The organism is Gimesia chilikensis (genome assembly GCF_007744075.1).
Lineage (GTDB): Bacteria > Planctomycetota > Planctomycetia > Planctomycetales > Planctomycetaceae > Gimesia > Gimesia chilikensis_A.
Genome location: NZ_CP036266.1, coordinates 2,811,775 through 3,042,460 on the forward strand (window position 1 = coordinate 2,811,775; position 230,686 = coordinate 3,042,460).

Below are 230,686 nucleotides of genomic sequence, written 5' to 3' on the forward strand. Positions count from 1 at the left end.
GCAGAGGGGTACATGATGTGCCCCTGCGCCAACAGAGTGCGAGAGTTCAAGGAGGAGACTCGTGGCAACAGACACCGAAACAGAAGAGGCAGGTGTCGCAACAGAGGCAGTGGCATCCCCCGAAGAGAGTGCGGCCGCTTCCGGCCAGTCCAAGGCCCGGTTACTCAAGATTGGTGGCCTGTTGCTACTGGTCATCATGCTGCAGGTCGGGATCTCCTACTGGCTGTTGACACCTGATAAACCGGCGGAAGTCGCGGAAGAATCTCTTTCCAGGGAAAGCGAAAATCTGCAGGTTACCACGGCTGAAGTGAACATTGAAAACTTCAGCGTGACGAACAATATCGCCGAACCCGGAGCAACCATCCATGTGACCTTCAACCTGGTGGCGCTGGTTGAGCAGGGCGCAGCCGGTGATTTTGAAACCATGGTCAAAGAAACGAATAAAGCCCGCGTCAAGCAGGCCGTGATTGAAGTTGTCCGTAAGTCGAGCCTGGCAGATCTGAATGATCCCCAGTTGAGTACGATGAAACGGATGATGAAAGAGTCGATAAATAAAGTTCTCAAGAAGAGCTATGTCATTGAGACGGTCATCAGTGAATACCGCACAATGACGCAATAGTGCCTCCCCGGCAGAACAGGATACGATTGTGGCTGAAGATAATGACGATCTTCTGGATCCTTCCGAAATTGAGAAGCTCTTAAACTCGCAGGGACAGAGTGCGCCTGACGAACCTCCCTCTGGCGAAAGCGCCTCTCAAAGTGCGGGGGACGACCTGCTGGATCCCTCCGACATCGAGAAACTGCTGCAGAATGCAGGTTCGAACGAGGGGGCGAAGCCAGCCGGTTCCGGAAATGTGGTCAATAATGATGATATCGATGGATTGTTCAGCCAGCATGGTGCGTCATCAGATCAGTCCGGTAGCCCGTTTTCCGCATCGCATGCAGAGACTGAGGCGCTATTGAATCAGGCGGAAGCCAATCTGGCGGCAGCAATTTCTCCTAACCTGGGGCCGGGCCATGGTATCCCCGGAGATCTGGGAGGAACGAAGGCATTTGAGTTTCCGAATTTTGAATCAATGACAGGCAGCCCGGAAGAGGCGATGGCTCTGTCATCTCTGCAGAATGTCGAACTGGATCTGTGCATCGAACTGGGACGTACGGAACTGCTGATCGAAGAGGTCCTGAAAATGAAAGAGGGAGTGGTTGTTCCTCTGGACAAACTGGCGGGGGACCCGGTCGATATTCTGGTGAATGGCCGCATTATTGCCCGGGGCGAAGTCCTGGTGCTGAACGATAATTTTTGTGTCCGTGTTGCCGAGATTATTTCTCCCGAACTTTAAGAGTAACGCCGGGGAAGGGAGTTTCCCGGCTGAGTGAGCCCCCAATCCCGTAAGAGGCGACGTAAAGGATTCCATGATTCGTCTTTGCATTCTTGCCGTACTGACGTTGCTCTGCCTGCTGATCTCAGCGGTGCGAAGCCAGGCAGCCGAACCTGCGTATCAGTCGCGGCCATCTGAATTTCGCCAGCCCCGTGAGATGTCCGGTAATCCCAATACGTATTCCCGGACGGCACAACGGGGAGTGGCTCCGACTACCATTGGTCGGGAGAGTTTGAATCGGCCGCAGCCGGTCAATTCCGGAATCGCTCCCTCACAGACGCGCAGTCTGCCTCAACAGAGAATGCCCTCAGAAGCAAAGACGGTTGCGAATCCGATTACTCCCCTGGATCGACAGAAACAGGCAAATTCAACAGCAGAAGATCAGGCATCTCCACGACGGGTGCCTTCCATCTGGGGGACATTCGGTGCGCTGGCACTGGTGATCGGCATAATCCTGATCGCTGCGAAAGTGATGAAAAAACATAATCCTTTGTCTGCGAAAACGCTGCCTCGCGAAGTGCTCGAAGTTCTGGGAAAACGGCCGTTGGATGCCCGTCAGACCATTCACTTCGTGAGATGCGGCAATCGGATCCTGATTCTGGGATCATCGCCCGCGGGTCTGGAGACCTTGAGCGAAGTTCTGGATCCGGTCGAAGTCGATCTGATTACCGGAATGTGTCGCGAACAGGCGGACTCTTCTCGTGCAAATCAGTCGTTCCTGAACCTGTTTCAATCGACTCAGCAAAAGACACCACCAGCGCGTACTGAGCGAAAGCCGGAACGTGTGCAACCTCCGGTACGTTCTGAAGCGGAGCCTGAAACAACTCAGGACGAATATCCCGAATTTGATTCTGCCATGTCCCGGTTGCAGCAGAAACTGTTACAGCCTTCCCGTCATTCCCTGAATGAAACCGGGGACCGCGATCATGTTTAAGCGGAGCGGGGGGGGACAGCTCCGAAATCTGGGAGCCTGGTTGTGTCTGTGCTGGTTACTGACAGGGACAGACGCTCTGCAGGCACAGACCACAGCGCAGAATCAGGCACTCTCTAACCAGGGAGTGGGCAGTCAGAGTCTGCAGAATTTCCCGGCGCAGGCCGATCCCAACGTGCAGCCTGCTTCTGCTGAGAAATCAGGAGTTCCCGAGCTGCTGAATGTGGAGCAGATGACGTCACCGGAAGGTCTGAATTCGACTCTCAAGCTGTTTCTGTTACTGACTGTATTAAGTCTGGCTCCGTCGATTCTGATCATGACGACCTGTTTTATCCGGTTTGTGATTGTATTCGGATTGTTACGTCAGGCACTGGGAACGCAGCAATTACCACCGAACCAGGTGCTGACTTCCCTGAGTCTGTTTCTGACCTTCATGGTGATGGCTCCCATCTGGGAGAAAGCCTACGAGGAGGGAATCGTCCCCTATACGAACCAGACTCAGCAGGCTCCAGTGTCGCTGGAAGACGCATTTGAAAAGACGGTTGCTCCCCTGCGAAAGTTCATGAGCGATCAGATTGAACTCACAGGTAACAGTGATACGGTCTGGATGTTTCTCGACTATCAGCGACCGCTGCCTGGTTCTCCCGGAGCCGCGGAATATAAAGCACCCAGCGACTACGACGAAGTCCCTTTGAGTGTGTTGCTGCCGGCCTACATGTTGAGCGAAGTCAAAACCGCGTTTCTGATCGGCTTCCAACTGTATCTGCCTTTTATTGTGATCGACATGGTGATCAGTTCGATTCTGATCAGCATGGGGATGATGATGTTGCCCCCGGTGTTGATCTCATTACCGTTTAAAATTCTGTTATTTGTCTTGATTGATGGCTGGTTACTGACAGTAGGCATGCTGCTGGAGAGTATCAGGGCCGTAGGATAAATCCCGGCGCTCCCGTTGCGCCCGGAATAGCGTGAAAACACAGGTGTGAGTTTATGGATACGTCAACCGTTGTGGATCTGGGGCGAGAAGGACTGCTGATCATGCTGGAAGTCAGCGGCCCGGTGATGCTGACCGCCGTCGTGGTCGGTCTGGTGATCAGTATCGGCCAGGCGGTGACCCAGATTCAGGACCAGACCATCAGTTTCGTGCCTAAAATCATCATGATGGTGCTGGCGATTCTGTATACATTGCCCTGGATCACAGCATTGATGATGGAGTATAGCACCAGTCTGATCACCAACATTCCGTCGCGGCTCTGAAGCCGACCTCGAAACCTGAAGTAGTGAAGAGAAGGCCGTGAGCGCACTGCTCGATCAATATCTGTTGAATCCCATTTTGCAGCTGGCGCCTGGTCAGATTCTGCAATGGGCGATGCTGCAGTTCTATGCCTTCACGCTGGTCCTGGTTCGGATCAGCGGTCTGATGATTATCGGGCCTGTATTCGGGCAGCCGATCTTTCCGACGAATATCCGGGTGCTGTTAATTGTGTGCCTGTCGATTCTGATCACCCCGACGCTGCACGAACAGGTTACCGTTGGTTTCTATCAGCTGGATGCCAATCAGGATCAGCGACTCAGCCAGGATGAAGTGCCCGCGCATCTGCAGAAACGCTTTGAGGAGCTACTCGTCAGCAGTGGTCGCCAGGGAGAACGGGAACTGACAGTCAACGATTACCGCTTCGTCACGCATATGCCGGCGTCTCTGTTGGATTATGCCTGGTCGATTCTGGGTGAGTTGACACTGGGCTTTGCCCTGGGGCTAGGGGTATTTCTGATTCTGTTAAGTCTGCAGATGGCCGGTCAGATGATTGATCAGCAGGCGGGGATGGCGCTGGGAGAAGTCTTCAATCCCGGCTTTGACATGAACGCGTCGTTGAGTGGCCAGTACCTGTATTATGTGGGGATCGCGGTCTTTCTGCTGATGGAGCCGATTAATGGTCATCTGCTGATGCTTTCGGCGTTGATCGATACGTTCCAGATCTTTCCCGTCGGCGAGGGGATTGTCTCAACCAATACGCTGGATCTGTTGCAGGCCCTGATGCATCAGTCGCTGGTGCTTTCGGTAAAAGTTGCCGCGCCCCTGCTGGCGATCAGTGCCCTGATTTCGCTGGCGATGGGGTACCTGGGACATACGGTTCCCCAGATCAATGTGCTGGTGATCGGCTTTCCGATTCGTGCGATTGTCAGTCTGGTCGTCCTGATCTTCACCCTGTCTGGCGCCGCTGACATTGTGGTCGAATCGATTCCCAGTGCCATCGATCAGATCAGCCGCAGTACCGTGATGTAGTTCGAATTGAGATTCATTCAGCATGGCAGAGAATGATACCGGAGAAAAAACAGAAGACCCGACGGATCGCCGGCGCAATGAAGCCCGCGAGAAGGGGAACATTGCGAAAAGTACCGACCTGAATGCAGCGGGGATGATGCTGGCGACAGCGGGTGTGCTTTACTTCTTTGCGGTCAGTCTGAGCCACGACATGAAGAATCTGATGGAAGCGACGCTGACCAGCCCGGTCTGGCTGCGTGTCGATACCGCGGTCATCATGGAACGCGTGCAGGCGATCATTAAACAGTTTCTGCAGGGATCTGCTCTGACGATGCTGATTCTGTTTATCGCTGCCATCATCCTGAATATCGTACAGGTCGGATTCATGATGACCCCGGATGTGCTGCAGATCAAATGGGAACGCCTGAATCCGATTGAAGGTGCCAAACGAATCGTTTCGATTCGCGGACTGGTCAAGCTGGGAGTCAGCCTGGGAAAAATTACGCTGCTGGTGCTGATCGCGGTCTGGTTCAGCTACCTGGTGTTCCCGAATTTTCTCGCGTTGATGGGGGCACCTCCCGAGACCATTATGCGCGACATTTTTAATTCCTCGATCGAGCTGGGCATCCTGCTGGCACTGGCGCTGATTATCCTGGGAGGTCTGGATTTTGCCTTTCAGAAATGGAAGCATGAAAAAGACCTGATGATGAGTAAGCAGGAAGTCCGCGAAGAGATGAAGTCGATGGACGGGGATCCGCTGATCCGTCAGAGACGCCGCGAAGCACATCGCAAACTGGCACTCTCGCAGGAACTCTCCCAGGTCGCGAATTCCGATGTTGTGATCACCAACCCGACCCATATTTCGATTGCCATCAAGTACGATCCGGAGAAGATGCCGGCACCGGTTGTTGTGGCCAAAGGGGCAGGGGAGATCGCGTTGCAGATCCGGAAGATCGCCAATGAACATGGGATTCCGATTATCGAACGGAAGCCGCTGGCGCGACAGATGTATCGCGATGTGAAAGCCGGCGAGGAAATTCCTTTCGAACTGTACGAGGTCTTTGTCGAGATCATGGCCTACGTCTATAATCTGACCGGAAAAACGATGCCGGACGCCCGCTGATCAGCGGCAGCAACCTGATTTCCAGACAAAGATATGCAGAGAGTGGCGATCTGGATTCTATCGGGAAATCAGGAGAATTCTGCGGGTTTTCAGTAAAAACACAGAATTCATAAAGTGTGCACTGGTGTTTGATTTGCATTCTCACCAAGATATGAAATAGTAAAGTATCTATGCACTGTAGTGGCTTGTTTTGAGGGGATTCAATGCGTTGGGAACATCCAGTTCAGTTCGCATCGCAGAGTGATGTTGGCTTTCGACGACGGAATAATGAAGACTCCATTTCCGTCCGGATCTGTAAAGATCAGGAAAGCTGGCGGGACCATGGGCATTTCTTTCTGGTCGCCGATGGAATGGGGGGGCATGCTGTTGGTGAACTGGCCAGCAAGATCGCCTCTGAAACCGTTCCGCATACCTTCTTCAAAAACAAGCCGGGCCCTGTTGCTAAATCTCTGAAAACCGCCGTCGAAATTGCCAACCAGGCGATTCATGAACGGGGGATGGCCAACCGCGAATTCATGCGGATGGGAACGACCTGCAGCACGCTCTGTCTCTGTCCCGAAGGGGCCGTGATCGGTCATGTCGGCGACAGCCGGGTCTATCGCGTCCGCGAGAACCGGATCGACCAGCTGACCTTCGATCACAGTCTGCAGTGGGAGCTGATTCGCCAGGGACGGATGAAGCCGGAAGAGGTTTACCTGAATGAGCCACGGAATGTGATTACGCGCTCTCTGGGACCAGAGCCGGTGGTCAAAGTCGATATCGAAGGACCCTACCCGGTGCTGGAAGGGGATCGTTATATTCTTTGCAGTGACGGGCTGACCAGTCATCTCAAGGATGATGAGATCGGGATGATCTCCAAGTATCTCGATCCGAGTGATGCCTGTCGGCTGATGGTGAATCTGGCGAACCTCCGTGGCGGTTCCGATAATATCTCAGTGATCATTGTGCGGGTGGGCGATTTGCCTGATGGGAATCTTCCACAGCAGCAGGAGCCTGATGCTGAACCAGAGATTGAACTGGAGAAAGACTACCGGGAGTGGTTGTGGCTGGCGGGCGTCTGGGGAGCTTCGCTGATGGTGGCGACCGGCATCGTGATGTGGTTGCTGACCCAGTTTAACAAAGGGGAGTTTCTGGCTTTTGGCGGCATGTCGCTTCTGGTGATGCTGCTTGTCAGAAAAGTGTTCGCCCAACGGGAATTCGGTAAAAATAAGGACTACCTGGATAATAAAACCGTTGAGTGGCGGCCTTATCGGTCAGAGCGACTGAAGTTCAACACTGATTTTCTGCAGTACCTGACCACAATGGAATCAGAGTTACAGCGGGCTGCGATGGAAGAAGAGTGGACGATCGAGTGGTCGAATCATAATAAAATTTATTATGAGGCTAAGGAAGAACTCGAGCAGAAGAAGTACCTCAAAGCCTTTCGCGATTTTTCACGGGCCATCGATATTCTGATGACCGGTCTGCATTCCTATCGGAAGGAAATGGTGCACCAGGCACGCTGGAAGAAAAATCCCCCCACGTCTCAGCAGGGTGAGTAAGCGTCGGCCCGTATGGATGCCCCGTCTGTCCTTTTTGTACACCTGCAGGATATTGCCGATTTAACATTGGACTTCTGCAGTGAATCCGGTATGATCTGGCACTTATTTCAGAGGATCTGAAGGACTTGTGACACGGAGGTCGGTGTGTTCTTTACACAAACAATCAGGCGGAAACTGGGTGTCGGACTGGGGATTATCTTCTTCATGCTGATCCTGCTGGCCTATGGTGCGGTTTCCGGTCTGCTTTCCTATCAAAATACGGTGGCAGACTTTAAATACTCGCTGGACAGCCTGCCCGATCGCGATCGACTGATCGTATCCGTCGTCTCCCTGAATGAACCGCTGCAGAAGATCCGTCATTCCCGTCCCGCTGCCAGTGCCCATTATCAGCAGAAATTTAAAGAACAGCTGCAGGATGTGAAAGATAACGAAATTCCAGGCTTTCTGCAGAAGGTCGATCGCCTGCCGGATCCTTCCCTGTCGACGTGGCGCGGATTTGTTAACTCCCAGTTCAGTCAACACAGTGCTGTTATGAAACGCCTGGACCACCTCTCCCTGATGGCGGAGCAACTGGAAGATCCCAAGCAGAGGCTGAAGGTTGCTGAGCAGATGATCCTGGAAGTGGCCCATCTGGAAAGCCTGATTCTGGAAGTCAAAGAAGTCCCTTCCAGCATGAAATCGGTGATTGAGCGGGCATCGCGGGTCTATCGTTCCCGCTATAACCTGGTCTGGGTCACATGCCTGATAGTATTTATTACCTTCGGCTGTCTGATCTGGTATGGCTACAAAACCGTCCTGGCTCCCATCCAGGAACTGCACTCCGGAGCTCGCATTGTGGCCCAGGGGCATTTTGACCATCATTTCGAAATCAAATCGCGCGATGAAATGGCTGAACTGGCCGAAGCCTTCAATAAGATGACGCAGCGATTCAAGGAAAAACGGGACGAATTGAATCACAAAGTGGATGAACGCAGCAGGCAACTGGTGCGGTCTGAGCGACTGGCGGGAATCGGTGTGCTGGCTGCCGGGGTGGCCCACGAGATCAATAATCCGCTCTCTGCGATTTCCATGGCTTCCGAATCCCTGCAGGGCCGAATGGGAGATTTGAAGCCACACTGCCCGGAGGATGATCTGGATGTTGTAGAGCAGTATCTGGGGCTGATTCAACGCGAAGCAATGCGCTGTCGGGACATTACCTCCAAACTGCTCGACTTCTCTCGCGGTCAGAATTCGGTTCGCAGCGAAAATGATCTGGTGGCCGTCATCGAAGAGGTTTGCTCGATGGTCAGCCTGATCAAGCGTCTCAAAGGACGGAATATCCAGTTTTCCCCGCCGGGAGCCTGTTGGGCCGAGTTTAATCCGGCCGAGATCAAACAGGTTGTGCTCAATATCATGACCAACGCCCTGGAATCCATGGAGGTAGGGGGCAGTCTGGAGATCCAGGTTCGTGAGCATGTCGATTCTGTGACGCTCATTTTCAAAGACGACGGCTGTGGTATGTCGCCAGAAGTCATGGATAGTCTGTTCGATCCCTTCTTTACTCAGCGGGCCGATGGAACCGGTACCGGACTGGGCATGTCGATCACGCATCGGATCGTGAAGGACCACGGTGGTGAGATCGAAGTCGAAAGCGCAGGGCCGGGAAAAGGGAGCACATTTTTTGTGGAGCTTCCTAAAAAAGCCAAGCTGCAAAGTAAGGCTGCATAAAGATTTAGAAAGCCTGCTGGAGAACCGTTTTTCTCTGATTCTCCGATTGCCACGATTTTCAAAATCTGATATTACACGTCTCTCCCCACTAATGATTCACACAAAGTTAACGATACAGGAGAAAATGGATGTTCTCTGTACAGCAGATTGCTCTCGATAATTCCTATCCCGATCTGATGCAACTCGTGCAGAGAAAGGTCGTGGCTGATCTTCCGGTTCCGGAGAGGTCAGTGTGAACGTTGATCCTCGAAAAGCAGTCGGGGCCTCCTTTCAGGAACAACTGCTTTTCAGAGCCTTTCCCCGATTCCTTCCAGAATACCATTCGGTTAAGAAATTTGTTAAATGGCTTTCTCTTTGACAGGATGTCAAAGCAGGAAGAAGGAGCACAAGTTGAGTAATTCGGTTAATAAATTACGGGTCTTGTTTGTCGATGATGAAGCAGCCATTCGTGAGGTGATGCGCATCGAACTGCCCCGGATGGGACATGATGTTACCATCTGCGAGGACGGTCAGTCGGCATTGACGGCACTGGATAAAATCACATTTGACGCAGCGATTGTCGACCTGCGGATGCCTGGCTTAAGTGGCTGGGATGTGATCGATCATATCAATAAAGTCTCTCCTGAAACCGAAGTGATTATCAGTACCGGTCACGGGAGTATTGACGAAGCGATCCAGGCGATCCGCCGCGGCGCGTATGACTTCCTGCCTAAGCCCTGTAAACTGATTGATATTGCGACCGTACTGCAGAAAGTGGCTGACAAACGCTCGCTGCAGAACAAGAATTTCGCACTCGAGTCACGGCTGAAAAGTGTGGAAGGCCCGTGTCAGATCGTGGGCGAAACTCCACCGATGCTGCGAGTGAAAAAGCTGATCGAGAAGATTGCACCGACCGACTCGACCGCGTTGATTCTGGGTGAAACCGGGACCGGTAAAGAACTGGTGGCGCGTCGTGTTCACGATTTGAGTGCCCGTGCATCAATGCCGTTTGTGCCTGTGAACTGTGGTGCCCTGCCTGAAAACCTGGTGGAGAGCGAACTGTTCGGTCATCGCAAAGGCGCGTTCACCGGCGCAGATACTCCCCGTAAAGGGTTGATTGAAATTGCAAACGGCGGAACCCTGTTCCTGGACGAACTGGGTGAGCTGGATAAAACGATGCAGGTCAAATTGCTGCGGTTTCTGGAATCCGGCGAAGTCCGCCGTGTGGGTGACAGCGAGACATTCCACGTTGACGTGCGAATCGTCTGTGCAACCAACCGGGATCTGCAGGAAATGGTCGGTGAGGGAACCTTCCGTGAAGACCTTTATTTCCGGGTGAATACGTTCGAAATCAATCTGCCTGCGTTGCGGGAGCGGAAAGGTGATATTCCGGAAATCTCCCGGGTACTGCTCAAGCGGCATCTGAAAAAAGATTCCATTCCCCAGGATATTCTGGCTCCTGAGACCGTCGAAATTCTTCAGGAATACGACTGGAAAGGGAACGTGCGGGAACTGGCAAATGCGTTGGAGCATGCCGTGATTCTGTGGGATGGCGTGCAGATCCAGCCTGCGGATCTGCCTTCCAATCTGACACGAAATTCTTCCGTTCCGATGTCGGGTTCGACCAGTGTGAACTGGACCGAAGGGATGGAAGGTAAGACATTACGTGATATCGAGATGGAAGTGATTTATCACGTTCTGGATAAGCACGATGGAGACAAACCCAAGTGTGCTGCCGAGTTGGGAATTGCCTTAAAGACACTGTATAACAAGCTGAATCAGTACCAGACCCGCGCTGCCGGCTGAAGTGCAGGGATCGCTGGCTGTTTGGGATACAGTGAAAAAAAATGCTCTGGTGAATTACCAGAGCATTTTTATTTGAGTTTTACCAGCCTGTGACTCAATGAGCCAGGGGCTGAATTCGCGGCTTAGTATTTACGGATGACGCCGGTGACGACTCCCAGGATGTCCACATTTTTGGAGTAAATGGGCTGCATGCTGGAGTTAGCCGGTTCGAGACGGATCCGATCGCCTTCTGAGTAGTAGCGTTTCAGAGTCGCTTCCTGACCATCGACCAGAGCAACCACAATGTCACCTTCTTTGCAGGTGTTCTGTTTGTGGACGATGACGTAATCTCCATCAGCGATCTGATCTTCGATCATGGAGACCCCTTTGACTTTCAGGCAGAACTGATCATCCGGGTCGAACAATGGTCCGAAGTCGATGTGCTCATCATCCTGTACGGCGAGTACGGGACTGCCGGCAGCGATTTGACCAGCCAGAGGCAGACGAGTCCGTTTCTGGGAGTGGTCACAGAGCTGAATCGCACGAGACATGTGAGACTCGCGGGTGATCAGCCCTTTTTTCTCAAGAGCTTTGAGGTGACACATCACACCATTGGGAGAGCGGATGCCAAAGTTGGCACCGATTTCACGCACGGTGGGGCCGTAGCCACGATTGATAATTTTGTCTTTCAGGAAATCGTAGATCTCCTGCTGTCGTTGGGTAAGGTTTGCTTTGGTGCCTGCCATAACAAAGTACCTCGTTTCTGAATTCTAAGGTGAACTAATCATTGATTCCTGAAACGGCCAGGAATTCTCATTGTTGCCTCAGGCCACACCGGACCTGAGTTAAGAAAAAAGCCGCATACGGATTCAGGAAAATAACAGTAGAGGGTGTTATTGTGAAAAACTAAAAAGTCCTGAATTTTGTATGTGCCCTTATTCTAGTATACTAGCGTGTACAGGACAAGTATGGGGCCCTAAAAACAATCGCGTTTCAACAGCCCCTCAACGGGTTTTGTGGAGAAATTCAAAAAAACTGTTTATAAGTGGCTAAATAACAACGCTTTATAATTTGTCTAATTAAAACGGGCTGACTGATGTTTTTCTGAATATTTGATAAAATGTTCATAGATCAGGCCGGCAGATTCAAAAACAGGCTCTGAAAACTTAAGAAACCCTGTTAACCAGCGAATCGAAACCAGAGAGAGATAGGTAGATACACGGATAACAACCAGTAGTTGTTTGATAGTTGTCTATCTCTGAAAGTCTGACCAATATCAGGTTGCCACTAATTAGTTGTATAGTGAGCCTGTTTTCCTACCCGTGAAATTCAAAATTTTCTGGTAAATTTAGGTAAATTTTAGATTAGGTGAAGAAAAGTAAGTGCAGGGAAGGTCTTACTGAGTGCAGGCATTCTATTTCGTGATCTGTCGCCAGACAGGCTCCGCTGAGTTCTGGCGTTAAAGAGAAAGGGGAACGCCCTGTTGTCTACTGACTACTCGAAACGGTGCGGATTCACCCTGATCGAAATTCTGGTGACAATCACCATTATCGGTCTGCTGATTGCGCTGTTGATCCCCGCGGTTCAAGCCGTGCGTGAAGCTGCACGTAAAATGCAGTGCTCCAATAACCTGCATCAGCTGGGGATTGCCGTTCAGTCCTACCATGAAGCGCACTCGGTGCTCCCGTTTGGCGTGGGCCTCGACTATGACGGTCCTGTTTCTTCACTGGGCACACTCGAAGACCGTCGCTATTCCGCGCATGCCATGCTGCTGCCTTATCTGGATCAGTCAGTGGTTTATAACCAGCTTAATTTCAACGTGGCCCCGTTCTATCCGTTTGTGAATGCGGCCAACGACGATCAGCAGGAACTGGCCCGTCGATTTGATGAGGTCATTAACGGCCCCGCTGCTGCGGCTCGACTGGAAGTCTTTCTCTGCCCCAGTGATCTGGATCGTCTGCAGAGTCGCTGGGGGCCCAATAATTATCGCACGTGCAACGGAAGTTCCTGGTCCGGGCGGGAAGGGAATGGCATGTTCGGACAGATCAGCAGTGTGAAACTGGACGATGTCAAAGACGGGCTTACCAACACGGCGATGTTCAGCGAACACGTTAAAGGGAGCTGGGATGATACGCTCATCGATCCACTCTCTGACCTTTATAATCTGCAGGGAGTCTGGACCGAGAGCCAGTTCAGTGATGCCTGCGGTCGCCTGACCCCTCAGACTGCGGGGGCGTATCAGTACGATGTGGAATCGGGGCAGACCTGGCTGGCAGGGAACATGAACTGGACCCGCTATAACCATGTACGGACGCCCAATCGCACGAACTGTAAAAATGGTTTTACCTGGGACGGAGTGATCCTGAATGCGACCAGTTGGCACACGGGAGGGGTCAATGTATTGATGGGAGATGGGAGCGTGCGTTTCGTCAATGAAAATATCAATGATGAACTCTGGCGTGCCTTGGGTACCCGATCCGGAGGCGAAGCGATCTCAGGGGCAGGCATATGAAGTGTTATCTCACTGCTGTGTTGATCCTGATTCTGGGAGGCGTTCCCGCGCCGGTGCTGGCGCAATCCGAGACCCGCGAAGCCTATTTCAGCTTTCGTGGGGAAGAGTTCGATAATAAACTGCTCGTTCCCCTTGGCAGGGGAACGGTGCGGTTGTTTCAGCCCCGTCCTGAAGGTTTGCTGTTCCGGCTTCCTGCAGGGCATAAGCTCCCCGCGCTGGGGATCAGCCCCCGTTTCCAGATTGAGGGGGATTTTGAAATCACTGCTGCGTACGAAGTCCCCGTCTGGAAGGATCCGAAAGCCGGCTATGGAATGGGACCGAGTCTCTACCTGAAACTGAATGACGAGACTGGGTCAGCAGTCGCACTGGGACGTCTGCTACGTCCGGGAAAGAAGCATGTCTTCAGCTCCATGCTCTCAAGTACGGTGGATGAGAAACGCAACTATGATGTGAAACTGTATGACACCAGCGTCAATTCCGGGAAATTAAAACTGGTTCGGACCGGGGGACTCTTGAAGTTCCTGGTCACGGAAGATTCTCCGAATGAGTTTCGTGAGTTGGGGCAGGTGGAACTGGGAACCGCCGACGTGGAGTTGCTGCGTCTGGGAGCTCAGCAGAGCGACCCGGAAACGCCGGTCCAGGTGCTCTGGAAAGATTTGAGTATCAAAGCCACCGGGTTTCCGAACCATCCCGATTCCCTCGCGAAAGGGAAACAGCTGCATGTGCCCAGCTATCATCCGGCACCTCAACCCGAATCCTTTTCCTTATATTGGAGCCTGGCAGCAGGGATTGGCCTGGTCGTGGTGATCGGTGGCGTGATCTGGGTGCGAAAGCGCGGTTGAGCCTCTCCGGGACGAGAGTGATCGCTGTCGTTAAAAAGTCTGCTCAGGCTGGCATGGCCTGCTGTTTTCCGGTTAGACTGGATGAATTCCTAACCTGCTGAGGGTTCAGCAAGACGACTCTGATACGTTAATCCATCCAGGAAAGCGGGGCGATGATGTTGCAGAAAGACGATCAGTTCTCAATCGAGCGCAGAGAAGCATTACAGAATATCGGCTGGGCTTTATTGTCAGCAGGATTGCTGCAGGCGGGATCCCCGGCGGGAAGTGTGTTTGCGGCAGAGCAGGGCCCCGGTTTCAAAGACAGCCGGCTGGGAGAACTGAAAGATCTGAATGGTTATTTCCCCTTCACCCCCAGTGAATCTCCTGAAGCCTGGGAAGAGCGTGCTGCATATGTGCGGCGGCAGATCAAAGTCGCAGCCGGCGTCTGGCCTGAGCCTGAAAACACAAAGATTAACGCCACCGTACACGGCAAAGTGGACCGGGATGAATACACGGTTGAAAAAGTCTTTTTCGAAAGCTCCCCCGGTCTGTATGTGACGGGGAATCTGTATCACCCCAAAGGCAAGCAGGGACCGCTGCCGATGGTGCTCTCGCCACATGGTCATTTCCAGGACGGTCGGTTTTATGACAGTGGTGAAACACGTGTCAAAGCGGATATCGAAGCAGGAGCGGAGAAATACGAAGTTGGCGGTCGCTATCCACTGCAGGCCCGCTGTGTGGAACTGGCACGTATGGGGTGCATGGTCTTTCATTATGACATGCTGGGCTACGCGGATGGGGTCTGCCTGAGCTACGATCTGATTCATCGTTTTGCGAAGCAGCGTCCGGAGATGTCGAGCGCCAAAAACTGGGGACTGTTCAGCGCGCAATCGGAACTGCGGCTCATCAGCGCACTGGGGCTGCAGACGCTGAACTCCATCAAGGCCCTGGACTGGGTCTGTTCGCTGCCCGAAGTGGATCAATCCCGAATTGGAATTACCGGTGCCAGTGGCGGGGGGACGCAGACATTCATCCTGGCCGCGATCGATGACCGCATCAAGGCGGCTTTTCCGGCGGTGATGGTTTCGACTGCGATGCAGGGGGGCTGTACCTGTGAAAATGCGACCTATCTGCGGATTGAAACGGGGAATGTGGAGTTCGCGGCACTGGTGGCGCCACGGCCGCTGGGAATGACGGCTGCGAATGACTGGACCAAAGAAATAGAAACCAAGGGGCTGCCCGAACTCAAACAGCATTTCAAAATGATGGGAGCACCGGAGGATGTTGAGGGGAAATATTATTCCTTCCCTCACAATTACAACTATGTCAGCCGGGCAATGATGTATGAGTTTTTCAACAAGCACTTCAAGCTGGGGCTGGAGTCACCGATTGTCGAGGCTGACTTTAAACCGCTGACGAAAGAGGAAATGACCGTCTGGAGCAAGGAGTATCCAGCGCCGCCGGGGGATGAGCAGTCCGAAGTTAAAATTCTACATACGCTGGCACGCAACAACGCCCGCCAGATCGAAGCACTGACACCCCACGATCAGACATCGCTGGCGGAATATCGTCGCGTGGTGGGGGGAGCGATTGAGGTAATGATTGGGCGTACGTTGCCTGCGGCTGAAGATCTGGAAACCGAAACCATTTCTGAAGATCAGCTGACAGGTTATAAGCAGTACCATTCACTGATTAAGAATCAGCGATTCGGTGAAGTGACGCCGGCGCTGTTCTGTCTGCCCGATCAATGGAATCGGAAAGTGGTGCTCTGGCTGACCGATGCCGGAAAGTCCGGATTACTCAAAGCAGATGGAAAACTGGTCGATCCTGTGCAGAAGCTGGTCGATGCGGGGACCGCGGTCGCCGGGATTGATGTATTGTACCAGGGCGAATTCAAACAGATTCAAGCTGCCCCCAACGAGATGCCTGTCGTCAAGAATCCACGTGAATTTGCCGGCTACACGCTGGGCTATAATCATCCGGTCTTTGCCAGACAAGTGCACGATATTCTGAATGCCCTGGCGTATTGCAAGTATCACGAGAGTCAGCCGCAATCTATCGCAGTGGCAGGCTTTGGGTTTTCCGGAGTGAGAGCTGCTGCTGCGTGTGCCCATTCACCGGAACTGGTCAAACAACTGGCAGTGGATCCCGGTGGCTTCCGCTTTGCAGAGATTACGAACATTCGTGATCTGCGTCTCTGGCCTGGCGCTGTGAAATATGGAGATGTGCCGGGGCTGCTCTCGCTTTGTGAACCCGCCGCACTCTGGCTGGCCAGCAGCTCGGCCGCTGTCCCGAAACTGGTACAGTCGACTTATAATTCAGCAGGTCTGTTGAACAAGGTGGAACTCTTCCAGGGGAAAGCGAACTCCCAGAACGCGGCGGTCGACTGGCTGCTGAAAGGCTGAGTGCCTATGGAGTGATTTCGCTTTCCCGCAAGAAAGCAGGTGCATTTTCCAGCAGTGGCTGTATACTGATGGATATGGTGTCTGTACGCTTTGGTCGCCGGAGTTCTGACAGGAAATGAGCAGGGGAGAGTTCGATGCACTCAAATACATTCCGGGAGTTACGACGTTGCTTCGGTCTGGTTCTGTTCCTGACCGCAGGTTTGCCTGCGTTGTTGTCTGCTGCCGATCCGGTCGCTTTAAAGTATCAATGGAAGCAGGGGCAGGAGCTGGCTTATCGAATTGAGATCGAAGTGGATCTGGAAGATTCCACAGAGTTGCTCAGTGGAATTGAGCAGTACCGTGTAACAGAAGCGACAGATCACAGTCTGACGATCCGCTGTACCGGGAGCTTGAATTCAATCCGTAATATTAAGCACAAGCAGGGACGCCGGCTGATTATCCCGCCTGCGCCGCGGATGCCTCATTCGAATCCCTTTGCAGGACTGACTGGCAGCATGGCCGGGGTGATGAATCCCCATGAGATCGTGATGAATCGGTTTGGGGAAATCGAGACGATCAAAGGGTCATCGCTGCTGCCGTATCTGATCGGGCATTTGTCTCAGATCAATCTGATTCCGCTTTCTCCCGCTGGTAAAGCGGAATGGTCTGAGCAGGACAAAGCGAAGATTTCGGTGATCTCATCCGACCGGATGGCACTTCCGTTCCGAGGGCCGAATGTTGAGAAAACGCTGGAAGCCAAAAAGTCGACCGAATATGTGATCGAAGCGGAGCAGGGGAATCTTGTGACGATCAAGGTTCAGCACAGCTATCGTACGATTGCAATGGTCGAAGACGGACCTGAGGTGGAACTGACGGGCTCGGGACAGATTCAGTTTGACAAACAACAGGGCGCGGTCAAAGAGCTTAAATTGAATTACAAAATGGTGCGACGCAGTGAGTCGTCGACCCATCGGATCCCGATTACGATCACATCGCATCAGCTGACCGCGGAAGAGCTGGCACAACAGCAGGCTGCGCAGGCCGAGTTGCGCAAGAAGCATGAAGCTGAAATGCAAAAGCGGGAAGCGGCAGCGAAATTTGAGGTCCCGAAAAACCTGGATGCAGAGCTGACAGGGATATTGCAGGATCTGTCGACGACGAATCTGCTGCAGCGTAAAGCGGCTCTGAAAAAACTGATTCAGGCGAAACCGACGAAGAAAAATCCGGAAGTGGCGCGGATCCTGATTGGACTCCTGGAGAGTAAAGACATCACCATCGTTAAGGATGCTTCCGAAGCTCTGGTAGTCTGGTCCACCAAAGAGAATATACCCGCCATGATTCAACTGTTGCCCGAAGTTAATATTCTGGGACAGGAAAACGTGATGCAGGCTATTTTGCAGCTTCAGACCGATGAGGGGACAGAGGCGGTTGCTGGACTGTTGTGTGATCGGTCCAGAGCTCATCAGGCGGGGAATCAGCTGATTAAGTACGGCAGTGATGCAGAGGATGCGGTACTGGAACAGCTTGCCCCTGAAGATTTTCTGACAACGGTGAACGTGATGCGCGTCTTGAAAGAGATTGGCACGGAAAAGAGTCTGAAGAAAATCGACGAAGTGACACGCACCACGAAGAATAAAAGTTTCCGTTTTCAGGCTGCCTCGACGGTCAGAGCCATCGAGGCGCGCGTCAAGTAGTCTGTGACATTATGGCTGTGCGAGTTCACCCGGTGCACGAAACAGGGGTTCTTCCGAAGCAGCAGTCTTATCCTGGGCAGGTACTTCATTCGAAATACGAATGATAACCGGTGCTTCCTCTTCGATTTCATCGAGTGATCGGAAGGGGTTGATTTCCAGAGGAGCCTCTTCCCGTTGTGGTTCAGGTTTCGTTTCCACTTTGGGCTGAGGGATGGTCCGGGTTACAACGGGTTTGGATTGAACAGATACCGTTCGGGTAGCGGTTTTAACCGGTGCCGGATTATCAGGGATTTTCCGGAAGGGTTGTACTTTAACCGGCGCTGCCGATTCCATTTCTTCCTTCAGTGAGACCTGGCTGATCAGCTTGGTTTTCTCAGGGGCTGGTTTGCTTGGTGCCAGTGTTTCGCGTTGTTGAGCGCGGGTGTCTGCAGAAGCTTTCAGGCTGGCCAGTTGTGTGGGTTTATCCAGTGACGGGGTCTTCTGCGGTGCAGTTGCTTTCGCACTGGTCTGGGGCTGTGTCTGTTTTTCAGCAGACGCTGCTGCCAGTTGCTCTTCCGCTTCTGCTGTCTTGTGGGCGAGCATGCGATCTCTCAGCAATGCCAGTTCGGCTGCTCCCTGTCCAGCGGAAGTCAGATCCGGGTCTGCCGAGAGGGCGAGGTCGTATTCCTTGAGAGCCAGTTCTCCTTCGCCGCGCTGGGTATGAATATAGGCGACGTTGGCATGCGCTTCTGCTTCCGACATGATGTTGCGGAACATGGTATAGCTCTCTTTGAAGCGTCCCTGATGCCCAACAACCAGCGCGAGGTTATTCATGATCCGTGGGTTTTTAGCATCGTTCTGCAGAGCAGCGGCGAGTGCTTTTTCAGCGGCTTCATACTGGCCCCGCTGGTAGAGGGCATAGCCGAAGTCGTTCAGCACTTCTGAGTTATTCGGGTCAAGCTGTTTGGCCTGAGTGAAATAACGGGTAGCTGCAACAGTATCGCCCAGGTGCGAACAGACAATCCCCAGGCGATGGCAGGCCTTCACACTGTGCGGGTTCTTTTTCAGGTAAGATTCGTATTTCTCCCTGGCGCCGATCCACTCTTTCTGTCTCTCCATTGAGCGAGCGGCAGCGAGAGCGTTCTCGTCTTTTTCTTTCCCACCGGGAAGCACAGACTTCACTTTGGAAACGTGTGTATTCAACTGCGTGCATCCCTGGAAAGTGAGAGTGCAGAGGATCAAAGTTGAACAAAACAATCCATTGCTGTTCATAATTGTGTCCTGGCGTTATTTCAGACTGATTTCGGTTTCGATCGAAACCGTGGTGAGAGCGTCGAAATTAAAAGGACGCTTTCAGAGATTGTGACTGATACGACTCGATTAAACCGTTATAAAAAGTGGACGGATCCCCCGAAGAATCCGTCCACTGTAGTTGAGGTTGCTCAGCAGGAAACTTCCGGCTTAGAAGAAGCCGATTCCACCGCCGCCGCCACCGAAGCCGGAGCCAAAGCCACCGAAGCCACCATATCCGCCTCCGTTACCATTGTTACGGAAACCGTTATTGTAGGCACGGTATGCTTCAAACCCTTCAAAGCCTGGTGTGAAGGCCGGAGCAACAACCACCCGTTCGTCAGCATCCTGCACGTTCATCGCCTGCAGCATTTTGACGATGACGTTGCGACGATGCATGTCCAGATCGTCGTTGCCATGAATCGGGTACTTGTATTCAGATTTTTCTGCGACAGACATGGAGCTGGGCTCGATCACCACCGGGAACGGAGTGGAAGCCATGCGGACCGCAATCTGCTTGATGTGGTCTTCGCCTGCAGCATTCAACTTGGCAGTGGAGCCGACGAATTCGCTTTCAACGATTACGAAGTCGGAGGCTTCACCATTTTCTTCCTGCTTCTGCCAGATATCATCACTGATGGTTCCCAGCGGGGCTACAGAATCGTGAGGGATCTGAGCCTGGTAACCTTTGTGGTGGCAACCGCTGACCAGCAGTGCTGCTAAAGCAATAGCAGGCAAACTTGCAATTTTGGGTTGTATTGACATCGTTTAATCCCTTGTTTATTTCTTTCACATGTTCGAGGAGAAGCGATGTGATTGATATTTTAATAGTCTCTTATCAGGCGAAGTTAAAGATGATTATTCAGAGAAACCGTAGTCACCGTTGATGTAGTACTTATCAGATTTTGTCTGATGGATGTAATCTTTCTGTTGCTGGTGAATCCGTTTTTTCTGCATGTACCAGACAGTGCTTCTGTGGTGCACATCCGGCTTGCCTTCAATGTTGTTCATGAAGTAGAAGTCGATGTCACCTGGTTCAGTGACTTCCATGCCCGGCAGAATTGTCGGAGCATCTTCCGGTTCCAGCGGATGGACCAGTTCAGGACTGACGAGCACGATCAGCTCGGTTTCATCCCGTTGTACTGATTTGTTAGAGAACAGCGGTCCGACCAGCGGAATGTCTCCGATGAAGGGCACGCGGTTCAAGTCTCCACGCTGCTGTTCCTGAATCAGACCAGCGATTGCCAGTACCTGACCTTCACGCAGATCGACGGTCGTGCTGACAGACTGAGTATCCAGACCCAGGATTCCGTTGACCGACAGGGCAGGGTTGACCTGGCTGAAAGTCGGAGTTACCTGGAGACGAATCCGGTCTTTATCGAGTACGGTCGGCAGGAAGGTCAACTGGGTACCAAAGCCTTTGAAGGTAGTGGTTGCTGCCTGAGCCCCACCTACACCAACCACGGTTGGTACAGCAAACTCACCACCAGAGATGAAGTTTGCAGGACGGCCACTGATTGTCACCAGGTTTGGTTCTGCCAGGATCTTGGCATATCCGTTCTGGGCCAGAGCCGAGATGAACAGGTCGACGTGTTTACTATTGAGTGATGCGGTGACCAGTCCTGAACCGCCATTGGCCAGGTTCTGAGCAACACCGGTGAAGATCTGGCTCCAGCCGAATTCTCCCGCCTGAACGATCAGGTCGGTGCTGGCAGTCCGGGCAGCAGATCGGTCAAGCTGTGCGATTCGCACTTTGAGCATGATCTGTTTTTCACCAGGAACTTTCAGCATGTCGATGACAGTGGCTTCCGGCAGCACAGCTCCCCCCGGGAAGGGGTCAGCAGCCTGGCCATCAGCGAAGAGTGAACCTCCTCCAGCACCGTTGGCTCCACCACCGCCAACTCCTGATCCACCGGACCGGGCACGGATGATCGTGATGATCTGCACGGCTTCCTGCTCATCACGAGCCTGGCCACGCACAATCAGTTTGTCAGCAAAAGGAATCAGCTGAACTTTGCTGTTAGGAAAGAATTCATTGATCATCTTCTGGAATTCACTGTATTCCATCCGACGCAGGTCATCGATGGAGTTGTCGCCTTCTACTTTCACCTGAACGCTCAGGATTTGTGGATTGGCTTCTTCTCCCAGCCAGAGGGTCATGGTCGTAGTACCGGTTTCTTTACCGATCACTTCGACTTCCTGTGACCCGAAAGCGACGACTTCAATCTTGGTCGGATCGGCGATCGCGACGCGGAAGACGTCCATTTTCATTTTCAGAATTTTGGAATGTCGCTGCTGGACACTCAGCTCAACTTCAGATTCATAAATCTGATCAACGAGCTGATGCACCTTTTCTTTAACTTTGGTGCTTGCGACTGGTGTGTTCTTCTTTGCAGTGCCAGCCTTGAAGCCATTTGTTTTGATTTTTCCCGGAACGGGAGGTGCTGGCGGGACCTGTGCAGCAAGGGGCGAAGCCGTCAAAGCGACACCGCAGGCGAGTGCCAGCATTGTGCGTCTTTTCCATAAGGCGTTAATAGACATACTCGTCTCCCAATCCTTTGGTCGTCAGTGTGGATATAAAGGTATATTGGTTTGAACCAGCCCCGAGAAACAGTCTTACCTGGGACTGTGAATTTTTCAGTTACTTATACTTATTCCGGGGTGTCACTCAATGTCTGCGGTGTCGTTGTATCAGGTCGGATGGTGCAGTTCCCGTTATAGTCGTGCACATCAGGTCCAGAAAAACTGTTGCAGTTATCATAGTGCCTGCAAAGCGGAGATTCGCAAAGACAAATCCCACAGCATCAGTTCTATCGGAACAACCATTACTGAATGTTGATGGTTTTTTTGGGAGGTAGTTCAAGAATGTACAAAATTAGAGATTCTGGCGATTTCAGCAGTTTTCTACTTTATTCCTTATGTGTGTTGAGACGAAACTGAACTATGGTGGGAGAACTCCTGCTCTGGTGTCTGATTGCGTACCATCCAGAGTGAATTCAGTGGTGATCCACCAGTTAACCTTACCAGTTAAGTTGTAGATACAACATAAAATATCAAAAGGTGGTCTCATGAATGCGAGTATTGCATTGCTCATTGGTCTGAGTGTATGGCAGTCTGACGGTCAAGTCACGCCAGCCAACACGGTCAGTGCTCCCGCAACCATTTCTCCTGTTTCTTACGAATGTAATTACCCGGCTTCTCATGAGTGCATGTCGGACGGGTACTGTCAGTCAGGAGGCGGGAACGGATACTGTGGTATGTGTGGCAGCAGTTACTGTGATGGCCACTGCAAACTGAAGAAACGTTGCTTATGTGACTGGAAAACGACGGGGGACATGTATCCCCACTATCCTTATGCTCCAGCATACCATGGCTATTATTACTTCCGGCCATACAACTACACCAACATTTTGCGTCAAAAGGGTGAGATCATCGCCCTGGGAGGAAATCCAAAAGCTCCTTACGCACACAAAATGTTCGACCGGATCTATGAGCAGATTGATCTGACAACATATGAAGAAGCTCCTGCTGATGGCGACGGTGTCCCGGGGCTGGAACGAATTCATAACGAACTTCCCAGTCTGGAAGACATTCTGAAAAGCAAATAAGCTGCTGCCGGATACCTGACGGACTGATAAGAAATTGAAACAAAAAAGATCTGTGCCTTTGTGTGCAGATCTTTTTTTCGTTTGGGGAACTGGAGTGGGCGAATCTGATTCACCAATGGCAACTGGAGCGTGGACCATGAGTCAGCGGGAATGGCTGATCTCCCTGGGGCTGATCTGGTGCGCATGCCTGTTTCTGATATCTACCGTAACGATCGCTGATCCTGACTTGTGGGGGCATACCCTGTACGGGATTCGTGCTCTGGAAGCGGATGTGCTGGTAGAGCACACCGATCCGTTCTGCTATACCGAACCGGGGGCAACCTGGATCAATCATGAATGGTTTTCTGAGGATACCTTCGGTTGGCTCTGGTTGCGATTCGGGAATACCGGTCTCTGGCTCTGGCGCAATTTCTGGCTGCTGATGATTATGGTTCCAGGCTGGCTGGCTTTGAGATCGCAGCATGCCAGCCTGGCTGGTGGTCTGTTGCTGCTGGTTTATACCGCGTTTTGCCTGTCACAGTTCGTGGTCTTTGTGCGACCTCAGCTGGTGACCTTTGGCTGTTTTGCCTGGACACTCCTGCTGCTGCGTGGCTATCTGACTGATCCGCAACGTAAAGCGATCTGGTATCTGCCGGTCCTGATGTTGTTCTGGTCTAATTCGCACGGCGGGTTTCTGGCGGGAGTGGGAGTGCAGGGGCTGGTTGTCTGCTGGATGGGGGGGAAAACGATCCAGGGAATGTATCGGCCTGCAGATTTCTGGCGACTGGCATTAGTGATCGTCTTTGCCTGGGTTGTGACGCTGATCAATCCTTACGGGGTCGGTCTGCATCAGATGCTCTGGGATCACCTGGTAACAAAACAGATTGTGCGAGAGTGGCAGCCGTTGTGGGAGGCGCGCCAGGCACTCCTGTATTACATTCCGTTTCTGCTGATCGGCCTGGCGTTTTTCGGATCACGTAAGTGGGAATGGATCGACGTGCTGCTGATAATCGTTGTTGCCTATCAGGCACTGAGCCATATCAGGCATGTGGCTCTGCTCGCGATCGCTGTGCTGATCCTGCTGCCGGCACCTTTGTCGGAAGGGCTTCACAAACTGTTACCCCGTCTGCATCAGCGCTGGGCGGGCCCGCAGCGTACCGGATTGCGAATGTTACTGGTAGGAGGACTCCTCTTGGGGATTTATGGACTATCCGTGCATACGATTGTAAAACTCTGGCAGCAGCAGGTAGCACCCTGGCAGATCGGCGTGGAAACACAGAGTCGGGCTCCGGGTATGCCTGTGGCTGCAATCGAAATATTGCAGCAAGCGGATCTGCGGGGGAACATTCTTACCGACTATGGCTGGGCGCAATATGTCATCTGGCAGACCTTTCCCGAGTCACGAATTGCATTTGACGGGCGCTATCGGACCGTCTATTCCGCGCAACTGGAACAGGAACTGGTTGAGTTTCAGCAGTTAAACGCTGATTCGTCTGGACCCACACCATTGCTGGATGCGTATCCAACTGAAATCCTGTTGCTTCCTGCAGCTCAGCCGGTCCAGGGATATCTGAAGCAACGGTCTGACTGGAAACAGGTCTATGCTGATGCGCAGTCCACGATCTGGCTTAAGGATTTGCCTCGTTTTCAACCGATTATCAGTAGAGCCAGGCAGGAATTGCTCCCGGTACCTGAGATTCCGCTCTGGATCCTGTTTCCCGGGGATCCTCCCCGGCAGAAACCGGGAGAGGCATCTCTACAAACAGGACGGTCTACCTGACCGGCAGGAAAGTGAAATGCAATTTTGTGGAATCAGTTTTGATCAGCGACAGGAGCGAGGAGCTGAGCTGGCTGTCGCATCGCGCTCAGCCGGGTTATCCGTATCCAGTTGAAACAGAATTTCGTCTCCCTCAATATCTACGACCGTTAAAAACTGATCGCCAACCTGAATAGTATCACCAATAGAAAGTTCGAGTTCGCAGGTTTGGGTTACCAGGTCTGCCACGTAAGCACCTTTCGTAGGGAAGCAGTGTTCCTGGCCGTTGTTTTGTGTCGTCAGGAGAATTTCAACGGCAGGAAGTGTACATTAGTGTCGTTTGTGGGGCTCGCTCATGGGGTCAGGGGGGGAGAGATTAGCAGGAGATCCCGTTTATGGCAATTGGAACTCGGCAAGATCAGTAATTCGCCGAAAACGTTTGAAAAAACAGAGACTCGGGTACGCCCAATTCGTATGATTATAGTTGCAACCAGCAGGTTTGGTGGTTTAGGATAGATAAGGTTTCTATCCTTTCCAGTTTTTCTATCTTGTTATCTGGTGTTACTTTCCAACTGTTATGTCTTTGCAAGAAGTCCAATCGACGGCCACGTTATTGCCGCTGGAGTTTACGCCTCTCTTGAAGCGTGCCCGGTGGGGCGGGGAGCGTCTGGGCACAATCTTGCAGAAACCGATCGGTCTGGAAGGGGATTTCGGCGAAAGCTGGGAACTGTCAGATCATCCCGAAGCACCGACCCTGATTGCCAGTGGTGAGTATGCGGGATCGACACTTTCCGAAGTGATCGGTCAAAATCCCCAGGCAATGTACGGTGCGGGAACCTGCTATTCGACGTTTCCGCTGCTGATCAAATTCATCGACGCTACCGATCGACTTTCCCTGCAGGTCCATCCCGATGATTCACACCTGGCCGACTTCGATGCCCGTAAAGCAGGGAAATCGGAAGCCTGGGTGATTCTGGATGCCGCCCCCGACAGCCGGATTTATGCCGGTTTGAAAGCGGGCGTTGATGCCGATGAACTTGGAGCCCAACTGGAACAGGGTAATGTCGAGGCCTGTCTGCACAGTTATCCGGTTCGTCCGGGAGATTGTGTGTTTATTCCTGCGGGGACTCTGCATGCGATTGGCGAAGGGATCCTGCTGGCTGAAGTTCAACAGACCAGCGATATCACTTATCGATTATTTGACTGGAACCGACTGGATCAGTCGGGCGAGCCACGCCCCCTGCATGTTGAGCAGGCATTCAACAGTATCAATTTCCAGCGGGGGCCCGTTGATCTGCTCGAGCCTCGATTACGTCAAGACGCCGACCACAGAGTTGAGACTCTGCTGGAATCTTCCTGTTTCTCTATCCGTCGCCATCAGAGTGCGAGTCCGCTGCGGTTACCATCAGTGAACCGGGCACAGATTCTGATTGTGCTGGAAGGGACAGGGCAGCTTGAGTGCAGTGCCGAAAGCTATGAGCTGTTCCAGGGTAAGACGCTGCTGGTGCCGGCGGCCGCTTCGGATTGCCAAATTGTGGTCGAGCACGAAATGACGTTCCTGGAAGTGATTCCCGGCTGAACCGGAATCAGACCCGCTGGTAACGTTTGTAGCCTTCGAGTTCGAAGTCGTGCAGTGTCGATTCGAGTTTCTGTCTGATCTGCTGCAGCCGCTCCTCATCAACGATTTTCTGCTCGTGCTCATCGATCACATAGAAGACATCGACAACCTGGTCGAGGTGCGTCGAAATTTTCGCCATGACGACGGACAGTCCCATGCGGCTGATGGCCCGGGAAATAATATAGAGCAGCCCGGTGCGGTCGTTGGAAATGACGTCGATGATCGTGCAGCGTTTGGAAGAGTGATTGTCAATTTCCACGCGTCCCAGTTCGTATTCTCCACTCAGCTCTGTTGATTCATGGAATCGCTGATTGGAGAGGAACATGGTGCGGGCATCGCTTTCGCCTTTGACGGCCTTGCGGATTTCCTCTTCGATTTTTTCGATGTGACTTACGGGGACTTCATCCACAAAGTCATGGTCGATGACATGAAAACTGTCGACGACACCGCCGGAGGCGCTGGTCGTAATCTGGGCGGATATGATTTCCATGCGACGAGAAGTAAACACGCTGACCATGCGATGGAAACAGGCCTGTGAGTACATGGCGGGAGCGATCACATGGTAATTGACCGTGCCTGTGTCCGGTTCGAATTCCCCCTCCACCACGATCTGATCCGGAGGGAGGTCGCGGAGGATTTTGATATCGGCGGCAATCCGTTCTGAAGAATTGACCAGTAGATAATGTGGTGAGAACGAATTAAACAACTCGGTGAACCATGAGTCGGGATCTTCTTCGTACTCGGGGATCTGGGGGAGGTCGAGGTGATTTCGGACCAGCTGTTTTACGCGGGCCAGACGCTGGTCACGATGATAGCGGGAATGCTTTCCACCCAGCAGGAGCATGGTGCGTTCGTATAAATCCGCGAGCAGTTCCGACTTCCAGTCAGTAAACACGCCGGGGCCAACCGCAGTGATGTCTGCCGCGGTCAACACGTATAGCATACGGAGTTTTTCCGGGCTGCCGACCTTCTGACTGAATTCGAAGAGGATGTCCGGATCAGAGATATCCCGCCGAAATGCCAGGTGGGCCATCGTGAGATGCTCTAAGACCAGGAAGACGAGCAGTTTCTGTTCGTCCTCTCTGAGCCCCAGACGGACCGCGGTGTCTGTTGCGATCATGGCCCCCATTTTACTGTGGTCTTCGCCATAGCCTTTCCCGATGTCATGCAGCAGAATTGCGAGGTTGAGCAGATCCTTATCCTCGATATTGCGATACGAGCTGCCCAGGGCGGAGTCATCATCGGCGAACAGTTCCGCTGCTTCGATGGCGCGGAAAGTATGTTCGTCGACGGTGTAGCTGTGATACTGATTGAACTGCAGCAGACAGTAAGCGTGTTGCATGTACGGGATCAGCAGATTGAGAATGCCGGTTTCCGACATGATTCTCAATGTGGGGCCCAACTGGGTGCTGCGACCCATGATTGCGCGGAACAGATCGATCGAGCGATTGGTGATTGTGGGTGGCAACTTAAGCGCTGCTTCGCGAATGGTATCCAGCAGGTCAGGGGCGATTGAGATGCCGTACAGCGAAGCGGTATCGAACAGTTTGAGAATTTCTTCCAGGTTGTTGCAGACTTCGTTTCTGTATTTCGGGACGACATCCAGGTGATCGGGAGCGATTTTGAGGATCCCGTCTGAACGATGTGTCATCAGGAAATCATAAGCCCGCGACAGGAAGGGCAGGGGACGATGCGCTTTAATGAAGCGTTCTGTGATTTCCGCGACGGCTTTACTGTGCCGGAAGTATTCCTGCATCAGGATTTCGACAGGACGCTGCCCGTTGGTGCCTTCAATCTGTCGTTGTTCGGCCATCCAGAGCTGCGAATCTTTGGTAAACAGATCCTGCTGTTTGCCGGCTTCGTAATGCAGTTGAATGCGGACTTTGAGCAGATAGTCGCGGGCATTTTTGAGGGTTCGTACATCACGGCTGTTGATGCGGCCATCGAGCCTCAGCATATCGAGGTTGGAGGTGCCGTAACGGGCGTAACCGGTCCAGCGTAAGAGGTGGATGTCGCGGAGACCGCCGGGCGAACGTTTGATATCGGGTTCCAGCTGCATGACCGCGCCGCCGTGCTGTTTGCGTTCTTCCCAGCGTGCGGCAACGCACTGTTCGAAGAAGATGCGTCGGCGAAACAGGATGACGTGGCGATAGTAAGACCGAATCAGCTGCTCAGCCAGATGCTCATCCCCCCAGATGGAGCGGGCTTCTATCATCGCGGTGGCAAACTCGGGTTCGGTGCGGGCCATCTTGATGGAATCTGCAATCGTGCGGACACTGTGCCCCAGTTTGAGGCCAGCGTCCCAGCAGTTGCGGACTACGTTGCCGATGAAGTTCGAGAATTCATCAACAACCTGATTGCGATAGAGGAACAGCATGTCCACATCGGAGAAGGGGGCCATCAAACCGCGACCGGAACCGCCGATGACCAGGATGGAGCAGTTTTGCTGAATCAGCTTCTGCTCTGCTGCGGAAATTTCCTGGAACTGATCCTGGATGATCTTGAGCAGCAGCTGTTCGATGGATTCCGCGATGGCGGTAGCGATCTGCAGTCCGCCTGCTCCCTGGCGCAGCAGGTCACGTCCCCGTTGTCTGGCCTGCTCCAGCTGTGCGCGATAGACAACAAAAGGTTGCTGTGCAGAACTAGAGTTCGCGGTGCGTGACATGGTCTGTTCCAGGCTGAAACGAAAAACGAAGCAGGACTGCCTGGCCTGATGACAGCGAATCGCGTAAGGAAGCTGTCAGCAAATCAGACCGCTTCCGGGCCGGTTTCTCCCGTACGGATTCGGATAACTTCATCGAGATTCGTGATAAAAATTTTCCCGTCACCAATCTGGCCTGTCCGTGCAACCTGTGTAATGGTTTCGACGGTCTGGGGGACCACATCGTCCTGGACAACGATTTCAATTTTCACCTTGGGTAAGAAGTCGACGATGTACTCATTGCCGCGGTAGGTTTCTTTGTGACCGCGCTGGCGACCAAACCCCCGGACTTCACTGACAGTCATACCACTGATGCCAAGCTCTGAAATGGCATTTTTGACTTCTTCCAGTTTGTAATGGCGTATGATTGCCTGAATTTTTTTCATCTAAGACTTCTTTATCAAGGGGTAACGCGACTCAGCTCTGTAAAAGATGTAAAGCAAAAGGGGCAGGAAATCGGCCCCTCGCTTTACGTCTATTTTAGAGAGCGGTCTCTCCAGCTTCTCCCGTACGAATACGGATGATGTCTTCCACGGGAAGAACAAAAATCTTTCCATCACCGATCTGGCCGGTGCGGGCTGATTCAAGAATCGTGTCGACAACGGCTTTGACCTGATCATCGGGAACGATCACTTCCATTTTGGCCTTGGGCAGGAAATCGACGGTGTATTCGGCACCACGATACTGCTCCTTGTGACCTTTTTGACGACCAAAACCACGAACTTCAGACACAGTCATACCCTGTACACCGATTTCGGTGAGGGCATCTTTGACTTCTTCCAATTTGAAATGTCTGATGACAGCTTCCACTTTTTTCATCGGAATCATACTCCCAGAAAAATGCCCGGTTTTCCTACAGCGCTTTCAGAAACCCAAGCGACTATCACACTTACCTATTATATCGAAACCAGGGGAAAATCTCGATACCTCAATTTCATTTCCCCTGAAAACTCTCAGAAGTATTCGAACTGACACACAGGGCCAATCCGGATGACTTTCCTGAAACAGGTGATCAGAGCCAGCACCAGCCGGCTCTGATCATCGAGATGCTTACAGGAAAATGTATCCTTCTTCGCCATGCTGACTCAGGTCAAGACCCTGAATTTCACCATCTTTACTGACCCGCAGACCCATGGTCAGATCGATCAGTTTGAGGATGATGATCGTGCCGATCACGGAGATCGCGATGGCAGCCCCGACACTGACGAACTGATTGATGAGCTGTTGTGAATTACCTTCCAGTAACCCCGATTTTTTTACTTCGCCTGTGATGGCTTTGGTAGCAAATACGCCGGTCAGGATGGCACCGACTGTTCCCCCCACACCATGCACACCGAAGGCATCGAGTGAATCATCATATTTGAATTTGGATTTGAGAGTCGTACAGGCAAAGTAACAGGCAAATCCGGCGATCAGCCCGAGGATAATACCTGAAAGTGGTGTTACCGTACCACAGGCAGGAGTGATGCAGACCAGTCCGGCCACAGCGCCCGAACAGGCCCCCAGGATACTTGGTTTTTTCAAAGTGATCCATTCGGCAACCGACCAGGCGAGGACGCCTGCAGCGGCTGCCAGATGTGTTGCCACGAAGGCGTTCACGGCTGATGCATTCGCTCCGCCGGCACTACCCGCGTTAAACCCGAACCAGCCGACCCAGAGCATCGTGGCTCCGACAAAAGTATATGTTAAGTTGTGGGGCGGCATCGGTTCCTGACCATATCCCAGTCGTTTACCGAGCAGGATTGCGCAGACCAGCGCAGAGAATCCGGAGCTGATATGTACCACTGTTCCGCCCGCGTAATCGAATGCAGGGAAAAGTGCTTCTTTGTTTCCCTCGTACAACCAGCCGTTGCTGGACCAGACCCAGTGGGCAATCGGGCAGTAAATAAATGTGCCCCAGAGGATGGAGAAGACCACCATCGAGCTGAATTTCATCCGTTCGGCAAAGGCACCACAGATCAGCGCGGGGGTGATGATGAAAAACATCATTTGAAAGACCATGAATAATGAATCGGGGATGGATCCATTATTGGGTGTGTGTGACGTACCATCCCCCCAATAGGGAATCACTCCATTGAGAAACAGATGGTCAAAACCGCCTACAAATCCGCCGAGAATATCGGAGCCGAAGGCCAGGCTGTAGCCCCAGAGTGCCCAGATTACGGACATCAGTCCCATCAGAAAGACGCATTGCATCATGACGCCCAGAATATTCTTTTTCCTCACCAGACCACCATAAAACAGAGCCAGCCCGGGAGCCGTCATCATCAGGACCAGTGCTGATGCAACCATCATCCAGGCCATGTCAGCTCCATTCAGCTCAGTGGAAACTTCTAATTGAGCAGGGGCTTCGACACTGGAAGGTTGTGGCGGGGCACTGGTAGTTTCATCTGCAAATAGCGGACCGCTTGCTAATAAACCAAGACAGAGTGTAAAAATTGTGCAGTACGTACGAAGTCTGTAGACTCTCCTCATTACAGGGGCCTTTCTGAGCGCAAAGAATTGTCAAAAGCAGTGAGCGAGCGCTTTTCTCACTGGTTTGAGCTGATGGTCTGCTTATGAATTCATCAATCCAGGAGAGAAACTTCTGTCAGCAGTTTCCTCTAATTTGATGTTTTTTGAGCATCGGCAATTGCCAATGCTGCTTACAGACTTCACCATATTCACAATCAGCATGACCATGCGGTCAAACCAGTTAACGCGTCAGTCTACCAAAGGCGTGCACTAAAATCACCTGTCAAATCACAGGTTTTATTCCGGTTTATTTAAGATATGATGAACCTGCAGATTAAACATTTGAATACATTATTGCCCCCGGAACTGGCTTTACTGGTGCCTTGTGGCGTCCTGTTTGTACTGGGAGCAGTGGTCGGGCAGGGGGTAAATTCCTGGGTTCGGCGGATGTCACTGCAGTCAAAACCGCAGCCACTGTCGCGCTGTGAGGCATGTGGTGCGCGCATTTTGCGCTGGAAACTGATTCCGCTGCTCCGCTGGATCCCCCTGGGGAACCGTTGTCCGGCCTGTTCCAGGCGGCTGCCTCGCTCCGAATTTTTACTCGAACTGGGGACGGGCGTCCTGTTTGCCGGCTATTATCTGATGGCGGTCCACTTTCGTTGCCTGGATGTGCCTTCGGTGGTGCCTCCCGAGGGGATGTTCGAGTGGCGGCTGCTTTATCATTATGTTCTGCTGACTCTGCTGGTGGCGGCGACCAGTATCGATTTTCGTGAATACCTGATTCCGGATCAGATCACCGTGACCGGAATGCTGGTGGGAGTGATCGGGGCTACAATCGCGGGGCAGTTACAGATCATCCATTTCTGGGTGGACTGGAACCAGGCGATTCCAGGACTGGCGGGGCCTTACATTCCTGAGTGGATCAAAGACCATTCGCACTGGCACGGCCTGGCGTGGAGTATGGCGGGGTTGCTGGCAGGAGGCGGACTTACTTGGGGCGTACGCCTGATTTCTTCGGTGCTGCTGGGACAGGAAGCACTCGGTCTGGGGGATGTGACCTTAATGGCGATGGTGGGCAGTTTTCTGGGCTGGCAGCCGATCGTGCCTATTCTGTTGCTCGCCCCCTTATGTGGATTGCTGATCGGCTTTATGACGCGGATGACCACCGGCAAGACATATCTGCCTTACGGCCCCTATCTGTGTGCTGCGACGCTGATCGTACTCATGGGCTGGCAGTGGATCTGGCTGGCGGAATGGTCGTCTGCGGTGCCTGGCGCGCCGCCGGAATTCTCGATTCGCAGACTGTTTGGCGATGTTGGCGGGCTGGCCATCATTGGCGGCATTGCCCTGGGAGCGTTTATCGGGCTGCTGCTGATGCTGCGGGTTTACCGGTCGATTCCGATTAAGCGTCAGTAAGCTTTGACGTCTGACACGCTGGAAATACAAGACGAAATGACCTGATCGGGGTTAGATCAGGTCAAGCTTCTTGTGGCGACGCTGAGGAGGTCGCGAGCATTCATCGCAGATGCCATAGACTTCGAGGCGGTGTTCGCTCATGCGGAAATTGATCTGCTCGGCCAGTTTCTCGAGCAGATTCGCAATTTCCTCATTGTGGAATTCGAAGAGTTCACCACAGCTTTTGCAGATGAAGTGATCGTGCTGGGGATAGCCGTAGTCGTGCTCGTAAACATCGCGATCGTTGGTCCGTGCTACCTTTCGCAACAGGCCGGCTTCTTCGAGCGAGCCCAGTGTGCGATAGACGGTGGAACGGCTGACCCGGCGTCCAGTTTTCTGGAGGGCCATCCGCTCGACCAGCTGATCGGCGTCGAAATGTTCGTGGGACGAGAAAACTTCCGCGACGATTAATTCGCGTTCCTGTGTTAATCTCATCCCTTTTGTGGCCAGGTACTCTCTGAATTTCTCGGTAGGAGAAACAGCGATTTCCAGGCTTTCAAAATTGAGCACGGTAAATCTCTTCCTCGTCAAAAGTCTCTACTACAGCGCCGGTGCGGATTACTCGGAATCGTTGAACTGATCCAGAAGTCGCCCTAAGGCTGCTTCCAGTTTCTCATCCGTTTCGTAAGTTCCGTCATCAATGGCTGCCTTGATTTGTGCCAACCGCTCTGCACGCATATCGGAGTTGTTCGTCATTTCATCCAGCATACGCCCCGCGGAAGATATCTCCAGCTGATCCTGCGGTGAGGAGATCGGCTTCGTACCAGGCGTCTTATTGATGTTGGTGTTGCTCGGACCAGCTTGCTTACTGATAGGCAGCGATCCGGAAATAGAACTGGTGCCGTTAACATCCATGGCGGCGTTCCCCCTGTCACGTGATCCTGAACCAGACGGGATCGAAAGTTCCCGACCATTAGTTACTGTATGGGACTCATGATATCGTAAGAAGGGGGATCGATTCAACTGGTAGTCTGCAGTCATGGCCAATTCTTTCATTGAATTCGCTGATTTCAAGTGGTTTTGCGTCTTAGTGAAGCAAAAGAACACCTGTTTTCAGCAGTTTGATAATTCAATATTGAATGTAGAATGGCTTCCTGCACATCCTCCAGCTCAATGATGTAAAATAAGACAGGGCTTATAGGTAAGACATATTCTTATGTCGTTACAGCCTCATTCTTTGAGGGGAGTTTGAACCTTAATTCCATCGACGACTGCTCAGGGAAAAGTTTAACTTCCCATATAGAAATCCGCGTTTGGACACAGGACTCGGCTGCCTGTAGCGATTATGCCGGTTGTGATACGCAGGCAGACCGGCAGATTGAGTTCTGCCGGTCTTACCTGTGGTAAGGTCTATTTATGAAAGGCTTTATGCTTCTCAGCCGCGGGCATAGGGGCCGGTGGCGATTCCGGCGTATTTTTCCAGTCCCTGCTGCAGAGCTTTCTGAACGATCGGGGCGACCTGTTCGATCTGCTCGCGGGTGATGTCGAGGTGGGTGCAGGCCCGCAGACGGGTTTCTCCCATTGCGCCGATGCCAACTCCCAGCTCTTTCAGAGCGGCTGAAAGCTGCATTGCGTTTCCGTGTTCAGGGGCGATATCAAAGAAGACGAGGTTGGTCTCGGTCTCCGCGGGATTGATTGAGATCCCGTCGATTCCGGCGAGCTGTTCTGCCAGGAAGCGGGCGTTGTCATGGTCTTCCTGCAACCGTTCGATATTATTTTCGAGGGCATAGATGCAGGCTGCGGCGACGATACCGGCCTGACGCAGGGCACCACCAAAGACTTTACGGGAGCGACGGGCTTTGGCGATTTCCTCTTTGGGGCCGGCGAGGATTGAGCCCATCGGACAGCCCAGTCCCTTGGAGAAGCAGATCGAAATTGTATCCAGCGGTTTGCAGACCTCCGCAATCGAGTAGCCGCCGGCGACCGTTGCATTGAAGACGCGGGCGCCATCCATGTGGGTTTTCAGGCCGTTCTCGTGTGCCCAGTCACAGATTTCGGTCAGCTGGTCGAGCGGGTAGTAGTGGCCACCGCCGGCATTGGTGGTGTTTTCGACGCAGAGCAGGCGGGTGCGACAGAGGTGCTGATCGTCTGCGCGAATTTTACCTCGTACGTTTTCCAGCGCGAGCATGCCTTTCTCACCGGAGAGGGTGCGACAGGAGACACCACTCAGGATGGCTGGACCGCCGCCCTCGAACATCGCGATGTGACCCAGTTCGTGAATCAGCAGTTCGTCGCCCGGCAGGCAGTGAGCGCGAACACCCATCTGGTTGGACTGGGTTCCCGAGCAGGCGAAGACGGCCGCTTCCATGCCGAGCATTTCGCAGATCATGGCTTCCAGACGATTCACGGTCGGGTCTTCGGCGTTCATATCGTCGCCGAGCTCCGCGGTCATCATGGCCTGCAGCATTTCAGGCGTGGGTTTGGTTTTCGTATCACTGCGAAGATCGATAAATGCGGGATCAAGCGGGGCCACTGGGTTATTCCTTGTCATGTATTGCTGTGGAGATCACGGAGTGCATCACCGGTTGGTTGGTCGTGTTGTTCTCTACGGTGACTTAAGATTTATGAGCGGCTATCTGTAGTTCCTCAAGGGAAAGAAATGAGTTCATGCTTCCGGAACGGAATCCCTGCAGATCGAGAGTGACGTTCTGAAAGCCGAGCTCAAGAAATTTCTGGGTGACCCGGGGCAGGGCAGTGGGGGTTGTCAGGCGATTGATCTGGTCGAGGGGGACTTCGATGCGTGCCAGTTCCTGAGGTTCCAGGCGGACCCGCAGTTCCGGGATGTCGAATTCTTCCCGCAGGAATCGCTCGGCGGCGTCAATCCTGCCGACCCGTTCTTCGGTGACTTCCACGCCGTAGGCAATCCGACTGGAAAGGCAGGGGTGGGCCGGTTTGTTCCAGATGGGCAGATCCCAGTGCCGGGCCAGGTCGCGGACATCGGCTTTGTTCAGGCCCGCTTCAATCAGTGGGCTGCGGACTTCGAAGTCGGCGGCAGCTTGCATGCCCGGGCGATGATCGCCGCGGTCGTCCAGGTTGGCGCCATTGACGACCGTGGCGTCCTGCCAGTCGTGACGGGCGATGGCTTGATTCAGGATCTGGTAGAGTTCGGTTTTGCAGTAGAAACAGCGATTCGAAGCGTTGGCCCGGTATTCGGGGGTCGCGAATTCGGAAGTCGAAACGAGCTGATGCGGAATTCCGATCAGTTCTGCCAGCCGGATCGCTTCTTCTTTCTCTCCTGAAGCCAGGCTGGGACTGACGGCGGTGACCGCCTGTGCCTGATCTCCGCGTGCGAGAAACGCGGCTTTAGCGACAACCGTGCTGTCCACTCCCGCGGAAAAGGCGACGATAATCCGGTCCATGTCCGCGAGAATCTGCTGCAGGCGATCTGTTTTTCGGGATAATTCGGCAGAGAGTGACATAGTCAAAGTAATGGTAGTTTAACAGGTTATCGAGATGTTTCCGCTGGATTGATTATAGACAACCGGGGGGAGGATTGTCTTGGAACATCGCCGGAAAAAATCCCCGGATTCTGGATTGCACAGCGAAATAGCCGCGAATCCCCGGAGACAAGTGGAGGTTTTGTTTAAGAGAGCAGGGGAGCGAAGCGGTGAAGATTTCTGATTCGGCTGATTCAGATCTTTTAACTCACCAGCTGCCCTATTATACTGAAAACAATAGACTTGGGCTGACAGCTACCTGCGGTACCCGTCTCGAGAGACCGACGAGGATCGAATTCGTCGAATGACGGAGCAGGGGAGCCTTGGCCCGCTGTGATCTCATCACTCACTCAAAATCTGAATTCAAATACAACGGGGATAGTTATGTCATTCTGGTCTGTCCGTTTCGTGCGTCTGGTTTGCGTCGTCATGCTGGTCCTGGGAATGAACCTGGTCTCAGCGTCCGCAGCCAAGCTGACCAGCGAGCAGCGTAAGGAGCTGGCCTCCATTAAGAAAAATCTGACGAAGGTCTCGCTGCTGATTCGCCAGAAAAAATATGATGAAGCGAAAGCGGCGATCGACGAAGAAGAAGGGAAGTTTGACAAGCTGGTTCAGGACGCAATGATCCCCGAAACAGACCCGCTGTCGGTCAGTACCAAGAAACTGATCGCATTGCGGCGGACATTTCTGGAAAAGGCAATGGGCACTGGCGGCAACAAGCCGGGCGCTGCGAATAAGGGCGTCAGCTTCGAAGAACAGATTGCACCGATTCTGAATGAAAAGTGTGTGAGCTGTCATGGCGAGCAGCGGGGGAGTGCCAATCTGAGACTGGATACCTTCGCGAATATGCGAAAAGGGGGCCGCAATGGTCTGTTACTGGTGCCACAGAATCCGAATGCGAGTCTGATTGTTCGCAAGCTGATTACTCCCGACGATAATCAGCGGATGCCCAAGAACCAACCCGCACTGGACCGGGACCAGATTCAGCTGATTGCCCGCTGGATTGCAGAGGGTGCCCGCTTTGACGGTACCAAAGAGACCGATCCGATCGGTGCCTCGGTGAAAGCGAAGAAGAATCCGGTGAAAGTTGTGATGGCAACCGGTGATGAAAAAGTCTCGTTTATGAATGATATCGCGCCGTGGATGCTCGATTTCTGCATGCGATGTCACAGTGGCAACAATCCCCGCAGTGGTTTTTCCGTCGTCACCTTCGAAGACATTCTGCGTGGCGGCGATACCGGGGAAGTGATCGTGCCTGGTAAGCCGGACGACAGTCGGCTCTGGCACCTGGTGGGTCTGCAGGATCCGATCAAAATGCCACAGGGACAGGCGCTGCTGAAACGCAAGAATGCAGAAGACCTCAAAACCTGGATTGCCGAAGGGGCCAAGTTCGACGGCAAAGACGCGAAGGGCAATCTGCGGGAAATGGTGCCGACCGATGAAGAGAAGCGGATGGCGGAACTGGCGAACATGTCGCCTGATGAGTTCGCCAAGCTGCGTCGTGATACTCTGGAACCGACCTGGAAGCGGGTCGTGAATAATGACCCGGCGGAAATGCTCGAGACGGATGACTTCATCTTCTATGGCAATGTGAGTTCAGATCGTCTTAAGGAGATCAGCGGCTGGGCAACGACGCAGGTAGAAGATCTGCGAAAACTGTTCAACGAAAAACAGAAACCGTTCTGGAAGGGTAAGCTGGCCGTTTATGTCTTCAAGGATCGCTTTGGCTATTCTGAGTTCAACCAGACGATTGAAGACCGGCGTGTGGGCAACGATACAACGTGGCATACCAAGGTTACGCCGAATTCTCTGGATGCATACCTCGTCCTGCAGGATGTGGGTGATCAGGCAGATGCGAGCTCTCCCGGATTGCAGACGAACCTGATGGCCGGATTGACCAATGCCGCGATTCAGCGTGGAGCAGGGGAAGTCCCCATGTGGGCATCCCGCGGACTGGGGATGCTGCTGGCATCCAAATCAACGACCAGCCAGGCTTATTTCGAATCGTTGCGGCAGCAGGCTCTGGAGGCAGCTCCCAAGGTGCAGCGTCCGGAAGCACTCGTGGCAGAAGGGACGTTCTCACCATCCGAAACGACGGCAGTCGGGTTCACGCTGGTTGAGTTTCTGATCAATAACGGGGGCCTGCCCAAGATGGCGGCGCTGCTGAAGGAACTCAAAAGCGGAACCACGCCGGTGAATGCGATCACGAAAGTGTACGGCACCAACATCCGGGCCCTGGCGACCGCGTATGCCCGAACATTACGTCCCGGCCGCGTGTCGAACTAGACAGGCGTGTCTCTGGTGTGATGAATTGCGCATTTCCGGTCTGCCGGGAGTGAGTGCTGCCCTGTGAATCTGGGGGCGGTCCGCTATAATCGACGCGCTGAGTGTTTCGTTTATTTTGAGTGTGACCAGGGCGCGTGATTCTTATGCAGGATGTCAATATTGTTGGTGGCGGGGTGATCGGATTGTCGATCGCCTATGAGTTGGCGATGCGGGGACTGTCGGTGACCGTCTTCGATCGTCAGCAGTTCGGGAAAGAAGCGTCCTGGGCGGGGGCAGGGATGTTGCCTCCCGCGGATCGAGAATCTGCCACTACGGCGCGCCTCATGCTCAGAGCCGCCAGTCAGCCTCTCTGGCCGGACTGGTCACGACAGCTGAAAGAAGAATCGGGTGTCGATAACGGCTACCTCAACTGTGGCGGCCTGCACGTGGCTTACACAACGGACACGCCTAACTGGGATGAATATCTCACCGAATGGCAGCAGGCAGGTGTGCGACTGGAGACGCTCGACGAATGTGCCTTGAGGGAACGTGCTCCTTATATTGGAGAACAGATTACCTCGGGATTCTATCTGCCCGACATGGCACAGGTACGTAATCCTCGACACATGCAGGCGCTGCTGGCCGCATGCGTCAGGCGGGGGGTGAAGCTCGAGCCGGGGACGCCGATTGTAGGCTTCGAACGCGAAGGCACAAAGGTCACCGGCGTACGGACCTATGCGGGGATTCAAAGAGCAGGGCGGACCATCATTGCCGGGGGAGCCTGGTCTCCCGAGATCCTGACTCAACTGGGACTCAAGTGTGAGCTGGTGCCGATCCAGGGGCAGATCGTATTGCTGTCGATGGATCGTTTGCCGTTTCAGGCGGTGATTGAATCAGGGAAACGCTACCTGGTGCCGCGCAGCGATGGTCGACTGCTGATCGGTTCGACCGAACGAGATATTGGATTCAATAAACAGAATACTGCAGAAGGAGTGGCGGGCCTGATTGAGTTCGCCCAGGCGCTGGTGCCGGCTTTGAAAGAGGCGCGCTTCGAGCGTGCGTGGGCAGGGCTGCGTCCTCGATCGATTGACGGGCTGCCTTACCTGGGCTTTGTGGACGGTTTTGAAAATCTGCTGATGGCGGCGGGACATTACCGGGATGGTTTACAGCTTTCGCCGATCACGGCGCGGTTGATCAGACAGTTGATCTGTGAAGAGCCGACCGATGTGCCCCTGGATGCGTTTTCCTGTTCGCGCGGGATGACGGACTGACCTGATCTGAAAGTGGACTGACGAGGAGAGACAACTTGAGAGCCGTTGTGCAGCGCGTGTCCCGTGCGAGTGTGACCGTCGATGGTGAAATTACCGGACAGATCGAGCAGGGATTCCTGGTTCTGCTGGGAGTTGAACAGAGCGATACGCAGGACGATGTGATTTACCTGGCACAGAAAGCCGTGGGCCTGCGCGTCTTTGAAGATGCGGACGGGAAAATGAACCTGGCACTCGCGGATGTGAACGGGAAAATGCTGGTCGTAAGCCAGTTCACGTTGCTGGGCGACTGTCGCAAGGGGCGTCGTCCCAGTTTTGTGAATGCGGCACGTCCCGAACAGGCGAACGAGTTATATCAGAGCTTTGTGGCCGAGGTGAAAGGACAGGGGATCGAAGTCGAGACCGGTCGCTTCCAGGAACATATGGATGTGGAACTGGTAAATGACGGGCCGATCACCCTGCTTTTGGACAGTCGAAAGCAGTTCTAAACGCATGCATTGCCTCGAAGCGAGGACTGTGGGATGAAACTGTATCAGAAAATCATGGCGATTGTGGTCAGTGTACCACTCGTGATTTTTATATGCGGCGTTCCTCCTGTGTTACTGAATTATCTGTTTCGAGAGTTCGAATCGGTACGCACTGATGGAATTCGTGAAACTGGGCCAATCGGGAGTGCTCCCTTTGTGCTTTTCGCCATCTTCATTCTAATCGTATTTGTCATTCTAACTGCGGTCCTGGTAATTTCGTTGAGCCGGGTGATCATGTATTATTTTGATCGTTACTGGAACCGGTGAATTCGCATCGCAGAGAATTTTTTGCTGACAGACCCCTGCTTTGCTCAGATGTCAAAATGGGGAGACATGACGTAGCGGGCCTGTAATTACCGAGCAAAAATCTGGGCTTTGCGCTGACCCTGATTTTTACCTATAATCCCCTGCTCTCGAATTTCTGAAAAATCGGGGGAGTACCGGCAGGGGGGAGGCCACCCCGATCATTGTTCATGGATGTGCAATACTACGAGACAGGATGTCGCGATGTGGTTTGATCTGTTGATTGTTGGAATTCTGATTTACGCAGTCTGGAAAGGCGCCTCCAAGGGTGTGGTCTGGCAGCTGGCTGCGATAGCCGCGCTGGTGCTGTGCTTCGCGTTCGCCGAATCACTTTCGGTGCAGCTGGCTCCGATGATCAATGTGAAACCGCCGCTCAATCGCTGGATTGCGATGCTGGCGATCTACATCGGCTTCTCGTTTATCTCCTTTACGCTGGCACGCAGCCTGAAGACGGCCATCGATTCGTTGAAGTTCAATGAATTCGACCGTCACCTGGGAGCCTTGCTGGGACTGCTCAAGGGAGTGGTATTCTGTCTGTTCCTGACATTCTTTCTGATTACGATTTCTGAAACCGCGCGGGCTGCTGTGATCAAATCTCACAGCGGGTACGCGGCTGCGGTGATTCTCAACGAAATGGCACCCGTGATGCCTGCGGAGCTGCACGAGGTACTGGATGACTGCCTGGCCAAGCTGGATCATCCGGATGTGCCGATGCACCACGACGAGGACGATCCCTTTCATCACGATCATCAGCACGGGGACGATAATCCGTTTCCGCCGGGCTCCAGTGATCTACCCAGCCCGTTTTTCGAAAAGCCGGGAGGGAGTGGATCGGACGTACGGACGACCAACCAGGATTCGCTGCTGAAGGACATTCTGAAACGAATTCCCAGCTACCTCAGGGGCGAGCTGGAAGACAAGATTATTGAAGCATACAACGCGACTGATCCCAAGGATCGGGAGCAGTTTGCCAGTGAATTATCATCCAAGATTCCGGGTGTACTGCGGACCGTGACGGACAACTGGGGGGAAGGTCAGCCCCAGGTCTCCGTACCCACGGATAATTCGACTTTCGGGGCGAATGGGGCGCAGCAGATTGCCAGCGAACGCACACAGTTGCTGAAGCAGATTGCGGCCGTCTATTCGGACTATCCCGATGCCCAGAAATCGATGATTGAAGAGTTTGAACTCGACCTGTCCGGACTGCCGGATCAGATCGTGATTGCCGTGTTGAAAGACTGGAAAGCGGACCTGCTGCTGGACGGGGGAGACCCCGATCCACAGACCGATGTGACCACGCCTTTAGACTCGCGTGTGTTACGTCAATTGCAGCTGCAGCGGGTGCCTGTGAACTCGCTTGGTGCAGCGCTCCAGCAGCGAATGCAGAGCGTGCAACGCAGATAAAGCTTGCGATCAGAATCAGAGGCGATCAGCGTTGATCTGAGAGCCTCTGAGCTGGTGTTGCGAGTGATGGAGTTGCCGTAATGGTGATTCAGCGGGGCTGAAACAAGGTGATTTCAAAACCCTGTAAAAACAGGCCCAAAACAGCCCCGAACTTAACATAACGGACATTATCGGACGTTCGTGGTGGGGTGCATTTCAGGTGTTTGTGGTTCTGGATCCCTGTGATTCACAGGTGATGGAAAGGCCTGAAACGCACCCGCTGTGTTAGACGGGTTCCCCCGCTTCGTGGAACATACCGATCTTGCGAAACTTCTCGTAACGCTGGTCGACCAGCTGGTCTTTGGGGAGGCCTGACAGGCTCTTGAGATTGCTCGAGAGCGATGCCTTGAGTGCGGTTGCCATCTGGCGGTGATCGCGATGTGCGCCCCCCAGCGGCTCCGGAATCACTTCATCAATGATGCCCAGGTCGAGCAGATTCTGACTGGTGAATTTGAGTGCCTTGGCGGCCTCGTTGGCGAACTTCGCGTTCTTCCATAAGATGCCTGCGCAGCCCTCTGGAGTGATCACCGAATAGTAGGCAAACTGCAGTACGGAGATGTGGTCGCCGATGCCGATGCCGAGTGCTCCGCCGGAGCCCCCTTCGCCGATCACGACGCAGATAATGGGGGTCTTGAGCAGTGCCATTTCACGGAGGTTGATGGCGATGTTATAGGCCTGTCCGTGCTCTTCGGCTTTGATGCCCGGATAGGCGCCTGGAGTATCAATCAGACAGATGATCGGGATGCCGAATTTCTCAGCCATCTTCATCTTGGAGAGGGCCTTGCGGTAGCCTTCGGGGTGAGCACAGCCGTAATAGCATTCGGTGCGTTCCTGCAGCGTGCGTCCTTTCTGCTGGCCGACAAACATGACCTTCTGTCCGTCGAGTTTGGCAAAGCCGGTCAGGATGGCCCGGTCATCCCCCATGGCTTTGTCGCCGTGCAGCTCAACGAATTCATCGAAGACGAGTTCGAGGTAATCCAGGGTCTGTGGCCGCTCCGGATGACGGGCGACCTTGACGGTATCCCAGGCATCGAGATTCTCAAAGATCTCGCGCTTCATCCGCGTGATTTCCAGACGCATGTTGCGAATGGCATCTTTGGTATTGGCGGTGGGATTGGGTTCCTGCTCGATTTTCTTGAGCTGTTCTTCCAGTTCGTAGATGGGACGTTCGAATGGAAGCTGGGTAAGTACGGACATAATCTATGGGACCACGTAAGAGATAGAAGTTAATTATTTAAACATGTCAGGCATTTTGACGGATGCAAGCAATTCTTGCAAGATTTTATATTTTCAGAACACATCCGGCAATTCTTCCATGAAAGGAAGATCATCATCATTTCGGGTTTTCTGCTCTTTTTCAGCCTCTTTTTTCGCAGCGGGCTGCTGAGGAGCCGGTGTTTGCTGCTGAGGCGGAGCTGCCTGAGGTGGTTTTTGAGCCGGTGGCGACGGCTGCTGACCTGCGGGAGCGGGTTGCTGTTGTGCCGGGGGCTGTTGCGGTTGTTGAGGAGGCTGCTGCTGTTGAGGTGGCCCCGGTTGCTGCGGATATGGCTGCTGCGGGTAGGGCTGCTGTTGCGGCGGATAAGGCTGCTGTGGATACCCAGGTGGCGGATAGCCTCCGGGAGGCATGGGCTGCCCCTGGTACTGCGGCGGATACGGCATCGGCTGTCCGGGCATCGGCTGAGGCGGATACATGGGCTGCTGATACTGTGGTGGATACCCGCCGGGCATCGGCTGTGGTGGTTGCTGCTGCTGTTGCGGTTTTTTCTGTGGCGGTGGTTCCGGTTTGGGCTTGGATTTCTTGTTGGCGTTGCGCTGGGCAATCAACTGCTTGGCCAGTTCCGGATCATCTTTCATCAGCTGGGAGAGTTTGGCATCGGCGCGGCTGTCGAGCCGTTTTTCCTGCATCGATTCTTTTTCGGCCTGTTCGGCTTCCGCTTTTTCCTGCTCGAGCAGCTCAGCAATTTCCTGTTTGAACATTTTGAGATTGCGGATGGATGAGACGACTTCTTCCATCGAGAGAAAGCGGTTTTCCGGTTTCTTGGCCAGCATCTTCAGCACGAACTCATCCATTTCCGGCGTGACGTTTGGATTGATGCTGGACGGCGGCACGGGACGTTCGGAAATGTGCTTCAGCAGAACTTCCTTGGGGTTTTCGCCGTGGAACGGTGTTTTGCCCGTCAGGACTTCGAAGATGGTAATGCCCAGGCTGTAGATATCGGCTCCCGGTCCGAGTGCCTGTTTCTTGATTGTTTCCGGAGCGATGTATGAGCGGGTACCCTGAACCGACTTGGCTTTTCCGAACAGTTTGCCGATCCCCTTGGCGACGGGAACGGCGAGACCGAAGTCGATGATTTTCACTTCCGAACTTTTGCTGATCAGAATGTTTTCCGGTTTGATATCCTTGTGGACCCAGCCCTTCTCGTGCATGTGGCCCAATGCCATCGCGGCAGATTCAATCAGTTTGCGGAGTCGGTTCTGCACACCGCGGCGATCGGATGAAATTTGTGACCGCAGGTTCGGTGCGCGGAAATAGTCCATCACCAGGTAGCAGTTTTTTTTGTTCTTGATGAACTTATGAAGTTGAATCAGATTGGGATGATCGACGGCGGCGCCCACTTTGGCTTCCAGCTTCATCGTGGCGACCACTTCCGGTTTTTTCATTGCTTCCGGGAGCATCCGCTTCATGGCGAATGTGTTGGAGCCCCCCTGTTCTTTCACTTCCCAGATCTGAGTCGATGTGCCGTCTGCAATCATGCTGACGAGCTCATACTCATCAACGAGTTTATCGTTTTCTGTTTCAGTAGTTTCTTTTTCAGCCACTGCGCAACCTCTTGCTTGTTAGTGATCCGACAGAATCATTCCAGACTTATTATTGTAACGGATGACAGTGCGGTGCTAAAACCCGAGTTCTCAGGGGAACGTGAAGGGAGCTTTGCGAAATTTCTGTGAGACAGGACTTTGCTCTGCAGTTTTATAGTGTAGCGTGGCTGTCAGCTCAACGAAACATATGATTTAAAAACTGACCTTTTTTTCAGGTGGTTTTGAGGGTGAGCTGCCTGGGGGTGTGCCGGGCGATGTGCTTGATTTACCGACGGTGGTCGCCGGCTGCAGAGTGGCGCCATCGGCCAGGGGCTGTGTACTGCTCACCACGATCTCATCGTCCTTGTCGAACGCCGCAGAAACGTACAGGCGTTCGGGGCCGACCTGTCCCAGAATCTGGGGGGTGAGCTCTCTGATCACATTTTCACGAATGACCTGAATTTTGCGTTCCCCCTGCGGGCTGTTCTGGACGGCGACCGTGGGAATTTCCGCGATCGGGTAGCGTGGAATCAGGCTGACGCTGACCGCCTGCCCCGGCCTGTGCTGATTCTGTTTGTTGTCCATGACAACGACGGCTGAAGTGATCGAGTTGGCGAGGTCCCTGAGTTTTTCAAAGCGGGGGTCGAGGGGCAGCACCTGGTTGACAGTTCCCTGTGTGGCCTGTTCTTCGACGCTCAGGTTGATTTTGTTGCCTACCAGCGCCTGTTCCCGTGCGAGGGGGATTTCGACTTTGAGCTGCGAGGTGTCCCCCAGTTCGAGCAGGGGCTGCCCTGCTCTGACATAGGTGCCGGGGGAGACCAGAATGCGGAAGACTTCCCCTTCGAAGGGAGCTCGGATCGTGGTCTGTTCCAGGCGGATGTTGGCGATTTTCAGTTCGGCTTCCGCGAGTGCCACGCTGGCTTTGGCAACGGCTGCTGCTTTACCGGTCGCGTTTTTCTGTTCTTCCCGGGCGAGATCGAGGGCGGCCTGAGCCCGGGCGACTTCGGCCTGCGGAATGGCTGCTTCCAAGCGAACCAGTACTGCCTTTGATGCCGGCTTGTCTCCCGGCTGCACATCGACCGTGTGGACGACCCCTTCAATGGGCGAGGCGATCGAGAGTTGACGGATCGGCTTCAAGTTGAGGGGGACGTAATAGTCACGCGGATGTCTGAGCGTGATGGCTTCGCGTTCGATGAAGGCCGTCTCGGGTTTATCGCCTGCAGGCTGCTGTGCCCTGCCCGGCTGGATTGAGACGCAGAGCGTAATCAGAAGAACGGAGGACAGAACGGACAAACGAGTGTATGTAAAAAACTGAGCCAGACGGGTCTGCATTGCTTCGGCGCTTTCATGTACGAAGATGGTCACTAAGGTACAAAAGTCTCTTGTGCCGATTTTCGCTGACGGGTTGCGCAGTTTCAAGCAGTGTTTCCGCTTCTTTCCAGATTTCGCCGAAGATGTCTGGCTGTGATCAGGCGGCGATTACTGACAGAGAACCCAGCCACGCAGTTTCACACAGCAGGCCGAGGTGCAGTTTTTGGTGTCGATCCAGATCTGGTGACACCAGTTGCGCGGCTTTTCGACGATCGCAGGTGGCTTTTCCAGTTCGAAGGTAACCGCGGGTACGTAGCGTTTTGCCTGGACGATCCCCTTCAGCAGCGAAGCCGGGGACACCTTGGGGGGCGATTTGGCCTGCATCAGGTGACAGGCAGAGAGGGCGTCCATGGCGTATTCCGCACAGTGAATTCCATTCGCGCGTTTGCCCGTGAGGTGATGCCTGATGGAATAGGGTGTGCCCAGTTTCTGATCGAGCAGTCGTTCGTATTCCTCGGTCATCTCTGCAGTGAAAGCGGACCGTGGGTGAAAGACATGGATCGAAGCGGGACGCTGTGTATTCAGGTAGTTTTTCAGCGTCAGACAGCGGGCCCCTGCCCCGTTCATGCTGTCATAGACCACCGGTTCCCCGTTTCGCATGACGATCATGGCGACATGCGTGTAAGGGCTCTGGGTGAAGATGCGAACGGCGAGACAGTCCCCTTTACTGAACAGCAGTGTGCCTGTCTCAACGCGTGTGGAAAGTGAATCGGCCAGTTGGTCGAAGGTCTTAAAATTCATCGTCATCTGTGGTCTTGCAGCCTCGACTGGCTGTTCATTCCTTTGAGTATCCTGTGGCGTGGAAGCGAGGACAGCAATTGACAGGAATAATGACATAACGGGCTCCTTCTGGATAGAGCAATCTGAAATGCCTTATATGAGCACTCCGTTGCGTTGCAGACGGTTTTCTCAGTTACTTAAAGCGATATTTTCACATTCGCAGTTCGCTGTCAACGGGGTGATCTTGGAAAAAGATCAGAAAAATATCCGTAAAAACGGGAAATCAATGACAGCAAGCCTGAGCGTATTGCCAGAAAATGACTCGATTTAAGTCTGTTATATCAAATATATCAAAGCTGTTTTAAGTGAAAGAGGTCCTTTGTAGTTATTCCGGCTTGCGAGCGGCAAGCATGAAGTGGTGTACTGCCCCATCGATGGCGACATCCGTGAAGAGGTCCAGCAGACGATGGGCGTACCATTGATACTGCTTGGTCGAGAACTGCAGGAGTCCGCCCGGTTTGAGCGACCGCAGGCAGAGTTGCAGAAACTGTTCCCCCTGCTCTTCGCTGGTGAAATAGGATTTATTCGTGAGCAGGTAGTCGTAGGCTTCTTCGGGGATGTCTGCTTCCCCGGTGATAAGTTCCGTACGCACCGTGGTGAGTTCGTTCTTCGCGATCCCCTGCTCTGCACAGAGGATGGCGCGGGCGTTGGTGTCTACGGCGTGGATATCGGCATTAGGACATCGGGCGGCAGCGGCGAAAGCAACGATGCCTGAACCGCAGTCGTAATTCAAAATCCGGGATTCATCGGTGAGTTCCATCAGTTTGATCAGCGTACGGGCGCTCTGGTTGGGACGTCGATGACTGAAGACGCCGGGCAGCGTGTATGCGTAAAGCAGTCGCTCGCCTTCACGGATGGCTGTTTCATCCTCGAATGTTTTCTTCTCCGGCGCGTCCTGCTGTTTCTTGCCCTGGTAAACAATACCTGCGTCCGAGACGACGCGGGTGACTTTGGAAAAGAGCGACTGCAGGAACTTGTGGTATTCGTAATCTTTGTCGCGCGGCGAAGCGATGGTCAGCGTGCCCCCCTGCCCCAGGCTGCGGACGGCTGAGAGTGTCAGATCGCGAACGTATTCATCGGAAAACTGTTGCGAGAGTGGCAGCAGGACGGCATCGTAATCGGTTTCTGGTAACTCGCTGTCGCAGAGGGATTGAAATCCGGCACTGATGGTGATGGTCTCGTCGGACTTGAGTTCCGAAACCTGTTCTGCAATCTGCGTGCTGACCGATTTGTTAAAGCTGAAACAGTCGAGCTGCGTTTCCAGGCCGGGACGCTGCAGGAGTTCGATCGTGAACGGCTGCAGGTTGGTTTGAAAACAGAGTGCCCGCGCCGGCTGCCAGTCTGCTTCGAGGAAATCGAGGAGCAGTTGTTCGGGGGGCGGCTGCATTTTCTGTGAGCGTTGTTTCTTTTTCGAACGTCGCGACATCGGTTCTGGTCTTCAGGTTGGATTTAAAAAACGGAAAATTCTTTCTTAAGCAGTCCGTTGCCGGTCGTCAATCATCAGGCGACGCGGCAGATAAAACATTTCAGGTAGTGGTTCTCGGGACAACTGGGGGAAACCGGATGGTCGGCCGGCTGGCCTCGCTGTTCGAGGACCTGGATGTGGCGACCGGTCTGCTGTGCGACCGAGGCCAGCATCTGCTGAAAGTCCTGTTGCGTGACGAGTCCGGAGCAGCTGCAGGTCACCAGGATGCCACCCGGTTTGAGCACATCCAGGGCGAGCCGATTGAGACTGAAGTAACCTTTGAGGGCCTGCTTGACCCCACTGCGGTGCCGGGCCATCTTGGGGGGATCCAGGATTACGGAATCGAACAGCTCCCCCTGCTCTTTGAACTGTTCGAGCACCGCATAAGCTTTGCCCGACTGAAAGCGGATCCGGTTGCCGACGCCATTCAGTTCTGCATTGGCGGTGGCCTGTTCGATGGCCCCCTGGGACGCGTCGAAGGCCTGCACCGACTGTGCCTGTCCATGAATGATGGCATTCAGCGCGAAGGCACCGGTGTAGCAGTGCATTTCCAGGACGCGATGATTCTTGAGATAGCGGGCGGCTGCCAGGCGGTTGTCGCGCTGATCGAGATAGAACCCGGTCTTCTGTCCGGTGACCATGTTCATGCCGTAGCGAATGCCGTTCTCTTCGAGGAAGAAGTGCGGCGGCGGAGTTTCGCCGAACAGCAGCTGATCGGAAATTTCCAGGCCTTCGGCTTCGCGCATCCCCTTCTCCGTGCGGAGCCAGATGCCTTTGCAGGGGAAGCGATCCTTGAGGAAGCGAATGACCAGATCCTGTTTCTGCGAGAGGGCCAGGCTGGAGAACTGGACCAGGAACCAGGAACCGTAACGGTCGATGGTGAGTCCCGAAAGCTGGTCGGCTTCACTGAACACAAGTCGGCAGCCGGAGGTTTCGAAGTCTTCCAGGAGCCCGGTCTCTTCGCGGAGTGCGACGGCCTGTGTGAGTCGCTCGATCCAGAGTTCGTCATTCAGGGGCTGCTCTGCGTCCCACGAGTAGAGTCGCACGCGAATGTTGCTGTTCGGGTTGAACAGGCCTCGCGCAATGAATTCGCCCCGCTCGGTCTGCAGCAGGACTTCCTCTCCCGGCTGGGGCTTGCCCTCGATGCGCGAGATGGCACCGGCAAAGACCCAGGGGTGTCGACCGAAGAACGGAAGTGCGCGGCGCGGCTTGAGCAGGACGCGCGGTAACGGTGGTGTGTCGGTTTCCCCGTTCGTTTCCGAGACGGAGGGCGAAGAATCACTCATGAGAGTTTTCTAATTAAAAAGATCGAACGAATATCGGGGACGCTCGAAAAGATCAGCGAGGTCCAGCATCCCGACAGAGTGGGAGTGGAGCGTATTTATATAGGATCAATACAGGCGGACTTGCAGCGGGTCCCGGTTGCCTGCATCGAGGGGTTATGAATCACTGGAAGCGGAATTGGTTGAACCTTCCACCTCAGCCAGGTAGGCCAGCAGTCGATCGCGTTCATTGGTCAGGTGACGTACGCGGAGCAGTGAACGGACGCGGGTCGTCAGTTCGATGCGGTTGACGGGCTTGGTTAAAAAGTCATCACAGCCGGCCTGGACCGATTTCTCGATGTCGCCCATTTCACTCAGCGCGGTGATCACGAGGATCGGAATGTCACGGGTCTCTTCGCTTTGTTTGAGCTGGGCACAGACTTCATAACCGCTGAGCTTGGGCATCATGATGTCGAGCAGAATCAGGTCGGGTTCGATTTCAGCGACTTTTTCCAGCGTCTCTTTCCCATCGTAGGCCATGAACGTTTCGTAGCCTTCATCCAGCAGGTAGGCATCGAGCAGTTCACAGTTCTGATGATTATCATCTGCGATGAGGATTTTTGAATTCTTCAATGAGATTTCAGACGACATGGTCTATAAGCCTAATGTGATGAAAGTTTATGAATACCGGGCCTGTTACTCCCGAGATAGCTGACTTTGATTTCTGTAATTTATCTCATTTAAAGTCGAATCACAATAACTGCCAGTCCGATTTTAGGGCCCCTGCCCCGTTTTTCGAGCCGAATCAGGCCGTTACCGCCGCTATGCACAACGGCACTGACCACCACAGCCGGATGATTCACCCGTCGCAGCAGCATCCGGATTCTTCCGCTGGCAGCCACAACCCTGCTTGTTACAGCCGCATTTCTTTTTGATGGCCTGGGTTACCGGAGAGGCGACGATCATCCGCCGAAGCAGAACTTCGTTAATGCGGCCTCGAAAGCGGATTTTGCCATCGATGAGCACAACGGGGACACAGGTGCCGAATTTTTCCACCAGGGCGGGATCACTGAAGATATCGATCATTTCCCAGGCTGGCAGGTAGGCGGCGTAGTCTTCCAGGATGTCGATTGCCTCTTCACAGAGCGGACAATCGTGTTTGGTGTAGACAGTCAGGCTTTCAAACCGCTGGCCCGGTTCTTCGGGCATCCAGTCTGCGTCTTGTACGATAGGCTGCTGCCTGAGCTGTTTTTTCATTTCGACTTTAGAAACCTGGTGCAGAACCGCCACTCCGCCTCCGGAGAGTCCCAGCGCGAGCAGTTTCCAGATCGAAGGGCTGGAGTACCAGGAGCGTGGCATCTCAAAGGGGAGCCATTCCGTTCCGATAAATGAGAGAGCCAGGATGGATAACCCTAGAAATAACATGGAGTTACCCAGAAATGCGAGCCCCGGCGGTAGTTCCTCTTTATGTGCAATCGTACTCATGTGTCTTTCCTGATCCGTCCCTGTGAGCAGCCAGACCGGTCCCTGATCTGTACTATATAAGTAATCATCGAATCCTGACGCCAAATATTATAGTCAATTGCCCTGCTTTTTAAATCTCTGCCCGGTTTTATCCCTGTTTCTGTGAGAACGAGGGGCCTGGGAGCACGTTCTGAATTTCCCGGGGCAAACCGGTAGTGTTCAAATTGTCTGAGCTGATTTATGAAAACCAGGTGTCCCCAAGTGGCGAATTTTGCATTCACGGGGAATCAGGATATTCCTTAAACCAATACTGGTCAGTCGTTAAATCGGATGCTAGAGTGTTACTATAGCCCCGCGCAGATGAGAGTTTCATCGATGGACACGTTGAACGAATTGGTAAAGAATGGCAGGTAAACAAACGGCCGAGGGTTTTCTGAACCTGGTGAAGCAGAGCGGTCTGGTATCGGTCGATCAGCTGAAAAAGCTCCTCGCGGAATACCAGGAGCAGGACCGAAAACTGGGAGAACCCAGTGAGATCGCCGAGGAACTGATTGGGCGAGCTTTACTTACGCGCTGGCAGGCAAACAAGCTGCTGCAGGGAAAACACAAGGGTTTTTTCCTGGGAAAATACCGACTGCTGGACCTGGTCGGCAAAGGGGGCATGAGTTCGGTCTACCTGGCGGAACACGTGCTGATGCGGCGGCGATGTGCTATCAAGGTCCTGCCTTCCAAACGCGTCAATGACGCCTCTTACCTGGCGCGATTCCATCGCGAAGCCCAGGCGGTCGCCTCGCTGGATCATCCGAATATTGTACGCGCGTATGACGTCGATCATGAAAAAGAGAACGACGCCGAGATTCACTTCCTGGTCATGGAATACGTGGACGGGAAAGATCTGCAGGAGATCGTCAACAAGAACGGGATCCTCGATTTCCGGGACGCGGTGAATTACATCCGCCAGGCAGCCAATGGTCTCGCGCATGCTCATGAAGCAGACATGGTGCACCGCGACGTCAAGCCGGGCAACCTGCTCGTTGATTCGAAAGGGGTCGTCAAGATCCTCGATCTGGGACTGGCGCGTTTCTTCCATGAGGGAGAAGACAAATCGCTGACGATCGCTCACGATGAAAAAGTGCTGGGTACGGCAGATTACCTGGCGCCCGAGCAGGCGATTGACAGTCACCAGGTGGATTCCCGGGCCGACATCTACAGCCTGGGATGTACGCTGTATTTCCTGTTGACGGGGCATCCCCCCTTCACCGAAGGTTCCCTGGCACAGCGACTGATGGCGCATCAGACCAAGGAACCGCCTCCGGTGACGGATGACCGTCCCGATACCCCCGAGGATCTGGTGCAGATTCTGAATAAGATGATGGCCAAGGATAAGGAAGAACGGTATCAGACAGCCTATGAAGTGGCAGCGGTATTGTATGAATGGCTGCAGAGTCACACCGATGAAGAATGGCGGCAGAACAATTTGAGTAGCGGCGTCGGGTCTGGCGTGGGGCTGACCCAGGGGGAAGGCAGTGGTAGTGGTGCGGAGAAAGGGAATCAGAATCCGGAGCTGGCAGCGTTCCTGTCGAACCTGAAGGAAGAATCCGGCATCGCCCGCGAAACCAAACCAGAGAACCCGAAACCCGAGGCTCCTAAACCACAACGGAATCCGGGATTGTTGCAGCCAGCGTCCTCCAGTCTCAATGTGCGTGACTCTTCGGTTCTGCCCGATGACAAAATCAGTTCGGCGTCGACACGGATTGCCGGCAGTTCTGCGGTGACATCTTCGGCAGCAGAAATCAAGCCGGAGCCACCCCAGGAAAAACAGGCAGCGAAACCCGTGGCCAAACCGGTCGCAAAGCCAGTCGCGAAACCAACGGCGAAGCCGGTTGCGAAACCGGTGGCCAAGGCGGCGCAGAAGCCCGTTAAGAAGCCGGCTCCAGTCAGCGAGGCCCTGCCCGATGATTCTGTGATCCTCGAAGCAGAAGTGGATGAGGAAGAAGCGGAAGTCGTAGAAGAGGCGGCTGCCGCAGAAGCTGTCATCGGCGGACGTCAGTGGATCATGCCTGCAGTGATTGGCGGCGGGATTGGGGTGCTGTTGATTATCGGCGTGGTGATGTTTGCCCTTTCCGGCGGCGAAGATGAGAAGCCCGCCCCGGAAGTGGTTGCTGATAAAAAGACCGAACCGGCGCCACCGCCCGAACCGGACAGCCTGCCGGATGAAATCATGGTGGGACCGGAGGCGAAATACAAAACGATCGCCGCGGCTCTGAAAGATATCAAGATCGTCTTTGACAAGACCTTTGGAGTCGACAGTAAACAGTACACAATCAAGGTGGCCGCCGGTCAGGAACTCAAAGAGCGGATTCAGATCGATAATTCGGATCTGAGTTATCCCAAGGGAATTAGCATCGTGGCCGAGAACGGCAAACCGGTGATTCTGGCTCCCGAGGGTCCGGAAGCGGTGCTGAATCTCAAGGGAATTGAAGGGCTGACGATCGACGGATTCTTAATCCGTGCCCAGGGGAAAAAGGTGGCGATCGAACTGTCTGAATACCTCGTGGGAACCAGCCTGAAAAATCTGAAGGTCAATGATTTTCAGCAGACCGGAGTCCTGGCGAAAGGGGTTTCCGGTCTGGGGAATGAACCGTTCCTGCTCGAGAATGTAAGCCTCAAGGCGGGCAGCCCGAAAGCCATCGGCCTGGACTTCACCGGCGAAACAAACCGTGGTCTGGTTCTGGCGAATGTCCGCTGCCTGACAGCGATGCAGATTGGCGCGCGGTTCTCGTCCAGTGTGCGGGACACGCAGATCAAGGAGTGTATTTTCTCCGAAAGCATGACGGGCATTCAGTTCGAGTCGCTGGGATATACTTTCAGCAGTCTCAAGCTGACCAACAACACTTTCTTTATCACCAACTCGGCGATTGTGATCACCGCGATGCCGACCCCCGACAGCGAACTGGTGGAAATTTCCCGTAACCTGTTCTCGACTGTCGAAGGGGCGGAAGCCAAGGTGGAACAGAACAATAATCCCGAGCTCTGGGGGAAAATTCTGAAAGCCCAGGAAAACTATTCCTCCCGCACAGCGCCCAACCCGTTGCCTGCGAACGAACTGAATCTGTTCAAGAACAAAGGCAAACAGGGGGACGCGAAGTTGAACGATTTTGTTTCCACCACGCCCGGTGATGAGAAGTTCCTGTCCCCTGCCCCGGACAACCCGGCCCGTAAGGTTGCAGGGACACCTGGTGGGATGAAACCCTATGTGGGTGCGGTCGCGCCGTAGGGGATGCCTCTCATTCTCTGATTGAGAGATCAGTGGTGGGTGAAACTATGTAAGAAGGCCGAGCCGGTGGTGGTATTCTTTAACGCGTGGTAAACATAGTTTGTTACAACCTTGTTTCCACAAAAGAAAGGAACCACTCATGTTTTATGCCGGCATCGACCTTCACAAACAGAGTATCACAGTCTGCGTCGTAAATGAAGCGCGTAAAATCGAGAAACGGAAACGTCTGATGTGCGCCAATGAAGCTGCTATCGTGGCCTTCTTCAAGGAGGTCATCCAGGAACTGGGGCCCTTTCGCGCGGTCGTGGAAGCGACGGCCAGCTACGAATGGCTGATCAAACTCATCGAGCCCCTGGCTGATAAAGTGATCCTCGCCCACCCTGGTAAATTGCGGGTCATCGCTGAGTCCACGCGGAAAAGCGATCGTCTCGATGCCCAGGTTCTGGCCGAGTTTCTGTCAAGAGACATGGTACCAGCCTCGTATCGCCCAACCCCTCGGCAACGCGATCACCGCGGCCTGGTACGTCAGCGGAGCTCCATTCAACGCCGGATTACTTCGGTCAAGAATCGCATGCGACGGATCATGAGCAACTACAATGCAGATCGACCAGACCTGTTCAGAAAAGCGGGACAAGAGTATGTCAGCAGCTATCCCCTGTCGGCCGCTGATCGGATTTGCATGAATCAACTGACCTCAGAATGGCTTTTCTTTCTCCAACAGTTGAAGTCAGCCAACCAGGCACTGGTCGACTTTGCCGGGACGGCTCCGATTCGTGAACAGCATCAGCGGGAACTGCTGCAGAGTATCCCGGGCGTTGGTTTTGTGATCACTGAAGTCGTGTTATCGGAGATTGCAGACATCGATCGATTCGACTCTCAGAAGCAGGTAGTTGCCTACGCGGGCCTGGCACCGGGACAACGGGAAAGTGCCGGGAAGATGAAGGAACTCCACATCGAAAAGGCAGGTTCCCGTTATTTGCGCTGGGCGCTGGTGGAGGCCGCCTGGCAACTGGTGTATCGGGTACCGCGCTGGAAGACGATCTACGAGAGGTTGAAAAAACGCTTGAAGGCTAAAAAAGCCATCGTGGCGATCGCCAGGCGTCTGCTGGGAATGATGGTCGCGATCATGAAATCAGGCGAACCATTCACAGCGACACACCAGCCTGCCTGAAACAGGCTGACGAGTAATACAGATTTGAATTAATAACATCAGAGACAAAATCAATCGGGAATGTGTGAACGACCCCGACCGGGCCCATGAAGGCGGGGAAATGTCTGCGACCTTCGTCAGGGTGAATGGGGCGTTCTTCGTACGGATGTTTAATGGCGACGGCCTGCAACAGTGGTCGATCCCGAATAGATGGTTGAGCGTACCGCTTGATTGTGTCTCAGAAAGGAATCCATGCGCAAAGAATTAAATCACTTGACAAGATGTTCTTCATAGATGGGCCCGAATAAAATTCGGGCCGAGCGCAGCGAGCAGGAGGTTGCTGAGAGAACTTGCGAATTGAGTTCCCATTTTTGATGCTGAATAGCAGCTTGAGTGAGGCGCGTTTGCTTATCAGGCAACGTGAGAACAGAGACCTCCTATTGCCTGCGGCAATCCCGGATTTTATCCGGGAGCACCCGACCCGGAAGATGCTAGTTGAGGCCGAGGTCGGCGTAGATGGCGTCGTTGATTTCTTTTGCGCGGCGCTGATGTTTGGGTTCACCCGGTCTGCCATTCGCGACGACCGCGACGACCAGTTCCCGTTCCGGATCTGCAAAGGAGATGGAAGACTGAGAGCCGCCGTGTCCGAAGGTCGGTTCGGAAGCGGCCTCACCGAAACCATAGGGGACGGTTTGAGCGCCGTAGCGATTTGAATTGACGATGAAGCCCAGACCGTAGTCGACCTTGTGCTGCAGGGTCAGGTCGAATTCATCGACGCGATGTCGGGTGGTCATGGTTTCGACCGTCTGCGGATCAAACAGAGGCATTCCCGCATTGAGCAGGCATTCATAGAACCAGCCCAGTTCGCGGATGGGGCCGCGGGCATTGCCGCCGGGCGAAGCTTTGATACACCGCGGCGCCTCGTGCCAGTCGGTGAGCAGCATCTCCCCTTTATCTCGCTGGTACACGTACGCGATGTTCTCTTGAAACTGTTCGTAGACTTCTGCAGGCATGCCGAGCCAGCTGCCGGTCATCCCCAGCGGTTCGAGAATCAGTTCCCGCATGGCCTGGGGATAAGCGGTTTCGGTAATTCGCTGCAGGACTTCACCGAGGATGAACCAGCTGGACGAAACATGGTAACCTGCGGTTTTACCGATCTGCCAGTTCTCTTCGAGGGGCGCATCACAGATGCGTTGCAGGGATTCGTCCCAGTCCAGTTCCGGCCAGCCGGGATCGACATTACGGAAGCCGGCAGTATGATTGAGGATGTGCAGCAGCGTGATCGGTTCTTTACCGTGCGTGCCGAACTCGGGGATGAACCGGGTAACGCGGTCATCAAGGCTCAGTTGTCCCTGCTCCCAGAGACGAGCGATGGCCATCGCTGTCAGTGGTTTTCCTGCGGAGAGCCAAAGATTGATTGTCTCGGCGGTCATAGGCACTCCGGGACGGGCTTCACCGACGCCGGTATCTGCGATGGTTTCTCCCTGGTGAGAGACATAGATCTGTACGCCGGTATGCAGTCCTGCTTCGATCCCTGCGAGGATGCGTTGTTCGGTGGTGGGGAGACGGTCTGACAGTGTTGACACGGAAAACTCGCTGAGTTCAGGGTTCGGGATTGAGGCATTAAGTGTACGTTGCTTTTAGCGGAATGAGGGGGGGAATTCAACTGAGGGTAACACGTAGGGGCCACCCTGTGTGGTGGCCCGCTGTATTGGTGTCGTTTGTGTGGTGGTATTCGAAAGTGGTATCCGGTTCCGATCGAAGTGTGATCCGGTTTGGATGTCACCAGGCGGGCGGGCACATGGGCACCGCCCCTGCAAGTCGCTCAGTTTGGTTTCCCGGTTCTGTGCAGGTCTATTTCCCTGTCAGTTTCCTGCTCGCTGCGCTCGGCCCGAATTGCATTCGGGCCTACCCTTTGAAAATTAATTCTGAGAGGAAAATAGTGGGACGATTTCTCACTAGATGGCGGATACTATGAGACCTCCTGTTGCCTGCGGCAATCCCGAATTGCATTCGGGACCACCCGGGGAACGTGTTTACAATTTTCCCTCATGTGTTTTATTTTGAATGAGGCTCGCCAGGCGGGCAGGCACACAGGCCAGCCCCTACTTTTGAATCCATTGATTTCATGGTTCACGGTGGGGCTGATGATTTCTGATTGATACGGGTTCTGGTATTATGAGAGCAATCATCGCCAACCCGCGCCGGTTGATGTTTGAGTTCATACTCACTCTGAAAGGAAGCGAGACGACCAGCCATGAAGATTACCGCGATTAAGACCTTTCCCGTACGTATTCCCCTCAAACCGGAACGCCGCATGATCTCCGCACTGGGGAAACATGATGTTTCCCAATACCTGGTGTTACGCGTTGAGACCGATGCCGGGATTGAAGGGGCCGGAGAGGCGACGGTCATCTCCCGCTGGAGTGGTGAGACGGTCTGGGGCGCCCAGGCACTGGTGGATCGGATCTTTACTCCCCTGCTGTTGGGGCATGATCCGTGTGATATTGATGGTGTGAATCTGATCATGGACAAGATCGCGCAGGGGAACTGGTTTGCCAAGTCGGCGATTGAGATGGCCTGCTGGGATATCAAAGGCAAAGAAGCGGGTAAGCCCGTGTATGAACTGCTGGGCGGCGCTGCCCGTAGCCGTTCGATTAAGTGCCGGTTCTCCATGGGCGCGTATTCGCTGGAACGGGCCGAGCGGCGGACAAAGGAACTGGTGGAAGCCGGTTTCAGCACGATCAAGGTCAAGGTGGGAACGGATCCCGATGACGATGTGGCCCGCGTCAAAATGGTGCGGGAAACGATGGGGCCAGACCTGGAACTGACCATCGATGCGAACGCGGGCTGGGATGCAGCGACCGCGATTGCCGCGATGGAACGCATGGAGGAATTCAACGTGGCCCTGTTTGAACAGCCCACGCATCGGGGCGATTTCGCCGCACTGGCTGAAGTGAGACGGGCGATCAAGCCGGAGATCATGGCGGATGACATCTGCTTTGACCTGGCGGATGCCAAAGAGTGTATCCGCAACGAAGCTTGCGATGTGATCAACGTGTATCCCGGCAAGAACGGAGGCATCAGCAAGACGGTCGAGATTGTGAAATACGCCGGCGAATATGGAATCCCCTGCAGTATTGGTTCGAACCTGGAGCTGGATATTGCTTCGGCCGCGATGTGCCATTCCGTGATCGCCTGTCCCAACATGAACATCGAAGAGTACCCGGGGGATATTCTGGGACCGGAATACCATGAAATCTCGGTCGTCAAAAATCCGCTGCAGATCGAAGGACCCGTCATCACATTGCCCGAGGCTCCCGGACTGGGAGTGGAAGTTGACTGGGGCATTGTCGAAGCCAACCCCTGCGGTTAAGCTCTGCTGATTCGTGCTTTCTCAAACACAAGTTTTATATGGAAACAACCCTGATGAATGATAATTACGTCGCCCTGATTACCGGTTCTGCCACAGGCGTGGGCCGGGCCTGTGCCCTGCGGCTGGCCGAAGAGGGCTTTGACATCGTCGTCAACTATTCGCAGAGCCAGACAGAAGCCGAGGAAACCAGAACGCTGGTGGAAGAACTGGGTGTGCAGGCGCTGTTGATTCAGTGCGATGTCAGTGATGATGCCGGCGTCAGGAAGATGGTGGGCGAAGTTGAAGAGAAATGGGGGCGACTGGATGTGCTCGTGAATAATGCGGGGACCACCGAATTCATCGAACACAACGATCTGGACGCGGTAACCGAGGAGATCTGGGATCGCCTGCTGGGCGTGAATCTGAAGGGCCCCTTCTTCTGTATTCGTGCCGCCGCGAAGCTGTTACGCGAGAGTGATATTGGCGCGGTGGTGAACGTGAGTTCGACGGCAGGCGTTGATGGACGCGGTTCGAGCGTGCCTTACTGTGCGAGCAAGGGGGCGCTGAATACGATGACGAAATCCCTGGCCCGTGCACTGGGACCGGAGATTCGTGTGAACTCTGTCTGCCCCGGTCCGATCGACAGCCGCTGGCTGAAGCGAGTGATGACTGATGAGCAGCTGGCGGAGATGACCTCCGAGTACCCGATCCCCCGCCCTGCCCTGCCGGAAGATATCGCGGATACCGTGGTCTATCTCGCGCTGGGAACGTCACTCTCCACCGGGCAGATGCTGGTCGTTGATGGCGGCCGGACGATGTAACCGGTCGGTCTACTTCGATTCATTCCAGTAGATCTTGAGATTATGGGAATTGCGACCAGCGGCGACGATATCAATTTTGCCGTCGCCGTTCAGGTCGCCCAGACGCAGGTCTTCACAGGCCATGCCGTTGTCGTCGATCCAGGCTGACTCCCACGTTTTTCCTGAAGCGTCGGTGGCCCAGTAGACTTTGACGCCGACCTTCTGATCTTTGTTGGGCGTACGCCAGCCTGCGACGATTTCCTGTTGCGAATCACCGAACAGGTCTGCCGTGGCAACCGCGTGGCCGGCTTTGATGTTGTCGTCCAGGACCTGGCGCTGGTCGATTCCCTTGTTCGAGCCCGCAGACTGGTAGAGTACCAGGCGGTCGCCGTGCAGGGGTTCGATGGTGGCGATGAATTGATTCTCTGGTGCCAGCTGGCCCATGCGGATTTCTCCACTCCCCTCGATGAGAGGGAATTTCTGTGTGGTCCATTTGCCGTTCTGGTAGGAGAGCAGCATCGCGCCTTCGCGGCCGGCGTAGAGAATTTCTTCCGCCGGTGTGGATGGGATCCATTGGGCGGGATCGAGATTGTGGGTGACGTGCATCGTGTCTTCGATGACGGTCTGCTGCCACTCGTCCCGGGGGTTGTCCGGCTTTTCGTAAGCGATGAGTTTGACACCGGCCCCTTCGCCCCGCTTGTTGCCTTTTCCGTGCAGAGGAGAAACGACGAGTGCGAATTTCTGATCGTCCAGTTTGACCCAGCGCATACGATGCACGACCGGCTGGTTAGGGAGCTTCACCGGTTCCCAGAGTTGACTGCGGTCGGCCGGGGGAACGAGATAGAAGACGGCACCGGAATTCAGGGTGTCGCCGGGATTCCATTGTCCGCCGACGGCGATTTCGACTTTTCCGTCGCCGTCAATATCGCGGGCGGCGATGCAGACGTTGTCGCGTTCAGTCAGGTTCTCGGCGATGACGTGCCGCTGCCAGCTGGGGTTTTCGTACCAGACGAATTCTTTCTTGTCGGCCAGCAGAATGTCCGGCTTTCCATCTCCGTTGACATCACCGATGGCGGTGCCGTAGCCGATCTCGACGGTATCGTCGATGGTCTGTGGTTTGAATTTCGGAGTCGTGTCTGCGGCGAAACAGACAGAGGTCGAGAACAGGCAGGCGGTGATCAAGGCTGAGCGCAGCATGGGAAACCTTTTAGCGATACACGGGGACAGGCGGGATGATGTTGACAACCATGATTGGAGCCGATTGTGGTCGGGAATGCAAGGAATTTCGGAGTTCGTGTTCTGTTATGGAAGCGGGCTGTTCCCGCTTCACAGTTCAATTTGCGCAGTACGTCCAGCAGGCAGTGACGGTTTTTGCCTGTTCCCGTCGGTGCCGATGGTTATGTTTGTGGGTGATGGCAGGCGTTGTTTTTACACGCGGCTGCGAACGGATGCTATCTTCCGGAACGGCGCGAGGGCGTCAAGCGGAATTCATATTCTGAATTCACTGCGAGTGCACCTGAAATTCAGGTGAGTCTGGTTTGAAATGCGTTGAGTATGCTCCGAAATGATTTGAAATGTTACGAGACATCGAGGACCGGTTCAAACTGTTCCGGTGAAAAACGGGAAAATTCGGCGTCGATTCAGGTGCATCTGGGTCAGTGGTTCGTCGTGTTCCAGTGCACGCATCGTCCGCCTCGCGCGCGAAGCACAATTGCAACAAAATACGATTCGGAAAGAGCCGATCAAGTTCAATATGAGCAGGTCGATGAGAGGGACGTTCAGTGAGGGAAACGACAGGCTGGGATTTGGGCAGGTGGGAGTTTGGCGGTCGAACCACAAACTGGGAGAGTGTGCTCTGCGACCTCCTGTTGCCTGCGGCAATCCCGAATTACATTCGGGACCACCCCGGGGCGCGTTTATCTGGGTCCCTTGACGTGTTTCACTGGCGACGTGACGTCGAGAGGCGGGCGGGCACATGGGCACCGCCCCTACGCAGAGAATCATATCGAGAAGGTTCAACCGAAGAGCTGTTTGAGTGGTTCGCCGCCGTCGTTGATGGGGATGGGGCGTTCGAGGGAGTCGGGGAGCATCAGGCCCGGGTCGATTCCCAGCGCCCAGTAGATAGTGGCGGCGAGGTCTTCGGGAGTCGTGGGATGCTCAATCGGTTTGGTGGCCTGACGGTCGGAACTGCCGTAAGTGGTGCCTCCCTGGATACCGGCTCCGGCGAGCAGTGCCGGGAAGAGTTGACTCCAGTGGCCGCGACCCCAGCTCTTGTTCGGTTTGGGAGTGCGGCCCATTTCCCCCAGGGCGACGACGAGAGTTTCGTCGAGCATGCCCCGCTGTTCCAGGTCGGCCAGCAGTGTGGCGCAGCCCTGGTCGAAGGTCGGCAGCAGGTTCTGTTTGACATCGTCACTGTTGCGATGCGAGTCCCAGCTGTAGCCGTCGACACAGTCATAATGCACGGTGACGAAGCGCACGCCGGCTTCCACGAGGCGGCGTGCCATCAGACAGGATTGACCGAACAGGTGCCGTCCGTACTGATCGCGGAGGGCATCCGGTTCCTGTTTGATGTCGAGTGCATTGCGGGTGTTGTCGGAAGTCAAAAGGGCGAGCGCCCGTTGTCGAAAGCGGTCGAAGATCTGGGCGTCCTCTTTGTCGAAGTTGCGTTTCATCAGATCGAAGTGCTTGAGCAGATCGATGCGACGCTGAATCGTCGACAGGGGAACTTCAGGGGCGAGCCCTTCAATCTGGTAACTGAGTTCTTTATCGGAGCAGTCGCGCCAGTAGGGATTATCGGTGGAGTCGCGGCTGTCCACGGTGGTGGAGAGCGGATTGTAGGCGCGTCCCAGCCAGCCAGCGTATTCACCGGGGCGGATATAACGACCGCCGGCCTGCAGGCGACCAAGTCGATTGGGAAGCACCGTGTAGTTGGGGAGATCGCGTTCGAGTCCGCCGGGTGTGTGCTGAGTCAGGTATTCGACGACCGATCCCATCGAAGGCCAGTCTTTGGGAGTCGCATCGAAACCACCGCCGATGGGAAGGTGCCAGCGTTGTCCGGTCTGGATGTAATGACCGCCACCACTGTGATCGTTGAAGGTGTGCGTCATGCTGCGGACGACGGAGAATTTATCGGAGACATTCGCCAGTCGCGGCAGGTGTTCGCTGATGAGCAGTCCCGGGGTGCGGCAGTCGATGGGCTGGAAAGGACCGCGAATTTCGCTGGGTGCTTCCGGCTTCATGTCGAAGGTTTCGAGCTGGCTCGGGCCGCCGAAGAGGAACAGGAAGATGACCGATTTCGCCCGCCCCCCCTGAAACGGGTTGACGATCTGCTGCTGTTCTGCCTGCAGCATTTTCGGGAGCGAGAGACCGAGGAGCCCTGCTCCGCCGGTGGTGAGGACATCGCGACGGGACATCTTTCCCGTGGCGCGCTGGGGCTGATTCAGAATCGAGAACATGGGGTGAACCTTTCGTTCCATTCAGTCTGTTACGTGAATTCGATTCCTGCTCGTGCCAGCAGTGAGAAGTCCCGGCGAGGCGGCCGGAAACTTCTGTCGGGACATTCTAACAATTCATCGGCGGGCTGTCTCTATGATATGTAAGGTTTTTTATGTGTTTTTCCGGGTCCAAAAAAAGTCGGTTTCTGTTGTAGGTTTTGTGGTGACATGCAGTTACATTGGATAACAGATAATCAGGTATTGAAGAGTCGAGTTCATCGCGCTAGGTCATCTCTCTTTCAGATCGCAGGAGATTCAGGGAATGCTTTCGTTACGGAATCAATGTTTGTTGCTGGCTTTACAGGTTTTATGTTTCACCGGGTTCAACGGGATGCGTCCCGCACAGGCGGAGGACTGGCCCCAGTTCCGCGGCCCGAACTGCTCTGGGGTTTCCACTGAGAAACATAAACTGCCGGCTGAGTTCGACGATCAGAAAAATGTGATCTGGTCTGCAGAACTGGGCGACGGCATCGGCTGTCCGGTGGTTGCGGGCGGACGCGTATTTACTTCGGGAATGGTCGACAAGGAGAAGGTCGGCCTGTACGCCTTTGATGCCGAGACCGGTAAGAAACTGTGGGAGCGGACCTGGGATACGGGTGAGCTTTTAGAGATTCACAAAACCAACAGCTTCGCTGCCACGACCCCTGCTGCGGATGACGAACGGGTTTACTTCTACTTCAGCACACTGGGGATGCTGGCCGTCGATGCTGAGACGGGGGCGGATGTCTGGAAACAGGAACTGCCGATTCCCTACTTCGTTTTCAAATGGGGCGCGGGGATGTCCCCGACTCTGTATAAGGACCTGGTGTTGTTCTGTCAGGACGATGACCTGGCGCCGGCATTTTATGCCTTCGATAAAAAGACCGGCAAGATTGTCTGGAAAGATGATCGCAGCGACCAGGCGGTGAACTATTCTCATCCGGTGATCTGTGAAACGGATAAAGGAGATGAAATCGTTGTCGCGGGAACCGGGAAGCTGATCGGCTACGATCCGAAGACCGGGAAGCGGCTCTGGAGTGCACGTACCCTGCTGCGAAATATCAAAACCACGCCGGTGAGCCGAGACGGGATTATCTATGTCTCACTGCAGAGTGGCGGGATTGCCAATCAGTGGCTGGCTTCGATCGACCGCTGGGAGACCGGTAACAGCGATGGTAAGGTGACCAAGGAAGAGATCCAGGCGTTCGTGGGTAAGACTAAAGTGCCCGAGGCGTTCTACAAGAAGACTTTCGACCGGGGCGATCTGAATAAGGATGGCGCACTGGAAGGGGAAGAACTGGACATCGCGTTTCTGCCTCCCGGTAACGAGGCGGGTGCCAAGTTTGGTGAAGAGCCGGCCCAGGAGTTCGTACTGGCCGTCAAAGGGGGCGGACGCGGCGACGTAACGAAATCGCATCTGCTCTGGAAGCATAAGACCAAGTACACCGACCATATTGTCTCGCCGCTGGTGACAGAGAACCGGATGTTCCTGGTCAAAGGGGGCGGGATTTCGACCTGTTATGAAATCGACAAAGGCAAGAAGGTCTGGGGACCGAAACGGATTCAGAACGAATGCGAATACTTCGCCTCCCCGATTTATGGCGACGGGAAGATTTATGTCGCCGGCGAGAACGGAAAGATCGTGGTGCTGGAAGACGGTCCCGAGCAGAAGATCATCGCCAAGAACGACATGGGGGATTCGATTCTGGGGACCCCGGCGATCGCGGACGGGCGGTTGTTTATTCGGACCCGCAAGCATCTGTATTCTATAGGATTGAAATAATTGTGAAGTGGCTGCGTTTTAGAATTCCATTTCGAGTCAAAAGCATGCTGTCTGCGGGCAGCATGCTTTTGGTGTTTCTGCTGTCTCAGATCTCTGCACAGGCTGAGCAACCGGTGTTCGTGCATTACATGCCCTGGTATTCGTCAAAGCCGGTCAGCGGACAATGGGGCTGGCACTGGACGATGGGGCACTTCAATCCGGACAAGCTGGCAGGAAAAGGGATCAGAGAAGCGGCCACGCATGATCCCCCTGTGATCGGGCTGTATGATTCGAATGATCCCGATGTGCTGGAGTGTCAGGTCTTGCTCATGAAGCTGGCAGGGATTGAGGGAGTGATCATCGACTGGTACGGGATCACGGATTTTCGCGATTACGGAATGGTGCACCGTAACACGCAGCACCTGATCAAATTTGTGAAACGGGCCGGGTTGAAGTTTGCGATCTGTTACGAAGACCAGACACTCAAACATCTGGTGGAGGGAAAACAGATTCCAGCCTCTCAGGTGATAGCCCAGGGGAAATCCGTGATGGGCTGGCTGGACGAGCACTGGTTTGGCGATGACGCTTATCTACAGGTTGACGGCAAGCCATTGCTGCTGGTTTTTGGTCCTCAGTATTTAAATCAATCACAGTGGAAAGAATTGAGAACCGGTTTGAAGCATTCACCGCTGATCTGTGGATTGCCGCATCTGGTTCAACCAGCCGGGCTGGATGGACTCTTTGCCTGGCCTCCTGTTTCGGGTGGGAAAACTGTCACGCCTGAAATGTGGCGGAAACGGCTTACTGAGTACTACGCACGAGCGCCACAGGAGACGGTTATATCAGTTGCCTTTCCCGGCTTTCACGACATCTATCAGCAGGCGGGCCTGCATGCGAGCTATGGATCAATCGAGGCCCGGGATGGAAAGACCCTACAGGAAACGTTGCAACTGGCAGCCGAAAGCAATACTCCTCTGATTCAGGTCGCGACCTGGAACGATTATGGCGAAGGAACCGTGGTGGAACCTCAGGTACAGGGGGGCTATCGCAATCTGGAGATCATCCGTTCGTTTATTGCAGCCCGGTCTCCCCGGAAAGTTGCAGGGACGGCCCGCGATTTACGGCTGCCGGTGTTGTGGTATCGACTCAAGAAACAGTATGCGGGCGAGCAGACCGTGACAGCGAAACTGAATGAAGCGACCGCCCTGCTCCTGGCGGGAGACATAGAGCCGGCCCGTCGGATTCTGGAAGAGTTTGCGTTGGATGAGTGAGTGGGCGATGGTTTTGACTTTGAATTAGTCGTGCTTTGACGAGGACCAGCTGGTGGCGGATATTCCCCTTTTCCGGGCCGATCCGATCTGTATGATTTCTCCAAGGTGAGGCGCGTTTTTTACATAGACAGCGTGCTCCCTGTGACCTCCTGTTGCCTGCGGCGATACCGGATTGCATCCGGTACCACCCGGCATTGAGGTTTCGAGAAACATTGAGGGGGCACCCTGTTTCGTGTTTTTTGAGTTTAGTATCCAGTCCCGTTTGAAGTGTCAACTGATTTGTCTGTCGCGAGGCGGGCAGGCACACAGGCCAGCCCCTACGCCGCACCTGGTTTGATTTCTAAATCTGAAAATCCCGGTTTTGCTTGATCTTCGCTGCTGATCTGGTAATATGCACAATCGATTGTGCAAAGGGGTTCCATGAGCAAGTCTGTAAACAAATCGATTACGTTGAAAGAGGTCGCTGCCGCTGCCGGAGTGAGTGTCTCGACGGCTTCACGGGCTCTCTCCGGTAAGGCGGAAGCGTATCGCATCAGCAGTGCGACCGAGCAGTCGGTGCGGAAAGCAGCCGAAAAACTGCAGTTCTCCCCCAGCCTGCTGGCGCGATCGTTGCGTTCTCAACAGACCAAACTTCTGGGCGTGGTGCTACCTAATGTGGCGAACCCGTTCTTTGCGGCGATTGCGCGGGAGATCACCCTGGCGGCCGAGGAAGAGGGATATTTGGTGCTGCTGACGGACAGCCAGGAAAACAGTGAGACCGAGGCCCGGCTGGTGGACCAGTTGCAGGCCCGTCAGATTGAAGGGCTGGTGGTCTGCCCGGTGGGGATAGAGAACCGCCATTTGAAATCGCTGGCGAAACAGAAGCTGCCCCTGGTGCTGGTCGATCGTGGCTTTGACGATCCCGCGCTGGTGAGTGTGACCTCCGACCATCGGGCGGGTGCCCGGGAGGGGATGCAACAACTCCTGGAAGCGGGACACAAGACAATCGGCGTGTTACAGGGATTGCCTGAGACCCTGCCCAACCGGGAACGACTGGCGGGCGTGCAGGCCGCTTTGGAGGATCAGGGGTTGAAGTATGATCCGGGTTTGATCGCCGGTCACAATTTTGATGAGGCCTCCGGATATGCAGCCGCGAAAACGCTGCTCACGGAACGTCCCGAGATCACCGCGCTGTTTGCTTTCAGTAACCAGAACGCACTGGGGGCACTGCGGGCGGCCAGCGAACGGGGACGTACCATTCCCGGTGATCTGTCATTGATCGCATTCGACGATCATCCGTTCGCCGCTTATCTGGCAGCGCCGCTTTCGTCGGTCAGCCAGGATGTGAACCAGCTGGGGCGCGTGGCGGCCCGATTACTGTTGGAGCAGATCCGGACCGGCAAACCACCCGAACAGAAACATTATCAGATTCCCGTCCAGCTCATTCAGCGGGCTTCCATACAGCCGCCCGCCTGAGTGAGGACGATTTATCAACCAGAAGAAGGACATCCTGCAATGAAACGATTCCCTCAGATGCTCGCCCTGACGGCAGCGGTGCTCAGCCTGGTCTGTGCAGTGCCGCTGAACCGGATTACTGCTGCCGAACCGGAACGTCCGGTGCCGCTGATCTTTGACACGGATATCGGAAACGATGTGGACGATGTCCTCGCCTTGGGCATGATCCACGCGCTGGAGGCCCGTGGCGACTGCAAGCTACTGGCGGTGACCATTACGAAAGACAATCCGCTGGCGGCGTCTTTTACCGATGCCGTGAATACGTTTTATGGTAAGGGAGATGTGCCGATCGGAGTCTGTCAGAGTGGTGTGACTCCCCAGCCAGGGAAGTTTAATGTGCTGGCAGAAAAGAAGGACAACGGCGAGCTGCGGTATCCCCACGATCTGACGGATCCGAAACAGGCACCCTCAGCCGTGACCGTGTTGCGGAAGGCACTGGCGGGAGCGAAAGATCATTCGGTGGTGATCGCGCAGGTCGGGTTTTCGACGAACCTGGCGAATCTGCTCAAGTCGCCCGCGGATGACATCAGTTCGCTGACCGGGGAGCAGCTGGTAAAACAGAAAGTGAAGCTGCTGTCAGTAATGGCGGGGGCGTTTGAGAAGATTCCGCGTAAGGGGATGATGGTCGATCATCGGGAATACAACGTGGTGAAAGACATTCCAGCGGCGCAGAAGCTGGCGCAAGACTGGCCGACGCCGATTGTCTGGAGCGGCTTTGAGATTGGTCTGTCGGTCCCTTACCCGCACGAGAGCATCCTGGAGGACTATAACTACGTAGATCATCATCCGCTGGCGGAGGCTTATATTCTGTATATTCCGCCGCCGCACGATCGTCCTACGTGGGATCTGACCAGCGTGCTGTATGGCGTCTTTCCACATCGGGGGTATTTCGATCTGTCGGATGCCGGCACCGTGACCGTTGAGAAAGATGGCCTGACGACCTTTGAAAAAACAGCGGACGGCAAGCATCGCTATCTGAAACTGAATGATGTGCAGCGGGCCCGCCTGATTGAAGCGCTCGTGCAGCTCTCCAGTCAGCCTCCTCAGAAATAGTAGAACGGGAGGCCGTGATGAGCGAGACACGACGTGCCCGCATTGCCGTGCTGGGGTCAATCAACATGGATCTGATGATCCGGTCGGCGAAGTTACCCCTGCCAGGCGAGACGGTGATCGCCGATGCGAAAGTCGAAAACCCCGGAGGTAAAGGGGCCAACCAGGCTGTCGCCGCAGCGCGGATGGGAGCGGAAGTGACCATGATCGGCTGCGTGGGGGATGACAGTTTCGCAGAGGAACTGGTGCAAAACCTGGAGGCCGAAGGCGTGCAGACGCAACTCGTCTCGCGTAAGCGAGAGACCACCAGCGGCGTCGCGGTGGTAATGGTGGAGACGAGCGGCGAAAACGCGATTCTGGTGGTCCCCGGTGCCAACGGTCTGGTGGGACCGGCGGAACTGGAGCAGGCGCGGCAGGTTATCTGTGACAGCGATGTATTGCTGATGCAGCTTGAAGTCCCGGTGGAGACGGTGATCGCAGCTGCGAACATTGCGCGGGAGGCGGGGGTACCTGTGATCCTGGATCCGGCCCCTGCCCCGGCTCATTTCCCGGCGGAACTGCTGGACGTGGATCTGATCTGTCCGAATCAGTCGGAGGCGGCGGCATTGCTGGGGCAGTCTGTCGGTTCTGTGGAGGAGGCGGCTCTCGTTTCTGAACTGGTACAGCTGGGGCCGCGACGGGCGATTATTACACTGGCCGATCAGGGGGCGGTGATCTTCGATGGTGAGTGCGTGGAAACGGTAGCCGCGTTTGAAGTCGATGCGGTCGACTCGACGGCAGCAGGAGATGCGTTTGCGGCGGGACTGGCTGTCCGACTGGCGGAACAGGCCGATTTGAAGGAAGCCGTCCGGTTTGCTTCGGCGGCGGGGGCTCTGGCGGCATCCGGGGCGGGCGCCCAGTCGGCGATGCCGACGCGGGAACAGATTGAAACACTTTTAACCAAATAAGACAGGAGCGCTTCGATGAATCAGTTCAGGAAAGGGACCAGGCTGGCCCTGGTGTTGACAATCTGTGGTCTGCTGCTGAGTTGTGCAGAACCGGCGGATAACGCAGCAAAATCGAATGAGGAGAAGTCAGAGAATCAGAAGCCGAAGATTGCGTTGATCATGAAATCGCTGGCGAATGATTTCTTCTCGACGATGGCGAAAGGGGCCGAGACGCATCAGCAGGAGCACAGCGACGAATACGAGTTGGTCGTCAACGGGATCAAGGATGAACGCGATCTGAGTCGCCAGGTGGCGCTGGTCGAAGAGATGGTCGCCAGCGGCGTGGATGCGATTGTGATTGCCCCCGCGGATTCGAAAGCACTGGTGCCGGCTCTGAGAAGGGCCCGTGAAGCGGGCGTGGTCGTAATCAATATCGACAACAAGCTGGATCAGGAAATCCTGGAAGCGGAGAAGATCGAGATTCCGTTTGTTGGTCCTGATAACAAAGCCGGGGCGAAAAAGGTGGGCGACTATCTGGCCAAACAGCTGAAAGCCGGGGATGAGGTGATCGTGCTGGAGGGGATCCGGACATCATTCAACGGGACACAGCGGCGGCTCGGTTTTGAAGAGGCGATGAAGGCCGCAGATATCAAGATTGCGGACAGCCAGTCGGCCCAGTGGGAAATGAGTATGGCGAATACGCTGGCGTTATCGATGCTGAGCGAACATCCCAAAGTCAAGGCGATCCTGGCGGCGAATGACAGTATGGCGCTGGGAGCCCTGGCGGCGGTGAAGAACAACGGCAAAGCGGGCGATGTGCTTATTGTCGGCTTTGATAACATCGCTGCGGTACAGCAGGCGATTAAAGACGGACAGATTCTGGCGACCGCGGATCAGCATGGCGATCAACTGGCCGTGTATGGCATCGAGTATGCCCTGAACCTGCTCAAGGAACCGCAGGCGAAACTGGAAGACCGGGAGACACCCGTCGATCTGGTGACGGCTGAGGTTCTGAAATGACGGGCACGACGCTGCGGTTTTCTGCAGAAGGGCTCTCGAAGGACTACGTGGTGCGTGTGCTCGACGGTGTTTCGTTTGAGCTGCGCGCGGGTGAGATTCACGCGCTGGTAGGCGCCAACGGAGCCGGGAAGAGTACGCTGTGCAAAATGATTTCCGGCCTGGTCCCGCCGACGGAAGGTCAGATGTTGTTGAACGGCGTCCCCTACTCTCCCGTAGATAAGCGGTCGGCGGAGTCCCTGGGCGTGCAGATTGTGCAGCAGGAACTGAACCTGATTCCGACCCTCTCCGTGGCCGAGAATCTGCTGCTGGGACGCTATCCTCAACGGTGGGGCGTGATCAATCGTCGGGAACTGCAGCAGCAGGCTCGTGCAGCGCTGGACCGATTCGGGCTTTCGGATATATCAACAGATCAGAGTGCCGGGAGCCTGGGAGTGGGCCAGCAGCAGATGCTGGAGATCGCGGCCGCGCTGGATCGGAAGTGCGAGCTGCTGATTCTGGATGAGCCGACGGCGGCGCTGAGTGCAGGGGAAACGGAGCGTCTGTTTGCGCGGCTGGATGAGTTGCGTGCGCAGGGCGTGGGGATCATTTATATCAGCCATCGCCTGGATGAGATCGCCCGGATTGCGGACCGGTTGACCGTGCTGCGGGACGGGAAGTATGTCAGTACGCATGCCGTGAGTGAGTTTCAGCCGATCGAACGGGTGGTGGACCTGATGACCGGAGAGACACAGGCGGTGCAGCATGCGCTCCAGGAGCATACGAACCACTCCCGGGAACAGACGCTGTTAGGCGTGGACGGCATGACGGGGGGACCGGTTCAGGAGGTCAGCTTTTCCGTGCAGGCGGGGGAACGGTATGGGATCGCGGGGCTGGTGGGAGCGGGACGGACGGAACTGTTGCGGCTGATTTTCGGAGCGGATCGCGCGATGCGAGGTGATATATTTCTGCGGGGCGAGAGTGTGCCCCGTCGATTCGGACATCCGCACCAGGCGGTGGCGGCGAAAATGGCGATGGTGACGGAGGACCGCAAGCAGAACGGATTGCTGCTCTCACAGTCGATCCGGGTGAATACGACGTTGCCCAGTCTGGATCGACTGGCGGGGACTGCAGGCGTGATTGACCGTCAGCGGGAAGCGACCGTCGTGCGGACCGAGTGGGAACGACTGGGGATTCATGCCCGGGACATGGAACAGAGTGTGGGCACGCTCAGCGGGGGGAATCAGCAGAAGGTCGCGGTGGCGAAGTGGCTGCTCAAGGATGCGGATGTGTTTCTGTTTGACGAACCGACGCGGGGCATTGACGTGGCGGCGCGGCGGAAGATTCATCAGCTGTTTGATGAACTGGCCCGGCAAGGGAAAGCCCTGGTGATCGTCAGCAGTGACCTGGAAGAACTGTTCGAGACCTGCGACCGGATTGGTGTGATGTCGGCAGGTCGGCTGGTGAGCGAATACAAAAGGGAAGAGTGGTCGTATGACGCGATTATGCAGGACTGCTTTGCAGGGTATACATCACAAGAGAAAACAAACTCTGGAGGAACGACGCGATGACTGACTCCCCTGCTCCACTCCCGGATCGCCAATCTTCGCATGGCGGGCTGACGTATTCACTGTTTCAATATGCGGGCCTCCTGGGAGTGCTGGTACTGCTGGTATTGATTTTCCACCAGATGAGCGATCACTTTCTGACGCGGCAGACGCTGGCTACGGTGGCGAATAACATTCCGGACCTGCTGGTGATTTCGGTGGGAATGACGCTGGTATTGATTATTGGCGGGATCGATTTGTCGGTCGGTTCGCTGCTGGCGCTCTCGTCGGCGGTGCTGGGCGTGTGCATGGTCGACTGGGGCTGGCCTTTGTGGGCGGCGGTGCCTGTCTGCCTGGGGACCGGTGCGCTGTGTGGGATGCTCAACGGTGTGATCAGTGTGAAGGCGGGGATTCCTTCGTTTATTGTGACGCTGGGGATGCTGGAGATGGCACGCGGCGGTGCATACCTGCTGACCGATTCGCAGACGAAGTACATTGGATCGTCGATTGAATGGATTGGTGTGCCTGTGAAGGGGCTGCTGTTCTCGCCCGCGTTTCTGCTGGCGCTGGTGATTGTGGCGGTGGGACAATATCTGCTGACGCGGACAGTCTTTGGTCGCTATTGTGTGGCGATCGGAACGAATGCGGAGGCGGTGCGGATGTCGGGAATCCGGACGGCCCCCTGCTCGATCGTGGTGTTTGCGATCAGTGGTCTGTTGTGTGGCCTGGCGGGTGTGATGCAGACCTCGCGACTCTCAACGGCAGATCCGAACGCGGCGGTGGGACTCGAACTTTCGGCGATTGCGGCCTGTGTGATTGGCGGGACGAGTCTGATGGGCGGCCGGGGTTCAGTGATTAATACGTTCTTCGGCGTGCTGATCATCGCGGTGCTGCAGACAGGGCTGGCCCAGATTGGGGCGACCGATCCTCTCAAGCGGGTGATCACCGGAGCGGTGATTATCGTCGCGGTGCTGCTGGATGCGGCGCGGCAGCGATGGAAACGTGGTGGTTGATTACTGACGGGATGAATTTTTGCTACCACGAAATGCACGAAAAGGGATGTGTTAATAGTGGTCAACTCTTGTCAGAGTAGTCATCACGGTCAAACGATTGGATAAATTTAACGTAATGTACAAATATGTATGCTTGTGCTTGATTTTTACTCAAAAAAAGATTAGGTGTGTATGAGTGATCAATGTGAGGGGCTGGACTCAAAAAGATTCCTCAGAAATGATCCATATCTGGAATCGAGAATGAGTACTGTTACAGGTAGAGAGGATTCATCTTGGAAACAAGCGATACCAAACTTTGTCCCTTTTGTCGGGAGGAGATAAAAGCAAAAGCGATTAAATGCAGACATTGCCAAAGCATGCTGGTTCACTCTTCCCCTCAGAACAATTTAGCGCAGGCGTCAAGTCAGGCAGCTCAAAAGCAGACTGGCTCTTTGTGGTTGGCGGTTCCTCCACTAGTTCTGGCGATACTTTGTTTTGTCGCATTGTTTGATATCGCTTCCTGGGACGGTGATACCTTTGCGGGTTTCTTCTTATTTTGGATTATCAGTATTGCTTTGGGAATCGTTTCCGTCTGCATCCAAAATAGAGGGCGCGGTGTTGCGATTGCTGGAATTATTTTGAGCTGTTTAAACATGTTTTTATTGTTTGCCTTTTTTATTGCGGCTGCAAGTTAGTCAGTCAAATCGAAATCCGAGCGAAATACCGAGGTCCGGGCCATGCTATGTCCTTTCTGTTGTGAAGAAATTAAAGCCGAAGCGATCAAATGCAAGCATTGTAAGACCATGCTTTATTCAACTGAGGAACCCTTGGGGGCTGGCGTCAACGCTCCGAAGATTCTGCCAGAGCGACCAGAAAAATCGAAACGGGTTGCCGGTTTCCTGGCTTTCTTTCTGGGAGGGTTGGGGATTCATAAGTTTTACCTGGGCAATTGGGGTTGGGGAATTTTGTATATTTTGTTCGTGTGGACTTATATCCCTTTAATCCTTTCGTTAATCGAGCTGATTCGGTACTGCATACTTTCAGACGAGGAATTCTCGCAAAAGCTTGCAGAGAATAATGGTCCATTCGCTTTCGTCTGGTAGGTGAAATCTCAATTCACGAGAACGACTATGGATCTGCGAGAGAGCCTGGAAGAGGCCAGTATTGCGAATTCTGTCTCAGAATGTAGTCGATCAGGAGCCGGTGTATGTGGTGGAGGATCCGGACGGGCGGAAGGTTGAGTTGCGGCAGAGCGAACAACCGGGCGCGGGCTGGCTGCAATTCTGATGGGAATTGCGACAATCATTGGAGGCCTGACAGGTCTGTGGGGACTGGAACTGGTCATCAGATGGTTTCCGAAGCGGATGGAACCGAAAGAAACTGTAGTTTAATCCGCGGTATCTGATTGATGGCACAACGATTACAGGCTTGAAGAGATTGGGAGCTGCGAATGAATCTGAAGCTCAAATTCATTCATGGTGATATTCTGGATCAGCCGGCGGAAGGGTTGGTTTGTTCGGGGAATGTTTATCTGAATATGTCAGGCGGCGTGAACGGCGCACTGCTGGTTCGAGGGGGTGAGGCACTGCAGAGGCAGTTGCATCAGTATCTGCGGGATGAGGGGCTGAAGTTTGTGCCGCCCGGTTATGTGATGGAAATCGGGCCCGAGCCATTTGCATTCCGTTCGATCGTGTATTCGGTGGCGATTGACGGCTGGTACGATTCGAACATTGCTCTGGCGGCTGAGACACTGACCAGTGCGCTATCGATCATCAAATCACGAGGTTGCACTTCGGTTAACATCCCTGCCCTGGCGACCGGATATGGGAAGCTTTCGAAGCAGGACTTCGGAGTCGCATTACGAAGGGTGCTGTCGGCGCGCGAGTGGGGCTTTGAACTTGTGAATGTAGTGGAACGGAACGCGTATGGGTTGGAGGAGATTCAGGAGGGGTATCGTGGGGAGCAGGAGTAACTCCGGGAATACTGATGTTCGTCAAGTCGAGTTAATTTCAAGCGGGATATGATCATGTCTGGAGATGAAGAAGTGGGATCGAGTTCTAATCCAGATGCTGATAGTCCATATTATTCGCATGTTAAGGCAATCCGTGAACGCCCCTGGGATATGCAGGCGATCCAGAAGTTTGTGAGCTGGCTGGATGAATGTGACCCTCCCCGTGCCGAACTGGTACGTATGCAAATGGAGATCATCTCGCCTGATTTCGATGAATCACGACGAGGAGAATTGGAACAAAAAATATCGGATTTGATTAATCAAAACAGGATCAGGTGGACTCGGTCTCTGGACCCGCTGGGATGGCGGGCAGAACTAGCCATGTTTGAAATCGGATTGATCAATTGGTTGTATATCCAGGGCCTCACTGATGACCAGGCAGAAATCCTGCAAAAGACGCCTGAGATACGAGCACTGGAGTTGGATGGACCTCAACTATCTGAATCCGGTTATCAGTGTGTTTGCAGCATGTCCCAACTGGATGAGCTGATAATCAAAGCGGAACGGTTGACTGAGCAGGAACTGGAGTATCTGGAGCAACTTCCTCCCTGGACAGTGGTGGAGCTTTATTGCGATGGCCTGGAGCCAGAACAGATCCATGAGATGAATGCGCGGCGAATCGCGAAATGGAAAACTCTGGATACTGACGGAAAAAGGAGTGCTGGAGCACGATTTCTATTGTCTCATGCATGTAAGCCGCTTCGGTACGGTCAGCCGATCAAAACTGCCGATTTGCGGCAGACGGGAATTCGAAATACGGAGCTGCAGATGTTGTCGGGACTCCCTGAACTGGAGAAAGTCGACATCTCAGAAGGCGAGATCACATCAGAGGGTTTGGTATCACTGACGGGGCTGAAACGACTAAAGTGGCTGCGGTTATGGAGCACTTGCGTGACATCCATTGCTCCTCTCGCTGGCTTGACCCATCTTGAACATCTGGAAATATATCCTTATTACGATATTACGATGGGAGACGAGGGGTTTGCCGGGCTGGAGACTTTGACGGGGCTCAAGGAGCTATTTGTAAGGGAGTATACACTATCGGATGTGACTGTACTTCGACTGGCACCGCTTAAACGGCTGCGGCAACTTGATTTAAGTATCGGAGATCTGAATTCTGAAGATTGTCTGTCTGTGTTGTCGGAACTGACTGAACTTGAATCGCTTTATTTCCGTTGCAATACCAAACTCAGTGAACGGGTGCTGGATTATCTTTCCGGTCTGAAACAGTTACAGTCGTTGTCGCTCCACATTGATCAGGGAGACGGCGATGGATTCCAACATCTTGCAGGATTGGAAGATCTGGAATTTCTGGAGGTTGGGGGAAACGCATTTAATAACCGTGCAATACAGTATCTGGCTCCACTGAAAAACTTGAAAACTATAAATGCACAGGGAAGCGCTGTGACTAAGTCAGGAGCCCGGAAGCTGGCAGAACAACTGCCGGATGTGACTATCATTCTTAACAACGCATTGGTGAAAACTCCTCGAAAAACAATTACCTGTCATCGTTGTGTGATTCACGATAATGCATCTGTGCTGGTTCCTGCAAGTTGGACTGGAACCAGCAATCACGCATCATATTATCTTAATGTTCGAGAGGATGGCTGGGATAAGATACTGAGCTGGTCCGGTCAGCTTCGTCCACTAGAGTTTAACTTATATTATGATTCTGAATGCCATACAGCGAATGCAGCTTTAAAGGCATTTATTCATCATGTTGGGGGCGAGGAACTGAAAATAATACGGGAGAATGTACACTCCTTTGAAAATGTGAGGGAGACAGCATCCTGTATTTTTGAAAAAGAATTGGCGATGTACTTCGTAATTACAGGAGAAGCTGATGCAGGAGTTGTTGTATTTGTCTGCGAGGTCTCCTCTTCCCGCTTTGCGGAGTTGGAACCATTATTCCTGTCGATGGCGCGTTCGGTGAGGCTGGGAAGCGATCCGGCGCTACATCAGGCTGAGATCGTCGAAATTTCAGTTCAGGAGAGAATGGGATAAGAACTAATTGACTGATCACAGGGGGGATTTTCAAATGTATGAATTTGATGTCGAGCGATTGTCTCCGGAGCAGCGGGCGATGGTGGCGTTGTGGGAGTCGCATCTGGCTGCGGAGTTTGAGACGAAGGATGCTGATGCCTCGTGCGGCACGATGACTGACGTGCCTTATGTGAATCATGTGCCGACGATTATGGGGGGAGTGGGGCATCGGCAGCTGAATCACTTTTATGACAGGTATTTCATCCCGAATATGCCGGACGATCTGGAGATGGAGATAATCACGCGGACGGTGGGGCTGGATCGGATCGTCGATGAATTCGTGATCCGCTACGCATTCAGTTGAGATGTTCTGGCTGCTGCCCAGGATCGCTCCGACGGGACGACGGCTGGAGTTTGTCGTGGTGGTGATTGTCTGCTTTGAAGAGGGCAAGATGAGCGAGGAGCACATTCACTGGGACCAGGCCTCGGTGCTGGTACAGGCAGGGTTGCTCGACCCCGAACATCTGCCGGTGGTGGGAGCGGAAGGCGCACGCAAGATGCTGGATCGGAATGCGGTGCCTTCGAATTTGTTGATTAAACGTGGGGTGGAGGATGAGTTACTGTAGACGTAAGAGGGAAAGAACGGTTTGTGACTTAGATCTCAGTTAACAATTATTTGGAAATTATAAAACCTAATCCTGAGGTAAAAGAACGCAGATTAAAATGTCAAAGATATGGCTGTGTGCGAAACAATAAATGATGGAAATTATGTCGCTTGACAAGAGGTTTTGATGTGTCATTATGTCTATGTGTTTTTAGTGGCATTACTACTGTTTGTAAGAATAGTTTTGTAAGTATTGACTTTTGTGCGGTTGAGATATGGTGTTGTCAAAATTGTTTCATGGCGATCTTTTTAACAATTCAAAGAAAAGATTGATTCAAGAATTTATTTTCTAGTCAGGTATTTGAGTTTAGACAGGATGAACTGTGACTATACAACAACCATTCGGTGAGGAATGCTGTGAAGCTGAAGTGAAAGTATTTCGTGAGTCATATCAAAATCTTTATTTTTTAAAAACGCCATTCAACGAACTCGCACTTCAGAGCAGAAATTACTTATTTATTGGAAGACGTGGATCAGGGAAAACATCTCTCGCACATTATTTCACGTTTCAAAATTCCTTGCCCAGTGCTAAGTGTATTGATGTTGATGAACCAAAAGTTTATGAGAAAGTTTTAACGAAAATAGCTGAACGTGCCTCAACAATGCCAGATCTTGCAATGTCCCGCGTTGTGGCAATTTGGGACTTTCTAATCTGGTCATTGATATTTGATGAACTTTGTGAGGAAGATCCTGTAATTAATTCAGCTCGAAAACTGACAACACCTGATAAGGCATCATCTCTTATTCGAGATTTATTGAAGCAATTGCTATCAAAATTTCTTTGCGACGATGGAGAACTTAGTGACGATCTTGAGGAGTTTTTGGTTTCTGGACCCTTTTCTGAAGCTAAGAATCGCGCTGTTAAAATCACAAATCGAAAGCCCGTGATAATTGCGATTGATTCTTTAGAGAAATATTCGATCGAAAACCAACCCATGATGTGTGCAATTGCAGCTCTGGTGGAGAGTGCAAGTAATTTCAATCGATCGTATGCACATGTGGGAATTCATGTCAAAGTTTTTATTTCTGCAGAAGTTTTTCCGCATTTAGAAGAATCTGAAATATCAAATCCGAGTAAATATATCAGACACCCAGTATATTTACACTGGAGACCGAAAGATCTAATGAGGTTGGTTTCGTGGCGACTTAATGAGTTCTTTCGTCGTGATCCAAAATTTAATTCCTATTGTAGAGATGATGTTGACTGGGATAGTCCTGGTGAGGTTCTTGAAAAAGTTTGGAATCCACATTTTGGAACACATTTTTTCAATGGATTAGATCTTTGTGAAGCCACCTTCCCTTATGTATTACGTCATACACAATTGAGACCACGCCAGTTTGTTATTTTATGTAATCATATTGCTGATAAGGCTATAAAAAGTGAGGAGTTTCCAAGATTTTCGAATGTGGCAATCTTAGAATCTATACGTAAACAAGAAATTCGGCTAGCAGGAGAGTTGTTAAATTCTTATTCGAAAGTATTTCCGAATGTTGCCAATATCGTAAGTGCCCTTGAAAGATTTCCTATGGTCTTTGACGCGAAAAAACTTGACCGTATGTCATCATCTACAGCTTCTCAATGGCCTAGCGGTGACTATTCACCTTATCAGTTTAGACGTTTGGTCGCAGAACTTGGAATTGTCGGTCGAATCAGAAGTTGGGATAATGAATCTAAGATTATTACAGCTGATTTTGAATATGCTCTTGAAGATCGTTTAACACTAACTTCGAAAGATAAATGTGTAATCCATCCAATGTTTTTTGAGAAACTTTCTATAGAGAAGTCTCATAAAATGATTATCTATCCATTTCCAAATCATCCTGATTTCAAACAAATAATGGAAAGTATGAAGAACGACTGATCGGCGGAAGTTCTAGGATGTTTACTCAAACTTGAACGAATAGAGATCCGCGTCTTTGAGTTTGATTTTTAGTCTCACCGGTTTGCCGGCGAGGCTGCTGACGTCGCTTCCCTTCTTCCAACTGACCGGGCGGGAGATGGTGTCACCGAAGAGTTCGATGCAGTCGGCTGCTGTGAAACCCTCGATTGGTTTGCCTGCGGGGGTCTGGAGTTCGACTGTGATGCCGCCGGCGGCAGAGGTGGAGAAGTTGAGCTTGAGCTCCTTGCCTGTGAAGGTGATCGGTTTGGTGGTGATCTCTCCCCCTTTGAGTGGGGCGTTGAGGGAGACGAAGCCGTCGATCCGCATGGTGTAGCGGCGGAGCTTGCTGCCCTCGCCGGTCCAGTAGCCTTCGGTGGCATAGAGGGAGAGTTCATCGGGGGCACCTTCAATGTCGGACCTGGTTTCGACCAGCTGCCAGGCGATGTACTGATGCCCGTAGTTCCAGGTATCTTTGCGTTCGATGCCGGGACGCAGGAAGGCTTCGGGCCAGCGTTTGAAATTGACACCGTCACGACTGGTCATGAACAGACCTTCGGTGATCGCCATGCCGTAACGGTTGGAGATGGATGATCGCATTTTGCGGTGTTTATATTCGGGCAGTTGTTCCATAGATTTCGACCAGCCCCGCTCGACGTAGCGGGTGGGAAAGCCGACGAGGATATGTGGAGCGCGATAGTAGGGTTTGATCTGGTTGGTGTAGAGCTGCTCGGGAGGCGCGTCGCCGTATTTCAGGTCCTGAGGTTCGCTCCAGTGGATGAAGTCGTCTGATGTGGCGGTGCGGATGTCGCGGAGGCCGGAGGGTTTCCAGTTCTTTTCATCGGTGGTGCCCTTGGTGAAGTAACGCCAGTAGGCCCGGTATTGTTTTGTGGCCGGATCCCAGAAAGCGAGGTTTTCGGAATCAAAGGCTCCCTTGGTGATGACCGGTTCTTCCGACATCAGCGACCAGTGAATGCCGTCGGGCGATTTGAGGGCCAGCAGTCCGTGCGGTCCACGGGAGCGGAGGATGGCTTTATATTTCGCATCGGGGGGACAGGCGGGGTTTTCGTCTTTGAAGACGGCGGGGTGCACGGGATCGGGTTTGGCGGACTTCATCCAGTCGCGGTGGGCTTTGCCGATGACGATGTTGTTATCTTTATTGCCGCTGCCGGGTGGGAAGGAAAAGAGTCCCAGGTCCGGGCGTTTCCAGTGAATGCCGTCGTCGCTCTCTGCGTAACAGGTGAAGTTGCTGTTAGCAGGGCCGAATTTCTTCTCTTGGACGTTGAGGTGCCAGGCTTTGTAGTACATGCGGTATTTGTCGCCATCCTTGAAAATGCTCTGGTAGCCGCAGCCACTCCCCTCCCAGGGTTTATCATAAGTGAAGACGACTTCGCGGGGTGTGGGATGATGCAGTTCGAAGCGGACATCTTCACTGCGGGAGTCGATCAGGGTGTCGTCGACGAGCAGTTCGAGTCGGGAGCCGATGTTGATGGGCTCTGCTGCGAAACTGGCGGCCGTGGTGAGCAGGCTCAGGGTGATACAGACGAGGAAGACGAGGCGGGCGGTGCGTGGCATGATGTTGATCCTGTGCTGGAGTGTGTATGAGCTCTTTTATTCTAACTAGAATTTCTGCGGGGGACCACGAAGGAACTCAAAAGAATTTTTTCTACCATGAAAGTCACGAAAAACACGAAAGGAAAATGGGGCGGTGGTGATTTGGTTAAAAAGGTGTGAACCTGTTGGAGAATACCTTGTCGTATAATATACACTAAGGTAAGATGGGAGTGAAGAATAAAAGAATGAAACAAAATGAGAAAGGAATGTGACTATGAGTAGTCGAACTGGACGTGCCAATCTGGCGAAGACGACATTGCAGGTGATGGATGTAGGTCGGTATGTGAATCCGCAGGGTGAATCGGTTTCGATCGCTGAGGTGATGGAGGCCTGTAACGCGGCTTCCGAATATTTTGCTCCTACAGAACTGGAGCAGTTGCGGGCAGAAGTGGTATCTGCCCCCTGCCCTTATGCCGAGACCCGGTTTGAGCTGTCGAATGAGACGACCCTGGAAGGGGCGCATGCGCTGGCATTGAAAGGAAATGCAGGCCGGATCGGTGTGTTGAATTTTGCGTCCGCGAAGAATCCGGGTGGTGGTTTTCTGGGAGGCAGTCAGGCGCAGGAAGAGAGCCTGGCACGGAGTTCCGCCCTGTATGGCTCACTGACCCGGTTTCACAGCGAATACTACGAGGCTCATCGGAACCAGAAAGATGCGTTTTACTCGGACCGGATGATTTACTCGCCTGACTGTCCTGTCTTTCGGGACGATGCGGGCGCGTTTCTGGACGCGAGTTACCAGGTGGACTTTCTGACGAGTCCGGCACCAAATGCGGGAGCGATTCAGAAAAATCGTCCGTTGATGGTCGCGGAGATTCCCGGAACCCTGCAGGCACGGATGGATAAGGTACTCGCATTGTTCGCCAGCAAAGGCTGTGCAACCCTTGTGTTGGGGGCTTGGGGCTGTGGTGTGTTCCGCAACTGCCCCGCGATGGTCGCTGCGAGTTATGCGGAGTTCCTCAAGCCCGGCGGTCCCTACCACGGACGGTTTGAACTGGTAAGGTTCTCGGTACTGGATCGGGCGGAAGGACAGCCGATCTATGGTGCGTTCACGGAATGCTTCGGGTGTGCGAAAGCAGCGAAACTGTGATCGTGACAGTGATGCTGTATGCATCGCACTAGGTGGTGAATTCTGAAGTGCACAGGCTATGGTTCCTACCACGAAATACACGAAAAGCACGAAATTAGTGGTGACCTGATATGTTCTTTGATCCTTGTGTTGGCACCATTGGCAAATAGAACAGGGAGTTTTATTTTCACAATGGGGCACCGCAACTGGTCAAAATTTCTGCGAAGATGACACAGATCAGTTCGCAGTGAGTTTCAAAGACGCCATCGTCTGTTGAAATATCGCAAATGGATCTCTATGTCATTTATGCTTATGCTCGCACCTGTGCTGATGCCTTTCATCCTGCTGGTCGATTCCCTACAGAGAAAAGGAAAGTTCTTCTCTGGAGGATCGGGAATTCGTTGATAGTAATGACTGCCTGATTCGACTATCATGAGAGAAAAAAGACACGAAGTCTGAATATACAATGAAAGGTTGTGAATACGGATGTCTGCTGAGGATGAGAATCAGAAAGAGAATGAGCCGGATCTACGAGAGTTTCGTATCGGGGTGCGGGTCGATCCTGAAGAGGGGCTGCAGTCGATTGGCATGGAAGTCGTGAATGGCCTGGTCAATCTGGGAGGACGCATTGTTTCTCTGCAGGGAGGTGGTGCCACTTTTCGGAAGCTTGATCCGAACGAGGAAGCGCAGGACAAGAATCTGGCACTGAATGGCTGTGATATCCAGGTGATTATGGATGTTTCGGGAGTCGGAGAGACGCCCGCTTCCCAGGAACACGATCGTCTGTATCGGGCGGGCCTGGATCTGATCAATCCTTATATGCAGATTGTGGGCCGCGAGACGCAACCTGCGGATACGGAGATAGCACAGGAAGAACTGAAACGGGGGATCGAACTGCTCAAGTGGGTGCTGGATATCAATCCCGGGAATGGGTCGGCGTGGTGGATCATCGGCAAGGCGGAACAGGCGCTGGACAATACGGAGGTGGCCTGCGATGCATTCGGGCATGCGTATCGATTGAAGAGCGAGAACGCTGACACGGCGCGGGAATATATGTACGAGTGCCTGAAACTGGGACGGGCGGCACAGGCGATCTCGGCGGCGCGGCATGCGATAGAACTCAAGCCGGACGATATGGGCCTGGTAGCGAACCTGGCGCTGGCTCTGTTGATCGGCGGCGAACTCGAAGAAGCAGCCGAGGTGATCGAGATTGCGGTGAACGGCGCGCCCGATGACCCGATCAATGTGAATCTACAGCAGCGGATTGCCGAAGTGTGTGCAGGCGTGGTTCCCCAGCCTCGAAAACTGGCCGACATGGATGCGACTTAAAACCGTCGTTACTGTAAATGTGAATGTAAACCACGAAAGACACGAAAAGCACGAAAGACTTGGTTGAGAGGTTAGTTCGTCTGCAGGGGATAGCAAGCTGGGGTCTGGCTGTCTAATCTGAATTGCACAGCTGCTTTGAGGTCTGATCCAGGTGTAAGGAGTTATTATGAGTCGGGCATTGCTGGTGATTGATGTGCAGAATGAGTATTTCACGGGGGCGCTGCCGATCACGCATCCGGCGGGGCACCTGGAACGGATTCTGGAGGCGATGGATGCCGCTGCGGAACAGAAAGTGCCTGTGGTTGTGGTGCAGCATCATTTCGAGGATCCGGAAAAGCCGTTCTTTCAGAAAGGGACTCCCGGCTGGGAACTGCATCCCGAAGTCGCCCGTCGTCCACACGATCTGCTGCTGGAGAAAACGATGCCGGGGAGCTTTACGGGGACGCAGTTGGAAGCGTGGCTGCGGGAACGCGATATCGATACCGTGACCATCGCCGGCTATATGACGCATATGTGCTGTGACACGACGGCCCGCGAAGCCGTGCATCGCGGGTTCACCGTCGAATTTCTGAATGACGCCACGGGAACATTGCCTCTATCGAACAGTGCCGGTGAAGTGACCGCGGAAGAGTTACAGCGGTCGATCCTGTGTGCACAACAGATGCTGTTGAGTGAAGTTCTGGATGTGGAAGCCTGGAAGGGGCGCTTGTGAGTTTCGTTTAGATCGATCCCCTGCCGTGTCGGGAGACTGACGATGACCGAGGTAGCCGCTGAACCGATTGCCGAAAAGCTGGCAGAGCTGAATCTGGCGCTGTCGCCTGAGATACATTACCGGCTGGGAACGGTTTTTTCCCGCACTGAGTCGATGAGTCTCGAGCAGGCAATCGGTGAGAAGTATCCGCTCGTCAAAGCGTGCGAACCGGTTCTGTTGAAAGCGTTATTGGAACGGGAGCAGGTACTGTTTGTATCCCTGGGAGAACTGAGTTTTCAGAAAACAATTGTTATACTCACCAATCTGCGGATGCTGCTGTTTTCGACTGACCGGAAGCAGATTCCCTGGCAGCCTTACTGGGCGATCTATTACAGCCAGATTTCAGAACTGCAGCCGGTGTTTATGGAACAGTACAAAATCTTGCTGAAAGATGGCAGCAAGCTGAAGTTCAATTATTTTCCCTGGCAGGATCGCCAGAACTTTCAGCCGGTATACTCTGAAGCTGCCAAGAAAGTTGAGGAAGAAGGCCTGGATCCGCCTGTCTCGCAGTCGCGGGAAAATCTGTGTTCCAACTGCTTCGCCACGGTGCCGAAAGAGGGTTACGAATGTGAAGCCTGTGGAGCGACTTTCTGGACCCCCTTTTCTTTGTGTCTCCGCGGCTTTATTTTCCCTCCCGCAGGCAGCCTGGTGGTCAGGACGCGACGTGCCGCATTGATCGATATGGTGCTCTACTTCCTGATCCTGTCTTATGTCATTTTTTTGCAGGCGCAGGGGAACCTGACTTTTGCGATCTTAATGTTCGTGCTGACGAATGGCAGCTACGGGGATTGGATGTATAAGCTGGCGAAACGGGGGCTGTTGCTGAAAGAGATCCGGCTCGAGAAACAGGCTGTCAATTGACATTTTGCCGGATCATGAATTCCTGATGAGTCGGCCAGATTTTCTTAGAATCGCTTTCGATCTTCAGGTAAAATAAATTCATCTTCTTTGATGCTCGAGTTAAGGAAGGATGAGCCATGCAGAACCTGACCCATGATGAAGTGGCCGCCAAGCTGTGGGAGTTAAATCTCGAATTATCCCCGGAGATTCCCTATCGACTGGAGACGCTGTTTCCGCGGATCGAGGGCTGGTTTGTCAAAGGAAAGATCAAGGATCAATTCAAACTGCTCAAGCGGCTCGAACCGCTGCTGGCTGAGATTCTGCTGGATCGCGAAGAGGTACAACTCGTTTTGCCGTGTAACCAGTCAACGCTTTCCGATGTCTTTCTGATGGGGTCACTCTGGGTCGGAACCTCAACCTGTGCCGTGCTGGTGTTGACCAACCTGCGGATCTATTGCATTCGCGTCAACGATACCGGCGTGCCTCAGCAGTCGTTCTGGCAGATCTATTACAGTCAGATCAAAGAGGTGGACCAGTCGCTGTTTGGTGACACGCTGTTTTATCTGAAAGATGGCCGCAAGTTGAAGTATTCCGGGATCGTTCCCGAAGATCAGCGGCGATTGCAGTTCATCGTCTGGGAGAACTGTAAGACATTCCGAAAGCAGGGCTTTGAGCCTTCCGTTTCTCAGTCGCGGGAGCAGGTGTGCGGTCACTGCTTCGATGTGATTCCCCCGGGAGTTTATGAATGTGACAGTTGTGGCGCGCAGTACTGGAGGCCGATCGAGGTTGGCATGCGGAGCTTCATCTTCCCGTCATGGGGCGATTTCGTGATGAAGCACACCACCCTGGCACTGATGGAGCTGATCGGTTTTACGTTTATCATCGGATTTACCATCGCTGCTTTCTTTGAAGGCAAGTATCTGGCGGGAATCATCTTGTATGTGACGGCGAACCTGGCGGATGCGTTAATGAGTGTGCAACTGGCGACGCGGGCGCTGCATCTGAAATCAACGCCCTTTGAACGTCCTGACATGTGGAGTTTGACGAATCCGGAGCGACTCGTGCAGGAGCAGCATGAAGCAGGCACAGGTTATGAGGGTTATCGGGTTGCGGACGCGGCGGAGCAGTTATAAAGCCTGGGCGGATCGACGCATGCTGATTGTCTGATGTCTGCACTTTTTAACCGATGCTTCCACAGCTCTCTGCACCGATGCACGATAAAGAGTAGGCGGGCATGATTGAGTTAGACTGACGGCAGAAGTTTTATAGACGCGAATCGGGAGCACACAATGAGATTAGGACATGGCCGGACGGGATTACTACTGGTGGCAGCGACTCTGCTGATTATGCAGACGCCCGTCAAGGGACAGAATATCAATCACAAGCTGGAGCCGTATCTGAAGTCCGGTAATCTGCCGGCATTGTCTGCAGCGGTTGTCGTGCGAGGCACGGTGACGGAATTCGGCGTGGTGGGTACGCGGAAGATGGGAGCGGACATTCCGGTCACGATTCACGATAAGTTTCACCTGGGATCTGACGGCAAAGCGATGACCGCCACGATTGCTGCGATGATGATTGAAGAAGGGAAGCTCAAGTGGGATTCGACGCTGGAAGAGGTCTTTCCCGAACTGAAAGATTCAATGGCTCCCGGGGTGGGCAAAGTGACACTGGAAGAACTGCTTTCACATACCAGTGGGATGCGTGCCGACGATGAAAATCTGATGCAGCTGCTGAAAGATTCATTCGATGTGGATGGCGATCTGAATGATATGCGGTACTGGCTGCTGAAAGAATCGGTCAAACTGCCCCTGGAAACAAAGCCTTCCACTGCATGGAAATACAACAATCGCGGGTATACGATCGCCGGTGCGATGATTGAACGTGTGAGCGGCAAAGCCTGGGACGAACTGATCGTCGAGCGCATTTTTGAGCCATTTCAGCTGACGACCGCCGGTCTGGGAACACAGTCGACCCTGGGCAAAATCGATGCACCGCTGGGACATGTCATTCAGAAAGACGGTAAAGTCAAAGCGTACATGGCGGGACCGAATGCGGATAACTCGCTGATCCTCGCGCCAGCGGGCTGTCTGCACCTGTCGATTCTGGATCTGGCAACCTGGGCTGGCTGGAATGCCGGGAACGGGATGCGGCCCCCCTGTAATATAGTGAAGCCGGAAACAGTTGAGAAAATTCACACTCCAGTCTTTACGATCAAAGGGGATAAACCGGCACGTCCGGGAACGCCACCCAATGGAAAATACGCGCACGGCTGGGGCTGGCTGACGGTGGACTGGGCTCCCTATCCCCTGCTCTATCATGCCGGTTCGAATGGCAAGAACCTGGCCCAGATCTGGATCGACAAAGAGAAAGACATCGCGATTGTGATGATGACGAACATCGGCGGCGTCCAGGCGGACGAGGCGCTGCGGGAACTGGCCAAAGAGCTGTATCTGAACGCTGTCGCCAGTTATTAAAACAATGCCTCCGGATTCGGGACTGGTACGGACTCCGTCCCTGCGATGATTGTCGCGGGGGCGGAGCCTTGTTATAAGACAGCATTGACGTGTGCCCGGTGATTCAGCTCACTTCTGCAGGGAGTCCTGTCTGATGTCCAATCCGATGTATTCTGAACATGCCGCCGCCTATGCTCAGGCGATTCGCGATAACAGCTATAACGCGAGCTACGACCGCCCTTCTCTCCTGGCACTGCTGCCGGAGCTCAATGGAATGCAGGTACTCGATCTGGGCTGCGGTCCGGGCGTGTATGCGGAAATTCTGCTCAGTCGCGGCGCGAAAGTGACTGCCGTCGATCAATCCACGGAAATGGTGGCATTGGTCGAACAGAGCCTGGGGGACGCGGTCCGGTGTTACTCCCAGGATCTGGCACAGGGACTCCCGCGTGAAGCGGATGCGGCTTATGATGTGGTGATCTGCCCGCTGATGCTGCATTACCTGGAAGATTTTTCCCCCTTGCTCGCAGAGATCCGCCGCGTGCTCAAACCGGGTGGGCTGTTTGTCTTTTCCACGCATCATCCGTTCGTCGATTATGGGTTTTCCCCGAGTGGGAATTATTTTCTGACGGAGAAAATCATCGACGAATGGAATACGGTGGGGCAGCCGGTGCGCGTGGAGTATTACCGGCGACCGTTGTCAGAGATCATCCAGCCGTTGATTGATGCTGGCTTTCAGATCACCGCTTTGAGCGAAGGACAACCGGACGAGCGGATGCGGCAGAGCGATCCGGACAGTTACCAGAGGTTGTCGACGTCCCCCGGATTTCTGTTTGTGAAATGTCAGGTTGGCTGACTGGTGTGACTGAAAGTTTGCACATGTGGCTACTGGCTTGTAGAATAAAGGTCTGATGACAGTCTGGTGGTCAGGCGGTTTTCTTTCTCTGCCACAATCAGGAATCGTGCAGCATGGCGGGAGTCTCACGTGATCGTTCCCTGGGGGATGGCGTTTATTTTGCGCCCGAGGATTACATCGGACTCCGGCAGCGAGTGGTCATCTTTCTGGTTGATGCAACAGTATTGCTGGGAGTGCTGTTTGCTTTAGCTTTTTTCTCTCTGTTTCTCTCTGAGGACTATGTAGACGAGGAATCAGGTAAGGGACTGTCCTGGATCTGGTTCGCTTGCATCTGGTTCTATCTGACCGTCATCAAAGCTTCGCGATTGCGGACGGTGGGCTACTGGGTGACGGGAGCCCGGATTATCACACTGCGGGGTACAAAGCCTTCTGTGTGGCGGATGACGTATCGCGCGCTACTGAATTTTTACTCTCCTCTCAATCTCGTGTATGATCTGTTGTGGGTGGGAGTAGACCGGGATTGCCAGTCGCTGACCGACCGGTTCGCTGGTACCTGTGTCGTACGCAAGCGGGCGGAGCCTGTGGGGCGAGCTGAAATCCATTATACGTATTACACCGGGATGTCGTTTCTCTATTTCTATCCCTGTGTCGTACTCCCCCGGGAAACTGAAGAGCTGGTTGAGGTCGAGCTCGCGAGTTCAACGTAAACTGGCGCGCCTGTCGTTTTACGGTCGTTCAGCAATGGAATACATCTGGTATGAGATTTTGTTTTGAACAGACCCTGCCCGTTTCCAGGGACGTGCTGTTTCGGTTTCATGAGGATCCTGCGCATCTCGGGCTGTTGCTGGCGGAGTGGCCTGGATTTCGACTGCTGCGTCATGCCGGTCATATTCAGCCTGGAGCGGAAACCTGGTTTGAGCAGCAGGTCGGAGGTTTTCTGCCGGTAGTCATGGGATTTCGCCATATGGTTTATGAGCCCGACTGTCGTTTTGGTGAGACGCTGATTCATGGACCGTTTGACCGGTTTACGCATTTGCATGAATTCGACGAGACAACAGAGGGAACCGTGGTGCGGGACATTCTGGAGGTGCAGCTGTCATGGCAGTATGGTGGACGTTTCGCGACGCAGTTTCTGATTGCGAATGCGCTCAACTCTGCGTTTGATTTTCGCCAGCGTTCATTGCGGGAACTGGTGTCGAATAGAATAGAACCGGATTCCGTTTCGAGGACTGAGTGAAGGAAGTGGAAATGGCGGTGGCGACTTACATCCTGTTTGTCTTGGGCTGTCTGGGGGCGACTGATATCGCTTTGTACCACAGCTTTTCGCATGGGATCCGCCAGCATCCCGATTCACGGGCGGAGCTGATCGTACACAGCCTGCGCGGCCCGACCTATGCAGTGCTGTTTGTTGTGATTCCTAATTTTGTGATGCAGGGAGTTTTCTTCTGGTGTCTGCTGCTGTTGTTTGTGGTTGACGTGTTGATCTCGATTGTGGACTTTGCGCTGGAGCGGGAGAGCCGCAGGCTGCTGGGGGGACTTCCCAGCGGTGAGTATGTGCTGCATATCATGCTGGCGATGCTGTTTGGGGGGCTGGTGACTGCGGTCTGCCTGGAAGCGGGAGTCTGGCGATCTCTGCCAAGCGGCTTTTACTATCAGCCAGCTGACGTGCCCGCTCTGTTACGTGGCGTTCTGGTTGTCATGGCGGTTCTGGTGCTGATTTCCGGAATACAGGATGCGATGGCGGCGTGGCGGCTCTATAATATTCCTGAGCGGGCAACCTCATCAAAAGAGAAAGACCAGCGGTTGCAATCGGGAGGACGTTAAGGATGAGTTCGACGGGTATCATCAAAACAAAACGCCGGCGGAAGAATCATGTTATCAGGGTGTTGATGGTACAGGTCGTGCTCCTGGCTTACACGATTGTTTTTCTGTATTTCCTGCATCAAAGCCGGTGGGGACCGTTTGCGGTTGTCAGGCAGAATCTGTTTCTCGTGTTTTGCCTGAATATGGGCGGGATGCTGTTCTGCATGTTGTATAACGAACAGCGCATGGATCGATTTTTACGGGAATATCCTGCACTGGGAGATCGCGAGAGTATGGAACGCCTGAAGCCGATCTTACGGACTCACATGTATCTCGGCGTACTCGCACTGCTCATGACGGGAAACTCACTGGGGACGGGGCTGGGGATCTTCATCGAGAAAGAATTCCTCCAGGGTCTCATCGTGCTGGGGACCTGGCTGTTGTCCTTACCCCTTTTGACCTGGTGCAGTCATACAGAAAACAAAATGTATCAGATCCAGTGCACGAACCAGAATCTGGAACCGGAAGTGGAGCTGTTGATCAAAGACTGGTCGACGCGAATTTTTCCGAATTTTTAAGGCACAATGTCTGAACCAGAGAGCCTGCAGCTGCGTTTCTATTTGTAGTAAAGCCAGCCACATAGATTTTTTACTTGCTCGGGGGAAACCAGATATGGGGCAGAACAGTCTCATTTGGATTGGAAGTATTGTAGGATGCCTGTTGGGGATCCTGGGAGGCGGAATCGGCACCTGGATGAGTATCAAAAATACGAATGGCCCACGTGAGAAAGCGTTTATGGTTCGAACGGCGGTGGTCATGTGGGTGTGTATTTCGCTGTTTCTACTGTTGTTGTATTTTCTATCTGAACCGTGGAATCGACTGATCTGGATTCCTTACGGGATCGGCCTGATCGCAGCCATTCATTATTGTAACCGGAGGCAACTGGCGATTTCTGCAGAGGAATCGCCAGTACAACATCCGCATCGTAACGAGTAGAAATCAACGGGCAGGAGTGAGTGCGTGGAACAACTGACAAAAATTTTCGCCGACCTTTACCAGTATGGGATCGTGCTGGCGATGGTGATCGCACTCTGGGGAGTGTTGAGCTGGCCCGGAATCAGAGGCAAAGGCTGGCTGGTGGGGGCACTGCTGGTGACCTTGTCGGCAGAACTGGGCTCGATTGTGATGCAACTGATGATGCGGCAGTTTGGACCGGAGATGATCATGGGGCCGGATGATTATCAGTACCTCTGGCAGGGCTCATTCGTTCTGGGGGGGCTTTCATGGCTGGGGAAAATTTTGTTTGTGGTTGCGGTGTTTCAGATACGTGCCGGCCTGCGATCGAAAGTGTCCCCGACGCTGGCTGGAGCGGGATCCGGAGGTGAATGATGCAGCAGATTGACTGGATTGTGCTGGTGGGAATTATTCTGTTTCTCTGCCTGGTGATCGCGCTGCTGATCAGTTTCGTGAAGGATCTGGCGAATCCTTCCCAGAGGAAGGACTCGGGCTCCGGATCGGGAGGCGGCGTCATCGGCGCGCTGGGCGTGCTGGACCGGATCGTGAATCCTGCGGGGGCACATGTGGAACAAGCGAAGGAAGTCGAACAGGAGGAACAGGGAGTCGGCGGAGAGTAAAGGATCAACAGTAAGGAGTTGCGAACAGATGAATTGCGATCGTCAGAAATCTGAAACAGCGATGAAGCCTGAAGACTTACTGACATACTTTCTGTTCGCACTGTCAGCAATTGCCGCTTTACCTCTGGTCGCCTGGGTTCTGATGTCTCCCTACGGCAGTGAGTTATTACTCTGTGTGACGATGCTGTATCACATTGCTTTTCTGGCGACGGTGGTGATGCTGCCGGTCATGCTGATGCGCGTCTGTATGAAACGGACTCGAACGCGGGCGCGGCTGTGGCTGCTGGTGATCGCTGTGTATGTTCCCTGCTTTGTAACCGGTGGTCTGCTGGAACGTCAGGTCTGGAGTGCGGGCTGGGAAGCCTTTTCAAAACGGAGCCAGCCACTGATTGCTGCGATCAAGAAGTATGAACGCGACCAGGGACGGCCACCGGACCGTCTGGCTGATCTGGTGCCCGATTACCTGACTGTCCTTCCGGATACCGGCATGCCAGCCTGTTCCGAGTATCAATATGTGACCGGCCCGGATACACGAGAGGGTTTCAACGAGAACCCTTGGGTTCTGAGGATCTCACCTCCCGTATTCGGGGTGGGTTTCGATCTGGTGCTCTACTTTCCCAACCAGAATTACCCGGAGCACGGCTACGGAGGCAGTCTGGAACGCGTGGGCGATTGGGCCTACGTGCATGAGTGAGCTGCGCCTGATCTGCGGAGCGTTACATCAGGCGCTCTTCGTTTCGCAGGAGTTCGGTGCAGACTTCACTCGCCGGTAGTAAGACGGCCAGTTTTTCGCTGCTGTTGAGGCGGATCACGCCGCTGGTCAGGACGTCTTTCAGGTAGTAGCTGACTTCGACTGCTTCCCAGTCGAGACGGAAGTGGGAGCCAGCCATCCCCAGTGGGTTGCAGACATCAGTGGCTGCGGCCTGGCGGGGAATCAGCGTCAGGCGACGGCCCGGGTTCTGGCGGTGCAGCAGGTCTTCGAGTTGAACGGGAAGCGATTCATCCAGAAGCAGCACAACATCCGCGATCCCCTGCCCGTTGGCCTTATCAAAACGATGCAGGATCGCGGCCAGTTCTTCAGATGAAGCGTAGCGATGGATTTCCACCTGCGAGGCTTCCCGGGCCGACCAGAGGTGGATTGAATCGTTTAATTCGCGGGTGGCACTGATTTCCAGAGCGTGTGCACGGTCGATCCGATACTGCCGGTCTGACGCAGAAGCCGGATTCGGTGTCGAGAACATGTCATTGATAAAACTGGTGAGCGTAGTCATCTCTTTTTTCCTTTTCGATGCGGAATAGTAGTAGTATCGGTAATTCAGGGGGGCAGACTAAAATTCGGTCTGGGGTGTATGCGATCCCGGTGACGAATTGCCGGCCTGGCGATGCTGCGAATCGGCTAACTTGATTCCTGCAGGGAATCTCTGTTCTATGTGTCGGGCCAGAAGCGGCACCGCTTCAGCAGTCAATAGACAGCGGGAAAAGATCGGCTGAGGGGGACTGCTCTCGGAGTCAGTTCTCCTGGAGAATGTTGAAGATATAGCAGACATGCGGCGTTCCTTTTCAAAAGGTCGGGTAAAACGGCAGGAGCCGTGCGATTCAAAAGCATTATCGTCACAGGACTTAAAGCCACGCTGAAGCAAAGATAAAATCCACTTCATCTTTCATGGCGTTGGGAAAGGAGTGCGTATAATGCCTGTGCAGGAGACCTGTTGACGCGAGAGATACATACGATTTGAGTCAAAGGCATTTGAGATGAGCAGCCGGATTTTGATAGTGGAAGACGAAGAAAAGATTGCCGATTTCCTGGTGCGGGGACTGGCCGAAGAGGGATATGCGGTTGATCATGCGGAAGATGGACGTGTGGGCTGGCTGCTGTTGAATAATGAGACCTGGGACCTGGTGATTCTTGACTGGTGGCTGCCGGTGGAAGACGGGATTCAACTGCTGCGTCGCTTTCGCCAGAAAAATCGTACGACGCCGGTGCTCTTCCTCACGGCCCGGGACGCGGTGAGCGAACGTGTCACGGGGCTGGATGCGGGGGCCGACGATTATCTCACCAAACCCTTTGCGTTCGAGGAACTGCTGGCGCGGGTCCGGGCGTTGTTACGACGTCCGGGGCAGTCCAGCTCGGTGGTGATTGAGTTCGAAGACATCCGGGCCGACCTGGAAACACAAAGAGTCACACGGGCCGGTCAGACGCTGGAGCTCACGACTAAAGAGTTTTCGCTGCTGCTGTTCTTTCTGAGGAATCCGGGCAAGGTGCTCTCGCGGACACGGATCTACGATACCGTCTGGGACGATGCTTACGACGGGCTGTCGAATACCCTGGAGGTGCATATCAAGGAACTCAGGCACAAGCTTGAAGCCTGCGGCCCCCGTGTGATCCAGACCTTGCGGGGCCGGGGTTACATTCTGGAAGCAGCTTCCGTTGAGGAGGGACTGCGATGAAGCTGACCACGCGGGTTTCCCGGTTCTTTCTGATCGCGCTGGCTGTCATCCTGGTGGGTAATTCCCTGATCTTGTATGGCGTGGCGCGGACTTATCTGGAACATCATTTCGATGAACAGCTCGACGCCTTACTGCACGTTCTGGTGGCAGCGGCGGAGGTGGAGAGTGACGATGTTAAATTCGAAGCGACCGATCATTACGTGGCCGATGAAACTTCCTCCGGCAATGCATTCTGGCTGATTGTATCCGGGGACGGTCGCGTGATTGCGCATTCGGAGAATTATCACGCTGCGACGGGAACGGCTCCTCAGGGGCATTCCGAACAGCCGCTGATTCCTGATCCGGAAGCGTATCAACAGTCTGGCTGGCGGATTGTGACCCATCATCTGGCGGCTCCCGATCCGAAGCCGGTGGAAGAACGCTCGTCGCTGGAGCATGCTGAGTTGACGGTGATCGCTGCGAGCAGGCTATCGCCGTTACAAAGTACCCTGTTCTGGCTGGCCGTGGTTTTGATTGTACTGCCGGCGTTCTGCTGGCTGATCGCGGCGTTACTGGGCAGGCGCTTTTGTGAGCAGGCCTTGAAGCCCATTCGCCAGCTGGCCGATGAAGTGCGTCAACTCGATGTGCGGGACCCCCGCGCCCGACTGGATGTACCTGCCACCGCGGATGAACTGGAAGAACTGGGAGGGGCTTTTAACGAACTGCTGGATCAGCTGTTTCAGGAATACGAACATCAAAGACGGTTCGCGGGAAACACGGCGCACCAGTTGCGTACGCCGCTGACGGTGATGCAGGGACAGGTGGATGTGGCTTTGCGACGTCCGCGGAGTGTTGAAGAATACCAGGAGACGCTGGCTTCAGTCAGTTCTGCGAGTCGTTCTCTGAACCGGACCGTCGATGCTCTGCTCTTCCTGGCGCGACCGGCGGGGGATGAACCGATTCCCGATCTGCAGCAAGTCGATTTGTCGGCCTGGTTGCGTGCGGAGTTGAACCTCTGGCAGCAGAATGACCGCGGAGACGATCTGGTCTGCGAGAGTGAATCAGGGTTAATCTGTGAGACCTCCCCTGCACTGCTGGGGCAGATCCTGGAGATCCTCGTTTCGAATGCCTTTAAGTACAGCGAACCGGGAACGCCGGTCACGGTGCACGCGAAGCGGCAAGGCGATCGAATCGAGTTGGCGGTGCAGGATCAGGGAATGGGGATCGCGGAGGAAGATCGGGAATCGATTTTCGAACCCTTTTTCCGTACCCGCCAGGCGCGGCGACAGGCTTCCCCGGGGACAGGGCTGGGATTGGCGCTGGCACAGCATATCGCGACGGCGCTGCGTCTCGAACTACATTGTGAGAGTCGGCTCGGTGAAGGCAGCCGCTTTGTGTTGTCGATTCCTTCCCGGTAGGCCATCAATGCCTGTATCTGTTCAAGGGTATGCTTAATTTCCCTGAAACCAGGATAATTGCTTGACCGCTTCTGTACAGGTGTTGTGTGGTTGTTTATTCTGGGCCTGCTTATGGATTAACAACTTCAGATGACACCTCCAGATGAAAGCTGCCCGAGATAATGGATACCGATGAAGAGATGCGCCAGTTGAAATCGATGGCGAAATGGGTTTTGATTGGTTTAGTGGTCTTTATTTCCTCCGGATATTATGCGTTTCAGGAACTCAAGTTCATGATCTGGGGCCAGACTGCAGAGGCCACAGTAACGAATGTATTTGAGACATCTGAGCGGCGAAAACCACTGCTGGCGGTCGAGTATACATTTACGGATGAGGAAGGTCAGCATCACAGTGAGCGTGACGATGTGCCACGCAGCTGGCCGAAACCGGGGCCGAAGGTGACAGTGCAGTATCTGTCGGGTGTGGAGGACTCATCACGCCTGGAAGGACATTCCAGCAGCACAGCTGTCTGGGTCTTTCTGACATGTTGCGGATTGATGGCGTTTGGCTGCTTCAAGCTGTACCAGATGGCCAGCGAAGCCGTCGATGGCCCGCCCCGCAGGAGACGACGATAGCGTGATCCCGGAGCGGATCGGGAAGTGTGGTAGCGATGAATGATTTGAAGCCGAACGAAAATGCGTGGAGATGGGAAGGACTCCCCCCGATCCGCAAGCAGTGGGTTGGCAATGGTGAAGCGGTCCTGTCACTTGTCTGCCTGGTTTCGCTCTTTCTGTTCTGCTCCCCGCCCGGCCACCTGACCCGGGAATCACAGATCCCCTGGATGTTGTTCGTGATTCTGGGGCTGGGGATCGGGCTGAGTGTGGGAGGCATGCGCTTTGGGAGCCTGCCCGGTTATCTGATCGGGATTGTATCGCTGGTGATTCAGCTGCTGATCCTGGCCTTACTCTGTTTAGTCCTGTATACCAATTTCGACTGAGCTGACTGTCTTCCTGTTGTTAAAGAGTGATACTAACAGAAAACGAGTTACCTTGATGGCTGAAACAGAGTCTGAACAGGCTGAAGCGACGGCTGCTGTGCCCCGCTCTCGCTGGAAACACTGGGTGGGCAACTGCGAAGGGCTCCTGGCGCTTTTCTGCCTGATCTGGCTCTTTCGTCCAGGATATATCTCTAGAGGTGAAATTCCCTGGCAACTTTTTATCACGATGGCACTGGGATTCGGATTCTCGATTGGGGGCATCCGGTTCGGAGGAACTTTGGGAAGGCCCGCCGGACTGGTGGCACTCGTTTGTCTTTCAATTCTGATGCTGATTATTCTCGTTACCAGCATCCCCTATTTCTTCTGAACAGCATGGCGACAGACGTCTTCTCAGTAGTTCAAGCACCGCAGCTTCAGGATTCCCCAGGGGATTTCTCAACATGACACCGGAAATTCTGTTTCAGCAAACCTCTGATTTCTATCAATGTTTGATTCACCCGGATCTGGAGGATGTCGATTTTCGACGAGAACTGGAGGCCTTCCGTGGGCTGCGAGCAGAACTGGATCGAGAACTGGCACTCACCCTCATCCAGGAAAGTAACTGGCGGACTCGCCTGCTGGGGCTGGCGGTAGGGGCGTTGCTCAGGGAATGGTCGCTGGCGCCAGTGGTGCTGGAGTTGATTCGGCAGCCGACGGGGATCTCGATTGTCCCAGCGGGGGCCTAGTTGATGGTGCAACACCAGCAAGCCCCTTCTCTGTCGCCGGAAATTGATGGGATTGAATTTAATACGGGACAGTTTGACGGTGAGGTGGGCTGGATACTGACACGGTTGCAGGCACAGATTGATGGAACCTTGACTGTCGACCCCGACGAAGTGGGCCCGAACTCCGGTCAGTCGCTGCAGAGCCAGCTGGCTTTGTACAAGCGGCTTTGCTCGGAAAACTGAATTCCGGCGAACGTCTGACGGATGGTGGTGTCTCAACTGGCGTCTATTCTACTTTGAGCCTTACTGGAGAGACCATGTCTGCCAAACTGAATCTGCTGGTGCTGCGCTGCCAGGACCTGTCTGCCTCAAAAAAGTTTTATGAGCAACTGGGATTTCAATTCCACAAAGAGCAGCATCGGACCGGACCGGTACACTATGCTGCGCAGCTGGAAGAGATGGTATTTGAACTGTATCCACTCAAGCCGGGAGCAGCCGTTGATCAGACTCGATTAGGGTTCCGATTGTCGATCGAGGGAGATTTGAAGGAGAGACTGGATCGGGCCGGGATCGAAATTTGTGATTTTACTCATCATCCCAAGTATTCGGTGTATGTCGTACAAGACCCGGATGGCAGGAAGGTGGTGCTCTCCTGATCCTTGACTAAAGAATGTGTGAGAAACCAGATGGCCCGTCTGTATGAAATTCGAGCAGACTATGATCGCGAGACGATCGTTGTGTACCAGGCCTATGCAGATCCGATTGCGGATGCGGCGCTTGAGGCACAGACGTTTGTGCGTCCGTTTTCGTTTAAGCGGATGACGTGGATCAAGCCTTCGTTTTTATGGCTGATGCATCGCAGTCACTGGGGACAGAAAACGGGACAGACGCGGATTCTGGCGGTCCGTATCACCCGTGCCGGCTGGGAACGTGCGCTCTCACTGGGTGAGCTGACATCTCCCGAACGGGGCGTCTATCGCTCTGCAGCCGAGTGGGAACGGAAATTTCAGTCCGCGCCCGTGCATATTCAATGGGACACGGAACGGAGTTCCCGCGGAGCGGCTCTGCCCTGCTTCAGTATTCAGGTGGGCCTCAGTCGTCACATTATTCGCGAATTTGTCGAGGAGTGGATTGTCGGCATTGAAGATCTGACGCCACGGGTTCGTAAGTGGAATGCGATTCGTGTCGGGAGCAGCCGCAGTCTGAAACGGGAGCTGCCGGGCGAAAAAGTTTATCCGGTGCCTGGGGAATTAACTCGAAAGCTGTTGATTTCCGACTGAGATGGTTTACAAGTGGAGGAAACCAGAACGGAAGGCAGGTTAAGCAATGGCGAGAAGCGAATCCGGAACGTTCACAACCTCGGACGGGGTGAATCTGCAATACCTGACTGCCGGTGCGGGACCGCCTCTGGTGATCCTGCCCGGCTGGTCGCAGTCGGCGGCGCTGTTTCAGCGGCAACTGGATGACTTGAGTGACAGGTGCCGCTGCCTGGTACTGGATCCGCGCGGGCATGGGGAGTCGGCCAAACCGGATTATGGTTATCGCGTCTCCCGCCTGGCAATGGATTTGCGCGAGTTGCTGCAGGCGTTGGATCTGCAGGATGTGATTCTGCTCGGTCATTCCGCGGGTTGTGCTGTAATCTGGAATTACCTGGATCTGTTCGGCGAAGCGGGATTAAGTGGCCTGGTGCTTTGTGATCAGATGATTGCCCGCATCCGTCGGCCGGAATGGTCGGAAGCCGAATGCCGCCTGTATGGGGCCGAGGCAAGCGGCGATGAAGTCCTCGCGCAGGCAGAGCTGATCGGCAGCAAAGAGGGACCGGCCAAGACGGGCGAATTCCTGGCGAGCATGTTTACCGAGAGTTTCTCTGAAGCGGATCTGGTGCAGGTGATTCAGGAGAGCCTGAAGTTTCCCCGCCCGTATGCTGCGGAACTGCTGCTGAGTGTGAGTGCCGCCGACTATCGTGATCTGCTGCCCCGGATTTTGCTGCCAACCCTCTGTATCGGCGGAGAAGCCAGCCACCTGGGACCTGAGGTCATGCCCTGGATTGCGGAGCAGATTCCCCGTGGCCAGGTCGAGATGATTGCTGCGGATGCGGGAGGCAGTCACTTCATGTACCTGGAGAATCCGGAAACTTTCAACAGTGTTGTCAGAGACTTTGTTAATCAACTGACTGAAGGTAAATGACCGGCATGCGGAAACTGGCCTTGGGCAGAATCGTTGGTTTGCTGCTGACAGTGCTGTCACTGGGCATCGCTGTTCTGTCCGGGTATGAATCCTGGAGATTCAATCAGACTGTTCACGGGTGGGATATCGCCCGGCCGATGGAGACAGCGATTGATTTGTCACGAACGGGAGCGGTCACGGTTCCCTTTGATCAGACCTGTTCGGTTTCGCATGGGGAAGCTGTCTATCTTGATTGTGATCTCCGAGATGACACGGGACAGGTCCCTGAAGAGTTGCTTAAGGGGCTGTCAGGGAAGTTGGTAATCACAAATGCAGCGGGCGAGGAAATCGTACGCAGATCACTGATGAATGATGGAGGAGTGCCGCCTGGCGAACCGATCGTATATCGGGGACGGCCTGGTGGTGAGATCATGCTGGTAAATCTGCCGACCTTTGCAGCAGGAAAGTATTCCGCGACAATTACCGTTGATCAGCCAGCACCGGCACTTGCTGGATATCAGCAGACCGTTTATGCGAGATACCAGTTATGCGGACTGGAGCAGATGCCTGTGGCGATCCTGGGTTTTATTGCGTTCTGTGCGGGTTTTGTGGCTCTGGTCAGCGGCAGTACCACGCTTCCCGGATGGTGGCGCCACGGTATCTGGAAGCCGTTCTCTCCGGATGAGACAGAGGCCGAAGATTCCACTACGCTAAAAGAGGATTCGAGTGAAACGGATTCGTCCGATTCAGAACCGCCGCGAGAATTGTTTTTCTGACATCGAGCTACCGATTAATGACTGCGATCGAATTCGGAATCTGCTAGACTCATGCGCAGCAGGCACACTTGAGGAGAATCTCCCGCCGATTCTCTGATGAATCTGACAACGGCATGCGGGCTCCTGGTCAAGCCGTTGTCGAAACCTTTGACTGGTGAGAGGTGTCTGATGAGTCTGTTCGCTGTCGGTTTACGTAGCACACCGGATGACCTGCTGGCGATTCTGGGGCTTGCGATTGCATTGTCGGCCTATCTGTCGGGGATCCGCTTATATGCAAGGCAGAGAATTGCTGACATTCCAGAAAATGATCCACAGAGGGACGAAAGAAAGCGGAAGATTCAGATCAAACTGGCGTGGTTGACTTTAGCCGATGCGCCCATGGTCTTCTCTGCTTTTCTGCTCGGGTTGACTGTTTTATGGTATCCGGTGACGGGGTTTAAACCTTATGCCTCGTTTGTACCATTGGGCATGGGGTTGTTTCTGTTTGCAGGCGTGGCGATGGTGATTCAACATATGCTGGCCTGGTACGATACACTTTCAGAACTGATTGAGCAGGTGGCGTTAAATATCATGCTGGTCATGTTGATCGTGGCGGGAGTGCTCTGGTGGATTTTTCTGTATCTGGAACAGCATTAGAGGAACTTGTGGATGGCGATGGAAGATCTGAAAAGGGATCTGGAAGCAGTCGCAGGTCAACCGGTTTCTGACCTGCAGGCGGTCTATGATCGACATTCGGAAGAGCCGGCGCTGGGAACAGAGCTGGTCTCGTTGCTGGCTGATCCTCAATTGCAGAAGCCGGCCAGCTGGCTGTTGAGGCGGCATCTGGAAGCGGGACACACATTGAGTGTCTCCCAGGCGAAGCCGCTGTTTCGGGCTCTGTCGGGATTGCAGGACTGGGAGACGCGCCTGCAGGTGCTGCAGAGCCTGTCTTACCTGCCGATCGGAAAGCGGGAGGTCAAACCGCTGGAGGCCTTCTTAAGAGATTGCCTGGAGAGTGAGAACAAGTTTGTGCGTGCCTGGGCCTATCACGGGTTTCATGAACTGGCGCTGCAACATGCGCAATTCCAGGATGAGGTTGATCGTCTGCTGGAACGGGCACTGGAAGACGAGGCAGCGTCGATCAAGGCGCGGGTACGAAATATTCTGAAGCAGAAACTCAAACATCAGAGGTGAGCGACATGGATCTGACGACGTTGACCAGCTTCTTCATGTGGTGTTCCATTTTCAACGGGGGGCTGCTGGTATTGTGGACGCTCAGTTTTCTGTTGATGCCGGATCTGGTGTACCGGACCCAGAAACGCTGGTTTCCTCTCCCCAGGGAGACCTTTGATGTGGTAATGTATGTTTTCGTAGGCGCGTTCAAGCTGCTGTTTCTGGTGTTCAATCTGGTGCCTTATCTGGCGCTGTTGATGATCGGGTGATGTCGAGTATGGTGAGAGTCTAAATGACGGAATTAGAGTCTACTGACAATACGGAAATCATTTTCTCGATGCGTTTCCTGTTGATCATCTACTTTATCTGGGTCTGCCCTTTTACGTTCTTTGGCCTTTGTGTGAATGAAGCTGATATCAGTGCAGGAAATGCCCCAAGTTTTCCCTTTTTGTCTCCGATCGGTGCTGAGGGGATTTTTGAACTTCTGTTCTTTCCCGTTGCAACTCTGTCAGATTTATTCATCCTGCTGTGGCTATTACGTTTCTGTTTACCTCAGTCCTTGAAGCACAAGTTAGTCTGGGAAGCTTCTGCGGCGTATCAACAGGATGATGTAATTAAGAATGATAAATTAGCAGTCTGTTCCCCTTTTCTGGCTCTGCTGGGGACAGTAGTGCTTTCCTATGCTAAGTCGCATATTCGAGTGGATGGTTCTCGCCGACAACCCGTGGTAACGTGGGAAGGACCTGCTGCAGAGTATTTTGAGAGGTTGCTTGCTTTGGGGTGGACATTGTCTTACTTGGCAGGGATTTTAGGATTAGTTTCTTTCGCCTGCTTCTCCACTCGAAAGAACTGGATGGCTATTGTCGGTGCTGTCGTAGGATACGGTAATATCTTTGGCAGTTTTGTAATTGCTTGCGCGATTTATGAAGACTGATCGATAGAGGATAGATTATTAGCTGCCCTGCTACGCGCTTTTTGCGGGGCGAAAGTTGAATAGAAGTGTGAACACTTATGACAGGACAACCATTCAGGGATGGTAATGGTCCCCTGCCCGGCGAACGGGATTTTGATCCGCACGAAGGCGATCTGGACGCGCTGGTGGCCTGGGAGAACTTTGGTGGGTTGACGTTGCAGGAAGCCTATCAGAGATTTCAGGAAAATCCCTTTGTCTACCAGGAAGATTTCATGTGGATGGGGGGGAAAGCGTTTGCTTATTATTTCCCGGTACTGGAGCGTTATCTGCTGGTTACGCCGGTCTGGGGAGCAGATGAGGAAGCCGAGTGGTGCCAGGTGTATGGACTGGGAGCTGCGATCCAGTTTCAGTTTTCCGATGACTGTCTGCCGGAAGTGCGAGAGCTGGTGCCCCGCGTGTTTCCCCTGGTCGCGCAGGTCAAAGAGTCGATCGAAGCCTATGTCGACAGCGGACACCCTTATTATTCCGATCCGGAAATGCAGCAGCATGTCATCCGCGAATGGAATGAACTGGAAACCCATCTGCAGCAGTTCCAGAATAAATGAGCGCTTGAGGGTGCGCCGTCTCTCCTGTTCCCAGGATCGAGACAAAGTCACGCACTGATTCTACGCAAGCGACAGGCAAGGTGTGGGAACGACGTTCAAAAATGTTGCTGTTCGTGATCGGCATGAATCTTGCAACTCCTCTCCTGCATGCTCATCTCGTATGGAATGCTGAAACGGAAACAGAGAGTTGCAGTCTGGATTGACTGTTGGTTCTTCTCGACTGTGTGTTTCCTGCATGACATCTTGAGCAGAATGCAGAATCAGGCCGGTGCGGAAAGGTTTTGCATGTGTTGTGCAGGATGCTGCAGTGTGAGCCGGTGACATGCTGCAGAAATGGAATTCGTTGATTTGACGATTTAAAATTGCCTTTCTCAGAGATGAGAGATTGATTTATGATCCACAGGTCAACGGGAGCGGAAACTGGCATACAGCGGATGCGATGACTGTGGATTCCATTTGTTTTTCCTGACTGGTATCTGTCATCACCTGTCGATCCGTTCGGCATTATTTTTAAATGAGGCATTCCCATGAAAAAAGACATTCTGAAAAACGTCGTGTTGTATTGTGGCGGGGCGCTCTGCTGTGTGATTCTGTTATTCTGGTCGCTGGACTCGTTCAACGGCGCGCAGGGGCACTGGGAGGCCGAGATTGGTCAGGCGGAACAGCAACTTGCGCTGACGCTCAGACTGGCGGGCCGCGAAGACCGGACGCTGCGTCGGCAGGTGGTGTTTTCCGATCAGGCAGCTAACGCTCATCCGGCGGGAACGTTTACACTCCCCGAACAGGCGGAACAGATGCGAGGTAACAAACTGACGTTTGAAGACACGACCATTCTGCCCGGACGCGTGACGTTTGAATGGGAAGGACATCACTTTGATCTGATGTTGAACAGCCTGACGGTTGATGGCAAACAGTACGACTGGAAGAATCAGCAGCCGATTGCACTGGTCAAACGAGCGGATATACGCGAGCTGTAAGTGTTTTCCAAACGTAGATTTCAGACTAGATGAAAACCGGGAGTGAAGCATTGGCGCTGGATATTGGGCTGGAGTCGATTGAAGGGGGGACGGATCCGCTTGACCGGACGCTGATAGTCAGTCTGGAAGCTGGGGAAATGGCGTTTTTGTATGATCCCTTTCAGACATTCTTTGCAAAGACCGGACTGGTTATTGAGCCGTACGAAGATACCCGAATTTCGGGTGAAGACCTGAAGATCTTCGAACGGCTGCTGCTGGAGACAATGCGTGTCGTGGAATCCAGGCCGGAACAGTGGGAAGAATTCACGGAGTTGCAGTATCACCCGCAGGAAGTGAAGATCTACACGACACTCTTTCGGTCAGGGCTGCTGCAGAAATTAAACGGACTCGTGGAGCTGACCCGGGCCGCAAATACAGCGCAGCGGGTGCTCTTCTTTTATGGTGATTGATTTTTATCAGGGGCTGTATCCGGTTTGCGTAATGCATTTCCTTTCACGGTACCTGCCTGGCCTGTCAGCGTGAGGACTTCTACTTGGGGATCGCTGGAGACTGCTACATTGTTGAAGACATGCGCCGGGGCTTGGGGATTCTGAATCAGCAGTGCCGTGCGGTGGAAGTCTGTGATATGGTTGAGGGAGGCCATCACGGTCGCTTCACTGGCACTGAGCGCGTGACGCCAGTGATGGAAGCGATTGCCTGTGAGCGTGACCTCCGCACCGGGCAGTGCCCAGACCCCAAAGTTGGGGGGACCGACTTTGCGGAGGGAGGTCCCCGCGAATTCATTGTTTTCCGCCCGCAGTTTCCCAGCGACGCGAATGCCGGCGACTCCCCCGCCGCGAATGGTATTTCCGGTGAGGGTGACATCAGCGCCCGCGAAGACCATGAGAATGGGAGGCAGACCTCCCTGGCGAGCGAATTCATTTCCCAGGAACAGGACGGTCCAGCCTGAGTGGACGCCGGCGGCGACTTGCGCGTTGTCGATGATGCGGTTGTTGACTACTGTGGATCGCCCCGATTTACAGTCAGCGAAACCGAGACCTGCGGTTTTGTTGTGATGACAATAATTGTTGATGAGTGTGGTGACAGCATCGCCTTGCTGACCGATGCCGGACTGTCCATTCTGATAACATTCATTGCCGATGATGGTAGGAGAGGCGTGTGACTGAGAGCCGATGCCCGCCAGGCGGTTCTGGTAGCAGCGATTATTACGGATCAGCGGTGCGGCAGACTCGCTGGCGCCGATACCAGCCATGCCGTTGTCATAGCACTCGTTGTCTTCAATCAGGGGACGCGTATTGGCGCCGGTGCGGGAGCCAATGCCGGCACGACGGTTGCGGTAGCATTTATTACCACGCACGAGGGGGCAGGAACCTTCACTGATGCCGATCCCGGCGCGGATGTTTTCGAAGCAGGTATTATTGATGACGGTCGGGCTGGCATCGTCGTGTCCGATGCCCGCATAGAAGTTTTCGAAGCAGGTATTCTCTTCGATAACCGCCTGTGAGTCATGCATGGAGCCGATGCCGCCACCCATGTTGCGGTAACAGACATTGCGATAAATGTGTGGGGTACAGCGCTTGCCTGCGGTCGCCTGGGCAGCGATGCCGGTATAGCCGATGTGATGGACGATGTTGTTCTGAACCGTGCAGGTGACGTCCATGATGGCGATACCCGGGGTGCCCGGAGCACCGATGTGTTCGTGCGACTGCTGTTCGCCCCGCGTGGCGTGATGGTGGTTCCATTTCTGTTCGTCGTAGACGCCGACACCCGTGATGGTGAATCCATCCAGCACGGCGTTCTCTGCCAGCAGGACACCGGCACCCTCTTTCTGTCTGCTGCCGTCAATGATTGTGGTTTCGGCTCTTTTCAGGCCCCGTTCTCCCCTGCTCTCATCGCCGACGCTTTTGAGTGTAAGGCCCGGTTTCAGACGCAGGCGTTCATAGTAGGTTCCAGCCGCGACCAGGACGGTGTCTCCCGGTTGGGCGGCATCGATGGCGGATTGAATCGTCTGATACTTTTCGGGAACGGACAGTGTGTCCGCTGGTAGTGTTCTGGGATGTACGCAGAGTGTCAGCAGACAGGTCAGGGACAGCAGAGAGAGACGCGGGAGCGGGGCGGGAAGATGGTTGCGCGAGCACATGGCGGTTACTCCTCAACGCGGCAGGTGGGGAATATTGTTCTGCATCCAAGCTACCAGATTGAACGGGGGGATCAAGCTGTTTCGTGTCCGTTTGGGAACACTGCACCACGACAGGGTTACTGGTAGTCGATTGACCAGTAAGGGCCGTCTCTAGTAAAATACCATTCTATCCAAGAAAGGACCCCTTCTCTTTATGTCTTTACCCCTTGATCTCTGGCTGATTCATCCCGAAGCGGAAATGTGTGAGGCGTTTCGGGATCGTTTTCAGGAACTCCCCCATGTGACGGTAATGGAATGCCGTTTTGAAGACCTGCCCCCGCACGACTGTTTTGTAACTGCGGCGAATTCGTTTGGCATCATGAATGCCGGCATTGATGCCGCGGTGGTCAATTTCCACGGTTATGACCTGATGAAACGGATCCAGCACCGGATTCTGGATCTGTACCTGGGAGAACAGCCGCTGGGAACGTCGTTTATTGAGCCGACGGGAAATCCCGATTATCCCTATGTGGCTCACAGTCCAACGATGCGCGTCCCCGGTTCGATCTCCGGGACGGATAAAGTGTATGCAGCGACCTGGGCGTCCCTGCTGGCCGTGTATCAGCACAACATCAGCCAGGAAGACGAAGCTGCCAAAATTAAAACGGTGGCCTTTCCTGCGATGGGGGCTGGCTTTGGATGCGTACCCTATCGGGAAGTGGCCCGGCAGATGGCCGTGGCGTATCAGCATTACCTGGATCCGCCACATCGGATGGACTGGCAGGCGGTGATTCGCCGTCAACAGGCGATTGCCTACGATGAGGGGCAGCAGGTGGTTCGCTGAGAATTTCAATACAGGAGTTGGGAGACACAAGATGAATGCTGAAGAATTTGTCGCGTGCTGCAAACGGGAGAAAGAGACACTGCTGAAGCTGTTTCAGGATTCCAAGAGTGGCTTGGCCGTGTCGGAGGGCATCGCCGCGTTGCAGCTTTCAGAGGAACAGTCCCGGCTGATGAATCAGATTCTGGACGGAGTGCTGACGGATGTATTTTACACATTGTTGGTGGGGCTGGATGGAGGTGCCAGTCTGGGTGGTGTGCAACAGACCTACAAAATCTATGACGAGCAGGATCAGTTGATTTCCGATTGCGGCGATCTGGAAGCAGCCGCCTGGGAACAGTTTCACGGTAAGGCGGATTCGGAAGAGAACACCGCCGACTGATATCATTTCTGCTGAAAATACGAATTTCCTCCTCAACATCAGTGCGGGCGAGACTATAACACCTGATGGAGCTGCAGGAAGCTCCAATTGTGTTCTGTTCCGTTCTTAAGGAATGTTGATGTCATGCCTGAACTGTCTGCTGCTGACGCATCTGAGTTGATCCTGTTGACTGGCGCCACCGGATATGTGGGGGGACGGTTGCTGCAGGTGCTGGAATCGCGGGGGGCCCGGCTGCGTTGCCTGGCGCGGCGACCAGAGGTGCTGCGGGAGCGGGTCTCTGAGACCACGGAGGTGGTTTACGGGGATGTACTGGAACCGGAGACGCTGCTACCGGCATTGACCGGAGTGAAGGTGGCGTATTATCTGATTCACTCGATGGGCGAGTCCGGTTCGTTTGAGGAGAACGACCGGCGGGCTGCGGAACATTTTGCACGGGCTGCCCGGGAAGCGGGCGTGGAACGGATTATCTACCTGGGAGGTCTGGGGGATGAAGCAGAGTCGCTCTCACCTCACCTGCGGAGTCGGCAGGAAGTGGGGCGGATTCTCAGGTCGTCTGGAGTGCCGGTGATTGAATTCCGGGCGTCGATTGTGATCGGCTCGGGGAGTCTGTCGTTTGAAATGATTCGGTCGCTGGTGGAACGCTTGCCCGTGATGATCACGCCGAAGTGGGTGATGCGGGCCGCGCAGCCCATTGCGATTGAGGACTTGATCGCCTATCTGACTGAGGCCCTCGAAATTCCCTTGCCGGAAAGTCAGACCTTTGAGATCGGTGGTGCCGATCAGGTTTCTTATGCTGAGATCATGCGGGTGTATGCCCGCTGCCGGGGGATGCGGGTGCGGATGATTTCGGTGCCCGTGCTGACGCCTTATCTGTCGAGTCTGTGGCTGGGACTGGTGACACCCTTGTATGCACGCATTGGTCGCAAGTTGATCGAGAGTATTGTGCATTCCACAGTGGTCCAGGATGAGCGTGCGCGGGATGCCTTTTCGATCGAGCCGATGGGAATCGAATCTGCGATTCAGCGGGCGCTGAACAACGAGGAACGTGAATTCGCGGAGACACGCTGGTCGGACGCGGTTTCGTCATCGGGACAAGTGCGGTCGTGGAGTGGTGTGCGATTTGGCAACCGGCTGGTCGACGCTCGGAGCACCACGGTGGCGTGTCCTCCCGAGATTGCGTTTCAGCCGATTCAGCGGATCGGGGGTAAGTCAGGCTGGTATGCCTGCAACTGGCTCTGGCATCTGCGGGGCTGGATGGATCTGCTGGTGGGCGGCATTGGTGTGCGGCGTGGTCGTGCGCATCCGGAGCGGCTGCGCGTCGGGGATACGGTCGATTTCTGGCGAGTGGAAGCGTTTGAGCCGAACCGTCGCCTGCGACTGGCGGCCGAGATGAAGCTGCCGGGTCGCGCCTGGCTGGAGTTCGAAGTTAAAGAGGATGCGCAGGGTTCGACGATCTCTCAGACGGCGATATTTGATCCGGTGGGACTGTGGGGGCGGCTGTACTGGTATGCGGTCTGTCCGCTGCATTATTTCGTGTTTGCGGGGATGCTGAAGAATATCGCCCGGGCGGCGGAAGGGATCCAGGGGGCTGAATCTTCTTCCAAGCCTTCTCTTTCCCGGTAGCCCCCCTGCTCTGATTTTCGTTATGGCATTGTACGGCCGTTCTGTTTTAAGATAGTTCTGTCTACGGTTGTGTCCGTCAGTCTATAACGAATAAGGGAGCCTGCGATGACGAAAGTCTTACTCACCGGTTTTGAAGCCTATGGTTATACTCCGGTCAATCCTGCGGAATCGGTGGCGCGGGCGCTGGACGGGGCCGTCGTGGGTGGCGCTGAGATTGTTTCGTGCATTGTGCCGAACGCATTTTTTAAATGCATCGATGTCGTGAAAGCGGCGATTGAGGAAGTCCAGCCGGAACTGGTCGTGATGATGGGGGAATACGGGGGCCGGTCGATGATCACCGTGGAACGCCTGGCACAGAATCTGAATGACGGGACACGTTACGGCCTGGTAGATAAAGCGGGGCGTGCAATGCAGGGAGGACTGACGGCTGCCGACGGTCCGGCCGCATATTACACAACGCTGCCGATTCGGGCGATGGTTCAGGCGATGCGGGATGCGGGAATCCCGGCTGACATTTCGGATGCAGCGGGAACGTTCTGCTGTAATCATCTAATGTATGGGGTCCTGCATTATCTGTCCCAGAGTGAATCGTCGATCCGGGCGGGCTGGATTCATCTCCCCTTTTTACCCGAGGTGGCGGCACGCGTGGAGAACCTGGGCGAACCCAGCATGTCGGCGGAAACATCGACTGAGGGAGTGCGGATGGGCATTGAAGCAGCGTTGACTCATCCAGAAGACATTGATGCAGCGAGCCCTTCCCGGCTGCAGATCTGAACAATTTTCTTGACCGATGTGATGAAAGAATGGGAGTCTTGCGTGTCGGAAACCAGTTCACCTGAGAAGATGAAACAGAGTACCAGAACGAAGATTGTGTTCGGCGGCTTTATGCTGGCGATCCTGGTGCTGGGCTGGGGAATCGCCGTGGAGTCGGTGATTCAACACGACCGCTACTGGGATGAGCGGATCATGATTCCCCGCGGTTCCGGAGGTATTGAGGATGAACTCCGTCGGGAACAGGGGGACCTGTTTCACAGTCCGCGATTCCAATCCTCGGCGGGAGAAGTGATTGTGAACTCCATCCGTTTCCTGCCCGATGTCCGGTTCTTTTTCATTGAATTCTATGATAATCACCCGGTCGTGGTGATCTTCTTCTTTCTGATCGAAGTCGGCCTGTTGTGGCTGGGTTATGTGACGGTCAAGGATGACTTGCGAGCGGAAGCCGAAGCAGTAGACGAAGCTTCTCAATAATCCTGCAGTCCTGAAATCATCGCAGGCTGCTGAGCTTGTTTGCCAGGCTGAACATCGGGTTTGTCGTCTGTGCTCCTCACTTCAGATACTCGTGTCTGTGTTTGCAGTTATGACGTAAGTGACAATATTATAATGTCTTAGACTCTAAGATTGTCATCTTATCACCTACGGTTTTCTTTTTGAAATCGGAGCCAATTCCCTTGACGGTTCTCAAAAAGAGTGGCTATATTGTTTTGAGACTGAATCTCAGTGTCATGTTTTGTGCTGAGTGATAAGTGCTGATTTGTTTATCCAGTCCGGACCCAGCCCGCGAGAGATGAGGTTGTGTCTGGAGGGCCTGTGTCGTGGGAGCGAGCTGATTCGTGTTCCTGCCCGGCTGTCTCCAGAGACAGACTTCTTTCAGTAGCCAGCCAGATTCCTCCGGAGAGAGATCGTTTCAAAGTCGAAGCGATTTTGATTCCCGTTTGGTTACTGATTGAAGGAGATACCCACCATGTTGTCTCGCGCAACACGTCTGTCCCGCCCTGTTTCCCGCCTCACAAAACGATCCGGCTTTACGCTGATCGAACTGCTGGTTGTGATCGCGATTATTGCGATCCTGATTGCCCTGCTGCTCCCTGCCGTACAACAGGCCCGCGAAGCCGCTCGTCGTTCGCAGTGTAAAAACAACCTGAAACAGATCTCGCTAGCAACGCATATGTTTCATGATACGTTTAATGAATTTCCCTACGCAGTGACTGACGTAGAGGAAACTGTTGATCTGACTGTCTCGCCTTTAACGACAACCTGGACCACGGGACATATTCAGATCATGCCCTACCTGGAGCAGGATGCGGTGGCCCAGCGCTGGGATAAGGAAGAGACGCGTAACAGCACTAATGATGCAGATGGCGATGGATTTACCAATGCGATGCTGGTGCAGATGATTGTGCCGACGTTTATCTGTCCCTCCATGACGATGCCGACTGCACCACTGACCGACAACCGAGCCCCCTGCAGCTATATCTTCAGTGCGGGCACACCGGAAACCAATCTACTACATTATGCTACCTGGTATGGCGTACCTGAGCCTGAATATAACGGTGCAATCATTCCCCGCATTCTGGACACGAGCAAATCCAGCAGCCCGAGTTATGAAAAGTCCACCAAAATGCGTGATATCACAGATGGGACAACGAATACGTTTCTGTTGGGAGAAACCGATTTTGCCCCCGCAGGGGTTCCCTCTGATACTTATGGTAGTGTCTGGGCTTATGGGTATGCCGGCTATACCTGGGGTACGACGAATGCCAGACTCAATACGAAAGATGGTTCAACCAGTTATGGCGTGTTCCGCAGTCAGCATCCCGGAGGGGCTCATTTCGCAATGGTGGATGGCTCGGTGCATTTTCTGTCTGAGAATATTGACTTCGGTTTATACCAGGCATTGTCGACCCGCTCTGGCAGCGAAGTGGTTTCGTTTCCGTAAGCTCGTTTGAAATAGAATTAACAGGAGTTAGTAGCAATGTTACGTGTCGTCTGTCTGAGCCTGATTCTGTTTCCGGTGGTGCTGACTGGATGCGGATCCTCTGAGTCAGATATTGAAATCGGTAAGCCAGCCGTTCTCGCCGCGCAGCCACCACTCACCCTGGAAGAGTGGAAAGCCATGTCTGATTTAACCGAGAAATATGATGGTGCAACGCTGGAACGGCTGCGGGCTGGAAATCTTGAACTGAAAAGTGATCGAGCCTGGGATAAATACCAGAAAGAGTTCGTTGCTCCTCAGCTCGTCAAAGATAAACCGCTTAAGGAGCGAATCTGAAATGATTTGATCCAGCGCTGAAGAACTCATTTTCCGCCGGGGGCAGTCCATCGTGGGCTGTCCCCATTTTTTATGGATAGTGTGATATGAAGCAGAGATGAAAACGGTTTGTGAAAATTTGTGGCTGGTTGACAGGGGGATACATGCTGTCATAATGTGACGAATCGAATTGCAGGCACAAACGTAATTTGAACTGAGAGTCCAGTAAATGTGGACTTGAGAAAATTTAGCGAAAGGTGATTACAGGGATGTCTGCAACGCGAAGAGGCGGGAGCCAGGGAGACGAGGCTTCCACTACAAAAGTCGTGGCGATGCTGATGCTGTCGATCGCAGGGTTTGGCTGGGCTTTTATGGCGGCCGCTTATGCACATGAAAAACAAGGCTGGCGACAGGAGTCGACCAATCTGACGGAACCTGATGCTGATGGAATTCAGTACGATCAGCGATTTGAAGATGGGGGAAGTATTCGCCAGCAGTCCTATTCTTCACTGTGGGACTTTATCGGCAATGCATTCCGCCAGCTTCCCAATCTGTTTGGAGTACTGGCGTTTTCATTTCAGCACCGGCTGTGGCTGGTCATTCTGATTGCCTGCCTGGAAGTGGGCGCACTGGGGCTGGGCTATGCGATGAGCAAAATAGACTGATGTGATTTCCACAAGATTTCTGCTGACGTAAGGAACTCTGACAAGATGACCGAAGACCCCCGTCCTCGTCGTAAACGCAGGCGTCCTCCCGAGAGTGCGGGAGACTCTGTCAGTCGCAAACCCCGACGCCGGCCTGCCAGCCGAAAAGTAGCACGAGCCGAAGAGGATGCGCCGCCGGTACGGAAAAATAAGGCGACGAAATCCGGTCGCAAGAAGAAAAAGAAACGAAAAGACCACGATGAGGGCTGGTCGACCAAGCAGGTGATCACACTGGTGATGATCGGCATTGCGATGTTCGGCTGGGCCTGTGCTGCCGCCGCGTATGCGCATGCGAAAGAGGGCTGGCGGTCTAATGAAGTGGAACGTTTCGCTGAGGAGCATGGCGAAGAACTGGAGTCAGACCTCCGTTCGACCAGGCGAGCGGCTGCCCGCAGTGCGATGATCAAAACCGCGGGACGTGCCTTGATGGATTTCATCGGAAACGCGTTTAAACAGCTTCCCAACTGCCTGGCGGTGATCGCCTTCACGTTTTCGGAAAGGCTGTGGCTGATTATTCTGTTTGCCGTACTGGAAGCCGGCGCGTTGGGCCTGGGCTTTGTAATGGAAAAGGTAGGGGAAGGTTTCGTGGAGACGCCGCGATATTGAAGTCGCGTGGGTACTGCGCTCTGAGCGGGAATGGTCAGCGCGCACTGTCGGTCGAGCCGACAGTGGCACACTGCGTATTCCACTCGAAACGAAGGTACTACTTTCCTTCAGGGGCCGGTAACTCGTCCAGTTTGAAACGGACGGAGACCACTGAGTTCTGATTGGCGTTGTCGCGGTATTTGACGTAGGTCGTCGCGACGATGGTGCCATCGGGCAGGAGTTCGACACCGGGGTAGCCACAATCGCCTTTGCGTCCATACTGATGCAACAGCTTGATGCGGTATTTCCCATCCCGTCCCTGGACGATATCGTCGTAGGTACCAACCCAGGCAACGAAGTCGCCGCGTGTTGAACTGCCGGGGGCCTGGTCGCGGAAGCAGATCACCAGCTGTCCGTCTTTCGTGAAGACTTCTTTATGACGATCGCCTGTCAGGCCCCAGGGAGTATCGACGGGCTTCGTCCAGGTTTGGCCTTCATCGTTGCTGAACATCATCAGACTGCGGCCTTTGTGTGTATTTTCCCGCATCAGGCAGCAGAGCTGTTTGCCGTCGGGACTGCGGAAGACGCAGGGCTCACAGGGATTTTTACCCTCGACTTCGGCGACGATCCGCGGCTTGGACCAGGTGAATCCGCCGTCTGCGGAGATGGTCTGCAGGACGACCAGCGGCGCCCGGTCCTTGCCGTCAGGTCCCCGGTGATAAAGTCCCAGGTAACGGCCATCTTTGAGGCGGACCATGCTGCTGAAGGTCATGACACAGGGGAAACCAAGGGGCGGCATTTCTTTCCAGGTTTTGCCGTCGTCTTCACTCATGATGCTCGGCATGCCCGGCCCGCCCCGTTTTCCCAGTGCTGCTGAGTAGACCCAGAGACGTGCGGTACCATCGGGACCGATCATCCGATAGATACTGGGACAGTTTTGGTGCGTGGAGTAACCGGCGGGCAGTCGTTCGTCGATTCGCTCCCAGGTTTTGCCCCCATCGGTGCTGCGGGCCATGGGGCCGGCGGAACCGCCGTGATTGATGCACCAGACGGCGTAAATGGTTTTCTGATCGGGCATCAGCAGTGTAGTCGGGTGTCCCTGGTAGACTTTGGGAGTACCGGCGGCGATGACCGTCTGTCGCTCGGTCTGTTTGGAAAGATCGATGAGCGGCAACTGGTCGGCGGCTTGTAAAGCAGCATTCTGTGAGGTGCTGAGCAGAACAGCGGTCAACAGCAGTGGTGTGAGTGAGAACGGGTGATTCATCATGCGATCTTTCTGTGAGCTTCAGGCAGGTGTGTTGTGCGGCGTGTTTCAGACCCTGATCTGATTATAAAGCGATGGACAGGGAATGTCTGGTATTGTGACGGAATCGTGAGAATTACTTTTCGAGTTCGAAATCGAGCGTCTGGGCGCCTTCTCCTTTTTCAATCGTGGCGGTGAGTGTGGTGTGGGAGTTATACTTCGCCGGGATTTCCGTGACCTCGGGGATCTGTTCCCCACTGGTGCCGACATCGCCTGGAGCGACACTCTCATCCAGCTGAGGTGTGCTGGAGACGATCTGGACTTTGCAGTTTCCCAGAGGGACGCCCCCTTTGTTGTCGAGCTGATAGATGCCGGCGCGAATCGTGGCCAGCGAGACAGGTCCGGAATCGGGGATAAAACGGATTTCTGCAGCATCCAGCGGATCACCGGCGTACTTGACGATGCCTTTGACCGGTCGTCGCTCCGGTGCATCACTGGCGCCACAACCGGCGGAGAGGAGACTGAGACACAAACAGGCACAGGAGACAACTTGATTCAGAAGCGAGGCGTTCATAGATTATATCTCTGCGGGGGTGAAGGATGGAGTGAGCAGCTTCCCGGCGATTCGTTCGGCAGGAGTTCCTGTAGTCAGATCCAGGAGTGCCAGGCCAGAGGGATGCAGGCTGTTCCCTCTAGTCCATGGCGATTCCTGATCTCAGGAGGGTGAATCTGATAAGCAGCGTTTAGAATTCGCCGACGACTTCCCCGCCCTGACGGGTCGTGAGATCGGAGAGGGTTCCCTGGTCGATATTTTCTGAAAGGAACCGGACTGATCCGTCACCCAGCACGAAGTGGCAGCCGCCGGTGTGCCAGCTGGAGAATTCCTGGGTTCGCAGGTTCCAGGTGCCACCGCCAGGCGTGGTGTGAGGTCCGTTGATACCGCCGGCAGTGTCAAGAATATTCCAGACCGGATAAGGATTGCCGTCAAACGAGCCGGTCAGTCCGCCGGTACATTCACCGACCATCAGGGTGTTGCTGGCACCATCGAGGATATCGCTGATTTTGGTCCGACTGCGATTGTAGAAGATGCCGTTCCCGACACTGGCAGGCCAGGTATTGTCGGAGCAGGTCCAGTCGACGGAATCTGCGACGCCCGAGTAATTGGTTTTGCCGAGGTCGTCTTTGTTTCCCGGTCCGCCGTTGTTGATGGCACCGGTCATATTCACGCGGTCGTCGCTCTGGGGGTCACTGGGGCACTGATAGCTGGGGACCTTGAAGCCGACCACATCAATGGCCTTGTTGGGAGAGTCATTGTAGTTTTTGGAGAAGTTGTATTTGTTGTAGACGTTGGCCTGATCGATAAAGGGGAGGATCAGAGTGCCCCAGCCGAAGCGGTAGGTCAGTCCGGGAGAGCCCGAACAGCCGCCGTTGCGGTGATCGATTCCATACGGAAAGACCTTGTGAGTTTCGTGATAGTTGTGGAGAGCCAGACCGATCTGTTTCAGGTTGTTTTTGCAGGTGGAGCGTCGGGCGGATTCACGTGCCTGCTGGACAGCAGGCAGCAGTAATGCAATCAGAATGGCGATAATGGCGATCACGACCAGTAATTCAATCAGTGTAAATCCGCGCTTGATTTTCATGATTCTCTCCAGATGAAACAGATAAATTGAGGGGCGTTAAGACTCCCGGTACAGACCTGGTCTGCTGTGCCTGTGCCCCAGCTTTGCACTTCACCGACTGGGAAACCGGCACAAAAATTTGTAAAAAAGAAAAAATTGACATCATGGAATAACATGTTATAACATGATGTTGCATATTGTCGGTAAAACCAAAACGCTTGTCAACCAGAAAATGAAAAATGTATGAAGCCACCGAAAATCTGGCCGATCGTGCTTATCGTTACATCAGGCAGGAACTGCAGGAAGGGAATCTGACTCCCGGTACGCAGCTGGTTAATCGCAAGCTGGCCGAGCGGATTGGCGTGAGTGTGATTCCCGTGCGTGAGGCGATTCACCGACTCGTCTCGGAAGGTCTGGTAGAGCATGTGCCTGGCGCGGGAGCCTTTGTGCGGAACCCGAATCGTGAGGATCTGGAAGAGCTGTATGTTCTGCGGGATGCGCTGGAGAGTTGTGCGGCTGCGGAAGCGGCCCGCTACATTACGCCGCATCAACTGGATGATCTGGATGCCCTGATGGTTGAGTTTCATGAGATCCGCGAACTGGTTCAGCAGCGGAATGAAGGATATGCCACAGCGGCGCAGTTTCATCGCTGGCTGGATTGTGAAGCGGTGTTTCACCAGATTGTAATTGAGGCTTCTCGCAACCGTTTGATCGCGAAAGTGATCCGCGAACACAGTGCGGTCACACTGGTGTTTGAATCACAGCGGAACAGCTCTCGACTGCTGACCGTGGAACTGGCAGAGCGAACCTGCAGCGATAAAGAAAAACTGCTGGCTGCGTTGCGGGCCGGCGATGGCCCCCTGGCCCGCGAAGTGATGAGCGCCCAGATCCAGCGTGGCTGCCGAGATGTGCTGGCGTTCCTCCGACAGCAGGAACGGCGCAGCTGAGCGTCAGAGATCTGTTGGATTCATTGTGGATACGACGTGCACAGAAGTGTATAATCGTTATCAGAGGAAACCCTGCTCTCTGGTTGTTATCTGCACGAGGAATTAGATGACTCCTAAACTGACCGATGAAATGCGACAGGCACTTCTGGAGTCGCCTGATCGCCCTCTCCAAATTGAAGACGACCAAACGCAGAAAGTATATCTACTGGTTCCGCAGGAAGCTTTTCAACACTGGATGGATGCAGAATTACGCCGTGAGCTCCAGATTGGATTTGATCAGGCCGATGCTGGCGATGTGACTGACTGGGATGTCGAGGCCCTTCTCAGGGAAGCCCGCACACGACAAATCGTCGAGCCGGAATAGATGTCGCGAATAATACAGACGCGACAGGCGAAAGAAGATATTCTGGAAATCTGGACCTAGTTTTCTGCAGAGGATTCTTCCGCGGCAGACCGACTGTTAAGACAGTTCGATCAACTCTTTCAAAACTGGCAAATCACCCTGGGATTGGATCCCGACAGGATCGTTTTCGCGAAGGCTTACGCTGTTTTGCCCTCGGACGGTACCTGATATTTTATTTCCCCATTGAAGACGGGATTCAGATTATTCGTGTACTGCACAGTGCTCGCAACTGGGAAAAGTTGCTCTAGAAACGATGTGGTCAATCGCTGGTTTACCTTTAACGGAATGGAGCTCGGGAACATTGACAGCGTTCTCTGTCCCCTGCCTGATCGTGTTTTGAGCGATCTGCGTTCCGGGTGCTGACTTGCCAGCGATCAGGGTGTCTGTTGAGCGACCAGGGGACATGGTACGACAGGCTGACAGCTCGCTTCTGATCTGCAGAAAAGCAGGCTGTTTTTTAGACTCTTTCATTTTTTTACAGACTGGCACGTTGCTTGCGTTGGTCAGCAAAACCAGTTCAGGAATTCGTCTGCCAGGCCCTCAGACGTATTCGGACTGAAACGCCATTTCCACCGGGGACGACCCAAGTGTCGTCTCCGGTGGTTATTTTCAGGAACGAAAAAACGAATATCAAGCAAGCGTGTCAGCAACTGATCCTGGAGTTCTGAGACCGTTCGTGAGTGCAGTCGAACAGGAAAAATGGAAGGAGAATGGAATGTCAGGGAAACAGCTACAGGGGAAAACAATCGCATTTCTGGCGACCGATGGATTCGAGCAGGTCGAACTGACGGAACCCTGGCAGGCGGTGCAGGCCGCGGGGGGCGAGCCCCGGCTGATCTCATTGGAGAGCGGCAAAATACAGGGTGTGCACCACGATCAAAAAGGTGATGAGTTCAGCGTTGACCAGACGGTCGATGAAGTGAATGCGACCGACTTCCAGGGACTGGTACTGCCGGGGGGCGTATTCAATCCCGATGCCCTGCGGCTCAGTGTGAACGCCGTCAATTTTGTCCGCGAATTCTTTAAGGAAGGAATTCCGGTCGCGGCGATCTGCCATGGTCCCTGGATGCTGGTAGAAGCTGATGTGGTCAACGAGCGAATGGTGACGTCATGGCCCAGTGTGAAAACAGATCTGATCAATGCCGGCGCTAACTGGGTCAACCAGGAGTGCGTATGTGACAACGGACTGGTGACCAGTCGCAAGCCAGATGACCTGCCCGCGTTCTGCGCGAAGATGGTCGAGGAGTTTGCGGAAGGAATCCATTCCGGACAAACTGTCTGAAGCTGAGTAGAGCGCAACAGCTGATATCGGCTGCGTCTACCCAGTTAATTAACTGAATGTCAGAGCATCCCCGCAATCGTAGAGTAGCTCACGCACGATTGCGGGAAGCTCTGCGTTCAGTGGATTTACTACAAAACATTATAGTCGAAATACGCTTAAATGCAAAAAGGCGTCGCTGGGGAGCGGCGCCTTTTCTACGTATCGATGTCATCTGAAGGCTTAGAACTCGCCAATCGTTTCCCGTTTCGCACGGGTGCTGAGTGCCCGGTAGAGCGTCATGTCGATGTTCTCAGAGAGGAATCGCACGCTACCGTCACACAGAACGAAGTGAGCACCGCCGGTGTGATAGCTGCCGGCTGCTTCTTCCCCGTAGGAGTTGATCGGGTCGTTGCTTTCAGCGGCAATCAGGTACTCGGTCATTTCAGTGGGGGGATTGCTGTCTGCTCCGTTGGAGAAGCAGTGCTTGCGGTCACTGCCGCCGCCACCCAGCATGTCTGCATCTCCGCCGGAGTCAATCACTTCACTGACCATGATGGTGTTGGAGAGGCCGTCGGTGATGTCACGGAAAGCGACGGAACTGCTGATGTAGAAGATGCCGTCCGCACCCATACAACCACCGGTAGCTGCCATCTGAGCGGGCGTCGTGATCGAACCGCTGTAGCAGTCATCGCCCGAGCTGCCGATCAGCGTTCCCATGTTGCCGTTGTAGTTAGAGGGAGAGTATCCGTTTTTCTGAGCCCCTTTGGTTACGTCTGGTTGTGAGGGACACCAGAAGACCGAAAGAACGGTCTGGCCGGCGAGCTGCTGCTTGGGATCATTCACACCGCCGGATTCAGACCCCATGCCGCTGGAAGAAGGCCCCTGGATCTGATCGTAGAGGGGCGCCTGATCGAGGTACGGCAGGATGCTGGCGTGCCAGGTCCAGCCGTGGCCGTTGTAAACTGAACCGTTGTAGTAAACGATACTACCCGGCGGGAGTACGCTGTGTGCTTCGTGGTAGTTGTGCAGTGCCAGACCGATCTGTTTCAGGTTGTTTTTGCACTGTGAACGACGGGCTGCTTCGCGTGCCTGTTGTACTGCGGGTAACAGCAGAGCGATCAGAATGGCAATGATCGCGATGACGACCAGCAATTCGATCAGTGTAAAGGCTTTCCGATTTTTCATGTGTTTTCCTTGCATTTCAAAAACGAATATGAAATGAAAAAAGAGTTAACGAATGATGTGCTCTTCGACGGTGACGGAAACAGAATCGCAAATCGGAATTCAGGTAGTTGCTGTGAGAACCAGCACGACGGATGTTGTTTACCACGTCTGATATGTGAAAGAGCCTGTTAAGAGTGTGAGAATTTTATACTTGATGTGTGAATAAATGATGAAGAAGTCGTTATCTTTTCGCGCGGTTGATGAAGATCCCGGGCAGAGCATGGATATATAAATCGCCTGTGATGAGAGTGGGCTTTGTCTATCACTTCGATTGATGAACAGGCTGTAAAAAAAGAACCTCCCTGCCTGCGATTGTTCTTCAACGCAGCTGGCAGAGAGGTTGTTCTGGTCTGTCTCAGTTGAGAGTCGAGGGAATCAGTGGGTTATTAAAATTCCCCCAGGGTTTCGCGTTTGGCGCGGGTGCTGAGAGCACGGTAGAGCGTCATAGAGATGTTCTCAGAGAGGAATCGCACGCTACCGTCACAGAGGACAAAGTGGGCACCGCCGGTGTGATAGCTGCCGGCTGCCTCTTCCCCGTAGGAGTTGATCGGATCGTTGTTTTCGGCTGCGATCAGGTACTCGGTCATTTCAGTCGGGGGATTGCTGTCTGCTCCGTTGGAGAAACAGTGCTTGCGGTCACTGCCGCCACCACCCAGCATGTCAGCGTCTCCACCGGAGTCAATGACTTCGCTGACCATGATCGTGTTGGATAGGCCGTCGGTGATGTCACGGAAAGCGACGGAACTGCTGATATAGAAGATACCATCTGCACCCATGCAACCACCGGTGGCGGCCATTTCCTGGGGAGTATCGACATTACCACTGTAGCAGTTATCGCCAGAACTGCCGATCAGGGTGCCCATGTTGCCGTTATAGTTGGAAGGGGCATAACCGTTTTTCTGAGCTCCTTTGGTTACATCCGGCTGGGAGGGACACCAGAAGACGGAGAGTCGGGCCTGGCCACAGAGTTGCTGTTTGGCATCGTTGACACCACCGGATTCAGCACCCAGACCGCTGGAGGATGGCCCCTGGATCTGATCGTACATGGGAGCCTGGTCGAGGTACGGCAGGATGCTGGCGTGCCAGGTCCAGCCGTGTCCGTTGTATTTCGAACCGTTGTAGTAAACCACACTGCCCGGCGGAAGTACACTGTGGGCTTCGTGGTAGTTGTGCAGAGACAATCCAATTTGTTTCATGTTGTTCTTGCACTGCGAGCGGCGAGCTGCTTCGCGTGCCTGCTGGACAGCAGGAAGCAACAGGGCAATCAGGATAGCGATAATCGCGATCACCACAAGTAGTTCGATCAGTGTAAAGGCTTTTCGATTCTGCATGAGTTTTCCTTGTGGGTTAGAGGGATGAAAGGACAATAAAAAGTACGGATTCTGGCAATGGCGAAACAGGATCGCCGGTTATCCTGGCTGAGATGCTGTTGAGTTCAGCGTGGCATCAGTTGTTGCGAGTTCCGAAAAATACAAACGCTCGGTAATCAGATGAAATAATCTATCCCTGGTTTAACTCAAATTTGAAACTCTTGTGGTTTTATAAAGCATGTCACGCTGGAGCGGTTGCTCCAGCGTGGACTGGGGAATCAGGATTTTTTCAGTTCAAAGTCGAAGGTGTTTTCGCCGGCTTTGACGTCAGCTTCCAGTTCGGTGTTCGTATTGTATTTTGAAGGCAGTTTTTCTTTGGTGGCTTCAGCCGGAGCGGCATCGTCGCCTTCGGATTCCATTTCATTTCCGCCTTCGACAACGGAGGTGATCATGACTTTGTTGTGACCGATTTTGCAGCCTTTGGTATCACGAATGTAAACCAGTTCGTAGTTTCCGGAGGCATCGGTGGTGGCGCTGGCGGGACGTCCGCTGTCGGGCATGAAGGTGACTGAGGCACCAGCCAGGGGCGAGCCTTCGAAGGTGACAGTCCCTTTAACCAGTCCGAGGTCAGGTTGATCGCCGGCTCCCCCACCGCAGCCGGTGATTGCCAGGGACAGGGTCAGCAGAGTTACTTTGAAGATGTTTTGGATTTTGTTCTGTTTAAAACTGGTCATGGTTGAAACTCACTTTGATACGTTGGATTTCTTAGTAGCGAGGATACGATCCTCTGATTCATTTTTAACTGACGCCCTTCCCGTCGACATGACTGGAAGGGCGTTATTGATTCGTCATAGTGCTTTAGAAGTCGCTGAGGGTTTCCCGTTTGGCGCGAGTACTGATGGCACGGTATAGAGTCATGTCGATGTTTTCCGAGAGGAAGCGGACACGACCATCACCGAAGACGAACTGGGCTCCGCCGGTGTGGTAGCTGCCGGCTGCTTCTTCGGCATAACCGTTGATCGGATCATTGCTCTCGGCGGCGATCAGGTATTCCGACATTTCGGTGGGCGGATTGCTGTCTGCACCCCCGGAGAAACAGTGCTTGCGGTCACTGCCCCCGCCGCCCAGCATGTTGGCGTCTCCGCCGGAATCGATGACTTCACTGACGAAGATGGTGTTTGACAGGCCGTCGGTGACATCCCGGAAACGGACGCTGCTGCTGATGTAAAAGATACCGTCGGCTCCCATGCAGCCACCGGTGGCTGCCATCTGAGCGGGAGTGGTAATTGAACCGCCGTAGCAGTTGTCGCCTGAGTTACCGATCAGCGTGCCCATGTTGCCGTTATAGTTCGAAGGCGAATAGCCCCCTTTCTGCACACCCTGGGTTACGTCGGGCTGGGAGGGGCACCAGAATACGGAAAGCACAGTCTGTCCGGCCAGTTGCTGTTTGGCACTGGTTGTACCACCTGATTCGGCTCCCATGCCGCTGGAGTCTGGTCCCTGGATCTGGTTGTACAACGGAACCTGATCGAGATAAGGCAGGATGCTGGCGTGCCAGGTCCAGCCGTGTCCATAGTATTTAGTACCATTGAAGTAGACGATACTACCCGGGGGCAGCGCGCTGAATGTTTCATGATAGTTGTGCAAAGCCAGTCCGATTTGTTTCAGATTGTTTTTGCAGCTGTTACGTCGTGCAGCTTCGCGTGCCTGTTGTACCGCTGGTAGTAACAGGGCGATGAGGATTGCGATAATGGCAATCACCACCAGTAGCTCGATGAGGGTAAACGCTTTTCGATTGTTCATCACTTCTCCTTTTTGAGTCTGAGAGCAGGACCAGTAACAACTGAGAATGAATTAAATCTGACTGGTTTATTCGTCTTCCCTGTGGGAAGCAGACTGGCGGATTTGAACTTATCTGCTGCTGATGAATTCAGCTTGAATGAAACAGTCAGAGATGTTGTGAATGGAAAATAGTCTCTGCTGAAGTTGCGGGCAGTCTAGTCCGCATTTATGAAGGGTGTGTGAAGAACGTGTTAGCTTCATAAAACATGAGTTGATCAGAGCCGATTTCTGCAAGTTAATTTTCAGTTAATAATTCAGCGTTTTTTATTCACGTTTGCTGATGTGATCCCCGAAAACAGCGAACCTGTGAGGCGTTTTTTGTGTCACGTTACGCAGAAGGTCTGTGATACAGGCCTCATATCGTTTTTCTGTGAATTCATCTGTTCTTAATGTGGAATACAAGGAAAATTCATGAACGTCTATCTGGATGACGAACGACCGGCACCGCCGGGCTGGCGACAGGTTCGCTGGCCGGATGAAGCAATTCAATTTTTAAAAACGGGTGAAGTCCGCTCGATCAGTCTCGACCACGATCTGGGCGATGACGAACGCGGCACTGGCTATGATGTGCTACTCTGGATTGAAGAAGCTGTCGCGACGCAGGACTTCGATCCACCAGAGATCAAAGTACACACCGCGAACCCGCCTGCCCGCAATCGAATGCTTGCGGCTGTCGGTTCCATTCAGCGTCTGACCGAGTGTTGCTGCGGCGCAGACTGAAAGACGATGCTTAAACCAGGGGCTCCCGCTGGCTGCCGGGAAATGAAAAATTTCTCTCGGGAGGCCCCTGCTCCTTATCTAATCCAGGTGAGAGAGCTCGCGAGCGTTGGGCGCTTCAGCACTCCTCTTCGCCTGCCTCGAACATCGCGCTAAAGCGGCGCTGCATCTCCTCGGGAGACACTTCTTCAATCTGACTGCCGAGCAGCCATTCGTGCCCAAAGGGATCCTGAACCTTCGCGGCACGTTCGCCGTAGAACTGGTCGGCCGGTTCCATGATCAACGTGGCACCTGCGCCGACGGCCTGTTGCGTCATGGCGTCGACATCCTGCACATGCAGATGGATTGCCGATCCGGTCGGCGTGGATTCCCGGGGCGCGTGAATGCCGTACTCGGGATACTCGTCGGAGACCATGATCGTCGTTGCCCCGAACTTGAGTTCCGCGTGACCAATCCGCCCGCCGGGTTCGGTCAGCCGAAAGTCCTCGACGGCTCCAAACGCCCGCTCATAGAAATCGATGGCGGCACTGGCATCCCGGGTGCGGAGGTAAGGAAAGACTTCAGTGATCTGGTGGGGCTGTTTGTCGGTCATCGTCTGAGCTCCTGTTACCGGTCGGGGAAATGCCTGTTTCCCTCAGTATACTCAAGAGTGGCCCGCTTGTATTGGGAAAATTCGTTTCCCGGGGAGCACGGTAGTGGGAGGGCTGACAGCCCTGGCGTTATCCCGGAGAGACCTGGGTTGGGTTTCAGGATGGGGGACGGTTGAAAGTGCGGTGCTTGAAACTTCTCTGTCTACCAAAAAAAAAATCCCCCTGTTTTTCGAGTTCCAGGAACTCTTCGAACAGGGGGCTGTCAATCTGCCAGAATCAGGCGAGAAGATTATTTCTTCTTGCTGGTTTTGCCTTTGGCAGTTTTAGGAGCAGCAGCTGTGGTTTTGCCAGTTTGCTTTTTGGCAGTTTGCCCAATCTTAGAAGTAGATTTGGCCATCTCGGTATCTCCAGAAAAAGGAGTTAAAGAAACAGATATGAACTAAGATATTCATATCGACGCGTAAGTTACCAATCTTTTGGAAATTTAAAATATCAGAGTTCACAATTTTGAAATATTCTGAGGAAATAATTTTCGGCGATGGTTCGCGCGCGTCGTGGAAGGTGTCGCGACGCGCTTCTGAAGACCGCGCCAGCCGGCTGTCGCAGCGCTCTTGCGCGTCGCCTGAGGTGAGTCCTTTCGCACGCGCTTCATGGTTCTTGAGGTGAGCGCGCCTGCCGGCTGTGGTCTGTACCCAGGCGCTGTCGGACGAGCCGACGGTGGCACCCGTTTGTTGCGGACACATACGAAAAGTGCCTGAAAAACAGACTGTTTGTGGCAGTGTCGGGGACTGTGGTCTATGATGGCTTCTCTGAAGTCGCCCCCTGCTCTACTTGAATGGAGACACGTTGAATGGCGGTCCGCCCCGTCTATGTTCCCCGCGATGATCGTCCGGGAGTCGTGGTACGTTCGCTCGACTTCGAATGGTTCCCCGGCTTCTCGACGGCTCAGAAGCAGCGCTCGATTCACTCCCTGCATGTCGCCGCCGGGGAGGCAGGTATCGAACCGGTGCTGGAGATCTCCAGCAAGTCCCCCGAGGAACTGGGGGTGTCGTTGAGTGCCTTTCATCTTTCATTGACCGACGCGGACGGGAGCAGGTCCTGCTCCGTGGAGACTGCCTTCCAGGGGAGCAAAGTCTTTGAGCGGGGCGGCCCGTTTCTCGACCTGCTCAATGGAACCTCGCGGGAGGCCAAGAAAGACGACCGGCTGCAGAGTTCGGGACGCCTGCTCCGGTTCGAGTTTCAGGGGGCTGCCTGGCCCTTGAAGCCCCGCACTTACTTCTATGACTGGCTCTACCTGAGTGCCCTGGAGCAGCAGTCCGGACTTCGGGAGACGCTGGTCGGCTACCGGGGTTTTACGGATATCGAATTCAACCCGAAGAAGTCGATCAACTGCCAGGCGTACTCCGCGGCTCTGTATGTGTCGATCCTGGAATCCGGTCAGAGTGACACGATCCTCTCCTCGCCCGAGAGTTTTCTGGAATCTCTACAGGACGAATACACGGCCCGGGATGAGTTGCTGGCCCGGCAACCCAGGCTCGGCTGAGACTCCGCCGCCGGGTGACTGGACAGCAGCGCGGCCAGGCACGATAGTGAAATGAGCGCGGGCCTGTATTTCGAATCAGAAAGTGAGAAACAATGAGATCAGTCATACTGCTGCTGGTGAGCAGCCTGGGAATGGGGCTGGCCGGTTGTCAGCAGGAAGCAGCACCTACAGAGGAAGCCGCGAGTGCACCCCAAGAGACCGCGCCTGCCGCGGCGGAGGGGCCGGTTGTCAAGATCTGGGTCTTCGAGGATGGCACCATCGAAATGGATGGGGAGCCCGCGGGGCTGGAAGCGGTCCGCACCCGATTCGCCGAGCTGCAGAAGCAGCAGGGAGTCGTCTACTACGGTCGGGACGCTCCGGCTGCCGAACCACACGAGAATGCGATGCGGGTAATCGAACTGGTCGTGGAAAACAATTTGCCGGTCCAGCTCAGTTCGAAACCGGATTTCTCCGATCGCGTCGACGCCGACGGTACGTCCCGGCCGAAGCCGGTGGAGTGATCATCTTCTGTCATGGCGCTTATGTTTTGGGGCCGCTGATTCTTTTCTTCGCTTTGAGTCCTGCCTATGATTCGACGACTGATACGCCACGTGCTGATTGCCCTGCTCTGCGGCGCGTTGATCTTTGTGATTCTGAATGTGGCTGCCTGGTATAATTTGCGCGGTCAGCGAAATATGTGTCGCAATCAGGACTTCACGCGTTTTTATGGGCTACGGGTCTTAGGAATGCAGATTGCCGACTATCGGGAGACACACGGTGTGCTGCCCGATACTCTGGCGGAGATTCCCGACGTGCATGCCATGCTGGAACTGCCGGGCGAGCCGCTGCTGGACAGTTGGGGGAACCCGTTTCAATATCGGCGGGAGGGGGAGAATTACGAGCTGTTCTCTTATGGTCGCGACGGGCAGCCGGGGGGCGTGGGCCTCGATGCGGATCTGTATGTTGACGGGCGGAACCGGGAACGGGCGCTCCCCACGTTCCGGCAGTTCTTTCTGACGAACGACAAAGACGAGGTGGCGCGGGACGGGTTCCTGGTTGCTGGTGCGGAAGCAGCCTTTCTCGTGTTCTGTTTCACGCTCATGTCATTAAAAGGGACGACGAGAACCGGACACCCGATGACGGCGTGGCGATATATCTGGTTTACCCTGGTGGTGCTGGTGATTGCGACCGGCATGGGACTGATGCTGCTGCCGTTACATATTCCGAATGGGCACTGACGGATGCGGTTTCTGTATTTGCGTGATCCGTTATTTCTGACGGCCCTGGTGCTGTTTCTGGTGAATCGCTGGTTGCTCAAGCCGCTGGTGACGGGCGGGTTCGTGCACAATCATTTCAATGACCTGCTCTGCGTGCCGCTGCTGGTGCCGATCGTGGTGTTGATCGCCCGTTTCTGCAAAGCCCGTCCGCATAACGGACCGCCGGAACTGTATGAGATTCTGCTGCCGCTCTTGGTCTGGTCGATCCAGTACGAAATTCTGTTCCCGCAGTTCGCCTCTACATCACCGGGAGTCACCGGCGATCCGCTGGATATTCTCTGGTACAGTGTCGGCGCCTGTATCAGCGGCCTCTGGTGGCGGTTTTATTATCAACGTCAGCCTGCCTGAGAGACGCCCTGCCCTCTGTTTTGCCTGGGTTTTGTGGTCTGTTCAGTCGAAAATCAGGTCTGTCTGTCTGAATATAGTTGACGTATTGATCATGTCTGGCATAATGTTTAGATGTGCGGGCCTGCCTGGGAGTGTTCGTGGAAGTGATTAGGTGCGAGCACTCCCGGCACGCACGAGTAACCCCTCTTCTGGCACTCCAGTTCGATTTCGGGCCGGAGTGCCCCCCTTTCTGCAGGCAGGTTATCCCGGTTCTTTTTGTGCGCTGAATGGAGGAACGATGGATCTGATCGATCGGATGAAAGAAATTGCTGCCCGGATTCCAAAACAACTGGAATACACCCAGACCGAGGAGGCGACGAAGAACGCGTTCGTCATGCCCTTCATCAGTGCGTTGGGATACGATGTGTTCAACCCGCTGGAGGTGATCCCGGAGTTCACGTCAGACGTGGGCATCAAGAAGGGAGAGAAAGTCGATTACGCGATCAAGAAGGATGAGCAGATCATTATCCTGGTCGAATGCAAATGGTCGGGAGCCGATCTGGACAAGGTGCACGCTTCACAGCTCTTCCGGTATTTCTCGGTGACGTCGGCCCGGTTTGCGATTCTGACCAACGGCATCGAATACCAGTTTTACTCGGACATCGACGAGCCTAACAAAATGGATTCGAAGCCCTTCTTCGTCTTCAACATGCTGCACTTCGAAGACCACCAGATCAACGAACTCAAAAAGTTCACAAAGTCGGCGTTTTCGCTGGACGACATTCTGACGACGGCCAGTACGCTCAAGTACGCGGGGGCGATCAAGAAGATTCTGGAGGAGGAACTCAAGGCACCGTCTGAAGAGTTCGTGCGGTTCTTCGCGTCACAGGTGTACGACGGCCGGTTGACGCAGCAGGTGATTGAGCAGTTCACGAAGATCGTGAAAGATGCACGCTCACAGTTCATTAACGAGCGGATCAACGAGCGACTGAAGACCGCCCTGTCTGCGAACTCGGGAGAAGGCGGTGGTGAGGATCTGTTCGACGACGAAGAGAACGGCGACGACGCTTCGGCCCGTGACGGCATCGAAACCACGCAGGAAGAACTGGATGGCTTCAACGTCGTTAAGGCGATCCTGCGGGAAGTGGTCGACGTAGCCCGCGTGACGATGCGCGACACAAAAAGTTATTGCGGCATCCTGCTGGACGACAACAACCGCAAACCGATCTGCCGCCTGCGGTTCAACCACTCACAGAAATACCTGGGCCTGTTCACGAACAAGAATGAAGACAAAGTCGAGATTGAGTGCGTGGATGATATCTTCAAACACTCAGAGCGGCTGAAAGCTGTGATTGGGGAGTATGAGGGTGGGAAGGCTGAAGTTGTGGAAGAGAAGTCTACTGGGGGGATTGTGGATAACGGTTGATGTTTGGGACGCAGTTCAATTGAATTAAGGAGTAAAAAGCTATGGGTAGAAGGAAAGGGATTCCGGGACTCTCTTTTTCATGGAAGAGAGCTTCTGGTTTGTCTGGTGCAAAATCAAGGATCTCAAGAAAAACTGGAATACCTCTTACGCGAAGTGGTAGGCAACGAAAGATGGGGAAAGCAATGGGATGTTGTGTTCCTTTTGTCTTTATTCTAGGGAGTATTGCAGGAGGCGTTTTAGGCGTGATTCGTATGATTTCTAGTTTGAGCTAAATACGTGCTATATGTTTTGATATTTATATTTACTAGCTGTGATTTCAAAGAATTATTTATGAGTCTGCCACCTGAATCGAATTTAGATGATGTAAAAGTACGGATACGGAATTCAATCAAGAATCCTAATCTTGGTAGTATTCAACAGGCTGTTCTCAAGGAAGGGCCTCAAGCATTTAGAATAGCCACACTGATGGAAATCCTTAATCCAAATACGGAGGAACTTCATCATTATATCTTGAAGCTTGATAGTATTGATCGCAAAAAAGATGGATGGTTTTATAAGCCTGAAAAGTCAATCACTCTTAATGGTGAAAACCCAAATGAGATTGAGCTTCTTTTCCGGTTTTTACAAGCTCATCATGAGGGGAGGTTATCTGGTTCAACCGGTGAATTGCGAATACTTAAGTCGCGTGATTATGAAAAACTCGGGGATTTAATTGAATTAGTTCCAGATCTTGCCTCTCCTGATATGATCGAGTTGATCAAATTAATAGTTCCTCGAATTCGAGATACAAACTCATATCGAGAGGAGTTTGTTGAGGTTTTCGAACAAAGCGATCCACAGATAGTAGAGCACATTGCGGTTGCTGCGCAGCTAGTCAAGAATCAGAAAGCATTTGAATTATTAACGAGGCTTGTAGAGAGTGAGGATACTGATGAGCAAAAATACCAAGAATTATTAGTAAAGAATCCTTGGATGTTTGGTAGCGAGTACAGTGAACTTCTAGATCGGAGAAAATGGACTAGAGATGATAATCTCGACTTTATGCTAAGACGTACAACTGATAACTATCTGGAAATAGTTGAGATTAAAACACCATTTACTGATGCATTATTTAGATATGATAAATCTCATGATAGTTACTATCCTTCTTCTAATCTCTCTAAAGTGCTTGGGCAAGTAATGCGTTATATCACTGAAGTCGAGCGGAAGCGAGACTCAATTCTTGCTCAAGATAGTTTTGATACACTCAAAATACGAGCCCGAATTTTTATTGGTCGAGATGGTGGATCTACTCAATTGGAAGCTTTGCGAAATTTTAATGACCACTTACATGGAATCGAGGTTCTAACATTCGATCAACTGATTCGTATTGCTGATCGAGTATTAAAAATATTTCAGAGAGAGTCATTTGGAGAAAATGGTGCCGATGAACTCTCACAAGATCAAGGGCCATTTTGACGTTATTCCTGAGGTGTTTTTTTCATAGATGCAAAAAGTCAAAAGATAACTTACAAATTTTACGATGCTCTCATAGTCTGTGTAATTGTCGTTTTGCGTGTTGTATCATTAATTCATCTCAATTAAACCGTCTCAATCTTCTAAACCGTCTCAATCTTCCTTCGCCGGAAATCCTCTGCCGGTGAGCCAGTTGTTTTCTGTGATGAGCTGGCGGAGGGTGGCTTTGATGGAGTCGATGGTGAACTCTTTGACGATCAGGTCCGGGCCGTGGGCGACTTTGTTGTTGAACCAGAACAACTCCGTGGGGCGGCGGTTGAACCGGGCTTCGCTCCAGATATTGAGGCCGATGCGATCGCCGTTTTCGAATTTGATGATCGCGTTGCAGAACTGATCTTCCACGTCCTCTTTCCAGGTGCCGTCTGTGATGGCTTCCAGTTCTACCCAGATCTCAAAGGGCCCGTGTTGTGACATGGTTCTGCTCCTGCTGTTGTCTTGTGCTTTGCCTGCTTGCTTCAATGTAACAGCACCGCTGGTGTTTTTGAATCGTTGAGTGAGGGATTGTGCCGGGGTTTGGGTTTCTGCGGTCCCGGCCCGGTTTGGTTGCGGCTGATTTTGTTCTGGGGGGCGGGTTTTTCGTGGTGGTGTGTTTTGGCTGGTGGTTTGGTTGTTACCGGCGGCTGGTGCGTTGCCGCTCAGGGTTGGTGGGGGCTCTGTTGTGCCATTGGGGCGGGAACTGGTGGGGTGTCGCCAGGCGGGCAACCACACAGGGTTGCCCCTTGTATCTGCTCTTGACTGTCTGCAGTTCTTTGATTTGATAGGCAGATAAAGCCAATGCTTCCCGCCTTTAAAGGCGGGAAGCATTGGTGGCGAGTGTCAGATCGTGGTTGCCCCTGGTCCTAAAGACCGATTTGTAGCTTGATCGCCACTCGCTTCTCCATGCCTTAACCCGTACAGTCGCCTGAGCGGTGCACCACCACCAGCTCGTATCAGCAAGGAAGGGCCTTAGCATGCAACAGCATAACACAGATCACGTCGGAATTGACATTTCAAAATCTAAGTTTGATACCAGAATTTCAGGTCGTCCCAAAGGTTCCGTTTATGAGTACACACCCGACGGGATGAAACAGTTCATGCAGGTGCTTCAGAAGACTCAGCCCAAACTGATCTGCCTGGAAGCAACGGGAGGACTGGAACGAAAACTCGTTGCCTGTCTACACAAGCATGGGTTTCCAGTCGCCGTCGTCAACCCTCGGCAGATCCGGGACTTTGCCCGCGCCAAGAACCGGCTGGCGAAAACCGATCAGATTGACGCGCACACGATCATGGAATTTGCCCAGGTGATGCAGCCGCGGATTACCCCACTTTTAACACAGGTCCAGCAGAAAATGCGGGAATTCAGTGCTCGCAGGCAGCAGGTCAGCAAGATGATCATCCAGGAGCAGAACCGCCTGGAAACCACCCCGGACAGGGAAGTGGCCAAAATGATTAGCGATTCAATCCAGTTCTATAAAAAACAGCTCAAACACATCGAGAAAAAACTGAAGGAGCTGATTGACGCGGATGAAGAATCCCGCGAGCGCTCTGAAATCCTGCAGTCAGTACCTGGTGTGGCCGGCACAACCGCGGCCCTGCTCATCTCAGACCTTCCGGAACTGGGGAGTCTGAATCGAAAGCAGATCGCGCGGCTGATCGGCCTGGCTCCCACCAACCGTGACAGTGGAACTCTGCGTGGGAAAAGAACGATTGGCGGGGGACGAGTCCGGATCCGGAACGGGTTATACATGCCCACCGTCACGGCCCTGAATCACAACCCCAGGATCAAAGCGTTCTACAAACGGCTCGTGGAAAATGGAAAGTCCAAAATGGTCGCCCTCGTGGCCGCCATGCGGAAACTGCTCATCATTCTCAACACCATGGTCAAAGAAGGGAAAAAATGGGAGGCAAACGTGATTAAAATCTGATTTTTTAAGACAGTCGCTACGGATCTCATTATTGTTGGGGGTTCCGTTGATGGGGGTTATCTTCTGGATGGGCGTGGGGGAGTCAAGACAAAATTTTGTCCCGATGTGGCCGGATTTTGTCCTGGTGTGGCCTGGAATTTGTCCCGGTCCGGCCGGAATCTGTCCGGCTGTGTCCGGGGAACATCGGGCACTGGTGCGTTGCGATCAGGTGCAGATGTAGTGAAAACCGGCGGCTGTTCAGGTGGGGTTGAGGCACTGGTGGAGCTTGTGCCGGTGCTCAGGCAGGTGTCTCGCGCGCGAGCCAGATTTCAAACAACATACCGATCGGCGGGAGCGGTTCCAGTCCAGTTTGAGCAGTGCGCAGCGGTTTTCAGTTCCGGGTCTTCAGGTGAAAACGCTTCAGTCCTTGAGGCGGATCGTGACGCTGGCGGCGTGGGCGGTGAGGCCTTCCTTTTCGGCGAGCAGCGTGATGCCGGGGGCGTCTCCCTGCAGACCCTCCTGGTTGTAGTAGATCACCGAGGAGCGTTTGAGGAAGTCGATCGAACAGAGGCCGTTGGCGAAGCGGGCAGTGCCTCCGGTGGGAAGCACGTGCGACGGGCCGGCGTAGTAGTCGCCGGTCGCGACGGGAGTAAAATGTCCCATGAAGATGGCGCCGGCGTTCTGGATTTTGGCGAGCTGCTGATCGGGGTCTGCGGTCGAGATGTGCAGGTGCTCGGGGGCCAGCAGGTCGGTATAGCGGGCGGCTTCGTCTTCATCACGGGCGAGAATCAGCGCGCCGTAGTCGAGCAGACTCTGGCGGGCGAGGTCGCCGCGGGGGAGTTCATTGAGCTGGTTGAACAGCGCGGTGCGGACGGCTTCGATCAGCGGTGCGTGCCAGGTGATGAGTACGCCGGACCCGGGGCTGTGCTCGGCCTGCGAAATGAGATCGCTGGCGACAAACTCGGGGTTGGCGGTTTCGTCGGCGAGGACGATGACTTCACTGGGGCCGGCGATGCTGTCGATATCGACTTCACCAAAGACGTGACGCTTGGCGAGGGCCACGAACAGGTTGCCGGGGCCGACGATTTTGTCGACGCGTTCCATGCCTTCCACGCCGTATGCGAGGGCGGCTACCGCCTGGGCGCCGCCGACACGGTAGATTTCGGTGATGCCCAGTTCCTGACAGGCGGCGAGGATGTCGGTGTTGTAGCCCCCGAAATCGGTGGGAGGCACGACGACGACGATCTCTTTCACGCCTGCGGTCTGTGCGGGGATCGCGGTCATCAGCAGGGTCGAAGGATACGCGGCTGCGCCGCCCGGAATGCAGACACCGACCCGTTTGAGGGGGAGGTACCGCTGACGGAGTTCGACGCGAGACTCCCCTGCCTCGCGGAGGACTTTGACGTCGTCCGGCAGCAGAGCCGACTGGAACTCGATGATGTTCTCACGAATGCGACGCAGCGTGGCGAGATACTCGGGGTCGGCCTTGGCGTGGGCTTCCTGGAGTTCCTCAGCCGAGACACGCATGGTCTCGGGGGTGAGCTGCTTGCGATCGAGCTTTTCCGAGTAATCGAGGAGTGCGTCGAGGCCTTTGTCGCGGACATCGTTACAGATCCGTTCGACGACCTCCTGCGGAGAGAGAGGTTCGCCGAACAGTTCGATGGTCCGCTGACGACCGGCTTCGGAGACGACGTTGCCGCGGGGGCTCAGCTTCTCACGGAGTTCGCTGAAGAGTGCGGTGGCATCGTCGCGAGTGCAGTCGATGGTCGTGATATCAAGATCGCTGTGCTGTGTCATGAGTCAGAGTTCTGTCTGTTACGCGATGCCGGGCACGGGGAAGTTCTGAGCGAATTCCTCGATTTCCCCTTTGACGGCACTGATGGTCGCTTCGTCTTCGGGGGCGCCGAGGACTTTGAGAATCCAGGCACCGACCTTTTTCATCTCGTCTTCTTTCATGCCGCGCGTGGTGAGTGCGGCGGTCCCGATGCGAATCCCGCTGGGATCGAGGGGCTTGCGTTGATCGTAGGGGATCATGTTTTTGTTGACGGTGATGCCGGCCTTGTCGAGGGCTTCTTCAGCGATCTTACCGGCGAGGCCGATGGCGGTGACGTCGCAGAGCATCAGGTGGTTGTCGGTTCCGCCGGACGCGAGCTTGATGCCGCCGGCCATCAGGGCATCGGCGAGGGTCTTCGCGTTGGCGACGATCTGCCGGGCGTAGGCTTTGAAGTCGTCGGTAGCGGCTTCTTTGAAGCAGACGGCTTTACCGGCGATGACGTGTTCCAGCGGTCCCCCCTGGATACCCGGGAAGACTTCGCGGTTAAGGTCTTTGGCGTACTTCTTCTTCATGAGGACGAAGCCGGACCGGGGACCACGCAGTGTTTTGTGGGTGGTGGAGGTGACGAAGTCGGCGACTTCAACCGGGTTGTTGTGCACGCCACCAGCGACGAGGCCGGAATAGTGGGCCATGTCGACCATCAGGACGGCACCGACTTCAGCGGCGATTTCTGCGAACTTGGGGTGATCGATTTCGCGGGGGTACGCGGAGGCACCAGCGATGATCATTTTAGGTTTGTGTTCGCGGGCCAGTTTGGCAACCTGATCGTAGTCGATCTGGTGATTGTCTTCCCGTACGCCGTAAGGAACGGGGTTATAGAGATTGCCCGAGAAGTTGAGTTTCATGCCGTGAGTGAGGTGACCGCCGTGTGCGAGGTCCATCGCCAGGAAGGTGTCGCCTGGTTTGAGGACGGTGAAGTAGACGGACATGTTGGCCTGGGAACCGGAGTGCGGCTGGACGTTGGCGTATTCGGCACCGAAGAGGCTGCAGGCCCGATCGCGGGCGATGTTTTCGATGACGTCGACGTTTTCACAACCGCCGTAGTAACGGCGTCCGGGGAGTCCTTCGGCGTATTTGTTCGTCAGGATCGAGCCGGCTGCTTCCATGATCGAAGCACTGGTGTAATTTTCAGAGGCGATGAGTTCCAGACCGTCTTTCTGACGTTTGGCTTCAGCCTGAATCAGGTTCCAGATTTCGGGGTCATTCGACTCGAGCACGGACATTCCAATCAACTCCCATGGATGTATGGTCAAAATTCGGGGTACAAACAGTACCCTGAGCAGGAAAAAGACTTATTTTGCTCCCTTATAATGAAGGATCGGCCTGAAAGCTACCCAACGGATTCGCGTATCAGTATCCTCAAGGAAAGTTTACCTCCTGGGGGTATGATATTTTGAAACTCGCATCTGATAACCCCCTTTTTTCTCGATATTTATGAAGAAATTCTGTATTACTGAGACTATGGCTGAGACAGAAGAAGAACAACCTGATCAACTGCTGCAGGGCTCGCCGGCGCTACAGGGAGAGCGTGTGGTTTTTACCGGTACGCTCGCCTCCATGACACACCACAAGGCGTGGGAGTTCGTCGAGCAGCACGGAGGTCAGGCGGCCCAGCATGTGAGTCGTTCGACGACGCTGCTGGTGGTGGGTGAAGAGGGCTGGCCGCTGGAAGCAGACGGTTCGCCTTCCGTCAATCTGAGCCAGGCCCAGGAACTGATTCAGGAAGGGACGCCGATCCGGATCATCAAGGAATCGGACTGGCTGGCGCTGATTGAACTTCGCGATCCCGGCGTGAATATGGATCAGCTTTATACACCCGCGATGCTGACACAGATGCTGAATATCCCGGTGGGGACCATCCGCAGATGGGAACGCCAGGGACTGATTAAGCCGGTGCGGAAGATTTTCCGACTCCCCTACTTTTCCTTCCAGGAAGTCGCGAGCGTGCGGAGACTGTCGCAGCTGCTGGAATCGGGCGTGCATCCGCGGGAACTGGAAGAAAGCCTGCAGCACCTGGGGAAGGTCTTCAACGAGATCGATGCCCCGCTCTCGCAGCTGACGCTGCTTTCACAGGACGCACAACTGCTGCTGAAAGATGAGCGGGGTCTGATCGATCCCAAACAGGGACAGCGGGTGTTCGACTTTGGTACGGAAGAGACCGAAGTTCCCGAGCTGGCGGGTGAAGAGGAGTTCGAGGGGACGATTGAGTTCACCGAGCACCTGAAGACGCCCGAGGTGAAGGACCGGAGCGCGGAAGAATGGTTCCAGGAAGGCTGCCAGTACCTGGACGCGGGGGAAGCGAAACCCGCGATCGAGGCGTTCCGACTGTCACTGCTGGGGCAACCCGATGTGCCGGAAACGCATCTGCATCTGGCCGAGGCGCTGTATCTCAAAGGAAATACGGAGGGAGCGCTCGAGCGATATTACGCGGCGGTGGAATGGGATCACGATTACATCGAAGCGTGGACGCAGCTGGGTTGTCTGCATAACGAGCTGGGCGATCCGGAAGCGGCGCTGCAGGCGTTTGAGATCGCGCTGCAGGTTCACCCCGATTATCCGGATGCGCATCTGCATACTGCGGAAGTTTTGCACCAGTTGAACCGCGTGGAAGAGGCGGTGCCCCACTGGAAGATATATCTCGAATTCGACGAAATGGGCCCCTGGGCGGATATGGCTCGTCAGCGGCTGGAGGAATTCGAAGACGACGATGAGGAACTGACGTTCCCCTGATGCGGCGGCGATAGCGAAACGACAGTACAGACTGGACTTGTCGCTGCTGCGCCGATCAGGAAAATCGTGTCTGGTTCGGGAGTCCTCTGGCTTGCTTCCCGGTCGCCCGCAGAGTATGTTGTTATTTTGACGCCAAAATAAAACTTCTGCAGATGGGAAACCGAACCGGATGAAAATCGAACGCATCGAGACACTGGTGTGTCACGCCCGGATGAGAAACTGGGTGTTTGTGAAAGTGGTCACCGATCAGCCTGGACTGTTCGGCTGGGGTGAAGCGACACTGGAGTGGCACACGCGGGGGATCGTGGGGACGATCGAGGATCTGTCCCAGCTGTTGATCGGCGAAGACCCCCGACGGGTGGAATATCTGTGGCAGATGATGTGGCGGCAGCACTTCTGGCACGGGAGTGGCGTCACACGGTCGACGGCGATTGCCGGTATCGATCTGGCGTTGTGGGACATCCTGGGGAAGATTCACGGCGTGCCCTGTCATCAGTTGTGGGGCGGCCCGGTGCGGGATTACATCCGGCTGTACTGTCATCTGGGGGGCGGCAATATGGAGTCGTTCTACCAGACGTCGACCGACAATGCGGCTCAGTTCGCAGATCTGGCGCAACAGGCGGTGGCGGACGGGTTCACGGCGTTTAAGTCGATGGCGGTGCCTCCCACGATGCCGATTGAAGGTCTGAAGCCTGTGAAAGCGGCTGACGACTGTGTCGCAGCGATGCGGGAGGCGGTGGGAGACGAGATCGACATCATGGTGGACTGCCATGCCCGCCCTTCTCCGGCGATGGGGCTGCAGTTCGCGCAGGCACTGGATCCGTATGGACTGTATTTCTTCGAAGAGCCGTGCTGGCCGGAATCGATCGAGAGCCTGGCGCGGATCAATGCGGCGGTGACGACGCCGATCGCGACGGGAGAGCGGCTGACGCACCTGGCAGCGTTCCGGGATCTGTTCGAGAAACGGGGCTGCGAGATCTGTCAGCTGGACCTGACCCATTGCGGCGGGTTCACGGAAGCGCGGCGGATCGCAGCGCTGGCAGACGCGCACCGCATCGCGTTGGCGCCGCATAATCCACAGGGGCCGGTGAGTACGGCGGCATCGCTGGAATTTGGATTTTCGCAGCCGAGCTACATCATCTGTGAGTCGGTGCACGAGGACGTGCCCTGGCGTCAGGATGTGGTCGAGGAAGGTTTCGAGATTGATCCTGCGACGCGAACAGTGAAGCCGAACACGAAGCCGGGCCTGGGGATTTCGATCAACGAGGACGAGGTCAAAAAGCATCCGTTCGAACAGGAGACGGTGCAGCGAGTCTTCTACCAGGACGGAGCCATCGGCGACTGGTAAGCCGAAGCGGGTCAACACAGCGGACGATTCAAACTGGCAGCAGCGCTCCATCGGAAAGCGGAGGCGAAGATGAGTGAACGAGCTTTAGCAGCGAAAACAGAGGCGTTCTTTCGGGGAAGGATCGGAGTGGCGACGGTGGACATCACCCCGCCGGTGGGGATCTATGCCCGGAACTGGGGGGCCGCGAAACACGACGTGGCGGACTGGATCCATCGCAAACTGACATTGAACGCGCTGGTGCTCTGCGAAACCGACTCCCAGCAGCCGGCGGTGTTTCTGGACGGGGACCTGGGATGGTGGCGCTCGCTGCCGACGTTTCGCCGGTTTCAGTCAAGGTTGCTGGAGGCGCTCAAACTGGACGAGGCTTCGCTGATCTTCGGCGTCACGCACACGCATGCGTCGCCTCCGCTGACGGATCCTGATCCCGATCTGCCGGCGAGCGACATGCTGGCGGAGTTCCTGGAGCAGGTCTACGAAGCGTCGGTCAAGGTCACACTGCAGGCGATGAAAAACGCGACCGAGGCGGTGGTGGAATGGAAGACCGGGCGTTGCGAACTGGCGGGGATGCGGGATCTGCCCGACCCGGACGGGGAGCGATTGATCTGCGGCTGGAATCCGGACGAGCCCGCTGACGATACGCTGGTGATCGGACGAATCAGCGATCTGGAGGGGGCGTTGCAGGCGGTGATCGTGAATTACGCCTGTCATCCGACGACGCTGGCGTGGGAGAATACGGCGATCTCGCCCGATTATCCGGGAGCGATGCGCGAGACGATTCAGAAGACGTTGGGGGTCCCTGCCCTGTTCATGCAGGGGGCATCGGGAGAGCTTGCGCCGCGGTATCAGTACGTGGGCGATCCTACGGTGGCGGATCGTCACGGGAGACAACTCGCGTATGCGGCACTGGCAACGCTGGAGAACATGGATCCTCCAGGCACGCGTCTGGCATACAAGGGAGTGATGGAATCAGGCGCACCGCTGGCGGTGTGGAAGCATGCCCTGGTGACGCCGGTCAGTCTGTTGAAACGGAAGAAAGTCACCGTGGAGATGCAGATCAAAGACTGGCCGACCGCGGACGAACTGGAGCAACAACGACAGGCGTGTACTGATCGGGCGCTGGAGGAACGACTCAGACGCAGGCGGAATATTCGTCGCGGGATTGGAGACGGAGATACTTTAGAACTGCCGATCTGGGTGTGGCGAATGGGGGATACGATATTGGTAGGAAGCCCGACCGAAGCGTATTCGATTCTGCAACGAACGTTGCGAGAGCGGTTTCCCGAGCGGACGATTGTCTGTCTGAACCTGATCAACGGAACGACTGGTTACCTGACGCCGGAGGAACTGTATGACCTGGATCTGTACCAGGTGTGGCAGACGCCGTTTGCCCGGGGCGGACTGGAAAAGCTGATCGCGGGGATGACCGAGGCGATTGAAGACATCATCCAGGAGTGAGCGACGATAAGAGACGCGACCTGAAAATTTGAAACTGACAGACTTAGCAGAAAGAACAGATCCATGGCCGGAATGATTCGAGGAGTACTGCCGGTACTGCATACGCCGCTCCTGGAGGACGAGACGATTGATCGGGACGCTTTGGCGCGGGAGATCGACTGGTGTTATGAAGTGGGAGCAGACGGCGTCTGTGGGGCGATGGTTTCGGAGGTACTGCGTCTGACCTACGAGGAGCGCGGGGAACTCACGCGGCTGATGGCAGAACTGTCAAAAGGCCGCGGCGTGGTGGTCGCCAGCGTGGGAGCGGAGAGCACACGTCAGGCACTGGTCTATGCACGACAGGCTGAAGAGGCGGGCTGCGATGCGGTGATGGCGATCCCCCCGGTGACGACGGCGATTCCGGAAGCGGCGCTGTGGGATTATTTCGCGACGATCGCACGCGAGTGTGCCCTGCCCCTGATTGTGCAGGATGCGTCTTCATATGTGGGGAACGCAATTTCCATCGATTTTTATCGTCGACTGCTGGATGAGTTCGGGGCGGAAAAAATCCGGTTCAAGCCGGAAGCGTCTCCCATTGGTCCGAACCTGTCGGCACTCCGCGATGCGACCGCAGGACAGGCATTGATCTATGACGGTTCGGGCGGGATTCTGCTAGTGGACGCGTATCGGCGGGGAATTACGGGGACGATGCCGGGCGTGGATCTGCTGGATGGAATCGTGGCGCTGTGGAATGCACTGCGGGCCGGAGATGACAAGGCGACGTATCGGATTTCGTTTCCGATCAGTGCGCTGGTGGCGCTGCAGTTACAGGCGGGGCTGGATGGATTTCTGGCGATCGAGAAATACCTGCTGGTGAAGCGGGGAATCTTTACTTCGGCGCAGCGCTGCACGCCGCATGCGTGGGATCTGGATGAAGAAACACAGGCGGAAGTGGATCGACTGTTTGATCGATTAATGCAGGCGTTAGCAGACGAGTAAGACACTCCAGCCGAGAGGGACGATCTCTGTGACTGATCAGGATGAGCCGAAACTGACTTCGTATGGAACACCGACGCGTGCCCGCTTTCTGGTACTGACACTGTTGTGTCTGGTGGCAGCGGTGGCTTACATCAGCCGAAATGCGATTTCGGTGCCCGCCAAACTGATCCAGGAAGAGCTTGATATCACTCAGACGCAGATGGGCTGGGTGATGAGTGCCTTTTTCTGGAGCTACGCGCTGTCACAGATTCCGAGTGGCTGGATTGCCCATGTGTGGGGCACGCGACGATCGCTGACCGCGTTTGCCGTCCTGTGGTCAATCGCGACGGCGCTGACTGGAATGGTAACCGGGTTCTGGATGCTGATTGGCGTGCGGTTGATCTTTGGGATTTCACAGGCGGGGATATTCCCCTGTTGTGCGAGTACGATTTCGAAGTGGTTGCCCCATGCCCGACGCGGTCTGGCCAGTGGGTTGCTGGGCAGTTTTATGTCCATTGGAAGTGCCTTTGGTGCGTTCAGTATCGGTCTGCTGCTGGCGGGGATTCATGTTGGAGGCATTGAAATACCTGGGGTTTCCTGGCGGACGATCATGTATCTGTGCGCGGTGCCGAGCTTTATCTGGGCGGTCGTGTTTTATTACTGGTTCCGTGATCGCCCCGAAGATCATCCAGCGGTGAATCCGGCCGAGTTGCATCTCATTCGAGGGGATGAGTCGGAGACGTCAGCAGAGAAGACAAAAGATGATCCGAAGGAAACACACGCCGAGCCGACGCCCTGGGGGCAGATTCTGACCAGCTTTTCCATGTGGATGATCTGTGGTCAGCAGTTTTTCCGGGCGGCGGGGAATATTTTCTATATGACGTGGTTTCCCGTCTATCTGCAGAAGGCGCGGGATATCAGCCTGGCCTCTTCCGGCATTTTGACCAGTCTTCCGCTGTTGACGTTCGTGGTGGGGAACTTTCTGGGAGGAATCGTGGTGGATCTGGTACTGCAACGGACCGGGAGCCGTCGCTGGAGTCGACAGGGAGTTGCGATTGTCGCCATGCTGGGCTGCGGGCTGTGTACGCTGTGTGCCTATTTTGTGAAAGAGATGAATCTGGCGATGACACTTATTTCGATCAGCATGTTCTTCGCGGGTCTGGGAGGGGCTTGTGGTTACACAGTGACGATCGATAAAGGGGGCCAGCATGTGGCGCCGATCTTCGGGATGATGAATATGATGGGCAACCTGGGAGCCGCCCTGCTCCCGGTTGTGGTAGGAGCGATGTTCGATGCGGGCCGGTATGAATCAGTGCTGATTCTGATGGCGGGCATTTATGTGAGTGCCGCATTGTGCTGGATGCTGCTCAATCCGAACGGAACCGTTTTCAAGGAAAAACGGCAAGCAGCCCAGACGTAAAAAAACTCTGACCGGGGACACCGATCAGAGCGAGCTGGTTTATCTGCGGAGGCATCTGCCAGTCAGTTCTGCAGACTCCAGTAGATGACATAAGCACCGACGAAGATGGTATAGCAGAAGGTGAAGACCATCATCTTGGTTAGAAAACGCCCTGCTTTGGCGTCTTCCGAAGCCATGGTTTCGATTTCTGACTCGGTGTAAGGCAGTTCCTGTTTAGCGGGTTCGTTCATCTTGTCAGCTTTACTGTTGAATGGAGTGAGTGAGGTTGGTTATTTACTCTCCAGCAGTTCCTTGAGCAGGTTGCTGTGAGGGTATGGATGGCCGCAGTGTTGTACGAAGGCTTCGCCGTATTTTACACCGATCTGTTCGCCACGGGAAGCGGACCAGCGCTCAGTACCATCAAGGTATTCGTCCAGGCCGTGCTGTTTTCTTAACCAGGCCCGCTGGCTTTCGTGACAGGCCAGCATTTTAATCTTCAGATCAAAGGTTTCGGAAATATCGATGATAAACTGTGGTTCGATCGGGTTTCCAAAATAATCACAACCTTCGATCGGATCAACATAATACAGGTGCGGAATTTTTTCCGTAGGCGGAGCAGGCTGAATTTCGTGAGTGGTGTAGTTGGGTGCTGACGCACCAAAACAGGCATCTCGCACGAGACGACTGGTCATTTCGTGATCGCTCATGTAGTCGACTGGAGGAGCCGTTAAGACGATGTCCGGCCGAGCTTTGCGCACTGCTTCGGTAACCCGCCGACGGGATTCGTTGTCGACGATGATCGCGAGGTCCCGGAATTCGAGGCACATGTAGTCTGCCCCCAGCATATCGGCTGCTTTCTGAGCTTCGGCGCGACGGACGTTGGCAATTTCAACCGGTCCCATTTCTGCACTGCCACAATCGCCGGCGGTCATGGTGGCCATGGTAATATGACATCCCAGGTTTTTCAGCCGGGCCAAAGTACCCGCACACTGGATTTCGATATCGTCTGGATGGGCGTGAATCGCAAGAATTCGCAGAGATTCTGCCTGATTTGCCATGAAAATTTCTTTCTCTCTGTATTTAGGTCTAACAATTGGTAGTGAGCTTTTCGTGGAGATAGTTATAATAAACATTGATTAAAAAAGCACGTATACGGGGCTAGTGTTCGTGTGACTACATTTTTTGAGTTGTCCCGGCTGGCGCGAAGCTTTATCGTGCTTCAGTTAGCGACTTGCATCTGGAGTTCTTTTCTTAACGGATCAATATTGTCTGATGGCCACTGATATCTCACGCTCTGCACGCATTACACCGAAATCCAAATTTGTCAGGCACACGAAAGTCCCTACTCAGATTTTCGAGACCTCTTCCGATCTGGCGAAGTTTGTAGCCTCTGTTGTTGCGGATCTGGTTCGCAAAAAGAATGAACAGAATATCCCAGCGGTCCTGGGGCTACCGACCGGTTCGACTCCGCTGGGCGTCTATCGCGAACTGATCCGGATGCATAACGAAGAAGGCCTGGATTTCTCGAACGTGATCACGTTCAACCTGGATGAATACTGGCCCATGGATCCGGACTCGATCCACAGCTATCACAAGTTCATGCATGAGAATTTCTTCGATCATGTGAATGTGAAGCAGGAAAATATTCATATCCCCCGTGGTGATATTGCCGCTGAAGACGTCGACATTTTCTGCGAAGAGTACGAGCGTCTGATCGAGAGTTATGGCGGTCTGGACCTGCAGTTACTGGGCATTGGTCGTTCAGGTCACATCGGCTTCAACGAGCCTGGAAGTGCGCGAAACAGTTTGACGCGACTGGTCAACCTCGATCCCATTACTCGTCGCGATGCGGCCAGCGGCTTCTTTGGCGAAGACAACGTGCCCCATCATGCGATTACGATGGGGGTCGGGAGTATTCTCTCGGCCAAGAAGATTATCATCATGGCGCTGGGAGAGCATAAGGCGTCGGTGGTCAAGCGGGCCGCGGAAATGGAAGTCACTGATGAGGTTTCCGCCAGCTTCCTGCAGACCCATGCTAATTCTTTGTTCGCGGTCGATAGTGCCGCAGCTGCCGAATTGACCGCGGTCAAAACTCCCTGGATCGTCGGAAATATTGAATGGACTTCGCAGCTGGAGAAGAAAGCCGTCATCTGGCTGTCGAACGAAGTTGGTAAGCCTCTTCTGAAACTGGAAACTGACGATTTCCTGCACAACCACCTGCATCAGCTGATCCACAAGTACGGTTCTGTCGCTCAGATCCGTCAACGGGTATTCGACGGACTGCTGGAAGGTATCTGCACCCGGCCTGCGGGAACCGAGCCCCAGCGGGTGATCGTCTTCAGCCCCCATCCGGACGATGATGTAATTTCGATGGGCGGGACTTTAATCACGCTGGCTGATCAGGGGCATGAAGTTTACATCGCCTACATGACCAGTGGAAATATCGCCGTATTCGATCACGATGCTTTGCGGCACCTGGATTTCGTGCATGAATTCCACAAACTGTTCCATGCCGACGACACCAAGGTTCTGTCTCACATCGAAGCTTTGAAAGAGAGCATCGCCAGCAAGAATGCGGGTGACCTGGATAATGCCGAGATGCTGGGAATCAAAGGACTGATCCGCAAAACAGAAGCGACTGCGGGCGCCCAGGCAGCCGGAGTGCCGGAAGAACATCTGCGTTTCCTGGACCTTCCCTTCTACAACACGGGACAGGTTTCGAAGAAGCCAATTGGCGAAGATGACATTGCGATCGTGGCCGATCTGTTACGCGAAGTACGGCCGCACCAGATTTATGTGGCTGGAGACCTGTCCGATCCGCATGGTACGCACCGCGTCTGTGCCGAAGCGGTGATCAATGCCGTGGATGTGGTTAAGTCTGAAGAAATCACTCCCGAATTCTGGATGTACCGTGGTGCCTGGGAAGAGTACGAACCGCACGAAATTGAGCGGGCTGTTCCGCTGAGCCCTGAAGTGGTGCTGCGAAAGCGGGAGGCGATCTTCAAGCATGAGTCACAGAAGGACAGTGCTTTTTACCCGGGAAGCGATAAACGTGAATTCTGGGTGCGTGCTGAGGACCGAACCCGAAATACAGCAAAGATTTACAATCAGCTGGGCCTGCCCGAATACTTTGCGATTGAAGCATTCAAGCAGTATCACGGTGAGCTCTAAGGCAGTCTGCGTAGAAAGGCGAGTTTGACAGCTGCTCCCTGGAAAGGGATTGCTGACAGGAAACCTGCTTTAAAACGGACGTGGATTGTAATTTTTTCCAGCTTCGTCTTGCCTTCAAAGTGGATTTTGTCGTAAAACTCGCCCCATTCAGTGTTTTGACTTTCGATAATGCCGAGGGAACGGCTCAGTTCTGAATCCGAAATACCCCGTCCCCGGTTCGACAGATACTACCGACTCTCAAAGGAAGGAGAGCCCCAGATCATGAGGCATCGACACGGTATCATGATGATAGCAGCGGGCCTGTTATCGCTGACTCAATTCGGTTGTGGTGGCGGAGAATCCCCTGCTCCACAGACGGCAGACAATAAACTGGACGGCAAGCTGCAAGCGGCTCCGGCCGATGCAAAACCTCTCCAGAAAACGCCGAGTGCCAAAATTACTCAGGTTTCACAAACCGGTCCTGCACTCAAGCCAAATGCAAATGCGATTCAGACGGCAAGCCTGGAACGTGACAAACGCGATATGGACGATCTGGACGGTGACGATGAGTCACTGGCCGATGAGGAAGTCAAGATTTCCGAGCTGAAGGAAGGTTCGGCCGAATGGAACGTACGCGAGATCACGCGTCTGCGTGTACTGGCCCTGCCGAAAACTGACAACGTTGAAGAACTGAAGCAGGCTCGTGCCGCCCGCAATCAGAAAATCATTCAACTGGCGATGGAAGCCGTAAAGCAGACCCATGCTGACAAAGAAAAACAGCGGTTGTTTACGGTCTGCATTCGTCATCTGCTGGATGCCCATTTACAGCTGGCATTGCAGGGAGATCAGGAAAGTATCGACGCTCTGTACGATCATTCCGAGTCCCTTTATAAGCGCGATCCGAATTCTCCTTCCGCTGCGGAAGCTGGCTTTACCGTTGCGAAATTTGCGAATACCAGTGCACAGCGTTTTGCGCAACAGGACCCGCGCTGGATTGAAGAGTTCGTCAAACAGGCTCGTCTGTTCGCCACGCGTTTTCCCCAGGAAAATATCCGGGCACCACAGATGTTGCAGGCCGCTGCAGAAACCTGTCAGCTGTACGGTTTGAATCAGTCAGCCCTGGACTGCTGCCTCGATCTGGAAACCAGGTTCCCTAAAAGCAATGAGACCGCACAGGTCGCCGGACTGTCTCGTCGTCTGAAGCTGAAAGGACAGCCGATTCAGCTGGCCGGAGAGACTATTGAAGGTGGTTATGTCTCCATCGACGATTACAAAGGGAGCGTGGTGCTGGTCGTATTCTGGGCGACAACTGCCAAACCCTTTATTGAACAGCTGCCTGAGATTCAGACGCTCTCCAAGAAGTACCGCAAATACGGTTTTGAAATCGTAGGTGTCAACCTGGACCTGGAAGAACCTGCCATCGATGCTTTCCAGGAGAAGTCACCACTCGACTGGCGTCAGATCTTCTATTCAGCTCGTGACAAGCGGGGCTGGAACAACCCGGCCGCACTGCATTACGGCGTACGTAGCGTGCCGATGATGATGCTGGTGGATCACACAGGGGTTACCGAAGTGGTTACTTCCGATGTGAAGCAGCTGGAAGAGCCTCTGCGATCACTGTTGAGAAAGAAAACTCAGGCGAGTGCCCAGTAGCGTCTTTCAGGCTTATTAAAAAACAAAACTCCGCAGGCTCGTTAAAGCCTGCGGAGTTTTTTTATGGATGTTGCAAAAGCCCCACTTAAGGCAGTGCACCAGCTGGCTGGAACTTCTGAAGCCGTTCGCCGACCACTTTGCTGTCCGGCATGAGGGTTCCCATTACGGAAGCCAGTGCAGTATTCAACTTGGGATCTTTGGCTGCCTGGTAGGCTTTCTGCACTGCAGAGATCTGCATGGTATCGATCATCAGTCCAAACTTCTGGATATGGAACGCCAGCTGTAATGCGGCGATTTCACGTACATCTGCCTCATAGGTCGGAGTCGTAATGACCTGCACGAGGTCCTCCTGGGCAGTGCGGGTAGGAATTCCACCCAGGGTGATCAACGCATTCGATGCCAGGCTGCGGTCGGAAACCAGGTCCAGCAGAGGTTGCTCTGCCTGTTTCAGATCATAGATATTCGTTCGCTGGCTGGAAGCGATATGCGAGAGCCAGTACAAGGCTGCTGCCCGGTATTCGGAACGCAGTTCGCCGGTGAGTTCAGGAGTTTTTAACCCATCCAGAAACGGCTTGAGTTGTGAGCCGATATCGTCGGTATTTTCTGATTCGACCACATACTTGACCAGCGGATAGTACCGTGTTGAGTATTCAATCTTATTCTGCAGACGCAGTGGGCCATAGATGACGATTGGGATATTTGCGGTCCGGGAATCGGCTCTCAGGTTGGCGATGGTTTGAGAGAGTCCCCAGCGTGCAATGTTATACTCCAGCGCGATGAATTCGACATCCATGCGATCAGTGGCGGCTTTGAAACCGGCCATGCCTGTTTGAACCGGCGTGGTTTCATATCCCAGTTCGTGGAACACACCCGCCATGGTCTGTCCCCGGGGAATGCTGCTGTCGACCACGATCGCAGCCTGTGTCCCCTCGCCCCGCAGAGCACGGGTGAGGATGCTGATTACGCGGTTGGCGCCTGGAAAGGGTTTTGCCGGGTCAAGCTGCAGAATCGCTGTAGCAGCAGCGAACTGTACCCGTCGATCGGGGTAATTCAGGGCGGCGATCAGAGACGAGTGCTTGTCGAGCTGTTCGTGCAGCAGTGTGCGCGAACCAATCTGACCCAGTGCTTTGAGGGCAGCGAGAGCACTGGGGGTGTGCCCCTGTTTCATCGCCAGGGCCAGCACACGGCTGACTGCAGAGGGACCGGAAAGCAGGGCCAGGTTGAAGGTCGTGCCGGGGCCTTCGGGTAAAGGCTGATTCCAGCCAACCTGGTATGCTTCAAGGGCGAGCGCCATTGCCAGATAGAGTGTTTGTACGTCCTGTTTGTCCGGAGACATTTCCAGAGCTTCTTTGGCCAGTCGGAGTCCTTCAACCAGGTTGACTTCCTGGGCGGGGAGTTCCTTCTTGACGACCGTCTGAGCCGCATTGTCCCAGACCCAGATGGGCTGGGTTTCTGATTTCGTTTCATGTTTCTGGTACAGGTTGAGGGCCGCATTTTTCAGTATAAGCTGCGCTTCGTGGCGATTCAGCTCATAGGTCTTGCGGGGGTTCTTACCCAGGATCTTGGCCAGTGCCATGCGGGCAGCCACCTGAACGTTTTGTGGCTGGCTCTGGGAAAAAGCGGGATTCCAGAGGTAGAGAGCATCAGCCGGACGGGCAAGATCGCCGAGAACATCTGCTGCGATTTTACGAATTTTCTCCTGCGGTGCCCGCAGAGCGGCGATCAGTGGCGGAACGACAGGATCACCAAGCTGAGTCAGGGCAAATGTGAGTTCGTCATTTCGTGCCGGGTCCTGGCTCTGGCTCAGTTGTTTAAGAATCGGAGGAGCAACAATCTCACCTGCCGATTTGAGCTGAATGATGGCAATGTCCCGTTCCGTAGGCGTTCCCGAAAGTGCATCGATCAGGGAATTAATCCGGGAGGGATCCGTGGCATACGCCCGGAAGGCGGATTCCATTTTCTTTAACAGGGTGATCGACTCGGGTTGCAGTTTCTTGTTATTAGCCAGGCGGAGAAAAGCAGCGGGACCGTACTTGTCACGGAGCTTCAGGATCAGTTCATCGTCTGGATTGCCTTTCAGCAACTGGTCCAGATACGCTTTGGCGGAAGCCGCATGCCCCAGGTCTGTCAGCTGGACCACAGCTTGCATCAGCTGTTCGGGAGTCTCAGGCTTGGAGAGCAGCAGATCATCGGCAGTCAGACCGGTAGCCGTTGTTGTTTCAGGAGTTGTGGCCGGTGGTGGTTCTTGAGACCAGACGGAAGAAGGCGTACTCAAAGCGCAGAGAAATACCAGAGCAATTAATGCCAGGATCCGGTTATTTAAAGACATTCAGTCGACTCCGTGTCGTCGTGGTTGTCGGCTATTCATGGCGGCTATCGAGACAGAGCCTGAGCAGGCACTGTCGAACTGATAGATAGAATATCTCTCAGCGAGATGATAGTAACAGTTTTAATATACTATTCTTGTCACCTTACCCAAAACAACATAATTCAATTATTTCAATAGACTCTTCACAGAAATCTGTTGTCTGGTATTCGTATGGACATATTCTCCACGGCAGCTTCTGTATCAAGTATCATCGTTTCTGACGGCGATAACGGTTCAATCGAAGGAAGCGGAGCCCCCCTGCTTTCCTGCTCTCAGCACAGCAAAGCAGGCACGAACCCGATAACTGTTATAACCCAACCACCAGAATCTGGTCTTCTGAACAGATTGGGAAGTTGAGTCGGAGAACCGATTTGAAGCTTAAGCCTGCTCGAGCGCGATCAGCTCTTCGTAGGTTTCGCGGCGGCGAATGACCTGATAGTCGCTGCCATCCACCAGAATTTCTGCACTACGGGGGCGGGCGTTGTAGTTGCTGCTCATCACAGAACCATACGCACCCGCGCTGAACATGCAGAGATAGTCGCCCCGTTCCATGGGAGGCAGATAGCGGTCCTTGGCGAAATAATCGCAGGACTCGCAAACCGGACCCACGACGTCTGCAGGCTCGCAGCCTGCGATTTCTCCTTCACAGTCAAAGGGCATGGGGACCTTGGGTTTGACGGGCCAGACGCGATGATAGGAGTCATACATCGCGGGGCGGACGAGATCGGTCATGCCGCCATCCTGGATATAGAACAGCTTGCCCCCTTCCCGCTTGGTGAAGACGATCTGGCTGACCAGGATACCTGAGTTTCCGGCGATGAAACGTCCGGGTTCCAGAGCCAGACGACAGCCGATCTCCTTGATTGTGGGAACGATTACGTCGGCATAAGTCTGTGCGGAAGGGCCTTCATCCGTTTTGTAGCTGATCCCAAAACCACCACCCAGATTCATCCAGTTGGTGTTATGGCCTTTATCCCGCAACTGCTGAATGACTTCTGCTCCCTTTTTGACCGCTTTCGCATACGGATCGGTCGAAAGGATTGGCGAACCGAGGTGCATATGGATGCCGGTCAGTTCGAGACGATCATCTTTGAGAACCTTATCCGCCAGTTCGGTGGCCCGTTCGATGTCCATTCCGAACTTGTTGCCCTTTTTACCGGTCGTGGTTTTGTGGTGCGTTTTCGCATCGATATCCGGGTTGAGACGCAGTGCGACCCGACCGACGCAGCCCAGTTCTCCCGCGATGGCAGCGATCGCGTCCAGTTCGGCTTCACTTTCAACGTCGAACATCAGAATGTCGGCCTGGAGAGCCTGGCGGATTTCTTCGTCCGTCTTACCAACTCCCGCGAAGACCACACGTGTGGTGTCTGCACCAGCCTGTTTTACTCGGAACAGTTCTCCACCGGAAACGACGTCGAAACTACTGCCGGCGTCGTTCATGGTCTTGAGAATGCTCAGGTTGCCATTCGCTTTGACAGAGTAGCAGATGACCGGATCGACTTCGGCGAATGCGTCCTGAATCTCTTTCAACCGCCCCAGAAAAGCTGATTTGGAGTAGATCCAGAGCGGAGTTCCAAATTCTTCTGCCAGTTGGGCAACAGGGACATTTTCACAGAACAGTTCATCGTTTTGGTAATGAAAGGCGGTCATTGCGTAACTTTCACGAGGCTAAAATCATCGTTAACAGAAAGAAAATCAACGCGCGAAGCAGCGAAGACGAAACAGGTGTGGGGCCTGCTTAGGTGCAGGCTTTGTGTTTCGCCAGCAGTTCTGCGATTTGAACCGCATTGGTGGCGGCCCCTTTACGCAGGTTATCGCTGACGCACCAGAATGAAAGCCCGTTCGGATTCGAAATATCGCGGCGGATCCGTCCGATAAAGACTTCATCGCTGCCATCACAATTCGAGGGGAGCGGGTATTCCAGTTTCTGCAGGTCGTCCACTACGGTGATTCCGGGGAATTCAGAGAACAGCTTGCGGGCTTCTTCTGGTGAAATCGGGCGTTCGGTTTCGACCGTAATGGTTTCGCTGTGACAGTTAGCAACGGGAATCCGGACGCAGGTTGGATTGACCTGGATGGATTCATCACCAAGGATTTTACGGGTTTCGTACACCATCTTCATTTCTTCGCTGGTGTAGCCGTCTTCCTTTTCGCTACCGATCTGAGGGATCGCATTGAAGGCGATCGGATGAGGAAAGACCTGATATTCATAGTCTTTTTCATCCAGATAGGCGCGTGAACCTTCCAGCAGATCACTGGTGCCGGCAACCCCTGCTCCACTGGTTGCCTGGTACGTGCTCACGATTACCCGTTTCACAGGAGAAGCATCGTGCAGCGGCTTCAGGGCCATGACCATCTGGGTGGTCGAACAGTTGGGGCTGGCGATAATGCCTTTTGCTTCCAGGGCGGCTTCGGGATTGATTTCCGGAACGACAAGCGCCACTTCCGGCTTCATCCGCCAGTAACCCGATTCATCGATGACGATCGCGCCGGCTTCGACTGCAGCGGGCAGAAATTCGGCGGCAACATCATCCGGGGTAGACGCGATGACCAGTTCGACTCCCTCAAAAGAATCTTTGGTCAGTTCTTCCAGAGTGTATGTTTTTCCCTGAAATTCCAGTGTTTTGCCTGCGGAGCGGGCCGAAGCCAGAAATCGAAATTGTTTCGCCTGGAAGTTCCGGTCTTCCAGCAGTTTCCGCATGATGTGCCCGACGGCACCGGTGGCACCAATGATGGCGACAGTATCAAACACTTTAATCTCCAGAGAATAAAAAAGGTTAAAAGTCTTTTTGCTGATTCACTTTAAGTCAATACTCAGCAGGAATCGTACGATAAAAGTAATTTCAGCTTGCGTACGTTATACCATGACTCCCTCAGCTGTGACAGGCAGCAGGTTGCATGGGTTCATCGATCGTAAACCTGGTCGAAGCCCGCAACGAGGAATCTGTTTCGGATGGACCATTATAGAGACTGAAGGGGCATTCGTCCAACGGCTGGCTGAGTACAGATATCAGAGAGACGGTTTCTGAAGAAAGTTAATGCGGAATCGAATTGGATTCTCAGTTCTCTTATTGGAGAAAAGCAGCTTTTTAGGAGCAAAATATAAATTTGGGGAAGCGATGCTACTAGGGGCAAAACAGTGCTGATATACTCCACTGCTGTTAAAACCCTCATTTTGAGCGCATCTTGACAATGGCACCAGAGTCATCATCTCTCCTTTGTGAGGTGGTTTCGAGGATCTCAGGATGTGACTTTCAGCAGGGAACAGTCAGAGCAGGACTGGATCCCTGATTATTTTTAGACGTTGAATAACAAGCAGGTATTGAGAACGATGAAAGTGTTAGTGGTTGGTCAGGGTGGTCGGGAACATGCTCTGGTCTGGAAACTGGCTCAGTCCGAATCCGTCTCCCAGGTCTTTTGTGCTCCAGGTAATGCAGGCACCTGTCTGGATGGAACGAATGTGGATATCAGTGTTTCAGATATCCCCCGCATGGTCGCCTTTGCGAAGGAAGAAGCCATCGGCCTGGCGATTATCGGCCCCGAAGTTCCACTGGTCGCAGGTCTGGCAGATGCCCTGCGGAAGGAAGGCATTCCAGTCTTCGGTCCCTCTAAAGCGGCTGCGGAGCTGGAAGGCAGTAAATCGTTCGCCAAGCAGATGATGTGGAAGGCGAATGTTCCCACAGCGAAATCAGAAACATTCAATAACTTTGAGGCGGCCGAGGCCTTTGTTGAAGACCGCGAAGAACAGCCGCTGGTGATTAAGGCAGACGGTCTGGCTGCAGGCAAAGGTGTGCTGATCTGTGACACAAAACAGGAAGCACTGGATGCCATCAGGTCGCTGATGAAAATCAGAGAGTTCGGCGATGCAGGCAAAACCGTCATCATCGAAGAGAAACTGATCGGCCAGGAAGTCAGTATTCTGGCAATCGTCAGCGGTTCGACGATTATCCCTCTCGAAACCTCTCAGGATCACAAAGCAGCCTACGATGGAGACAAAGGTCCCAATACCGGTGGCATGGGAGCTTATAGCCCTGCCCCACTGGTTACCGAATCATTGATGAGCGAGATCATCGAAAAGATTCTGGTGCCGATGGTCAACGTCATGAAAATTGAAGATCGTCCCTTTAACGGGATTCTCTACGCCGGTCTGATGATCACCAACCAGGGACCAAAGGTGCTGGAATTCAATGTGCGATTTGGTGATCCCGAAGCACAACCGGTGCTGATGCGGCTCAAGACCGATCTCGGAGAACTCCTGCTCGCAGCCGCGGAAGAGCGTCTGGACGATATCGAGCCACTGGAGTGGGACGAACGTCCAACCGTTTGTGTGGTGATGGCCGCTGAAGGTTATCCCGGCGATTATGAAAAAGGGAAGGTCATTCGCGGACTGGATGAAGCGGCAGCACTGGCGGACACGAAAGTCTTCCATGCAGGGACAACCATGAAAGATGAGCAGGTTGTCACCGATGGCGGGCGTGTGCTGGGAGTCACCGCAGTTGGTGATTCGATCAGCGATGCCAAGTTGAAAGCCTACCAGGCTGTGAAGTGCATCCGCTGGGATGGTGCCTGGTGCCGCAAGGATATTTCCGACAAGGCTCGCTGAGTCCTGTTGTTCATCTGAAGGAAAGCGCGACCGACAGTACGAGCCATGCCTGCTGAGATACGAACCTGCTTTTTACCTGTCTTGTCACAACCTGAAGAGTTTTCAGGGAGTGTCGCTGTGATTCTGGATATTCTGCGTGCTTCGTCCACGATAACCTACGCGCTGAATTCCGGAGCCGAGGCGGTCATTCCGTGTCAGGAAATCGACGAAGCCCGCGAATTGGCAGCGCAACTCCGGTCTGCAGGCGAGCAGGTTCTGCTCGGAGGCGAACGCAAAGGGATTCAGATTGAAGGCTTCGATCTGGATAATTCCCCTGCCCGCTATCCTGCTGACGTAGTACAGGACAGGAAGATTGTCTTCACCACCAGTAACGGCACACGGGCGCTGAAACGAGCCATCCAGGCACGACGAATCCTGGTCGGGGCGTTTCTTAATCTGGACGCATTGCTGAAAATTCTCAAAGCGAGTGACGGGCTGATCTATCTGGTCTGTGCCGGAACGGATGGGGTCGTCACGGGAGAAGATTGTCTCTGCGCCGGTGCGATTGCATCCGAACTGGTCGAGCAGTGCGAGCAGGATCTGGTATTGGACGATTCCACACGGATCGTGATCGACCATTACCGGACACAGATCCAGCAGCCAGATGGCCTGTTACAGGGAGTCCGCGCCAGCCTGGGAGGCCGCAACCTGATTCGGCGTGGCTTTGAAGAGGATATTCAACTATGTTGCCAGCGTGGACTGATTTCACAAGTCCCTGAATTTGATCACCAGACCGGCCTGATTACGTTTTCAGCCGGCTGAACTAATACGATTTTCAAGTCGATTTCTGTTTAATCCGAAGTTGAGTATGTCTGTATAAGACAGCATGGAAAGACCAAATCAATGAAAAAAGAGATGGAAAAGATTGTAGCGTTGTGTAAACGACGCGGGTTTGTTTTTCAGTCTTCTGAGATCTATGGCGGATTGCAGGGATTCTGGGATTACGGCCCATTAGGAGTCGAACTCAAGCGGAATGTCCGTGAAGCCTGGTGGTCCGATATGATCACGACGCACAACGAACTCATCGCGCCCGAAGGTGCCCCCAAACCATTCGGAATGACCGGGGTCGAAACTACAATTATCATGCATCCCAGCGTCTGGAAAAGTTCGGGGCACTTCGATCTGTTCCACGACTTCATGGTGGACTCCAAAGAGTCCAAGGCCCGCTTCCGCGTAGACCATGTCTCGGTTGCCGTCGCATATGCTTCCGATCAGAAACCGGTTGCCTGTGAAACTTATATGGCGGACATCGGTGAGGAAGGTCTCTCCAAGACCAAACGCAAGCGGCTGGAAAAAGCAATTGCTGAATACGAGAAAGACAATAATCTTTCCAACAGCGAAGAGCCGCAGATTTCGGTTTGTAACCTGATGGAATACGCGAAAATGCTGGCAGACGCTGGCATTCCCGCGACCGGAAAACTGGAAGCCCGCTGTCCGGATACCGGAGGCGAACTGACTGAGCCCCGTGAGTTCAACCTGATGTTCAAAACAATCATCGGTGCTCTCTCGGGCGAGGAAGGAACCGCCTTTCTCCGTCCGGAAACCGCACAGGGGATGTTCGTGAACTTCAAGAACGTCGTCGACAGTGGTCGCGTGAAGGTGCCGTTCGGGATCGCCCAGATCGGAAAGAGTTTCCGTAACGAAATCACGCCGCGGAACTACACCTTCCGTTCGCGCGAATTCGAACAGATGGAAATGGAGTTCTTCTGTCATCCGGATGAATCTTTCGAATGGTATCAGTACTGGCGTGACCGCAGATACAACTGGTACATTCAGCACGGGATTAACCCTGAAAATCTGATTCTCCGCGACCATACCCCGGAAGAGTTGGCGCACTACTCCGTCGGGACGGCGGATGTCGAGTACGCCTTCCCCTTCATGGAAGAAAACGAATATGGAGAACTGGAAGGGATTGCCCACCGTGGTGATTTCGACCTGCGTTCCCACATGGAAGGAAAACTGGTACGAGAAGGCGATCAGCTGGTGGTTGAAAAGAACGAGCATGGTCAGCCTAAGTACAAAGGGAGTGGAAAAGATCTGACCTACTTCGACGATCAGACGCGCGAACGGTTCATTCCCCATGTGATTGAACCGGCTGCTGGGGCCGACCGGGCCACTCTGGCGTTCCTGTGTGAAGCGTACTATGAAGACGAACAACCCGATGATAAGGGGGAGATGCAGTCTCGTACCGTCATGCAGTTCCATCCCAAACTGGCACCTGTGAAAGCAGCCGTATTCCCGCTGATCAAAAAGGCGGGCATGCCGGAAGTTGCTGCCGACATTTACGGGAAGTTGAAAAAGGCCGGGATCCAGGCCGTCTACGATCAACAGGGAGCAATCGGGCGTCGTTATCGGCGTCAGGACGAGATCGGAACACCTTTCTGCTTGACAGTGGATGGGGATACCGAACAGGATAACTGTGTGACCATGCGTGATCGTGATTCGCTGAAACAGGAGCGAATTCCCATCGATGATATCGTGGCGGAAGTTCAACGGCGCATTCACGGCTAAGAGCCAGCCCCGTTTCAACTGCATCCAGACATCAGTATATATGAGGAGCCTGACATGGCAGACAAGAAGATAGACCGCCGCAATTTTGGAAAATATCTGGCCGGTGGAACTGCCGCCTTTCTGACGGGGGCAGCAAGTGCGGCTGACAAACAACCCCTGGTTGATGGCGTGACGCGTCCCTCGAATACGCTGATTCTGGATGGAGGCGGGCAATCGGTCTGGAACTCCACCGCGCAACATGTTCGTACCCGCGGTTGGGTTTCCCCTGACGGGAAGATCTTTCACGAAGCCGCCCGGAATATTCCCATCCAGGAAGAAGACGATGTGATTGTCTGTGGTGGTGGCCCGGCCGGTTTTGCCGCAGCCCTGGCAGCAGCACGCAGCGGAGCCAAAACCCGTCTGCTGGAAGTGAATGGCTGTGTGGGAGGTGTCTGGACTGCTGGTGCGTTGACGCTAATTATCGATGCTCAGAAGAAGCCGGGCATTATGCATGAGATTCTGGAAAAACTCGAAGAACGCGATGCCAGTAACGTCTTAAATAACGGGTCGGTCGCCTACGACACCGAAAAAACCAAGCTCCTGCTTGAAGACATGCTGCTGGAAGCGGGAGTCAAGATTCAGCTGCATACCCGCGTGGTCGGGGCTGTGACAGACATCAACAATCGTCTGTCGGTAATTGTCACTGAATCGAAGTCGGGTCGACAGGCCTGGCGGGCGAAGTCATTCATTGACTGTACCGGTGACGGCGACATGGCGGCACAGGCCGGTTGTGGTTATGAGTTCGGGCAGCCCGGTACCGGGCTCACCCAGCCGATGAGTCTGATGGTATTGCTGACCGGCGTAACGACAGATGGGATCGCCCAGTTCGTTCGTGGCGATGCAGAGCCCCGCAAATTGGGGAATCCCAAAAAGAACCTGCTGGCAGAATTTCAGCGGGCCGGCGTGGATCCCTCTTATGGTGGACCGACAATCTTCCGGGTGCGGGACGGCCTGTTTGCGATGATGGCCAACCACGAATATGGAACACTTTCGATCGATGCTGCTCACGTTACCGACGCAACCCTGCAGGCGCGTCGAGAAGTACACAAGCTGGTCAACAGCCTCAAGAAACTGGGGGATCCCTGGACCAATCTCGAAATTATCGCGACCGCAGAACAGATCGGAACGCGTGAAGGACGTCGTATTCTGGGGCGTTATTACGTTTCGAGTGAGGATCTGAAAAACGGTGCCCGCTTTGATGACGCAATCTGTCATGTCCGATTTGGAATCGATGTGCATTCCACCAACCCAGGTAAAACCAAGGCGATTGAAAAGAAACCATTCAAATCAAAACCTTATGACATTCCGTTACGGGCTCTGATCGCCCGGGATGTCAACGGCCTGATGATGGCTGGACGCTGTATCAGCGGTGACTTTATCGCGCACAGCAGTTACCGGGTCACCGGGAATGCGGTCGCGATGGGGGAAGCAGCCGGAGTCGCATCAGCTGTGGCGGCGACTTCAGACAAAATGCCTCACGAAGTCCCCTTCTCTGCCGTTTCCAAACAGCTGGCACAGATCCGCGGGGAAGATCAGCGGCAGGTAAAAAGCTAGAAGTTAGTCGAGCTTTTTTAGACCACCTGAGTCTGTTGGAGAAAAAAGCGGCTGAAGGGAATCGAACCCTCGTCACCAGCTTGGGAAGCTGGGGTAATACCATTATACGACAGCCGCGAATTCAAGATTATGACAGACTAAACGGGAGTGAGGTTCGGGTCAAGCATCCCGATGATTGAGGCTCCGGTATTCCTGAATTTCCCGGCCACAGGTTCCGAAAACAGGGCTTTTGACGGCGGCCTGCATTCAGCCTCAGTTACAACGGAGAGTCCAGCAGATTCTCCAGTCCCCGGGTTGGGTTCTGGTAATCAATTTCAACGGCACTGTGCATCCCCTGCAGGATAATCTTCCGCAAGCGGGGGTCGATCTGCATCTGCAAAATCGTGTCCTTGAGGATGTTATCCTTGAAGCCGATGGTCTTGCCTGTCCGGGCATCGAGGATTTCGAACAGGAACGAATAACTCCGGGTCCGGGATTCCGTACGAATCTTGCTCATGAAGATCAGGAAAGGCAACTCATACTGAGATGTATCGATCCACGAGCGTTTAGGCAGATTGCGGTTCCAGAGGATATTGCCGGACTGCTTGTCGATACTCAGTAGATCATTATCGATGTGCACGACATTCAGGAATGAGTCACTGATGAAGAAATCATTCTGCGGTGTGCGACGGCGCGGCGTGGTGTAAGAGAAATTGAAGTAATAGCGTCCGTGGTCGGAAAACCCGATGAACTTGTTGAGGTTTTTGAGATATTCATCAGGGATCTCAGTCTCGATCATGGTCTCGCCTGTTTCCACATTCAGAACCCGCAGCCGGTTCGGAGGCAGTAGAATCGCCAGCTCGGTATCGGAAATCTGAGTAGAGAAACCGGAGTTGTCCACCGGCTCATCAAGAAGCAGTCGATCAGTCAACGGATCCCAGAGGCGGACTCGCTTTTCGGTCGTAGAAGTGGTTTCATAAAACAGCTTGCGACCAAATACGTGTCGAATGCGGCTGTTGAGTTCAAGTTCTCCCTGGCGAATCCGTTCTCCGGTGATGGCGCTGTAAACATCGTAATTCGTTCGATTGATACTGAAAGCGACGATTGCTTCCTGATCTCCGACAAGCCCCTTGCTGGAATCACTGAGGAAGCCGGATTTGGAAGGAATGTTCTTCCGCTCCCAGAGCACTTTTCCATTCGCAGGATTCAGACCGAACAGACGGTTGCCCCACTGAAAGACACAGACGCGAGGTCCGGAGGGACCGACATAAAACAGCGATTGTGAGTTATTCAGATCATCGAATTCGGTGGTCCAGAGGGGCTCTGAAACATCACCATCCAGCTGTAGCAGTGAAACACCATGAATTTTATGACTGCTTCCCAGGGGAATAAAATGACCCACTCGCGTATTTCGTGAATGATAGGGATAGGAAATCCGGTCCGAGACTTTCACCTGGCCGATTGATTGACCGGCGTGCCGATTAACTACAGTCAGCAGGGAGCCCTGTTTCAGTAACAACTGTGAGATCTCTGGTGGCGGCAGAAACTTTCGTTCATAGTTTCTGTAAGTAGCCGCGATTTGCGGCGCGGGGGCAGCGACGTCGCTTTGACGAATATTAACCCGGGTTACGTTATCTCGCAAAGGCTGCATGGCCTGATAGATCGACCAGGCGGCAGACCCTCGGTCATAACGTGCTACGTATTCTGCACCGGTCTGTCCATTCTCCAGCGGGATGTTCGCATACTTTTCATTGAGCTCTTTCAGGAGTCCCGCCGCCTCATGAGGTAGGCCAACTGCTTCCCAAAGCTCAAGCAACTGCCGGGCCGCTTCCGCGGCAACATGAGGATTCGCATCGGCGTGGTTCTGCATCAGTAGAAATTCCGCCTGTTGAATCTGTCCGGACTGCATCATTTTTTGGGCCAGTGTACTCCGTACTGCTACTGCCTGTGACCAGCTGCCATAGGTGTCGAGAAAAGCCTGCAGTTCTGAGATGTTTGCTCCCTGTAAAGCTGTCTGTTGATCTTCGACAATAATGGAGTTCAGCGTTGCCTGGTCATTCTGATCTGCTTTGTCTGCGATCCGCTGCATCAGCCCGGCGATCAGGCTTTGTACGGTGACCAGATGATGTGTGTCTCCCGCCATGGCCAGCGGCTGATTGACCTCAATCTTTTTGAAGTCCTCAGCGACCTGCATCAGCCCATGGTAATCCTCCTGGTCCAGCAAGTATTTCGATTTACGAGACAGGAAGCGTCCCCGTTCCAGAGGTGTCTGGGCCAGCGACTCCAGCTTGCCCAGGAGTTCCGCTTCACTCTGACCACCACGATTGAGTTCCGCATAGAGCAGTTCCCGCAGCAGGGCCGTGGAACGATTCTGGATGTCTGGGACTGCCTGGTCGGATAGAAGAGACTCCAGGCGACGCTGGGCACCGGTCAGGTTACCCAGGGCGAGTTCGAGTTCGGCTTTGAGCAGTTGGTCGATCTGTTTCTGTTGAGGGGATAACGACTGCTGCTTGTCAGGCAGGCTGGCCAGCATCGCTTCGGCCTGGGGAAACGCATCGATCTGCCAGAGGCCCAGCGAAATAATCCGCCCACGATGGGCAATAATATTTCCGGGAGCCCAGTCATACTGTTTCTGCTCTGAAGGAGATGGCTCTCCATTCCGCTTGACGACCTCATAAGCATAGGCTGCGCCCTCTTGCAGGTCCTGTTTAAACTCGTGGTTCAGGATACTTGAAATCTGATTCGTATTGCTGAGGGAGAAGCCCGCTTCCTTTCCAGTGGGAACATGGATTTTGAGCACATGCCCTGCTCTGGTCGGCAGCAGGTAGTTCTCCTGAGAAAGAAAACCGATGCCGGAAACTGGTCCTACCTGCAGATGCCAGAGCTCTCTACCATCCTCGATGTGCCTGCCGCGGCAGTAGTCAGCCCCGAGCACCAGCACGGTCTCATCGACTACGGCAGCGATCAGTTCGCCATCCTCTCGATTGACTTCTTCCCACAGGGGGAGTCCTGTTTGCAGGTCAATACAGTGAATGTAGGGGGAGCCACTGGGGAGGTAGAAGACGCGGTTGCCGGAGATCACTGGGGCGCTCGTGAGTCCAGGGTGTCCGAAACTCACCGGGCGATAATAACGTTTCTGAGCGATCCGACGGGAGTTATCACCTTCACCGTAATAATAGCTCCAGAGCAGGTCGCCGTTTGTAGCATCCAACGCGACTACGGTGTCGATCTGCGTTGTACAGACAATGATCCCCTCACTAGAGGCCAGCGGTGCCTGTTGCCATGAACGTTCGCGATCTGAATAAATCGGCTGATCGACGTAAGCCAGACCCTGTTTCCAGAAAATCGAGCCGTCGTGTGGGTTAATACAGAGCACAGAGAGCTGGCTGTTATGCTCGGCGATTGCATACAGATAGTTTCCAACCGGTAGTGGCGCGCCGAGAAAATAATATCCGGAAATACTCCACAGTGGTTTCACCGGAAAGGTGGTTTCTGGTTGAGGATCCTCTGAAGGGGCCCGAATTGCAGTTAACCCATCGGCTGCAGTCGGCTTTCGTTTGACGGGGAGTGCTACCAGCCGATTGCCCTTTTGTGAGACCAGGGGGAAATGTGTCGTATTGCGACGCAGTCCCAGGTTTCTCTCGACCGGAGGGAGCTGGTCGGGAATGTAGTCCACGGCAAAAACTGCCTGACCGTTGCTGGAAAGCGTGCCGTAAATCGAGTTACAGGCATAGAATTTCTCCAGCGACAGATTTTGTGAATACGCGGCATGACCGGGCGTACGTTCGTCGACCTGATCGATCAACTGGTTGAGGCTGCCGGCACTCTGAAACAACCAGGCAGTCTCACCTGAATCGATATCGACGGCTCTGACCCCTTTAAAATCACGATAGATAATCAGATTATCGACCGCAATCGGAACATTCGCGACAGCGGTCGACTGGTTCTCACGCTGCTGCTTTCGCTCCCAATTAATCAGATACTCGAGTGCACGATATTTTTCAGTTCGCGCAATCGGCTGGCTCCAGTCGGCCTTAAAGTAAGGAACGCTCGATTCAACAGACTGGTTTCGTTGCGAGTTCCCCTGGGAGATCAACCAGCCACGATCAGCGGGGCTGCGGGGGCTGTTTTGCAGGTTCAGAGCGAGTCGTTCCATCGCCTGCGGTAATCGGTATGTCACGCCGCCCAGAGTAACCTCAGCTTTACTTTTACGGGACAGAATCCGCGTGACCTTTTTCGGTTGGTCTGATTGCTGGTAAGCAACTGCTGCTTTGAGAAAGTGAACTGGTTTCATGCGGGCCTGATGGATGCGGCTCTCCAGAAGCAGATCCCAGTAGCGTGAAGCAAACTCGAAATTCCCCTGCTCCAGATGCCGGGTCCCCAGATAATCGATGGCTTCAAATCCGGCCCGGAGGGGATAAAAGCGTAAGGCGACCTGTTCAAAGAGGCGCAGGTCGTCTGACTCTCGTGCCTGCTCCAGCATCCCATTGGCCTGAGGGCCTGAGATACGTTCATAATCGGCGAGGTCCCGGGGATTGGCAGTGGAAAGCAGTTCCCGAGTCCGTTTGCGAAAATTGAACGGGTGTTTTGCATCATCGGGCCAGAAAAAATAGTCTTCCTGATGGTCGAGCAGCTTTTCCAGCTGCAGGGCTCCCTCGGTGAATTCCCGTTCGTTGAATTTCTGTTCTGCACGTTCGAATTGCGTTCGCAGACTTCGATTCCGGTAGATCCGGTGAATCAAGGCTTCCCGATCTTCGGAGATCGCGTCGGGGTCAGGTTCGCTTTGTTCAGGAACGGCCTGTTCAGGAGGATCCAGAAACGCCAGCAGGAGCTGGCGGGCTGGTTCATCTTGTGAGAGAAGATACGTACAAGGCCCGATCAACAGGAGGGCGACTGCTGAAAGCAGTCTGGCAGTGACACTCTTCAGGGGAGAACGCCCTGAGAATGGAGGATTGATTCGTTTCATCCTGCAAATTCTCCTCGGGGGCAAAAACAGATGCCAGTGTCAAAGCGCGTCTGTGATTACAGATGACACCATTATAGCACAATCCTTTGAGTTACAGACAGACTACTTTCGAGGGTGTCGCCTCAGATTGCGGAAGAAAATGAACACAAATCACTGCGAGGGAAATAACTTAGGTTAGTTTATTGTTGAATTGACATTCATTTATGGAATGATTGAGAATAGAATGAATTGAACTGTGAGTTACTATGACATCTGGAAATTGCTGAGATCATTCCATGATCACGCCAATGTCGGGAGAGAGAAATCTAAATGCCGGAATCCAGTCGCTTGAGAAACAGACCATGTTCAATAAAGTTACTCCTCTGGGGGATTCTCCTCAGTTTCACTTTGGGCTTCACTGCAGAAGTCGATGCAGAAACGAAGACCCCTGCTAAGTCCCCTTCACAGCCTCCCGTGGATTTTACCCAGGAGATCCAACCACTGCTGGCAAAGCACTGTTATTCCTGCCATGGCCCTGATGTACAGGAAGGGGGGCTGCGGCTGGATCAAAGTGATGAAGCGTTCAAAAAACTGGAATCGGAAGCAACGGCAATTGTTCCCCGGCATCCGGAACAGAGTGAATTGATTGCCCGGATTTCCCCCCGGGATGATGGACTGCAGATGCCCCCGGAAGGAGAGCAGCTCAAGCCGGCCCAGGTGGAACTGCTGAAAAACTGGATCTCCCAGGGCGCAGAATGGAAAAAACACTGGGCCTTTGAGCCTCCCCGAAAGCAGGCACCACCCGCCACCCAGAACCAGGAATGGGTTCAAAATCCAATTGATGCGTTCATCCTGAGAAAACTGGAACAGAGGGGGCTCTCCCCTGCACCACCTGCAGACCGGGTCGCACTGATTCGTCGGGCATATTTTGATCTGACCGGGCTGCCTCCCACTCCCGAGGAAGTCGATCAGTTTGTCAACAATCCTGCTCCTGATGCCTACGAAAAATTAATTGACCACCTGCTGGCTTCACCTCATTACGGAGAACGCTGGGCGCGGCACTGGCTGGACCTGGTTCGCTATGCAGATACCAACAGTTATGAACGGGATGGTAACAAACCCAATGCCTGGCGATTCCGGGATTATGTCATCCGTTCCCTGAACGAAGACAAACCCTACGATCAGTTCATTAAAGAACAACTGGCAGGGGACGAACTGGATCAAGTGACTAATGATTCCATTATTGCCACAGGCTATTATCGTCTGGGGCTCTGGGATGATGAACCGGCTGACCCGCTGTTGAGTTACTACAATGAGCTGGATGATATCGTCACTACAACCAGTCAGGTGTTCCTCGGGCTGACACTGAACTGTGCCCGCTGTCACGAACATAAAATCGATCCGATTCCCCATGAAGACTATTACCGCTTTATGGCGTTTTTTCATGGTCTGAACTCATACGGAATTCGCTCCGATCAACTCTCTTTTAATCAAACCGATATCACGGGGACGAAGCTGGTAACCCGCTACGCAGAGCTCGACGAAAAACAGGGTGAGCTGAAGCAGAAAATGCGTGCGATTGAAGAGACTGGTATTAAAAAGATGTCGGGCGTCGATCAGCGGCGTTCTGAGACCAGGGAACGCAAAAAGTTACTGGAAGAAAAACTGGCGCAGTTCCTGGAGCCTGCTCAGATGCAGGACTATCAGAAGATGCAGGTGGAAATGCAGAAACTGAATGCGGAGCGGAAAAAACTGCCTCCCCGCAAGATGGCACTCAGCGTCAGACGCAGCCTCAAAGAACCCCGGGAAACCTTCGTTCTACTGCGGGGAAATCCGCACGTGAAAGGGGATCCGGTTCAGCCCGGTTTTCCCGAGATCTTCGGCGGTGAGCAGGCGACAATTCCCCAACCCTCGGCGGAGCAGAAAACCTCCGGTCGCAGACGCGTGTTGGCAGAGTGGATCGCTGACCAGGATAACCTGCTGACATCGCGGGTCATCGTGAACCGGATCTGGCAGCATCACTTTGGTCGAGGAATCGTGCAGTCACCCAATAACTTCGGACAGCTGGGGGTCCCGCCGACACATCCAGAGCTGCTGGACTGGCTCTCCCTGAAATTTAACGATGAGGGACAGCGGTTCAAAGCCTTGCACAAGCTGATCATGCTGTCAAATACCTATCAGATGTCCTCTCAATTCTCCGAAGAAGCGGCTGCCGTCGACCCGGCCAATGATCTGTTCTGGCGGTTCAATATGCGAAGATTGAGTGCGGAGGAAGTCCGCGACAGTATCCTGGCGGTCAATGGACGCTTGAATTCAAAAATGTATGGTCCGGGCTTTTATCCACAGATTTCTAAAGAGGTCATGCAGGGACAGTCAAAACCGGGACAGGGTTGGGGAGATTCGTCTGAAGAAGAACGGGCGCGGCGAAGTGTCTATATTTTCGTCAAACGTTCGCTGCTGACTCCCCTGCTCTTCAATTTTGACTTTGCCGACACCGACAGCAGTTGTGCAGTGCGGTTTGTGACGACCCAGCCGGCACAGGCTCTGGGGATGATTAACGGTGCATTCGTTAATAGCCAGGCGGAACACCTGACCGAACGACTGCTCAAGGATGCGGGACCGGAATACCCGGCGTTCGTAGCACGGGCAATTCGCCTCGCCTATGGTCGTCAGCCCCAGCCCGGTGAGGTGGATCGGGGAGTTCAACTTATTCAGAGCCTGATAGACAAACATCAGTTATCTGAGAGACAGGCCCGGGATTATTTCTGCCTGACGATCTTAAATCGCAATGAATTTGTTTATCTCGATTAAGATTTTGATACTACGATATTGATAAAACGGGTTTGAGAGAGCCTGAGAGCGTATAAGCGTATAAAGGATCAGGATATGAGCTTAGAACAGCAACCCCAACAGCCAGCCGGACATGCCCAGTTTTGCCGACGAACACGGCGGGAATTCCTGTGGGAAGCGGGAGGCGGATTTGGTTCCGTCGCTTTAACCGGGATGTTGTCCGCGGATGGGTTTCTGAATTCACAGGCGGTCGCCGCTGACGGTGTAAGTCAGTTCCGCAACCCGCTGGCACCCAAAGATCCCCACTTCAAACCCAAGGCTAAGAGTGTGATCTTCCTGTTCATGTACGGTGGCCCGAGTCATGTCGATACGTTCGATCATAAGCCTAAGTTGTACGGTCTGGATGGGAAGACGATTCCCGTTAAAACCAAAGGACGCGGTGGCGAAAAGAACGAAGGACGCGTTGTTGGTCCCAAATGGAAGTTCAAACAGTACGGCCAATCGGGGCAATGGGTTTCGGATCTGTTCCCGCATCTGGCAACCTGCGTCGACGATATTGCATTTCTCAAGTCGATGACCGCGGATTCTCCAATCCATGGCTCAGCCATGTTGATGATGAATTCAGGACGCATCTTGAGCGGGTTCCCCAGCCTCGGCTCCTGGCTGAATTATGGTCTGGGAAGTGAGAATGAAAACCTGCCCGGCTACGTGGTGATGCTCGATCCGACAGGTGGACCGATCAGCGGTGCCAAGAACTGGTCCAGCGGTTTTATGCCGGCCACTTATCAGGGGACGACAATGCGCTCCAAGGGAGCACCACTGGTAGACCTGCGACGACCCGCGGGCATGAGCAGAGCCGTTCAGCGAGAACTGCTGGATGCGCTGAAAACGGCCAATGAAAAACATGAAGCAACCCGGGCGGGGAATTCGGAACTGGCGGCCCGGATCGCCAGCTATGAACTGGCTTTCAAGATGCAACAACACGCACCAGAAGCAGCAGATCTGTCTTCAGAGACCCAACAGACTCAGGATATGTACGGGCTGAACAATCCCCGGACTGCTGATTTTGGCAGACGCTGCCTCTTGGCCCGGCGTCTGGTCGAACGCGGAGTACGTTTTATTCAGCTCTACTCAGGCGGAAATCATAATGATGCCAACTGGGATGCACATGGAGACCTGGTTAAGAATCACAGCTATCATGCCGGGAATACCGATCAGCCGATCGCAGCGCTGATCAAGGACCTTAAAGCACGGGGCCTGTTCGATGAGACCATGATTGTCTGGGGAGGCGAATTCGGACGTCAGCCCACTGCAGAATACGCAAAAGGGACCGGCCGCGATCATAACTCCTTCGGATTCACCATGTGGACTGCCGGCGGTGGAATCAAAGGTGGGACTTCTGTGGGGGCAACCGATGAACTCGGCGCTGCCGCCGTGGAGAAACCGTTCCATGTCAAACGACTGCACGCGACGATCCTGCATCAGATGGGCCTCGACCCGAATCGTCTGTCTTACTTTTACGGCGGACTGGATCAGAAACTGGTCGGCGTTGAACATACCGAGCCAATTTCGGAAATCATCTAGTCCGCAGACTGGCTGGCTGCGATCTGCTGCTGCATACGTGCGACGATTTCGGGGTGTTCCTTAGCGAGATTGTGTGTCTCGCCGATATCAGTATCAAGATTATACAGTTCCAGCGGTTTACCCGGGCCAGTCTGGACGGCCTTCCATTTACCAGCCCGCAGAGCCACTTTGCCCCGATATTTCCAGAACATCGTCTCATGCGCCCGTTGTGACTGGCCCAGCAGTTCAGGCAGGTAGGAAATGCCATCAATGTTTTCTGGTGGCTTGATTCCCGCCAGTTCACAGGCAGTCGGCAGGAAGTCCCAGAAAGCACTGATGTGATCGGAAGTGGTACCTGGTTTAATCTTCCTTGGCCACTTGACAATCAGCGGCACCCGGATGCCTCCCTCATACAGATCGCGTTTGTATCCTTTCAGCGGTCCGTTAGAGTTGAAGAATTCCACCTGATGCATGCCCTCCTGATGGGGACCATTGTCCGAAGTGAAAAAGATGATGGTCTTGTTTTCCAGTTTGAGTTCTTGCAGCAGTTCGACCATCCGGCCCAGATCCCGGTCGAGGCGGGTCACCATCGCAGCGAAGCCTTTTTCAGGCTGAGGCCACTCGCGATCTTTATAATCGCCATATTCAGGGACTTCCATGCCATCACCGGTAGCGCGGCCCCCTTCATTGTTCGCGTGTGGAATTGTGTAATGAGCCTGCAGGAAGAAAGGTTTATCTGCATTTGCCCGGATAAAGTTGAATGCTTCGCGGGTCAGCAGATCATGCGAGTAGGTTTCGCGCGAGATCGAGACCCGTTTGTGAGGGCCCACCTTGTTTCCCGGCAGTGAAACTTCCTGTTCGTTGCTCCAGAGGAATTCAGGATAAAAGTTGTGCGCGTTGCCCTGATCCAGGTAGCCGAACCAGAAATCAAAGCCCTGCTTGCTGGGAACACCGGTTGACTCTGGAATACCCAGGGCCCACTTTCCTACGCCGCCAGTCGCGTAACCCTGTTCTTTGAGCAGTGAGGTGACGGTCGTTGTGTTTTCCGGGAAATAATACTGTTCATTCTGGCTAATCGGAGTGTGTCCCGAATGCTGACCGGTAAGCAGGACCAGTCGCGAGGGACGACAGACGGTGTGCCCCGCATAGTGGTTGGTGAACCGCATCCCCTGCTGGGCAAGCTGGTCGATATTGGGTGTCTTAATAATTTTCTGACCGTAGCAGCCCAGGTCGCCGTAGCCCATGTCATCTGCCATCACATAGATGATATTGGGGCGGTCTTCCGCTCGTAGACCAGTAGTCGTTAAAAGCAGACAGAAGATCATTACACACAGAACACGGCAGGGCTTGTCAGATATCATTATGATGGAACCTCAGAGTCAGGGGGATTCAATGATGTAATAGTTCGATTATGCCTGTTGTTTCGCAGGGAAATCAACGATGACTTTGATAGCCCCCTCCCTTCGATCGCGGAAGAGTTCGAATGCCTGCTGAATTTCAGCGAGAGGGAAGCGATGTGTGATAATCGGACCGACATCAATTCGGCCTTCAGAGAGCCATTGCATCGCCAGCGGAAAGTCACGGTTGAAATCCGGATTGATACTGGAATGAACGGTAATGTTTTTGAAAACCAGATCCCGTACCCGGAAATTGTCGATTGTCTCAGGGGGAACCCCGAAGACCAGGATCTGACCAGCCTGGCGACAGAGTTCGATACAGAGATTGATCTGCTGATCGGAGTGACCAACGGCTTCAATCACGATGTCGGGCAGTTCTCCCTTTAAAATTTCCCGGACAGCGGTAACCGGATCGCTATTCCTGTTACAAATCGTGGCGGTGGCGCCCATGCGGGGACTGACTTCCAGCCGGGATTCGAGTAGATCAATGCCGATGATCTGGCGCGCACCCATGTTGTTCAGGGCGGCATTCATAAGTTGTCCCATCGGTCCCTGTCCCACTACAGCGACGGTCTTGTCCAGCAGATTGGGAAGTTTTTTGAGAGCGAAGAGAGCCGTCCCCAGGGGTTGGGCCATCAATGCATGTTCCTCGGGAATGTTGGTCGCGATGGAAATGGTGCGGGATTCATCCAGCAGAAATCGCTCCTGCAGGCCCTGTTGCATCACGGGGACTGCTAATACACGGTCCCCTGCTTTCCAGCGGTTCCCATTGGTCGCGGTAACCGTGCCGATCATCTCATGTAGAGAGTGACCGATTTCAATTTCCCATTCGTCGGTGCCATTGAAATAAGGGAGATCGGAACCACATAGACAGGTGGTCTCGGGCTGAAAGATAATCTGGCCCGCACAGTCTGCAGGTGGAGAGGTTGGCAATTCGGGTTCGGGAACGTCGATGAGTTCAAGTTGACCGGGCGCGACGAGATGGCTTGCTAACAAAGGACTGATCCTGAAATATGTGACAGCTTCCTGTTCCAGAATCAAAGTTGCTTCTGGCAGGAACAAAGCGGAAAGGATATATTCATATAAAATATACGATGTCGATTCAAATGCAAAGTCTTGACCTCTGGTGGACTGCTTGGCCCCTGGAGAAACTGAAGGAATTCTGCGATGAGTAAACAGATCGATGTGGCCGTGCTGACCAATGAGACCGGTGCACACCTGGGTGCGTATTTCTCAGCTTTGAAAACGACCGAAGCCGTCAAGTCGGTCTTCCTGGCGGACCCGAGTGGAAAACAGGTTGATCTGGCACGAAAGGAACTGGGGACCAAGTTGAGCCAGGTCTATCCTCAGGCAGAAGCTCTTTTCCAGAATCATAAACCAGAGCTGGCTCTGGTCACGATGGAGGCTCGACAGGCGCCTGCTGCGATTGACCTGGCACTGGAACAGGGATCGCATGTGCTCTCAGAGAAACCCGCGTGTCTGAATGTGTCTCAGTTCGAGCCACTGGTTCAGAAGGCAGAAAGTAAGCATCTGAATTTATCGCTCGCCCTGGCCAATCGGACGAACCCGGAGATCCAGTATGCACGCACACTGATCCGGGAGGGGACGCTGGGAAAGATCTACGGCGTTGAACTGCAACTGCTGGCGGATCAGACCCGCTTAACCAGACCCGCCTATCATGGAAGCTGGTACGCACACAAGGATCAGGCCGGCGGGGGCTTTCTGTCCTGGCTGGCCATTCACTGGTTGGACCTGTCGATGTATCTGACAGGGGCGTCGATCAACGAGGTGAGCGGGTTTACGGCGAATGCCGGTGGTCAACCGCTTGATGTTGAAGACTCAGCAGCATTCGCCTTGCGTTATGATGCGGGATTTCTAGGGACTTTGACCGCGGGCTTCTATCTGAAGCAGGGATATCAGTCCATGATTAAAATCTGGGGAAGCAAAGGCTGGCTGGAGATGCTCCCCTTTGCCGATCGTCCGCTGGATTGGAGTGTTAATCACAACGGGAAGCTTTATCGTTTTGAAAAAACACTGGAGCCGCGCGGGTATACTCCCGCAGTGCGTAAGGCTGTCCTGGCGGCGGCAGGTGAATCAGAACCACTGCTCACCAGCCGCGAGAGTTTGAGAATTATTCAGACGATCTACGCCTGTTACGAGGCAGCCAGTACCGGTAAGAGGCAAGCCCTGCCCGGTTTGTAAGTCAGCCTCGTTCTGAATCAGAGCAGGTACTCGTCATCATCTTTGAGGTCTTTTTCAGTGATGATGCGATGCCCCTGTTCTGTCAGTGTTCTGATTCCCAGATCGATATCATCGACACACAGTGCAATCGCCCCTCTGCCATGTCTGCGATAGAGCAACGGATAAGTGTAGTCGATGTTGACCTCTGCCTGGAGCAATGAGAGACAGATTCGCATGTAAGGCTGCGTGTCATCTGGCAATTCGACACCGATGAGATCTTTTTCAAAGAAGGTATAACCTGAGAGCTCGAAGATCTCTCGGGCGCGCTCGTAGTTATCGAAGACGATACGGCTCATCGCGACGTCTACTGAATCGACAGTGCTCAAAGCAATGATCCTCAGGTCAAACTTTTCCAGAAGCTTTAGCAACTGATGGAGATAACCGACTCGGTTTTCCATAAACACACAGAATTGACGCAGGCAGGGCCACTCTTTGCCTGGTTCCCCCGAAGGGTAAGAGGATTGATTTTCATAATCCATCTGATTTTCTCCACGTATTGCAAAGCCAGTTCGAATGCCGGCACAGAAACAGCGTCCGAACCAGAGTTTGTGTACAGACAGGAACCAGGTCGTGTTACGTTCTCATCAAGTTCTTATCTTCAGGCAATTTAAGCAAATTATGCGATGTCGTCAATAAGAGGTGCCCGCTTCAGTGCTCTGAAAACAAATCGACCAGCACAGAGGTGAAAAAGGAGCCGATTTGCGTCTTGTGCATCTGGGGCTGAGATCATACAACTGGGGCGTTTAACTGCATTCTGACCAGAAATCCGGAGTCAAAAAGTGATTCGTACCTTTCTGTTTGATATGGGAAATGTTCTCGCCTTCTTTTCACATGATCGAATGTGTGAACAGATGGGGGCGCTTTGTGGGCGTACCCGCGAGGAAATTCAGACTCTGCTGATCGATTCGGGAAAACAGTGGGAGTTTGAACGGGGACAGTTGTCTGCCGAGGAATTTCATCAGTGGTTTGAGGAAGCAGCCGGCCAATCCATCTCCTATCCGGAACTGGTCCGGGCTGGATCCGATATTTTTGAGCTGAATGCGTCCATCGTTCCGGTCCTGGATACTCTGAAAGACCGCGGACATCGTCTGGTACTGTTGTCGAATACGTGTATTTCTCATTTTGAATTCATCTGGAATGAATACGAGGTCCTGCAACGCTTTGATGATTTCGCGACATCTTACAAGGCGGGCGCCATCAAGCCGGAACGGCCGATTTTTGATTTAGCACTCTCAAAGATCCAGTGTGCTCCGGAAGAAGCCTTTTACACTGATGACATCGCAGATTATGTCAATGCCGCTCGGGGGTTGGGGATACAGGCGGAAGTATTTACAGACACACCGACTCTGATTCAGCATCTCTCGGCCCGGGATATCCAAGTCTAAAATGTACCCGACGCTCAGGGTCTTCTTGCGTTTCTGATCTCATACAGCTGCTTTACAGATTGTTCATCAATTTAACGTGAACAGACAGCTTGACTACGCGCGATCCAGTTCTCTTCATCGCTTTGGAACATTGTTTGCGTAATAAACTTGGTTTTGCGGAACTGTACTCTGAAGTTCCGGTAATTGATCCGTCAATTCTGAAGTTGAGTTTATTTAAATCAGTGGACGCAAATATGTCGATCGACTCTCACCCCGGCACTCTGGAGCCTGAAACGACACTCGATAAAGGTCAGTTCTATCGAGAAACATTTTCCATGGGCTGGTCGCATCTGATTACATGCCTCTGGTTTGCCTGGCTGTTCTTCTATTTCGGTAACGTACACATCTTTTACTCAGATATCTGGGGACATGTATCGTACGGTGACTGGATCCTGTCACATCAAGGTCTGCCTCAATATGATCCCTTCCTGTCGCTGGCAGAGGGCGTGAAAAGTATTGACGCGGCATGGTTATCTCAGGTTGTGTTTGCGAAAGTCTACGAATTCTGGGGGGTACGGGGGCTTTCACATGTCTTTGCTTTGACAGTGTTTGCGACACACGTGTTGTTCTGGTGTGCTTTCTATATCAAAACGGGACGCGTCGGAGTGAGCACGCTCGGATCATTCCTGCTGATCCTGATTTCCTCCAGTCGGATTGCCATCATCAGACCGGAAATTTTCGGAACATTCTGCGTGGCGTTGCTCCTGGTGGTCATGGCCTGGTCTGAAAAATACGACCGCTGGCTCCCTTCCGCTGACGGTGACGAGGACGTTTCTGCAAGCAAAACTCCCACTCCCCTGCTTTGCAGTCTCTATCTGGGGATTCCTCTGATTTTCCTGGCTTGGGCAAATCTGCATGGTTCCTTTGTCGTAGGTCTGGCCATACTGGCGTTGCAGTTCCTGGGGCGGGCACTGGAAGTACTCTGGAGGACGAAGAGTCTGATTCAGGTCTGTACGGATCCGTGGGTTCGTCGCTGGCTGATTGTGACTGAGCTTTCAGTCTGCACCGCATTACTTAATCCTTACCATATGGATCTGTTTCTCAATTCCCTGCTCTTTCCGCGGAATCCCAACCTCAAAGATGTACTGGAATGGGAGCCACTGGAGTTTCGGGATGCAGAGGGAATCTGGTTCTGTATGGCCTGGGTGTTGATGCTGGGGCTCTACCGTCATAGTCGGGAGCGGGTCAGGACGGCTGATGTGCTGAGGATTGGTCTGCTCTCACTGTCTGTGATTATGGGCGTGCGGATGATTGGCTGGTTTTCGGTTATTTTTGTCTATGCCATGGTGAATCATCTGGCAACCGTGGTTCCCCGGACGACTCCAGTATACTTGAAGTCCGGTTCTGGAGAGAAAAAAACAGGTTCTTTCTGGGCACGCAGATCACTGGTTATGACTTCTGTGTGTGTCTTGATCCTCTGGTTTGGCTTCGCTTTTTCAAATATAGCGACCCCCCTGTTTGGTGGAAAACCACGCGATATCAACAAGGTCTACAGTGAAGGTACGCCGCGCAAACTGACGGAGTTTCTCAGGGCTTATCCACCTCAGGAACAGGTCTGGAACCCCCAGTGGTGGGGGGACTGGCTGGTTTGGGATGGCCCCAAAGATCTTAAGGTCTTCATGACAACCAACGCCGTGCATCTGGCTCCGCCACGCGTCTGGCGAGATTATCTGGGAATAGCGCGTGCGAATCGAGGTTGGCAATCAGTTGCAGAGAGATACAACGTATCGACCTTCATCGTACACAAAGAAAAGCAGGTTGCATTGGAAAAACAGGTTCGGCGTCTGAAAGGTTTTCGACCTGTCTATGAGGACGATCTGGCATTAGTCATGTCCCGTGAACCGGCACTGATTGAGGCAGCAAAAGCATCAGAAGCTACAGCTAAAGAGAAAGAATCTGAGCAGAAATCCGCTGCGACAGAAGAGGATCAGCCATGAGTTCACATAGAGCATCTATAAATAAAAAACTGAAAGTCGCAGCATTTTTATGTCTGCATATCCTGATCGTGGGAGCCGTGATTGGCTGGGCAGCCGTACGCTATCAGGACTGGGAGCGGGCCAAGGAACTGCCGGCACTGAGGCTCAATCCCTTGACGGTCAAACCGGAATATGATCGTCCCGAAATCGTTTCAGATGAAGACCTCGGGAAGGTCCTTTCCCGTCTGCGGCCGCAGTTTCGCGGTAAACAGCCCCGCATTAACTACGTGGATCATGCGCTGCGCTTCTGGGGACTGGAAGCGGTATTTGATGATCCCAAATCCCTGTCAGGAATTGAGATGCGCGATATCCTTCTGGATCATCGACAGTTTGGTCAGGTTTGGGGGGGCAAAACCAGGCCTCTACTGGTTCGAAACCAGAATGGTTTGCGGGCTCGCGTTCAAGAAGGGTTGGAAACTTCAAGCCATGAAGACCATACGCTGGCCACGCTGGCTGAAGTGGGGACACCCGTCGATTATCCGATTGTCCTCGCCCAGGGAGAAACAACACTGGCAGAAATGATTCAGGAATCACTGAAGTCCTTCAGTCTGAATCAGGTGGAATATGAGTGGTCGGCACTGGTGTTTGCTCTATTCTTGGATCACCCCCAAAGTTGGGTGACCAGCGAAGGTCAGCGGATCAATTTTGACGTAATCAGCGACCGGATTATGCGGCAAAAGCCAACTCAGGGAGTCTGCTATGGAAATCATAGACTGCATGCACTGGTTATGATTTTGCGCGTAGATGAACAAACTCCGATTCTGTCAGACGCAGGACGAAAGAAGGTCATAGATTATCTGAAGAGCATCACGGATCGACTGGTGAAATCGCAGTCTCCAGAGGGTTTCTGGGATAAAAACTGGGATGGAACCAAGCTGGATCTCTCGACGGAGCAGAAATTCACACCCCGTGCACGGCGGGTGCTGGCGACTGGTCATGCCATGGAATGGTGGGCTTTGGCTCCTGCCGAGGTCCTCCCTCCTGCTGAAACTCTGGAGAAGGCAGGAAAATGGCTGGTAGAAACCATTGAAAAGATGCCGGAAACCGAGATTAAAAACAGCTTCACCTTCCTGTCCCATGCTGGTAGAGCACTGGCTTTATGGAGAGGTAAATTCCCGGCCCAGGTCGCGCTGCCTCCGTTAACCAAAGATTGACGAATCTTGTCTCTTTGGTAGGCCATCCAAATCTCTGTATTGCATTCTGCGCTCTTCTTTCCCACAGGCCGTAGCTCAATCCTCGCTAGAAACAGGGTTAACACCTGCTGTGCACCTCTGGTTACACCGCTGTTTAAAGTGTTAACCAGCGTAAACACTTTCGGTTGCTGTATCACCTGCCAAGTGACGTTTGCCTGTAAATGTCAGGAAAACTAACAGAAAAGAGAATTGTACTGAAACTGGCGGATTGAGCAGGAGTGATTCAAAAACCGGTCGTTGGAAAAATGCACGGATTACGACCTGGTGTGAAAATAAGAAAAATATGCATGTGTGGTAAAAGTGGCACATGGTCTGCTGTGTTTTTGCAACGTCTGCGCCGGGCGTATGCAGACAAGTTAATTTACTGGATTGTTAACAGTCACATGATCTTGTGACGCATTCAGTATGCATTAACCATCTGATTAATGTGAGGAGTACGAATGAAGATGTTTCAGCAGTTTTGGAATGATGAAGCTGGTTTCGTCGTTTCAACAGAACTTGTGCTGATCGCTACTGTGTTGGTTCTCGGCATGATTGTCGGTTTGACCACACTGCGTGATCAGGTAATCGCAGAACTCGCAGACGTTGCAGCTGCAATGTCTAACAGCAACCAGAGCTATTCCTACTCTGGAATTACAGGCCACTCTTCCAGCACATCAGGATCACTCTTCGATGACAACCTGGATTTCTGTGACCAGAACACTGACACCAGCGGCACCTTCGTGCACTGCATCACTGTCATTGCAGCTACTACTGGTGAGTAGTTTGAATACAGCATCTGCCTGAGTTAACACAACTCGACTGTCAGGTGTTGTCCTCTGTTTCCCGCGGGAAGCAGCCATTACCTTCTGTTTCAATTTTTTATCACTATGTTCAAAAGAACTGACTATGTCAGTTTAAATGATACTTAAGGAGTTAGAATGAACATGCTTAATAAGTTCTGGAATGATGAGGCAGGTTTTGTTGTCTCATCTGAACTCGTGTTGATCGGAACGATCCTGGTATTAGGGGTTGTTGTTGGATTGGCCACCGTTCGTGATCAAGTCGTACAGGAACTGGGTGACCTCGCTTTAGCTATCTCAAACATTAATCAAAGTTACAGTTTTTCTGGCGTAACGGGACACACTTCCAGCGTATCTGGATCCCAGTTCGTTGACCAGACTGACTTCTGTGATACCAATGTCGATACCGCAGGATCTGAACCTGCTTGTATCAACGTCACAATCACTGCTCCCGTTGGTGAGTAGTACTGATACAGTTTGAGTTTTCAGGCTGGTTCCCGAGGACGCCCACTCGGGAACACCCTGAAAAACAGTATTTAAGAAGTTAGTACTGGATTGGCATATAAGATGCACCTGTTGGTGCGGTGACTGTAAAGCACGAGTCAGCATTCTCTCAAAGTCAGGATAGCAGCAGGAATGAAACTGTTAAGTCAATTTTGGTCGGATGAAGGAGGTAATGTCTCCGCATTCACAACGGTTTTAATGTTGACGATTCTCATCATCGGCATCATTCCCGGAGTTGCCACATTACGCGATCATATTGTCCAGAAGTTTGGTGATACAGCGGTGGCTCTGGAGAGCATCGATCAGTCTTACAGCTATACGGTAAACGGGGTAACAAGTCAGTATCATGACTCGGATACAGGGACGTTAACGGATCCCCTCAACGGTGCTCCTGCCGACCTGGATCTGACAATCGCTCCTACCGGAGAATAAAAGTAGAACCTGATCTGGAACGATCAGTAAATCAATCGAAACAATGTGTCATCCGTTGAGAGATAAAATCTTAAGCGGATGACTTGAAATTTTTTATAATCGAAGATTTCAGGGAAGTTAACGTGGCAAAAATTAGTCCAGGAACAATGACGGCAGCGATTTTCGCAATTCTTTTAGGCTTAGGCGCAGCTTATACGGTGAGACAGTTCCTGCATAAGCAACCGGGCCCTGTCGTGTTAGCAGAAGATCCACCAGCGAAACCACGGCAGGTCTTCATTCCCATCGCTTCACGAGACCTCGTACCAGGGCAGACTTTGTCACTGGATGATATCTCCATTTTGAAGATGCTCCCCGATCAGGTTGATAAACGATTCAAACCGAACGGCTTGCAACGAATCATGGCGACTGAATTTATTCAGGGCCGGGTGCTGAAATCGGAAATCAAAGCCGGAGAGCCTTTCCATACAGTTGATCTGTATGCAACAGGAATGGGCCCGGGGCTGTCCGATACTCTCGAGCCTGGTAACCGCGCTGTCACAGTTTCCATTCACAAAGTTGGGAATGTGGCCGGTTTCTCACGTCCCGGAGCAATTGTTGATGTGCTGTTCCGCTCACACGAAACAGATGGGATTCCTGAGACTACGATTACCCTGCTGGAAAAAGTACGCGTTCTGGCTGTAGATCAAACCTCTGTTCCCGGACACAAAGTAGGAATGGGAAGTAAAGATTCTGCTGACTATCCTGTTACTCTCGAAGTATCACCCGAACAGGGCAAAGTCCTCAAGGTCGTCGAGGATCATGGAGTACTGAGCCTGGCGCTGCGGAACCCCAATGAAAACACTGAAGTGGTTTCTGCTGGACGCTCGAGTGATCGCCTGACCTTGTCAAACATTCTGGGATTCATCCCCAATCAGCGTGTTTCCAGTATGGACATCTACCGGGGTGGTTCCTTGAACACAGTGCACTTTAAAGGAAATCGTGCCTACAAGAGCCAGAACTGGATCGACGCGATCGAAACTCCTGTTGCTTCAGAAGTGATTCCCTCAAGCAAAGCAACAACAACGATGAAGCAAAACGATAACAAGACTTCGGAGATTTCCGTTCCCGCCAGTGGACTTTAAAACCCGGAAAAGAATCAGCGCATCTACCGATGAGGTAATGATAGCCTGATTTTTCAGAATTCCTGGGTGATTGGCGCTGTTTTGGAGTCTGTTTTTATTGAAGTCCGTTCAGAGGGAGTCTCTGCTCCCGACTGATCGTGCTGGGAAACTATATCTGTAGGTTACGACATGGAATCACTTCGCACAAAAAAACTTTTTCTGGAGCCCGAAAGCTATCTTCCAGAAAACAGAGAGGCAGAATTGAACTTTCAGAAACAGAAAGTTCTGATTCATCAGGAGCTGGTAGATTCCCTCGATCTGTCAATGCTGGCTCAAATCTCAGAAAAAGAACTTTCTGGGGAAGTGCGAGCCGTTGCCACAGAAATCTGTGATGAGCATGCATCTGTTCTGGAGGGGATCGATCGAGAGCGGCTACTCGACGAACTGTTGAGCGAAGTCTTCGGGCTGGGACCACTTGACCAATTGATGGCGGATACGAGTATCAGCGACATTCTGGTAAATCACGCCTACGAAATTCATATCGAACGGAATGGTCAACTCGAAGAATCAGATGTCATCTTTGCTGATAATCAGCATCTGATGCGGATCATCCAGAGAATAGTCTCACGTGTTGGCAGACGTATCGATGAAGTGAATCCCATGGTAGATGCACGTCTGCCTGATGGATCCCGTATCAATGCAATCATTCCTCCGCTGGCACTGAATGGTCCTTCACTGTCCATTCGCCGCTTTGGTACTGTTCCACTGGAAATTGATGACCTGGTCGAGAAAAAGTCTCTAACTCCAGAGATTGTAGATTTTCTGGCAGCTGTTGTGGATTCCAGGATCAGCATGCTGATTTCAGGGGGAACTGGTAGTGGTAAAACCACTCTCTTGAATGCGTTATCCAACTTCATTCCTCGGGAAGAACGTTTGGTTACCATCGAGGATTCAGCGGAATTACTGCTGCAGCACAAGCATGTGGTTCGTCTGGAAACCAAAACGGAAAACACCGAAGGTGTCGGTGAAATTTCTCAGCGACAACTTGTCAAAAACAGTCTGCGCATGCGTCCGGACCGGATCATCATCGGTGAGGTTCGTGGAGCTGAAGCCTTGGATATGCTGCAAGCCATGAATACTGGTCACGAAGGCTCGATGACGACCATCCATGCCAATGACACTCGGGATGCCCTGGCTCGCCTGGAAATGATGGTTGCCATGAGTGGTTTCGATTTACCACTTCCTGTTATTCGCCAGTATATCGCAAATGGTATCGGCATCGTTCTGCATGGGGCTCGCCTGAAAGGGGGGCAACGCTGTATCACCCGTGTTTCTGAGATTATCGCTTTGAATGAGCGGGGAGATTACCAGGTCGAGGATATCTTTGGTTTCGAACAAACGGGCCTGGACGATCAGGGGAACGCTATCGGTCATTTTTATTCCACAGGTTACCGACCTGCATGTCTGAAGCGAATGGAAGCATCCGGGATCCGGCTGAGCGATCAGATTTTTGAGCAAAAAACGTTCAAAGCCTGATTGTCCTGGTTTCTGACACAAGAGTTTGAGTTTTACTGGTAGTGGAGAAAGTGGGAAGTGAACAGTTCATCGGTAGCATTATTGTGCTTTGTTGCAGTGACAGTAGCTGTTCTGGCTGTCTATCTTATCGTCCGGGATTTATCTGGAGTCAACAGGTCCAGTTCCGGTAGATTTGGGGGACGTCCCCGCCTGCGAAGAATTCCGAACGTTTTTGACCAGGAACCTGCCCGCAGTCTGCTGGGAAAGATCGACCAGCGTTTTGATCGACTCATTCTGGAAAATGGATCTGAGTTTACCCCCTTCTCTGCCTTCCTGATGATTGTCGCCTGTGGACTGGCCATTGGTGGTACGATCTTCGTTTATACCGATCTGCCACTGGCAGGAATTGCCGGGATGTGTGCCGGGATGGTAGCGGTCCTGATTGTTCTGCATCACCGCCGGAAAAAACGGATGCAGAGAATTCAGGAAGAACTACCCGAAATGATCGACCTGCTGGCCCGGTCAACACACGCTGGTGCCAGTCTGGAGCAGGCGATCGCTATTGTTGGAGAAGAGACCAGAGGTCCTCTCAGCTATGAGTTCAGACGATGTGCCCGTCAACTTGACATGAACATGTCGATTCCTGCAGTTATGAAATCTCTCTCCAGTCGAATTCAACTAATTGATCTGAAAATTCTGACATCCACATTAATGCTTTATCGCAAGACGGGGGGGAATTTACCCGCTAACCTGGAGCGAATGGCCGATGTCATCCGGGATCGTATCAATTACCGCCGTCAGATGCGGGCTTCTACGGGAGCAGGACGTGCTTCGGCAGTTTTAATGACCGTTGTTGCTCCTGTCGCGTTTGTCGTTCTGCTGGTCGCTTTTCCTGAGCATGTTTCTAATCTGTATACGGATCCGATCGGTAATATTCTGCTGATGATCGCCTTTGTGCTGGAAGTGGTCGGTATTTTCTGGGTCTCCGCCCTGTTGAGAACGGACTATTAAACTACGACTTCAATCTGCTGAAAAGCTGATCCAAATATTAAAGAGCCTCACATGTTTTTAGATCTCATCACAATCGCCACATTTTTGCTGGTCTGCTTTGTATTCTTCCTGGTAGGGGATGCGATTGCAGCTGGAAATCGTGCTGGTAGAAAAAAAGAATTAAATCGTGGAGAAGGTTCTGGAGGTTCGACGTATTCAGCCTCGCATGTTGGTGCGTTTAAACGTGCCATGGCTGGGGTAATTCCACAGTCAGATCAGGAAATCAAAAAGATTGAACTCGACCTGAAACGGGCCGGTTATTACAGGTCGACCGCCTTGGTTGAATATCTGGCGACCCGAAATATTTTGATCGTAATGGTATTGATCGGCACTGGTATTGGATGTGTACTTGCAGATCCGGGTACCAATTACCCCGAGATTATTCTGGTAGCAGGCTTACTGGTAGCAGGCAGTGGATATGGTTTGCCTCGAATCGTATTGCACAACCAGGCCAGCCGTAGAGTAAACCGGATTCAAAAAGGTCTTCCAGATGCACTTGACCTGGTCATGATGTGTCTGACCGGTGGTGTTCCATTGCGTACTGCATTAAAACGGGTTACCGAGGAAGTTCGATTTTCGCACCCTGATATCGCTGTTGAATTTGACATCATCCGGCGACATGCTGATGCCAATTCCATGGCCGATGCCTTGAAGCAGTTTGCCAGACGAATCGATGCACCTGATGTCAACACGCTGTCTCTGATGATTTCTCAGACAGAAAGACTGGGGACCAATGTATCTACCGCATTGATTGATTTTGCTGACGGGATTCGCCGAAAGTATCGTCAGCGAGCGGAAGAACATTCCAGCAAGACAAGTATCAAGCTGTTGTTTCCGGTTATCTTCTGTATGGCACCACCAATTTATATCCTGTTCTTTGCCCCTGCCGTGCTTGAATTACGAAACTTTCTGATTCGCGAGCATCGTCCTGGCGGGATTCTGGAACCTTCTACCTACGGTGAGACCATCAGCGCTACTTCTGAGAGCGTTCTGGAGCAGACTTCAACTGGCGGTAATCAGTAGGGGCGTCCGATTAAGCGACCTGAAATCGCACCAGACTCCTCACTGTAAACTCTACCCGTAGGAATGCACGTCAAATCAAGTGACTGATCTAGCTTTCCGTTTGCAGTTTGGTTTTGCCAGAATCCAGCATCCCATATTTGCGCATCTTCTTGTAAAGCCCGACACGACTGATTCCCAGGGCTTTCGCGGTCGCTGTTTTGCGATATCCGTTCTCAGAAAGCGATTTGAGCAACAGGTGCTTCTCATTGTGTGCAACCTGATCTGCCAGGGTTTGATTCTCTGTAGCGACTGACTGAATCTGAGAATCGCGCTGGACCTCCTGGAACAGATTTGGCGAAAATTCGTGTGTGGTCAGCTCTTCGTTACTTGAAAACAGGACGGCCCGTTGAATCTGATTTTTGAGCTCTCTTAAGTTGCCGGGCCAACTGTATTGCTTGAGAAGGTCCAGGACCTTGCGATGGATTTTCGTGACCGAAATCGCATGTTGCTGACAGCATTCCTTGATAAAGAGCAAAGAGAGGGGAATGATATCATTTGGACGTTCTCTCAGTGCAGGTAAGCGGAATTGCAGAACATTCAAGCGATAGTACAGGTCAGAGCGGAACTTGTTATTTCTGGTCAGTTCATCAAGCTCCACATTCGCGGCGACAATCAATCGCGCTTCAGAGATACGGGACTCGGTTGATCCTACCGGCTCGAACTGTCCGGTTTCTATTACCTTCAATAGCTTAGCCTGGTCCTTGGGAGACAGGATGTCGATTTCATCCAGCAGTAGTGTGCCCTTCCCTGCGGCTTCAAAGCGACCTATTTTTGATCGCTCTGCACCTGTGAATGAACCACGCAAATGACCAAACAGTTCGCTTTCGATCAGATCAGAAGGAAGCGCACCGCAGGCAATGTTCTGAAAGGGCTCATCCTTTCTGGGCGAGAGTTCATGGATCATGGAGGCCAGCGTGGTTTTTCCGGTACCGGTCTCGCCAATTAGCAGCAAAGTTACGTTGTGTCTGGCGATCTTCGAAATCTGATCGACAATCGGAATCATTTCCGGGGTATATGTAGTCACCTGCTTCCGATGATCAAAGATTTGGCGTGATTCAGGAAGGCTCTCTGGAATGATTTTAGGCTCAAGCTGTGAGAGCTCTTCTGCCAGCAGATTTAACTCTTCAGGCACTGGGGGGAATTCCAGATAGGCGTCCGTGATGAAATTCGCAGTTTCGACGTATTCGACCGGTAGAAACTGATCAAGAATGGTCACGACATTGACTGGGAATTCACATATTTCTCTCAGATACGATAACACAGAGCTGCGATCATCGGATTCAGAGGGTAAGTCGTGAGGTCTCAAGTCCAGATAAACAGTTGCCGGAGAAGCATTCTGGATCCGCTCCATTAGTTCAGGCAACGACTTCGCCAGACTGACCTGGCTATGAATCTGCTGCAGCAAGCCTGGTTTGAGGATGGCTTCTAATTTGGAGTCGAAAGTATAAATAATCCCCAGAGATGGCATCACAGCTCCTTTGTTCTCTTGGAAATAGACCCAGGCTGTGAGTTTGAGGATGGCCCGGATTCAGTTTTTATTTGCAATCAAAAAATCTGATTTAGTGATTCTATAGTTAAGATAGAATCACTTGCGTTGTTTGGGTGGAATATAGTGATTGCGATGTTGGGATTACGATAACAAACGTTATCACCAAAATCAAATATGTAATCTTGAGGAAATAGGAGTTCTTTCAGGTTGTTGGATCTTTCTAAACGGCCATATCCGAACTGCCAAGATGTGAATGTCGTAAGTGTATAAATGGTATTTGTTTATGTCGTGTAATTGGGTTGTCGTTGATGTGTTGACTGTTCTGCTGCCTGCTAAAAATGATTTGATCAGGTCGGAATCGTAAGAAATAATTCACTCTGATGAGACAGTCTTGAGAACATCACCGGTCCAGTTACTCCTGTCGTACCATTTTGCAGGTAACTGTCAGAAATACATCTCATGCTCATTGCAGCACCGGATGAGGAATTCGGAATCTCAAAGGCTGGGTTCAGTCGATAGACAAGATTAAGGAGAAGCTTGTCGGTTACAGCACGGATCGCTCTGAACAAATACAGTAGATCAATTTGATCTGCTTACTTCTTTTCTGGCGATTCTTTTACTGATGAATGATCGAACTCATTTTTTTCTGAGCTGTGGTATCCTGGTTCTGGTCGTCAGCCTGGCGTTGCGACCCCAGCCTTCAGAATTTCTATCCCCTGTCACGGCACAGAACTCAACCATCCAACCGGAAACATCTCTGGAAAGTATTCATCGCTTTCTGGAGATAGAAGAAGGCCTGGCAACAGTTTCACTGTCTCCAGCTGAGCTGGATTTGGCAGAAGTGAAAACAGTCAGACTCCCATCTAAGCCGGACCGGCGGGAATTCATTCCCATGAATGTGGTCCCCCTGCAGAAAAAGCAGGATCCTGTTCCCGCTTCTATTCCAGCAGCGGTTCCAGCTCAAAAGCCGCAGATCTACTCTCCAGTTGTTAAACGCATCTCCTCTCAGGAAAATCGACAATTACGAAAGTTCGAGTCCAATGCCAGTGATCTGATTGATCAGAGTTACGATTCCTTTTCCCGAGGCTTGATGACACTTTCGGATTATCAACTGGCACTGAATGTGGCCTATCAGGCGAGAATTAATGTGGCTGAACTTCGTGACGCTAAGAATGCCAGGGTCAGACTACTCACAGAAAAACAGGCCTTGCTTGAGAAAGCTGTGGAACAACTGCAGATGATGAATCAGCCCGCGGCCCAAGGCTGGTTTGGCGATGTCGTTCATGCCCGCTTAATTCTGGCTCAAAATAAATACGAAATCGCTACCGCAGCTGAAAATAAAGACCAGATGGGTTTTGCCTTGCGGGAGATCAATCGTCTTTCTGATCAGTATTATTCAGTACGAAAACAGGAGCTCATGGTCGGGGCTGCAGATCTTAATGAATACCGCCGTGCGTCCCGGGCCGTTTTTGTTGCGAACCTCGAAACGAACTCATTTGATAATCGTGAGGCAGACAACGATTCTAATCTGGCAGATTATATCCGTCGTCTGGAGAGGATTCAGGAAAATGTCGATCTCCTTTCAGAACGCGGCGCAGGTCTGGGACGAAAAGACCTTCTTGAACTGTCACAGGCTCAACTTGCGTATGTCCAGGGGAATTCCTATCGTCACCAGAAGGACGAGCGGATGAGCCGAATAAAGTTTGAACAGAGCCGGAAGCACGCACAAGAGGCTTGGGAAGTAAGAGTGAATGAATACTACCCCCGAGGTACTTCCGATTTGCATGAACTGACATCTGCCTGGATCATGTGGCGCTCTGCAGATGCAGAACTGAAACAGTTAGAGACAACAAAATCGAGTGAGACTGATCGAGAATTGCAGGCTGGACTGGACCAGATGTTGAATCTGAGCGGACAGATCCAGGATCGCAGAGGTCGTATGGCCAGCGACATTTCACTGGTCTATTGTCTGAAAGATGCAGAATTACTGGCCCAGCTCAAGCAGAAGTCGGAATAGCTTGAAGCAGAAAATCAGAACTCTTTCAAAACCTGACAGGCTGCAGTCTGTCAGGTTTTTTTGTGTCCGGGATCTAATTGTTCTGCGAAGCTGCCTTGAGGTATAAAAAAAGAGCCTCTCAATCAGGGAGAGGCTCTTTCGAGAGGCGCCGCCCGGATTCGAACCGGGGAATAACGGATTTGCAATCCGCCGCCTTAGACCACTTGGCTACGGCGCCTTGTCTAATGTTCTGTTTAAGACCAATAAGCTCTTGTCAGAAGGGAGCTTACAGAGTCTTAATGATTTAATCAACAGAAGTGATAGAATCATTATTCGACGATTTCTCAGACGAATTTGACCGAATCCTAATAACCAATCGCAGTTAGGTCAAGCATTCGGGGGCTGATCGGAATTTTTTTTATATCTCCCCCAGATTAACTTCCTCGAATGCAGGGAGTTGAAATGACATCTGATAAACTTTAGGGAGTTTTCGCCTGACGATCATTGCTTCTGGAAAACGAAGTGAGTCTGCTTGGTGGTATTCTCAATAGATTCCGTGTAGCATCAGAATTGCGTTTGAACGCTTCATCATTTTGAAACAGTTCAGCCGGAAATGGTTCAGGATCTGATCACTTCTTTCCGGAATGCGAATCACAGTTCTACACAGAAATCAGCGAAGTAAAATGACCGAACATACTGAATCCACCGAAAAACTGACAGAAGAACAACTGATTGACCGTGCTCGTGAGGCTTTGAGCGACAGCAGCTGGGTCATTGGAGAATGTGCCGCCCAGTGGACGGAAAAGTATGCCAAAGGCAGAACCGATGCCGATTTTGGTGCAATGGTTGGGCTGAGCGGCGATCAGATTTATCAGCGTCGACGGGTCTGGGAGACCTTCGGCGATGTGAAAGATCAGTATTCGAATCTGAAATGGTCCCATTACTACATTGCTCTGACTTGGGATGATGCTCCGGAGTGTCTCCAGTGGGCTGAAGAAAACCAGGCGACTGTTGCAGAACTGAAAGCCTGGCGACGCGCAGTGAACGGTGAAGATCTCTCTATTTCAGAGCCGTTCGAAGAGTATCCCTCGGACGCAGAAGTCACCTTCGTTTCAGATGAGCCAATCTCTGTCAGAGATCCCTCTGAATACGAGCAGATGGAGCGGGCCGGGATGGAACCGGGATCGCGTGAATCATCCGATGCAGCGGCTACAGTCGCAGGTCATGCCAGAGATGTTTCAGGCTCCGGCGGGGAATACAGCCCCTTCCGTTCAGGTGCGGCCTCCCCTGCTCCCAAGGGATCTGGATCAGAGACTGCGGTTGTTGCCAAACCGGAAATTTCTCCGGAGCAAGCCGTAAAACGCATCTGTTCTGCGGTGGAACGTTGTCATAAAATGCTGACTCCGGAAGTACAATCCTCGTTTGCAGAGTTGTCTCCCAAGTTGAAGAAGCGTTTTATTAAAGCGATCAGTGAACTCAATTCGGCCGCTGCCCGACTGCAGTAACGAAAACCGGGACAGAATTCACTGTAAGGTTTTATCCGGGTATAGATATAATGTGTTATCTGTATCTGGAATCCTGCTGCTAATTTTCATTTGAAAAAACAGGTCATGCCTTCAGAACATCCGTCTGCCTACTCGGGGTCTTCCGGTAAATCTTCACTGATTCAGAAATGGTTGATCCTGATTCTCACCATTTTGATTGTCTTTATGGCCTTCAAATTGCTGAAGCGGTATTATGGTCAGCCAGATTTCCGAGTCCGGGAACGGGCGGATCTGACGCAGACTGAATTAAGAACGATCGAGCTGTTTAAGGAGTCATCTCCTTCAGTAGTGCATATTCGCACGGTCGGTCTTGCATCGCCGATGGACCAGTTCAGTATGAATCCTCAAACCCCGTCGCAGGGGTCGGGGAGCGGGTTCATCTGGGATCGTAAGGGCCATGTTGTCACGAACTTTCACGTGATTCAGAAGGCAGATGAGTACTCGGTCACACTGGCAGATAATACGACCTGGAATGCGAAGCTCGTCGGCATCGCTCCTTCCAAAGATTTGGCTGTTCTGAAAATCGACGCGCCACGCGATCAGCTCAAACCGATTAAAATAGGTTATTCTGGCGATTTGCAGGTTGGACAGACTGTGCTTGCCATTGGGAATCCTTTCGGTTTGGATCAGACCCTGACGACGGGGATCATCAGCGGCCTGGGGCGCGAGATTATCTCAGTGACAGGCAGATCGATCCGCAATGTGATTCAGACAGACGCAGCTATTAATCCTGGTAATTCGGGAGGTCCTCTGCTGGACAGCTCGGGACGGCTGATTGGCGTTAATACCGCAATCTACAGCTCTTCTCATGTCTATGCGGGGATTGGGTATGCAGTCCCCGTTGATCTGATCAGTCGCTTTGTGCCTCAATTGATCCGCTTTGGCTTCATTCAGACTCCCAGTTTAAATTTCCTGGGGGTTGATGACTTCGTGATTCGTAAACTCAAAATAAATCAGATTTTGCCCAAAGATGTCTCGGGTGTCATGGTTCAGAGTATCATGGAGGGGGGAGCAGCCGACTTAGCTGGTCTTAAAGAAATCAGAATTGATGATTCCGGGAATCTGCATCTGGGAGACCTGATCATGCAACTGGATGAGATCCCGATTACGGATGCCAATTCCCTGCTGGATGCCTTAGAAATGCATAAAGTCGGCGACGAGGTTGAATTAGTGGTCTTGCGAAACAATAAAAAGATCAAACTGAAGGCTCGGCTTCAGGAATGGAAAAATGATCAATAACGGTCGAGAGAACTCCGCTGGCTCCCTTCTATGAGACTGGGGGAGTTGCGATGGTCGAGGAGTGTTGGTAAATATTCACTCGGAATGGACTTGCGTCAATAGTTCTTACTCCCGGAATCCGATTTCTTGGTTGACACGTTACTGATTTGGATTACTATGTGTAGGTTACTTTGATGCTCGATTGGTTTCTCAATACGGGCTTTCTCCAACGATGATCTTGTTGACAGCTGAATTATGCCTGCAGATTACCCACCGGAAATAGTCAAAGAAGGTCAGGTCACAGTTGTGGCTTTGGGTCCAGAATACGAAAATCTGGATGAGCCAAGACTGGATGCCTTAACCGATGTGTTATTGCAGGTTGCTGAAACAGCGTCCCCTCCGGTGGTTGTACTCGATCTCTCTCATACATCCTTCTTCGGTTCGGCTTTCATTGAAGTCATCTTCCGGATGTGGAATCGTCTCAATCATCGAGAAGGCGGCAAATTCTGTATCTGCGGTCTGAGCGAATACTGCACAGAGGTTCTGGAAGTCACTCATCTGGATCAGCTCTGGGAAACGTTCCCTGATCGTGCTTCAGCTCTCAGTGCCTTAAATTCCTGAGTCTGTGCTCGCCTTGTGCATCAAACCTGGCTTCTGGACGCTTCTTCGGTAGCTCACCTCTGCTTTTTGTATCTGAACGTTAACGTTTCTGGTTAGCATTGCTAATCATTGTTAATGCGATTCAACGCTCTGATGGGAAAACCGCTTTGAACTCACAGATTCAAACACCTGAAATTGTTTGATTTAGGGCCATTTAAGGCGTTTTCAAGTGTGATCCGGGTAAGGTGTAAAAATTAGGATATTTGGTACAAAGTATGCTCTTGTACGGGTAGAGGAATTTCTATCTGAACTTCATGAAAGGGCATCCTGTGTTAAAATTAATCCGGACACAAACAAAGCGATGGAAACGTAAAGTCCGTGGTTCTATCTTTATTGAATACCTGCTGCTCCTCACGATCATCGGGATCGGGGCAATTGCCGGCCTGACAACTTTACGAAGTGCCCTGATCAATGAGCTAATGGATCTGGCTAACGCGATCAATGCGATCAACTCCTGATCCAGTCGATCTTTGAAATATCAATAAGCCTGTGTTTCCGACACAGGCTTTTTTTACGTCATGTTTTTCAATTGATTTGCTTTAATTGGTAAAAAGATTGAAATAAAGTGAATAGATTGAATATAATAAATTCGATGAATAAACAGCCTGTGGCTGTTTTGTGACTTTAACCAGAGATGAGGCAGACCGATGAAACGACTTGCAATACTGACTGTTGTGATGGGCTTGTTTTATATCACGATGGTGGGATTCAGCTCTGCAGAACAGAAGCCTAAAGTTGATGTACAAAACAAGAATGCTCAGTTAAATCCGCCTCATTCAAAGGATACCGATTACTCAGACTTGGATCGGGACGATCTGAAAGAAGGGCTCACGCGTGCATTTTACGATGTATTGATGAGCGCCAAAAACGATATTGATAACGCGGACAATGCAGAACTCCGCGATCAGGAAGCTCTTTTCGGGAAAGACGATGACAGACGAGCCGTATTCCAGGAAGCCCGCAGAACGATTTTTGAAGCAGATCAAATCCTGTCTCGAGTCAAAGCGGAGAACAGAGTAGCGCTGGAAAAACTACGACATCCGCCACAGAGAGTTCTGCCCAGGCAACAACGCCTCTTGCCGAAAGAGAACGGTGTTCGTAATGACGCCAACATCAAGCAGCAGGTGGAAGCTCAGAAAAAACGAGTAGCTCAGGAGCAGCTAAAACTGCAGCAGCTGCAAAAAACTCTGGAGACTCAGACTGCTGAAAAGTAAGTTAAATTTACCGCGTGACATTACATAGCCGTGAAGGATACCTGATTCCTCGCGGCTATTTTTCTTGCAGATCCAGGCATAGAATTCGTTTTTCATCACGCAGATAAAGCCTGTGATTTGCGAGTGCCGGATGAGCCCAGGCTTTGAATTCCAGTAAGCCGGTCAATTCCCCTTTTTCACGATATTCGGTGGGATTCGCTTCGATCAGCAACAGGGTTCCCTGCTCTGTCAGGCAGATTAAATGACCCTGAGCTGCGATCTGGGTGCATTTTCCCACTCGCCGTGATTTCCACTGCACCTCCCCTTGCTGCATATCCAGGCAGCGATAAGTGACTGTCGCCAGATCTCCGTGAGGCCCATAGATATACCCATCTTTGATAATACTGGTGGCAAACTGATTCTGCATGGATAGGTTCTTCCAACGCGAGATGGGGCGGAGTTCCTCGTTCTGTAGAATCAGAGCAAACCGCATACAGCCTGTCCCATACGCGGAAGAGATAAACAGGGAATCTTCATTCCAGACGGGAGTGGCACAGTTGCAGTTGTATTTATTTCCCCAGACAACCCGCCACAGCAGGCTACCTTCTTTCGGATTTAGGGAGAGAATGGATTGTCCAGTGGGAACGATAATCTGTCGTTGGTTTTCGGCTTCTATCACGATTGGGGAAGCATAGCCCGGCGGGTCAGTTCCAGCAGACCAGACCAGCTTGCCTGTGTCCTTGTGGACGGCGATCACCGAATTGTTGGCAGATCCACCCGGCTGAAGGATGACCAGATCCCCCTCTATCAGAGGTGAAGCAGACATCCCCCAGTAGTAGATCGTTTTCTGCTCCTGTCGCGGCGCACCACTGATATCAAAAATATTGACTTTCCAGAGAATGCGCCCTGTATCTGCGGTCAGGCAGAGAAGATCACCGGCAGGCAGCAGGCAGTAGAGTTTTCCTGCATGCCAGGTAGGTGTAGATCGAGGTCCTCGGGCCTGACGCTGATTATCCAGGTAGGTGGGCGCACCTCGAGTCGACCAAAGCTTCTTGCCAGATAGAGCATCGAGACAAATGATGTAATCATGATTGAGGTGCGTCGCCATCGTCCAGAGCTTCCCGTCGGCGATCACTATGGAGGAGTATCCACCTCCCAGCGGTTCCCGCCACAGGACAGACGGTTTGTGCTTATTCCAGTTCACATTCAGTCCGGTTTCGTCGGATATCCCATTTCGCTGATTTCCCAGAAACGAGGTCCAACGCCCCTGCTCAGTCGTAGTAGAATCACGGCTGTTTGGCTCCTCTCGAGACTGACGATCCTGGTTTTGGGCTGATCCTGGCGAGATTTTGGGTAACTGTGCAGACAAGGGCCCCGGCAAAGCCAGTGTCCAGAGCAGTAGCAAAACACCCCACTTCAGGAACCAGTAAGCTGGGACTGACTTTCGGAAAGAAAAATCGACATCAGTTCGTGACATTGTGCTTACTCCATTTAGCAATCGCACTGAACTTCATTCGGGCAGGTGGTCAAAAGATTGAGGGGATTATTCGATTTCAACCCAGAGCGCCAGTTGCACCGCTGCTTCCAGGGGCATCTCAGCAATCCCCAGAGCGACACGTGTGTGCTTGCCTTGATCCCCGAAAATATCGGTCAGAAGCTGAGAGGCGGCATTTAAAACATAAGGCTGACGATCAAAACCCGGTGCAGAATGGACATAGCCTTCCAGGCGAATGATCCGTTTGACTCGGGAGAGTTCTCCCACTACGGCTTTAACCTGCGCCAGGGCGTTCATCAGGCACAGGCAAGCAGCATTGGCCCCGTCATCTTCATGTAGATGGTCCCCACCAATTTTCCCTTTGAACATCAGATCTGAACCAATAAAAGGAAGCTGACCACTGGTGACAATCACATTTCCAAACTGGGTGGCTGGAATGTATGATCCTACAGCCTTTGGCGGAGTTGGCAGAGTCTGGCCCAGTTCCTGAATTCGCTCTTCGGGGGTTTGGCTCATCTTGTAATAATCCCTCTGGTACAAAAAAGTCGAAGTTGACACGTTACATGATGTCATCTGTAGCGTGATAATAACATATTTCCAGGGAATTCATCCAGAATCAGAATTACAGAATCAATTGAATTTGTTTTCCGATCTTTTGGTGTTGTCAGGAATAACAGGTAAACATGAACTCAGAAAAGCTCGTCGAGCAAGATGGTGAAGGTCAGTCAGAGCCTGGGAGACCAGCCCGCAGGGGAATATGGCTGATGAAACCTCTGGCTGTTGTCATGTCAGTCTGTTGGGTTTTAGCCTTGATCGTGCGCCTGACAATCCGGGACTCGGGGGGGACGATTTCTACTCTGATTTTCTATATATCTCCCCTGATTATGACAAGCGCAGGAGCGGTCTTTCTTTCAGTACTGACTCTCTGGATTCGCTGGTACCGTTTGGCTCTGATCTGGCTCTTGATGGGAGCTCTAACCGGCGTATGGTGCTATCAGAAACAGTTTCAGAAGCATCACACTGCGAATCATGTGTTAGAAGCGGATTCAATGCCTATACGTGTGCTGTTCTGGAATGTCGGAGATCAGCTCTGGAGCATTGGAAATATGGTTCAGGAGATCAAGCGGGTTGATGCGGATTTGGTGGCATTAGTGGAAGCGGAATCTTATTTGTCCACGGAACAGGAGTTCTGGAAAAACACATTTCCGGGGTACCGTTTTCAAACTGGAAAAAATGGTTTTATGCTCTTGTCTCGCCTTCCCACGACCGCGAGTGAATACGGGAACTTCGGCCGGATGGGGCGTTATCTCAAAATTAATCTTAAGGCTGATGTGTCGCAGTCTGGGGCTTCCTCGATTTCCGAGGCCTTTGTGGTTTACCTGGTGGATATCAACAGCGATATTCTCAGATCCCGCAAAGAGGCACTGCAGAAGCTCGCAGAGGAAGTTGCTCAAGAGAAAGAAAATCCTGTTTTAATAGTGGGAGATTTCAATACTCCTGGAGACTCCGTCCATTTCAATCCGCTGCGTAAACTCTGTCGAAACTCATTCGAACAGGCCGGGGAGGGTTATAATGCGACTTGGCCCCTGCCCTTGCCTGTACTGGATCTGGATGCGATCTGGGTCAATTCATTGTTCCAGGTACGTTCTTCTGAAAATCGCTGGACCTGGTACTCGGATCATCGCCCTGTTGTTGCTGATCTTTTACTGCAGACAACGCCTGCTTCGGGTAAACCTGCTGACTGAAAGGGGCCATTTGTACTGTGCCCCACAGGGCCGTCAGAAAAGCTGTCATTCATGGACAAATCTGCTTTCCTGCTTCATACCGTGAATTAATTTCAGTACAATCGATACAGGATCCTGCCTGCTGGTCAGCAGTGCAAACGGAAGTCAGACGCTTTCTCCCGATTCAAAGAGGTTTCTCATGCGATCGATCTGTCTGTTTAGTCTGGTGTGTTGTCTGTTCAATTTGATGCTGCTGGAATCCCGGGTTGATGCAGCGATTTTCAGTGGGGAAATTCAGTCAATCTCTGCTGATCAACAACAGGTGGTGATCAAAACTTCGGGTGGAAAAGAAAAAAGTTTTACCGTCCCTGCTTCGATTCCGATTACTTTCAACGGGAAAACTGCCGCCTTTGATCAGTTCAAAACAGGACAGCGAGCCACCGTTTTTACTGACAGTTCTGGCAAGATTACTCGTTTTTCAGTTCGAGAGTCTCTGGAACCCAAAACAAAACCCCCGGTGGAACGTCCCCGTAAAGAAATGAAAACCAGTCAGAAGGCAGCTGCTTCTGACGCCAGTCCTGCAGGAAATCAGGGATGGACGCAGTTTCGAGGTCCGAACCGGGCTAATATTTCCACAGAGACCGGGCTGCTGAAGGATTGGAGTCAAAACCCACCCAAACTCCTATGGACTGCTCGCGGGCTGGGCGAAGGATATTCTTCCGTCTCACTCAGTGGCAATCTGGTTTTTACCATGGGAACCAAAGCCAACGAAGAGACAGTCTTTGCTATCGATCTGAATACGGGGGAAATTGTCTGGTCTCAGCCCAATGGACCGATCTTTCAGAATAACCAGGGGAATGGACCACGCTCAACTCCGACTGTTGATGGCAACCTGGTTTATGCCCTGGGAGCGAATGGGAATCTTGCCTGCCTCTCCGTACGGGATGGAAACCTCGAGTGGTCAAAGAATATTCTGCAGGAGTTTTCAGCCAGAAATATCGTCTGGGGGATCAGTGAATCCCCTCTCATCGATGGCGATAAGCTGATCTGCACACCGGGAGGACAGGGCGCGACCATGGTTGCACTGAAGAAGCAGGATGGCAGTCTGATCTGGAAATCGGCAGTGCCCTCCAATCCCCAGGCCGGCTATGCTTCGCCGATTAAAATTGATGTCGGAGGTGTCGAGCAATACGTGAATTTCACCCACTCGGGAGTCATGGGAATTGCAGCTGAAAACGGAACGCCTCTCTGGGGCAATGATCGGGCGGCGAATAAGACCGCGAACTGTTCTGCACCTGTTTTTTATCCTGAGATGAGTTCCGTATTCTATGCTTCAGGCTATGGAACCGGAGGGGCGCTGCTTAAGTTGTCGGCTGCCCAGAATCGGGTCACTGCGCAGTTGGGTTTCTTCACTCCCGACATGAAAAATCATCATGGTGGAATGGTCCAGATCGATGGTTATCTTTATGGATCGAGCGACCCAGGGGTTCTCACATGTATCAACCTTCGAAACGGTGAGACCGTCTGGCAGGATCGTTCGGTAGGAAAAGGGGCTCTGACCTGTGCCGACGGTCATATTTACATGCGTAGTGAGAAGGGGCCCATCGCCCTTGTCGAGGTGAATCCCAAAGCATATGTGGAAAAAGGACGCTTTGATCAGCCGCAACGGACTGGAAAGCCCGCTTGGCCGCATCCAGTCGTCGCTGACGGGAAGCTTTTTTTGCGCGATCAGGATCTACTGCTCTGCTACGATGTACGTGGTCAGTAGTCGGCAGTCTATTTGTGACTGCACGACTTAACTCAGTTAAAAAATTCCAGACTCTCTGAAAGTGGGGCGTCTGTTTTATCGGTTTAGAATTGAAAGTGAGATCAATGCAGCCTAGAAGTGCTCAACAAATGATAATCGGTGCGTTCCTCAGTGCGATCGTGCTGGCTCTGGTTTTGGGATCCGTCACCACGTTATCAGCAGCGGATTCTGAGAACGTCCGCCCCAACGTATTGTGGATTACCAGTGAAGACAATGGTCCCCACCTCGGCTGTTATGGGGATGAATACGCGGATACTCCCCATATCGATAAACTCGCTTCGCGGGGAACGATCTATCTCAATTGCTGGTCTAATGCCCCGGTCTGCGCTCCAGCCCGGACCACGCTGATAACAGGGATGTATCCGACTTGCCTGGGGGCCGAACATATGCGAAGTATGGTCAAGCTTCCGAAACAGTTTCTGATGTATCCACAGTACCTGCGTAAAGCCGGTTATTACTGTACCAATAACAGCAAGGAAGATTATAACGTCGAATCTGTGGGAAAGATCTGGGACGAATCCAGCCGGAAGGCTCACTGGAAAAATCGTAAGCCCGGACAACCTTTCTTTGCTGTCTTTAATCACACCATCAGTCATGAGAGTAAAATCCGGAACCGGCCTCATACTCTGGTTCATGATCCTGCGAAAGCACGAGTCCCAGCCTATCATCCGGATACGCCGGAAGTGCGTCACGACTGGGCGCAATACTACGATCGTATAACGGAAATGGACGCGCTGGTGGGGAAAAACCTCAAGGAATTGGCAGAAGCAGGTCTGGCCGATGATACGATCATCTTTTATTACGGCGACCATGGCTCTGGAATGCCGCGCAGCAAACGCTGGCCTTATAACTCGGGGCTGCAGGTGCCGCTGGTGATCTACATTCCTCCGAAGTTTCGTAGTCTGGCTTCTTCCGATTATCGGACTGATGGAGAGTCGGATCGTCTGGTCAGCTTTGTTGATTTTGCACCAACATTGTTAAGTTTGACTGGAATCGAACCTCCCGAACACATGCAGGGTTATGCTTTTCTGGGACAATATCAAACGAAGCCTCAGGATTACCTGTTCGGGTTTCGGGGCAGAATGGATGAACGCTACGATCTCGTACGTTCTGTGCGTAACAAGCGTTATGTTTACATCCGCAACTATATGCCACACAAGGAATATGGCCAGTACCTGAATTATATGTTCCAGACACCGACCACTCAGGTCTGGAAACGCATGTATGATGCGGGAGAACTTGTCCCACCTCAAACTTATTTCTGGGAAACTAAGCCGGCCGAAGAGCTTTACGATCTGCAGAAAGACCAGGACGAAGTCAAAAACCTGGTCGATTCTGACGAGCACCGGGGAGTCTTAAATGAACTTCGCAAAGCACAGCATCAGAAACTGCTGGCGATTCGTGATCTGGGCTTTATGCCGGAAGCAGAAATTCATCGACTGGCGGATGGGAAGGCACCCTATCTTACCGGACATAATTCCGAGTTGTATCCTCTGCCCGAAGTTCTAGCGATGGCGGATCTGGCCTCATCGGAAAAAACGAATGCCCAGGCAGAGCTGCTGGCTGGCCTCAAAGATGAGAATGATGTCGTTCGCTACTGGGCCGCGATGGGCTTTCTGATTCGAGGCAAACAGGCAGTGCAGCAGGCTGCCCCGCAGTTAAGAGCCGCGTTGCAGGATTCATCGAAGTCTGTACGGTGCATCGCCGCGGAGGCTCTGGGACGCTACGGGAATCAGCAGGATGTCAACGCAGGCGTCGAAACACTGATTTCCCTCGCGAATCAGAAGAAAGATGGACTCTATGTCGCGATGCTGGCTCTGAATGGACTGGATAAGCTGGGACCGAAAAAGGTCGCTGCTGTGAAGGACCAGATCGCTAAACTGCCTGTGAAGAATAATCAGGTTAATCGTCGTCTGCAAAGCTATGTGGGACGACTGGTCGAACGACTTCAGGAACAACAGGAAAAGAACAAGTAAATAAGTCGAAAATGGAGTGTCAACGTGAAATCGATGTAACGTTGACACTCCTTCTATTCTACTGATTTACACTTTCTGAATTGTAATCAGGGCCTTCGCATTTCCGATGGTGACTTCTTTGCCATCCGTCAGGCTCTGAGACTGATCCAGCTGATCCCCGAGGGTTTCTCCCAGGATGTAATCAGTCCAGTTGGAAACAGCCTGGTCGATCTCAGCTGTCCCCTGCGAATCATATGTGACAATGATCCGATCTTCGATTTCCAGATCGGCCTCTTTGCGAAGCTGTTGAATCTGGCGAACGAAGTCACGGGCCATCCCTTCCTGTTCCAGCTCCGGTGTGAGTTTCGTCGAGATCGCAATCTGGATCCCCTGCTCGTCGGCACTTGCCCAGTCAGCAGCCTGTTCTGTTCCCACCAGAACATCATCCGGTTCCAGATCGATCTGGTTGCCCGAGAGTTCCAGCGAAACCGATTCACCGCGTCTCAGGGGGCCCAGAACCTCATCACCCAGTTCGGGAAGTTCCTTACGCAACACCCCGAGCAGTTTTCCGTATTTGGGACCCAGTGTTTTCAGGTTCGGTTTATAAGTGTAGCTGACCAGTTCATCCAGGTTTTCACAACGGGTAACCTGCTTAATATTCAGTTCCTCTTCCACAGTACTGGCGAGGCTTTCAATGGCTTCGGCCTGCTCTGTGGTTTGACATGCATAGCGTAACTCAGCCAGTGGCTGACGGACTCGCTGATTCGATTCATCCCGCAGTTTGTGTCCCAGCTTGACCATAATCTGAGCCTGAGCTGAGCGGAAATTAAGTTTCTCGTCCAGCAGCTCAGTGTCACAGATGGGGAAATCGCAAAGGTGTACGCTGGTGGGAGCACTCTTATCCCAACTGGTTACCAGGTTCTGATAAATGCGTTCGGTCAAGAACGGAATGACTGGAGCCAGGGCTTGAGAAAGCGTGACCAGAACTTCATAAAGGGTCTGGTAGGCAGCCAGTTTGTCTGTGTCATTGGCATCCTGTGAACGCCAGAATCGACGACGGTTCCGACGGATATACCAGTTGGAGAGATCGTCAATAAACGTTGTCGCATTCTTGAGGAAGCCGGCATAGTTGTAGGCTTCGATCTCCGTCTTCGCAGAGACCAGCAGTGCCTGAAGATTGGACAGAATCCAGCGGTCAATTTCAGGACGATCTGCAACAGGAACAGCTGCCTGTGAAGGATCAAATTCATCCAGCCGTGCGTAGTTCACAAAGAATGCGTAGGAGTTCCAGAGAGGGATTAATACCTGGCGGCGGATTTCGTCGGCTGGTTTGCTCTCAACCAGACAGGTTGGTGCTCCTTCGCGGGTCTCTGAGATCGGGCCTTCCGGAGTCTCCAGCGTGACCTGCTCGTCCGGGTTCCGCATGCCAAAACGCAGATCGCTGGCGGGGTTATGTGCCAGATACATCCAGCGCATTGTGTCGACGCCCAACTGCTCGGCTGCTTCTTCAAACCAGATGGCGGTTCCATCTGATTTGTGCATAGGTTTGCCTTCCTCATTCAACACCAGGCGATATCCCAGCAATGTTTTGAATGGAGGAGTCCCATCCATCATGGTAGCCATCGATAACAGGGCATAGAACCAGTTGCGGAACTGACCGGGGAAACATTCGGTGACCAGGTCTGCCGGATACCATTTCTCCCACTCTTCCGGGTTCGTGTTGTATTGCATTGTGGAGAAAGGCACGATGCCTGCATCCAGCCAGGGATTTCCCACATCCGGAATACGGGTCATCAGGTTCCCGGTCTTGGGGTTTTTCAGTTTCACCTGGTCGATCCAGGGACGATGCGGCGTGTGCCCCTCGAGTGCTTCCCAACCTTCTACAGCACGTTCCTTGAGTTCATCAAGGGATCCGATGACTTCGAAATCACCGGTTTCTTCGTCTACCCAGATCGGCAGTGCCAGGCCCCAGAAACGCTTTTTGGAGACCATCCAGTCGCGCATGTTGGTCAGCCATTCGAGTTCGTGCTGCTCCCCATCAATACTGGAAGGGACCCAGTCGATCTGGCGGGTGATATCCTTGATCTCTTCGCGCCAGTCCATGTTAATGAACCATTCATCTACCAGGCGGAAAATCAGCTCATCGCCCGTCCGCCAGCAATGCGGATAGATGTGGGGGTACTGTTCGACTGAAACCAGCAGGCCCTTCTCTTTCAGTTTTTCGAAGACCAGTTCTGGAGTCGCAGGATCGATGGCTTCCATTCCAGTGAATTCGCCAAAGCCCTCCTCGAACCGACCATCTTCGCCCAGCGGTGCAATCGCGACCAGCCCGAGTTGTTTGCCAAGCTGGTGGTCGACATCACCACAGCCAGGGGCGGTATGTACGATCCCGGTTCCTTCACCAGCGACCACATGCGGGTTTCCTTTGAAATCGCGTCCACCGTCGACAACCTTGTGGCAGGAAATTCCACTTTGATCCAGCAGATTATCGTCACTGGGGTATCCGCCAGGGGTCTGTTGTGCAGGCAGATTATCGAAAGGACCAGTGTATTCCCAGCCCACCATCTCAGCACCCTTGATGGTGTCGACAATCTCATATCCCCCCTGCTCTTTGAAAATCTGAGCCAGGGTTTTCAGTTTGGGAACATCTTTGGGCCAGGACCACTCGGGGCGTCCAAAGCCTTCTTTGTACTCTCGACTCAGTCGCTGATACTCGAGGTTGTCCTTGGCGAAGTAGTAAATCGCATCGTCTTTTTTCGCCTTGAGTTTGACATATTCCAGATCCGGATTGATTGCCGCGGCCACGTTACTGGTCAATGTCCAGGGGGTGGTGGTCCAGATCAGGAGGAATTCGTTTTCCCGGTCTTTCAGAGGGAAGCGGACGAAGATGGATTTGTGGACAGAGAGCTTACGACCATCGGCCACTTCCATCTGGCTGTAGGCGCTGCCCCCGCGTCCCGACCAGGGCATCACGTCATGTCCTCGATAAACCTTCCCCCGTTCATAGCACTTCTTGAGGAAGGTCCAGATGGTTTCATTGTTTTCAGTAGAGAAGGTGAAGTAGCTCCCGCCCCATTCCGCATTCCCTAGACGTGAGACCAGCATGTCAGCTCGATCAGTTACCTGCTTACCGCTGGGGGTGGTGATGGTGACTTCCATCTCTTCACCGACGGACTGCGCCAGCTCACGTAACTGATCCGGATTGTCCCAGTCCATCCAGAAGCCCAGTCGTACAGACTGCTCGGTCTGACGAGCGGCGAACTTCAGTACCCGCTTTTTACATTCGTTGACGAATTTATCGATCCCGTGAGAAACGATTTCCTGTTTGGTGCCATATCCCAGCTCTTTTTCGACCTCCACTTCGACCCAGAGCCCCTGGCAGTCGAAGCCGTTCTGGTAGCGGAGTTCATGTCCCGTCATCGCGTAATAGCGTTGATAGGCGTCTTTGTAGGTTCTTCCCCAGGCATGGTGCACGCCCATGGGGTTGTTGGCGGTCATCGGACCGTCTAAAAAACTCCACTTGGGTTTTCCCTGATTCTTCCGGCGGAGCTGGGTAAACGTCTGGTTCTCTTCCCAGAATTTGAGGATTTCGTGTTCACCTTTGATGAAGCTGGCATCAGTAACTTTTTGAAACATCGGAAGATCTTATTGTGTTTTCTGGTCTGAAATCGGTTTGTGGGAATTTGGAAAAAGATCAGCAGCAGGAACTACTGTCAGTACCATTTCAAATAATGATTCATTACGCTGACGCGTATCTGCGATAAGCAGAAGTATAATAGCGGGAATGCGTTAAGTATTACATAGTCAGCGCTGGCTTGCGAGTGCTGTAAATTCGTATTTGTAACTGTTTTGTCAGTTTTTTACCAGTTTGAGCACCTGAATGTCATCTTCCTCTGAACCCCTGATGCATGTCGTCCTCTATCAGCCGGATATCCCGCAAAATACAGGTAATATCGGTCGCACCTGCGTGGCTGTGGGAGCGAAACTCTGGCTCGTTCGTCCCCTGGGGTTCAAGCTGGACGCAAAACATTTGAGGCGAGCCGGGATGGATTACTGGCAACACCTGAACTGGGAAGCCGTTGACAGCCTGCAGGAAGTGCAGGAGCGGCTCTCAGACAGGACATGGTGGAAGCTGACAAAGTTCGCAACCCGATTGCTCTGGGATGCTGAATTTGAGCCAGGGCACGTCTTCCTGTTCGGAAGCGAAAGTAATGGCCTGCCTCCCAGCGTCAGGGACGCGTCCCCCGAATGTAATCTGAAACTGCCGATGTATGAAGAGGTCCGCAGTCTCAATCTTGCCAGTACAGCGAATACCGTCATGTACGAAGCAGTCCGTCAGTTCGGGGGACTTCCCTGAATCGATTATTTTCCGCGGCCCGTTACCGGATACTGCGGATCCTGGAAACCTTTTCCGCTGTGTTCTCCCGGGGGAACCAGTGAATTGATGAATTCTTCGTCTTCGGCTGTGATTTCAACGTCGAGGCATCCCATGTTATCTTCATACTGTTCCATGGTGCGCGGACCAATGATGATCGATGTCAGAATAGGATTAGCCAGGCACCAGGCGAGCGCGAAATTGGTCATCGAAACGCCTTTTTTGTCGCAATAGGCTGAGATTTCCTGCGAAAGTTCGATGCTGACATCGCGTAGTTCCGCTTCGTTCATCCGCTTATCATTGCGGGAGGCGCGACTGCCCTCCGGGAATGGTTTGCCGGCCTGGTACTTACCCGTCAGGATGCCACGTGCCAGCGGACTGTAACTGACAACACCGATCCCCTTCTCCTGACAGAGTGGCAGCAGTTCAACTTCAATGTCTCGGTTCATGATGTTGTAAAGGGGCTGGACACAACTGAAGGAATAGAGATTACGCACATCGCTTGTCCAGAGGGCCTCGGCTAAACGCCAGGCACGGAAGTTCGAGCAGGCGATATAGCGGACCTTCCCAGAGCGGACCATGTCATCCAGAGTGCGGAGAGTTTCTTCGATCGGCGTCTGATAATCTGGGGTGTGCACATAATAGATATCAACATAATCGGTCTGCATCCGCTGCAGACTGCGATCGAGCTCCCGCATCAAATGAACTCGGCTGGCTCCCGCATCGTTGGGCCCATCTCCCATCGGAGCCCGTCCTTTGGTGGCCAGAACGACTTTATCACGGCGGTCGACCAGTGCCTTACCGACAACGGTTTCGGAACCACCTGTACTGTACATGTTTGCGGTGTCGAAGAAGTTGATTCCCTGATCAATGGCTTTATGCATGATGGAGATGGAGTCAGCCTCGCTGGTGGGGCCACCGAACATCATCGTGCCCAGACAGACGGGAGAGACGTGTACACCAGCTTTTCCTAAGTTGCGGTAATCCATATTTGTCGTTCCTGAAGTTGAAATAGGGTTTTTAATGCCAGTCGTCAGCTGGTCTATCTTCGAGGTTTGTAACAGATTTCTCAAGGCACAGGTGATTTCCTGTTACATGAGTGGTTGAAGATTTGATCAATGCCTGTTAAAATCGTATTTTCCACCTTGGACTTACAACTCAGCCGCTGATCAAAAATCACTTCAAATCAGGAGCGATTAGAGTGGATTGCGGCATTCAGAGAGTGAATATTTCAATTTTCTAAGTTTTAGAAGTAGATACGAAAGGCATTGCTTCGAATGGGAACCAAGAAGACCGGTAAAGGACGTCGAAAAATTGGTCGTAAAAAACGACGTGCAAGAGCTAAGATCAGACACCGCAAGGACTAGTCGTCAGGCTGGACCAGAATAATAGAGATTCGCTGTTCTGGAAAATTTGCTTTTTCAAAGCACAACATAATACCAGCGAATTTGCGGCCCCCTGTTTTCTCTCAAAACAGGTGTGGAATGCGCCAAGCAAAAACGGGGCTGAATTGACAGGCCCCGTTTTCGATGCGCCAAGGGGAATTGAAACCCTTCTTCGCTTACCAGTATTTCTCGAAGTGGATATTTCCCGGACTCTTCGGAGTTGAGAGTTTGTATCCCTGCTCGGTAAGCAGTTCAACCATTCCCTTGGATTCAGGGAAAACCAACTCTCCCTGATCGTTTTTCTCGGGTAGACCAATCATGGAAGGATTACCACAGAGAAAAACGTGTGTCTTTCCAGGTTTGGGGGACCAGCCGAACTGCGCCTCGAATTTATCCGGTACGATCATATCCTGCAGGTACTGTTTCCCCACGTAATGAGGATGATTTGAATCAATATTTTCCGGTTCACGGGTCGTGAATGATCCATAGCGGTAGTTCGGATATTTTTCCTGTAACTGTTTCTGCTGATCGAGGTAACCCAGGTCACCCCGATAGCGAACACAGGTCATTGATACGATTTGCCCGGTATGTCCACGTTTGAGTAATTCAATCGTCATGGAATTATGCGGGGCCTCACCAGTTCCGGTTCCGGCAAAGATGACATTATCTGCAGGTTCAACTGGTTTGAGCGTGTATGTACCGACTGGTTTTTTACCAAGATGCAGTCGATCGCCTTCTTTCAGGTTGAACAGGCGGGGGGTCAGTGGTGGATCATCAGTGTCGGGACGTAGAACCAGAGTGATATAAAACTCCAGGTAATCAATCTCATCATTAGCCAGCAGATCTCCCTGCACGTCAAGCATAGGGCACGAGATCGAATATGCGCGGCGGATCAGTTTCTGTTTCGGTAATTCTGCGAGAGATCCGCCATCGACTCGATGTTCCCAGGAACCGAGGCCCAGGGTTGTATATTGGCCCCCTGAGAAACGGGGAACTTCCGCATCAGGCTTTACACGCATGATCATGAGATGCGCGTGAGGCATGCGCAAATCCTGGACTGTTGCGTTGTAATATTTGTTGCGTAACTCTTCTATTTCAGCATTCGATTGCCCGGTCGGAGGATTCGATGGATTCATGACTCTCCCTGTGGCGCTTAATTCCAAACCAGTACAGCTGGTGGGGGATATTGAATTGTCTGGATTTTACCTGCTGGGCCTGACTCAGTATCTGCAACTTCAAAGCACGGCATACAACGAGTCGATCAACAGGATGAAATGATGTTTATAGCAACTAAAGGTTCACTCCTCTATCACTTTTTTGAACCAGATTGTCAAGTCTGATCTACCCTTTCTGCAGGGAGCATGGGAGATCAAATCTGATAGTTTCAGAATGTCACAATTGAAGCGAATCGAGTATGAATGCTGTATTGAATACTCCAGTCAGGGAAGGCACGTAGTCTATACTGATCGGAAAAATCAAGACGGCTTGTTGTCTGACTGATTCTCTCCTGATTTCGTTCCCTGGACATTCACGCCGCTGCCGATCAGTAAGTTGTGATCATAGCACCAGCGGTAGAAACTCCCTGTTTTTTCCGGAGGGAGAATTTTGAGCTGTTCAAAACCAGCTTCTTTAAACCAGCCTTGTAATTCGTCCACAGTGTGATGGTACTGGTAAGCAGGCGCGAACCAGTCAAAGGTATCGCAGACCCGGTTTTCCCAGTTGGGGTGGTTGCTGAAATTCACGACCTTGTTCAAGGTTTTATTGATCACAGGAATCCCACCCAGCCATGCTCCCAGGCGGCACCAGGGCTCCAGTTTTTCCGGGGACATGCGCGTAGTGATTTTTCGCAGCCCGGAATTGATGCCTTCCTGCCACCATTGATTTTTCCGATAGAGCCAGACTGAGTACTTACCTCCCGGCTTGACCATCCGGGCTACTGCGTCGAAGACGGCCCGGGTATCTTTATCGTGGTGCATCACGCCGATTGAAAAAACGAAATCAAATGACTCCGGTTCAAAGGGGAGATGCTTCAAGTCAGCCTGAACCAGGTGTACCTGATCGAGGTGGCTGCAAAGTTTACTCGCTTTTTCGACTGCAGTTGTGTGGTCTGCGCCAAAGACAATCCCCCCTGCCTCGGCAGCGACCTTGCAGTAACGGCCTCCGCCGCAACCTGCATCCAGGATGCGAAGACCGTTTAAGTCGCTGAGCTCCATTCCGGTTTTGGCTGTAAATGTCGCCCGGTCTTCATCATCATGAGCAACTTCATATTTGTTCCACTGCAGACCGAAGCTGGAGAGATGCTCCTGCTCTACAAAGCGAGGAATCCCATTTATAACCGGATACGATTTTTCCGAGGTTGGCGAATTGAGGTTCGCCTGTGATTTATCCAGAACCAGAGGTGAGCCGTCTGTCGGATCCCGTAAGATGTCGAGGAGTTCCTGAGAAAGAAATGATTGCGGGGATGTTTCTTTCGTCATGGATTTCAGCTGCTTCTTAGTTGGCTTGTTGAAACATGTATGTGTGAGACGTGGCTTAAAACTCAATTTCCATCAGATCTTCACCGAGTATTGTATTCGGAAAGAGCTTCTGGGCAACTTCAATTCCTACCGGATCATCGCCGGTCTGCTGAGGATCAATGTGTGTCAGTACCAGCTTTCCAACGCCGGCATCTCGCGCCAGTTCTGCAACAGGGGTTGTGTGGCTGTGTCCGGTTTTATCAGCCCATTCAGCCTGCTCGTCTGGAAAATAACATTCATGGATGAGCAGGTCGACACCTTTGACAAATTCAAGATGCTGCTCCGGATGGGATGTATCTGTAACGTAAGCCAGAGAATGGCCGGGCCAGTCGATTCGATAACCGACGGATCCTCCAGGATGTTCCAGGTTGATGTGGCGGAGAGTGCCCTGCTCCGGAACCGAGACCTGTTCAGGTAGGGTGATGAATTCGTAATCGGGAAGCAGCGGGAAAATTTCTTCGCTGAACAAGTGAGCCTGAATGGCATCCAGCTTGGAAGCTTCGCCATAGACTTTGACAGAATCAACCTGTCCGGTCAGCATGGGAACCAGAAAGAATGAGAGTCCGACAATATGGTCCAGGTGCGCGTGTGTCAGAAAGATCTGCAGGTCTCGGGTTTGCATGTATTGGGGAACGCGAAAGAAACTGGTTCCTGCATCAAAGATGATCCCGGACTCCGGCAGCATCAGACAGGCGGTATGTCGACGATCATTCGGGTGGTATCCGCCTGTTCCCAGCAACACGATACGCATTGTCTCACTCCCTCACCACTCATCATGAAAATGCCCGTTAATAAAGTGTTATTATGGCTTTATTAACGGGCAAATGGATAGTCTGGCTACAGTGGAACCAGCCAGGTGATTCGAAGAGACCCGCTGAGGGGCTTACGAATCGAGGCGACGCTCACGAATCCAGTCGGTGTGGAACGTGCCTTCTTTGTCCATCCGCTGATAGGTGTGAGCACCGAAGTAGTCACGTTGAGCCTGCAGCAGGTTGGCAGGCAGTCGTGCCTGACGATAGCCGTCATAGTAGCTGAGAGCTGCTGTGAAGCTGGGAACTGGCAGGCCAAGTTCGACAGCAGTGGCCACAACACGACGCCAGCTGGGCTGGGCTTTTTCAACAGCATTGCGGAAGAAGTCGTCCAGCAGGAGGTTTTCCAGTTCCGGATTTTTGTCGAAGGCGGCTTTAATGTCCTGCAGGAAGGTTGAACGAATGATACAACCACCACGCCAGAGCAGAGCGATGTCGCCATTGTTGAGTTTCCAGCCAAAGTGTTCTGCGGCGGAGTTCAACTGTACGTAGCCTTGAGCATAGCTACACAGTTTAGATGCGTAGAGTGCCTGGCGAACGTCTTCGATGAACTGATCCCGGTCACCTTCGAATTTTTTATCGGGACCGCTCAGAATTTTGGAAGCCCGGACGCGTGCTTCTTTCTGGGCTGACAGGCAACGGGCGTAAACAGCTTCGGTAATCAGTGTGGTGGGGACGCCCAGATCAAGAGCGTGCTGGCTCATCCACTTACCGGTACCCTTCTGTTTGGCGGTGTCCAGAATCTTATCGACGAGATAGTCGCCGGTTTCTCCATCCAGTACGGTGAAGATGTCGCGGGTGATTTCGATCAGGTAACTTTCAAGTTCGCCACGATTCCATTCATCAAAGACTTTGTAGAGCTCTTCATTTGTGAGGCCCAGGGCATGCTTCAGAATGTAGTATGATTCGCAGATCAGCTGCATATCACCGTATTCGATACCGTTGTGAACCATTTTCACGTAATGGCCGGCACCCGCTTCTCCTACCCATTCGCAACATGGAATGTCGTTGTTTTCACCAACCTTGGCAGAGATATCCTGCAGAATCGATTTGACGTGTGGCCAGCCGTCGGGGGAACCACCGGGCATGATGCTGGGGCCTTTGAGCGCCCCTTCCTCACCACCGGAAACACCGGTACCGATAAACAGGAGTCCTGCATCTTCGACTTCTTTGGTCCGTCGATTGGTATCATCAAAGTGTGTGTTTCCACCGTCAATAATGATATCGCCCGGGCTGAGCATGCCTTTCAGGTCGTCAATAATGGCATCAACAGCAGGGCCGGCTTTAACCATCAGCATGACTTTACGAGGAGTAGCCAGGTTATCGACCAGCTCTTGCAGGGTATGGTAACCCGTAATCTGCTGCTCATCTGTTTTCTGGCTGACGAATTCGTCTGTGGTGCTCGTGGTACGGTTGAATACACCAACGGAATAACCGTGATTGGCCATATTCAAGACCAGGTTTTGTCCCATCACTGCCAGGCCGACCAGGCCGATATCGTGTTTTGACATGGAAATTTCTTCTTCGCTTTTAATGTTCTGTGATTAAATAATACTGTGACTGCTATGTCATTCCTGAGCTCAGGATCGTCTCTGGTTTACTTCTTCCAGGGAGGGAGTTCCGGCAGGTAACTGTCGAATTCAGCAATCAGTTTCGCCTGATATTCTCCTGCAAATTCACCGTTCAGGAATTTGTCACAGGCTTCGCCAATGAAGCGTTCCCAACTGGCTTCTTCTGCACCAGGGTTGATTGGGTAGAAAAGTGCTCCTACAGCTTCCGCGGCTTTCATGTCGCCGGGAGCATCGCCGATCATCAGGACTTTGTTTTCTTCGTATCCAAAGTTCTTTGCCTGACCCAATGTTTCTTTTTTGCTGCCTGCTTCCTGGCCGCAAATCGCATCAACGTATTGTGCGATGTCGTGTTCTTCCCACTCTTTATTGAGTGCTTCGTTGGGAGTCGCAGAGCAGACAATCATGTCGGCGACCGGATCCAGCTTGATCAGGCTTTCGCGAACATTCGGATAAGGGGGCACGTCGTGCACCATGTCGGCGATCATCTCGTTGACTGCGAGTGACCACTTCAGAGCCAGTTCCAGATCAGCATCTTTGGTTTTCTCAACTTCGGCAGCCAGAGTGGGATTACCGAGTTTGGTTTCCCGTTCGATCCAGTCTCTCACACCCTGGAGACGCGGAATGGTCACGTTCCGGGAAATGACTTCCGGGCGTTCTTCCAGCAGGTCCAGAGCCAGAGTGTAGGAAATGAAACGGTTGGCCCCACGCCATTTGGAGTAGAGGTTCGTGAACTCAGCCGCTTCACGAGCATACTTGGAAATGGGTTGCAGGCCAAAATAGTTGATAAAGTTGGGAATGAAACACTCTTTGTGTTTAATTTCCATGGAATCGAAGGCACACCCGTCTGAGTCGATGCCGATCAGAAACTCACTCTTCTTCTCAAACTTGGTATCCAGAGGATTATCCGACACAATTGTCTCCCGTATGTATTAAATAGCTTATGTATGTAGAGGTTTATCTGTCTGCCTGGGGAACGTACTTAGGCAGTTTCTGGTCCGAGAACAGCGGCTGCAGTTGAGCCAGTCTCATCCGCCCATTGATCATGGGGATGCTGGGCCAGTCGTTACCGACCAGAGGCTTACAGTATTTGACGAAATCGTCTGTCACGTCCATCCCGTCGGCTGTAATCCAGTTTTTGGGGAAAGTACGCTCGCTGTTCGCGACTTCGGGCAGTGGCACCTTGTCGTAACGGACATTGTATCCCGGGCCTTCAGCACGGAGAATGGTTGACATGTAACCTGATTCTCCAGCGGCAGCCAGCAGGGCTGCTTTCTGACCTGCACCGTATGCTTCATCCAGGTCAACGGTAGAAGCGTATGCGATGTTATGACGCTGGTCAGTTCCCGGAACGTTGGCGCGGGCGGCGCCTTTCACTGCCAGTCCACGCTCGTTTAATTCATTGACCAGCAACTGGGCTACGGTCAACTGGCTGGAACTGAACTGGGTGTGTCCGAAGGAATCTTTCGTTTCCCCGATATCACCCAGGGAGAGTCCTTCACTGACAACTACGATTAGACGGCCGTCTTTGCGCAGCTGGTCGTTGACCTGTGCATGGATCTGCTCGATGCTGATCGGATTTTCTGCAAGGTAAATCTGCATCGGGATCTTGCGCTGAGGGTCTGCCAGTCGGGCAGCAGCCGGGATAAAGCCGATTTTACGTCCCATGGCCTGAAGCACCAGCACAGGGTCGGCGGGACAACTGCCCCGGTTTTCTTCATTGGCCATCTGGACCATACTCATCCAGTAGCGGGCGGTACTACCGTACCCGGGAGTGTGGTCGATCAGTTTGAATTCGCTGTCTCCCACATCGTTATCGATGGTTTTGGGAACTCCGATGCCAACGACATCCACGCCCCGCTCTGTTGCCATCTGAGCGACTTTATTGGCCGTGTCCATGGAGTCATTTCCGCCGATGTAACAGAAATAGCCGATGTTGTGTGCCTTGAAAACTTCAACGATCCGATCGAAGTCCTCATTCTGATGATCTTTCAGCTTGTAACGGCAGGTTCCCACGGAACCGGCGGCAGGCGTGACCCGCAGCAGAGCGATTTCTTCAGGAGACTGGCCGCTCAGATTCAGCAGTTCTTCTTTGAGCACACCTTCGATGCCATGCCAGCCAGCGTAGATTGTGCCGATTTCGGGAAGATCTCTCGCAGTTTCGACTAAACCTCTCAGGCTGTTGTTGATGACCGGTGAAGGTCCACCAGACTGTGCCACGATCATATTCTTGGGACTTGCCACGTTTTCTCCTCACTCTGCTGTAGTCTATTCATTGAAATACCCTTTCCTCACCGGAACTGGGGTATCTCTGACGGATACTTTAAACACGCATGAATTGATCATTCTGATAGCTACGGTCGGAAACAGACCGGCAGTGTCGTGTTGAATTTCAGGAAAATTCCGCGAGTGTCAGAATGATCGATTCCTTACAAATCAATTAAGGCGTTTACGAACGCTTCCCACAGTTATTCAGGCGAATTTCAGAAGGCTTGTGTGGTAAAGTGTTAATCTGAAAAAGGTTGCGATTAACAATTCCGTTTCCTGAGCGGGCGGAAGATAGCCTCTGTGCAGTGTGGGTGATCTCGTTAAAAGACTCACAAAGACTTGTTTTCACTCACTAATTCGGGATGTTACACGATTTGAGGCGTTAATTCAAAGTATCACCCTAGCGCCAATGGAGAAAGTTCCGGGAAAGTTGGGAATGTCAAATGTCCTTAGAGGAAGGCTGCTCTTAAGTTAATGTCTCTAATTATCGGGTGTCAAAGACACCTTGATCCCCTCAATTTGATAAGACAGATTGAGAGGGCCGAACAGGACATCAAAAAACTCATTCGCATCCGCGTTCTGGACCGAAATATCGATTCTCTGAGTGAGATCGACGCCAGCTTGATTTAACTGCTGAGGCTGATACTCAAATTCAATTCCGGACTGCTCCAGTTTCTGCATGACGGCCAGTACCGGGACTTTCTGAGCCCGAAGCGTGAACTTACGGCGTTGAATGGGAAGTACGTCAATTTGAGGAGTTCCCATCTTACGAACAGGGCGCTTTGAGGGATTCAGTTCTGCTTCAACTTTTTCCTGAAGGTCAGCAGAAGCATCAACCAGCAGCATCCTGCCTTCCCTGGTGATCATCGCTGCAGGGAACAATTCTTTGAGATGTTCAATCGTTTCATTCAGGGAACGTCCTCGGGATGAGTATGTTTTTTGAACAGTCACATGATCCGGAACAGGCAAAAGCCGAATCGCGGTTCCCTGCTTTTCCCAGAGGAAGGTCAGATTCAGTTGATTTAACACCAGGAGCAGTGCTTCATTGGCATTCACTGCCATCAGGGCGCCATGTGACCACAAATCATGGGGAATTCGCTCTGGATTACTGATGGTAATCTGATAGGAGTCTGCTATCTGATTGAGTAATTGAACCGGCGTATCGAGATCCTGATAGTAAAACGACTTATTCCTGGAAAGCTGAGTTGCTCGCGTTTTCATATCAGGTTGATTGTCTGACAGAGCGAGCAATTCCTGCTGCTTTTGTGCCAGCAGGGTTTTGAATGTCCCCATGGCCTGATCAGGTCCCAGGTAGACGTTACTTCCGACAACGATGGCTCTGGCGTGGAGCGCCGAGGCAATCTCATCCAACCCCGCTTCCACGCTCTGGTTCTGAAGATCAATTTTGAGAGTCGTGGATGGATCGATGCGGCGGTCGAGGATCAGAGAAATCTGTTGTGTTTTTTCAATCCTTTCCAGAACCGTTCGAATTCCCACATTTGACCAGGAGGCAGAGATTGGCTGAGCCAGGGCATGCCTGAAATTGCGTTCTACCAGATAAAGTGGTTGATCCCGGTTGAGAATGACGGGAGATTCTGTTGTCAGTTGGGCAATCAGTTCCGATTGCGTAATAAACATTGTCAGGCACATCGAAAACAGGCTGGCAATGATGTACGGGAGATTCCGGGGGGCGGACTGACGCACTTTTCAGAACTTTCTATAGGACTGTCTTCCAATGCAGGAAAACGGAAATCAGGTGCTGGAGTGTGACTTGTTTCCATGATACCATATCAAAGGAGTCTATGCCTGCCCATTTGTGCGGGAGATATGCGAAAATACTTATCTGAAGAGAGTTAAGGCGCTATGCAGAAGTTACAGGCTGTCGGCATTGATTTGGGAACTACCTATTCTTGCATCGCTCATCTGAATGAACATGGAGAGCCGGTCACCATTCCCAATCTGGAAGGTGAACTATCTACTCCCTCCGTGGCTATGTTTGACGGCGCTGAAGTGATTGTTGGCACTGAAGCGCTCAGGCACGCCATCGTTAATCCGCAGAATGTGGTTCAGCATGCGAAACGCTTTCTGGGTAAGCAGGATTTTCGATGGGAAATTGACGGGCGCTACTTTTCTCCCCGGGATATCTCTGCATTCATCCTGAAGAAGCTTTTAGCTTCCGCTGAGGAACGTATCGGACGGATTGATTCGGCCGTCATCACTGTTCCGGCTCAGTTCAGCGATTTGCAGCGACAGGAAACAATCGCGGCTGGTAAGCAGGCAGGACTGACACAGGTCGATCTGATCAATGAACCGGTGGCTGCTGCCCTGTGTTACGTGCTGGGGTCCGAGGGGATGTGGTTTGCCGAACTTGCAGAAGAGCAGCGCATTCTGGTTTACGACCTGGGCGGAGGTACGTTCGACCTGTCACTGGTTAAGTACCAGAAAGATGAAGTAGAAGTGATTGCCAGTGGCGGTGATCTCAAACTGGGGGGGATTGACTGGAACAGTACACTGCAGGCATCAGTGGCTGAGCAGTTTTACAATGAGTTCGGCATCAATCCCTGCAACGATCCGGAAAGCCTGCAGTATCTCGCGAACGAAGTTGAACAGGCGAAACGCAGCCTGACTGTCAGACCCAAAACCACCCTGGCTTGCCAGGTTGGCTCACAGCGTAAAACTTATCAGATTACACAGTCTCAGTTTGAGCAACTCAGTAAAGGGCTGGTCGATCGCACCACTGAAATCACCCGGGCACTGTTGAAGGACAACAATATGGGCTGGGCCCATGTGGATGTTGTGCTGACCACGGGGGGATCCTCCCGCATGCCCATGATTCGTGATGCTCTGAAACAGGCCAGCGGTACAACACAGAATCTGTCATTACCCCCGGATCAGTCGATTGCCCATGGTGCAGCTTATTATGCGGGAATGTTGCTCAGTAACCGGGAATACGCGGAATCGATTCTGACGAAGGATGCCGCAAGTCGACTGTCCAAAATGAAGCAGCATAGCGTCAACGCGCGGTCACTGGGCTTTCTGGTGCGTGACCAGACGGGACAACAGCGGATACCGCATTATCTCTTGCCGGCTAATACAAAGTTGCCGGCAGCGGTCAAACATACCTATGGAACTGTCTCCCCTGATCAACGCCGGGTGCATCTAAAGCTGATCGAAAGTGGCGCTTCTCAGGATGAACCATTTGTCATTCTGGGGAACTGCAAAATTGAAGGACTGCCTCCGAATCTGCCGGTCGATTCCAAAATCGAAGTACAGATGGAATATGATGCGGAAGCACGTGTGCACGTTTCCGCTAAAGATTTGACAAGCGGAAAAGAGGCACGGATTGAAATTTCTCGGGAGCAGAACCTGATATCCACAGCACCTGCAACTGCAGAGGCCACTCCGTCGGACGGGACACAGAAAGATTCTCAGTCTGATCCGTTGATGCTGCAGGAAATACTGGATCAGGCAGAATCCATCAAAGCGGAGCGTAAGGAGCAGAAAGCTGCGCCTCGGGAATCTTTTACCACTAAACCGAATCCTGTGGCACGTGGACTGGACAGTTCAGAGCGGCCAGTGGCATTATGTAACCAGTGCGGTGACCCCTTGCAGGGGGCACCGGCGTCTGACTGTCCGACCCCGGAGCAGCATTCGAAAGGAACAGCATCCAGCAGGTCGAATAAGGGACGTCGTACGGGCGTCGGAAAACAAACGCCGGTATCACCTGATGCTCCACAGAAAACTCGTAAAAAACGGGCAGGTTCTCAGAGGAAAAAAAAGAGATCTGCTTTACAGGCACAAAAGAAGCCGCGTCCGCAATCCAGCAAGCCCACCAGGATGGATGCTGCTGAGAGCGAATTCTGGGATCTACTGGAAGACGCCTGATCTGCCTTTGACAAAACTTCATAAAATGAAAACTACAGGATAACTGATCTCTGATGAAAATAGACCGGATTGAACTTTACCATGTGGCGATGCCACTGATTTATCCCTGGCGTACCGCTTACGGCGAAGACGCAGCCATTCATTCCGTGTTATGCCGGATGACCAGTGGTTCTGTTGATGGCTGGGGGGAAAGCACACCTCTGGCTGCCCCCTGCTACAGTCCGGAATGGGCGGGGGGTGTATTTCATACTGTCTCAGAATGGCTGGCACCAGCAGTCGTTGGACAAAGTTTTGACAGCGGTTCCGCGCTGCAGGATGCCATCTCGCTGTATAAGGGGAATTCATTTGCCAAGGCGGCTCTGGACAATGCCTGGTGGAGTCTGCACAGTCGTATCAGCGGAACGCCCCTGCACATTGCTTTGGGAGCAACACGCGATGAGGTACCTGTGGGAGCAGACTTCGGAGTGATGGATCATCTGGATGATCTGATTGAAGCCGTTGGGGGAGCCGTCTCAGAACAGTTTCCTCGGATTAAGCTGAAGTTCCGTCCCGGCTGGGATATCCCCATGCTTCAGGCAATTCGGACGGCTTTTCCAGATGAGGTATTTCATATTGACTGTAACAGCGGTTATCGCCTGAGCGATCTCCCACTATTTCAGGCAATCGAAGAATTCGATCTGGCAATGATTGAGCAACCTCTGCAACACGATGACCTGACGGACCATGTTCGACTGCAGGAACAAATTAAAACGCCGGTTTGTCTGGATGAGAGTATTACGCATCCCTATCGTGCACAGCAGGCAGTCAATTTGAAGAGTTGTCAATATGTCAACGTCAAGCCGGGCCGTGTGGGCGGCCTGACAAACGCCGTCAAGATTCATGATCTCTGTCAGACTGCGGGAATCCCCTGCTGGGTCGGGGGGATGCTGGAGAGCGCAACAGGAGCCTCGCATTGTACTGCTCTGGCGATGCTGGATAACTTCACCTATCCCGCTGATATTTTCCCCAGCGAGAAATATTATCGAGAAGATATGGCCCAGGAGCCTCTGAGACTCGTCAATCTTGAAGGAGGAATCCCGGGAGTGAAAGCGTTTGATGAATTGCCAGACCCGGATATGAATCGCCTGCAGGCACTCACACTCCAACACAAAGTAATTGAAACTTGAGTTTCTGCGAGATTCAGTTTAGGGTGGGTTCGAATGTTCATGTTTTGTCGCGGCAGCAAGCCGGAGTGGGAAAAAACGAGAAACTTCTAATAAATTCACCTTCCTGGGGAATAACCAGATGTCTTACTGCCTCTGTTTAGTTAGAGAATCAGGTTATGTCACGGACCAGTCGTAACAATTCGGAAGAACTGACACGATTAGTTGATGAGTATTATCAGCTGCTGTATCGCTATGCTTTTCGCCTTTCGGGCGACAGAGCTGATGCAGAAGATCTGACTCAGCAAACTTATTTGATCGCACAGAAGAAACTGTCCCAGTTACGCGATGCAAGGTCTGCCCGTTCCTGGTTGTGTACGATTTTGCGAAATTTGTTTCTGAAAAAAGTCACACGGAAAGCCGAGCCTGTTTCACTGGGATCCAGTCCTGATGTTGCCTCTGATCCTGCAGAGATACCGGAACTGACCTCAGAAGAACTTCAGACTGCACTGGACGAATTACCCGAGGATTTTCGACTCCCCTTATTAATGTTTTATTTTGAAGAACAATCCTACAAAGAAATTTCGAATGAGTTGTCTATCCCGCTGGGAACCGTGATGAGTCGGCTGGCACGTGCCAGGGCTTTTCTGCAGGAACGGTTTGCTTCGCTCCGGGAAGATATAAGTCCGATTCATTCATAAAAAAGATTGCCCTTTACGGTATTACCATGAACGCTTCCGAATCATCCAGATCACCTGAATATTCTGAGCCAGATCATTCTGCCTCAGATTCATTCGCTGATGGTCCCGTCTTTCATTCGGAGCTCAAGCGTGTTTTATTTGAGGTAGATGTACCCGAAAATGGAAAGCAGGGAGTACTGGATGCTCTGGCCCAAATTGACTCCGATGCCACCATCTCTATAGATCACCCCCCTGTTTCCCGTAGAGCTTTTCTCAAAAACCCGGGAACCCTGGTGGGGCTTTCGACTTGCCTGCTGTTTGCCGCAGTTCTGGCGTTTTTCTGGGTAACCCGACAACCGGTAATTCCTCTGGCGAAGCTCAGTCCAGAACTGAATCTGGACAGTCGCTTCATGTCGGAATTCGATGGAAATTTCGCGACCTCATTTCCGGCACAAGGTGGCTGGCATCAAAAAGGTCTGTTGAATTTTATTGGTCAGACCTACGGACTTTCCATCAGCGAGTCGGTTGTACACGACGCTGCGGTTCGTTTTTTCAGACTTTCATCAGGAAAAACTCGCACTGTCTATGGTGCTCTGCTGCAGATTCCTGCCAGTAGAGTCAGTCCCCTGCCCACATTAACCTCTTTTGATCCAGGCAAGGTCGAGTATACTCAACTGGGTAAGGGGAATTACGCGACCGTGAAATGGGTCGAAGCAGATCAGGTTTATGTCTGCATTGTCTTTGGTGGTGCCCGGGAGCTGGAAGCTCTGGGACGTGCCTTACAATCGACTGCCGCTTGAAATCTCTCTACTAACCGGCTCTACTGGTACCTGCAGTTGTTTGACGCTGCGCAAGTGAATGGAGTCTGACTATTTCCCTATCAACTTCTGAATTTCCAGGGTAGCCGCCATGTTCTCACTGCTTCGATTTTACCTGATTCTTTCCGGAGTCTGTCTTGTGTCTGTTCTTCCCTCTCAAGCAGCCAGCTATGTTTACATTTCTCTGGGGGGCGAGAAGAAGATTGCCATCTATCAGCAGAATGAGGCAGATGGAAAACTGACGCATCTTACCGACGTTAAAGTCCCAGGCGCGCCAGGCTGTCTGGAAGTCGATCCAGAGAAGAAATATCTTTTTGCATCCATCCGCTCTGCCAAAGAGTTCATGAGCTTCAGTATCAATCCTGAAAACGGCGAACTCACGCTGATCTCTGCGGTACCAGCGGGGGGAAATGCAGCTTACATCGCCACAGACCGTAAGGGACGCTACCTGCTTTCAGCTTATTATGGTGAGGGGAAAGTAGCCGTGCATCGGCTCAAGAAAGATGGCACAATCCTGCCCGAAATTCTCCAGACAATTCCGACAGACAAAAATGCACATGCCATTCTGCCCGATCAGTCAAATCGGTACGTGTTTGTACCCCATACGGGGCCCAATGCGGTCTATCAGTTTTTATGGAATGAAGCTGACGGAAAATTAAAAGCGAATGAACCGGCGATTTTCGAAGCGGCCCCCGAGATGGAGCCCCGCCACCTGGCTGTTTCAAAAGACAATCGTTTTATCTATTTTGATAACGAAAAAGGGAGCTCTGTCACTGCCTGTAAGCTTGATTCCGAATCTGGAACCTTGAAAGCGTTTCAAACCATTTCCACATTGCCGGCTGATTTTGAAGGGAAGAATACCTGTGCCGATATCGAACTCTCTCCCTCAGGAAAAAACCTGTATGCTTCCAATCGGGGCCATGACAGCATTGCCTGTTTCGCCGTTGATCCTCAGACTGGAAAATTGAAATCACTGGGACAGGCAGCGACTGAGAAAACGCCGCGATCCTTCAACATCGACCCGGAAGGACACTTCCTGTACGCCGCGGGGCAAAATAACGGTAAACTGGCTGCCTATCGTATTGATTCCCAGACCGGCAAGTTGACGCGGATTGACACCTATGAAGTGGGGAAATCTCCGTCCTGGGTTGAGGTCGTAAAGGTTCCCTAAATTGCCTGATTCAATCTGAAATAATTTCCAGTTCGAGTTTTGGATGAATTGCTTCAGATCATTGGTGGTGAAAGTCGATGAGTCTCCATAAGTGATCCTGTGATGACAGGACGCACCTATGCGCAGACATATTGCGCAGAACGGACTTTGACTATTCATTTTCTACTGAAGAGAGAGGCTGGATATGCGCTCTTCTGCCGTTGCTGTAATTCTGATCTCACAGTGTCTGATGTCACCGGCGTTCAGCCAGGAGCAGGTTCCTCTTCAGATCAGCTCAGATAACAAAAGCTCTGATGAGAACCAGGGGAAAGTGAATATTACGAGGGGGCCTTCCAAGCAGACTGGGCCAGCCTACCAGAGAATGTCTGTCAGCCAGCGCCTGATTCAACAGCGTGCATTCCTGCAGGCCAAACAGCGCATGGAGCGGATCGCCGCACGTAAAGCGATGGGGATCACTCCTGGCCGGCCTACAGTCAATATCAATGTGAGCCCGATTCCGACCTTTGCTCAGATAATGCAGGAGTCTTCCGGATTCTATTTTGATCCCTACCACTATTATGGTTACTGGTATGGTGCCCCGGGCTACGTGTTCCCTTGAATCCGTTAAGTGCTGGATTGACTTGAATCAGTCTCAGAGTTAATCCGCAGTTAAGTTTTTCCAGGCAGCGTCCGTACAAATTTGACGGCCTGATTGACCCACTCTTTCAGATCAATGTCCTCTCGCGTTCCTTCAGCTTTGACATAGATCATGCTTTTCATCACTTTGCCTGTGAAATCCATTTCGTGAGTAAATGGTTCCTTCAGTGCCTGCGCAGCGTTCTTCTCTCCCAGCCGTAACATGAGATTAGTCCCCGTGACTCCACAGCACATGTTGCCATTGAGCAGGAAACAGATTCCCCCAAACATTTTTCGCTGAGAATACCCTGCCCTGCGAGACAACAGTTGATGTATTCTGTCGGCGAGAGCCTCGTCGTATGCCATGTCAGCTTCCTCTAAGCCTGTCTGATATTGAATATTGCTTTCTCAAAACAAAATATTTCTTTACGCCTTTTTTGTCTAGATTACTGAACAAAAAAGGCTTGTCTGGTATTCTAAATAGGTGACGGGCAATCCTTTGAAATGTTAAGACGAAACAGGTACGACAGGATATGGTATTTTTCCGCAGCATAACTCTTTTCAGTATGCTTCTTCTGGTTAATAACAGTGGTTCTTTATCAGGACAGCAGACGGATACAGCGCCCGCTCAAAAGCCAGTTGGTGTAAAGTCGATGAGTCTGCCAGGTCTGGATAATGTCTTTCAGGTCGATGAGGCAGTTTACTCTGGTAGTGGGCCGGCAGAGCAGCGGAGTTTTGACGCCCTGCAAAAACTCGGAGTCAAAACCATCGTTAGCGTCGATGGAACCGAACCACATTTGGGAATGGCCCGGCGTGCGGGAATGCGTTATGTACATATTCCAATCGGCTATGATGGCGTATCAAACGATGCGGGGCTGGCTTTTGCACGCGTCGCAAAGGAGATCAAAGGCCCGGTTTATATCCATTGTCATCATGGCAAACACCGTGGACCCACTGCGACTGCGGTCGTCGGATTGTGTCGAGGTACTTTCAATCAGCAACAGGCTCTCGATTTTTTAAAGCGGGCAGGTACCAGTAAGGACTATGCGGGATTATGGAGAGACATCCGGAACTTTAAAGTTCCTTCCGCTGATACCCCGCTCCCGGAACTGGTGGAGTCCACACCAGTTTCCCCTTTGGTTAAAGCCATGTCGCAGATCAGCCATCATTTCGAATCACTGGATCAAATGCAGACGCAAAATCAACATCCCCTGGTCAGGAAAAAGAATCGCGAGACCCTGGTACTTCTGCAAGAAGAGTTCCGTGAGGCGGCACGTAAGTATGCCGACGACTATGATGAGATGTTTCAAAAATGGATGAGAGAATCTGAGAAACGGGTCGATACGCTGCAAACAGCATTTCAGAAGGATGACCAGAAGCAGATGGCCCGGGAGTTAAAAGCATTCAAAATGCAATGCAAACGGTGTCACGTCGCCTATCGGGATTGATTAGAGCTGAAATCAATGGCAATCAAGACCAGACACTGAACCCATACACAGAAGACAGATGGGGGACAACCGTTAAGTGAGTCTACACCTTTGAAAAACAGAAGAAATTTAAATTCAAGAGTTGTGATTCCCTTTCTTGATTGATGATAATGCATGCTCCTATCCAGTTTCGATAAGGGTATATTCATGCGATCATCTTTATTGTGTTTCCTCTCTTGTCTGGGAGTGATTTTGGGATACAGCCTCACCGTGCACTCGGAAGAAGCCAGTTCCAGGCAACGGTCAGAACCCGAAAAAATTGAGTCATCCTGGGATGACCTGCTCCATGGTATTGAATCACCTGAGGAGTGGGCAGAACATAAACAAGAGCTACGAAAACGTTATCTGGAGTTGCTCCGAGATCAGTACAAACCAGAAAAGCCTGATCTGCAAATCCAGTTTCATGATACAGTCATTGTAGACGGTATCTATCGCCGACAGTTGATCAGCTACCAGGTAGAAAAAGATGAACGGGCGCATGCCTACCTGGGAGTCCCCCTCAATTTAAGAGGACCTGCCCCGGCCATCGTTGCCTTGCATGGCACTTATAAATACGGCAAGCAGCGTGCAGCAGGTTTGATCGAAAACCCCGACAAGGCTTACCTTGATCATCTCTGTCGACGTGGTTATGTGGTAATTGCTCCCGATCATTTTGTTGCAGGACACCGGATCCCGGAAGCGGGGCCATATGACACCAAAGCATTTCATGAGAAACATCCACAGTGGACCTCGGTTGGAAAGTTTACCTACGAACATTCCATCGCCATTGATGTGCTGCAGACTTTGCGGGAGGTTAATCCCGACAAGATCGGCGTGCTGGGGCACTCGCTGGGAGGCCATGGATCAATGTTTCTGGCTGCCTATGATGAGCGAGTACAGGCAGCAGCTGGAAATTGCAGTGCCTCATTTTTCCGACAGAATGCGCGTGTCGAAGCCTGGGCGAGAGATCACTGGTATGTATATTTTAATCATATCCGCCCGGATCTTCTGGAAGGCAAATTGCCGCCGATTGATTTTCATGAAATCATGTCACTGATTGCACCGCGGGCATTTCTGGATCTCTCGGGACTCAATGATGGTGACCCTTTGACGCAGCGACAAAGAGTGCTGATGTTGATGAAGGTGATGGACGTCTATGAACTGGAGAAAGCACCTCAGAATTTTGCTTTTTTTGTTCATGGAAAAGGACATTCTGTGGCCCATGAATCACGTGCTCTAATGTATTCCTGGATGGATACACATCTCAAACCCGAATCTGAAACGAAGACAAAACTGGTCAAACCCTGACTTCTGCCTACGCAGAACTTCATCACAGCTCTGAGCATTCAACTAAGGTAGGAATAATATAGATGGAACTGTTGATCATCAGGCACGGAAAAGCTGAGCAGGCAGGCGTAGTACCAGGAGGAGATGCAGCCCGCCCCCTGACAGACCATGGCACTCACCAGTTTCGTAAGGTCGCTAAATGGATCGCCAAACATGATGCAGGTCCCGAGTTGATTTTACACAGCCCGCTTGTAAGGACGACTCAGACCGCTCAGATTCTGCAGGATGTTACGGAATTGAATGATGAAGCCTGCTATGCCCAACCCTGGTTGGGATTCGGTCTGAGCCTGGATTCGTTGATCTCTTTTGTGAGATCAACAGCCTTTGAACGAATCGCGATTGTAGCTCACATGCCCGACGTGGCCCGTTGCACTTCCGATCTGATTGGAGGGGGGGCAATCACTTTTAAACCTGGAAATGCAGCCTGCATTCAATTTGACTCCCTGATTGGTATCGGTCAGGGGAGCCTTAAATGGCACCTCAGTGCCCCATTGTTCTGAAATCTCAGTTCAAATGGGATTACTCAGTAGATGAGGCATTTTTAGCCTCGATTTTCTGCCAGGAGTGAGAGAATTCGCTCATCCGTCAACCGCTCAGCGACAAACTTTGCTGAACTGAAATCTCCGTAATTGCTGAACTCATGCGGAATCGAAACCACATAAGCTCCTGCTGCCACGCCAGAGCGGGTGCCGGTTTCACTGTCTTCCAGAACCAGCATATTTTTCGGACTGACTCCCATTTTTTCAGCAGCGGTCAGATAAATTTCCGGATGTGGTTTGCCGTGAGTGACATCCTCAGCAGTCAGGCTGATCGGGAAACGATGAATAATGTCAAACCGGGACAACAGAGATTCCAGGTAAGGACGAGGTGAAGATGTAGCAACTCCCTTGGGGATATCCAGTTCTTCCAGGAAATCCAGCAGTTCAAACAAACCCTCCATGGGTTTCAGATGCTGATCCAGCAGGGAACGGAAAATTTCCTGGCTTTCTTCCCAGAGTTCCAGAGGATCTTCCGGTTTATCCAGGAACTGAGTGAGGTGTTCAAACCCCTCATGAGCACGTCGGCCCATCATTCCTCTCAGAATATCGGGGGTCATTTTTTTCCCGCGTCGTTGCAACAGGGCATCGCCTGAGAGGAAAAACACGTGTTCTGTATTAAACATGATGCCATCCAGGTCGAAGGCAACCGCCTGAATGGGAGGGAGTTGAGACATAAAATCACTCTTTGGTTATTTATTAAAAACAAGCTATCCGTTGAGCGTAGGATAGTTGTTCAAACGCAGTGGTTCAACTTGACCGGCTAAAATACCGGTTTTTGCTTTCGATAACTCAGATCGAGCAGCTCCATAGGATGCAAGACGTGTAGAGGCTTTCTTGCCTGACGTATCTGCGAATCAATCTGGAGTGTGCAGCCGACGTTCCCACTGATGACCACTTCAGCCCCCGTATCCAGAATATTATTCAGCTTACGTTTGCCTAACTGATCTGCCATCTCAGGCTGTGTCAGATTATAGCTGCCTGCTGCACCACAGCAGATGGTGGATTCATTCAAGGGGATCAGGGTCAGTCCGGGGATCAATTCCAGCAGTTTGCGTGGCTGATTTTGAACTTTCTGTGCATGCACCAGATGGCAGGCGTCGTGATAAGTTGCCTTGAGGGTGATCTCTCCTTCGGGGGCGATCGGTCCCAGTTCAAACAGGAATTCCGAAACATCCTTAAACTTGCCTGCGAACTGTTTCAGTCGTGCTGTCTGTTCCGCAGTGGGCCCCGAAATTTCCTCCGCGATATGCCCATAATCTTTGAGCATGGCTCCACAGCCTGCGACATTGACAATAATGGCATCCAGACCTTCTTGATCGAAGGCTGCCAGATTCTGGAGAGCAAATTTGAGAGCCTCGTCGTCTGAACCGCTGTGGTAATGAATGGCGCCACAGCAGACCTGGCTGCGGGGGATGATAACCTCGCAGCCATTGGCTTGCAGAACGCGTGCTGTGGCGCGATTGACATGGCTGTACATTGCTTCTGAAACACAACCCGTAAACAGGGCCACGCGAGCTCTTTGGGTTCCCTGTGCCGGTAAGACTTCCGGTAAGGCTGGTTCTACAGGCTTGAGACGTGGTAGCAGATTGTGCATCCGTTTCAGTTTCTGTGGCAGCAACTGTGGAATACCGAGGATGTCAACCAGCTTATCGAGCTTTAAGAACTGCATCACCCGGGCCGGCATCAGCGAGAGGCGAATCCGGTTGGGATAGGGGAATAACCGGTACAGGATCCAGCGATGAAACCAGTCATTCTTCGCTCCCCTGCCCTCTTTGGCGTCCAGATGCTGCATGTCTACCCGGAACGGTTCAATTAATCTGCCATATTGAACTCCGGAAGGACACGCCGTTTCACAACTACGACAATCCAGGCAGAGATCCAGGTGGCCTCGAACAGATTCCGAGAGTTCAACGCGTTGATCAACGACCGCACGCATCAGATAAATTCGCCCTCGGGGGCTGTCATTTTCATTCCCTGTTTCCAGATAGGTCGGGCAGGCAGCCGTGCATAAGCCGCAATGAATGCAGTCCAGAAACTTCTCATAGGGAATCTCAGATCCCGGTATTTCTGCAGGATCTTTGTCTGCCGTGGTTGTTTGAGAAAAGGCACTTCCGGGTTTCATGGGATAACTCTTCTGGGGTGAAGCTTACTGATTATGATTGTTTCAGAACTTGTGAATCAGGATTTCACCAGCTCTGTAAATCGTCGTGTGTTCAATAACTGTAGAGGATCTAAGGCCTGTTTCAACTGCTGCATGAGTTCCCAGCCAGCAGGAGGCGAACAAAACAGTGGCAGCGATTCAGCCCAGTCAGATTCACACTGGTAAATGGTCAGGTAGCCGGTTCCTGGATCAATTACAGATTGCAGTTGCTCGAGAATCTGATTCACGTTTTCCAGTGAACTGGCAGAATCGGGTAAATGTCCGAATACGATTCCATCTGCTGCATGTGCCTGGGCTGCGATATTTAGACTGGTGGCAGTTTCGATGAATGACATCATTTGTGATGGTAAGACAACGGCTTTCAGCGTCACCGGATCATCTGATGACGTTTGATACTCAGTCAAAGCGTTATATAACTGAGAGGCCTGCGCTTCTTCAATAATCTGAGCATCGAGAGAGGAAATGGCACGCCATTCATCAATAATCTGCTGCGCCTGCCACTTTACAACATTTTCCGGACCTTCATAGCAGATGCAAACGGCATGATTATCATTGGGAAGTTCAATCCTTGATTCGGCAGTAATTTGTCGGGCCGCTTTACTGTTGCAGTATTCGATAGCAGTTGGCCGGGTTCCCGATGTCACAATCGCTTCCAGTGCCTGATCAACACTCTGGCAGGAATCGAAGTCAAACCAGACCAGTTGCATGCACTCTGGTCTGGGGCGCAAATTCAGAGAGACCTGGCTGATAACTGACAATGTTCCCAGAGAGCCGATGAGCATTTTACCAAGGTCATAACCGGCGACATTTTTGACAACTCGACCCCCGGATTTGAACAGATTCCCTACTCCATCGACTGCTGATATACCAATCACGTAATCACGAATCGTACCATAGGAAAAGCGCCGTGGTCCTGAAGTATTGGTGGCGATCACTCCTCCGATGGTAGCCCGGTTAGACTGAGGTACGTCGATCGGCAGACGCTGTCCTTCGGCTGAGATGATTTCATTTAACTGGTCCAGTCTCATTCCAGCTTCGACAGTGATAGTCATGTCGCGGACCGGATAATCAACGACTCGATTCAATTGAGAGGTACAGATCAAAGGACCTGAATGACTGTCGGGGCAGCAGACAGACAGCGAGGTGCGGCCTCCCACTGGGAAAGTCTGTTTGCGGGCAGATGTTGCATTGTCACTCAGGAATCGACTCAATTCAGACTGGGATGTCGGAACAAAATCTTCCGGAGTACCGGAATGTGTGAGTGTCATAAATGGTCTTTCAATCTGTTGTGAGCAAAAAAGCAGCATGTCCTGCTGGGACATCAACAGTAGTTGTAGATCAGTGTGGAGCCCGTCGGCCAGGGTGTGATAAACTGACAGCTGCCTGCGATTTTTCTCCATGGGGAGGAAGTACCTTGTCGCGACTGCAGATCTGACGGGGATTGAAAATATTACGAACCTTCTCCATCTGGGAGAGATCCGTTTCATTGAAGATCCGACTCATAAAATTGATTTTCTCCACACCAATACCATGCTCGCCGGTCACACTGCCTCCCAATTCCAGACACTTGGAGAGAATCTCTTCACTGGCTTCCATTACCTGTTGAATCTGATCCTGATCGCGTTCATCAAACAGCAGAATCGGGTGTACGTTTCCGTCACCAGCATGAAAGACGTTCACAATTCTCATGCCATATTTCTGACTAGTGGCTTCAATAAATTCCAGGATTTCCGGTAAGCGGGTTCGGGGGACGACACCATCCTGAGTGCAGTAACTGGGACTGAGTCGACCAATGGCTCCAAATGCCTGCTTGCGGCTTTTCCAGATCAAAAGCCGTTCCTCTGGAGTGTCTGCCCGCTGAATTTCCCGTACGTTATGTGCATTACAGATCTCGACAATCCGTCGTGCTTCCTCATCTAAGGCGATTTCCAGTCCGTCGACTTCGATCAGCAGAACTGCGCCCGCATCGAGGGGGAAACCAAAGTGAAAGGCTTCTTCAATCGCTTGTATGATGCCTTGATCCATCATTTCCAAAGCAGAGGGAATGATACCCGCTGCTATGATTTCCGAGATCGCCCGGGTCGCATCAGAGATGGTCTGGAACACCGCCAACATAGTGCGATGTGCCTCTGGATCGCGTGTCAGACGTACAATCGCTTTCGTGCAGATGCCGAAAGTTCCTTCATTTCCGACATAGACTCCATGCAGATCGTAGCCTGGCGTTTCTGCTGTCGGGCCCCCCAGATTGATTACTGATCCATCGGGGAGAACTGCTTCAAGTCCGAGTACGTGATTCGTCGTGACTCCATATTTAAGCGTATGCGGTCCACCAGAATTAGTCGCGATGTTTCCGCCGATGGTGCAAGATCCCTGACTGGATGGGTCCGGCGCGTAGTGGTAACCGGTGCCTTTCAAGGCATTGGTCAGATGCAGGTTCACCATCCCTGGTTCAACGATTGCGTAACGATCGCGTAGATTGATTTCAAGAATCTGTTTCATACGCGTCAGGACAATCATGACTCCCCCGCCGATAGGCAGGCAGCCCCCCGAGAGGCTGGTTCCCGCTCCTCGAGCCAGAAAGGGAACGTTAAACTGATTGCAGATTTTGACAATTGATGAGATCTGTTCTGTAGACGTTGGAAAAACGACGATGTCGGGGGCCGATTTGTCAACGATATAGCCGTCACATTCATAGACAAGTAGTTCATCTGCATCGTAGAGCAGACTGTTTTTCCCTACGATTTGTGTCAGCTGTTGAATCAGTGAGGAAAACGGGCCGCTACCACGCTCCAGTTGTTCCAACACGGGAGCGACAAGATGCGAGGTCTGGTTGTCTGGGTCAACCATTGTGGGGGCTGCTTTCAATGAATGATGAAAGGAAAATGCAAAATTCTATAACTGGTTATTGTAAAACAAAATAAGGTTAAGATTCAATTCCGGGAAACCTGCCAATTGGTCCCCAATTTTGGAAAGAAGAGTGTTCTTCCAGCTGGGCAAATTACTAATAGAGTAACTCAATGAGGTTATTTTGAATTCACCCAGATTGGGCTCGACCATGCCATTTCCCCGTTGGATTGAATAACGCGTACATAGTACCAGTCAGCTTGGTTTCCGTCACCCGCGTCCGTGAATTCAAAGTCTGTTTCCCATTGATTCTGAAAAACAACCCGGTGCAGCATCGCTGATTCCCAGGGGAATGGACGTGTAAACAACATTTCATTACTTACGGCTAACTCACCTAGAGTCTGTGTTAGCTGGCAATCACTGGGTTGGGTGCATTTAATGCTGACTTGAGTCTGTTCATTTCCCTGAATTCGCAGCACAATCGCTTTCTGAGACCAGTCGTCAACCTGTTGTTTCAATGCTGTAAAAGACTGGACAATCAGTCGATTTGATGAAACATCCAGGATTTGATCTCGACGGAATTCATCGAAAGGCCCCGGTGTGAAACAGGGTTGAAACTGCTGAATCTCACCTCCCTCCACATGTATGGCAAAATTCCAGTCTGCTGTCCCTCCCCAACCCAGGGCGGGCCACGGTCCCCAGCCGTATTCGAAGCGGAGTACAACCGGATGATTCCAGGACCGGTTATCAGGAATGTTGTCGACTGGAAAATCACGATGTATCACACGGCCGTTTTTCAGGACTTCGACCCGGTCGATTTCATCCCAGCCTCGCACGTGAACTTTGATACGGCGATCAGGGGTGAATGAGAGCTCCTGTCCCATCATCTGGTCATTCAGGAAGAAATCGAGTTCAATGCGGTCACCAGTTACCGCATACGTGCGACGATTGCGGATCGCGTCAAACAAGGCTTCTCGAGACAGTTCAGTGGCTTTGATGGCTGCCAGACCCTCGCGATATCCACCGGGATGTCCGAGGTGATCATCGGTACTGGCAATGACCCCCAGTCGGTATCCCTGATTGAGATAGTACTGCAGCGTGTGCTTTGTCCAGCGTCCCCCCTCTGTATGTCTTTTATACGGAAAAGGAGCCCGATCATGTTCAGCGCAACCCCATTCTGAATGAATTTCCAGGACAGGTGACACTTCGGGGGCCAGTTTCGTCGCGTCAAAACCACGGTGCCCCAGTCGATTAGCAGGGTGATGCGGGATCAGCAGACAACCCCGGTTTCGTGCAAATTCCTGAAGTTCAGCCAGATCTTCGATCAGTTCATAATCTCCTCTGAGATCCGGATAGAGAATGTGATAGTCCCCCTCCTGAGTGCCATGTCGCTCATAGCCTAGAATCGTGACAAACTCCCCCGGTCTGTCGAATTGTCTGGCAAGCTCAACCACTTCCGGCCAGCGGGAGCGGGCTATATGAAATCCATTCTTCCATTTGTGGGATATTTTGCCATCGTATTCCACAATATCAGGCCAGTAGGAATGGGGAGTGAAAGCGTAGAAATCGAGATGGTTCCGGGCGATTTCAAAGGAGCGATCCAGAGAGCCCTGGGCATAGCCCACATGGTTGTGGTTATGCAGGTCTCCGAAATAAGTCTGGTATTCTGTGGTCATGGATTTGGCGCTTGTGCATTGCTTTGTTTGAAGAAATCAAAATCTCTCACTTCAGAGTATCTTGCAGCGGAGCGTTCTACAAATGGCATTTACCGATTCTAATCTAAATACAGACTTAATCGTGTAAAACAGAGCTTCAACGCGTCCATTTCAGCCATTTCATCAAAAGGGACTTCAGAAACGGGGTAAGACGAGTGCGGTTAAACTGATCCCCGATTTTACGAATCGCATCCGCCTGAGTTGGATAAGGATGGATCACACTGGCTAACTTTTTAAGACCGGTCCTACTCTGCATGGCCAGGGTGATTTCAGAAATCAAATCACCCGCATGTGCTGCGACGATCGTTGCACCTAGAATCTTATCTGTTCCCCGTTTGACATGGACCTTTACAAAACCGGCGGTTTCATTATCCAGGATCGCTCTATCGACGCCGTCCAACTTCTGGATAAAGGTGTTGACGGGAATACCTTTTTCTCTGGCTTGATGCTCATAGAGTCCCACATGTGCTACTTCTGGGTCGGTATACGTGCACCATGGGACGATCAGGCGACTGGCTTTGCTTCTGCCAGGAAATAGCGCATTGCCAATTACCAGCCGAGCCTGAAAATCAGCATTGTGGGTAAACTTTAAGTGAGAGCAGATATCCCCTGCACCATAAATATCCGGATTTGTGGTCTGCAGGTAGTCATTGACGATCACACCAGATAGTGGATTGTATTCAACTCCGGCTTGTTCCAGTTCCAGACCTTCAACATTAGGGGTTCTTCCGGCTGCTATCAGGATTTCATCGACCTCCAACTTGATTGTCTGCCCTGCCGTTTCAATCGTCAGAAGTTTTTCCTGTTCGTTCTCAGAGACCAGAGAGGTGTTGGCATTGAAGACGAGTTTAACACCATCTCGATCCAGTTTTTGCTGAATGATTTGGGCAGCGTCTTTATCTTCCCTGGAAAGAATCTGCGCATGAGATTCGATGAGTGTGACTTGTGAGCCAAAGCGGGCAAAGGTTTGTGCGAGCTCACAGCCGATTGGTCCACCTCCGATGACTGCCAGTCTGGATGGAAGTTCTGTCAGAGAAAAAATATTCTCATTCGTCAGATAGTTGATGTTTTTGATACCGGGAATGTCAGGGACCGCAGGACGTCCTCCCGTTGCGATAACGGCCTTTTTGAAGTGAAGTGTCTGCTCCCCAACTTTGATTGTTTTGCGGTCAAGAAAACGACCTTCACCAAGATAAACATCGACACCCAGTTCCTGAAAACGACGAGCTGAGTCGTGATGGCTGATCTCGGCTCTTAATTTCCGCATGCGCTGCATCACCTCCTGGAAATTAACAGAGGTGGCTTCGGGGGCCAATTCGATCCCCAAGTCTTTTGCATTTAGAATTTTGTGTATAGCTCTGGCAGAAGAGATGATCGCTTTCGAAGGGACACATCCGGTATTCAGGCAGTCTCCACCCATGAGACCTCGCTCAATTAATGCGACTTTCGCTCCCAGGCCAGCAGCTCCCGCCGCTGTTACCAGACCAGCGGTTCCCGCTCCGATGATTACCAGATTGTAGCGCCCACTGGGAGTGGGATTGGACCAGTCGGTGGGATGAACCTTTTTGATTAGATCCTGATTGAATTCATCATCGGGAAGTAGCTGAATACGATCGGTCATACTCGTTTTCTCTGTCCTGATTCAGAATGTTCTATTAGCGTTGTTGAAGGCGTTGAGCGATGAGCTTTACCAGAAACGGAAAGGTGCCCAGTAAAATGAATGCGAATATGAGTTGAGGCGTCAAGATGCCTTTCGCGCCGTGTTCAGACAATTCCTGCAGAGTGGGAAAGCTGGTACCAGCATAAACGAAGACGGCAGTCCCGGGAAGCATACCTGTTTGGCTCACCCACCAGAAGGTCGAGATCCGGATTGTCGTCAGGCCCATAACGAC

At 52.8% G+C, this 230,686-nt stretch carries 208 protein-coding genes and 2 tRNA genes (1 of these 210 cut by a window edge); 140 read left to right on the forward strand and 70 right to left on the reverse strand.

Going from position 1 to position 230,686, the window contains the following annotated elements:
• The first annotated feature begins 61 nt into the window (after nucleotides 1-61).
• The 10 genes from HG66A1_RS10590 (at nucleotide 62) to HG66A1_RS10635 (ending at nucleotide 10,729) form a co-directional block, all read left to right on the forward strand.
• Nucleotides 62-619 carry a hypothetical protein gene (locus HG66A1_RS10590; RefSeq protein WP_145183151.1) on the forward strand — a complete coding sequence of 186 codons (558 nt, stop codon included), beginning with the start codon at nucleotides 62-64 and terminating at the stop codon, nucleotides 617-619.
• Nucleotides 620-647: 28 nt separating this feature from the next.
• Entirely contained in the window at nucleotides 648-1,340 is a 693-nt protein-coding gene (gene fliN, locus HG66A1_RS10595; protein WP_197997090.1) for a flagellar motor switch protein FliN, read from the forward strand.
• Nucleotides 1,341-1,413: 73 nt separating this feature from the next.
• Nucleotides 1,414-2,313, forward strand: a complete 900-nt coding sequence (locus HG66A1_RS10600) for a FliO/MopB family protein (RefSeq protein WP_145183153.1) — start codon at nucleotides 1,414-1,416, stop codon at nucleotides 2,311-2,313.
• A complete protein-coding gene (fliP, locus tag HG66A1_RS10605) occupies nucleotides 2,306-3,247 on the forward strand; it encodes a flagellar type III secretion system pore protein FliP (protein ID WP_232102235.1) in 942 nt (313 codons plus the stop codon). Before HG66A1_RS10600 ends, fliP begins: the two co-directional genes overlap by 8 nt.
• 53 nt (nucleotides 3,248-3,300) lie before the next feature.
• A complete protein-coding gene (fliQ, locus tag HG66A1_RS10610; protein WP_145039433.1) occupies nucleotides 3,301-3,567 on the forward strand; it encodes a flagellar biosynthesis protein FliQ in 267 nt (88 codons plus the stop codon).
• A gap of 37 nt (nucleotides 3,568-3,604) precedes the next feature.
• A complete protein-coding gene (locus HG66A1_RS10615; protein WP_145183159.1) occupies nucleotides 3,605-4,594 on the forward strand; it encodes a flagellar biosynthetic protein FliR in 990 nt (329 codons plus the stop codon).
• Between the two features lie 22 nt (nucleotides 4,595-4,616).
• Complete coding sequence (gene flhB, locus HG66A1_RS10620) at nucleotides 4,617-5,696, forward strand: flagellar biosynthesis protein FlhB (RefSeq protein WP_145183162.1); 1,080 nt, start codon at nucleotides 4,617-4,619, stop codon at nucleotides 5,694-5,696.
• Nucleotides 5,697-5,899: 203 nt separating this feature from the next.
• Nucleotides 5,900-7,237, forward strand: coding sequence for a PP2C family protein-serine/threonine phosphatase (locus tag HG66A1_RS10625; protein ID WP_145183165.1), 1,338 nt, complete (start codon nucleotides 5,900-5,902; stop codon nucleotides 7,235-7,237).
• 144 nt (nucleotides 7,238-7,381) lie between these two features.
• Nucleotides 7,382-8,944, forward strand: a complete 1,563-nt coding sequence (locus tag HG66A1_RS10630; RefSeq protein WP_145183168.1) for a sensor histidine kinase — start codon at nucleotides 7,382-7,384, stop codon at nucleotides 8,942-8,944.
• A 390-nt stretch (nucleotides 8,945-9,334) separates the two neighbouring features.
• The gene (locus HG66A1_RS10635) at nucleotides 9,335-10,729 is read left to right on the forward strand and encodes a sigma-54-dependent transcriptional regulator (RefSeq protein ID WP_145183171.1); all 1,395 of its coding nucleotides are present in this window, start codon (nucleotides 9,335-9,337) and stop codon (nucleotides 10,727-10,729) included.
• Nucleotides 10,730-10,851: 122 nt separating this feature from the next.
• On the opposite strand, the gene lexA is transcribed toward HG66A1_RS10635, so the two are convergent.
• A complete protein-coding gene (gene lexA / locus HG66A1_RS10640; RefSeq protein ID WP_145039453.1) occupies nucleotides 10,852-11,454 on the reverse strand; it encodes a transcriptional repressor LexA in 603 nt (200 codons plus the stop codon).
• Nucleotides 11,455-12,191: 737 nt separating this feature from the next.
• Between lexA and HG66A1_RS10645 the strand changes: the two genes are divergently transcribed.
• The 4 genes from HG66A1_RS10645 (at nucleotide 12,192) to HG66A1_RS10660 (ending at nucleotide 18,119) form a co-directional block, all read left to right on the forward strand.
• Nucleotides 12,192-13,220: a DUF1559 domain-containing protein gene (locus HG66A1_RS10645; protein ID WP_145183175.1), complete on the forward strand. Its 1,029-nt coding sequence runs from the start codon at nucleotides 12,192-12,194 to the stop codon at nucleotides 13,218-13,220.
• Nucleotides 13,217-14,062 carry a DUF1583 domain-containing protein gene (locus HG66A1_RS10650; RefSeq protein ID WP_145183178.1) on the forward strand — a complete coding sequence of 282 codons (846 nt, stop codon included), beginning with the start codon at nucleotides 13,217-13,219 and terminating at the stop codon, nucleotides 14,060-14,062. The genes HG66A1_RS10645 and HG66A1_RS10650 overlap by 4 nt, the downstream gene beginning before the upstream one ends.
• 152 nt (nucleotides 14,063-14,214) lie before the next feature.
• Nucleotides 14,215-16,446 (forward strand): alpha/beta hydrolase family protein, encoded by a 2,232-nt coding sequence (locus HG66A1_RS10655; protein ID WP_145183181.1) that lies wholly within the window; start codon nucleotides 14,215-14,217, stop codon nucleotides 16,444-16,446.
• Between the two features lie 134 nt (nucleotides 16,447-16,580).
• Nucleotides 16,581-18,119 carry a HEAT repeat domain-containing protein gene (locus HG66A1_RS10660; protein ID WP_145183184.1) on the forward strand — a complete coding sequence of 513 codons (1,539 nt, stop codon included), beginning with the start codon at nucleotides 16,581-16,583 and terminating at the stop codon, nucleotides 18,117-18,119.
• 9 nt (nucleotides 18,120-18,128) lie between these two features.
• Here HG66A1_RS10660 and HG66A1_RS10665 read toward each other — a convergent pair whose 3' ends face one another.
• The 3 genes from HG66A1_RS10665 to HG66A1_RS10675 form a co-directional block, all read right to left on the reverse strand.
• Nucleotides 18,129-19,301: a tetratricopeptide repeat protein gene (locus HG66A1_RS10665; RefSeq protein ID WP_197997091.1), complete on the reverse strand. Its 1,173-nt coding sequence runs from the start codon at nucleotides 19,299-19,301 to the stop codon at nucleotides 18,129-18,131.
• Nucleotides 19,302-19,559: 258 nt separating this feature from the next.
• Entirely contained in the window at nucleotides 19,560-20,153 is a 594-nt protein-coding gene (locus HG66A1_RS31935) for a hypothetical protein (protein WP_194242668.1), read from the reverse strand.
• Between the two features lie 93 nt (nucleotides 20,154-20,246).
• Complete coding sequence (locus tag HG66A1_RS10675; protein WP_145183191.1) at nucleotides 20,247-21,929, reverse strand: type II and III secretion system protein family protein; 1,683 nt, start codon at nucleotides 21,927-21,929, stop codon at nucleotides 20,247-20,249.
• A gap of 527 nt (nucleotides 21,930-22,456) precedes the next feature.
• On the opposite strand from HG66A1_RS10675, the gene HG66A1_RS10680 reads away from it, so the two are divergent.
• Both HG66A1_RS10680 and HG66A1_RS10685 read left to right on the forward strand, forming a co-directional pair.
• On the forward strand, nucleotides 22,457-22,996 hold the full coding sequence (locus HG66A1_RS10680) for a hypothetical protein (protein ID WP_145183194.1): 540 nt from the start codon (nucleotides 22,457-22,459) through the stop codon (nucleotides 22,994-22,996).
• Between the two features lie 136 nt (nucleotides 22,997-23,132).
• Nucleotides 23,133-24,755 carry a hypothetical protein gene (locus tag HG66A1_RS10685; protein WP_145183197.1) on the forward strand — a complete coding sequence of 541 codons (1,623 nt, stop codon included), beginning with the start codon at nucleotides 23,133-23,135 and terminating at the stop codon, nucleotides 24,753-24,755.
• 42 nt (nucleotides 24,756-24,797) lie between these two features.
• Here the strand turns inward: HG66A1_RS10685 and HG66A1_RS10690 are convergent, their stop codons facing one another.
• The gene (locus tag HG66A1_RS10690; protein ID WP_145183200.1) at nucleotides 24,798-24,980 is read right to left on the reverse strand and encodes a hypothetical protein; all 183 of its coding nucleotides are present in this window, start codon (nucleotides 24,978-24,980) and stop codon (nucleotides 24,798-24,800) included.
• A 388-nt stretch (nucleotides 24,981-25,368) separates the two neighbouring features.
• Here HG66A1_RS10690 and HG66A1_RS10695 point away from each other — a divergent pair, with 388 nt between their 5' ends.
• Nucleotides 25,369-26,310, forward strand: a complete 942-nt coding sequence (locus HG66A1_RS10695; RefSeq protein WP_197997092.1) for a type I phosphomannose isomerase catalytic subunit — start codon at nucleotides 25,369-25,371, stop codon at nucleotides 26,308-26,310.
• Nucleotides 26,311-26,317: 7 nt separating this feature from the next.
• On the opposite strand, the gene glnD is transcribed toward HG66A1_RS10695, so the two are convergent.
• From glnD to HG66A1_RS10715, 4 genes are all read right to left on the reverse strand, one after another.
• Nucleotides 26,318-29,014 carry a [protein-PII] uridylyltransferase gene (gene glnD, locus HG66A1_RS10700; RefSeq protein ID WP_145183207.1) on the reverse strand — a complete coding sequence of 899 codons (2,697 nt, stop codon included), beginning with the start codon at nucleotides 29,012-29,014 and terminating at the stop codon, nucleotides 26,318-26,320.
• 83 nt (nucleotides 29,015-29,097) lie between these two features.
• Nucleotides 29,098-29,436, reverse strand: coding sequence for a P-II family nitrogen regulator (locus tag HG66A1_RS10705; protein WP_145039488.1), 339 nt, complete (start codon nucleotides 29,434-29,436; stop codon nucleotides 29,098-29,100).
• A 94-nt stretch (nucleotides 29,437-29,530) separates the two neighbouring features.
• Nucleotides 29,531-29,869, reverse strand: coding sequence for a P-II family nitrogen regulator (locus tag HG66A1_RS10710; protein WP_145039491.1), 339 nt, complete (start codon nucleotides 29,867-29,869; stop codon nucleotides 29,531-29,533).
• Nucleotides 29,870-30,100: 231 nt separating this feature from the next.
• The gene (locus HG66A1_RS10715) at nucleotides 30,101-31,354 is read right to left on the reverse strand and encodes an ammonium transporter (RefSeq protein WP_232106798.1); all 1,254 of its coding nucleotides are present in this window, start codon (nucleotides 31,352-31,354) and stop codon (nucleotides 30,101-30,103) included.
• A gap of 468 nt (nucleotides 31,355-31,822) precedes the next feature.
• Between HG66A1_RS10715 and HG66A1_RS10720 the strand changes: the two genes are divergently transcribed.
• A complete protein-coding gene (locus HG66A1_RS10720) occupies nucleotides 31,823-32,920 on the forward strand; it encodes a prepilin peptidase (protein ID WP_232106799.1) in 1,098 nt (365 codons plus the stop codon).
• 51 nt (nucleotides 32,921-32,971) lie between these two features.
• Here HG66A1_RS10720 and HG66A1_RS10725 read toward each other — a convergent pair whose 3' ends face one another.
• The 4 genes from HG66A1_RS10725 to larE all read right to left on the reverse strand — a co-directional run bounded on the left by HG66A1_RS10725 (nucleotide 32,972) and on the right by larE (nucleotide 36,378).
• The gene (locus HG66A1_RS10725) at nucleotides 32,972-33,469 is read right to left on the reverse strand and encodes a Fur family transcriptional regulator (RefSeq protein ID WP_145039493.1); all 498 of its coding nucleotides are present in this window, start codon (nucleotides 33,467-33,469) and stop codon (nucleotides 32,972-32,974) included.
• A gap of 48 nt (nucleotides 33,470-33,517) precedes the next feature.
• Entirely contained in the window at nucleotides 33,518-33,814 is a 297-nt protein-coding gene (locus HG66A1_RS10730; protein WP_187782242.1) for a flagellar biosynthesis anti-sigma factor FlgM, read from the reverse strand.
• Nucleotides 33,815-34,334: 520 nt separating this feature from the next.
• Nucleotides 34,335-35,432, reverse strand: a complete 1,098-nt coding sequence (locus HG66A1_RS10735; protein ID WP_232105067.1) for a threonine aldolase family protein — start codon at nucleotides 35,430-35,432, stop codon at nucleotides 34,335-34,337.
• Nucleotides 35,433-35,514: 82 nt separating this feature from the next.
• A complete protein-coding gene (larE, locus tag HG66A1_RS10740) occupies nucleotides 35,515-36,378 on the reverse strand; it encodes an ATP-dependent sacrificial sulfur transferase LarE (protein ID WP_145183215.1) in 864 nt (287 codons plus the stop codon).
• Between the two features lie 402 nt (nucleotides 36,379-36,780).
• On the opposite strand from larE, the gene HG66A1_RS10745 reads away from it, so the two are divergent.
• The 5 genes from HG66A1_RS10745 (at nucleotide 36,781) to HG66A1_RS10765 (ending at nucleotide 42,163) form a co-directional block, all read left to right on the forward strand.
• A complete protein-coding gene (locus tag HG66A1_RS10745) occupies nucleotides 36,781-38,682 on the forward strand; it encodes a c-type cytochrome domain-containing protein (protein ID WP_145183218.1) in 1,902 nt (633 codons plus the stop codon).
• Between the two features lie 143 nt (nucleotides 38,683-38,825).
• On the forward strand, nucleotides 38,826-39,932 hold the full coding sequence (gene thiO / locus HG66A1_RS10750) for a glycine oxidase ThiO (RefSeq protein WP_145183221.1): 1,107 nt from the start codon (nucleotides 38,826-38,828) through the stop codon (nucleotides 39,930-39,932).
• A 35-nt stretch (nucleotides 39,933-39,967) separates the two neighbouring features.
• A complete protein-coding gene (gene dtd / locus HG66A1_RS10755; protein ID WP_145039510.1) occupies nucleotides 39,968-40,417 on the forward strand; it encodes a D-aminoacyl-tRNA deacylase in 450 nt (149 codons plus the stop codon).
• Nucleotides 40,418-40,450: 33 nt separating this feature from the next.
• Nucleotides 40,451-40,723, forward strand: coding sequence for a hypothetical protein (locus HG66A1_RS10760; RefSeq protein ID WP_145183224.1), 273 nt, complete (start codon nucleotides 40,451-40,453; stop codon nucleotides 40,721-40,723).
• Nucleotides 40,724-40,963: 240 nt separating this feature from the next.
• Nucleotides 40,964-42,163, forward strand: a complete 1,200-nt coding sequence (locus tag HG66A1_RS10765; RefSeq protein ID WP_197997093.1) for a CvpA family protein — start codon at nucleotides 40,964-40,966, stop codon at nucleotides 42,161-42,163.
• Nucleotides 42,164-42,427: 264 nt separating this feature from the next.
• Here the strand turns inward: HG66A1_RS10765 and HG66A1_RS10770 are convergent, their stop codons facing one another.
• The 8 genes from HG66A1_RS10770 to HG66A1_RS10805 form a co-directional block, all read right to left on the reverse strand.
• A complete protein-coding gene (locus tag HG66A1_RS10770; protein ID WP_145039519.1) occupies nucleotides 42,428-43,399 on the reverse strand; it encodes an acetyl-CoA carboxylase carboxyltransferase subunit alpha in 972 nt (323 codons plus the stop codon).
• 93 nt (nucleotides 43,400-43,492) lie between these two features.
• A complete protein-coding gene (locus HG66A1_RS10775) occupies nucleotides 43,493-45,022 on the reverse strand; it encodes a serine/threonine protein kinase (RefSeq protein ID WP_145183230.1) in 1,530 nt (509 codons plus the stop codon).
• Between the two features lie 192 nt (nucleotides 45,023-45,214).
• Nucleotides 45,215-46,366, reverse strand: a complete 1,152-nt coding sequence (locus tag HG66A1_RS10780; RefSeq protein WP_232106800.1) for an efflux RND transporter periplasmic adaptor subunit — start codon at nucleotides 46,364-46,366, stop codon at nucleotides 45,215-45,217.
• A gap of 114 nt (nucleotides 46,367-46,480) precedes the next feature.
• Nucleotides 46,481-47,209 (reverse strand): YiiX/YebB-like N1pC/P60 family cysteine hydrolase, encoded by a 729-nt coding sequence (locus HG66A1_RS10785; RefSeq protein WP_145183235.1) that lies wholly within the window; start codon nucleotides 47,207-47,209, stop codon nucleotides 46,481-46,483.
• A 268-nt stretch (nucleotides 47,210-47,477) separates the two neighbouring features.
• The gene (locus HG66A1_RS10790) at nucleotides 47,478-48,578 is read right to left on the reverse strand and encodes a methyltransferase (RefSeq protein WP_145183238.1); all 1,101 of its coding nucleotides are present in this window, start codon (nucleotides 48,576-48,578) and stop codon (nucleotides 47,478-47,480) included.
• A gap of 74 nt (nucleotides 48,579-48,652) precedes the next feature.
• On the reverse strand, nucleotides 48,653-49,903 hold the full coding sequence (locus HG66A1_RS10795; protein ID WP_145183240.1) for a class I SAM-dependent rRNA methyltransferase: 1,251 nt from the start codon (nucleotides 49,901-49,903) through the stop codon (nucleotides 48,653-48,655).
• A 153-nt stretch (nucleotides 49,904-50,056) separates the two neighbouring features.
• Complete coding sequence (locus tag HG66A1_RS10800) at nucleotides 50,057-50,530, reverse strand: response regulator (RefSeq protein ID WP_145039544.1); 474 nt, start codon at nucleotides 50,528-50,530, stop codon at nucleotides 50,057-50,059.
• Between the two features lie 171 nt (nucleotides 50,531-50,701).
• The gene (locus tag HG66A1_RS10805) at nucleotides 50,702-51,364 is read right to left on the reverse strand and encodes a glutaredoxin family protein (protein WP_145183243.1); all 663 of its coding nucleotides are present in this window, start codon (nucleotides 51,362-51,364) and stop codon (nucleotides 50,702-50,704) included.
• A 382-nt stretch (nucleotides 51,365-51,746) separates the two neighbouring features.
• Between HG66A1_RS10805 and HG66A1_RS32625 the strand changes: the two genes are divergently transcribed.
• Both HG66A1_RS32625 and HG66A1_RS10815 read left to right on the forward strand, forming a co-directional pair.
• Nucleotides 51,747-54,620: a serine/threonine protein kinase gene (locus HG66A1_RS32625; protein WP_145183246.1), complete on the forward strand. Its 2,874-nt coding sequence runs from the start codon at nucleotides 51,747-51,749 to the stop codon at nucleotides 54,618-54,620.
• A 139-nt stretch (nucleotides 54,621-54,759) separates the two neighbouring features.
• Nucleotides 54,760-55,791 (forward strand): IS110 family transposase, encoded by a 1,032-nt coding sequence (locus HG66A1_RS10815; RefSeq protein WP_145181141.1) that lies wholly within the window; start codon nucleotides 54,760-54,762, stop codon nucleotides 55,789-55,791.
• 470 nt (nucleotides 55,792-56,261) lie between these two features.
• On the opposite strand, the gene HG66A1_RS10820 is transcribed toward HG66A1_RS10815, so the two are convergent.
• Nucleotides 56,262-57,356 carry a serine hydrolase domain-containing protein gene (locus HG66A1_RS10820; RefSeq protein WP_145183248.1) on the reverse strand — a complete coding sequence of 365 codons (1,095 nt, stop codon included), beginning with the start codon at nucleotides 57,354-57,356 and terminating at the stop codon, nucleotides 56,262-56,264.
• Nucleotides 57,357-58,027: 671 nt separating this feature from the next.
• On the opposite strand from HG66A1_RS10820, the gene HG66A1_RS10825 reads away from it, so the two are divergent.
• A complete protein-coding gene (locus HG66A1_RS10825) occupies nucleotides 58,028-59,146 on the forward strand; it encodes a mandelate racemase/muconate lactonizing enzyme family protein (RefSeq protein ID WP_145183251.1) in 1,119 nt (372 codons plus the stop codon).
• Between the two features lie 53 nt (nucleotides 59,147-59,199).
• The gene (locus HG66A1_RS10830; protein WP_145183254.1) at nucleotides 59,200-59,946 is read left to right on the forward strand and encodes an SDR family NAD(P)-dependent oxidoreductase; all 747 of its coding nucleotides are present in this window, start codon (nucleotides 59,200-59,202) and stop codon (nucleotides 59,944-59,946) included.
• Nucleotides 59,947-59,955: 9 nt separating this feature from the next.
• Here HG66A1_RS10830 and HG66A1_RS10835 read toward each other — a convergent pair whose 3' ends face one another.
• Nucleotides 59,956-61,122, reverse strand: a complete 1,167-nt coding sequence (locus HG66A1_RS10835; protein ID WP_145183257.1) for an FG-GAP repeat domain-containing protein — start codon at nucleotides 61,120-61,122, stop codon at nucleotides 59,956-59,958.
• 818 nt (nucleotides 61,123-61,940) lie between these two features.
• Nucleotides 61,941-63,380 carry a DUF1501 domain-containing protein gene (locus HG66A1_RS10840; protein WP_145183260.1) on the reverse strand — a complete coding sequence of 480 codons (1,440 nt, stop codon included), beginning with the start codon at nucleotides 63,378-63,380 and terminating at the stop codon, nucleotides 61,941-61,943.
• Between the two features lie 301 nt (nucleotides 63,381-63,681).
• Here HG66A1_RS10840 and HG66A1_RS10845 point away from each other — a divergent pair, with 301 nt between their 5' ends.
• From HG66A1_RS10845 to HG66A1_RS10910, 16 genes are all read left to right on the forward strand, one after another.
• Complete coding sequence (locus HG66A1_RS10845; RefSeq protein ID WP_145183263.1) at nucleotides 63,682-65,181, forward strand: PQQ-binding-like beta-propeller repeat protein; 1,500 nt, start codon at nucleotides 63,682-63,684, stop codon at nucleotides 65,179-65,181.
• A 71-nt stretch (nucleotides 65,182-65,252) separates the two neighbouring features.
• Nucleotides 65,253-66,431 carry a glycoside hydrolase family 71/99-like protein gene (locus HG66A1_RS10850; RefSeq protein ID WP_197997094.1) on the forward strand — a complete coding sequence of 393 codons (1,179 nt, stop codon included), beginning with the start codon at nucleotides 65,253-65,255 and terminating at the stop codon, nucleotides 66,429-66,431.
• 420 nt (nucleotides 66,432-66,851) lie between these two features.
• Nucleotides 66,852-67,886, forward strand: coding sequence for a LacI family DNA-binding transcriptional regulator (locus HG66A1_RS10855; RefSeq protein WP_145183269.1), 1,035 nt, complete (start codon nucleotides 66,852-66,854; stop codon nucleotides 67,884-67,886).
• 39 nt (nucleotides 67,887-67,925) lie between these two features.
• The gene (locus tag HG66A1_RS10860) at nucleotides 67,926-68,978 is read left to right on the forward strand and encodes a nucleoside hydrolase (RefSeq protein WP_197997095.1); all 1,053 of its coding nucleotides are present in this window, start codon (nucleotides 67,926-67,928) and stop codon (nucleotides 68,976-68,978) included.
• 17 nt (nucleotides 68,979-68,995) lie between these two features.
• Nucleotides 68,996-69,922, forward strand: coding sequence for a ribokinase (gene rbsK, locus HG66A1_RS10865; RefSeq protein ID WP_145183272.1), 927 nt, complete (start codon nucleotides 68,996-68,998; stop codon nucleotides 69,920-69,922).
• A gap of 15 nt (nucleotides 69,923-69,937) precedes the next feature.
• On the forward strand, nucleotides 69,938-70,921 hold the full coding sequence (locus tag HG66A1_RS10870; protein WP_145183274.1) for a sugar ABC transporter substrate-binding protein: 984 nt from the start codon (nucleotides 69,938-69,940) through the stop codon (nucleotides 70,919-70,921).
• Entirely contained in the window at nucleotides 70,918-72,468 is a 1,551-nt protein-coding gene (locus HG66A1_RS10875) for a sugar ABC transporter ATP-binding protein (RefSeq protein ID WP_145183276.1), read from the forward strand. The genes HG66A1_RS10870 and HG66A1_RS10875 overlap by 4 nt, the downstream gene beginning before the upstream one ends.
• Nucleotides 72,465-73,457 (forward strand): ABC transporter permease, encoded by a 993-nt coding sequence (locus HG66A1_RS10880; protein ID WP_145183279.1) that lies wholly within the window; start codon nucleotides 72,465-72,467, stop codon nucleotides 73,455-73,457. The genes HG66A1_RS10875 and HG66A1_RS10880 overlap by 4 nt, the downstream gene beginning before the upstream one ends.
• A 272-nt stretch (nucleotides 73,458-73,729) precedes the next feature.
• Nucleotides 73,730-74,131, forward strand: a complete 402-nt coding sequence (locus HG66A1_RS10885; RefSeq protein ID WP_145183282.1) for a hypothetical protein — start codon at nucleotides 73,730-73,732, stop codon at nucleotides 74,129-74,131.
• 108 nt (nucleotides 74,132-74,239) lie between these two features.
• Nucleotides 74,240-74,539 carry a TM2 domain-containing protein gene (locus HG66A1_RS32800; RefSeq protein WP_197997096.1) on the forward strand — a complete coding sequence of 100 codons (300 nt, stop codon included), beginning with the start codon at nucleotides 74,240-74,242 and terminating at the stop codon, nucleotides 74,537-74,539.
• Nucleotides 74,540-74,600: 61 nt separating this feature from the next.
• Nucleotides 74,601-74,723: a hypothetical protein gene (locus tag HG66A1_RS32630; protein ID WP_261344728.1), complete on the forward strand. Its 123-nt coding sequence runs from the start codon at nucleotides 74,601-74,603 to the stop codon at nucleotides 74,721-74,723.
• A gap of 163 nt (nucleotides 74,724-74,886) precedes the next feature.
• Complete coding sequence (locus HG66A1_RS10895; protein WP_145183288.1) at nucleotides 74,887-75,408, forward strand: macro domain-containing protein; 522 nt, start codon at nucleotides 74,887-74,889, stop codon at nucleotides 75,406-75,408.
• A 54-nt stretch (nucleotides 75,409-75,462) separates the two neighbouring features.
• Nucleotides 75,463-77,451, forward strand: coding sequence for a leucine-rich repeat domain-containing protein (locus tag HG66A1_RS10900; protein WP_145183291.1), 1,989 nt, complete (start codon nucleotides 75,463-75,465; stop codon nucleotides 77,449-77,451).
• Nucleotides 77,452-77,485: 34 nt separating this feature from the next.
• A complete protein-coding gene (locus HG66A1_RS31940) occupies nucleotides 77,486-77,794 on the forward strand; it encodes a hypothetical protein (RefSeq protein WP_197997097.1) in 309 nt (102 codons plus the stop codon).
• A gap of 1 nt (nucleotide 77,795) precedes the next feature.
• Nucleotides 77,796-78,056, forward strand: a complete 261-nt coding sequence (locus tag HG66A1_RS31945; RefSeq protein ID WP_197997098.1) for a hypothetical protein — start codon at nucleotides 77,796-77,798, stop codon at nucleotides 78,054-78,056.
• A gap of 361 nt (nucleotides 78,057-78,417) precedes the next feature.
• The gene (locus HG66A1_RS10910) at nucleotides 78,418-79,956 is read left to right on the forward strand and encodes a P-loop ATPase, Sll1717 family (RefSeq protein WP_145183294.1); all 1,539 of its coding nucleotides are present in this window, start codon (nucleotides 78,418-78,420) and stop codon (nucleotides 79,954-79,956) included.
• 21 nt (nucleotides 79,957-79,977) lie between these two features.
• Here HG66A1_RS10910 and HG66A1_RS10915 read toward each other — a convergent pair whose 3' ends face one another.
• Nucleotides 79,978-81,546, reverse strand: coding sequence for a hypothetical protein (locus HG66A1_RS10915; RefSeq protein ID WP_145183297.1), 1,569 nt, complete (start codon nucleotides 81,544-81,546; stop codon nucleotides 79,978-79,980).
• Between the two features lie 253 nt (nucleotides 81,547-81,799).
• On the opposite strand from HG66A1_RS10915, the gene HG66A1_RS10920 reads away from it, so the two are divergent.
• The 15 genes from HG66A1_RS10920 (at nucleotide 81,800) to HG66A1_RS10990 (ending at nucleotide 93,008) form a co-directional block, all read left to right on the forward strand.
• Nucleotides 81,800-82,672: a TIGR02452 family protein gene (locus tag HG66A1_RS10920; RefSeq protein WP_145183299.1), complete on the forward strand. Its 873-nt coding sequence runs from the start codon at nucleotides 81,800-81,802 to the stop codon at nucleotides 82,670-82,672.
• Nucleotides 82,673-83,137: 465 nt separating this feature from the next.
• A complete protein-coding gene (locus HG66A1_RS10925; protein WP_145183301.1) occupies nucleotides 83,138-83,980 on the forward strand; it encodes a tetratricopeptide repeat protein in 843 nt (280 codons plus the stop codon).
• Nucleotides 83,981-84,146: 166 nt separating this feature from the next.
• Nucleotides 84,147-84,692 (forward strand): cysteine hydrolase family protein, encoded by a 546-nt coding sequence (locus HG66A1_RS10930; protein WP_145183304.1) that lies wholly within the window; start codon nucleotides 84,147-84,149, stop codon nucleotides 84,690-84,692.
• Nucleotides 84,693-84,734: 42 nt separating this feature from the next.
• The gene (locus HG66A1_RS10935) at nucleotides 84,735-85,592 is read left to right on the forward strand and encodes a hypothetical protein (protein WP_145183307.1); all 858 of its coding nucleotides are present in this window, start codon (nucleotides 84,735-84,737) and stop codon (nucleotides 85,590-85,592) included.
• Nucleotides 85,593-85,708: 116 nt separating this feature from the next.
• On the forward strand, nucleotides 85,709-86,704 hold the full coding sequence (locus tag HG66A1_RS10940; RefSeq protein WP_145039618.1) for a hypothetical protein: 996 nt from the start codon (nucleotides 85,709-85,711) through the stop codon (nucleotides 86,702-86,704).
• Between the two features lie 156 nt (nucleotides 86,705-86,860).
• Complete coding sequence (locus HG66A1_RS10945; RefSeq protein ID WP_145183310.1) at nucleotides 86,861-88,045, forward strand: serine hydrolase domain-containing protein; 1,185 nt, start codon at nucleotides 86,861-86,863, stop codon at nucleotides 88,043-88,045.
• A 133-nt stretch (nucleotides 88,046-88,178) separates the two neighbouring features.
• Nucleotides 88,179-88,877: a class I SAM-dependent methyltransferase gene (locus tag HG66A1_RS10950; RefSeq protein ID WP_145183313.1), complete on the forward strand. Its 699-nt coding sequence runs from the start codon at nucleotides 88,179-88,181 to the stop codon at nucleotides 88,875-88,877.
• 113 nt (nucleotides 88,878-88,990) lie between these two features.
• A complete protein-coding gene (locus tag HG66A1_RS10955) occupies nucleotides 88,991-89,584 on the forward strand; it encodes an RDD family protein (RefSeq protein WP_145183316.1) in 594 nt (197 codons plus the stop codon).
• A 50-nt stretch (nucleotides 89,585-89,634) separates the two neighbouring features.
• Entirely contained in the window at nucleotides 89,635-90,114 is a 480-nt protein-coding gene (locus HG66A1_RS10960; RefSeq protein ID WP_145183319.1) for an SRPBCC family protein, read from the forward strand.
• Nucleotides 90,115-90,125: 11 nt separating this feature from the next.
• Nucleotides 90,126-90,701 (forward strand): hypothetical protein, encoded by a 576-nt coding sequence (locus tag HG66A1_RS10965; protein WP_145183322.1) that lies wholly within the window; start codon nucleotides 90,126-90,128, stop codon nucleotides 90,699-90,701.
• 2 nt (nucleotides 90,702-90,703) lie between these two features.
• Nucleotides 90,704-91,258 (forward strand): hypothetical protein, encoded by a 555-nt coding sequence (locus tag HG66A1_RS10970; protein ID WP_145183324.1) that lies wholly within the window; start codon nucleotides 90,704-90,706, stop codon nucleotides 91,256-91,258.
• 94 nt (nucleotides 91,259-91,352) lie between these two features.
• Nucleotides 91,353-91,676 carry a hypothetical protein gene (locus tag HG66A1_RS10975; RefSeq protein ID WP_145183328.1) on the forward strand — a complete coding sequence of 108 codons (324 nt, stop codon included), beginning with the start codon at nucleotides 91,353-91,355 and terminating at the stop codon, nucleotides 91,674-91,676.
• A gap of 24 nt (nucleotides 91,677-91,700) precedes the next feature.
• The gene (locus tag HG66A1_RS10980; protein ID WP_145183331.1) at nucleotides 91,701-92,069 is read left to right on the forward strand and encodes a hypothetical protein; all 369 of its coding nucleotides are present in this window, start codon (nucleotides 91,701-91,703) and stop codon (nucleotides 92,067-92,069) included.
• Nucleotides 92,066-92,314, forward strand: a complete 249-nt coding sequence (locus tag HG66A1_RS10985; RefSeq protein WP_145183334.1) for a hypothetical protein — start codon at nucleotides 92,066-92,068, stop codon at nucleotides 92,312-92,314. The genes HG66A1_RS10980 and HG66A1_RS10985 overlap by 4 nt, the downstream gene beginning before the upstream one ends.
• A gap of 28 nt (nucleotides 92,315-92,342) precedes the next feature.
• Nucleotides 92,343-93,008, forward strand: a complete 666-nt coding sequence (locus HG66A1_RS10990) for a hypothetical protein (protein ID WP_145183337.1) — start codon at nucleotides 92,343-92,345, stop codon at nucleotides 93,006-93,008.
• 22 nt (nucleotides 93,009-93,030) lie between these two features.
• Here the strand turns inward: HG66A1_RS10990 and HG66A1_RS10995 are convergent, their stop codons facing one another.
• On the reverse strand, nucleotides 93,031-93,585 hold the full coding sequence (locus HG66A1_RS10995; RefSeq protein WP_145183340.1) for a hypothetical protein: 555 nt from the start codon (nucleotides 93,583-93,585) through the stop codon (nucleotides 93,031-93,033).
• Between the two features lie 481 nt (nucleotides 93,586-94,066).
• Here HG66A1_RS10995 and HG66A1_RS11000 point away from each other — a divergent pair, with 481 nt between their 5' ends.
• The 18 genes from HG66A1_RS11000 to HG66A1_RS11085 all read left to right on the forward strand — a co-directional run bounded on the left by HG66A1_RS11000 (nucleotide 94,067) and on the right by HG66A1_RS11085 (nucleotide 104,877).
• Nucleotides 94,067-94,762, forward strand: a complete 696-nt coding sequence (locus HG66A1_RS11000; RefSeq protein WP_145183343.1) for a response regulator transcription factor — start codon at nucleotides 94,067-94,069, stop codon at nucleotides 94,760-94,762.
• Nucleotides 94,759-96,159 carry an ATP-binding protein gene (locus HG66A1_RS11005; RefSeq protein ID WP_145183346.1) on the forward strand — a complete coding sequence of 467 codons (1,401 nt, stop codon included), beginning with the start codon at nucleotides 94,759-94,761 and terminating at the stop codon, nucleotides 96,157-96,159. The genes HG66A1_RS11000 and HG66A1_RS11005 overlap by 4 nt, the downstream gene beginning before the upstream one ends.
• Nucleotides 96,160-96,320: 161 nt before the next feature.
• On the forward strand, nucleotides 96,321-96,773 hold the full coding sequence (locus HG66A1_RS11010; RefSeq protein ID WP_145183349.1) for a DUF3592 domain-containing protein: 453 nt from the start codon (nucleotides 96,321-96,323) through the stop codon (nucleotides 96,771-96,773).
• Between the two features lie 35 nt (nucleotides 96,774-96,808).
• A complete protein-coding gene (locus HG66A1_RS11015; RefSeq protein ID WP_145183352.1) occupies nucleotides 96,809-97,135 on the forward strand; it encodes a hypothetical protein in 327 nt (108 codons plus the stop codon).
• Between the two features lie 55 nt (nucleotides 97,136-97,190).
• Entirely contained in the window at nucleotides 97,191-97,502 is a 312-nt protein-coding gene (locus HG66A1_RS11020; RefSeq protein ID WP_145183355.1) for a hypothetical protein, read from the forward strand.
• 73 nt (nucleotides 97,503-97,575) lie between these two features.
• Complete coding sequence (locus HG66A1_RS11025; protein WP_145183358.1) at nucleotides 97,576-97,860, forward strand: hypothetical protein; 285 nt, start codon at nucleotides 97,576-97,578, stop codon at nucleotides 97,858-97,860.
• A 3-nt stretch (nucleotides 97,861-97,863) separates the two neighbouring features.
• Nucleotides 97,864-98,082, forward strand: a complete 219-nt coding sequence (locus HG66A1_RS11030) for a hypothetical protein (protein ID WP_145183361.1) — start codon at nucleotides 97,864-97,866, stop codon at nucleotides 98,080-98,082.
• Nucleotides 98,083-98,156: 74 nt separating this feature from the next.
• On the forward strand, nucleotides 98,157-98,495 hold the full coding sequence (locus HG66A1_RS11035) for a VOC family protein (protein ID WP_145183363.1): 339 nt from the start codon (nucleotides 98,157-98,159) through the stop codon (nucleotides 98,493-98,495).
• Between the two features lie 30 nt (nucleotides 98,496-98,525).
• Nucleotides 98,526-99,119, forward strand: coding sequence for a DUF4291 domain-containing protein (locus HG66A1_RS11040; protein ID WP_145183366.1), 594 nt, complete (start codon nucleotides 98,526-98,528; stop codon nucleotides 99,117-99,119).
• A gap of 46 nt (nucleotides 99,120-99,165) precedes the next feature.
• Entirely contained in the window at nucleotides 99,166-100,026 is an 861-nt protein-coding gene (locus HG66A1_RS11045) for an alpha/beta fold hydrolase (RefSeq protein ID WP_145183369.1), read from the forward strand.
• 5 nt (nucleotides 100,027-100,031) lie between these two features.
• The gene (locus HG66A1_RS11050) at nucleotides 100,032-100,781 is read left to right on the forward strand and encodes a hypothetical protein (protein ID WP_145183372.1); all 750 of its coding nucleotides are present in this window, start codon (nucleotides 100,032-100,034) and stop codon (nucleotides 100,779-100,781) included.
• A gap of 168 nt (nucleotides 100,782-100,949) precedes the next feature.
• On the forward strand, nucleotides 100,950-101,417 hold the full coding sequence (locus tag HG66A1_RS11055) for a hypothetical protein (protein WP_145183374.1): 468 nt from the start codon (nucleotides 100,950-100,952) through the stop codon (nucleotides 101,415-101,417).
• Between the two features lie 12 nt (nucleotides 101,418-101,429).
• Entirely contained in the window at nucleotides 101,430-101,954 is a 525-nt protein-coding gene (locus HG66A1_RS11060) for a hypothetical protein (RefSeq protein WP_145183376.1), read from the forward strand.
• 5 nt (nucleotides 101,955-101,959) lie between these two features.
• Nucleotides 101,960-102,202, forward strand: a complete 243-nt coding sequence (locus HG66A1_RS11065; RefSeq protein WP_145183379.1) for a DUF6868 family protein — start codon at nucleotides 101,960-101,962, stop codon at nucleotides 102,200-102,202.
• 23 nt (nucleotides 102,203-102,225) lie between these two features.
• Entirely contained in the window at nucleotides 102,226-102,867 is a 642-nt protein-coding gene (locus HG66A1_RS11070; RefSeq protein WP_145183381.1) for a hypothetical protein, read from the forward strand.
• A 77-nt stretch (nucleotides 102,868-102,944) separates the two neighbouring features.
• Complete coding sequence (locus HG66A1_RS11075) at nucleotides 102,945-103,451, forward strand: hypothetical protein (protein ID WP_145183384.1); 507 nt, start codon at nucleotides 102,945-102,947, stop codon at nucleotides 103,449-103,451.
• Between the two features lie 527 nt (nucleotides 103,452-103,978).
• Nucleotides 103,979-104,428, forward strand: a complete 450-nt coding sequence (locus tag HG66A1_RS11080; protein ID WP_145183387.1) for a hypothetical protein — start codon at nucleotides 103,979-103,981, stop codon at nucleotides 104,426-104,428.
• Nucleotides 104,429-104,457: 29 nt separating this feature from the next.
• Nucleotides 104,458-104,877, forward strand: coding sequence for a hypothetical protein (locus tag HG66A1_RS11085; protein ID WP_145183390.1), 420 nt, complete (start codon nucleotides 104,458-104,460; stop codon nucleotides 104,875-104,877).
• Here the strand turns inward: HG66A1_RS11085 and HG66A1_RS11090 are convergent.
• Complete coding sequence (locus tag HG66A1_RS11090) at nucleotides 104,865-106,568, reverse strand: right-handed parallel beta-helix repeat-containing protein (protein ID WP_145183393.1); 1,704 nt, start codon at nucleotides 106,566-106,568, stop codon at nucleotides 104,865-104,867. The two genes, HG66A1_RS11085 and HG66A1_RS11090, sit on opposite strands and share 13 nt — an antisense overlap.
• 193 nt (nucleotides 106,569-106,761) lie before the next feature.
• Between HG66A1_RS11090 and HG66A1_RS11095 the strand changes: the two genes are divergently transcribed.
• The 9 genes from HG66A1_RS11095 (at nucleotide 106,762) to HG66A1_RS11135 (ending at nucleotide 113,731) form a co-directional block, all read left to right on the forward strand.
• Nucleotides 106,762-107,391: a macro domain-containing protein gene (locus HG66A1_RS11095; RefSeq protein ID WP_145183396.1), complete on the forward strand. Its 630-nt coding sequence runs from the start codon at nucleotides 106,762-106,764 to the stop codon at nucleotides 107,389-107,391.
• A gap of 31 nt (nucleotides 107,392-107,422) precedes the next feature.
• A complete protein-coding gene (locus tag HG66A1_RS11100; protein ID WP_145183399.1) occupies nucleotides 107,423-107,770 on the forward strand; it encodes a hypothetical protein in 348 nt (115 codons plus the stop codon).
• 123 nt (nucleotides 107,771-107,893) lie between these two features.
• The gene (locus HG66A1_RS11105) at nucleotides 107,894-109,393 is read left to right on the forward strand and encodes an SDR family oxidoreductase (RefSeq protein WP_145183402.1); all 1,500 of its coding nucleotides are present in this window, start codon (nucleotides 107,894-107,896) and stop codon (nucleotides 109,391-109,393) included.
• 105 nt (nucleotides 109,394-109,498) lie between these two features.
• Nucleotides 109,499-110,167 (forward strand): pyroglutamyl-peptidase I, encoded by a 669-nt coding sequence (gene pcp / locus HG66A1_RS11110; protein WP_145183405.1) that lies wholly within the window; start codon nucleotides 109,499-109,501, stop codon nucleotides 110,165-110,167.
• A 42-nt stretch (nucleotides 110,168-110,209) separates the two neighbouring features.
• Nucleotides 110,210-110,641, forward strand: a complete 432-nt coding sequence (locus HG66A1_RS11115; RefSeq protein WP_145183408.1) for a hypothetical protein — start codon at nucleotides 110,210-110,212, stop codon at nucleotides 110,639-110,641.
• A 493-nt stretch (nucleotides 110,642-111,134) separates the two neighbouring features.
• Nucleotides 111,135-112,109 carry a DUF1559 domain-containing protein gene (locus HG66A1_RS11120; protein ID WP_145183411.1) on the forward strand — a complete coding sequence of 325 codons (975 nt, stop codon included), beginning with the start codon at nucleotides 111,135-111,137 and terminating at the stop codon, nucleotides 112,107-112,109.
• A gap of 36 nt (nucleotides 112,110-112,145) precedes the next feature.
• Nucleotides 112,146-112,442: a hypothetical protein gene (locus HG66A1_RS11125; RefSeq protein WP_145183414.1), complete on the forward strand. Its 297-nt coding sequence runs from the start codon at nucleotides 112,146-112,148 to the stop codon at nucleotides 112,440-112,442.
• A 248-nt stretch (nucleotides 112,443-112,690) separates the two neighbouring features.
• Entirely contained in the window at nucleotides 112,691-113,086 is a 396-nt protein-coding gene (locus tag HG66A1_RS11130; protein ID WP_145183417.1) for a hypothetical protein, read from the forward strand.
• A 45-nt stretch (nucleotides 113,087-113,131) separates the two neighbouring features.
• Nucleotides 113,132-113,731, forward strand: a complete 600-nt coding sequence (locus tag HG66A1_RS11135) for a hypothetical protein (RefSeq protein WP_145183420.1) — start codon at nucleotides 113,132-113,134, stop codon at nucleotides 113,729-113,731.
• Nucleotides 113,732-113,828: 97 nt separating this feature from the next.
• Here the strand turns inward: HG66A1_RS11135 and HG66A1_RS11140 are convergent, their stop codons facing one another.
• The 3 genes from HG66A1_RS11140 to HG66A1_RS11150 form a co-directional block, all read right to left on the reverse strand.
• Entirely contained in the window at nucleotides 113,829-114,977 is a 1,149-nt protein-coding gene (locus HG66A1_RS11140) for a sialidase family protein (protein WP_232106801.1), read from the reverse strand.
• A 112-nt stretch (nucleotides 114,978-115,089) separates the two neighbouring features.
• Complete coding sequence (locus tag HG66A1_RS11145; RefSeq protein ID WP_145183423.1) at nucleotides 115,090-115,527, reverse strand: hypothetical protein; 438 nt, start codon at nucleotides 115,525-115,527, stop codon at nucleotides 115,090-115,092.
• 169 nt (nucleotides 115,528-115,696) lie between these two features.
• Entirely contained in the window at nucleotides 115,697-116,593 is an 897-nt protein-coding gene (locus tag HG66A1_RS11150) for a DUF1559 domain-containing protein (RefSeq protein ID WP_145183426.1), read from the reverse strand.
• Between the two features lie 218 nt (nucleotides 116,594-116,811).
• On the opposite strand from HG66A1_RS11150, the gene HG66A1_RS11155 reads away from it, so the two are divergent.
• The 4 genes from HG66A1_RS11155 (at nucleotide 116,812) to HG66A1_RS11170 (ending at nucleotide 119,204) form a co-directional block, all read left to right on the forward strand.
• Nucleotides 116,812-117,519 carry a GntR family transcriptional regulator gene (locus HG66A1_RS11155; RefSeq protein WP_145183429.1) on the forward strand — a complete coding sequence of 236 codons (708 nt, stop codon included), beginning with the start codon at nucleotides 116,812-116,814 and terminating at the stop codon, nucleotides 117,517-117,519.
• Nucleotides 117,520-117,625: 106 nt separating this feature from the next.
• On the forward strand, nucleotides 117,626-117,883 hold the full coding sequence (locus HG66A1_RS11160) for a hypothetical protein (RefSeq protein ID WP_145183431.1): 258 nt from the start codon (nucleotides 117,626-117,628) through the stop codon (nucleotides 117,881-117,883).
• A 50-nt stretch (nucleotides 117,884-117,933) separates the two neighbouring features.
• Complete coding sequence (locus HG66A1_RS32805) at nucleotides 117,934-118,170, forward strand: type II toxin-antitoxin system RelE/ParE family toxin (RefSeq protein WP_409999480.1); 237 nt, start codon at nucleotides 117,934-117,936, stop codon at nucleotides 118,168-118,170.
• Nucleotides 118,171-118,637: 467 nt separating this feature from the next.
• A complete protein-coding gene (locus tag HG66A1_RS11170; protein WP_145183434.1) occupies nucleotides 118,638-119,204 on the forward strand; it encodes a type 1 glutamine amidotransferase domain-containing protein in 567 nt (188 codons plus the stop codon).
• A 219-nt stretch (nucleotides 119,205-119,423) separates the two neighbouring features.
• Here HG66A1_RS11170 and HG66A1_RS11175 read toward each other — a convergent pair whose 3' ends face one another.
• The 4 genes from HG66A1_RS11175 to HG66A1_RS11190 form a co-directional block, all read right to left on the reverse strand.
• On the reverse strand, nucleotides 119,424-120,368 hold the full coding sequence (locus HG66A1_RS11175) for a DUF1559 domain-containing protein (RefSeq protein ID WP_145183437.1): 945 nt from the start codon (nucleotides 120,366-120,368) through the stop codon (nucleotides 119,424-119,426).
• Nucleotides 120,369-120,793: 425 nt separating this feature from the next.
• Complete coding sequence (locus HG66A1_RS11180; RefSeq protein ID WP_145183441.1) at nucleotides 120,794-121,738, reverse strand: DUF1559 domain-containing protein; 945 nt, start codon at nucleotides 121,736-121,738, stop codon at nucleotides 120,794-120,796.
• Nucleotides 121,739-121,995: 257 nt separating this feature from the next.
• Nucleotides 121,996-122,451 (reverse strand): carboxypeptidase-like regulatory domain-containing protein, encoded by a 456-nt coding sequence (locus tag HG66A1_RS11185; protein WP_145183444.1) that lies wholly within the window; start codon nucleotides 122,449-122,451, stop codon nucleotides 121,996-121,998.
• Nucleotides 122,452-122,575: 124 nt separating this feature from the next.
• Nucleotides 122,576-123,520: a DUF1559 domain-containing protein gene (locus tag HG66A1_RS11190; RefSeq protein ID WP_145183446.1), complete on the reverse strand. Its 945-nt coding sequence runs from the start codon at nucleotides 123,518-123,520 to the stop codon at nucleotides 122,576-122,578.
• 450 nt (nucleotides 123,521-123,970) lie between these two features.
• Between HG66A1_RS11190 and HG66A1_RS11195 the strand changes: the two genes are divergently transcribed.
• Nucleotides 123,971-124,279, forward strand: coding sequence for a cyclic-phosphate processing receiver domain-containing protein (locus tag HG66A1_RS11195; protein WP_145183449.1), 309 nt, complete (start codon nucleotides 123,971-123,973; stop codon nucleotides 124,277-124,279).
• A gap of 115 nt (nucleotides 124,280-124,394) precedes the next feature.
• On the opposite strand, the gene HG66A1_RS11200 is transcribed toward HG66A1_RS11195, so the two are convergent.
• Both HG66A1_RS11200 and HG66A1_RS11205 read right to left on the reverse strand, forming a co-directional pair.
• Entirely contained in the window at nucleotides 124,395-124,868 is a 474-nt protein-coding gene (locus HG66A1_RS11200) for a VOC family protein (RefSeq protein ID WP_145183452.1), read from the reverse strand.
• 375 nt (nucleotides 124,869-125,243) lie between these two features.
• Entirely contained in the window at nucleotides 125,244-125,609 is a 366-nt protein-coding gene (locus tag HG66A1_RS11205; protein ID WP_145183455.1) for a hypothetical protein, read from the reverse strand.
• 107 nt (nucleotides 125,610-125,716) lie between these two features.
• On the opposite strand from HG66A1_RS11205, the gene HG66A1_RS11210 reads away from it, so the two are divergent.
• The 6 genes from HG66A1_RS11210 to HG66A1_RS11240 all read left to right on the forward strand — a co-directional run bounded on the left by HG66A1_RS11210 (nucleotide 125,717) and on the right by HG66A1_RS11240 (nucleotide 130,876).
• Complete coding sequence (locus tag HG66A1_RS11210; protein ID WP_145183458.1) at nucleotides 125,717-126,409, forward strand: DUF6977 family protein; 693 nt, start codon at nucleotides 125,717-125,719, stop codon at nucleotides 126,407-126,409.
• Between the two features lie 92 nt (nucleotides 126,410-126,501).
• Nucleotides 126,502-126,909, forward strand: a complete 408-nt coding sequence (locus HG66A1_RS11215; RefSeq protein WP_145183461.1) for a hypothetical protein — start codon at nucleotides 126,502-126,504, stop codon at nucleotides 126,907-126,909.
• A 66-nt stretch (nucleotides 126,910-126,975) separates the two neighbouring features.
• On the forward strand, nucleotides 126,976-127,626 hold the full coding sequence (locus HG66A1_RS11220) for a type II secretion system protein GspG (protein WP_145183464.1): 651 nt from the start codon (nucleotides 126,976-126,978) through the stop codon (nucleotides 127,624-127,626).
• 3 nt (nucleotides 127,627-127,629) lie between these two features.
• Nucleotides 127,630-128,013 (forward strand): hypothetical protein, encoded by a 384-nt coding sequence (locus HG66A1_RS11225; protein WP_145183467.1) that lies wholly within the window; start codon nucleotides 127,630-127,632, stop codon nucleotides 128,011-128,013.
• Nucleotides 128,014-128,290: 277 nt separating this feature from the next.
• Nucleotides 128,291-129,418, forward strand: a complete 1,128-nt coding sequence (locus tag HG66A1_RS11230; RefSeq protein WP_145183470.1) for a type I restriction endonuclease — start codon at nucleotides 128,291-128,293, stop codon at nucleotides 129,416-129,418.
• A gap of 330 nt (nucleotides 129,419-129,748) precedes the next feature.
• Nucleotides 129,749-130,876 carry a Shedu anti-phage system protein SduA domain-containing protein gene (locus tag HG66A1_RS11240; RefSeq protein ID WP_145183476.1) on the forward strand — a complete coding sequence of 376 codons (1,128 nt, stop codon included), beginning with the start codon at nucleotides 129,749-129,751 and terminating at the stop codon, nucleotides 130,874-130,876.
• A 150-nt stretch (nucleotides 130,877-131,026) separates the two neighbouring features.
• Here HG66A1_RS11240 and HG66A1_RS11245 read toward each other — a convergent pair whose 3' ends face one another.
• Nucleotides 131,027-131,347 (reverse strand): hypothetical protein, encoded by a 321-nt coding sequence (locus HG66A1_RS11245; RefSeq protein ID WP_145183479.1) that lies wholly within the window; start codon nucleotides 131,345-131,347, stop codon nucleotides 131,027-131,029.
• Nucleotides 131,348-131,883: 536 nt separating this feature from the next.
• Here HG66A1_RS11245 and HG66A1_RS11250 point away from each other — a divergent pair.
• Nucleotides 131,884-132,837 (forward strand): IS110 family transposase, encoded by a 954-nt coding sequence (locus tag HG66A1_RS11250; RefSeq protein ID WP_145181142.1) that lies wholly within the window; start codon nucleotides 131,884-131,886, stop codon nucleotides 132,835-132,837.
• A 399-nt stretch (nucleotides 132,838-133,236) separates the two neighbouring features.
• On the opposite strand, the gene hisD is transcribed toward HG66A1_RS11250, so the two are convergent.
• Nucleotides 133,237-134,613, reverse strand: a complete 1,377-nt coding sequence (gene hisD / locus HG66A1_RS11255) for a histidinol dehydrogenase (protein WP_145183482.1) — start codon at nucleotides 134,611-134,613, stop codon at nucleotides 133,237-133,239.
• An 18-nt stretch (nucleotides 134,614-134,631) separates the two neighbouring features.
• The gene (glyA, locus tag HG66A1_RS11260; RefSeq protein ID WP_145183485.1) at nucleotides 134,632-135,873 is read right to left on the reverse strand and encodes a serine hydroxymethyltransferase; all 1,242 of its coding nucleotides are present in this window, start codon (nucleotides 135,871-135,873) and stop codon (nucleotides 134,632-134,634) included.
• Between the two features lie 238 nt (nucleotides 135,874-136,111).
• Between glyA and HG66A1_RS11265 the strand changes: the two genes are divergently transcribed.
• The 5 genes from HG66A1_RS11265 to HG66A1_RS11285 all read left to right on the forward strand — a co-directional run bounded on the left by HG66A1_RS11265 (nucleotide 136,112) and on the right by HG66A1_RS11285 (nucleotide 142,560).
• Nucleotides 136,112-137,380 (forward strand): tetratricopeptide repeat protein, encoded by a 1,269-nt coding sequence (locus HG66A1_RS11265; RefSeq protein WP_145183488.1) that lies wholly within the window; start codon nucleotides 136,112-136,114, stop codon nucleotides 137,378-137,380.
• 169 nt (nucleotides 137,381-137,549) lie between these two features.
• Nucleotides 137,550-138,728: an enolase C-terminal domain-like protein gene (locus tag HG66A1_RS11270; RefSeq protein ID WP_145183490.1), complete on the forward strand. Its 1,179-nt coding sequence runs from the start codon at nucleotides 137,550-137,552 to the stop codon at nucleotides 138,726-138,728.
• 69 nt (nucleotides 138,729-138,797) lie between these two features.
• Nucleotides 138,798-140,183, forward strand: a complete 1,386-nt coding sequence (locus tag HG66A1_RS11275; RefSeq protein WP_145183493.1) for an alkaline ceramidase — start codon at nucleotides 138,798-138,800, stop codon at nucleotides 140,181-140,183.
• A gap of 63 nt (nucleotides 140,184-140,246) precedes the next feature.
• A complete protein-coding gene (locus tag HG66A1_RS11280) occupies nucleotides 140,247-141,161 on the forward strand; it encodes a dihydrodipicolinate synthase family protein (protein ID WP_145183496.1) in 915 nt (304 codons plus the stop codon).
• Nucleotides 141,162-141,189: 28 nt separating this feature from the next.
• Complete coding sequence (locus tag HG66A1_RS11285; protein WP_197997099.1) at nucleotides 141,190-142,560, forward strand: MFS transporter; 1,371 nt, start codon at nucleotides 141,190-141,192, stop codon at nucleotides 142,558-142,560.
• Nucleotides 142,561-142,622: 62 nt separating this feature from the next.
• Here the strand turns inward: HG66A1_RS11285 and HG66A1_RS31950 are convergent, their stop codons facing one another.
• Together HG66A1_RS31950 and HG66A1_RS11290 are read right to left on the reverse strand one after the other, a co-directional pair.
• Nucleotides 142,623-142,790, reverse strand: a complete 168-nt coding sequence (locus HG66A1_RS31950; protein WP_155362858.1) for a hypothetical protein — start codon at nucleotides 142,788-142,790, stop codon at nucleotides 142,623-142,625.
• A 39-nt stretch (nucleotides 142,791-142,829) separates the two neighbouring features.
• Entirely contained in the window at nucleotides 142,830-143,597 is a 768-nt protein-coding gene (locus tag HG66A1_RS11290) for a PIG-L deacetylase family protein (protein ID WP_145039822.1), read from the reverse strand.
• Nucleotides 143,598-143,811: 214 nt separating this feature from the next.
• On the opposite strand from HG66A1_RS11290, the gene nagB reads away from it, so the two are divergent.
• Nucleotides 143,812-145,710, forward strand: a complete 1,899-nt coding sequence (gene nagB, locus HG66A1_RS11295) for a glucosamine-6-phosphate deaminase (RefSeq protein WP_145039825.1) — start codon at nucleotides 143,812-143,814, stop codon at nucleotides 145,708-145,710.
• A 261-nt stretch (nucleotides 145,711-145,971) separates the two neighbouring features.
• Nucleotides 145,972-147,342, forward strand: a complete 1,371-nt coding sequence (locus HG66A1_RS11300; RefSeq protein ID WP_197997100.1) for a TlpA disulfide reductase family protein — start codon at nucleotides 145,972-145,974, stop codon at nucleotides 147,340-147,342.
• Between the two features lie 85 nt (nucleotides 147,343-147,427).
• Here HG66A1_RS11300 and HG66A1_RS11305 read toward each other — a convergent pair whose 3' ends face one another.
• The 3 genes from HG66A1_RS11305 to HG66A1_RS11315 all read right to left on the reverse strand — a co-directional run bounded on the left by HG66A1_RS11305 (nucleotide 147,428) and on the right by HG66A1_RS11315 (nucleotide 152,462).
• Nucleotides 147,428-149,671 carry a HEAT repeat domain-containing protein gene (locus HG66A1_RS11305; protein WP_145183505.1) on the reverse strand — a complete coding sequence of 748 codons (2,244 nt, stop codon included), beginning with the start codon at nucleotides 149,669-149,671 and terminating at the stop codon, nucleotides 147,428-147,430.
• 417 nt (nucleotides 149,672-150,088) lie between these two features.
• On the reverse strand, nucleotides 150,089-151,360 hold the full coding sequence (gene lysA / locus HG66A1_RS11310; protein WP_145039834.1) for a diaminopimelate decarboxylase: 1,272 nt from the start codon (nucleotides 151,358-151,360) through the stop codon (nucleotides 150,089-150,091).
• 88 nt (nucleotides 151,361-151,448) lie between these two features.
• A complete protein-coding gene (locus HG66A1_RS11315; protein ID WP_145039837.1) occupies nucleotides 151,449-152,462 on the reverse strand; it encodes an aspartate-semialdehyde dehydrogenase in 1,014 nt (337 codons plus the stop codon).
• Between the two features lie 570 nt (nucleotides 152,463-153,032).
• On the opposite strand from HG66A1_RS11315, the gene purD reads away from it, so the two are divergent.
• The 4 genes from purD to HG66A1_RS11335 all read left to right on the forward strand — a co-directional run bounded on the left by purD (nucleotide 153,033) and on the right by HG66A1_RS11335 (nucleotide 158,456).
• Nucleotides 153,033-154,313, forward strand: a complete 1,281-nt coding sequence (gene purD, locus HG66A1_RS11320) for a phosphoribosylamine--glycine ligase (RefSeq protein ID WP_409999470.1) — start codon at nucleotides 153,033-153,035, stop codon at nucleotides 154,311-154,313.
• Nucleotides 154,314-154,358: 45 nt separating this feature from the next.
• Nucleotides 154,359-155,114 carry a 2-phosphosulfolactate phosphatase gene (locus tag HG66A1_RS11325; RefSeq protein WP_145183510.1) on the forward strand — a complete coding sequence of 252 codons (756 nt, stop codon included), beginning with the start codon at nucleotides 154,359-154,361 and terminating at the stop codon, nucleotides 155,112-155,114.
• A 93-nt stretch (nucleotides 155,115-155,207) separates the two neighbouring features.
• The gene (locus HG66A1_RS11330) at nucleotides 155,208-156,863 is read left to right on the forward strand and encodes a glycine--tRNA ligase (protein ID WP_145183513.1); all 1,656 of its coding nucleotides are present in this window, start codon (nucleotides 155,208-155,210) and stop codon (nucleotides 156,861-156,863) included.
• Nucleotides 156,864-156,917: 54 nt separating this feature from the next.
• Complete coding sequence (locus HG66A1_RS11335) at nucleotides 156,918-158,456, forward strand: FAD-dependent oxidoreductase (protein WP_197993981.1); 1,539 nt, start codon at nucleotides 156,918-156,920, stop codon at nucleotides 158,454-158,456.
• A 46-nt stretch (nucleotides 158,457-158,502) separates the two neighbouring features.
• Here the strand turns inward: HG66A1_RS11335 and HG66A1_RS11340 are convergent.
• Nucleotides 158,503-158,573, reverse strand: a tRNA-Gly gene (locus tag HG66A1_RS11340).
• Between the two features lie 139 nt (nucleotides 158,574-158,712).
• On the reverse strand, nucleotides 158,713-163,401 hold the full coding sequence (locus HG66A1_RS11345) for a PQQ-binding-like beta-propeller repeat protein (RefSeq protein ID WP_145183516.1): 4,689 nt from the start codon (nucleotides 163,399-163,401) through the stop codon (nucleotides 158,713-158,715).
• 309 nt (nucleotides 163,402-163,710) lie between these two features.
• Between HG66A1_RS11345 and HG66A1_RS11350 the strand changes: the two genes are divergently transcribed.
• Together HG66A1_RS11350 and HG66A1_RS11355 are read left to right on the forward strand one after the other, a co-directional pair.
• The gene (locus tag HG66A1_RS11350) at nucleotides 163,711-166,191 is read left to right on the forward strand and encodes a PSD1 and planctomycete cytochrome C domain-containing protein (RefSeq protein WP_145183519.1); all 2,481 of its coding nucleotides are present in this window, start codon (nucleotides 163,711-163,713) and stop codon (nucleotides 166,189-166,191) included.
• Nucleotides 166,192-166,266: 75 nt separating this feature from the next.
• Nucleotides 166,267-167,754 carry a DUF1501 domain-containing protein gene (locus HG66A1_RS11355; RefSeq protein WP_145183522.1) on the forward strand — a complete coding sequence of 496 codons (1,488 nt, stop codon included), beginning with the start codon at nucleotides 166,267-166,269 and terminating at the stop codon, nucleotides 167,752-167,754.
• Here HG66A1_RS11355 and HG66A1_RS11360 read toward each other — a convergent pair.
• Both HG66A1_RS11360 and HG66A1_RS11365 read right to left on the reverse strand, forming a co-directional pair.
• Entirely contained in the window at nucleotides 167,751-169,094 is a 1,344-nt protein-coding gene (locus HG66A1_RS11360; RefSeq protein ID WP_145183524.1) for an arylsulfatase, read from the reverse strand. The two genes, HG66A1_RS11355 and HG66A1_RS11360, sit on opposite strands and share 4 nt — an antisense overlap.
• A gap of 48 nt (nucleotides 169,095-169,142) precedes the next feature.
• Nucleotides 169,143-170,126, reverse strand: a complete 984-nt coding sequence (locus HG66A1_RS11365) for a zinc-dependent alcohol dehydrogenase (RefSeq protein WP_232106803.1) — start codon at nucleotides 170,124-170,126, stop codon at nucleotides 169,143-169,145.
• Nucleotides 170,127-170,297: 171 nt separating this feature from the next.
• On the opposite strand from HG66A1_RS11365, the gene HG66A1_RS11370 reads away from it, so the two are divergent.
• Complete coding sequence (locus tag HG66A1_RS11370) at nucleotides 170,298-171,332, forward strand: Gfo/Idh/MocA family protein (RefSeq protein ID WP_145183529.1); 1,035 nt, start codon at nucleotides 170,298-170,300, stop codon at nucleotides 171,330-171,332.
• Between the two features lie 17 nt (nucleotides 171,333-171,349).
• On the opposite strand, the gene HG66A1_RS11375 is transcribed toward HG66A1_RS11370, so the two are convergent.
• On the reverse strand, nucleotides 171,350-171,850 hold the full coding sequence (locus HG66A1_RS11375) for an acetolactate synthase (protein WP_145183532.1): 501 nt from the start codon (nucleotides 171,848-171,850) through the stop codon (nucleotides 171,350-171,352).
• A 300-nt stretch (nucleotides 171,851-172,150) separates the two neighbouring features.
• Here HG66A1_RS11375 and HG66A1_RS11380 point away from each other — a divergent pair, with 300 nt between their 5' ends.
• From HG66A1_RS11380 to HG66A1_RS11425, 10 genes are all read left to right on the forward strand, one after another.
• Nucleotides 172,151-172,756, forward strand: coding sequence for an HAD family hydrolase (locus HG66A1_RS11380; RefSeq protein ID WP_232106804.1), 606 nt, complete (start codon nucleotides 172,151-172,153; stop codon nucleotides 172,754-172,756).
• 233 nt (nucleotides 172,757-172,989) lie between these two features.
• Nucleotides 172,990-174,732 (forward strand): hypothetical protein, encoded by a 1,743-nt coding sequence (locus tag HG66A1_RS11385; RefSeq protein ID WP_145183534.1) that lies wholly within the window; start codon nucleotides 172,990-172,992, stop codon nucleotides 174,730-174,732.
• Nucleotides 174,729-175,925, forward strand: a complete 1,197-nt coding sequence (locus HG66A1_RS11390; RefSeq protein WP_145183537.1) for a hypothetical protein — start codon at nucleotides 174,729-174,731, stop codon at nucleotides 175,923-175,925. The genes HG66A1_RS11385 and HG66A1_RS11390 overlap by 4 nt, the downstream gene beginning before the upstream one ends.
• A gap of 479 nt (nucleotides 175,926-176,404) precedes the next feature.
• Nucleotides 176,405-176,728: a Flp family type IVb pilin gene (locus HG66A1_RS11395; RefSeq protein ID WP_145183539.1), complete on the forward strand. Its 324-nt coding sequence runs from the start codon at nucleotides 176,405-176,407 to the stop codon at nucleotides 176,726-176,728.
• A 156-nt stretch (nucleotides 176,729-176,884) separates the two neighbouring features.
• Nucleotides 176,885-177,211: a Flp family type IVb pilin gene (locus HG66A1_RS11400; RefSeq protein ID WP_315851638.1), complete on the forward strand. Its 327-nt coding sequence runs from the start codon at nucleotides 176,885-176,887 to the stop codon at nucleotides 177,209-177,211.
• Between the two features lie 171 nt (nucleotides 177,212-177,382).
• Nucleotides 177,383-177,682: a hypothetical protein gene (locus HG66A1_RS11405; RefSeq protein ID WP_145183542.1), complete on the forward strand. Its 300-nt coding sequence runs from the start codon at nucleotides 177,383-177,385 to the stop codon at nucleotides 177,680-177,682.
• 122 nt (nucleotides 177,683-177,804) lie between these two features.
• Complete coding sequence (cpaB, locus tag HG66A1_RS11410; protein WP_145183546.1) at nucleotides 177,805-178,803, forward strand: Flp pilus assembly protein CpaB; 999 nt, start codon at nucleotides 177,805-177,807, stop codon at nucleotides 178,801-178,803.
• A 168-nt stretch (nucleotides 178,804-178,971) separates the two neighbouring features.
• A complete protein-coding gene (locus HG66A1_RS11415) occupies nucleotides 178,972-180,318 on the forward strand; it encodes a CpaF family protein (protein ID WP_145183550.1) in 1,347 nt (448 codons plus the stop codon).
• A 57-nt stretch (nucleotides 180,319-180,375) separates the two neighbouring features.
• Nucleotides 180,376-181,308, forward strand: coding sequence for a type II secretion system F family protein (locus HG66A1_RS11420; RefSeq protein ID WP_145183553.1), 933 nt, complete (start codon nucleotides 180,376-180,378; stop codon nucleotides 181,306-181,308).
• 51 nt (nucleotides 181,309-181,359) lie between these two features.
• Nucleotides 181,360-182,370, forward strand: a complete 1,011-nt coding sequence (locus tag HG66A1_RS11425; protein ID WP_145183556.1) for a type II secretion system F family protein — start codon at nucleotides 181,360-181,362, stop codon at nucleotides 182,368-182,370.
• An 88-nt stretch (nucleotides 182,371-182,458) separates the two neighbouring features.
• Here the strand turns inward: HG66A1_RS11425 and HG66A1_RS11430 are convergent, their stop codons facing one another.
• Complete coding sequence (locus HG66A1_RS11430; RefSeq protein ID WP_145183559.1) at nucleotides 182,459-183,877, reverse strand: sigma-54 interaction domain-containing protein; 1,419 nt, start codon at nucleotides 183,875-183,877, stop codon at nucleotides 182,459-182,461.
• A gap of 643 nt (nucleotides 183,878-184,520) precedes the next feature.
• Here HG66A1_RS11430 and HG66A1_RS11435 point away from each other — a divergent pair.
• The gene (locus HG66A1_RS11435; RefSeq protein ID WP_145183562.1) at nucleotides 184,521-185,915 is read left to right on the forward strand and encodes a hypothetical protein; all 1,395 of its coding nucleotides are present in this window, start codon (nucleotides 184,521-184,523) and stop codon (nucleotides 185,913-185,915) included.
• Between the two features lie 143 nt (nucleotides 185,916-186,058).
• Here HG66A1_RS11435 and HG66A1_RS11440 read toward each other — a convergent pair.
• Nucleotides 186,059-186,132, reverse strand: a tRNA-Cys gene (locus HG66A1_RS11440).
• A gap of 445 nt (nucleotides 186,133-186,577) precedes the next feature.
• Between HG66A1_RS11440 and HG66A1_RS11445 the strand changes: the two genes are divergently transcribed.
• The 5 genes from HG66A1_RS11445 to HG66A1_RS11465 all read left to right on the forward strand — a co-directional run bounded on the left by HG66A1_RS11445 (nucleotide 186,578) and on the right by HG66A1_RS11465 (nucleotide 190,530).
• Entirely contained in the window at nucleotides 186,578-187,399 is an 822-nt protein-coding gene (locus HG66A1_RS11445) for a hypothetical protein (protein WP_145183565.1), read from the forward strand.
• Between the two features lie 105 nt (nucleotides 187,400-187,504).
• Nucleotides 187,505-188,677 carry a S1C family serine protease gene (locus HG66A1_RS11450; protein WP_145183568.1) on the forward strand — a complete coding sequence of 391 codons (1,173 nt, stop codon included), beginning with the start codon at nucleotides 187,505-187,507 and terminating at the stop codon, nucleotides 188,675-188,677.
• 285 nt (nucleotides 188,678-188,962) lie between these two features.
• A complete protein-coding gene (locus HG66A1_RS11455; RefSeq protein WP_187782252.1) occupies nucleotides 188,963-189,277 on the forward strand; it encodes an STAS domain-containing protein in 315 nt (104 codons plus the stop codon).
• 308 nt (nucleotides 189,278-189,585) lie between these two features.
• Nucleotides 189,586-189,774, forward strand: coding sequence for a hypothetical protein (locus tag HG66A1_RS11460; RefSeq protein WP_145039894.1), 189 nt, complete (start codon nucleotides 189,586-189,588; stop codon nucleotides 189,772-189,774).
• A 189-nt stretch (nucleotides 189,775-189,963) separates the two neighbouring features.
• Complete coding sequence (locus HG66A1_RS11465) at nucleotides 189,964-190,530, forward strand: hypothetical protein (protein ID WP_145183571.1); 567 nt, start codon at nucleotides 189,964-189,966, stop codon at nucleotides 190,528-190,530.
• Nucleotides 190,531-190,585: 55 nt separating this feature from the next.
• Here HG66A1_RS11465 and HG66A1_RS11470 read toward each other — a convergent pair whose 3' ends face one another.
• Both HG66A1_RS11470 and HG66A1_RS11475 read right to left on the reverse strand, forming a co-directional pair.
• On the reverse strand, nucleotides 190,586-191,986 hold the full coding sequence (locus HG66A1_RS11470) for a PQQ-binding-like beta-propeller repeat protein (RefSeq protein WP_145183575.1): 1,401 nt from the start codon (nucleotides 191,984-191,986) through the stop codon (nucleotides 190,586-190,588).
• A gap of 66 nt (nucleotides 191,987-192,052) precedes the next feature.
• Nucleotides 192,053-192,520, reverse strand: coding sequence for a RidA family protein (locus HG66A1_RS11475; RefSeq protein WP_145183578.1), 468 nt, complete (start codon nucleotides 192,518-192,520; stop codon nucleotides 192,053-192,055).
• A gap of 533 nt (nucleotides 192,521-193,053) precedes the next feature.
• Here HG66A1_RS11475 and HG66A1_RS11480 point away from each other — a divergent pair.
• The 3 genes from HG66A1_RS11480 to HG66A1_RS11490 all read left to right on the forward strand — a co-directional run bounded on the left by HG66A1_RS11480 (nucleotide 193,054) and on the right by HG66A1_RS11490 (nucleotide 197,511).
• The gene (locus HG66A1_RS11480; RefSeq protein ID WP_197997103.1) at nucleotides 193,054-193,749 is read left to right on the forward strand and encodes an endonuclease/exonuclease/phosphatase family protein; all 696 of its coding nucleotides are present in this window, start codon (nucleotides 193,054-193,056) and stop codon (nucleotides 193,747-193,749) included.
• A 178-nt stretch (nucleotides 193,750-193,927) separates the two neighbouring features.
• The gene (locus tag HG66A1_RS11485; RefSeq protein WP_145183584.1) at nucleotides 193,928-195,496 is read left to right on the forward strand and encodes a PQQ-binding-like beta-propeller repeat protein; all 1,569 of its coding nucleotides are present in this window, start codon (nucleotides 193,928-193,930) and stop codon (nucleotides 195,494-195,496) included.
• Nucleotides 195,497-195,624: 128 nt separating this feature from the next.
• Entirely contained in the window at nucleotides 195,625-197,511 is a 1,887-nt protein-coding gene (locus HG66A1_RS11490; protein ID WP_145183587.1) for a sulfatase-like hydrolase/transferase, read from the forward strand.
• Nucleotides 197,512-197,577: 66 nt separating this feature from the next.
• Here the strand turns inward: HG66A1_RS11490 and HG66A1_RS11495 are convergent, their stop codons facing one another.
• Nucleotides 197,578-201,126 carry a class I tRNA ligase family protein gene (locus HG66A1_RS11495; RefSeq protein WP_145183590.1) on the reverse strand — a complete coding sequence of 1,183 codons (3,549 nt, stop codon included), beginning with the start codon at nucleotides 201,124-201,126 and terminating at the stop codon, nucleotides 197,578-197,580.
• Nucleotides 201,127-201,370: 244 nt separating this feature from the next.
• Between HG66A1_RS11495 and HG66A1_RS11500 the strand changes: the two genes are divergently transcribed.
• The gene (locus HG66A1_RS11500) at nucleotides 201,371-201,847 is read left to right on the forward strand and encodes a tRNA (cytidine(34)-2'-O)-methyltransferase (protein WP_145039911.1); all 477 of its coding nucleotides are present in this window, start codon (nucleotides 201,371-201,373) and stop codon (nucleotides 201,845-201,847) included.
• A 5-nt stretch (nucleotides 201,848-201,852) separates the two neighbouring features.
• Here HG66A1_RS11500 and HG66A1_RS11505 read toward each other — a convergent pair whose 3' ends face one another.
• The 8 genes from HG66A1_RS11505 to HG66A1_RS31955 all read right to left on the reverse strand — a co-directional run bounded on the left by HG66A1_RS11505 (nucleotide 201,853) and on the right by HG66A1_RS31955 (nucleotide 212,115).
• Nucleotides 201,853-202,854 (reverse strand): aldo/keto reductase, encoded by a 1,002-nt coding sequence (locus tag HG66A1_RS11505; RefSeq protein WP_145183593.1) that lies wholly within the window; start codon nucleotides 202,852-202,854, stop codon nucleotides 201,853-201,855.
• 572 nt (nucleotides 202,855-203,426) lie between these two features.
• Nucleotides 203,427-204,386, reverse strand: a complete 960-nt coding sequence (locus HG66A1_RS11510; protein ID WP_145183596.1) for a ferredoxin--NADP reductase — start codon at nucleotides 204,384-204,386, stop codon at nucleotides 203,427-203,429.
• A gap of 339 nt (nucleotides 204,387-204,725) precedes the next feature.
• Complete coding sequence (locus HG66A1_RS11515; protein WP_145183599.1) at nucleotides 204,726-205,727, reverse strand: methyltransferase domain-containing protein; 1,002 nt, start codon at nucleotides 205,725-205,727, stop codon at nucleotides 204,726-204,728.
• A 55-nt stretch (nucleotides 205,728-205,782) separates the two neighbouring features.
• Complete coding sequence (locus HG66A1_RS11520) at nucleotides 205,783-206,517, reverse strand: MBL fold metallo-hydrolase (protein WP_145183601.1); 735 nt, start codon at nucleotides 206,515-206,517, stop codon at nucleotides 205,783-205,785.
• A gap of 132 nt (nucleotides 206,518-206,649) precedes the next feature.
• Nucleotides 206,650-208,086 carry a decarboxylating NADP(+)-dependent phosphogluconate dehydrogenase gene (gnd, locus tag HG66A1_RS11525; RefSeq protein WP_145183604.1) on the reverse strand — a complete coding sequence of 479 codons (1,437 nt, stop codon included), beginning with the start codon at nucleotides 208,084-208,086 and terminating at the stop codon, nucleotides 206,650-206,652.
• A gap of 86 nt (nucleotides 208,087-208,172) precedes the next feature.
• Complete coding sequence (locus HG66A1_RS11530; protein ID WP_145183607.1) at nucleotides 208,173-209,057, reverse strand: HAD family hydrolase; 885 nt, start codon at nucleotides 209,055-209,057, stop codon at nucleotides 208,173-208,175.
• A 43-nt stretch (nucleotides 209,058-209,100) separates the two neighbouring features.
• Nucleotides 209,101-210,387 carry a diphosphate--fructose-6-phosphate 1-phosphotransferase gene (locus HG66A1_RS11535; RefSeq protein ID WP_232102223.1) on the reverse strand — a complete coding sequence of 429 codons (1,287 nt, stop codon included), beginning with the start codon at nucleotides 210,385-210,387 and terminating at the stop codon, nucleotides 209,101-209,103.
• A gap of 504 nt (nucleotides 210,388-210,891) precedes the next feature.
• Nucleotides 210,892-212,115 carry a hypothetical protein gene (locus tag HG66A1_RS31955; protein ID WP_197997104.1) on the reverse strand — a complete coding sequence of 408 codons (1,224 nt, stop codon included), beginning with the start codon at nucleotides 212,113-212,115 and terminating at the stop codon, nucleotides 210,892-210,894.
• Nucleotides 212,116-212,274: 159 nt separating this feature from the next.
• On the opposite strand from HG66A1_RS31955, the gene HG66A1_RS11550 reads away from it, so the two are divergent.
• From HG66A1_RS11550 to HG66A1_RS11575, 6 genes are all read left to right on the forward strand, one after another.
• On the forward strand, nucleotides 212,275-214,296 hold the full coding sequence (locus HG66A1_RS11550; protein ID WP_145183616.1) for an Hsp70 family protein: 2,022 nt from the start codon (nucleotides 212,275-212,277) through the stop codon (nucleotides 214,294-214,296).
• A gap of 53 nt (nucleotides 214,297-214,349) precedes the next feature.
• Nucleotides 214,350-215,462: an o-succinylbenzoate synthase gene (gene menC, locus HG66A1_RS11555; protein ID WP_145183619.1), complete on the forward strand. Its 1,113-nt coding sequence runs from the start codon at nucleotides 214,350-214,352 to the stop codon at nucleotides 215,460-215,462.
• 155 nt (nucleotides 215,463-215,617) lie between these two features.
• On the forward strand, nucleotides 215,618-216,139 hold the full coding sequence (locus HG66A1_RS11560; RefSeq protein ID WP_145039932.1) for an RNA polymerase sigma factor: 522 nt from the start codon (nucleotides 215,618-215,620) through the stop codon (nucleotides 216,137-216,139).
• 26 nt (nucleotides 216,140-216,165) lie between these two features.
• Nucleotides 216,166-216,918 (forward strand): hypothetical protein, encoded by a 753-nt coding sequence (locus HG66A1_RS11565; RefSeq protein ID WP_145183622.1) that lies wholly within the window; start codon nucleotides 216,166-216,168, stop codon nucleotides 216,916-216,918.
• 157 nt (nucleotides 216,919-217,075) lie between these two features.
• On the forward strand, nucleotides 217,076-218,107 hold the full coding sequence (locus HG66A1_RS11570) for a lactonase family protein (RefSeq protein ID WP_197997105.1): 1,032 nt from the start codon (nucleotides 217,076-217,078) through the stop codon (nucleotides 218,105-218,107).
• A gap of 184 nt (nucleotides 218,108-218,291) precedes the next feature.
• Nucleotides 218,292-218,705, forward strand: a complete 414-nt coding sequence (locus tag HG66A1_RS11575) for a hypothetical protein (RefSeq protein ID WP_145183628.1) — start codon at nucleotides 218,292-218,294, stop codon at nucleotides 218,703-218,705.
• Between the two features lie 50 nt (nucleotides 218,706-218,755).
• Here the strand turns inward: HG66A1_RS11575 and HG66A1_RS11580 are convergent, their stop codons facing one another.
• Nucleotides 218,756-219,088: a TfoX/Sxy family protein gene (locus HG66A1_RS11580; RefSeq protein WP_145183631.1), complete on the reverse strand. Its 333-nt coding sequence runs from the start codon at nucleotides 219,086-219,088 to the stop codon at nucleotides 218,756-218,758.
• Nucleotides 219,089-219,375: 287 nt separating this feature from the next.
• On the opposite strand from HG66A1_RS11580, the gene HG66A1_RS11585 reads away from it, so the two are divergent.
• The 3 genes from HG66A1_RS11585 to sixA all read left to right on the forward strand — a co-directional run bounded on the left by HG66A1_RS11585 (nucleotide 219,376) and on the right by sixA (nucleotide 222,035).
• The gene (locus tag HG66A1_RS11585; RefSeq protein WP_197997106.1) at nucleotides 219,376-220,170 is read left to right on the forward strand and encodes a cytochrome c; all 795 of its coding nucleotides are present in this window, start codon (nucleotides 219,376-219,378) and stop codon (nucleotides 220,168-220,170) included.
• A gap of 186 nt (nucleotides 220,171-220,356) precedes the next feature.
• Complete coding sequence (locus HG66A1_RS11590) at nucleotides 220,357-221,496, forward strand: dienelactone hydrolase family protein (RefSeq protein ID WP_197997107.1); 1,140 nt, start codon at nucleotides 220,357-220,359, stop codon at nucleotides 221,494-221,496.
• A 62-nt stretch (nucleotides 221,497-221,558) separates the two neighbouring features.
• Entirely contained in the window at nucleotides 221,559-222,035 is a 477-nt protein-coding gene (sixA, locus tag HG66A1_RS11595; protein WP_145183640.1) for a phosphohistidine phosphatase SixA, read from the forward strand.
• A 41-nt stretch (nucleotides 222,036-222,076) separates the two neighbouring features.
• On the opposite strand, the gene HG66A1_RS11600 is transcribed toward sixA, so the two are convergent.
• From HG66A1_RS11600 to HG66A1_RS11630, 7 genes are all read right to left on the reverse strand, one after another.
• Nucleotides 222,077-222,748 (reverse strand): HAD family hydrolase, encoded by a 672-nt coding sequence (locus HG66A1_RS11600; protein ID WP_145183643.1) that lies wholly within the window; start codon nucleotides 222,746-222,748, stop codon nucleotides 222,077-222,079.
• An 86-nt stretch (nucleotides 222,749-222,834) separates the two neighbouring features.
• Nucleotides 222,835-224,196: a (Fe-S)-binding protein gene (locus tag HG66A1_RS11605; RefSeq protein WP_145183646.1), complete on the reverse strand. Its 1,362-nt coding sequence runs from the start codon at nucleotides 224,194-224,196 to the stop codon at nucleotides 222,835-222,837.
• Between the two features lie 56 nt (nucleotides 224,197-224,252).
• Nucleotides 224,253-225,503 carry an FAD-binding oxidoreductase gene (locus tag HG66A1_RS11610; protein WP_197997108.1) on the reverse strand — a complete coding sequence of 417 codons (1,251 nt, stop codon included), beginning with the start codon at nucleotides 225,501-225,503 and terminating at the stop codon, nucleotides 224,253-224,255.
• A gap of 70 nt (nucleotides 225,504-225,573) precedes the next feature.
• Nucleotides 225,574-227,082 (reverse strand): FAD-binding oxidoreductase, encoded by a 1,509-nt coding sequence (locus tag HG66A1_RS11615; protein ID WP_145183652.1) that lies wholly within the window; start codon nucleotides 227,080-227,082, stop codon nucleotides 225,574-225,576.
• A 176-nt stretch (nucleotides 227,083-227,258) separates the two neighbouring features.
• Nucleotides 227,259-228,755, reverse strand: coding sequence for a DUF3604 domain-containing protein (locus tag HG66A1_RS11620; protein WP_145183655.1), 1,497 nt, complete (start codon nucleotides 228,753-228,755; stop codon nucleotides 227,259-227,261).
• Nucleotides 228,756-228,891: 136 nt separating this feature from the next.
• A complete protein-coding gene (locus tag HG66A1_RS11625) occupies nucleotides 228,892-230,415 on the reverse strand; it encodes a mercuric reductase (protein WP_145183658.1) in 1,524 nt (507 codons plus the stop codon).
• Nucleotides 230,416-230,449: 34 nt separating this feature from the next.
• Nucleotides 230,450-230,686: the end of a TVP38/TMEM64 family protein gene (locus HG66A1_RS11630; protein ID WP_232106806.1), read on the reverse strand. It continues 513 nt past the right edge of the window; 237 of the gene's 750 nt are visible here — the last part of the coding sequence; its start codon lies beyond the right edge, outside the window; its stop codon occupies nucleotides 230,450-230,452.

Coding starts and splice junctions, on each gene's coding strand:
- HG66A1_RS11140 (WP_232106801.1), bottom strand. CDS start 114,977: ATGATGAATCACCCGTTCTCACTCACACCACTGCTGTTGACCGCTGTT.
- HG66A1_RS11475 (WP_145183578.1), bottom strand. CDS start 192,520: ATGAGCCAAACCCCCGAAGAGCGAATTCAGGAACTGGGCCAGACTCTG.
- HG66A1_RS11265 (WP_145183488.1), top strand. CDS start 136,112: ATGGCTGAGACAGAAGAAGAACAACCTGATCAACTGCTGCAGGGCTCG.
- HG66A1_RS11205 (WP_145183455.1), bottom strand. CDS start 125,609: ATGTGTCCGCAACAAACGGGTGCCACCGTCGGCTCGTCCGACAGCGCC.
- HG66A1_RS11280 (WP_145183496.1), top strand. CDS start 140,247: ATGGCCGGAATGATTCGAGGAGTACTGCCGGTACTGCATACGCCGCTC.
- HG66A1_RS11610 (WP_197997108.1), bottom strand. CDS start 225,503: ATGACACTCACACATTCCGGTACTCCGGAAGATTTTGTTCCGACATCC.
- HG66A1_RS11180 (WP_145183441.1), bottom strand. CDS start 121,738: ATGCAGAATCGAAAAGCCTTTACACTGATCGAACTACTTGTGGTGATC.
- HG66A1_RS11120 (WP_145183411.1), top strand. CDS start 111,135: ATGTTGTCTCGCGCAACACGTCTGTCCCGCCCTGTTTCCCGCCTCACA.
- HG66A1_RS11100 (WP_145183399.1), top strand. CDS start 107,423: ATGAATGCTGAAGAATTTGTCGCGTGCTGCAAACGGGAGAAAGAGACA.
- HG66A1_RS11470 (WP_145183575.1), bottom strand. CDS start 191,986: ATGTCACGAACTGATGTCGATTTTTCTTTCCGAAAGTCAGTCCCAGCT.
- HG66A1_RS11325 (WP_145183510.1), top strand. CDS start 154,359: ATGCCTGCTGAGATACGAACCTGCTTTTTACCTGTCTTGTCACAACCT.
- HG66A1_RS11305 (WP_145183505.1), bottom strand. CDS start 149,671: ATGTCTTTAAATAACCGGATCCTGGCATTAATTGCTCTGGTATTTCTC.
- HG66A1_RS11060 (WP_145183376.1), top strand. CDS start 101,430: ATGGCGATGGAAGATCTGAAAAGGGATCTGGAAGCAGTCGCAGGTCAA.
- HG66A1_RS11515 (WP_145183599.1), bottom strand. CDS start 205,727: ATGACGAAAGAAACATCCCCGCAATCATTTCTTTCTCAGGAACTCCTC.
- HG66A1_RS10710 (WP_145039491.1), bottom strand. CDS start 29,869: ATGAAAAAAGTGGAAGCTGTCATCAGACATTTCAAATTGGAAGAAGTC.
- thiO (WP_145183221.1), top strand. CDS start 38,826: ATGCAGGATGTCAATATTGTTGGTGGCGGGGTGATCGGATTGTCGATC.
- HG66A1_RS31950 (WP_155362858.1), bottom strand. CDS start 142,790: ATGAACGAACCCGCTAAACAGGAACTGCCTTACACCGAGTCAGAAATC.
- HG66A1_RS10675 (WP_145183191.1), bottom strand. CDS start 21,929: ATGTCTATTAACGCCTTATGGAAAAGACGCACAATGCTGGCACTCGCC.
- HG66A1_RS11240 (WP_145183476.1), top strand. CDS start 129,749: ATGAGTCTGCCACCTGAATCGAATTTAGATGATGTAAAAGTACGGATA.
- glyA (WP_145183485.1), bottom strand. CDS start 135,873: ATGTCCGTGCTCGAGTCGAATGACCCCGAAATCTGGAACCTGATTCAG.
- HG66A1_RS10805 (WP_145183243.1), bottom strand. CDS start 51,364: ATGAGTACGATTGCACATAAAGAGGAACTACCGCCGGGGCTCGCATTT.
- HG66A1_RS10770 (WP_145039519.1), bottom strand. CDS start 43,399: ATGTCCGTACTTACCCAGCTTCCATTCGAACGTCCCATCTACGAACTG.
- HG66A1_RS10935 (WP_145183307.1), top strand. CDS start 84,735: ATGACCGAGGTAGCCGCTGAACCGATTGCCGAAAAGCTGGCAGAGCTG.
- HG66A1_RS11500 (WP_145039911.1), top strand. CDS start 201,371: ATGTCATCTTCCTCTGAACCCCTGATGCATGTCGTCCTCTATCAGCCG.
- HG66A1_RS10925 (WP_145183301.1), top strand. CDS start 83,138: ATGTCTGCTGAGGATGAGAATCAGAAAGAGAATGAGCCGGATCTACGA.
- HG66A1_RS11370 (WP_145183529.1), top strand. CDS start 170,298: ATGAGTAAACAGATCGATGTGGCCGTGCTGACCAATGAGACCGGTGCA.
- HG66A1_RS11615 (WP_145183652.1), bottom strand. CDS start 227,082: ATGGTTGACCCAGACAACCAGACCTCGCATCTTGTCGCTCCCGTGTTG.
- HG66A1_RS11520 (WP_145183601.1), bottom strand. CDS start 206,517: ATGCGTATCGTGTTGCTGGGAACAGGCGGATACCACCCGAATGATCGT.
- HG66A1_RS11005 (WP_145183346.1), top strand. CDS start 94,759: ATGAAGCTGACCACGCGGGTTTCCCGGTTCTTTCTGATCGCGCTGGCT.
- HG66A1_RS10625 (WP_145183165.1), top strand. CDS start 5,900: ATGCGTTGGGAACATCCAGTTCAGTTCGCATCGCAGAGTGATGTTGGC.
- glnD (WP_145183207.1), bottom strand. CDS start 29,014: ATGTCACGCACCGCGAACTCTAGTTCTGCACAGCAACCTTTTGTTGTC.
- HG66A1_RS10785 (WP_145183235.1), bottom strand. CDS start 47,209: ATGTCATTATTCCTGTCAATTGCTGTCCTCGCTTCCACGCCACAGGAT.
- HG66A1_RS11430 (WP_145183559.1), bottom strand. CDS start 183,877: ATGCCATCTCTGGGGATTATTTATACTTTCGACTCCAAATTAGAAGCC.
- gnd (WP_145183604.1), bottom strand. CDS start 208,086: ATGTCAAAACACGATATCGGCCTGGTCGGCCTGGCAGTGATGGGACAA.
- HG66A1_RS11485 (WP_145183584.1), top strand. CDS start 193,928: ATGCGATCGATCTGTCTGTTTAGTCTGGTGTGTTGTCTGTTCAATTTG.
- HG66A1_RS11445 (WP_145183565.1), top strand. CDS start 186,578: ATGACCGAACATACTGAATCCACCGAAAAACTGACAGAAGAACAACTG.
- HG66A1_RS11385 (WP_145183534.1), top strand. CDS start 172,990: ATGTCGATCGACTCTCACCCCGGCACTCTGGAGCCTGAAACGACACTC.
- HG66A1_RS32800 (WP_197997096.1), top strand. CDS start 74,240: ATGCTTTATTCAACTGAGGAACCCTTGGGGGCTGGCGTCAACGCTCCG.
- HG66A1_RS11620 (WP_145183655.1), bottom strand. CDS start 228,755: ATGACCACAGAATACCAGACTTATTTCGGAGACCTGCATAACCACAAC.
- HG66A1_RS11600 (WP_145183643.1), bottom strand. CDS start 222,748: ATGTCTCAACTCCCTCCCATTCAGGCGGTTGCCTTCGACCTGGATGGC.
- HG66A1_RS11170 (WP_145183434.1), top strand. CDS start 118,638: ATGTCAGGGAAACAGCTACAGGGGAAAACAATCGCATTTCTGGCGACC.
- HG66A1_RS11495 (WP_145183590.1), bottom strand. CDS start 201,126: ATGTTTCAAAAAGTTACTGATGCCAGCTTCATCAAAGGTGAACACGAA.
- pcp (WP_145183405.1), top strand. CDS start 109,499: ATGACGAAAGTCTTACTCACCGGTTTTGAAGCCTATGGTTATACTCCG.
- HG66A1_RS11200 (WP_145183452.1), bottom strand. CDS start 124,868: ATGACCGACAAACAGCCCCACCAGATCACTGAAGTCTTTCCTTACCTC.
- flhB (WP_145183162.1), top strand. CDS start 4,617: ATGGCAGAGAATGATACCGGAGAAAAAACAGAAGACCCGACGGATCGC.
- lexA (WP_145039453.1), bottom strand. CDS start 11,454: ATGGCAGGCACCAAAGCAAACCTTACCCAACGACAGCAGGAGATCTAC.
- HG66A1_RS10960 (WP_145183319.1), top strand. CDS start 89,635: ATGAGATTTTGTTTTGAACAGACCCTGCCCGTTTCCAGGGACGTGCTG.
- HG66A1_RS10855 (WP_145183269.1), top strand. CDS start 66,852: ATGAGCAAGTCTGTAAACAAATCGATTACGTTGAAAGAGGTCGCTGCC.
- HG66A1_RS11075 (WP_145183384.1), top strand. CDS start 102,945: ATGACAGGACAACCATTCAGGGATGGTAATGGTCCCCTGCCCGGCGAA.
- HG66A1_RS11360 (WP_145183524.1), bottom strand. CDS start 169,094: ATGATATCTGACAAGCCCTGCCGTGTTCTGTGTGTAATGATCTTCTGT.
- HG66A1_RS11450 (WP_145183568.1), top strand. CDS start 187,505: ATGCCTTCAGAACATCCGTCTGCCTACTCGGGGTCTTCCGGTAAATCT.
- HG66A1_RS10825 (WP_145183251.1), top strand. CDS start 58,028: ATGAAGATTACCGCGATTAAGACCTTTCCCGTACGTATTCCCCTCAAA.
- HG66A1_RS10745 (WP_145183218.1), top strand. CDS start 36,781: ATGTCATTCTGGTCTGTCCGTTTCGTGCGTCTGGTTTGCGTCGTCATG.
- HG66A1_RS11215 (WP_145183461.1), top strand. CDS start 126,502: ATGAGATCAGTCATACTGCTGCTGGTGAGCAGCCTGGGAATGGGGCTG.
- HG66A1_RS11355 (WP_145183522.1), top strand. CDS start 166,267: ATGAGCTTAGAACAGCAACCCCAACAGCCAGCCGGACATGCCCAGTTT.
- HG66A1_RS11625 (WP_145183658.1), bottom strand. CDS start 230,415: ATGACCGATCGTATTCAGCTACTTCCCGATGATGAATTCAATCAGGAT.
- HG66A1_RS11350 (WP_145183519.1), top strand. CDS start 163,711: ATGCCGGAATCCAGTCGCTTGAGAAACAGACCATGTTCAATAAAGTTA.
- HG66A1_RS11040 (WP_145183366.1), top strand. CDS start 98,526: ATGGCCCGTCTGTATGAAATTCGAGCAGACTATGATCGCGAGACGATC.
- HG66A1_RS11080 (WP_145183387.1), top strand. CDS start 103,979: ATGAAAAAAGACATTCTGAAAAACGTCGTGTTGTATTGTGGCGGGGCG.
- HG66A1_RS10895 (WP_145183288.1), top strand. CDS start 74,887: ATGAATCTGAAGCTCAAATTCATTCATGGTGATATTCTGGATCAGCCG.
- HG66A1_RS10715 (WP_232106798.1), bottom strand. CDS start 31,354: ATGGCCTGGATGATGGTTGCATCAGCACTGGTCCTGATGATGACGGCT.
- HG66A1_RS10860 (WP_197997095.1), top strand. CDS start 67,926: ATGAAACGATTCCCTCAGATGCTCGCCCTGACGGCAGCGGTGCTCAGC.
- HG66A1_RS10840 (WP_145183260.1), bottom strand. CDS start 63,380: ATGTTCTCGATTCTGAATCAGCCCCAGCGCGCCACGGGAAAGATGTCC.
- HG66A1_RS10760 (WP_145183224.1), top strand. CDS start 40,451: ATGAAACTGTATCAGAAAATCATGGCGATTGTGGTCAGTGTACCACTC.
- HG66A1_RS11590 (WP_197997107.1), top strand. CDS start 220,357: ATGCGATCATCTTTATTGTGTTTCCTCTCTTGTCTGGGAGTGATTTTG.
- HG66A1_RS10870 (WP_145183274.1), top strand. CDS start 69,938: ATGAATCAGTTCAGGAAAGGGACCAGGCTGGCCCTGGTGTTGACAATC.
- HG66A1_RS10705 (WP_145039488.1), bottom strand. CDS start 29,436: ATGAAAAAAATTCAGGCAATCATACGCCATTACAAACTGGAAGAAGTC.
- HG66A1_RS11415 (WP_145183550.1), top strand. CDS start 178,972: ATGGAATCACTTCGCACAAAAAAACTTTTTCTGGAGCCCGAAAGCTAT.
- HG66A1_RS11505 (WP_145183593.1), bottom strand. CDS start 202,854: ATGGATTACCGCAACTTAGGAAAAGCTGGTGTACACGTCTCTCCCGTC.
- HG66A1_RS10985 (WP_145183334.1), top strand. CDS start 92,066: ATGATGCAGCAGATTGACTGGATTGTGCTGGTGGGAATTATTCTGTTT.
- HG66A1_RS11300 (WP_197997100.1), top strand. CDS start 145,972: ATGAGGCATCGACACGGTATCATGATGATAGCAGCGGGCCTGTTATCG.
- HG66A1_RS11185 (WP_145183444.1), bottom strand. CDS start 122,451: ATGACCAGTTTTAAACAGAACAAAATCCAAAACATCTTCAAAGTAACT.
- HG66A1_RS10790 (WP_145183238.1), bottom strand. CDS start 48,578: ATGTCGCGACGTTCGAAAAAGAAACAACGCTCACAGAAAATGCAGCCG.
- HG66A1_RS11065 (WP_145183379.1), top strand. CDS start 101,960: ATGGATCTGACGACGTTGACCAGCTTCTTCATGTGGTGTTCCATTTTC.
- HG66A1_RS10815 (WP_145181141.1), top strand. CDS start 54,760: ATGTTTTATGCCGGCATCGACCTTCACAAACAGAGTATCACAGTCTGC.
- HG66A1_RS10765 (WP_197997093.1), top strand. CDS start 40,964: ATGTGGTTTGATCTGTTGATTGTTGGAATTCTGATTTACGCAGTCTGG.
- sixA (WP_145183640.1), top strand. CDS start 221,559: ATGGAACTGTTGATCATCAGGCACGGAAAAGCTGAGCAGGCAGGCGTA.
- HG66A1_RS11055 (WP_145183374.1), top strand. CDS start 100,950: ATGAGTCTGTTCGCTGTCGGTTTACGTAGCACACCGGATGACCTGCTG.
- HG66A1_RS11465 (WP_145183571.1), top strand. CDS start 189,964: ATGAAACGACTTGCAATACTGACTGTTGTGATGGGCTTGTTTTATATC.
- HG66A1_RS10975 (WP_145183328.1), top strand. CDS start 91,353: ATGGGGCAGAACAGTCTCATTTGGATTGGAAGTATTGTAGGATGCCTG.
- HG66A1_RS10660 (WP_145183184.1), top strand. CDS start 16,581: ATGCACTCAAATACATTCCGGGAGTTACGACGTTGCTTCGGTCTGGTT.
- HG66A1_RS11405 (WP_145183542.1), top strand. CDS start 177,383: ATGAAACTGTTAAGTCAATTTTGGTCGGATGAAGGAGGTAATGTCTCC.
- HG66A1_RS11010 (WP_145183349.1), top strand. CDS start 96,321: ATGGATACCGATGAAGAGATGCGCCAGTTGAAATCGATGGCGAAATGG.
- HG66A1_RS11045 (WP_145183369.1), top strand. CDS start 99,166: ATGGCGAGAAGCGAATCCGGAACGTTCACAACCTCGGACGGGGTGAAT.
- HG66A1_RS11345 (WP_145183516.1), bottom strand. CDS start 163,401: ATGAAACGAATCAATCCTCCATTCTCAGGGCGTTCTCCCCTGAAGAGT.
- HG66A1_RS11395 (WP_145183539.1), top strand. CDS start 176,405: ATGAAGATGTTTCAGCAGTTTTGGAATGATGAAGCTGGTTTCGTCGTT.
- HG66A1_RS31940 (WP_197997097.1), top strand. CDS start 77,486: ATGTATGAATTTGATGTCGAGCGATTGTCTCCGGAGCAGCGGGCGATG.
- HG66A1_RS11330 (WP_145183513.1), top strand. CDS start 155,208: ATGGAAAAGATTGTAGCGTTGTGTAAACGACGCGGGTTTGTTTTTCAG.
- HG66A1_RS10800 (WP_145039544.1), bottom strand. CDS start 50,530: ATGTCGTCTGAAATCTCATTGAAGAATTCAAAAATCCTCATCGCAGAT.
- HG66A1_RS11220 (WP_145183464.1), top strand. CDS start 126,976: ATGATTCGACGACTGATACGCCACGTGCTGATTGCCCTGCTCTGCGGC.
- fliQ (WP_145039433.1), top strand. CDS start 3,301: ATGGATACGTCAACCGTTGTGGATCTGGGGCGAGAAGGACTGCTGATC.
- fliP (WP_232102235.1), top strand. CDS start 2,306: ATGTTTAAGCGGAGCGGGGGGGGACAGCTCCGAAATCTGGGAGCCTGG.
- HG66A1_RS11270 (WP_145183490.1), top strand. CDS start 137,550: ATGAAAATCGAACGCATCGAGACACTGGTGTGTCACGCCCGGATGAGA.
- menC (WP_145183619.1), top strand. CDS start 214,350: ATGAAAATAGACCGGATTGAACTTTACCATGTGGCGATGCCACTGATT.
- HG66A1_RS11245 (WP_145183479.1), bottom strand. CDS start 131,347: ATGTCACAACACGGGCCCTTTGAGATCTGGGTAGAACTGGAAGCCATC.
- HG66A1_RS11400 (WP_315851638.1), top strand. CDS start 176,885: ATGAACATGCTTAATAAGTTCTGGAATGATGAGGCAGGTTTTGTTGTC.
- HG66A1_RS11585 (WP_197997106.1), top strand. CDS start 219,376: ATGAGTCTGCCAGGTCTGGATAATGTCTTTCAGGTCGATGAGGCAGTT.
- HG66A1_RS11015 (WP_145183352.1), top strand. CDS start 96,809: ATGAATGATTTGAAGCCGAACGAAAATGCGTGGAGATGGGAAGGACTC.
- HG66A1_RS11290 (WP_145039822.1), bottom strand. CDS start 143,597: ATGGCAAATCAGGCAGAATCTCTGCGAATTCTTGCGATTCACGCCCAT.
- HG66A1_RS11435 (WP_145183562.1), top strand. CDS start 184,521: ATGAATGATCGAACTCATTTTTTTCTGAGCTGTGGTATCCTGGTTCTG.
- HG66A1_RS11020 (WP_145183355.1), top strand. CDS start 97,191: ATGGCTGAAACAGAGTCTGAACAGGCTGAAGCGACGGCTGCTGTGCCC.
- hisD (WP_145183482.1), bottom strand. CDS start 134,613: ATGACACAGCACAGCGATCTTGATATCACGACCATCGACTGCACTCGC.
- HG66A1_RS11150 (WP_145183426.1), bottom strand. CDS start 116,593: ATGAAAATCAAGCGCGGATTTACACTGATTGAATTACTGGTCGTGATC.
- HG66A1_RS10730 (WP_187782242.1), bottom strand. CDS start 33,814: ATGGATGTTAACGGCACCAGTTCTATTTCCGGATCGCTGCCTATCAGT.
- HG66A1_RS11275 (WP_145183493.1), top strand. CDS start 138,798: ATGAGTGAACGAGCTTTAGCAGCGAAAACAGAGGCGTTCTTTCGGGGA.
- HG66A1_RS11210 (WP_145183458.1), top strand. CDS start 125,717: ATGGCGGTCCGCCCCGTCTATGTTCCCCGCGATGATCGTCCGGGAGTC.
- HG66A1_RS11125 (WP_145183414.1), top strand. CDS start 112,146: ATGTTACGTGTCGTCTGTCTGAGCCTGATTCTGTTTCCGGTGGTGCTG.
- HG66A1_RS11175 (WP_145183437.1), bottom strand. CDS start 120,368: ATGAAAAATCGGAAAGCCTTTACACTGATCGAATTGCTGGTCGTCATC.
- HG66A1_RS11025 (WP_145183358.1), top strand. CDS start 97,576: ATGACACCGGAAATTCTGTTTCAGCAAACCTCTGATTTCTATCAATGT.
- HG66A1_RS11230 (WP_145183470.1), top strand. CDS start 128,291: ATGGATCTGATCGATCGGATGAAAGAAATTGCTGCCCGGATTCCAAAA.
- HG66A1_RS10845 (WP_145183263.1), top strand. CDS start 63,682: ATGCTTTCGTTACGGAATCAATGTTTGTTGCTGGCTTTACAGGTTTTA.
- HG66A1_RS11565 (WP_145183622.1), top strand. CDS start 216,166: ATGAACGCTTCCGAATCATCCAGATCACCTGAATATTCTGAGCCAGAT.
- HG66A1_RS11375 (WP_145183532.1), bottom strand. CDS start 171,850: ATGGATTATGAAAATCAATCCTCTTACCCTTCGGGGGAACCAGGCAAA.
- HG66A1_RS10650 (WP_145183178.1), top strand. CDS start 13,217: ATGAAGTGTTATCTCACTGCTGTGTTGATCCTGATTCTGGGAGGCGTT.
- HG66A1_RS10720 (WP_232106799.1), top strand. CDS start 31,823: ATGATGAACCTGCAGATTAAACATTTGAATACATTATTGCCCCCGGAA.
- HG66A1_RS11335 (WP_197993981.1), top strand. CDS start 156,918: ATGGCAGACAAGAAGATAGACCGCCGCAATTTTGGAAAATATCTGGCC.
- rbsK (WP_145183272.1), top strand. CDS start 68,996: ATGAGCGAGACACGACGTGCCCGCATTGCCGTGCTGGGGTCAATCAAC.
- HG66A1_RS10685 (WP_145183197.1), top strand. CDS start 23,133: ATGAGTCAGCGGGAATGGCTGATCTCCCTGGGGCTGATCTGGTGCGCA.
- HG66A1_RS10835 (WP_145183257.1), bottom strand. CDS start 61,122: ATGCTGCGCTCAGCCTTGATCACCGCCTGCCTGTTCTCGACCTCTGTC.
- HG66A1_RS31935 (WP_194242668.1), bottom strand. CDS start 20,153: ATGTCAATACAACCCAAAATTGCAAGTTTGCCTGCTATTGCTTTAGCA.
- HG66A1_RS11575 (WP_145183628.1), top strand. CDS start 218,292: ATGCGCTCTTCTGCCGTTGCTGTAATTCTGATCTCACAGTGTCTGATG.
- HG66A1_RS11085 (WP_145183390.1), top strand. CDS start 104,458: ATGAAAACCGGGAGTGAAGCATTGGCGCTGGATATTGGGCTGGAGTCG.
- HG66A1_RS11390 (WP_145183537.1), top strand. CDS start 174,729: ATGAGTTCACATAGAGCATCTATAAATAAAAAACTGAAAGTCGCAGCA.
- larE (WP_145183215.1), bottom strand. CDS start 36,378: ATGTCACTCTCTGCCGAATTATCCCGAAAAACAGATCGCCTGCAGCAG.
- HG66A1_RS11135 (WP_145183420.1), top strand. CDS start 113,132: ATGACCGAAGACCCCCGTCCTCGTCGTAAACGCAGGCGTCCTCCCGAG.
- HG66A1_RS10830 (WP_145183254.1), top strand. CDS start 59,200: ATGAATGATAATTACGTCGCCCTGATTACCGGTTCTGCCACAGGCGTG.
- HG66A1_RS10930 (WP_145183304.1), top strand. CDS start 84,147: ATGAGTCGGGCATTGCTGGTGATTGATGTGCAGAATGAGTATTTCACG.
- HG66A1_RS10900 (WP_145183291.1), top strand. CDS start 75,463: ATGTCTGGAGATGAAGAAGTGGGATCGAGTTCTAATCCAGATGCTGAT.
- HG66A1_RS10915 (WP_145183297.1), bottom strand. CDS start 81,546: ATGCCACGCACCGCCCGCCTCGTCTTCCTCGTCTGTATCACCCTGAGC.
- HG66A1_RS11035 (WP_145183363.1), top strand. CDS start 98,157: ATGTCTGCCAAACTGAATCTGCTGGTGCTGCGCTGCCAGGACCTGTCT.
- HG66A1_RS11095 (WP_145183396.1), top strand. CDS start 106,762: ATGTCTTTACCCCTTGATCTCTGGCTGATTCATCCCGAAGCGGAAATG.
- HG66A1_RS10875 (WP_145183276.1), top strand. CDS start 70,918: ATGACGGGCACGACGCTGCGGTTTTCTGCAGAAGGGCTCTCGAAGGAC.
- HG66A1_RS11050 (WP_145183372.1), top strand. CDS start 100,032: ATGCGGAAACTGGCCTTGGGCAGAATCGTTGGTTTGCTGCTGACAGTG.
- HG66A1_RS10950 (WP_145183313.1), top strand. CDS start 88,179: ATGTCCAATCCGATGTATTCTGAACATGCCGCCGCCTATGCTCAGGCG.
- HG66A1_RS10970 (WP_145183324.1), top strand. CDS start 90,704: ATGAGTTCGACGGGTATCATCAAAACAAAACGCCGGCGGAAGAATCAT.
- HG66A1_RS11000 (WP_145183343.1), top strand. CDS start 94,067: ATGAGCAGCCGGATTTTGATAGTGGAAGACGAAGAAAAGATTGCCGAT.
- HG66A1_RS11190 (WP_145183446.1), bottom strand. CDS start 123,520: ATGAACAATCGAAAAGCGTTTACCCTCATCGAGCTACTGGTGGTGATT.
- HG66A1_RS11510 (WP_145183596.1), bottom strand. CDS start 204,386: ATGAATCCATCGAATCCTCCGACCGGGCAATCGAATGCTGAAATAGAA.
- HG66A1_RS32625 (WP_145183246.1), top strand. CDS start 51,747: ATGGCAGGTAAACAAACGGCCGAGGGTTTTCTGAACCTGGTGAAGCAG.
- HG66A1_RS11105 (WP_145183402.1), top strand. CDS start 107,894: ATGCCTGAACTGTCTGCTGCTGACGCATCTGAGTTGATCCTGTTGACT.
- HG66A1_RS11560 (WP_145039932.1), top strand. CDS start 215,618: ATGTCACGGACCAGTCGTAACAATTCGGAAGAACTGACACGATTAGTT.
- HG66A1_RS11195 (WP_145183449.1), top strand. CDS start 123,971: ATGAACGTCTATCTGGATGACGAACGACCGGCACCGCCGGGCTGGCGA.
- HG66A1_RS10680 (WP_145183194.1), top strand. CDS start 22,457: ATGAATGCGAGTATTGCATTGCTCATTGGTCTGAGTGTATGGCAGTCT.
- HG66A1_RS10880 (WP_145183279.1), top strand. CDS start 72,465: ATGACTGACTCCCCTGCTCCACTCCCGGATCGCCAATCTTCGCATGGC.
- HG66A1_RS11160 (WP_145183431.1), top strand. CDS start 117,626: ATGACTCCTAAACTGACCGATGAAATGCGACAGGCACTTCTGGAGTCG.
- HG66A1_RS10965 (WP_145183322.1), top strand. CDS start 90,126: ATGGCGGTGGCGACTTACATCCTGTTTGTCTTGGGCTGTCTGGGGGCG.
- HG66A1_RS10795 (WP_145183240.1), bottom strand. CDS start 49,903: ATGAGTGATTCTTCGCCCTCCGTCTCGGAAACGAACGGGGAAACCGAC.
- nagB (WP_145039825.1), top strand. CDS start 143,812: ATGGCCACTGATATCTCACGCTCTGCACGCATTACACCGAAATCCAAA.
- HG66A1_RS10955 (WP_145183316.1), top strand. CDS start 88,991: ATGGCGGGAGTCTCACGTGATCGTTCCCTGGGGGATGGCGTTTATTTT.
- HG66A1_RS11225 (WP_145183467.1), top strand. CDS start 127,630: ATGCGGTTTCTGTATTTGCGTGATCCGTTATTTCTGACGGCCCTGGTG.
- HG66A1_RS11070 (WP_145183381.1), top strand. CDS start 102,226: ATGACGGAATTAGAGTCTACTGACAATACGGAAATCATTTTCTCGATG.
- HG66A1_RS11605 (WP_145183646.1), bottom strand. CDS start 224,196: ATGAAACCCGGAAGTGCCTTTTCTCAAACAACCACGGCAGACAAAGAT.
- HG66A1_RS11580 (WP_145183631.1), bottom strand. CDS start 219,088: ATGGCATACGACGAGGCTCTCGCCGACAGAATACATCAACTGTTGTCT.
- HG66A1_RS10655 (WP_145183181.1), top strand. CDS start 14,215: ATGATGTTGCAGAAAGACGATCAGTTCTCAATCGAGCGCAGAGAAGCA.
- HG66A1_RS31945 (WP_197997098.1), top strand. CDS start 77,796: ATGTTCTGGCTGCTGCCCAGGATCGCTCCGACGGGACGACGGCTGGAG.
- HG66A1_RS11155 (WP_145183429.1), top strand. CDS start 116,812: ATGTATGAAGCCACCGAAAATCTGGCCGATCGTGCTTATCGTTACATC.
- HG66A1_RS11090 (WP_145183393.1), bottom strand. CDS start 106,568: ATGTGCTCGCGCAACCATCTTCCCGCCCCGCTCCCGCGTCTCTCTCTG.
- HG66A1_RS11480 (WP_197997103.1), top strand. CDS start 193,054: ATGCCTATACGTGTGCTGTTCTGGAATGTCGGAGATCAGCTCTGGAGC.
- HG66A1_RS11550 (WP_145183616.1), top strand. CDS start 212,275: ATGCAGAAGTTACAGGCTGTCGGCATTGATTTGGGAACTACCTATTCT.
- HG66A1_RS10940 (WP_145039618.1), top strand. CDS start 85,709: ATGCAGAACCTGACCCATGATGAAGTGGCCGCCAAGCTGTGGGAGTTA.
- HG66A1_RS10600 (WP_145183153.1), top strand. CDS start 1,414: ATGATTCGTCTTTGCATTCTTGCCGTACTGACGTTGCTCTGCCTGCTG.
- HG66A1_RS11030 (WP_145183361.1), top strand. CDS start 97,864: ATGGTGCAACACCAGCAAGCCCCTTCTCTGTCGCCGGAAATTGATGGG.
- HG66A1_RS10990 (WP_145183337.1), top strand. CDS start 92,343: ATGAATTGCGATCGTCAGAAATCTGAAACAGCGATGAAGCCTGAAGAC.
- HG66A1_RS11425 (WP_145183556.1), top strand. CDS start 181,360: ATGTTTTTAGATCTCATCACAATCGCCACATTTTTGCTGGTCTGCTTT.
- HG66A1_RS10995 (WP_145183340.1), bottom strand. CDS start 93,585: ATGACTACGCTCACCAGTTTTATCAATGACATGTTCTCGACACCGAAT.
- lysA (WP_145039834.1), bottom strand. CDS start 151,360: ATGACCGCCTTTCATTACCAAAACGATGAACTGTTCTGTGAAAATGTC.
- HG66A1_RS11130 (WP_145183417.1), top strand. CDS start 112,691: ATGTCTGCAACGCGAAGAGGCGGGAGCCAGGGAGACGAGGCTTCCACT.
- HG66A1_RS11145 (WP_145183423.1), bottom strand. CDS start 115,527: ATGAACGCCTCGCTTCTGAATCAAGTTGTCTCCTGTGCCTGTTTGTGT.
- HG66A1_RS10920 (WP_145183299.1), top strand. CDS start 81,800: ATGAGTAGTCGAACTGGACGTGCCAATCTGGCGAAGACGACATTGCAG.
- HG66A1_RS11490 (WP_145183587.1), top strand. CDS start 195,625: ATGATAATCGGTGCGTTCCTCAGTGCGATCGTGCTGGCTCTGGTTTTG.
- HG66A1_RS11250 (WP_145181142.1), top strand. CDS start 131,884: ATGCAACAGCATAACACAGATCACGTCGGAATTGACATTTCAAAATCT.
- HG66A1_RS10945 (WP_145183310.1), top strand. CDS start 86,861: ATGAGATTAGGACATGGCCGGACGGGATTACTACTGGTGGCAGCGACT.